Here is a 171,013-nt window from a genome sequence, read left to right on the forward strand (position 1 = left end):
CATCCGCCTGCGAAAAATCGAATTTCCCCGGAAGTGGATTCACAACTTCGGCTTTCATACAGTTTTCAGGCGTGATTGTATTGAAATGTTGAAGGACAATATCCTGTTGTTTTTTATCTTTTCCGCTTACGATGTCGTGGTTCACGGCCGTTCCTATTTTGAAAGCCTGAGAATACGCATCTTTGAATTTGACATTCTGCGAGAAACAAACGGAAGAGATTAAAACACTAAATATGATAAGGCACTGTCTCATAAACTCGAATATTGATTTAACTAAATATAGAAAAATTAAATAAACGTGAAATTGACAATTATTTTAATGTTTTGAATGGCTGATTACTTTGCTAGAGCCAATCTCCAGAATTTTGGAAAAAGCTCAGCGAATATATTTGAAGCTCCAAAAATCATTATTGTCGAATAACGATTTTTCGAGTTCAATGAATGTTAACGTTGAGCTTAAGTTTTTAAAAATTGAAATTTTATGTTAAGCTTGATTGGAAATGTTTTTTTATTTGGGTAGCTTTTCCGCCTTCCGTTCACAAACCTAACGAAGTGGTCGACGAAGTCAATCTTTTTTGCATAACGCTTTCAAATTAAATAGAACTTTTATCTAAAGCGAAAAAGGGTTTATGTTCAATTCGGGCTACAGATTCTGTATAAATCAATAGTCAGCGTTAAGCACAGTTCGTCATTCCGAAGGAATCTAAAACAGAGTAAGAACCGTATATGAGCAGTTGTTTTATCATAGATTAATTATCTTTTAGGAGTTTCTCTTCCAGTATTTGCTCGATGATATTTTAGAATATTATCTTTTAGTTCAATTCTTAATGTATCAAAATTGGTGTATGTACTGTCTTCATTATAGAAAACTTTGGTGGAATCTACTAATGTATAAATTTGATTTTTAGCAGATTTATGAACTAATTTATCACTTGCGGTGTTTAGTAATTTTAATGAAAAATCGTTTTGAAAATATTCAAAATCTAATACTTCATTTTCATTCAAAATTTCAAAATCATCTTTTAAAACTATCCCACTTTTAGAAAGAGTTTCTCTTATTTTTGATTTTTGAAAAAAGGAATCTTTTACCAAAGAAAAGAAAACACTCAGTATCCCTAAGATAAAAATTCCCAATAGAGAAAACAAAATGTATTTTGCTGTTTTTTTATATCCTGTAAAATATAGAATTGCAACAACCAATGCAATAAAACTGATTATTAAGAAAGAGATGATAGCAATCACTATTAATCCAAAGAGAGGACTCATATTACTAATTTATTATTTTGATTATCTTTTGTATTTCAAAAATGTTATCAAATCTACAAAATTTCCAACCACAGCCCAACCTTCCAAGCCTTTCCACTTGCCATTCAACAAAAACTTAGTATTTTTGAGACAATTAAAAATAGAAAACCTTTTATGAGCATCAAATCTCGAAAGGTTGATAAAAATAGTTCTATGAAAAAAACTGCTTTTTCTTTATTCTTCATCGTTTTCTCACTGTTGATTTCGGCGCAGAAAGATGCTTACACTCAGCAATATGCAAAATACAAAATGGATATTGATGTGGATGCGCCCAACTTCACTTACCAGGGAAAACAGACTTTGCAATATCAGAACAATTCGCCGGACGAGTTGAGAGTGGCGTATTTCCATTTGTATTGGAACGCATTCAAAGTGGGGTCTATGATGGATCAGCGTGTGGCAGGTCAAGGTGTGAATGCAGACGGAAGATTGGCAAAACGCGTTGGAAATACAGTGATTTCCAGATTATCCGAAATTCCTAAGAACGAAGAAGGCGCGCAAAACATCCGTTGGATAAAGCAGAATGGAAAAGATTTGAAATTCGAGATTCAGGGAACGATAATGAAAGTTTACCTTGCTGAAGCCATCAAACCAAATTCTTCCGCCACTTTCACAATGGAATGGGACGCCGTAATCCCAATGCAAATAAGAAGAAGCGGACGTAACAACCGCGAGGGAATCGATATGACGATGAGCCAATGGTACCCGAAAATCGCTGAGTATGATTATGACGGTTGGGCAACTTTCGATTACATTGGAAGAGAATTTCACGCCCCGTTTTCTGATTATGAAGTGAATATTAAAATCGATAAGGATTATGTGATCGGCGCTGGTGGTAACCTTGAAAATCCAAATGATGTCAAAGGCTACAACAAAAGTGCTGAGGTAAAACCAGACATTGCCAACAAAGTGACTTGGAAATGGACAGCCAAAAATATTCTGGACTTTGCTTGGGCAGCGGACAGAGATTACACAGTTGAAAGTTTTCCGATTTTGGATGGACCAAAGGTTTTCCTAGTCTATCAAAAATCTGAAAAAACAAAATACTGGGAAGAGGCGAAACCATACATCACCAAATATTTCCAGTTGATGAACGCTACTTTCGGACGTTACAAATGGCCAAGTTATTCTTTTATCCAAGGTGGCGATGGCGGAATGGAATACGGAATGTGCACAATGATTTTGGGAGAAGCCACAACTTTGGAAGGACTTTGCGGACTGATGTTCCACGAAGGCGCGCACTCTTGGTTTCAGCAGATGCTGGCGACCAACGAAAGTGTGAGACCTTGGATGGATGAAGGTTTCACACAGTATGCGGAAGATTTTGTGTCCTACAGATTGTTCCCACCAACGGAATCCAAACCGAATCCTTTTACAGATGCGATCCGAGCTTACATTAATTTTACAAAATCAGGAAAAGAAGAGCCTGCGGTTTGGTTGGCGGACCATCACGATAATGGAACGGCTTACACTTATGCAAGTTACATCAAAGGCGAAATGTTTTTGGTACAGCTGGGTTATATTGTTGGTGAGGAAAATCTCAACCGAATTATGATAAAATATTACGATGATTGGGCAATGAAACACCCGACGGAAAGAGATTTTATCCACATCGCACAGCAGATCTCCGGAATGGATTTGAAATGGTTCCAACATTATTGGATCAATACCACAAAAACCATCGATTATGGAATTAAAAATGTGAAATACGATCCAGAATCTACCACAATCACTTTGGTGAACAAAGGAGGCGTTCCAATGCCAATTGAGTTCAGTATTTTGACGAAAGACAAGAAAGTCATTAATTATAATATTCCATCAAGTCTTACCAGAACTTGGAAATCAAAAGATATTTATGGACCGTTCAAAACGTTGCCTTATTGGGCTTGGACGCAACAGGAGTACAGCTTCACAATTCCTTACACCAAATCTCAGTTGTCAGCAATGGGAATTGACTTCAGCCAGCGTTTGGCAGATGTGAATCCTGAGGATAATTATCTGGAAGTAAAGTAGTATAAGCTGGATGTCAGAAGTTGGAAGATTTCACTTCGATAACATCAAAAAAATTAAAGCAATTTTAAAAACTTCCGTCTTCCAGCGTAGGACTTCGGACAAAAAATAATAAATGAACAGCATCGTAATCAACATAGGAAACACCAATATCCGCTTTGGCTTGTTTGATGATGACAATTGTGACATCTCGTGGGTCATCAATACAAAACCTTACAAAACCACCGACGAACTGTATGTTCAGATTTTGATGTTATATCAAACCTATAAAATTGATGTTGAGAAAATTGAAAAAATCATCATCGGTTCTGTGGTGCCACAGTTAACGAAGGTGATTGCAAGTGCGGTTAGGAAAATCCATCAGAAACCGCCTGTCATTGTGGACAGAAATACGCCTTCCGGTGTGATCCCGAAATCGAAACAAATGGGGACGGATATTTACGCCAACCTCGTGGCCGCGCACAATCTTTATCCTAAACAGAAAAAAATTATTCTCGATTTTGGTACTGCACTCACAGCAAGTTGCCTGGATGGAAATGGGGAAACTCTGGGCGTGATCATCGCTCCAGGAATCATTACTTCATTAAATAGCTTGATTCAAGGAACGGCGCAGTTGCCAGAAATAGAATTGGTGAAGCCGAAAACTGTTTTGGGATTAGATACAATCAGTTGTATGCAAAGCGGAATGGTTTACGGGTTTCTAGGAATGGTGGAAGGTTTTATTGATAGGATCAATGATGAGGTTCAGGATAATTGTTTTGTCATAGCAACTGGCGGAGTGAGCCACGTTTACAAACCTTTGACAGACAAGATCAACATCGGCGACAGACTTCACACTTTGAAGGGACTTTATTTTTTGGGTAAGGATTTGTAACTATCTTTTATTTTTAAAAAACATTTTCACGATTTCCGAACATTCATTTTCCATAATTCCAGTCACAACTTCCGTCTTTGGATGGAGCAATAAACCTTTATTAATGAAACCTCGTTGCTCATCTCTTGCGCCAATCATAACTTTCGTGATTTGAGACCAACTAAGCGCACCAGCACACATCACACAAGGTTCCAAAGTGACATACATTGTACAATTCTGAAGATATTTCCCACCGAGATAATTCGCCCCGGAAGTGATCGCTTGCATTTCTGCGTGCGCGGTGACGTCGTTCAGCGTTTCTGTCAAATTATGGGATTTTGCAATGACTCTGTTGTTGGAAACGATGACACAGCCAATCGGAACTTCATCTTTTTCCAAAGCAAGCTGGGCTTCCTGAAAAGCCATTTTCATAAAATAATCGTCAGTGAACATAACGCAAAAAAGTTTAGCACAAAACTAAACTTTTTTATTCATTAATGATAAAATCTATGTCCTAGAAACGGTATCCAATCCCAAGCATTCCTTTACCAGTTAGATTATCACCGTCATAGAAATCGTAGTTGTCGTAATTGCTTCCAAATCTTCTTGCAAGTCCGCCACTCACTTCAAAAACGATATTGTTTCTTGTCACCCATTTGCCACCAAGTCCAATCCCGATGCCTACAGTAGTTCTTCTTTTGGGCTCGTAGTAGGGAGATGAGATGTACTCGCTGTAATCGTTGTAAACGTAGTTATAATAATAATCTTTTGTACTTGTAATCGGGACGAAGCCTTCCACAAAAAATCCTGCGCCATATTTTTTTCCGAAATACATTCTGTAAAATGGTGAGACTTGCGAAAAAGCAGAGTCATCGTACCTGTCATTATTTCCAAAGTAAAACATCCCATTGACACCGACTCCCATATTTTCTCTAAATATTCTCTCATAGGAAATATTTAGAAGGGGAGAAGCGATCAATTCTATTGGACTGATCATCACATCATTTTTTCTTTCAGATGTCGAAGTTTCAGTTTGGGCATAGATTCCCGTAATGCCAAGAAAAGTCAAGGCAAAAAAGCTGATAGTTTTTTTCATTAGTATAAATTAGTTTTAATAGTTTAGTTTTTTAATATTCGATGTTGAATATTAAATGGGGAAATTCTCTGATTTTGTCATATCAGCAATGCTGGTGTCCAGGATGGGCAACATATTATCACGAACATTGATCAGTAATTTTCTGATGCTACAGGTAGCCTCGTCTGTGCAGTCCGCACATTTTTCATAGAAATTAAGAGAAGCGCAAGGCAACATTGCCACTGGACCATCCACGATTCTGATGACGTCCAAAACCTTGATGTCTGCTGGATCTTTCATAAAAGTGTAACCGCCTTCTGCGCCACGTTCGCTTTTGAGAATTTTGTTTTGCTTCAATTCTCTGAGGATCTGCTCCAAAAATTTGAGCGGAATACGTTCGTTCTCCGATATTTTTTTTGCCGAATATAAAGACGAATTATCCTTCCTATTGATGAATAGCAAAGTTTTGATAGCGTACTTGACTCTTTTTGAAAGCATAGTGTAAAAATAATCAAAATTTTATAACTCAGAAATAATATTAATGATCAAATAAAAAAGCCGTCTTGTTCCAGAAACAAGACGGCTTTTTGAATATTAATTTTCCTTATGGGAACTTAACGCCAGAGTAGGAATTAGGACTTACCATGGGAAGGTTTGATCTATATTTACCATTGATTGCTTTCAAAAATTCGTTTGCAACCACTGCATATCCACGTCCAGTCAAGTGAACGCCATCCAAGGAGAATGTGCCACCAGTTACAAACTTGGCAGTATATCTCACACCGTCAAATTGAATTCCAGACATAGAATTTAGCTCAATCATTTTAGCATTAGCGTTTACAAAAGCTAATCCGTAAGAAGTTGCAAGGTTTGCTATTTGCAAGTTGTAAGCATCAACTGCAGTTTTAACTAAAGCGGCTTCCGTTTTTGTCAACACATATTGATTTTCCAAAGGATAGGAAACACCATTTATATTCGCTGGAGCCGGAGCATTTGCATTGGGAGTAGCAATCACAGAACTTGCAGTCAACAAAACATGATCTTCCGCAGTAGCTTGTCTAGCTTGTCCGAAAATCTGTCCAAAAGCGGCTGCGGTCTGAGCGCCTAAAGCCGGCGTAAGCGCTGCTGTAAGTTGAGCAGATAAATTGGTCAAAGATGTATCTTTAATTAAAACAGGATTTGCTGACGTAGCTGACAAAAGATTAATTCTACTCCCTTGTCCAAATGCTGTCAAAGCCTGTTTCAAAGGGCCATATAAATTTGTGTTGAGCGTTGCAAGGTTTGCACCCAAAGCAGCAGGCGTCAACGGGTTGTATGGAACGGTTGTGAAATAAGGAATAGATGTTACATAAGGAATATTTCCGATCACACCTTTTGTAGCGCCAGCAGCTTTCATCGCATCCAAAACACCTTTGATGGATGCTGCTACAACCGCAGGATCAGATATATCATTAGAACCGTAAGTTGCGGGATTTGTATTTCCTTTTTGATCAATTCCAGAACCACCGCTTGTTGCATAGCTTAAGACATCGTTGTTCCCAATCCAAAGAGAGAAGAAAGTTGGTCTTTGAGCCGCTGCATCACCAGCAATACTAGAAGTTTCACTAGTCGCGAATCTGACGTAATATGGATTAGACCTTTGGGTTGCCAATGCAGCAAGACTTCCGTAACCTGGCGCAACCAAATGAAAAGATTTTGCTCCCGGAACGCCCATGTTGTTGATCGTTCCTGTTAGTTTTTTAGTCACATCGGTTGTAGGCGTCGCAGCTACATTTTTCAGAACCGGACTTCCATTGGCAAATGATTCTATGAAAAGTTTTGTTCCTAAAATAGTCTGGCTTCCAAGAACCATTCCTCCATTGTTGTCTGACATCAATGGTTGGATGAATTCCCCGCCACCTGCAAGCTTCATTTGATTTGCGACGATGTTTGGGTAAGATTCATTCTGACCGTCAATGTACAAAGCATTGTCTCTGTAGCCAGAAGTCAAAGAGTTTCCTAGCGCAATATATTTTGAGAAGTCTGCATCTCCAGCAGTTACCACTACATCTTCTGTACTGTTTTCGAAGTCATTCTGACAGCTAACTGCGAACAAAAGCGAAGCTGCTATACTTGATATAAATATCTTTTTCATAATTAATTCTAATTTAAAATGCGTTATAAGATAATCCTAAACCAAAGTAAAATGCTTTAGCCTTAGCCTGTCCTGCAAAGTTGTAATAAGGATTGTTGAATGTTCTGCTTTGTGGCATTGCATAAGCACCTGAAACATCCACACCTAATTTGTTGAATTTGAATCCAACACCAGCTGTGACTACATAAGAATCGAAAGAAGGCGTTTCTGGGATGAAATCCTTATCATCATACGGCGACTCGTCATAATACCATCCAAGTCTTGCGGCGATCATATCTGTAACCATATATTGTGTTCCCAATCTGAAAGTCTTAGTGTTTTTGAAGTTTTTTGGAGAAACCAAAATCGTTGGATCTGCTTGATTTCCAACTGGAGCATTATCAAAATCCAAAGTCAATTTGCTGTATCTTTCCCATCCGTGATAGTTGAAATCTGCTGAGATCAACCATTTTGGAGTCACTTTGTAAGTCGCTCCCAAAGTGACTTCATCCACCAAAGGCAAAGTTGCTTTGAAACGGTCAACGCCTCCAGTTACTGCCAAACCAATGTTTGGATAAAGCGCTGAAGAAATATTAAAAGTAGCTGTCCCGTTTTCAGCTTTCATATCCACAGGAGAACGGTATGCAACACTTACATCCCATTGGCTGTCTGGCTGGAAGTAGAATCCAAATCCAAATCCGTGACCTGTAGCTTCATCGTCTAATAAATTAAGTGATCCTCCAAGTTGAGTCACGCCTTTTGTCCAATCTACTTTTCCTCGTGCATAGATGTAGCTTGCTCCAAAAGATGCCCAAGGTGCCAATTTCACAGAAACCATTGGTTGGAAGTAGTAGCTTTTCAATTCTAATTTTTGAACCATTTCTGCGCCTTCCCAAGTCGTAGGCCACTCAATTGTGCTTCCGAAAGGTGTGGAGAAACTAAAACCTAATGATAGATTGTCCAAAACCTTGTAGGCAACTGCCGCATAAATTGGAGTTCCTAGTGGATTGTCAGTTTCTGCCTGTTGTAGCGTGCTTGTATTTTGGAATGTCACTTTGTTGGATGCACCAAAACCTCCGGCCACTACACTCAGTTTTGAAGGAATAAAAGAAATACCGGCAGGATTGAAAAATGCAACACTCGCATCCTCAGCGTGAGCACTGGTATGCGCCATTGCCAACTGCTTTACACCCTGTAGCGATACTCGGAATCCTCCTGCGTATGCCATTACTCCGGCTGTTAATGCCGCGGTCATTAAAATTCTTTTCATATGTTGATTTTATTATTTTGTTAACATTACATAATTTCTCCGAGATCCTTTTAGACGTATTTTATCTACGAATCATAGCGATTTCATATAATTATTATTAATGTTCCAAATTTATAATTATTTTAATAACAATGACTAAAAAACACAAGAAAAGTTAAACATTGCTATTCTAAGAATAATTGTTTAATAATGAATTTGTCTTATGGGATTGAATTATAATTAATTAAACTTAAAAATCAATTTTTTTTTGAGTAAGTTTAATTTTAAACGATTTAATGTAAACCATAAGAAAATGACACTTTTGCTTTTTAATTAATGATAATATTAATGCTGTTTGATTGATTATTTATCAATATTAATTCTATATTAACTAAAAATTAACAAAAAAGTATTTTTAAAAAATATATTCGTGAAGCTTAAATAAAATTTATATTAACTTTGCATTCAGACATAAAAAAATTAAAATATGAGTTGTGGATGCAAAACATCCGGCGATTCTTCCCACTCTTGCGGTACGAAGAGTGCCAGTGGGTGCAGTAGTGTAGATACTTGTGGCAATAGTTATAAATTAAGTGTTTTTGACTGGCTTTCCGATGTTAATCCTTCGGGCTCGAAAAGTTCAGAATATGTGGAAGTTCGTTTCAAGAACGAACGTAAATTATATTATAGAAACGTCAACAACCTGCCTTTACATATAGGAAGTATTATTGCTGTAGAATCCAGTCCGGGTCACGATATAGGTGTAGTAAGTCTCTCAGGAGAACTGGTGAAAATCCAGATGAAAAAGAAAAATGTGCACCAAGATAGCTTGCTGAAAGTCTATCGTTTGGCGAATCAAAAAGATGTAGAAACGTGGCAAGAACTTAGAAATAAGGAAAACGCACTCAAAGTAGAAGCGCGTAAAATTGCCTACGGATTGAATCTTGAAATGAAAATCACAGATGTCGAATATCAAGGTGATGGGTCTAAGGTAACTTTCTATTACACCGCAGACAACCGAATTGATTTCCGACAGTTGATCAAAGAATATGCCTCTCTTTTCAGAACAAAGATTGATATGAAGCAAATTGGCTTCCGTCAGGAATCTGCAAAAGTTGGCGGAATTGGATCTTGTGGCCGTGAGCTATGCTGTTCTACTTGGTTGACGGATTTCCGTTCTGTGAATACCAATGCGGCGCGTTACCAGCAGTTGAGCATCAATCCTCAAAAATTAGCTGGGCAATGCGGAAAACTGAAATGTTGTCTTAATTATGAATTGGACACATATCTTGATGTTTTAAGGGATTTCCCATCATCAAGCACAGTTTTGAATACAGAAAAAGGAAGAGCATTCTGCATCAAAATCGATGTCTTCAAAAAGAAAATGTGGTTTGCGTATGTAGAAAACTCAATGGCTTGGTACGATATCGATATCTTCGAAGTTCAAAAGATGATTGCCATCAACAAAAAAGGCGAGAAATCTAAAGCTCTGGAAGATGTGAAGGTGATTGAAAACCGTATGGTAACTTCTGATTTGATTCAGGAAAATAGCGTTGACCGTTTCGAAAAGAAAAACAGAAAACCAAGACCAAACAACAATAACAACCGCGACAGAAATCCAAAACAACAGGAAAACAGACCTGCTAGACCACAATCGGATAATAAAAATCCAAGACAAGCTGATAACAGAAATCGTCCGAACGAGCAAAAACCTGTCGAAAACAAAGGTGGCGCTCCAAAAGTTCAGGCTAATGGAAATCAGTCTGGTGCAAATAAAAAACCTAGGCAATCTGATAACAGAAACCGCCAGAATGAGCAAAAACCAGTAGAAAATAAAGCGACTGTGCCAATAGTTCAGCCGGCAGATAATCCGTCAGCGGAAAATAAAACGCAGAAAAAACCGTTCAAAAAACCGAAAAAGAAATTTCCGCCGAAAAATGAAGGTAATGCTTAGATCAATAGTCGTTTTTATCCTGTTTTTATCTGTGAGTTCTTGCCAAAATGAAAACGAGACAATTTTGGTCAATAACGTCAATAATCAATGGAAAAAGAAAACTGCTCAAACTTTTGATTTTGATGTGAAAGATGCTCATAATCAGAAAAATTTGATGTTGCTGGTTCGGAATAACAATGATTATCCATACAGCAACCTAAGACTGATTGCGAGCATTGAACAGAATAAGAAGAATATCTCAACAGATACGCTTAATTTTGTATTAGCAAAACCCAATGGAGAATGGATTGGAACAGGTTTCGGCGATACCAAAGAGATCACTTTTCAATACAAGCTCAATTATAAATTTCCGAAAAATGGAAAATATTCTGTCAAAGTTGTTCAGGCAATGCGAAAGGATGTTTTACCAGGAATAGAAGATTTAGGAATTAAAATTCAAAACTTAAAGCCATAATTTATTAATGGAAAATAAGAAAACTGAACATAAAACTTTTCCTCTGCCAGACAAGAAAAAAGCAAGATCTGGAATCAGAAAGTGGATCAAATTCATTTGGATCGCATTTTTTGCTGTGGTTTTAGGAATTTCTGGATTGTTTTTTGCCGTTTCACAAGGTTTTGTAGGAGATATGCCAGATGTGAAGGAGTTGGAAAATCCGGATATCTATGTCGCGTCCGAGATTTATTCTTCTGATAATGTGCTTCTTGGAAAATTTGAAAAAGAGAAGACCAAGCCGGTGACCTACAAGCAGTTACCGCCATATTTGGTTTATGCGCTACAAGCAAAGGAAGATGAGCGTTTCAAAGAACATTCCGGTATCGATTTGAAGTCCATTGCAAGAGCAATTCGATTTGGAGGTGAAAGAGGTGGAGGTTCTACCATTACGCAACAACTTGCAAAATTATTGTTCACTGGAAATGCTTCTCAAAACAAAATTGAAAGAGCCTTCCAAAAACTAAAAGAATGGAGCGTTGCAGTAAGTTTGGAAAAACGTTACACAAAGGAAGAGATCATCGCTTTATATTTTAACAAAATGGATTTCCTCTTCAATGCGAAGGGAATCGAAATGGCATCGAGGGTTTATTTTAATAAATCTGTGAATCAGCTGACTTTGCCGGAAGCGGCTACGTTTGTGGCAATGTTGGAAGCGCCAAGAAGAAACAATCCTTACAGAAATCCTGAGAAGGCAAAAGTGAGAAGAGATGTGGTTTTGAAGCAAATGCTTGATACTGGGTACATCGATGATTCAACTTACGAAAAAGCGAAAGCTACACCTATTGTCGTAGATTTCCACGAGATAGAATCTGTTGAAGAAGGTTACTCTGCTTACTACAAATTTTATCTTAGAAAAGAAATTCAACAATACCTTGAAGCATACGAAAAAGAGACAGGAAAAGAACTCAATCTGTACAAAAACGGATTGAAGATCTATGTGACTTTGGATTCCAGAATGCAAAGATATGCTGAGGAAGCTATCAAGGAACATTTGACCAATCTTCAAAAAAGTTTCGACGGTGAGATGAGACGCAATCCAAACCGTCCGTATTATAATCTTAACAAAACTCAAATCAATGGTTTGATGATGTCCGCAGTCAAAAGAACAGGGCGTTACAAACAATTGAAAGCAGAAGGTATGTCTGAAGATTCTATTATGCTTGATTTCCACGAGCCGACAAAAATGACCAGATTTACTTGGCAAGGCGAAGAAGAAGTTGAAATGTCACCTTGGGATTCGATCCGTTATCACAAGCAGATTGCACAAGCGGGATTGATGTCGATGGAACCTGCAACGGGCGATATCAAAGCTTGGGTTGGGGGAATCAACTGGCAACATTTCCAGTACGATCACGTGAAACAAGGGAAACGTCAGGTAGGATCTACTTTCAAACCATTTGTTTATGCAACTGCAATTATGCACCTCGGGATGACGCCTTGTTCAGCAGTCTCCAATGCGTCTTATTCCAAAGGAAGTTGGCACGTGAAAGGTGGTGGCGGAAGCGTTACAATGAAAGAAGGTATTGCAAAATCTTTAAACCCTGTGGCAATTAGATTAGCAGAAATGGCAGGAACGGAAAATGTCATCCAGCTAGCAAGGGATTTAGGTGTGACAAGTCCAATAGATAAACATTTACCAATGGCTTTAGGTACTTCTGATATTACAATTTATGAAATGCTAGGAGCGTTCAGTACTTTCGCTAATTTCGGAAACTATACAAAACCGGAAATGATTTGGAGGATCGAAGATGCCAACGGACGAGTTATCAAAGAAGTGAAACCTGTCGTGAAAGAGGTTATGAATGAGATGTATGCTTACACGATGCTCGATTTGATGAAAGGTGTAACGGAATTCGGGACAGCTTCTGGAGAATTGAGAAGACGAGGAATTCCTGCAAGTGTAGAAATTGCAGGTAAAACTGGAACAACGCAGAAAAACTCAGATGGATGGTTTGTAGGAATCGTTCCAAAACTAGCGACTGACGTTTGGGTTGGTTGGGAAGACAGAGCAACGCACTTTTGGAGCACAGGCGAAGGACAAGGAGCGAAAATGGGACTTCCAATTTGGGCAATCTATATGAAAAAGGTCTTTGCAGATAAAGCTTTAAATATTCTCCCTGAGGACAAATTCATCAAACCAGCCAACTGGACAGGAAGTTGTTCCGACCTCAATAATCTAAGAAATGGATACGGCGACGAAGGCGGATTGCAATCCATCGACGAGCTGAAAAATCCAACACAGATTGTACCAGAAAAACCCGTGAAGAAAGAAGATCATTCCAATGAGACACTTAATTCTGGAGAAGATATAGATTTTAATAAATAAAAATATAACCCGCATTTCTGATGCGGGTTTTTTGTAAATATGAAACTCAATCTCATTACTCAAAAATATACGACGCTTTTTCCAGGTGACTTTTCTGGGAATACGATGCAAAGACAAACGCCCGACGTGATGTTTTGCACCGTCAAACCTGCCGATTTTGAAACGACGGAATTGATTGACTTTAATGAAAATCTTGCCGAAGAAATTGGACTTGGGAAAATTGAAAATCAAACAGATAAAGATTTTCTCTCGGCTCAAAATCTTCCAGAAAATGTTCAGACTTATGCAACAGCGTATGCAGGTCATCAATTCGGAAATTGGGCTGGGCAATTGGGCGATGGAAGAGCAATCTATGCTGGTGAAATCCAAAATGGAAATCATCAAACCGAAATCCAATGGAAAGGCGCCGGAGCAACACCTTATTCCAGAACTGCCGACGGACGGGCTGTTCTCCGTTCCTCGATTAGGGAATATCTGATGAGTGAAGCGATGTTTTATCTCGGCGTTCCAACAACCCGTGCTTTGAGCCTTTCCAAAACGGGCGAAGATGTGATTCGTGATATTCAATATTCTGGAAATCCGCAAAAGGAGCAAGGCGCAGTTGTGGTGAGAACCGCTGAGTCTTTTCTCAGATTCGGACATTTTGAATTGTTGTCGGCCAGAAAGCAAGGGGATTTGTTGAAGCAATTGGCGGATTACGCGATTGAAAATTTCTTCCCCGAAGTTTCCTCAGAAAATAATCCAACAAAATACATCGATTGGTTCCAAGCCATTTGCGACAGAACTTTGAAAATGATCATTGATTGGTATCGCGTCGGATTCGTTCACGGTGTGATGAACACAGATAATATGTCAATTCTCGGTTTGACCATTGATTATGGGCCTTATTCTATGATGGATGGATATGATTTGGAATTTACGCCAAACACCACAGATTTGCCGGGAAGGCGATATGCTTTTGGGAAACAAGGTCAGATTTCACATTGGAACTTGGCAACTCTGGCGAATGCGATTTTTCCTTTGATTGATAATGCTGAGGTTTTAGAAAAGATCTTAGATGATTTCGGCAAGCAATTTTGGGTGAAACACGATAATATGCTGGCGGACAAATTTGGTTTTGATGAGGTTTTGGCTGAAGATGAAAAGTTTTTCACCGAATGGCAACAGATGATGCAGGATTTGAATCTCGATTACACCTTATTTTTCCAACAGCTGGAAAAACCAACTTCTGAAATTAAGACCGAAGATTTCAAAGATTGTTTTTACCGAAATCTAAATGAAATTGAATTAAAAAAATTATCAGATTTCATCGAAAAATATCAAACGAGAAAACTTAAAAATAATATTTCAGAAAAAGAATCTTTAGACTTAATGTCCGAAACAAATCCGAAATTCATTCTTAGAAATTATCTCTTGTATGAGGCGATTCAGGATGCGGAAAATGAGAATTATGAAATGTTCTTCAAACTGAAAAAAGCTTTGGAAAATCCTTACGAAAATTTTTTTCCGGAGTTCAATAAAAAGCGACCTTCGAAGTATGATAATCAGACGGGAAGCAGTCAGTTGTCTTGTAGTTCTTAGTTGGTTTATGACTTTTTGCATCTGGCTTTTAGCTTCAAACGATGTTTTTATTGGTTGTAAATAATTTTCTATCTTTGTTGTAATCAATCTTTAACACAATGAATTTAGCATCCGAAAAAAGTGAAATCATCAAGTGGATTAATTCTTTGGAAAGTCCAACTGTGATTGAAGAAATTAATAAAATCAGAAACAAAAAAACTTTTGATTTTGAGAAAGAATGGCAGGAAGGAATTACGATTTCTGAAGCTAGAAAGAAATCTTCTGACTTTATAAAATCTTTGAGTTGGAAGAAATAACTGTTATACTTCGGAAGAATGTCACAGATTATTTGGAAGAACTTATTTTTATTTTATATGGAAATGAATATTTTGGATTTGAAAGTGATGCAGAAGAGTATGTTCAAAAAATTTATGATTTCATAGAATACAATCTTCCAATTTTTCCCTTCAAGAAAACGCCTGAAAATCTATCCCAACTCGGCTCGAAATATATTTTCTACAAAGCCAATCATACGACGACTTGGTATATTTTCTTTGAAAATGTGGAGAATCGTTACATCGTTACTTTTATTACCAATAGCCATTCTGAGATTGTTCAGCATCTTTAGTAGTCCAAACGTAAATCATTTTTCTATTTTTGCAAAAATATCTCAAGTTTGAAACTGCTGAACAAAATCTCATCCTTTCTGAAAATCATTTTTCCATCCACCAAAACAGAAGCTTTCATTTTTCTGTTTTTCGTGGTAGTTTATGGTGCTAATGCGTGGTTTATCGCGGACAATTTCAGTATAATTTACGACGATAGAATTCCGTGGGATGGTTATTTCAGTTTTGATAACAGGGCAATTGTCCAGACTGGTGGCGGTTTCGAGAGACATCCGCTTTCCAATTATTTCTTTGATGTCGTGCGTGATTTTGCATTGTGGATTTCGGGTAATCGCTACAATTCGGAGTTTCGATTGGTTTTGGCTTTGTTATCGACGATTGTGATTAGTTTGGCCAATGTTCAGATTTTCAAATATTTGAACAACATCATCCAACTTCCGCTGAAAATCAGTTTGTTGGTCTTGGCTTTCTATGGATTGTTTGTGACCAATATCTTGTTGAGCTTCACGCCGGAGACTTACACTTACACCCTGCTTTTCCTTTCGGTTTTCAATTATTATTCAGCGAAGAAAATTAATGAAGATAAAACGATTTCGTTCGGCGCATCCATTCTGGGTTCGGTTTTCATCGGTGGTTTGACGATCACGAACATTGTCAAAGTGTATATTCCATTTTTGTTTGAGAAAAAAATCTTCTGGAACTGGAAAAAAATTGGAATCGCTGTTGCGAAGATTGCGACTTCGGTTGGTGTTTTTGTGCTTTTATTTTTATTGAGATTGGATTTTAATTTCCAGAATTTCCTCAACAAAACCGGCGAGCAATACGACAAATTCTCAAAACCGAAAGTCACGCCACTGTGGGATATGATCTCTTCTTGGTTTCTGGGCGGGAATATTTTGTTCTCGAATTATGAGATCAGGGATTATCACAACAAGGACAAAACCTTTTACTACAAAGCTTTGTTTATGGATGTTTATTCGTCCTTTGTTCCTTATCTTTTCGTTGGAATTATTTTGTTGATGATCATTTGGGCTGTTTTCAAAAATCACAAAAACAAGTTGGTTTGGATCCTCGTTATCACATTTTTGTTTGATGTTTTGATTCATTGTGTTTTGAAATTCGGTCTTCACACATCTTATATTTACGGCGGACATTTCGTTTTTGTTTATCCGTTGTTGATTGGCTGGCTCTTTTTCAGCTTTAAAGAAAAGAAACTTCCAATGACATTTTTATACGGCATCTTATTGATTCTGACCGTTTATCTTGGCTTTACCAATTTTTACAGAATGTCCGAGTTTTACCAATTCCTCGAAACTTATTACCGATAAAAAAAGCGACCCAGAAATTTCTGAATCGCTTTTGAATATAAATTAAAACTATGAGAATTAGTTCTTGATGATTTTCTTGGTAATCGCTTTTCCGTTTTCCGGCTGGATTGTCAAGAAGTAAACACCAGTGTTCAAGTTTGAAATGTTGATGCTGGATTTGTTCTCAGTCGATAGCAACATTTGCCCAGAGGCGTTGTACAAGCTCGCTTTGAACTTCGATACACCTTTTTCCAGTTTGATGTTAATGAAGTCTTTGGTCGGATTTGGATAGATACTGATTCCAGATTTTAGGTTTTCAAGGTCAGCATTTCCTAAAACTTCAAGATTGATTTTGTCTTTCAAAATTCCCAAAGACTGCGACGTAAGATAAACTTCCACATTCGTATTATCAATAAATCTTACCGCTCCAGCAAGCACAATCGTGTTGAAATAGTTTGTAGATGCTTTTTCCGTCCAAGTATTTCCGTTGTTGCTTGTGTAAATCACTTTTGGAAGTGTATCAAGGTAAGAATATCCGATGGCTACGATCTGTCCATTTTGCTTGGTAGAATGTTCTACTTTCTGTACCATTCCGTTGTAGATCTTCGTCCAGTTGTTTCCGCCGTCAAGTGAGGTATAGATTCCGTTTGAAGAGGCAATTGTGTATTGATCCAAATTCAATGGATTCTGAGTCAGTTCCAAAACAATATTTGGTAGAGTCAAATCCTCCAGACCGTTGGTGATCTCTGTCCAGTTTGTTCCGCTGTCGGTCGTTTTGTAGATTTTGTGTCCAACAGTAACCAGGATTTCGTTGGCGTTATTTTTACTGGATTTGATGCCATAAATATAATCATCACTGTAGGGCAAATTAATAAACTCCGTCTGAACATCTTCCGGATTTGAAAAATTGACTTTGATCAATGATGCATTCACCCCGTTGAAAGTCGCCAACCAAGCGATTTTTGGATTTGCAGAATCAGTTTCTGCCGAGGTGAATCCTGTGTCGTAAGTCGTATAGATTGGCGTTTTGTTCACACCATAATCATCACTCACATTGATCGTGTTTCCCATAAAAGATGAATCAAACGTGTAAACTCTCCCAGCGTAATCTTTGTCCACGTGTACCAATCCAATCTGTCCTCCCATTGGTGATTCGTTCAATGGATAAACACTGATCGGGTTTTCTTCGTTGGTTTCCAGATTTTTAAGTGTGTAGCCGTACTGCACGCCATACATCAATTTATCGGCTCCGTTGTCATTGATGACATTCAGATTTCCCATTCCGATGAAGAAAGGATTTTTGATTGTTGATAATGTGATGCCTTTATCCGATGAAAATTTAGGATAACGATTGTTGGCAATCATCAAATTATTCGAATTGAATGGATCAAAAGAAGCGTTGATGCCATAGAAATAAGAATGTCCGTCATTTAGTCCATCGTGTTCTGTCGTGGTCCAGGTGCTTCCGCCATTGGTGGTTACAGCGATTCTGTCATCGGCCAAAACCAAAACGTGGTTGCTGTCATTTGGATTAATGTGAATCTTCGGTACATTTTTCAATCCGAAACTACTGTCAGACCAAGTGATTTGTGTCTGCTCCGTCCAAGTTGCGCCTCCGTCTGTAGATTTGTAAACTGCCTGATGCTGGTCTAGATAAGTCCATAGAACGCCTGTTCCAACATAGATCACATCACTGTTGTTTGGGTCGATGTCCATAGATTGCAAGATGAGACCGTTCAAAGTTTCCGTCCAAGTTGCGCCACCATCTGTCGATTTGAAGAATCCGCCATCTTCATTCCCTGCTCCGCCATTGCGCACGATGTACAGGTTTTGAGGATTTTTGGGATCCATCATTGCATCATTCAGGATGACACTTTCGTGATCGGTTCCGTCATAGACTTTTTCCCAAGAGCTTCCACCGTTGTTTGTTTTGAAGAACTTATCTTGGTCGCCACTCGTTAAGATTGTCGCAGTGTTCATATTTCCATTATCCAAAAGAGAATAATTTTTAATGGCGAAAACAGCTTCGTACATCGGAATGTTGATTTCTTTGATGATTGTTTTTGATTGCAGGTCAAAAACTGCGACCTTGTTCATAGTGCTTCCCCCGCCGTAATATTCGATGAAGCTTAATGCTGTTCCGTTATTCGTAAGACGCATTTCCTGTATTGCTGGTGCCCATTCCGGATCGGGAAGTGTGTAGAGCACATTCCAAGTTAGGCCATTGTCGGTAGAGACCAAAATGTGTGAACCAATGTAGCTGGTTGCGTAGATTTTGTTTGGAGTCGTTTTGTCATAAGCAAAATTCCTCATCATTCCATAGTCCGGATTTCCTGCAAAACCTACTTGCGAAAAGCAAAGCTGTACAAACAAGATGAAAAATAAAGTAAAAGTTGTTTTCTTCATATCAAATTAGATTTAATTGTTGTACAAATATATTTTCGTATTCGTAGCAACTATTGTAGATGACAAGAATAAACAGGACTTATGCAGAAAAAACGTGACATTTTTCTATATGCTTGATAGATACGCATATAAATCGTTGGAATTTTCCAAGTTCAGTTTTTTGGAAATCCTTTCTTTTCGTTTTCTGCACGCTTCGATTGTGATGTTGAAGATGGAGGCGATCTCTTTGGTGGAGAGATTCATATAGATGTAGGAAATGTAGCGGATGTCATTCAAAGTCAAATCATTGTGTCTTTCTTTTAATGAAGTGACAAATTTGCTGTTGATTTCCTGAAAATGGTTGAGGAAATCGTCGCTGTTGTCTTCCTTGGAGAGGACTTCTTTCAATTGGTCGAGTTGTTTTGCCAACAAAGGATTGGTCAACATTTCAGGACGCTCTTTCAATCGGCGGATGTAATCTTCGATCTTGTCGTTTTTCTGAGCAAGGTGGATGGCGTTGGCCACGATTTTCCGGTTTCTATTCTCGAGTTCGTTTTTTAGTTTTTCTTTTTCCAGAAGCGCATCGGTTTCTTTTTCCTTGATTTGTTTCTCCAGAAGCAAAGTGTAGTTTTCCTTATTCTTAAGTTCCAGAGCGATGATTTTCTCATTGCTCTCAGCAAGTCTTCTCTTTTGTCTGTTTTTCGAAAGATAACCTCGAAACAGCCAAAGAATCAAGGCTACGACGGCGATCCAAAATCCGATGATGTAGAATTTTAATTTTTTCTCATTGTTCAATTCCTTTTGAGAATCCTGAAGTTTCATTTTGATCTCGCTGTTTTGATACATCGCTTTGTTTTGTATCGCATTCAAAGAGTCTTTTACCACAAGCACAGAATCTTTGTATTGGAGTGACTTTCTGTAATCGCCTCCAAAAAAGTAATTGTCAGAAAACCGATTGTAGATATCCGTCATATTGTTGTAGTTCAGATTCTCCTTTTGCGCTTGTCTGATCAGTGCAAGTGCTTTTTCCTTGTCTTTTTTATCCTCATAAACTTGGGATAATATCAAAAGCGCAGAAACCTTATGATCATTATATTCGGGTGTGTTGAGTTTATCGATTAAAGGATTGAGAATCGCGAGAGTTTTTGCATAATCTTTTCGCTCCATAGCATTTTTGGCTTCAGCAATATCAAGCGCTCTTTGAATATCGAATTTTGCAAGCGGTCTGGAGACGGAAATGTAATAGGAGGCTTTGTCCAGCTCTTTGGTCGTGTTGTAAAGTTCAGATAGATTGGCGGAATACAAAGAAATTCCAATCGTGTCCTTGTTCGCAACAGCAAGGTCGTAAGCTCTTTTCTGATGTTTTTCGGATTCTTTGTACTTTCCTTGTCGCAGATAGACCAGTGCAATATTGTTAAGAACGGACATTTCCCGATCGCTGTCCAGATGTTTGAGCGCAATTGTATAGGCTTCGAGGTAATAATCCAAGGCCTCGCTGTAATCCAGCATTTGATAATAATTGAGACCGATGCAATTGGTGGAAATGAATTGCTGTTCGTACCAATTATTTTGCTCAGAAATGCTTTTGGCTTCGGTAAATAATTCTAAAGACGCTGTGTGCTTTTTCTGATATAGAGCTTCTATTCCTTTGGATATCAATTCATCACAACGTTTTTTCGAAGTGTCACTTTGCAACACAGAAAGTAGAACGACAATGGAGAGCAGAAACTTCATAAGGGTTTAGACTAAAACTAATTGCAAAGTAAAATTAATTTAAATAATTGATTTGATGAAGTGGTGTATTTTCCAATCAGACATAAAAAAACCGGAACTGAATCCGGTTGATCTATTGTTTTCTATTTTGCCTCCACGCAGAACACAGCGTAAGGAATCACTTTGGCAGACGGATAAACTTTTTTGATGTTTCGAAGGTCGTCCGATGCACTTTGGGAAGAGAAGTAACTTCCGGCTAATATTTTGTAATTAGGTCTTAGCGATGCATCTTTCTCCACTTTCAGGTTTCTGAAATTATTTCTGAACTCTGTGCTTATTTTGGTTGCCTCTTCATTGCTTTTTACAATAACAACTTGAATCTTATAACCCATAATTTTCGGGTTTTTTCTGCAAATCTCAGCATTTGTAAGCTCTCGGTTGGCTACCAAAACTTTTGGTGGAACTTTTACAGGAGCCCCGGCATTCCTGTCACATTTGTCTTCTATCTTTTCCAAAGCATCATTTACACGTTCGTCTAAGGCGAAGGAAAGCTCAGTTCCAGACAGCGTGTCTTTCTTTACAACGTATTGAGCATCAATTTGGTAAAAAGAGAACACCGTTGCGATTATGAAAAGCTTAAGCAAATTATTCATTTAATATTTATTTTTAGCAAATTTAAAATAAATTGGATGAAACGCAAACTATGTTATTTAGAACAATTACAAATTAATTAGAATTGACAAAAACCATCCGATAAGGTCGTCTTAATTTTTGTTAAAGTGCTATTTTTGCGGAATTGAATGTATAGTCAATACAATTTACTAACCCAAGATTATATAAATGATTAGTTGGAGAAAGCATTACAAAAAGGGTCTGATAGCAATTAGTTTATTGCTGTCAACCGGCGCTTCTGTTTATGCACAAGGCGATCCAAAAAAAGGGCAAGAACTGTTCAAAGCAAATTGTACAGCTTGTCACGCACTTGACAAACAAGTTATTGGACCGGCACTTGGTGGCGTTGTTGACAGATTAAAAACGGAGCAAGGTCTGGAGACAGATTGGCTTCACAAATGGATTAAAGACAACAAAGCTTTAAGAGCATCTGGCGATAAGTACGCAAATGAGGTTTTTGAGAAATTCAACAAAACCGAAATGCTTGCTTTCCCGAATCTTTCGGAAACAGATATTGATGATATCTTGGCTTACACTACAGATCCACCTGCTGAAGAAGCAGTGGCTGAAGCAACTGCAGAAGCAGATGTAAATAGCACTGCAGCTATCGAAGCTCAAAAAGCACAAGAACTTAATTCTAAAATCGTAATTGCGGCCCTTATTGCAATTGCAGGTTTGTTGTTCTGGTTGTTGTTGAAAATTCGCCAATTGGTGAAAATCCAGCAGACTCCAGAGTTATCAGAACTTAATACAAATACACTTAGCTCTTTCTCTGTGTTGTACGAAAAGTACAGCTACATTGGAAAAGGATTGGTTGGCTTGTTAGCATTATTCGCTCTTTACGGCGTTTGGAACTGGTTGATGTGGATTGGTGTTTACAAGGGATACGCTCCTGAGCAACCGATCTATTTCTCTCACAAGATCCACGCAGGAGAAAATAAAATTGACTGTCAGCTTTGTCACTCAAGTGCTAAGTATGGTAAAGTTTCAGAGATTCCTTCTATGAATGTTTGTATGAACTGTCACCGTTCTATTTCTGAGTACAAAGGTAAATACCTGGAGCCAGGAAAAGACAGAGATTTCTACACAGGAGAGATCAAAAAGATCTACGCTGCAACAGGATGGGATGAGTCTAAGCAAGCTTACACTGGTAAAACGGAAGCTGTTCAATGGACAAGAATTCACAATATGCCGGATTTTGTTTACTTCAATCACTCTCAACACGTGGTTGCTGGAGAGCAGACGATCATCAATGGATTCAATGCGAAGCAAAAAGACCAGGCAAACAAAATTGATGTTGTTTGTAAAGCTTGTCACGGAAAAATAGATACAATGAACGTGGTTCAGATGGCCAACAACTTCACAATGGGATGGTGTATAGAATGTCACAGAACTACAGAAGTAGATATGAACAACGGTTATAATAAAGAATACTTCAAAAATCTGCATGATAAGTTGAAAAAACAATATGGTGAAGGAAGTAAGATCACTGTAGATGCAATTGGAGGTCTTGAGTGTGGTAAATGTCATTATTAATAACAAAAATTAGAAGTATAAATGGCTTCAAATAAAATACAATTCAGAAGTATTCACGAACTAAAAGATCCAAGCCTTAACGGGAAATTGGCTCTGAAAGAGTTCCAGAATGAAATTCCGGTTGAAGAGTTCTTAGACGATTCTGAGAACAATTCAGGAACTTCTCGTAGAGATTTTCTTAAGATATTAGGTTTCTCAACAGCAGCTGTTACTTTAGCGGCTTGTGAGGCTCCGGTTATCAAAACCATTCCTTATGTGGTAAAACCACACGATATCATTCCTGGAATCCCTAATTTTTATGCATCTTCTTATTTTGATGGATATGATTTCGCTAGCGTTTTAGTAAAAACTAGAGAAGGGCGTCCAATCAGAATCGATGCAAATCCTGTAGCGGGTTCTTTGGGAACTACCAATGCAAGAGCTCAGGCAAGTGTACTTTCTCTTTATGATAATGATAAAGTGAAGTTTCCAAGTGTAAACGGAGACGAGCAAAAAGATTCATTTGATAAAGTTGATGATTTCATCTTAAAAGGATTAACAGAATCTCAGGCTGGTGGTAAAAAGATTGTGGTATTATCTCACTCTTTCCCAAGTCCATCTTTCAAAAAATTGTTTGGAGATTTCAAAGCAAAATATCCTTCTGCAGAGCTGATCACTTATGATGCGATTCCTTATGCTGCGGCTTTGGATGCGGCTCAGGAAGTTTTCGGACAAAGAGCATTGCCGGTTTATGATTTGAGTACTTCTCAGTTGGTGGTTTCTTTCCAGGCAGATTTCTTAGGAGATTACAACGCATCTAGCTTAGAAGTTTCTTATGCTACGGCGAGAAAGCCAGGTCCGGAAATGCTAAGACACATCCAAGTTGAATCCAATTTGAGTTTGACAGGAGCTAACGCCGATTCTAGATATAGACTAAAGCCAAGTGCTGTTTTCAAAACATTGGTTGAGGTTTACAACGGATTAAACGGTGGAACTGCTGACAAAGTAGCTAGCGAAATCGTAAAAGAACTTCAGGCAAAAGGAAGCGATGCTGTTGTTTTGGCTGATGGATCTAAAGCGGCTTACGTTCTAGCTCATTTAATTAATCAAAAATTAGGATCTAAAGCTTTTACTGGTAAAGCTAATTTCCTTAAAGAATATGACAACGCAAGATTTAACGAGTTTCTATCTTGGTTGAACGGCGGACAGGTTGGTGTTTTGATTTCTAACAATATCAACCCAATCTATTCTCACGCGAAAGGACAAGCTTTAAAAGCTGCAATATCAAAAGTTCCTTATTCTGTAGCGATCACAGATAAGAAAAACGAAATGTTTGAAGTTGCAAAAGCGGTCATCCCTTCCACACATTGGTTGGAATCTTGGGGAGATATTACACCGGAAACTGGTGCTTACTCTTTGATGCAGCCAACAATCCAGAAGATTTTCAAATCAAGACAATTAGAGGAATCTCTATTGGTTTGGATCAATGGGAAAAACAGTCCAGCGAACAATTATTATAATTACCTTAAGGCAAATGCTTTAACGCTGAACGGAGGTCTTTCTTTCAACAAGAATCTTTACAACGGATTTTCTGCTGGAGGCCTTTCTACAGGATTAGCTTACTCAGGCGGGAATGCAGCTCAGGCTGTTGCCGAGTTATCAGCTTTCAAATCCAATCAATTAGAATTACAACTTTATACCAAACCGGCAATCGGAGACGGAACACAATCTAACAACCCTTGGTTGATGGAGCTTCCAGATCCAATTTCTAGATTGTCTTGGGATAACTACATTACTATTTCACCAAAAGATGCTGAAGCATTAGGTCTTGAAAATAGCCTAAATGGAAGAATGCAGTTGGATGGTGACACTGTTAAATTAACAGCAAATGGAGCTGTTCTTGAGAACGTTCCTGTATTTATCCAACCTGGTCAAGCAGAAGGATCTTTGGGTCTTGCGCTTGGTTATGGTAAAAAAGGATCTGGTAAAGTTGCTGAGACAGGAATCAACGCTTATCCAATATTCGACGGTTATAATACAGTTCTTACAAATGTAAAAATTGAAAAAACTGGAGATGATTATGAGTTCGCAGGAATGCAGCTTCAAAATACATTGATGGGACGTTATGAGATCGCTAAAGAAGTAACTTTAGATGATTTTATCAACAAACCAGTAGATCATTGGAACAAACCATTGGAAATGCACACGATTGGAGGCGAACTTCCAATTGGAAAGATCGACCTTTGGGATTCTTATGATGATACAGATGGTCCTCACTTCAACCTGTCAGTCGATCTTAACTCTTGTACTGGTTGTGGCGCTTGTGTCGTAGCTTGTCAGGCAGAGAACAACGTTGCTGTAGTTGGTAAAGATGAGATCAGAATGTCCAGAGATATGTATTGGTTGAGAATTGACCGTTACTACTCTGCAATCGAAAAAATCGAAACAAAAGAGCAGATCGACAGAGGTCTTAATGCAGCTCAGCTTTACGGTGGTCCTTTCACAGAAGGTATTTTAAATCACCCTGCTGATAATCCAGATGTGATCTTCCAGCCGGTAATGTGTCAGCACTGTAACCACGCACCTTGTGAAACTGTTTGTCCAGTTGCGGCAACTTCTCACGGGAAGCAAGGTCAAAACCAAATGGCTTACAACAGATGTATCGGTACAAGATATTGTGCGAACAACTGTCCTTATAAAGTAAGAAGATTTAACTGGTTCAACTATGCGTTGAATGACAGATTTGACTTCAATATGAACAACGACCTTGGAAGAATGGTCCTTAACCCAGATGTTGTTACAAGAACAAGAGGGGTGATGGAAAAATGTTCTATGTGTATCCAAATGACTCAATCTACAATTCTTGAAGCTAAGAAAGATGGTAGAAGAGTGCAAGATGGAGAATTCCAAGTTGCTTGTGCTAATGCTTGTTCTACAGGTTCACTTAAATTTGGAGATATGAATGATGTAGCTTCCGAAGTTCGTAGCTTGTTCAACAGCGAAAGAAAATACGTGTTGTTAGAAGAGATTGGTACAAAACCAAATGTTTTCTATCACGCAAAAATCAGAAACAGAAAAGAAAGTTTAAATAATAAATAGGTAAAAAATGTCAGGACATTACGAAGCTCCGATAAGGGAACCTTTAATTATTGGTCACAAGACTTATCACGATATCACAGAGGATATCGCAAGACCTATCGAAGAACGCGCAGGGAAATTATGGTGGGCATCATTGTATGCCGCTTTGATTCTGTTTGTTTACGGATTTGGTTGTATTGCATACACCATCGGAACCGGAATCGGTGCCTGGGGACTAAACAGAACCATTAACTGGGGTTGGGATATTACCAATTTCGTTTGGTGGGTAGGTATTGGTCACGCAGGAACATTGATCTCTGCAGTACTCTTATTATTTAGACAAAGATGGAGAATGTCTGTTAACCGTTCTGCAGAGGCGATGACGATCTTCGCTGTTTGTCAGGCGGCCATCTTCCCAGTAATCCACATGGGTAGAGTTTGGGTTGGATATTGGGTTTTCCCTTTGCCAAACCAGTTCGGATCTCTTTGGGTTAACTTCAACTCACCGTTGCTTTGGGACGTGTTTGCAATCTCGACTTATTTCTCAGTATCAGTTGTATTCTGGTTTATGGGATTGATTCCGGATTTTGCAATGATCAGAGACAGAGCGAAGACGCCATTCAACAAAAAGATTTATACAATCTTGGCATTTGGTTGGGGAGGTAAAGCAAAACACTGGCAAAGATTCGAAGAGCTATCTTTGGTTCTAGCAGGTTTGGCGACACCACTTGTATTCTCGGTACACACCACGGTATCATTTGACTTTGCTACATCGGTAATCAAAGGTTGGCACTCAACCATCTATCCACCTTACTTTGTAGCAGGAGCTATTTTCTCTGGATTTGCAATGGTACAAACACTATTGTTGGTTGCTAGAAAAGTTTGCCACTTGGAAGACTATATCACATTGTATCATATCGAAATTATGAACATCGTAATCGTAGTAACTGGTGGTATGGTAACTGTAGCTTACGCCACTGAATATTTCATCGGTTGGTACTCAGGATCTAGATTTGAAGATTTTACATATCTATCTCCGGGAGCGGCAACAGGACCGTACTGGTGGGCATTCTGGGCATTGATCATCTGTAACTTGGTTGTGCCTGCAGCATTCTGGTTCAAAAAAGTGAGAACCAATATTTTCTGGACATTCATTATTGCGTTGATCATCAATATCGGGATGTGGTTTGAGCGTTTTGACATTATTGTAATCAACTTGTCAAGAGATTATTTACCATCGTCTTGGACAATGTTTATGCCGACTATCATTGATGTTGGTGTGTATCTTGGAACGATTGGATTCTTTGGAGTATTGTTCCTTCTATATGCAAGAACGTTCCCTGTAATTGCACAGGCAGAATTGAAGAGTATTTTGAAAATTTCCGGTGAAACTTATAAAGCAAAAGAAGGAGATGAGCACCACTAAAATTATATATGGACTTTACGGCGACGACGATGATTTGATGCACGGCGTTAAGGCCTTTATGGATAAAGGAATCAGTATAAACGAAGTGTATACACCGTTTCCTGTTCACGGACTAGACAAAGCACTTGGATTGAAGAAGACCAGAATTTCTGACGCAGCATTTATCTATGCTTGTTATGGGGTTACCATTGGGATCACTTTGACCGCTTGGATTATGAACCACGACTGGCCACAAAATATTGGTGGTAAACCGTCTTTTGACTGGTTGCACAATATGCCGGCTTTCGTAGATCCAATGTTCGAATTGATGGTTTTCTGTTCTGCTCACTTGATGTCATTGACTTTCTTGGTAAGAAACAAAATGTATCCAGGCGCAAAACCTCAGAATCCAGATCCGCGAACTACGGATGACAAGTTTATGATGGAGTTTGTTTCTGATGATGTTGAAACGATAAAACAGCTGTTAATTGATACAGGTGTTGAAGAAATAACAGTTAAAGATGCTTAAGATGAAGAATAGTATATTAAAAATTACGGCAATCTTTGGTTTAACTACTGTTTTACTGAATTCTTGCGGTGGTCCAAAAGACAATCCACCTTTGGTGTATTTCCCAGATATGTATTTTCCAGTAGCTTATGATCCTTTGATGAAAGCTAAAGATGCTTATTCTGATCACGAAAACGAAATCCCAGCTTTTGTTGCCAATGGCGGAGCAACAGGACTTTCTCCGGTAGTAGGTTCTGTTCCTCAAAACAGAGACGGAATCGTAAGTGAGGAAACTCTTCCAAAAAATATGGACGAGTACAATGCAGGGTATGATGCAGCAAAAGCAGTTACAGCTTCTCCATTAAAAGCTGAAAATCTTGAAAAGGATTTAGCTAGAGGGAAGTCTCTGTATGATAAAACTTGTTCTGCTTGTCACGGTACTGGTGGCGATGGACAAGGGCCAATCGTATTGAGCGGTGCTTATTCAGGTGTTCCTAAATATGCTGATAGAGAGATTACAATCGGTTCTATTCATTATGTTTTGACAAATGGTAGAAATGCGATGGGATCTTATGCAGGACAACTCAATGTAGGTGACAGATGGAGAGTGGCTTTGTATGTTTACAATACTTTCAAAGCGCCAACAGCTAATGCTACGCCGGCTGCTGCTCCAGCTACGACAGAAACAACTTCCGCTGCACCAGCAACAGAAGCTAAAACCAATGCTAAATAAAAAAAGAAAAAAATGTATAGTTTTTCACCTAAATTAAAATTGTATTCTATCATACTCATTGTTGTAGGAGTTGTTTTATTCGGGATTGGTTATGGTCTTAACCATAGTTTGGATGATACTACAATTTCTCATTGGATGGAGTCTGTTCATTCAAAAGGTCACGAGACGCCTTCTCACTCTAGTGAGTTAGTTGGACCTCAGGATCACAATGCTCATTTGGAACACGCTAAACATCAAATTCATAATCAACCACTTGCGGCACTTCACACTTTTTCAGTATTCTTTTTTGGAATAAGCTGTTGTGCTTTGTTCTTTTATAGTATTCAGCATGCGGCGCACGCAGGTTGGTCTATTATTGTAACAAGAGTGATGGAAGCTGTTGCATCTTTCATTCCTTATGGAGGTGCGCTTTTATTGATCCTTACTATTCTGAATGCAACTGGAGTTGGACATTTGTTCCATTGGATGGATCCTGAATTGACAGATCCTAACTCTCCAGAATTTGATATTATCTTATACGAAAAATCAAAATTCCTTAATGTCCCTTTCTACTTAGTAAGAACTTTGATCTATACGGTTGGAGCTTCGTTCTTCGTATGGAAACTGAAAAGTATCTCCAAAAAAGTGGATGAGAACAAAGGCGACAGAAAAATCTATGCTAGCCTATACAGCTGGAACGTTGGTTACATCGCATTCTTCGGGTTTGCATCTGCAGCTTGGGCTTGGGATTGGTTGATGTCTATAGATCCACACTGGTATTCTACACTTTACATTTGGTATTCTATGGTAAGTTGTTTATCAACTGCTGTTGCTTGTATCATTTTGGTAAGTGTTTACATCAAGAAAAAAGGCGTTTATCCTCAATTCAATAACAACCACCTTCACGATCTTGGTAAGTTCTTGTTTGCGACAAGTATGCTTTGGAGTTACCTATGGTTCTGTCAGTTTATGTTGTATTGGTATGCAAACGTTCCGGAAGAGGTAAACTATTTCTTCGGTAGATTCGAATACTACAGACCGACATTCTTACCGATGTTGATCATCAACTTCTTAGTTCCACTATTGGTATTGGTAAGTAGTAGCATCAAGAGAAACTACAAAGTCGTTACAATTATGGCTTGTATAGTGATCTTGGGACACGCTTTAGATTACTTCAATATGGTAATGCCAGGAACAGTTGGCCCTTACTGGAATAATCTTCCAATGGCATTCTTGGTCTTAGGTGCATTTGCATTCGTAGTTGGACTTTTCGTTTTCACTGTGATGACAGCCTTGTCAAAACTGAAATTGATGCCAACTGGAAACCCTTTCTTCCACGAATCAGAGATTTACGAATATCCATTCTAATTCATTTTAGAATCAGAAAATACAAACCCAGCATAGATGTTGGGTTTTTTTATTATTTTTAAAGAAACAAATACAGATGATTCATAAACTTCCAATTGAAAATATTCTTTTTCTTGATATAGAAACCGTTCCGCAAATCGACTCTTGGAACAATCTTGATTCGACCACTCAATATCTTTGGGATAAGAAAACCAAACTGCAAAGAAAAGAAGAGATAGAAGCTTCCACATTTTACGAAGAAAGAGCGGGCATAATGGCGGAATTCGGGATGATAATCTGTATTTCCATTGGAATGATTGATAGTAATTCGGGAAAGCTTAAAATCAAAACATTCGCAGGTGAGGAAAGAAACTTATTAATAGAATTCTGTGAATTGTTCAATGCGCCAAGAATGAACAATGTAATTCTCTGCGCGCACAACGGCAAGGAATTCGATTTTCCTTACATCGCAAGACGACTTTTGGTTCACGGCATTCAACCGCCGATGCCATTTCAAATGTTCGGAAAAAAACCTTGGGAAATTCCCCATATCGACACAATGGAACTATGGAAATTCGGAGATTGGAAAAGTTATGTTTCCTTGGAATTACTAGCTCACATCTTCGGAATTCCAACACCAAAGGATGACATCGATGGCAGTATGGTAGCCGATATATACTACAAAGACTGCGATATAGACAGAATCATTCATTATTGTGAAAAAGATGTCTTAACTTTGGCAAATATTTTCAGGCGAATGCGCCAGGAGGATTTATTAAAAAGATTAGATTAAAATGAAATATACAGACGACCAGATTGCAGATATTGGGGAAGAGATTATCAAAGAATTAAAAACAATTTTTGACCCAGAGATTCCAGTTGATATCTATGAATTGGGATTGATCTATGACGTCCAGATCTCCGAAGAAGGAGAAGTGTTGGTCATAATGACCTTGACGTCTCCAAACTGTCCCGTAGCAGAATCATTGCCAATGGAAGTGGAGGAGAAGGTAGGAAGCGTAGAAGGTGTGAAATCTGCCAAAATAGACCTTACTTTTGAACCAACCTGGACCAAAGAAATGATGAGCGAAGAAGCCAAGTTCGAACTTGGTATGTTATAAACAAAATCCTGCAATTAGCAGGATTTTTGTTTCAGTCTTGATATTCGAAAATAAATATTTTCTTGATGTCCGGATGTAAACTCAAATACACCGGAGCGTTTTTTGCCGTTTCCTCTATAAAAGTGATTTCCTCTTGTGTGTAAGAATGTGGAAATTTGAAAATACAAAAAAGCTCACCAATTCTTCTCGGTTCGAAATACATTGTTTTTTTCAAATCGCAAGTTGCACCTGTGATATCGATGTTTCTATCTTTTGCGACAACAAATAGATGGGCGAAAATACTTTGTGCCAGTGCGGTTGCAAAAATGTCTGTTGGAGAAAAGTGCTCTCGTACACTGAAATCATTTGTGGGAATGTATGAGGTGAAGACATCACCAGAGCTTTCGTGTACAGAATCAATTCTATTCTCACCTGCATAAGTCGTTTTTGAAGTCATATCTATAGTTTTTTTCTGTACTAAATTTACATCAATTTTTCGGAATTTTAAATTTTGATGATGAATTATTATTAAAAGATGATAAAATTTATATTAAGTTCATCAATCTAGAAATGAAAAATATCCTTCGCCATATTATAAGCACTTTCAAAATGGAGCAGATTTTGGTGAATGTCGATTTTCTCTGATGACATAAAGGTAAAAACTTTCTCCGTCGGCATATTTCCAACCAGGTCATCCTTTGCCATCGGACAACCACCAATACCTTTTATCGCGCTGTCAAACCTTCTGCAACCTTCATCGTAGGCCGCTTTTAGTTTCATATAAGAATCTTCATAACGATTATGAAAATGCGCTCCAAAGTTGATTTCCGGATATTTGTGAGGCACTTTGCTGAAGAGAAGTTTGATTCTTTCCACATCGCCCACGCCAGTTGTGTCAGAAAGTAGAATATCCTTTATTCCAACCTCTTCAAAACGTTTTGCCCAAAAATCCACATCTTCCCATTTCCAGCTTTCGCCGTACGGATTTCCGAGCGCCATAGAAAAATAGAGATTCAGCTGTCGGCTTTCAGACTTGGCCAATTCGAAGATTTTCACCACTTCCGAGAAAGCTTCTTCACGACTTTTGTTCGTATTCCGATGTTGAAACGTTTCCGAAATCGAAAACGGAAATCCCAAAATATCAACTTGCTCGTGACTCAACGCTTTTTCCGCACCTTTCAAGTTGGCGACAATTACGGATAGTTTTGTATTGGAAAGTGATTTGTCGATTTCATCTAGCACAGTTCCAGAATCCTCCATTTGAGGCATCGTTTTCGGGTTCACAAAGCTCCCGCAATCCAGCACATCAAAACCAACTTCCATCAGCCTGTTGATGTAATCTATCTTCGTTTGCGTCGGGATCATCTCTCCCCAGCCTTGCATCGCGTCTCTAGGACATTCGGTTAAGAACATTGGTCTATTTTTAAATTTAATTTAGGGCAGCTATTCCGCCTTCCGTTCCCGCTTTTTTTTGCCGAGCTTTTCCCATTGCAAAAAAAGAGCTCCACTCAAGTCGGGCTGCGGTTACGAGTTGCAACATCTTTCAACAGTCAACAATCAATCATCATCTATCGCTTATCATTTATCGATTAACTCTAGCCACGAATTGTTTGTTGTTCACTCCATAAATATATAACTTTGCGCAGATATAGCAAATTATATGGAAAACATCCAATTGGACGGAGTTTGGAAAGAAAAACTCCTGAGCAGATTCATCACCTACATTAAGATATTTTCAACCAGCGACGCAGAAAGTGAGACCACGCCTTCTACGGAAAGACAGTGGGACATTGCGAATTACCTTCATAAAGAATTGCAGGAACTCGGCTTGGAAGACGTCAGTATCGATGACAAAGGTTATGTTTTTGGATTTATTCCTTCCAATATCGAGGAAGCGGTTCCACAAGTTGGATTCATTGCGCACTATGATTCTTCACCAGATTTTAACGGCGAGAATGTGAATCCGCAGATTTGGGAAAATTATGACGGCGAAGATTTGTTACTGAACAAAGAAACAGGATTTACCTTGTCTTCAACCAAATTTGAAGCTTTAAAAAAATACATCGGGCAAACCATTATCACAACAGATGGAACCACTTTGCTAAGTGCAGATGACAAAGCTGGCGTTGCAGAGATTGTAACGGCTGCAGAATTTTTGTTAGCAAATCCTCAAATCAAACACGGACGAATTTCCATCGGTTTCAATCCAGATGAGGAAATTGGAAGAGGCGCTCATCATTTCGATGTTGAAAAGTTTGGTGCAGAATGGGCTTACACAATGGACGGTGGCGAAATCGGCGAATTAGAATACGAAAACTTCAACGCGGCCGGAGCGGTTGTGAAAATCCACGGATTGTCTGTTCATCCAGGTTATTCTTTCGGTAAAATGCTGAATGCAGGATTGGTGGCTTCAGAGTTCATCAATTCATTACCGGAAAATGAAACGCCAGCAACAACAAAAGGTTTCGAAGGATTCTTTCACTTGACAGATTTTGAAGGTGATGTTTCCGAAGCTAAACTTCAATACATCATCCGCGACCACGACGACCAGAAATTTGAAGATAGAAAAAAACTGATTGCTGAAAAAGTAGAAGCAATCAACCAAAAATACGGAGAGAAAACGGCAGAGATAGAAATCAAACCGCAATATCTCAATATGAAAAAACAATTCGAAGGCAAAATGCACATCGTGGACATCGCTGAACAAGCAATGAAAAACGCTGGTATCACCCCGAAAATCAAAGCCATCCGTGGCGGAACAGACGGCGCACAGTTATCCTATATGGGATTGCCTTGCCCGAACATTTTCGCTGGTGGACACAATTTCCACGGACCGTACGAATTTGTACCTTTGGAAAGTATGATTGCTGCCGTGAGCGTAATCGTTCATATCTCACAATTGGTAAAGTAATTGATTCATTAAATCAAATAAAATCTCTGAATGACAATCAAAGAAAATCAACAAGAATTAGTAGAAGAATTCTCCTTTCTGGAAGATTGGGAACAGAAATACGAATACATCATCGACCTCGGCAAAGAGTTGGAAGGACTTCCCGATGATAAAAAAACGGACGACAATCTCATCCGTGGTTGCCAGTCCAAAGTTTGGATAGATGCCGAACACAAGGATGGAAAATTGTTCTTCAACGCAGATTCTGACGGGATTTTGCCAAAGGGAATCGTTTCGCTTTTGGTGAGAATCTACAGTGGACATTCTACGCAGGAGATTTTGGATTCGGATTTTGATTTCATTTCACAAATCGGTTTGCAGGAATTCCTTTCGCCATCGCGTGCAAATGGATTAATGGCTATGACCAAGCAAATCAAATTTTACGCAGTCGCATTTCAACTAAAGAAGTAGGTGAAGACTATTTTAGCATATCGTTTTTCCGCATTTGGGGACGTTGCAATGACTGTTCCTGTGTGCGTCGAGTTTCTGGAGCAGAATCCTGATGTGCAGATTATTTTCATCAGCAGGGATAATTTCAAGGACCTTTTCGACAGACACCCAAGACTGATTTTCAAAGGAATAAGCTTTGATGATTACAAAGGTGTTTTCGGAATTCGAAAGCTGACAAGACAATTGATTAGAGAATTCAAACCGGATTATGTCGCTGACCTTCACGATGTCATCAGAACAAAAATGGTGAATTCCATCTTCAAAAGACATCGTTACAAAGTTTTTAAAATCAACAAAGGCAAGGAGGAAAAAGAGAAACTGACCAACGTTTGGAATCTCGAAAAAAAACCACTGAAAAGAACTGTGGAACGTTATGCGGATGTGTTCAGAAAAATGGGATTTCCTTTAGAATTATCTCATAAATTAAGACCTCAAACTAACGAAAAAAGTGGAGTAGGCTTTGCACCTTTCGCTCAACACAAGGGAAAGATGATGCCTTTGGACAAGTCTTTCGAATTAGCTAGAGTTCTTGCAAAATCACATAAAGTTTATTTTTTCGGAGGCGGAAAAGAGGAGGATGAAATCCTAAGAAAATGGGAAAGTCAAATCCCGAATACGCTGAGTTTGTCGGGGAAATTATCTTTAAAGGAAGAACTTCAGAAAATCTCCGAACTGGAAACGATGATTTCTATGGATTCCGCAAATATGCATTTGGCAAGTTTGATGGGAACCAGATGTGTTTCTGTTTGGGGCTCCACGCATCATTTTGCTGGCTTTTTGGGTTACGGGCAAAGTGAAGATGACATTGTCCACGTCAAAGATTTATCTTGCAGACCTTGTTCTGTTTTCGGTGATAAAGAATGTTTCCGAGGCGATTATGCTTGTCTTGAGGAATTGAACATCCAGAAAATCATCGACAAAATATGAAGCTGAGCATTTGCATTCCTGTTTTTAATTTTGATGTCAATGAATTGATTGATGACCTTCAAAATCAAATTGATTCTGAGAATCTTGATGTAGAAATCATTTTGATTGATGATGCTTCTAGTCATGAGTTTGTGAACATCAATAAAAATCTGGAGACAAAAGTCAGCCAATTTATATTCCTTGAAAAAAATATCGGACGTTCCAAAATCCGAAATCTATTTTTAAAATATACCAACTCAGAATATTTGCTTTTCCTTGATTGCGATGGGAAGGTAATTAATGAAAATTTTATCAAAACCTATTTTGACTTTATCAGTAAACAAAATCCCGATGTCATTTTTGGTGGAAGGAAAGTAAGTGAAAGTGAGCCAGATTCAGCATTTGGATTGCGATGGAAATTCGCTACGGAAAGAGAAAATTTGCCTGTTAGCCAACGTTTGAAAGCGCCGTATTTGGATTTTCAGACCAATAACTTCGTCGTTAAAAAATCTGTTCTCGAGGACGTTCCTTTTGATGAAAAAATTATGCAATATGGTTACGAAGATCTAGTCTTTTCTAAAGATTTGCAAGATCATCAAGTCAAAATAGATCACATTGACAACCCTATTTTCAATAATGATGTAGAGTCAAATGCTATATTTCTTTCCAAAGCAGATCAATCAGCGAAAAGCTTGGCTCAACTGATTAACAATGATAAGAACTTTGAGAGAGTTTCTCAAATCAGATTGGCAAAAGCTTACCTATTGATGAAGAAAACTGGAATTATTTTTATTTATAAATTAATCTACAAAATTTTGAAATCCCAGATAGAAAAAAAACTTTTAACAGGCAAAGCCTCATTAAAAGTTCTTGATTTTTATAAGTTGGGTCAACTTATCGGTTATATGAATAAGAATTGATTCCGTAGCCCATTTCGAGCTCTAATCTGATGTTGGCGATGTTCAACCAAGTCACCAATTTCAGACTGAAATAACCAATCAACATTCCAAAAGTATTAAGGAAAACATCGTCTACATCGGCAGTTCCACGTGCTGTATAATATTGCGTCAATTCTATCGCACTAATCCAAGTGATGAACAAGAATAAGAGTAAAGGCAGTTTATTGAGACGTTTGTCCAAAATACCCAACCAACCGAATGGGATGAATACCAAGATGTTGCCAACAATATTTACCATAAATCTTTCAGAGAAAAACTGGTGATAATTCAAAAAATATTTGATGCTTTGAAATGGATTGAGCTGTAGAAACCCATATTCTGGATGTCTTCCACAACCGTAGAACATCATGTAAATTAAAAAAATAGTGTAAAATGAAATCAACACTGCATAATATCTTTTCATAGGTTTCCTTTTTGAGGATTAGTAATAAAAAAGAGTTTTCTAAACCATAGATCAGGCTCACAATTTTTATAGAAGAACTCTTATCAAAAATCTTTCCTAAAATGAAAAATTAAACGATTGATTAACTTAATTGTGAAAGTTTAACTATTATGTTAAATCTAATATTTTAATTTTAAGATTTTTTTAACACAAAATTGGGTTTTTAAATATTCTTTTTATATTTAATAAAACTAAAAACCTGATGTCAAAACTAATTTTTTATGATAATTCTTATCATGTTGAAAAGAAGAAGCGCTTTTCCGGAATCTTAATGAGAAAAGAGATCATTGAGAAATCCTGCTTGTTTTCCTACAAGATGGCTTTCCAAGAAGGTTTTCACAGGTCTTCTAGATCTGGAGGCGATATGAGAAGAAATCAATTGGAAATTTTTACCAATACATTTCAGGGTAAGATAGGAGAGTTTGTCGTCAAAGATGAATTGGAAAAAAGAAATCTAAATTGTTCCGAAGTCGATTTGGACGTCTTTGGGAAAGGGATTTGGGACAATGGAGATTTGATCGTGAACGGGAAAAATTTGAACGTAAAATCGATGGCGTTTTTTTCTAATCTTTTGTTGTTGGAGAAAAAAGATTGGAGCAGAGAAGGTATTTATTTGAAGGACACTGATAATGAGACTAAATACGATTATTTTGTCGCCGCAAGAATAAAACCAAATGTCAAAGAGATTTTCACCAAGTTAAGCGAACCATATACTTTAGAAAGTTTAACCGAAATAATTAGTAGAACCGATTTCTATTTCGATATTCCGGGCGCTATTTCGGCAAAAACTCTTACCCACGTTATAGATTGCGATTATATAATTGAAAAAAATACAATCCTAAATGGTAAAACTATCATGGATGCGGATAATTATTATGTACAAAGTGGCGATCTAGCGAGTTTTGAAATTTTAGTAAAGGCTTTGTGTTCTTAAATTTGTGTTCTTAAAGTTGAATCACTTTTAAAACAAAAAAATCTCCCAGTTTCCTGAGAGATTTTGTGGGCCCTGAGGGATTCGAACCCCCGACCCTCTGGGTGTAAACCAGATGCTCTGAACCAACTGAGCTAAGAGCCCTGAATTTTTTTTAAAGGCTTCAGTATCCTTTTTGTGGGCCCTGAGGGATTCGAACCCCCGACCCTCTGGGTGTAAACCAGATGCTCTGAACCAACTGAGCTAAGAGCCCCACTGAACGGCTTACCGTTTTGAGTGGTGCAAATATACAAATTATTACGAAGTCAGCAAATTTTTTTCTAAAAAATCTCCCACTACAAAGTTACTTCCGCCAATAAAAATCATTTCGCCTGCTTTACAATTCTGTGTTGCAGAAAGATAACCATCCTGAACGTTTTGAAAAATTTTGTAATTAATTTCACTTTTTTTCAGCAGGTGTTCGTAAGTTTCGGGATTTCGACCTCGGTTGACATTTGGTTTCACAAAATAATAGTTTTCATTTTTGGGCAAAATTTCCAAAACTTCATCAATTTTTTTATCATTTACAAAGCCAAGAACGATATGTTTATGCTGAGAATAGTCATTCAATTGATTGAAAACTTCCTCCAACCCAGCCTTATTATGACCAGTATCACAAATCGTCAAAGGATTCTGTGAGAATTCAAACCAGCGCCCGATGAAGTTTGTGTTTTTATAGACATTCTGAAGGCCGGATTTTATATTTTCCTTAGTAATTGTCAAATTCTGTCTTCTCAACTCATCAACCAAAGCTAAAACGACTCTGATGTTCTTTTTTTGATATTTACCTTTAAGGTCAGATTCTAACGAAGTTTCAATTGTTGTTGCATCAATGAACTTAGCATTCATTTTCTCTGCTTTATTAATGATAATGTCGTGGACAGAAGTCTTTTCATCTCCAGAAATAATAGGAATGTTTTCTTTGATGATGCCCGCTTTTTCAAAAGCAATTTCTTCAATCGTCTCGCCCAAAAGGTCTTGATGGTCCAATTGAACATTTGTGATTGCAGAAACCGTCGGCTTGATGATGTTCGTGGAATCCAATCGTCCACCCAAGCCGACTTCGATGATAGCATAATCAACTTTTTGCTGATAAAAATATTCGAAAGCCATTATGGTTGTGAATTCAAAAAAAGAAGGCTGGATTTCGCTCGGTAATTCTTTTAATTTCTGGATGAAATCGTAAACAAATTCCTTGTCACAATTCTTACCATTGACTTTGATTCTCTCTGTAAAATCTACCAAATGTGGCGAATTATAGAGCCCGACGTTATAATCCGATTCCTGAAGAACAGAAGCCAACATATTGCTCGTAGAACCTTTCCCATTTGTTCCGCCGATATGAATCGTTTTTATTATATCCTGTGGATTTCCGAAAAAGTCACAAAGTTTTTTGATGTTTTCAAGTCCAGGTTTGTACGCTGAAGAACCATCTCTTTGATAATTAGGAGCCTGAGCAAAAAGCCAATCTACGGCTTTCTGATATTCGTGTGAATTCATATTTCAAAATGAATTACAAATTTAAAAATTAGGATTATTAAAATTGGAAAAAATTAAAAAACAATCGTGTAAGTCCCCTGAGAAACATTCTGAGACTTCTTCGCCTTCACATATTTTTTTGTCCAAATCACAGCTGCAGTTACATTACAAGCATCTTTGATGCCACTGCTTCGTCCGGCAGAAGTTACATTCCCTGCTTTGTCCACAGTGATGAACATTACGAGCTGACCTTTGGCTTTGCAATTATGAGAAGGCAATTTTCCAGCTTTTCCCATTGTTCCGGGAATGAAAGCGGTCAAGATTCTGTCTTTACCAATTTTAGTGATTTTTTCCTCCTTGGAATCCGTTTTAGAATCGTCCTTTTTCTCGTTTGTTTTAGCGAGTTTTTTATCTTCGGTTTCAGATTTTGGAGTTTCCTTTTTTTCCTCTTTTACAGGCGTGATTTCTTTAGCAATGGAAACGGTGTCTGCAGGTAAAATTTCAACATCTGGAACATAGATTTCCGGTTCTGAAAGAGAATCTATTTCTGGTTCAGTCTCAGCTTTTGGAATTTCTGTTACCACAGGTTTTGGTTGTTCAGAAGCTTTGTAATAAAGTGAATTAAATGAAAACAAAAGCACAAAAAAAACCAGCGCAACCACATAAAATGCAATTGGCAAACCTGATAGTTTTTTTGTTCTTCTTCGGAATTCCATTTATCTGAATTATTTAAAATGATAATATTATCGGTCTTGCTTCTAAAACTAACTTCTAATTTCGTACTTAAGCTGGCTTATTAATAATATCCAAAAATTCATTCGTGTGATATTGGATTTTCATCAACAGATAATCTACTTTGCCGACCAATATATTATGGAAAATATAAGATAAGAATCCAACAACCAAACCAACAACAGTCGGAGCTAAAGCTTTGTAAAAGTCTGCCGCTAAAAGATTTTGAGAAATCACTGTATCAGTTTTTGACAATCCTCCAAAAGTAGAAGCCAAAATCAAAACACCACCAAGAAGTCCAAGCATCGGTGCTGCACCAGAAAGTGTTGCCAGGAAACCGATATTTTTCTCAGCTTTGTTGAGCTCTATTTGTGCGTGCGTTTCCATTGCGTTGGCAATTTCACTTACTGGTCTTCCCAATCGCGAAAGTCCTTTTTCTACGCTTCGGGATTCTGGCGAATTATCTCTTCTGCAAAAATCTACGGCTGATTGTACTCGTCCATCATTCAAGAGGTCGGTTACATTTTTTAGCAAATAAGGATCTACTTGATTTTCACGGTTCAGTGCAAATAACTTTTGTGCGAAAAAAACGATGGCTACAATTCCCGAAAATATGAGGATAATGATGAGCGAGACACTCAGCAAGCCTCCACCAAATAAGAATTCCCAAACAGAGATATTTTGATTTGCCATAGTTCGTATGTTGTTTTTTACAGTTTCAAATTTATGAATAACTAAAGGATTAATCAGAAGAGATTAATTAAAATTTCAAGAAAAAAGCTTCGGTTTCTAGAAGACGATTTTATACGTTCCTTTTGATGATACAGATGAGGCTTCTGCTTTCACATATTGTTTTACCCAATTTACAGCCGTACTCGTCACGCAAGGATCTGATACGCCACTCAGACGTTTTGCCGAAGTCACTTTTCCAGATTTGTCAACTGTGTAGGAAATGCTGATGCTTCCGCTGGCTTGACAATCGTGGTTTGGTTGTGCGCCACCTCTTCCCATCGTTCCAGGAATGAATCCAACCAATTTCCGATCGACACCAATCAAGCTGTTTCCGTCACCATCGCCACCGAGTGGGTCGCCGTAATTGCCAGGGCTAGTTCCATTTCCTTGAGAGCCAGATTTGGTTCCTCGTCCTTTCAGTAGATTTCCAATCGCGGCGTTTCCACGTCCGTCTCCAGTTGCATTTTCTTTTTTGATATCACCTTTTGCGTTTGTTTTTCCAGTTGTGTTTTTTGTCGAATTGGCAACGGTCGGAGCGTTCACTTTCTCATTCGATTTTTTGGTTGCAACGGGAGTCGTTTTAGTTCTAGTTGGAGTGGGAATCGTATTTTCGGGAACGTCTTTTTCTACTTTTTCTTTAGACGTTTTTGCAACTTCTGCTACAACTTCTTTTTCCTCTTTCTTTTCTACGATGGGCGCTGGACTTCCTTCTTCCTCTTTTGGTTCCTCGGCACCTTTTCCGTTTCTGTTGTCGCCGTAGTTGATGCGCATTTCTGTCAATTCAACGGGGATGATCAATTCGCTATTGACAGCCGTTTGTTTTGTTGGTTTGATTAATGATGTTGGAAGGAAAAATAAAACTGAGAAAATGAAAAGTCCTACCACCAAAGCTTTTGTCAGCGTGAACTCGTAATGCTTGCGGAATTCGTAAGCACCGTAAGCCTTATGTCGGTCTTCGAAAATAATATCATCCAGATCCTGATACATAGGAAAAAACTTGTTTGCGTTATAAATTTAATTTTATAACGATTCGTAAATATAAATATTATTTCCTGAAAAAATTAGTCGTCAACTTCGATCTCGTCCGGACGGAAGTGGCATTTCAATTTGAAAGGGATTGGATTTTCGGAACCAGTATAGAAATCGGTAATGTTTCCTTTCCAGCAAAGTTGAAGGTCACCAGTCTCGTTTTTATCGAATGTCAACTCGTTTTCAAATAGAAAAGCGTCTTCATCATCAAAAAGGTCAACTTCTGTAAATACTTCATCCTCCGTATCTTCGATTAAGAATTTTTGTCCTTCAAGTTCCGATGTCGCTACCGGAAACTCGATCACATCTAATGACAATTGGGGAAATTTGTATTGCAAAGAATCATCCTCCACGTGATCCAAAGCGTCATCTGTGATGATCTCTACTTCCAAAAAGTTCTGCGAATTGATATAAACAGATTTGCAGTAAGTGCTCTTGATAAAATACTTCAGAGTTTCCTCTGGATGGTAAATCTTTAATATTCCTTTCATTATAAGGATAATAAATTATGAAGTGATAATTTTGAATTGATGAACAAAGATAAAAAATAGAATGAAGTACAGAAATATTTGTGCATTATTTTTATTTATAATCAGAAATTCGGATACAATTGTTGATATTGTGTTAATCTACACCATAATCCCCTTAAATATTGAGGTCGCGAATTTATAATCATTAAAATATTATCTTTACACGGCTTAAAATTTTTACAATGAAATTTTTTTATACAATCATAACTTTTATTGGTCTGCTCTTCACGGTTTCTTGCAAAAAAGGAGATTCTCCAATGATGAAGGTGACAGAATCTTCAGCTTCCAATCTGGATACGATTGCCTCCAAATATTACGAAGAATATCTCAAGCTTTATCCTTTGGAAGCCACTTCACAAGGCGATGAACGTTATAACGATCTCTTGCCGAATAACCTAAGTCCGGAATTTATCAAAAACGAAATTGCTTTTTATGATTCGGTTCAGACTCAGCTGAAATCTGTGGATTACAATAATTTGGATAATGACCAAAAAGTGGTTTATGATGTTTTGGAATATACTTTAGTCGATAAACAAGAGCGATACGCTTATCATCCCGAATATATTCCGTTTACGCAGTTTGGAGGATTGCCATTGGATTTTCCGATGTTGGGAAGCGGAACGGGAATTCAGCCTTTCAAAACTGAAAAAGATTACGACAATTGGCTGAAGAGAATGGAACTTTTTCCAGTTTGGATGGATTCTGCCATTGAAAATTTCCGATTGGGAATCAAAAATAAGGTGGTTCTGCCGAAATCATTGGTCATAAAAATGATTCCCCAAATGAAGGCCGAAGAAATTACGACTTTTGAAATCGAAAAAAATATTTTCTACGGTCCCATCAAAAATATGCCGAAGGATTTCAAACCTGTGACGGCCAATAAATATGCTAAGTTGTATCAAGACGCCATCAAGAGCAAGTTGATTCCAGCTTATCTAAAAATGGCAGATTTCCTCGAGAAAGAATATTTGCCAAAAGCCCGAACCACACACGGTTATGATGCGTTGCCGAATGGTGCAAATATTTATAGTTATTATGTCAAAAGCTGGACGACGACGGACAAATCGCCGGAAGAAATCCACAAAACAGGACTTTCTGAAGTAGTAAGACTTCGTGGTGATATGGAGAAAGTGAAGAATCAAGTTGGCTTCAAAGGTTCTTTGGAAGAATTTCTGAACTTCGTGAAAACCGACCCGAAAGCAATGCCTTATAAAACTTCGAAAGAGGTTCTGGCAGGATTCCAATCCATCCTCGACAAAATCACGCCGAAGCTGAAAACGATGTTCAACGTCACACCGAAAACGCCTTTTGAAATTCGTCAAACCGAAAAATATCGTGAAGCCAGTGCGAGTGCAGAATATATTCAGGGAAGTCCGGATGGCAAACGTCCAGGGATTTTTTACACACCGATTCCTGACCCGACAAAATTCAATGTCACTTCCGGGATGGAATCTCTGTTTCTTCACGAGGCGATTCCAGGTCATCATTATCAAATTTCTCTTCAACAGGAAAATTTGAAGTTGCCTAAGTTTTTGAGATTCGGTTGGATTGGTGCTTACGGCGAAGGCTGGGCTTTGTACTGCGAGTCGCTCGGACCAGAATTCGGACTTTACACCGACCCGTATCAGAAAATGGGTTCTTTGAGTGACGAAATGTTGCGTGCCGTTCGTCTGGTAATCGACACTGGAATTCACACCGGGCAAATGTCTCGCGAGGAAGCTATTAAATATTTCTTGAGCAATGTCGCATACGATGAAGCTTCCGCAACAGCAGAAGTGGAGCGATATATGGCGATGCCTGGACAAGCTTTGAGCTACAAAACGGGTCAAATGAAAATCCAAGAATTGAGGGACAAATATCAAAAACAATTGGGAAAGAAATTCAAGATTGCGGATTTCCACGATGGCGTTCTCAGCCAAGGTTGTTTGCCTTTGCAAGTTCTGGAGCGCAAAATGGATCTTTGGGCAAATAATCTGAAGTAAGAAGATGAAGAAACAAATTAAAAGAAGGATAAAGCGAACACAATACATTTTTTATCAAGAAACATTAGTTGATTTCAAAGATCATTTGTGGTCGTTTCTCGGTGCTTTTTTCGGAATTGGAATCATTGCGTTTCTACAATCTCAACAGATTTCTGAAATTGAAAATGTCTTTCTAATAGGTTCATTCGGCGCATCAAGTGTTTTGATTTATGGTGCGGTAAACAGTCCGTTGGCACAACCTAGAAATCTGATTGGCGGTCACGTTTTGTCTGCTTTGGTCGGCGTAACGGTTTTTAAATTCTTACCAGAAATTCTTTGGTTGAATGCTTCTATTGCAGTTGCTTCTTCTATTGTGGTAATGCAAATCACAAAAACAATGCATCCTCCAGGTGGCGCAACGGCTTTGATTGCGGTGCTTCCAGCTCAGAAAATTCAGGACTTGGGATATTGGTACGCGTTGTCGCCGGTTTTGAGTGGCGCAGTTATCTTGTTGATTGTCGCTTTGATTTTTAATAATATTCCGAAAGGGAGAAAATATCCGCATCACGTTCGGCAATCCAAATATGTGCATATGAGACGGATGCTAAAAAAGAAAAACTAAAAGTTTATGACAATCGAAATTTTAAAATCGCTCTACAATCGGGATTTAAACATACTGAAAGTCGAAATCGAATCTTATCAAAACGAAGCATCACTTTGGAAAATCGGTAAGAATATTTTGAATTCCGGCGGAAATCTTTGCCTCCATTTGCTCGGAAATCTTAATACTTACATCGGTGCAGAACTTGGTAAAACTGGTTATGTGAGACAACGTGATTTGGAATTTTCATCGAAAGACATTCCGAAAACGGAACTTCTGGAAAAGCTTGAATCTCTAATAGAAATCGTCAATTCTACATTAGAAAAATTGTCCGACGAAGATTTGACAAAGAATTATCCAACAGAACCATTAGGTTACAAAATGACTACTGAATATTTCCTAATTCATCTTCTTTCGCATTTGAATTATCATCTTGGGCAAATCAATTATCACCGAAGATTACTGGATATTTAATTATTTTTCAAACAGCATTTTCGTGATAAAATCCTTCTCCTGACTTCCTCTCGCCTGCGAATATTCCCGTCCGTAGAAGATGATTTGAAGGTGCAATTTGTTCCAAACATTTTCCTTCCAAAGGCTTTTCGCGTCGCGTTCGGTTTCGACCACATTTTTTCCTTCGGTCAGTTTCCATTGCTTCATCAACCGATGAATGTGCGTATCAACGGGAAATGCTGGGAATCCAAAAGCCTGACTCATCACCACAGAAGCCGTTTTGTGACCAACGCCAGCCAATTCTTCCAACGCTTCGAAAGTTTGAGGAACGACTGAATTGTGTTTTTCAACCAAAACTTCAGCCATCTTTTTCAAATTTTTCGCTTTAGAATTTGAAAGTCCGATTTCCTTGATGAGTTCCTTAATTTCTTCAACACTAAGTCTTGCCATTTTCTCAGGCGTATCGGCAACCGCAAAAAGCCGAGGTGTGACCTGATTAACCTTTTTGTCGGTCGTCTGAGCGGAAAGAGCGACCGCAACCATCAGCGTGTAAGCGTCTTTGTGGTCCAGTGGAATCGGAACTTCTGGATATAATTTTTCTAATTCTTCCTGAACAATCTTCGCTCTTTGTTTTTTCGTCATTTTGATGGTAACTTTGTGCTACAAAAATAGAAATTATGTTGAAGCTTGGCGATTCTTTACCAGAATTTATCGGAACAAACCAAAACGGAGAACCAATCGATTCTCAGAATTTCAAAGGCAAAAAACTCGTGGTCTTCTTTTATCCAAAAGCCAGCACGCCAGGTTGTACGGCGGAAGCTTGTAATCTGCGAGACAATTATTCGGTTTTGAAACAGAATGGTTTTCAGTTGATTGGTGTAAGTGCGGATTCTGAAAAGCGTCAGAAAAATTTCTCTGACAAATATGAATTACCTTTTGATGTTCTTGCCGATGAAAACCACTATGTCATCAACAAATTTGGAGTTTGGCAACTGAAGAAGTTTATGGGAAGAGAATTTATGGGAATCGTGCGAACCACTTTTGTTTTTGATGAAAACGGGATTTGCATCCAAGTCATTGACAAAGTAAAGACGAAAGACCACGCCGCGCAGATTTTGGAATAAGTTTAATTTTATGGATAATGTTTCATTAATAATTGAGAGCTTTAATGATTGGGGAAAACCTTGGACTTTCTATGAATTTGTAATGAATAATTCGCAAATTTCTGAAAAAGAGAAAGATGAATTTTTGACAAATTATAAAGGTGCTTCGGAATTCGAATTGTGGAATTTTTCTGATTTATCTGAGGGCGTAAAAAAATCAACTCTCTATTTAAAGACAACTACTCAACTTACGGATGAAGCCATAAACCGAATTGTAAATGCAATTGCTTATGAATGGAGGTAAGGGATTTACTTTATCGGAATCCAAATCTCTTCTTCTGCAGAATCGCTGTTTGGATCGTAATCATCTCCAAAAATCTCAAAATGCGGTCTGTCATCAACCTCAAATTGATTTTCTGGAATGAAATTTTGAAAAATATAACTGAAAATTTTCGGTCCGTTTTCCGTTTTTCCCTGGTAATTGAAAACCAAATACTTTCCACTTGCTAGCTGAAAAGATTCAAAATCACTAGGAATATTATCAAAATCAGAAACTTCTGCAAGCGCATACTTTGTGAAAGATTGATTTGGAGTGAAGCTCTCAGGATAGATTTGAAGCGAAAATAGTTGGTCGGAAATCCGATTGGCAATTTCATTTCTTCTCATCATAAATTTTCTCCAGACAATCGGCGTTTTGTCTTCCTGAAAAGAAGTTGTAATACCAAAACCTACTAACTTCTTTGGTTCAATCATTTCGATTCGATGTGGTATATTCATATCAATTTTCATAATACATCAATTCCTCTGTCTCATCGGGAAGCGTTACGAATTTTTGAAATTTCAATCCTAATTTTTCAATTAATTTTTGAGAAGAATAATTCTCTTTTGATGTAATAGCAGAAAGCTTTGAAACGCCGAAATCAGTCTTGGCAATTTCTTTCAAATTGGAAGCCGATTCGTATGCGTAACCTTTGCCTTCAAACTCCGGGAAAAAGGAAAATCCGATGTCGAGCACATCCAAACCTTCACGCTCAAAAATTCCAACGGCACCAATTTTTTCATTCAGTTCTTTGTGAATGACCACGTAATTCCCAAATCCCAATCTTTCCAACTGCGGACGAAATCTATTCTGAATGTACTTTTCAGCATCATCTTTGGTTCGCAAATTTCTGTCGCCAATGAATTTGATAAATGATGGTAAATTATAAAGCTTCAGAAAGAAATCAGCATCTTCCAGATCTGCTGGTTTCAGAATCAATCTTTCGGTTTCGTAGTTTTTCATATCTGGTTTAATTTATATTGAAAAAATCTGAAGATTTTTGAGTTTTGTTTGTTTTTCCTTGGACAAGCTCAGGATAAACTTCGCCTCAGACTGACAATGTAAATGCTAAAGATAAAACACGCGGTTTTTGTCTCAGAACCAGGATTTCATTAATTAAAATAAAAAATTAAGGAACAATCACAGTAAAAATATAAGCTAATAAATTAACCAAGAGCACAACGCCATAAAGAACGTTCGTCTTTCCTCGACTAAGGGAAAGCATCACAGTATAAAGTGACAGAGCAAGTAAAACCATCGATTTGATGTCAAGTCCAAGTACCAAAGGCATATCGTAAAGAATAGCTACAACGGCAACACACGGAATCGTTAATCCAATACTCGCGATGGCTGAACCTAAAGCCAGATTCAAACTGGTTTGGAAGTGGTTTCTTCGTGCAGCTTTGATGGCTGCCAATCCTTCCGGCAAAAGAACGACTGCAGCGATGATAACACCTACTAAAGCCTGTGGTGCTCCAAGGTTGTGAACTACGCTCTCAATACTTGGAGATAGTGCTTTTGCCATTACGACAACAACACCCAAACAGATAATCAGAAATACGAGACTTGTAATACTTACTACATTTGGAGGTGGTTCGGCGTGTGGCAAATCATCGGTTTCGGGAAGGAAATAATTCCTGTGTCTTACGGTTTGAACCATCAAAAAAGTACTGTAGATGACCAACGAGGCTACAGAAAAGAATATAAGTTGCACTTTGCTGAATGTTGCAGAAAGTTCTGTCGTTGTATAATTTGGTAATATCAATGTCATTACAACGATGGCAACCAAGCCTATGAGCGCCATGTTTCCCGCGGATCTTGCGAAGAATTGCTCTTTGAATTTGAGACCTCCAACCAATAGACAGGCTCCTAGAATACCATTAAGTATTAACATTACGGCGGCGAAAACGGTGTCACGCGCCAATGTACTGGTTTCTTTTCCGCCAGCTACCATCAATGAAACAATCAATCCAACTTCCAAAACGGTGATTGCGATGGCTAGAATAATGGTTCCAAAAGGTTCTCCGACTTTGTGAGCCACAACTTCTGCATGGTGGACAGCGGATAGTACGGAAGTGATGAGTAGCAAGCTTCCCAACGTTGCCAGCCAAGGATCGTCATCTACGATACCAAACATATAGTAGATGAGTGAGATTATTGGGAAAATGTAGGACCAGTGAAGTAAAAATCTTAAATTCATAATATTGATTGCTCTAATTTACAAAAAAATAATTTAGCAGGGGTTTTATCGGTTTGATGCAACAAAAAATCCACCAAAATTTATTTTTCTTAAACTGGTTTAAGTTTTTTAGAATCTATAAATCGGAGCTTTGTTTAACAATTAATCAAAACAAATATTTATGAGTACAAGATTAAATATCGCAAAAACAGATGCGACAGCTTACAAAGCAATGTTGGGATTGGTAGGTTATCTGCAAAACATTTCTTTGAGTCCTACTTGGAAGGAATTAATCAAAATCAGGGCTTCTCAAATCAATGGATGTGCTCACTGTCTGGATTTGCATACAAAAGATGCCATAAAAAATGGAGAGACAACACAAAGAATTTATCTCTTAAATGCTTGGAGAGAAGCGTTCGGATTATACTCAAAAGAAGAGCAGGTTATTTTGGAAATCACAGAAGAGATTACTTTGATTAATCAGAAAGGACTATCGGAAGAAACTTATGCCAAGGCAAATCAGATTTTTTCAGAACAACAAATTGCTGAGATTATAATGACCGCAATCATAATAAATTCTTATAACAGGATCGGAATCAGTACACTAATGCCAATTTCTAAATGAGTTAAATAAAGAGAGCCACCAATATTTTGGTGGCTCTCTTTATATCAATGATAAATTATTTTACCAATGTCAATTCGCTGATCAATCTTGTTGCGCCAGCGTATTTGTCGATTACCCAAAGTACGTAACGAACATCTACGTTGATGGTTCTTTGCAAGTTTGGTTCGAAAACGATGTCGCCACTTAAAGCTTCGCTGTTTCCGTCAAAAGCAAGACCTATCAAATGTCCGTTTCCATCGATGATTGGAGAACCGGAGTTTCCACCAGTGATATCATTGTTTGAAAGGAAATTGATTGGCATATATCCGTTTTTGTCCGCATATTGTCCGTAATCTTTTTTCTTAGCAAGGTCTAGAACTTTCTTTGGAAGGTCAAATTCCTCGTCGCCTTTTTTGTATTTGGCAACCATTCCATTGATGTCCGTGTAGAAGTTTTCTTTGATGCCTTTGTAGTTTCTGTCCTCTCTTGTAGGAAGCGTTTCAATCGTTCCATAAGTCAATCTCATTGTAGAGTTGGCATCTGGATAGAATTTCTTCTCTGGTTGCGCTTTTCTAAGTCCATCCAAAAATAGTCTGCTGTTTTTAGCAAAGTTTTCCTCGATTTTAGAATATTTCTCAACACCCAATTTTTGATCTTCCACAACGCCGTTTACGAATTGTCTCAATTTGTCAGCATCAATTTTCAATCGGTCTGGATTTTCTACGAAAGCCAAAGCTGATTTTTTATTAGCAAAAATAGAAGCGTAGGCCAAAGTCGAAAGATTGTTTACATCTGCAGATAGAATCGTTGGAGACGCAAATTCCTTATTAACCTTTGCTTTATAAAGAGAAGTAAGAGCAACCAACATATCGCCTTCCACATTGTCGTGGAATCCGTCGTAAGCTTTTTCAACTGCTTCCAAAACTTTTGGTTTCATCGCTACTTTTCCAGCTTCGTCTTGGTCAGCATAAGTTTTGAACAAGCTTCCTAATTGATAAGCTGTTGCGATGTAATGAGCATTTCTCTGTAAAATTGAAGCGTAATTACGCTCTACATTTCTACCGGAAATCTGATTGTAATATGATTTGATTTCTGGCAAGACACCGTAATACAAACTTTCGTTAGGAGATTGCGCTGCCCACTGATTATAGGTCTGCTCCAATTTTTGTTTTTCAGCAACAGTTCCATTTTTCTTCACAGCATCAATAGTTCCTGCTCTGTTTTTCCAATAGTTGGCAACACTCGCGTATTGAGAAGCGTAATCCAATTGAGTTGCTTTGTCTTTGTCCATATACTTTTTCAAAACGTCCATAGTTACTTTGGAAGCTTCTACCCAAGCCGGATAATCTTTGTCTACCATTTGCTCAATCCCGAAAGAAGTCAAATAACGGTTGGTTCTTCCCGGGTAACCAAGAATCATTGTGAAGTCTCCAGGCTTGTAACCTTTAAGAGAAACTGGCAAATGGTGTTTTGGTTTCAAGGGAACGTTGGTTTCAGAATATTCTGCTGGATTTCCATTAGCATCGCCATAAGCACGGAACACTGCAAAATCTGCCGTATGTCTTGGCCATTCCCAGTTGTCTGTGTCGCCACCAAATTTCCCAAGAGAAGAAGGCGGTGCACCAACCAAACGGATGTCTTTATAGTCTTGATATACAAAATAATAGAACTCATTTCCGTTGAAGAAATCTCTTACCACAACAGTGTATTTTCCATTTTCAGCATTTTCAGTTTGGATTGCTTTGTATTCTGCATCGATTACCGTTTTTCTTTCTGCTGCAGACATATTGTTGTTCAGTTTGGAATTGATTCTTTCGGAAACATCATCCATTCTTACAAGAAATCTTACGTAAAGTCCTTTTGCATTGAATTCCTCATTTGACTTCATTGCCCAGAATCCGTTTTTGAGATAGTCTTTCTCCGGCGTAGAGGCGGCTGCAACTGCATCGTAACCACAGTGGTGATTGGTGAAGATCAATCCTTTATCAGAAACGATCTCGCCAGTACAGAATCCACCAAAACTCACGATCGCATCTTTCAAACTGGAGTTGTTGACAGAATAGATTTCTTCCGGCGTCAAACGCAGACCTTCTTTTTGCATATCCACACCGTTCAGACGTTTTACAAGCATCAGAAGCCACATTCCTTCATCTGCCTTCATCTGAGTGTAACCCAAAATCAAGGTTAATGCTAATAATATTTTTTTCATAAGTAAAAATTATTTTAATGGGGCTAATTTAATCATTATTTTAAATCTAATGGTATGAATTTGGCTAATAGATTGGGCAAACATCACAGAATGAAATTTCTACAATCAATAGGTATTTTATCATTAATATTACTTGTTTCGGTTTCTTGCAAATCATCCAAAAATACGTCTGAGCCAATGCAAAATATCCACAGAAAATGGATGTTGGTTGAATACAAAGATTTTACTAAAGAAGAGCTTGTGAAATTGGAAGCCAATATCGATTTGACAAAAAATCCAGAATCGGCAAATCGTTACACTGCAAAAATGGGTTGCAACGGAATGTTCTTTACGGCGGAATTCAAAAACGGAAAAGCGAAATTCTCTGAGGTTGGCTCTACGATGATGTATTGCGATGGAAGAATGAAACTGGAAGAATTGTTCGGGAAAGAATTTCCTACCTTAAATCAATATAAAGTCGAAGGTCATTTCTTAACTTTATCCAATGAAAATGGTGGCAGAATGAAATTTGTCGCAGCAGATTGGGACTGATAATAGGAGTGATAAATTATAAATGATTTTAATTAATATAAATCAACTAAATATTTACATATGAAAAGAAGTGCAAAAGCAGTCTGGAAAGGCACAGTAAAAGATGGAAGTGGCGTTTTGACTACGCAAAGTACAACCCTTAATGATACGCAATACTCATTCAAAAGCAGATTTGAAGATGGCGTTGGGACGAATCCGGAAGAATTGTTGGCAGCGGCTCACGCAGGTTGTTTCACGATGAAAACTTCAGCTTTGTTGTCAGAAGCTGGTTACAATCCGGAAACTTTAGAAACCGATTGCAAAATCAGTTTGGTCGATGGAAAAGTGACTTTGTCTGAATTGACACTCAATGCAAAAGTACCCGGAATTTCAGAAGAAGATTTCCAAAAAATCGCAACCGAAGCGAAAGAAACTTGCCCAATTAGCGTTGCATTCAGCTTTGAAAAAGCATTGACGGCTACTTTGGTTAGCTAAGAAATTAATACTTGATCAAAAAATTATTGAGGCTTTCCGAATTGGAGAGCCTTAACTTTTTTCTAAGTCTGGATCTTGCTACTACAATACTATGCGGACTTTGATGGGTAATGTCAGAGATTTCTTTGGAAGATAAATTAAGTTTTAGAAAAGCGCAGAGTCTAAGTTCATTTTTGGTAAGATCTGGGAATTCATTCAATAGTTTTTTATAGAAGTGATCTTCTGTTTCCATAAAAATTTTGTAAAACTCATCTTTACCAAAACCTTTAGAACTTTTTTTGAGTTCAGAAAGAATGTGAAAAATCTTATTGTCAGAAAGTTCTGTTCCGGAATTTAGTTCGCTCAATTCTTTTTGTGTGGATTGGATGATTTCGGAAGTCTGTAACATTTGGATGGCGCTATTTGTGAGTTCCTTATTTTTTTCCTCCAATTTCTTTTCCAACAATTCGTTTTCTGCAATTCGTTTTGCTGTTTTGCTTTTTTGTAATTTGAACATCAGAAAGACAATGACGGAGAAAGACAAAAGTAATGCGATTCCGAAAATGAAAAATCTTTCTCTCTTTGTTTGAGATTCTAAACGCTCATTCTGCGTCATTTTTTCATTGAACTCAAGTTCCAATCGATTTACTTTTTTGTCATTTTCCTGATTGATGGAGACCTCTGATAGTGACTTTGCAGTGTGTAAATAAAACAAAGCATTCTTATAGTTTTTTTCTTTCTCAAAAGCTTTACCAGGCTTTCCGAAGAAAGAAGTTTAATGTCGGAAAAACTGCTCTTGTCAGCGATGCTATATGCATTTTTCAAATAGAACATTGCAGAATCTCTTGTGTTATTATTATCGAGATTGATTTTTCCGAGGATGCTATACAGACTTGCGATATCATAAGGAGATTTGATTTTCTTCGCCAAAGTTATTCCTTGTCTTAGGTTTTCCACAGCAACATCCGTCTCTCTCAATTTCAAATTGACGTTGGCAATATTCTCATATGCCATGATGATATTGAGTGTGTCTTTTGATATCGTATTCCTGTTTTTGAATTCCTTTAGCATCTCCAACGCTCTTGCGTAATTCCCTTGTTCTTTTTCCAGTACAGCAAGATTATTATAAATGATAGAACCTTCAACAGATTTCTTGTTGGGTTTGCTGTTTTCAAAATTTTTAAGAGATTTTTCCCAAAAGTGACGGGCTTTTTTATAATTGCCCATAAAATAATAGCAACCACCAATGTTATTGAGAATTGAATAAGATTCGCGCGCATCTATTTTATTATTGATTTCTAATCCTTTATAATAATAATTAAGAGCTTGATAATAAGATTCCTGGTCTTTGTAGGTGTTTCCCGCTGTAATATACAGGCTGATTTTTGTGCTGTCCGCAAGTTTATTTTCTAATTTGAGAGCTTCTTGAAGGTAGCTCATTGCTTTTGTCCTGTTTGTCTTCATATAGTCTACTGTTTGCTTCAGTAGAGTAGATGCATATTTATCCGGGTCTTTGGAAAGACTGGTCTGGCCGTAAACTAAAAGCAAACTAAAAGCAAACTAAAAGTAAAAAAAACACAAAGTAACCGACGCATTTTTATAAATATTACCCGAAGATATTAATAAAAAATTAATAAAAAATCATTAATTGTAATTTGTTGATTTTCAGTGATATATATTGAAAGTATATAAAATGTTACCTATGTTTTTACAATAGTGGTTATATTGTTATCTTAATAGATGTTTAAAATCTTTGATGATATTATAATATTGTCTCAATAATTATAAAATATATACAAAATGAATGTGAAATTACTTTTTAGATGGCTGTTTCTATTGATGTTCGGCATTACTAATGCGCAACAGATTACATTAGATACTTCTTTGGTTTCTAATGAAGCAAATACAATTGATGAATTTTGGTACTGGTCAGGAGGATTTCCAGTTTTAGGAACTGGCTTTACACCTAATTCTACAGTAACGGTTTATGATACCGACCCGAATGGGAAAAGATGGAGAGATTTTACAGGAACAGTAGACTCGCAAGGTAAATTCTCTGTGAAAATCAGCGCTAAAATGAGGTATTCTGTAAAAGGTGCACATACAATAAAAGCTACTGATGGACAAGGTAAAACTGCTAGCGCTATTTTAAATGTCGTGCCAGAGGCAAATGCTGTACTGGAAGCTTCTGTATCCAGCAGTGTTTTGACAATGAGTCAATTGGAAACGCAAGGTTTCAAGCTTAAGATTAAAGGTCTTGAGCCTTATGTTCAAGTCAAAGTGCATCTTTTTTCTCCAAATGAATCAGGGTCTGAGCTTAGACCTAATGACCAAAAAATAGCTGATGCAAATGGAGAATTTGAAATGAATATCAATATGTTTACTCAATCTTATCCTTGGGGAGAGTCTCTGCCGGATACTCCGGGACTATGGAGAATCAATGTTTCAGATTTTAATGCAAATGGGCATAAAGGATATGTAAATTTCAGAGTTCTACCAAACAGCCCATCACCGACAAATTACTGTACGGTACAACAGCAATCCAACTTTTTTGCACCCACACCTATTACATCTTTTGAGGTTGTAGGCGTTAATTCCAATACCTCATCTGCGAGTTCTTCACTTTATTATGAAGATTTCACAAATAAAATATTTGACTTGACAGCAGGACAAACATATACAGTAAAACTAAAAGGTAAAAATGGTTCTAGCTTCGCCGCAGATACTTATACCTTGTTTATTGATTGGAATCAGAATGGAATATTAGATGAGGAAAATGAACTTGTTCAGGAAGGTTATTTATTTAATTCCACTGGAGAAGATGAGAAGTTTACAGAATTCCAGTTTACTGTTCCTGAAAATGTACTGAATGGAAATACACGTCTTAGAATTCTAAAAGTAGTGTCTGCTACAACTTATTCTATGTTTTGGCCAAAAGGAGCCTGTGGGTATTATTATAGCACGGGACAGGTGGAAGATTATACTTTGAATATATCGGGCGGAGTTACTGACCCAGGATGTGATTTTATTTGTCCGGCTGATATCAACGTAAATTCACTTTCGGGAGCAAATACTGCTATAGTAAATTATGATTTGAATTTTAATTGTACGCCACCTACTAATACAAGTTGTGTTATAGATTATCCAGGAAATAATTTTGAAAATTTGATGGTAACTTCTAATTTTTCAACAGTGGCCAATGATTTTGTCATACCAGCAGGGAAAACACTTAAGATTGATAAAATAATTCCACATTTTATCAGATTTTCTTATGGTGCTACACTTGCATTTTATAAGGATAATAATGGTAAACCAGGAGAATTGATTGTTAACTATGCTACTCCAACAATAGAGTCACAAACTGTTATTGGTAATACAAGTAATGGAGCAGTTTACGAGATTGTGATAAAATTACCAGAACTATTAGAACTTACAGAGGGTAAATATTGGGTTGCTATTAATGCACAAGGGCCATTGGTTTCTTGGGAGACTAAGTCGGCATTGTCAAACGGAACCACGGCATTTACAGGGAGTGGACAAACCTGGACGCCTAAAGAAGGTTTCGACGGTGTTTTCAAAGTAAGCTACGTATGTGAACCCGCAATGCCAGAAGTTGTTTTGGTGCAAGGTTTGGAATCTGGTGCGGATTTTCCTGTTGGGAATACAATTGTAATTCACAATTTGGTTTATGAAGGTGTTGTGATTGATACTTGTGTTTTCAATGTGAATGTAACCGCAATTCTTACTACTGCAGAAGTTGTTAAGAACCAAGTTAGATTCTATCCAAATCCAGTAAAAGATTTCTTGAAGGTTTCTTATGATAAGGAAATCCAGAGTCTTGATATTTATGATATGTCAGGAAAACGAGTTTATTCTAAGGAGTTGAATCGTAAAGAAGCAGACATTAATTTATCAAGCTTGCCTTCTGGGAATTATATCGTGAATGCAAAAATTTTAGGAGAAGTGAAAACTTTCAAAATCATCAAGAAATAATAATTGTTTTTAATTTTAATTATGTCAGACCGCTCATTTTTGAGCGGTTTTTTTTGTTTTATTAATGTGAAATTTTTGATTTGACAACGCACGGCTCACTCTTTGTATTTTGTTTTTTTGATTAAAAATAGTATCTTGTCAGAATCAGAAATTTAAATTTATAAATGCTAGAAAAAAAAGAACATCAGTACGAAAAAGCGGTTTTGGTAGGTCTTATTACCCAAAATCAAAGCGAAGATAAACTGATTGAATATATGGACGAACTGGAGTTTTTGGCTTTCACAGCTGGCGCTACAGTTGAAAAACGTTTCACACAAAGATTGACCCAGCCAGATTCCAAAACATTCGTAGGAAAAGGAAAAATGGAAGAAATCCGTGACTACGCAAAGGAAAATGGAATCGGAACAGTCATTTTCGATGATGAGTTGTCGCCTTCGCAATTGAAAAATCTGGAGCGCGAAATGGAAGTCAAAATCCTTGACAGAACCAATCTTATCTTAGATATTTTTGCCCAAAGAGCTCAGACTTCATACGCAAGAACGCAAGTGGAATTGGCTCAATATCAATATCTTTTGCCACGATTGACCAGGATGTGGACCCACCTCGAAAGACAAAAAGGGGGAATCGGGATGCGTGGACCTGGGGAAACGGAAATCGAAACCGATAGAAGGATCATCCGCGACCGAATCACCTTGTTGAAAGACAAACTGAAGGTCATCGACAAACAAATGGGAACACAGCGAAACAACCGCGGAAAAATGGTTCGTACAGCGCTCGTTGGTTACACGAATGTTGGAAAGTCAACCTTGATGAATGCTTTGTCAAAATCCGATGTTTTTGCTGAAAATAAATTGTTTGCAACGCTGGATACAACAGTTCGAAAAGTGGTGATTGGAAATTTGCCTTTCCTTTTGACGGACACGGTTGGATTCATCAGAAAGTTGCCGACGCAGTTGGTAGAAAGTTTCAAATCGACTTTGGATGAGGTTCGTGAAGCGGATTTGCTGATTCACGTTGTGGATATTTCGCACGAAAGTTTCGAAGATCATATCAATTCTGTGAACGAAATTCTTCAGGAAATCGATGCGCATCGCAAACCGATGATTATGGTTTTCAACAAAATCGATGATTTCACTTATGAGAAAAAGGACGAGGACGATTTGACGCCTGGTTCCAACAAAAATATCTCGTTGGAAGAATGGCAAAAAACCTGGATGGCGAAATCAAAATTCCCAACCGTTTTCATTTCAGCTCTGACGAAAGAAAATTTCCCTGAGATGAAGAAAATGATCTACGATGAGGTTCACAGGATTCACATTTCCCGTTTCCCTTACAACGATTTGCTGTTCGAATATTTTGAAGACGAAGAAGAAAATTAATGAATAGAATCCCTTTATTATTCTTTTTAGTAATGTCGGTTTTTGGGTTTTCTCAAATGTCAAAAATCGATTTGGACAAAATCAAGAAGGAAGTGAAGGATAAGGAATCGATTTATTTCTATGAAAAAATGGTCTACAAATTCCAAGGCATTCCAAAATCAATTGACAGTTTGGAAGCCATTCACCTCTATTACGGCAGGAATTTTATTTCAAAAAAAATTTCGACAATTGACGATTCATTCAAAGATCTCTTGAAAGATTTCCAACAGGACAAACTGGATGAAACCATCGTCAAAGGCAAGAACTTACTTTCCATCGATCCGACAAATCTGGACTTGCTGATGATTATGTTGCAATGCTATGACCGCCAAAAAGACCTTAAGAATTTTTCTCATTATTATGGTCAATTTCAGATTCTTACGAGAGCGATGTTAGACTCAGGCGATGGGAAAAGTGAGAAGACGGCCTATCTCGTCAATTCCGTTGGCGAAGAATATATTTTAATCAATGTGATCCAAATCCCAAGGGAAGCCACAAGATCCTCGAAACCTGCAAAAGGTGGAATGTTCGACATTTGGGAAAACAACAACAAAAAAACCTACATCAAAGTCATCTATAATGATTTTTAATTAAATCAGAATTTAAAAATAAAAAATATTAATGGAGTTATATTACTCATTCTCAGTACTTATCGTTTTGGCATCTGTGTTTGCCTATATTAATTATCGCATTCTAAAATTACCAAGTACCATTGGTATTATGGTGATCGCCATCATCGTTTCTTTGTTCTTGGTAATGTTTGGCGAGACTATTTTGCCACGAACTTTTGGACATCTTCACAAACTCATCGACAGTTTTGACTTCACTGAAGTTCTGATGGGTGCAATGCTAAATTTCCTTTTGTTTGCGGGAGGAATCCACATTAACATCAAAGATCTTCGGGAACAGTTTGGTCCCGTTTTGATCTTCTCAACCGTCGGAGTTATCATTTCTACTTTTGCAGTAGCTTTTGGCGCGTTTTATTTATTGCCTTTGGTTGGGATTTCAATGCCGTTTATTTACTGTCTCGTTTTTGGGGCTTTGATTTCTCCGACCGATCCAGTGGCGGTTCTCAGTATTTTGAAACAGGCCAACGTTTCCAAATCTCTGGAGACGAAAGTTGCGGGTGAATCTCTTTTTAATGACGGTATGGCCGTTGTGGTTTTCACAGTGGTTTTACAATTGGCAATTGGAAGAGAAGTTGCTTTGAATGTAGAAAGCATCGGACTTTTGTTGCTCAAGGAAGCTGGAGGCGGTTTGTTTTTGGGTGTTGTTTTAGGATATTCGGCTTCTAGGGCAATGCGTGTAGTGGATGATTATATTATCTCTGTTTTGATTACTTTATCAGTCGTAATGGGCGGTTATCTCATTGCACACGAGCTTCATATTTCGGCACCTTTGGCGATGGTCGCGGCGGGATTGTTTATGGGAAATTTCAGCGAAAGTTTCAAAATGAAATCGGAGACGCAGGATTATTTGATTAAATTCTGGGAATTGATTGATGAGATTATGAATGCCGTTCTGTTCCTATTTATTGGTTTTGAATTGCTGTTAATCAAAGACTTAAATGATTATCTTATAGCTGGTGGAATTTGTATTATGATAGTTTTGGTGGCACGTTGGATTGCGATTTTTGTCCCGACCAAGTTTATGGCTTTCAAATACAGATTTAGTCCACAGACCGTGAAAGTTCTGGTTTGGGGTGGAATTCGAGGTGGGGTTTCTATTGCATTGGCATTGTCTATTCCTCAAAACGAATACAGCAAAATCATCATTAGTATCACTTATTGTGTTGTGGTGTTTTCGATTGTAGTTCAGGGACTTACGATTGCAAAAGTTGCCAATCCGAAGAAGATTGCGACTGAAGAAAAAATATTAGAAGAAATTCATTGATAATGAAAGTCATAGACATCGATACGTGGAAGAGAAAAGAACATTTTCAATTCTTTTCCGGAATGAAAAGTCCCTATTTTGGAATAGTAACCGAAGTTGATTGCACAGAAACTTTTCAGCTGGCAAAAGATAACAAAGAATCCTTTTTCGCACATTATCTTCATAAATCAATGAAAGCCGTAAACTCAGTTGAAGAGTTTGGTTATCGAATTGTAAATGATGAAGTTATAGCCTTTGATGTTGTTCACGTTGGTTCTACAATTGGACGAATTGACGGAACCTTTGGCTTCTCTTACTTCGAATATTCTGATGATTTTCAAATCTTCAATCAGAATTTGCAAAAGGAAATTGATGAGGTTCAAAATTCAACGGGTTTGAGAATTAAAAACGAATCACTTCCGCCCAATCATATCCGACATTCCACGATGCCTTGGACGACTTTTACAGGGTTGTTGCATCCGACAGATTTTGACCCAAAAGAATCGATTCCTAAAATTGTATTTGGAAAATTCTCTGAGAAAAACGGCCGAAAAATGTTGCCAATTTCTTTGGAAGGACATCACGGTTTGATGGATGGTTTTCATTTGGCGAAATATTTGGAAGCGTTTCAGAATCAGCTTGATTTGAAATAAATTATAAATGATGAAAAAAATATTTTACCTTTTCTGTTTGTTGATTTTTGGACTTGCTTTTTCTCAAAATCAATTGCCTCAAAATCAAAAAATTGATTCAATCATCATTGGAAATCAAACTTTTGAAGCCTATAAAGCAAGTCTTGTGGATTATGGAATAAAACCAATGAAAGTTGCATATCCGAATGCTCCAAAGGAATTTTGGGATGATATTGATTCAAAGCTAACTGATACAGAAATCCTAAACCAAATCCGTGAAGTTTATAAAGAAAACTTTACTGAGAAAGAGATTAATGAGCTTTACACTTTTATAATTTCTCCGTCTTATAAAAAATCTATTACTAACTATTCGATGATTCAAGAAGGAATATCAAAAAAATTCTTTTGGATAGGAGAAGAATTAAGTAAAATGGAGCAGAAAGAATCTCAAAAGATTTCCCAGCCTAATCTTGAATCAAAAGATTTTACACCAGTGAAAACAAATCTTCAAGATGGATTTTATGAAGTTTTGAATGATGAAAAGGTAGATGTTTCCAAGATGAAACTATCTAAAAAACCATCAATTTTATTGAAAAATATTTCTGATACAAAAGAAAATTTGGATGACCTTAATAATTTGATAATCAATCTAGAGTTTGATGAAGAAGGTTCGGCTTTATTTCATCTTCTTAGTTATAGGAACATAGGAAAACCAATTGCAATTGTTGTTAATAAAAAAATAATTTCAGCGCCTGTTGTAATGGAGCCTATTAAAGATGGGAAACTTCGAATTTCTGGAAAATTTAGTGCACAAGAAGTTAAAGAAATTACAGATAAACTGAATTTAAAATGAAATCAGTTAATGACATAAAACAAGCTCTTGAAATCCTTGTCATTCCCGGAAAAGCCGAAATTATGCAAAGCTTTTTCAAAACAGGAAAAGGCGAATATGGCGAAGGCGATATTTTTATTGGCGTTACAGTTCCAGACCAAAGAAGCGTTGCGAAAGAATTTTATAATCAAGTTTCTTTGGAAGAAATCAGCGAATTATTATCGTCAAAAATCCACGAACATCGTTTGACCGCTTTGCTAATGTTGGTTTACAAATTCGAAAAAATAAAAGATAAAAATCAGCAAAAAGAAATCGTCGATTTTTATTTGAAGCATACAAAACACATCAACAATTGGGATTTGGTTGATACGTCGTGTTACAAGATTTTAGGTCGATATTGTTTTGAAAATCAGGATTCTAAAATCTTAGGAAAATTGGCGGATTCCAAAAATATGTGGGAAATGCGAATGGCAATTGTCGGAACAATGTATCACATCAAAAAAGGCGAATTTGAATTAACGAAATCTTTTGCGCTCAAAAATCTCCATCATCCACACGATTTGATGCACAAAGCCAACGGCTGGCTTCTCCGCGAAATGGGAAAGAAAAACGGATCCGAATTGTTGGATTTCCTAAATCTTCATTACAAAGAAATGCCAAGAACTTGTCTGCGATATGCGATAGAAAAATTGGACGAAAGTTTGCGTCAGGATTATTTGAAAGGAAGGATTTAAATTAAAGTTTTACTTTCAGCTAAAACATAACTTTTTTAGGGAAAGAAAAATTATCTTTGTTAGAAACCAATTTTTATTTCTGTGAAAATCTTCAAATATTTCTTTCTTTTCTGCATTTTCCTCAGCTTGACAAGTTGCTTCGATATTATTGATAAAATAAGTATGAAAGCCCATGGAAGCGGAGAATATACTGTGATTCTGAATGCCAGCAAAAGCAAAACCCGACTTCAATCCATCTCAAAAATGGAAACCATCAATGGCAAAAAAGTTCCTAAAAAATCTGAGATTGAAAGCAAAGTGAATCAAGCTTCCAACGTTTTCAAAAGTGTTGCGGGAATCAGCAATGTAAAAACGAGCTTGGATTTTGATAATTTCATTATTAAGCTGAGTTGTAATTTTAAGAAAATTGAAAATATCAATTCTGGTCTGGAACAATTGAAAGCCAAAAACATCATCGGAAAAACGGTTCCGACACAATTGTACAAGCAAAATGTTGCTGAGAAAACTTTCATCAGAAACAAAATCGAAAGTTATAAAAACGATTATGATAAGCTAAGCAAAGCCGACAAAGAAGTTTTCAGCGATGCGACTTACACGTCAATTTTACAATTCGAAAACGTGATAAAATCTCAGACCAACAATTCTTACACAGTGTCGCCAAACAAAAAAGCGATAAAACTGAATGGAAATATTCTAGATTTTATCCTTCGGAAAAAACAAATTCAAAACACCATCTCATTAAACTAATCCAAGAAAAATATAAAAACTATGAAATCAATTTTACTCAAAAAACAACTGGTATTTTTCTTGATATTTTGTTGTGCTTTTGCGTTTTCTCAAAGCAAAATTCAGGTTCCTGCAAATGCCGTTTTCTATATGGAAGTGAATGGAAAACAACTAAATTCAAAGACTAATTGGCAAAAACTCAATCCAATTTTACAAAATTTAAATAAAAACGACCTCGAAAAACCAACCTGGAAAGATTTCTCGGACACGGGAATCCAGAAAGATGCGAAGCAATATCATTATGTTAGTTTCAACGACTCTGTGAAGTCGTACACAGCGCATTTGATTTTGGAGGATGCGGTGAAGTTTGTAGAATTCATCAAGGTTTCCGCGAAGAAAGAATTGGAAATCACAAAGAAAAACAAATATTCTTTCACCAATTTGAATGACGATACTTTTGTGGCTTGGGACGGAAAAAGAGCCGTGATTTCCGGAATTAGCTACACGAAGAAATTTCCAAAATTCGATTATGATTATTCTGCCGATAGCACCGCAGTTGTCGTAGATGTAGAAGAACCTCCGATGATAGATAGCGCTTATGCAGAAGCAGATTCCACTTACTATGAACCAGAAAAACCTTTCAATTATAAAGATGAAATCCAATATTTGAAGGACGAAATCAAATATCAAAAAGCGGACATCAAGGAACATCAGGATGAAATTGTTCGCCTCCAAAAAGATATCAAATATCTAGAGAAACACCACAAATATCCTGAAGAGAAAAAATCAACGACGGAATTGGATGAAGTAGCCTCTGCAAAACCGACTGAGGAATACGACGAGGAAGCGGAAGATTTGGCTTATCAAAAAGAAATGGATTCTATCAAATTGGTAGATTTTAAAATCGTGAAAGCCTTTGCAGAAAAGGATTTTGATAGATATTTTGATTCCAATATGGAAGTTGAAGTTCCGAAGGAAATGGTCAAATTCCAAGACCCGAATTCAGACGTTTTCGTATATTCCAATTATGGGGAGATGTTCAGAACGGGCGTTTACAAAGATTTGATGAAACTTTATAGTTTTGGAGATTTGTTGGACAATCTTTACAATTCCAATTCGTCTTACAACTTGTATTTTGACAAGAGCAAAGTGCGTCTCGTGAATCATTATCAACATAAAAATACCGAAACCCAGAAGCATATTTCCGCACTTTACCAAGGGAAAAAGAATAAGAAACTGATGGCTTTGATTCCGGACAAAAGCATCGGATATTATGCGATGAACCTCGATGGGTACAAGTATTTTGATTTGATGTACAACCTGTTCGAAAGTAAATCTGGCAACGGAAAATATCAGAAAGAATTGGAGCTGATGATGCAAACTGTGAAAATCGTTTTGGACGAGGAAGCCATTTCGAAAATCGCTCCAGGAAACGGGATTTTTGTTTTGAATGCGCTGAATACCAAAAAAGTAGAGTACACGGATTACGATTTTGATGAGAATTTCAACAGCAAAGAAATCAAAAAAACAAAAGATGTGGTGGTTCCAGATTTCACGTTTGCATTTGCAACTGGGAATGATGATTATTGGAAAAGGGTATTCAATGTGTTGACGACGAACAAAGAATTGTCTGAGAAATTTGCAAAAAATGGCGATATTTTTTATCTTAAAAAAGACGAGAAAAATGGAACTTATATCGACCAATTATATTTTACCGTAAAGGACGGAATCGTTTATCTCACGACTTCTCTGGAGAATCTGGTTCCGAAAAAACAATCAGGCGTTTCTGAAAAATGGTCCAAAGATGCGAGCAAACATCCGCTTTCTGGCAACATCAATATGCAGAGGTTGATGAGCGGTTTGGAAAAGAAATTCAAGACGATTTCTCAGAAAAAAGCTTTGGATTTGTTCAGGAAAAATGTCGGTGATATTTATTTCAAAACCGATGTGAAAGGTGATAGTTTGGAAACCGAATTCAACTACTCCACGCCAAATTCTTCCGAAAACAGTTTGATGTATTTCTTCGATTTTTGTAACGATTTGATTAAGATTTCTGAAAAAGAAACATCAACGGCCTTGTAAATGAAAAGAGCAATCATCCTTCTTGCAGTCCTGTTTTTCGTCGCGGTTGTCGGCTATTTTTTCTGGTCTCTGAAGGATAAGGATTTGAAGGCTGTTCCTAGAAACACAGATGTTTTGGTTTTGGTTGATTCTAAAAAATTGTCAGAACAATACATTTTGACTTTAGTAAAAAATCCTTCCAAATGGTTTGAAACTTCAAATGGTTCTTTTAAAAATAGTGGCGTAGAAGTTGCGGATTATGTTCAGATTTTTCATTTAAAAGACACGAGTTTCTATGAATGGTACAGCGTTTTTGAAATTTTGGATAAAGATAAACTTGTCAAATTTTTGGACGAGAAAGGTTTTAAGTTAATTAAAAATAACCTATACAAAAACAACCAGTTTTCTATAAAAATAGAGTCTTCGAAATGTATTGTCGGATTTTCAAATTCAAATTTTGATAAGACGACGGCTGAAATTTTCAATTCAAAATTCAAAAATTTGTACGCCGACGAATTGATAAATAACTCAATTGCCAGCGTTTCTTACTTTGCCAAATCCAAGATTCAAAAGTTTGCAGTTTATTTGAATGATGAAAATATCGAAATCAAAACGAAAAGTTTAGACGACCATTTCTCATCGATGATTTCAGATTTGGATAAACAAACTTCATTTTTGAAGTTGGAGTTGGATTCAATCAATGTTAAAATTGCATCCGCATTATTCAATAAAAAACTGAGCGATTCCATTAAAATTAATTCGCTTTCTGCCGTTGCAGAACTGGAAATGGTCAAAGATAAAATCATCAGTTATGGTTACGACGACAATTTCAATGAGGTGGAAATGGTGAGTTATCAGCAGATTCTGCAACCCAATTATTCCATCAATTTGCAAAGTTGGGAATCGGAAAATCTTTGGTTGTATTTCCAGCAAAAGAATTGGATTAATGCCCAAAGTCAGTTAACGCCAATTCCGTTTCAGCCGAATGTCATTAAGAAAAACGGAAGAGATATTTCAATTAAATCGACAAGAAAAGCAATAGATTTTGGACAGCATTTTTCCGGCAATTATGTTTTTATTAAAAATAATCCGTTATTAATCAATTCGGTCAAATCGCTTTCGGTTTCGGAAAAGAAAGCTATTTCGAAAATCGATTACAGTTTTTATGGAAACAAAAGCGATTATTTTTACTTGAAAATTAACTTTAAAAAAGAAAAATTACCACTTATTTTGAGATGGTAAAATGATAGAGATTAAATGGATTATTTAGAGTTTTTCCCTTTACGGACGGCGGTTCATTACTTTTTACACTTCATTTTTCCCGTCGTGATTGCTTACTTTTTTTTCAGGAAAGATTGGCGAAAAGCTTATCTGATAATGTTGGGAACGATGCTTGTGGATGCCGACCATCTTCTCAGTACACCGATTTTTGCACCCGACCGTCTTAGCATCAATTTCCATCTTTTGCATACGTATTGGGCGATGGGAATTTACGTTTTGCTTTTGTTTTTCAAAGGCGTTCCAAGAATCGTTGGCGTTGGATTACTATTTCATATGTTGACGGATTGGATTGATTTTCAGTTGATAATGTGATGATTAATTTCCCCTCGCGTTCGCCATTTTGTGATTCATAATTCTGGCAATGTTCAGAGCTCTCGCAATTGCCGTTTCGGTATTTTCGCCTTCGAAATTTTCGTGAATCGTTTCTTCCCAAATCTGCAACCAACGGTTAAAATGTCTTTCTTCCAACGCAGAAACTTCGTTGATTGGAAAATGAACCCGCATCGGGTTGCCTTCATAGACTGGATTTCCCAAAAGAATGCTTTCCCAGAAATTGTACATTTTCGGCAGATGTTTACTCAGGTCGATTTTCGCGATGTCTGTAAAGAAAAATCCAATCAAATCGTCTTTTATCACTTTGTCGTAGAACTTATTGACCAAAATTTCAATGTCTTCCCGTGTGGCAATATCTTTCATATTTGACTTTTTTAGGTTGATGAAATAGCCGTCTAATCCGTGATTAGCAATTTCATTATCACAAAGTTATGGGTTTTCAAAATGCGAAAAATAGGATTAATATCAGTTTTTGTATATTTGGTAAAAACAAGATCATGTATGTATTCACATTTTTACCGGCTTTGGTCATTCTTGGTTTTTTGGCATTCACGCTTTACAAGCATTTCGTGAAGAAAAATAAGCAAGACCTCAAAGCTTCGTTTCTTGTCGTGTTAGGATTTTCAGTCATTTGGTGCGGATTATATTACTTGGTTTTTTCTTAATAAAACCCTTAGTTTTGCAAAATGGATGTTGATTTCTATAAAAAGCAAGCCCAACTAAAACAAAAAGACCACAGAAAATTTCTGGACGGACTCAAAAAGAAACCGCCAAAAAATCTGGATTATTTGGTGGTGGAAAAGCACGAGGAAACTTTCCGCGAAATCGATTGCCTTGGTTGCGCCAATTGTTGCAAAACCACAGGTCCGCTTTACGTAGAAAAAGACATCGAAAGGATTTCCAAACATCTGCGAATGAAGCCTGCAGATTTCGAAGCCAAATTTCTGAGAGTGGATGAAGACCAAGACAAAGTTTTGCAAAATTTGCCTTGTTTCTTTTTGAATGATGACAACACTTGTTCCATCTACGACGTTCGCCCAAAAGCCTGTCGAGAATATCCGCACACAGACCGAAAAAAGATTTACCAAATCAATAATCTCACGATTCAAAACACTTTGATTTGCCCTGCGACATACGTCTTTGTGGAGAAATTGAAGAAGGTCTTGGAGAAGAATTAAAATTTCTTAAATAAGTTAAAGTTTGATATTTTTTTCATTTTCACAGTTTGTGGTTTGATATTTGGCATTGATTATCAAATCATTAAAAATAAAGTATTATGAAAAAGTTAATCACAGCAACAGCCTTTATAATGTTTGGGACAATGTTTATCTCCGCTCAAACCACTCAGAAAAGCGATAAGAAAGTAAGAATGGCAGAAAAACCGGCCAGCAGTACAGAAATGAAATTGGAAACCCAAGTTCAGCCCAATGGAATGAACAGAACGGTGGACACAGCGACAATGAACAACAGGTCGAAAATGCAGACCAATCCAAACAGACTGCAACAAAATCAAACAACGCCAAACAATGGAACTTTACAAAATCCAAGTACAACGTTGCCAAACAATGGGACTCTACAAAATCCTAATACAACCTTACCAAATAACGGAACTTTGCAAAATCCAGGCACAACGACTCCTAACAATTCTACCAATCCACAACAGCCATTGAGTCCAACAAACCCAATGACTCCAAGTAGATAATCTTAGGTAAGTTCAAAAATAAAACCAGTGCAATTCGCTCTGGTTTTTTTATTTGGTGATTTCAGGTTTTGTCATTTTTAATTGTTCAAATCTTACTTCATATAATTTGGTTTGATATTTGGCTTGACTAATCAAATCATTAAAATAAATCATTATGAAAAAGATAATAACAACCGCAACATTTCTCGTTTTTGGAACGATGTTGACGATGGCGCAAACTACAAAGAAGAAAGAAACAAAATCGACCACAACAAGAACAGAAATGAGAGCGAAATCAACAGCTCAGCAAAACAATACACCCAAAATGGTAGATACCACAAATCTTGAGCAAAGACAAAAGGAAGCGGACGGAAAAATAATCAGACCTGATGGACCACACGGAGATGGCTTGACAGACGAAGCTACAAAACCTTCTCAAATACATCCACGACCAGGACAAACGGAATAAAAAAACCAGAGCAAATCGCTCTGGTTTTTGTTTATGCTTTCCAATCTACAACAGCCTTTATAAAAGCTTCCGCATTTTCAACCGGAATATTGGGCAAAATCCCGTGTCCGAGATTCACAATGTATTTATCTTTTCCAAAACGGTCAATCATCTCGTGAACCATTTTCCGAATCGTCGCCGGCGTAGAGTGCAATCTCGATGGGTCAAAATTCCCCTGCAGCGTTACGGAATTATTCGTGAATTGTCTCGCCAGTTCCGGCGTAATCGTCCAGTCAACACCCAAAGCAGACGCTTTTGATTTGGTCATATCTTCCAATGCAAACCAACAGCCTTTCCCGAAAACCACAACGTGCGTCAACGGTGCCAAAGCTTCCACGATTTGATTGATATATTGCCAAGAAAACTCCTGATAATCAGTCGGCGAAAGCATTCCGCCCCAACTGTCGAAAACCTGAACCGCAGAAACACCTTTCTCCACTTTTCGTTTCAGATAAGCAATCGTAGTGTCCGTGATTTTTTGCAATAATTTGTGCGCCGCTTCCGGTTGCAAGAAGCAAAATGACTTCGCAATATTGAAATCCTTAGAACCTCTTCCCTCGATGCAATAACAGAAAATCGTCCAAGGCGAACCAGCAAATCCAATCAACGGAATCTCACTGTCCAGCTTTTCCAACGTCATTTCTATCGCATCGAAAACATAACCCAAAGTTTCATTTACATTCGGAACTACCACATCGTCAACTTGTTGAGTCGTTCTGATAGGTTCGTCCAACCAAGGTCCAACAGATTCCTTCATTTTGAAATCGATGCCCATCGCTTGCGGAACTACCAAAATGTCTGAGAACAAAATCGCCGCGTCCAAAGGAAATCTTCTAATCGGCTGAACCGTAATTTCTGAGGCCAATTCCGGCGTTTGACATCTTGTGAAAAAGTCATATTTGTCGCGCAACGCAATGAATTCCGGTAAGTATCTTCCGGCTTGTCTCATCATCCACACAGGCGGTCTTTCCACGGTTTCGCCTCGCAAGGCCTTCAAGTATAGGTCGTTCTTTATCATTTTCTTAAATTATTTTTGGGCGCCTTTTTCCGCCTTCCACTCCCGCTTTTTTCTTTTTGTTGCCCGAGCTTGGTCCAATGCAAAAAAAAGAAAAAGAGCTCCGTTCAAGTCGGGGCGCGCTTCGCAAAGTTTCAACTTTAGTCTTCCAAATCAGATTTCCCGGCAGTTGAACTTTCCTTAGAAATCAGTTTTAAATTATTTATTTTTTTTGAACTGTTGTAAAATATGCAACAGTTAAAAACTTCTTCAATTCAAGTTATTGCAAAATATGCAACAGCTTAGAGCCTGTTTAAAAATGATTAAAAAATAGAATTTTCAAAGCATTTTTCTTTTCCCCAACCCTAAAGGGTGGAAAAACGCCTTGAAAATTTCATCAAAATTACTCCCTTTAGGGTCGGGGAAAATAATTTTGATGAAATTTAAACAGGCTCTTATAATGCACTATCAATTATCAATTGCGTCGGGCTTTAGCCCGATGTCGAAAATTGACAGCTATTGGGCTTTAGCCAAAATTTAAAATAGGTTTTGGCTAAAGCCATTTTTATTCTAACCTTTTTAAAAACGGGCTAAAGCCCATTCCTATTGATTTTTTTAAAATAATTATTACAAGCTTAGATTGTTAGATTTAGAGAAATCAAATTCAACAAATCGGCTAACGTATTTTTATGACTTGTAATTATTTTATTTTCAGTCAGTTTCTTCAATTCTGAACTCGTCGTTTTTCCAATCGAAAAAATTTTCAAATCCTCCAAACCGTTGAACTTCGCAAAACTACGAACTCCACTCGGACTGAAGAAAACCACAGCCTGATATTTCTCATTGATTTTCGGAAACAGCAATTCGGTCTTATAAACAGGGATTTTCTTGTAAGAAATATTTTGCAACGGCAATTTCTCATCCAAAACATCCAAAGCCAAATCACCACAAAAATGCAAAAACTTCTCGTTCACAGAATTTTCTGTAATAAACTGTGACAATTCACTCGCATTCTTACAAAGTTTGAAAGTCCCAAAATTATGTTTCCTCAATTCCTTTTTCGTCTGCGAACCAACGGCGTAGATTTTATTATAATTCTTCTCAGCAAAATTTTCATTCGCATCAAAACCATTTTCAAAGAAGGCTTTCACACCATTTACACTCGTGAAAATCAAGGAATTATTCTTCAAACCGAAAGTTTTCGTTTTAATGAATTCCGTTTTGATGACCTCCATAAAATCGACCGACATTTTCGTTCCCAATTTCTCAGCAACTTCTTTTCTGTCCAGTGATTTTGTAAAAAGGATTTTCATATGGTTTTTTAACGCAAAGGCGCAAAAAATTAGTAATTGTTATTTATATAGAAGTCGCAAATTTTCAACTTGGCGACTTTGAACATTTCAAATGAACAATTAGTTGCGCCTTTGCGTTAAATCTGCTACAAACTTTTTCTAATCTCGTCCATCAATTCCTTCCCGCCATTTTCCAAAACCTTCAAAGCCAATTTCGCTCCAAAATTCTCAGAATCATTCCAGTCAAAAATCTCATCCGTTTCGATGCAATCTTTTCCATCAAGCGAACAAAGTCTTCCAACAAAACGGATTTGATTGCCTATCAATTCAGCTTTCGCACCAATCGGAGCTGTACATCCGCCTTCCAAAGTTTTCAGGAATTCTCTTTCTATCGTAATGCAAATCTCAGTTTCCTTATGAGAAATCGATTTCAAAATAGCGCTCAATTCTGGATTGTCAATCTTGCTCGCAATTGCAACCACACCTTGCGATGGCGCTTGTAACAAAAATGGGATTTGTTCATATTCCACATCCAGATTCATTCTTTTGATTCCGGCTAATGAAAAAATCGTCGCATCAGCAACGCCGTCATCCAGTTTTTTCAATCGAGTTTGAACATTTCCACGGATGTCGGTAAATTCAGTTTCCGGAAATTCCTTCAACCAAAAAGCGCGTCTTCTTAAACTACTGGTTGCAATTTTCAAAGTATTCAAATCCAAAGCTTCCGCATCTTTATTTCTCACCAAAACATCTTCCGGAAAATCTCTTTCCAAAACCGCAGAAATCTGAACATTTTCGGGTAAAAGCGTTGGAACATCCTTCAAAGAATGAACGGCAATATCAATCTCGTTATTAAGCAAAGCAATGTCCAAATCTTTCGTGAAAATTCCTGTGATTCCCAGTGCGTAAAGAGGTTGGTTCAGGTTTTTGTCGCCGGAACTGATGATTGGAACGATTTCAGTTTGTAATCCAAGATTCTGAAGTTTAGCTTCAACTTCGTGAGCCTGCCAAAGTGCGAGCGGACTATTTCTGGTTCCTATTCTTATGGTTTTCATTGTCTTACTGTTTGTGGATGTCGAGGATTTCTTCCATCAATTTTGTGATTTCGTCGGCGCGGGAAGGATTTTCCATAATATATTTCGCAAATCGATTCGTGATTTTCTGAACCAGATTGTTGGACAGTTCCATATCCTCGATTTTGGCGTAATGGAATTTCTTATGAATATTATGCATTTCGTTTTCCTCGATTTTCTTCAAAGAATTTTTGAAATGGTTGATTTGAGGTGCGAGCTTTCTTTTCTTTTCCCAATCTGCAAATTCCTTCGCCATTTCTTTGATGATGCCTTCCGCTTTCGGGATTTCCTTCTTGCGTTGTTCCATCGTTTCCTGAATGGTTTGCGAAAGTTGGTCCACGTCTATCAAAGTGACGTTTTCCAATTTCCCGATTTCCTTCTGAACGTTATTTGGCATAGAAAGGTCGATGACAACCATTTCCTTATTTTTAGGGAAATTAGTTTCATCAATAATATATTTCTGAGCGCCGGTTGCAACGATTAGAACATCAGTCTGTTTCAATTCCTCTGGGAACGTGTCAAAATCGATTTGAGGAATGTTGTATTTGTCAGCAATTTTCTCAGCTTTTTCGAAAGAGCGGTTGGCGATTTTTATTTTAGGCTGATAAATGTGTTTTACAAGATTTTCAATCGTGTTCTGACCAATTTCTCCAACGCCGAGAAGCAGAATATTCTTCTCGTGAATATGTTTTGTATTTTTTAAAATATAATGAACCGCCGCGTAAGAAACTGAGGCCGAACCTGTGCTGATTCCCGTTTCGTTCTTGATTCTCTTCGAAATTTGAATCGAGGAATTAATTGCGCGTTCCAAATAGGGATTAGAAAAATCCTTATACTTTTTGAATCGATGATAAGCATTCTTGATTTGAGACACAATCTCGAAATCACCAATGATTTGGCTTTCCAAACCAGCTGCGACGCGGAAAAGATGAAACAGTGCATCTTCTCTTTGAAGGACATTCACATAGTTCAAAAACTCGGAAAGAGAAACGCCGACTGTGTTGCAATAGAGTTCTGCAATGTGAAGATAATTCTTTGTAGTAGAGTAGATTTCGGTCCTGTTGCAAGTCGAAACAACGAACGCGTCACCGTAATCCTGCTCGTGGATTTGATTCACAAAAGCTTTGATATGGTCATCAAAAAACGCAAATCGTCCCCGTGTTTCTGCATCGGCTTTTTCATAACTGATGCTGAGAACGGCGAAATCTGATGTCTGGTGAAATTTATTTTTTGTGCTCATTTTCAGCTTGCAAATTTACAATATTTAATACAAAGACTCTTTCCGAATATCATATTGACGAATTGATAAAATCTATATCATTTGATAAAATTATTTGAATAATAATAATGGATCTATGGATTTGATGAGAGAGTAATAATTTTTGATTTTGCGATTGATATTCAGATTTCTGTGGAAAGAAAAATTATTGAAATTTTAAGGAAATTTTAACCAAATTATTTTCAATTCAAGATAGAGAATGCTTCTAAATTTATATCTTTGTAAACTTAATAATTATTGAAGAAAAATGGGTATAATGGATATGTTTACGCAAGAGATTGCGATTGACTTGGGAACTGCGAACACACTTATCATACACAACAACAAAATAGTTGTGGATCAGCCGTCTATCGTAGCAATAGAGCGCTCTTCTGGCAAGCCGATTGCCGTAGGTGAACAAGCGAAACATATGCAAGGGAAGACCCACGAGGATATTAAAACTATTCGCCCATTGAAAGATGGTGTAATTGCAGATTTCCACGCCTCAGAACATATGATCAAGGAATTCATCAAACAAATTCCGGGCATCAAAGGAAAGTTTTTTCAGCCAGCACTTAGGATCGTGATTTGTATTCCTTCAGGAATTACTGAGGTGGAGAAAAGAGCGGTAAGAGATTCAGCTCAAAAAGTTAATGCCAAAGAAGTTCGTTTGATTTATGAGCCAATGGCCGCTGCAATAGGTGTTGGAATCGATGTTCAGAAACCAGAAGGTAACATGATCATCGACATAGGTGGTGGAACTACGGAAATTGCTGTGGTTGCATTAGGTGGAATCGTTTGTGATAAATCTGTGAAGATCGCAGGTGACGTTTTCACGAATGATATTGCTTATTATTTGAGAACACATCATAATTTATATATCGGAGAAAGAACGGCGGAAAGAATCAAAATTGAAGTTGGTTCTGCGGTTGAGGAATTGGATGTTCCAATCGACGATATTCCTGTACAAGGTCGTGATCTGATCACTGGGAAGCCAAAGGAAATTATGGTCAACTATAAAGAAATTGCCAAAGCACTTGACAAATCGATCATCAGAATCGAAGATGCGGTAATGGAAACTTTGTCATTGACACCTCCAGAATTGGCCGCTGATATCTACAAGACTGGTATCTATCTTGCTGGTGGTGGAGCGCTTCTTAGAGGTTTGGCAGACAGACTTCACAGAAAAACGGGACTTCCTGTTTTCGTTGCAGAAGACCCTTTGAGAGCGGTGGTTAGAGGAACCGGGATCGCTCTTAAGAATATGAACAAATTCAATTTCCTTATCAAGTAATTTAGATTTTCTCAAGTTTTTAGATGGGTGCTTTGCTGAGATTTTTTTCTAAGAATGCTTTGTTCGCGTTCTTTGTATTCTTGCAATTGGTTGCAATTGTACTTATTTTCAGCAAAAATTCTATGCAGCAAAGTTTTATTGCGGCAAGGACTGCAGCTTTCAATTCGTGGGTTTCTGGTTATATAGATGAAGGAACTTCTTATTTGAAACTGAAACAAATCAATGAAGATCTCGTTACTCAAAACAAAGCTTTGATGCTTGAACTTTATGGAAAAGACAAGGTCGAAAAACCGAATTTCCGAAGAGTTTACGACACGATAGGTGGCGGACAGATCTATACTTTTGTAGATGGCGAAGTGGTGTTCAACAGTATCAATAGAAAAGACAATTATTACACGATCAATCGGGGTCGTTTGCAAGGTGTAAGTTCTAATATGGGTGTTATCGCTCCGAAAGGAATTGCCGGAATCGTCATCAATACTACAGATAATTATTCATTAGTTAAATCGATTCTAAGTGTCAATAAGATCAAGATCAGTGCTTCACTCAAGAAGTCTGGCTATTTTGGAACACTTTCCTGGAAAGGCGACGACACGAGAACGATGACTCTTTCTGATATTCCAAAATATGTTCCTTTAAAAGTAGGCGATACCGTTGTAACCGATGGTAAATCCTCAATTTTCCCTGCAGGAATTTTGGTTGGAACGATTGCTGGTTATGAAGTTGACAGCAAAACTGGATTCTGGGACATCTCTGTAGAACTCAGCGAGAAAATCGGAAAATTAAGCAAAGTCTATGTCGTACGAAATCTGAAAAAATCCGAAGTTCAGAAAATCGATGATTCATTAAAAGTTCAAATTAAAAAAGATGGTCAGTAGAAACGTTGTGTCAGATCTGGTTTTGATCGCATTGTTGACGGCTTTTCAGATCTTCATTCTGAACAGGATTGCTTTGTTTGGGCAATACATTCCGGTGCTTTATCCGGTTTTCGTTATGTTTTATCCATTCTTCAGAAACAGATTTCATTTTTTAGCTTTAAGTTTCATTTTAGGATTATGCGTGGATGCATTTTTGGGGACTTGGGGAATCAATGCTTTTGCGACTACGGTTGTGGCTTATTTTAGGACGATCATATTCCGAACTTCCACAGATACAACGACAGATTTTTTCTCTTTTCAAAGTATCCAGTGGACGCAATTTATATTCTTTGTTGTAACCAGTATTTTCATTCATCAGGCATTAGTTCAGTATATTGAGTTTTTTAAATTTGATAGGTTTTTTGAAATTTTATTTAATGTAATAGTTACCAGTATAATTTCGTTTATATTTATATTAGCCTATGCATTAGCATTTAAAATCAAGCAAAAAGTCTGAAAACCAGAATGTATTTAGAAAAACAAAAATTGCTTTCACATTGAGGTTGCATATGTCCTCAGAAAAAATTTAAAAGCACATATGAAATCACAATACCTCAAGATCACACTCGCTCTTTCTATCCTTGCAATCATCTTCATTGCAAGATTATCCTATCTGCAATTGTTTACAGACAGGTATGCTCTGAATGCAGCCAATACTTCTATTAAAACAGAATATATCATTCCCCCAAGAGGCGTTATTTTCGATAGAAACGGAAAGATATTGGTGGGGAATCAACCCTCTTTTGAGATTTCTTACACAGCAACATTATTAAGACCAGACTTCGATACCATCGGATTTTGTAAATTAATCAATATTTCAAAGCGGGAATTCATCAGTACGATGAAAAATATCGAGAAAGAAAAATATTATTCTCGCATGACACCGATGACTTTTATGAAAAATCTAAGTCGGGAAGAGATGGCAAGAATTCAGGAGTTGATCTTCAAATATCCAGCTTTCAGTATTGTTCCACGTCCACAGAGACAATATGAGGTCAATACTTCCGGAAACCTTTTGGGTTATACAAATCAGGTAAATGATGGTGATATTAAAAAAGATTCAACCTACTATTTACCAGGAGATTTTGTAGGTAAAAGTGGTGTGGAGAAATCTTATGAAAAGGAACTTCGAGGCGAAAAAGGAATCAAATATATCCAAAAAGATATTCGCCAGAGAAGCATCGGGTCTTACAAAGACGGAGAATTGGACAAAGAAGTTGTCACTGGAAAAGATTTGACATTGACGATTGATTATGATCTTCAGCGAATGGCTCAGGAAATGCTCGTCAACAAACACGGTGCAGTAGTAGCGCTAGATCCCAACAATGGTGAAATTCTCACGATGGCAACAGGTCCAGATATTGATCCGAATCTTTTCACCGGCCCAAATAAATCCAGAAATCTCTATAGACTTGCGAACGATACGATCTTCGAAAACAAACCAACATTTGACAGATCGATACAGGCCGCTTATCCGCCAGGGTCAACTTTTAAATTGCTGACCGCTTTGGCAGCGATGGAAATGGGCGTGATGACAGATCAAACGATTTTTCCTTGTGGAAGAGGATTTTTCTATCGTGGGAAAAGCATCAAAGGTCACGGTGGCGCAGATCCGTTGATCCCGTCGATTCAAGTTTCTAGTAACTGTTATTTTACTTACGCTTATATTTCGATTATTAAAAAATATCCAGGGAATCCGTCAAAAGGTGTTGATGAATGGAAAAAGATTATGAACAGTTTTGGCGTTGGAGAATTTCTTAACAATGACTTGGCTGTTGGTGCAAAAGGTAGAATCCCGTCCGGAGAATTCTATGAGAAAAGAATGAAATCCATCTACAAGGCAAGTGGATCCAAACGAACCGATTTTAAAAATTGGGATGAGATGCCCACAGGTGCTATATATAATGGGATGGGTCAAGGAGACGTTCTTTTGACACCACTTCAAATGGCAAATTTCCTCGCTGCAATTGCGAATAAAGGGTGGTATTACACACCACACATCGTAAAAAGCATCGATGGAAAACCGAATCCCGATCCACGATTCAAGAAAAAGCATATGACGATGATCCAAAATCCGCAATTCTATAATGTCGTTTTGCAGGGAATGGAAGCCGTAATGTTGCGAGGAACAGGAAGAAGTTTGAAATCACAGGATTTTACACAGTTGGCAAAAACTGGTACTGCGCAGGTTCCTCAAGGAAAAGATAATTCGATTTTTGTTTTGATCGCGCCTGCAGACAAACCAAAGATTGTTGTTGCGGCCGTAATGGAACACGCAGGATTTGGAGCCACTTGGGCAGGACCAGCTTGTACCGTAATCGCAGAAAAATATATCACGGGGGAACTGAAGAGGGAAAATCTCTACAAGAAAATGATTGGAGCCAGCTTTATGCCGGAATATAAAAGGCAATATATCTCCGAAATGAAACGGAAGGGCTGGTACAAAGAACCGCCGAAGGATTCTGTACAATTGAAAAAAATCAAAGATAGTCTCTTGTCCATTCAGCAAAAAAAACTGAAAAAAGATAGCGCTAAAGTAAAACCTGTAAAAACCAATGCAAGATGAAGTGGGCAGAAGGAATAGATAAATTAGGAATTTCACTTTACTTGATGCTTTGCATTTTCGCTATTTTTAATATTTATAGTGTGAAGGAAGAGTTGGGGCAAAAGCAAATGATTTTTTTTGGAATCTCGTTGTTTGTCGGGATGATCATCTTCTTTATGAGGACCAAGTTTTTCGAGAATATGTCGCCGATCATTTATGTTGGAGGTGTTCTTTTATTGATTGGATTATTTCCTTTCGGAACCGAGATTCTTGGTCAGAAAAACTGGTACAAGTTCGGCGGATTTACGATGCAACCTGTTGAGTTTGCTAAGATTGGTACAGCTTTGATGCTCGCCAATTATGCTTCGAATCAGGATTTTGATATCAGGAAAAAAAGGTCGTTATACACTTCTATTGCCATCGTTGCTATTCCAGGAATTGTTGTTCTAATGATTCCCGATGTTGGGTCACTTTTAGTATTTTTCGCTTTTGTGATGGCGCTATACAGAGAAGGACTTTCTGGATGGCTGTTCGGTGTCATTTTCATTTTCGCTGCTACTTTTTTAATTTCAATTGCGATCGATCCAATATATGTGGTGATTTCGATTTTAGTTATCACAGCGATTCTCGTTTTCTTTAATTTTTATAAGATCCAAGGAAATATGATTTTGATTATTGGGATTGTCCTGACTGTAGGTGTTCTCAGCGGATTGTCATATTCTTCTAGTTATGTTCTTACCAAGCTTCCGAAACACCAGCGCGAGAGAATCGAGGTTTTATACAAAGGCGAAAAAGCATTCCGAGACACTTCTGGCTATAATTTATTATACTCTAAAACAGCGATTGGTTCAGGTGGATTCACAGGGAAAGGATATAAACAAGGTTCTGTAACACAAGGTAAATTCGTTCCAGAACAAGAAACCGATTACATTTTTTGTACAGTTGGGGAAGAGTGGGGTTTTCTTGGAAGCACGCTTTTGATTATTTGTTATTCTATATTTATTGGCAGGATCTATTATCTCGCCGAGAATCAGAAATCAACTTTCAATCGGGTTTTTGGATATAGTTTTGCCTCCGTTTTATTGATTCACTTTGCCATCAATCTTGGGATGGTAATGGGACTTTTCCCGACAGTAGGGATTCCGTTGCCGTTTTTCAGTTATGGAGGAAGTTCACTTTTGGCATTCTCGATTATGACTTTTATTTTCTTTAAGCTGAATTATGCGGACAAAAACAGCCTTGTATAGGCAGTTTTCAGAAGGTTAATCTTCATAAATGTATTTTTATTATTTAATTTATGATTAATGTGCTTTTGGTTACCAATTTGATTAGATTTAGAACAATCAAATAATAGCTTATGAAAAAAATTATCTTATGTGCAATTGTGCTTGGAGGGATCGGTACAATTCACGCGCAAAAAATTAGTCTTGGAAAGGCAACCGAGATCGCCGGAAAAGGACTAAAGGCAATGACGTTTACTAATGCAGATGCTGCAAGATTATCCAAAGAGTCTGTAGATTATATGGATAAGAATAATCCTGTAGCAGGCCCGAAAGATCCATACACAGTTAGGCTCAACAAGTTGTTTGCTAAACACAAATCCCAAGACGGCTTAAATCTCAATTACAAAGTTTACAAGGTGAAAGACATTAACGCATTCGCTTGTGCAGATGGCAGTGTTCGTGTCTTTTCTTCGCTGATGGATATTATGACAGATGATGAGCTTTTGGCCGTGATAGGTCACGAAATTGGTCACGTAAAAAATGAAGATACCAAAGATGCCATCAAGTCTGCTTACCTTAAAGCTGCAGCATTGGACGCCGCATCGGCTTCATCTAATACAGTGGCAACACTTAATAATAGTCAGATTGGAGAAATGGCAAACGCAATGCTTGATGCCACACACAGCAAAAAACAAGAATCTCAGGCTGATACATATTCTTATGATTTTATGAAAGCCAATGGTTACAACGTTGTTGGTGCCTACACAGCATTTAAAAAGTTAGGTTTGTTATCAGAAGGAGGGACAGCGCAATCTGGTTTCCAGAAGATGTTCAATTCGCATCCTGATAGCAACAAGAGGGCAGAAGCAATCAAAAAAAGAGCTGAGAAAGATGGTCTTTGGAAAGATCCAGGAACAGTTTCTTTACCAACTGCAAAACTCACAAAATAGAAAAACGAAAGCAGCCAATTGGCTGCTTTTTTTTAGTTCTTTACCAAAACCAAGTATTCCCAGGGTTTCAAATTCATTGTCGTCTTTTCAGAATTGATATTGTAGATTTTGCCCGTAAACAATTCTCGATATTGTCCATTGTAATATTTAGTATCAACGGAAGTTGGCAAACTTTTATCGGAGAAATTATAGATGGATAAAACCGCATCGTTATTTTTTTCTCGGTAGATGGATAGGACCTCGCTCATTTGATTGTTCGTCACTCTTATCATTTCTCCTCCGTATTTTCCGTTCCAGAGTGCTTGATTTTTATGTTTCAAATCAAATAGTTTCTGATACATTCCATAGAATTTATGGTCTTTCCAAACGATTTGGTCTTTCTCGAAGAACTCAAGGCTTCTGTCCAATCCAGCTTCCTGTCCGCTGTAGACCAAAGGCATTCCGTTGGCAGTTCCGCAAAGTACCATTGCCGTTTCCAACCCTTTTCCGAAGTTGGAATATTGATTGCCTTCCCAAGAATTCTTGTCGTGATTGTCTGTGAACAACATTCGATATGAATCCAGCGGAAAACTGCCGACATCGTGCGCCATATATTCGTAAAGTGCGTTGGCGCCTTTTCCGCCTGTTGTAGCGATTTTCAATTTATCCCAAAGCGACCAGGAATAGGTCGCGTCAAAGGATTTTTTGTAAAGGTCACGGGATTCCCATTCTGCCAACATAAAAACGGGTTTTATCGCATCCATTTCTTCTCTCGCATTGTCCCAGAAATCGACTGGGATGAAGCCTGCAACGTCGCATCTATAACCATCGATGTTTGCTTCTTTTACCCAATATTTCAATGCGCCGGTCATATATTCTCGGAAGTCGGGATTGTTGTAATCAAAGTCGATGACGTCGTCCCAATCGTACCAAGGCGTTGGCTGGAAGTTGCCTTCTCTGGATTTGGTGTACCAGTCCGGATGTTCTTTGGTCAAAGGATTGTCCCAAGCGGAATGATTCCCCACCCAATCGATAATGACGTACATTCCCATTGCGTGGATTTTGTCAACCAAGCTCTTGAAATCCTTCAACGTTCCAAAGTCAGGATTCACGCCTTTGAAATCTTTTACGGAATAATAACTTCCCAATTTTCCTTTCCGATGCTCTTCTCCGATGGGATGGATTGGCATTAACCAAAGGATATCAACGCCCATTTTTTTAAGTCTTGGCAAATGCTTTTCGAACGCTTTGAAAGTGCCTTCTTTTGTGTACTGTCGAATGTTGACTTCGTAGATTGTCGCATTTTTGCTCCATTCCGGATGTTTGAGTTCTACGTAAGGTTTTGGCTGATAGCGTGGGTCTTTGGTCTGACTAAATCCCAAAAACGGAATCATCAGAATGAGGAGTAAGTATTTTAATGAATTCATAAGGTTTATATATTTCTCTAAATTAATAAGAGTTTTTGATTTTCATTAATTTTAATTGAAAAATATTGTACTTGAAAAACTTTTTTAAAGATTTGAAATATGTACAAAATGAAAAACCCTTTCAGAGTTCAAAACTCTGAAAGGGTTGTGTATGAAACTTTATTTTGAAGACAAAGTTTAATTTTATGTAGAAACCCGCGCCCCGACTTGAGCGGAAATCCTTTTTTGTAGCTGGTAAAGCTTTGGCAAAAAGATTGGGAGCCCTTCGGCAAGCTCAGGATAAACTACAGACGGATAAAGGCGCCCAAATAATATTAAGAATACATCTGCTCCTGTAATTCTTTGATTTTCTTGTCAGATAGATATTCGTCGTAAGTCATATCTCTGTCGATTATTCCTTTCGGCGTCAACTCGATGATTCTGTTACAAACCGTTCCAAGCAACTCGTGATCGTGGGAAGACAATAGGATGTTTCCTTTGAAGTTGTTCAATGAGTTGTTCAAGGTTGTGATACTTTCCAAATCCAGGTGATTCGTAGGCTCATCCAAAAGAAGAACGTTCGCTTTCTGAAGCATCATTCTGCTGAACATACATCTCATTTTTTCACCTCCGGAAAGGACTTTACAAGATTTTAGAGCCTCGTCGCCAGAGAAAAGCATTCTTCCCAAGAAACCTCTCATAAATTCCTCGTGACGCTCCTCGTCATTCTTCGTGAATTGTCTCAACCAGTCTACCAAGTTGATGTCATCTTGGAAGAAATTGGTGTTGTCCAAAGGCATATGCGATTGGTTCGTCGTAACGCCCCAAGCCACATTTCCTTTGTCTGCAGGAAGATTTCCGGCAAGGATTTCGAAAAATTCTGTGATTGCCAAAGAGTTTCTTGAGATTACGGCTACTTTATCACCTTTCTTAAGATTAAGGTCGATGTTTGTGAAGAGTAATTCGCCATCTTTTGTTTTTTCAAGGCCTTTTACGTCTAGAATCTGGTCTCCAACTTCTCTTTCGGTGTCGAAAATGATGGCTGGATATCTTCTGGATGAAGGTTTGATATCGTCGATGTTCAATTTGTCAATCATCTTTTTACGTGCAGTTGCCTGTTTCGCTTTCGCTACATTGGAACTGAATCGCGCGATGAAATCCTGTAATTCTTTTTTCTTGTCCTCAGCTTTTTTGTTAGCCTGAGCTCTTTGTCTTGTTGCCAATTGTGAAGCTTGATACCAGAAAGAGTAGTTACCGGTGTAAAGATTTAATTTAGCATAATCCAAATCTCCGATGTGCGTACAAACGGTATCCAAGAAGTGACGGTCGTGAGAAACAACGATCACGGTGTTCTCATAATCTGCCAAGAAATCCTCCAACCAAGCGATTGTAGCGATATCCAAGTCATTGGTAGGCTCATCCAGAATCAATACGTCTGGATTCCCAAACAATGCCTGAGCAAGCAAAACTCTTACTTTGTCTTTGTTCTCAAGTTCGCCCATCAATTGGTAATGCATATCTTCTGAAATACCAACGTTTGACAGCAAAGTCTGCGCATCGGCTTCAGAGTTCCATCCGCCCATTTCGTCGTAAACTACGCCCAGTTCTCCAGCTTTGATTCCATCATCGTCAGAGAAGTCTTCTTTTGCGTACAAAGCGTCCATCTCTTCTTTGATGTCGAAAAGCATTTTGTTCCCTCTAAGGATGGTTTCCAATACTGTAAAGTTGTCGTAAGCAAAGTGGTCCTGCTCCAATACGGACATTCTTTTTCCGTTTTCCAAAGAAACGTGACCAGAAGTTGGGTCTTGTTTTCCGCTTAATATTTTAAGGAAAGTCGATTTCCCTGCACCGTTGGCACCAATGATACCGTAGCAATTCCCTTTTGTAAATTTTATATTGACTTCATCAAAAAGAACTCTTTTCCCGAACTGTAATGATAAATTAGATACTGTTAACATATTGTTTTGTAAGTTTGTGCAAAATTACGAAAATTAGTTGGGATGAGGAAAGCCCTATAGTTATAATAATTTAACACTATGAAAATAGAAAAAACTGTTAATATCTTCAACAAAAGAGCACGTTTCGAATACGAAATCCTAGACGAGTATGAGGCAGGTCTGGTTTTGACAGGAACCGAAATAAAATCTCTCCGATCTTCCAAAGCATCAATCACAGAAAGCTTTTGCCAGTTTATTGATGACGAACTTTATGTCATTAATATGATGATTGACGAATATAAATTGGGAACTTTTTACAATCATAAAACAAAAAGGGAACGGAAATTGTTACTGCATAGTTACGAATTGCAAAAACTTAAAAAAAAGTTAAAGGATGTTGGCAATACGATAATCCCACTCAAGCTATATATTAATGATAAAGGAAAAGCGAAATTGCTTATATCATTAGCCAGAGGGAAAAAGTTGTTTGATAAAAGAGAGGCTATCAAGGATAGAGAGAATAAGGTTAACATTCAGCGGTTATTAAAGAAAAGTTAAAAAAACTTTGTTTATAAAGAAAAATTATATTTATTTTGCATTATCAATTATTTAATCATTTAATTCTATGAAAAATCTAAAATTAGGAATTACAGCTTTGGCACTTACTGTCGCCTCAACTGTTTTTGCGCAAACTACTACCAACCCTTGGGTGATAGGTGTAGGTGCTCATGGAGTGAACCACGTTGCTCAGAGAGGAAACTTCAGCAATACATTCGCGTTCAACAATTTTAAAGACAACTTATTCGGTGTATCTAAGTATTCAATTACACCACCACTTTCTAAATTGACAGTTGCAAGAAGCCTTAGTAAAGGTATCGTTCTTGACTGGCAAACGACTGTTGGAAACGTTGACAACAAAAGATTTGCTATGGAGAAGGAATTCTTCTTAATGACAGGTCTTGGTGTTCAATTTAAGGCCGCAGGTCTTTTATGGGACGAGGAGTCATGGTTTGATCCATTCTTGAGAGTAGGTGCTAACTACTTGAGACATGACTATACAGGTTTGTCTTTCCCTGCAACTGATACTAAAGGAGCTTTCTACCCTTCTTACAATAAGGATGGTGACGTTTCTGGAAAAGCTAATCACTTCACAGTAAGTACTGGTGCTGGTATCAATTTCTGGGTAACTAAAAACTTCGGTTTAGGTGTTCAAGGAGATTATGTTACAACTCCTGTTGATAAATCAAATGTTGCTAATTTCTGGCAAGCTTCTGCATCTTTATTGTTTAGATTCGGAAATACAGATAGAGATAAAGACGGAATTCCAGACAAAGACGATTTATGTCCGGACGAACCAGGTTTACCAGAATTCCAAGGATGTCCTGATACAGATGGAGATGGTATTCCAGATAAAGACGATCAATGTCCAGATGTAGCAGGTCCAAAAGAGAACAACGGTTGTCCTTGGCCAGATACTGACGGAGACGGAGTATTAGACAAAGATGATGCTTGTCCAGATGTTGCTGGTCCAGCTGAAAACAAAGGTTGTCCTTGGCCAGATACTGACGGAGACGGAGTATTAGACAAAGATGATGCTTGTCCTACAGTTTTCGGTCTTGCTCAATATCAAGGTTGTCCTAAACCAGCTTCTGCTTATGCTGATGAGGCTACAGGTGCACTTACAAACATCTTGTTTGACTTTAATAAAGCAACTGTAAGAGCAGAATCTGCAGGTAAAATTGAACAAGCTGCTACTATCCTTAACGGAGCGAAAGATGCTACTTTCTTAGTTACTGGTTACACAGATGCTAAAGGTGCTGCTGCATACAACTTGAAACTATCTAGACAAAGAGCTGCTGCTGTAGTTGCTGCGTTGGAGGCTAAAGGTGTTAGCTCAACTCAATTGAAATCAGTTGGTGTAGGTGCTAGAGATGCTAAAGTTCCTGCAACTGCTTCAGATGCTGAAAGACAAGCTGATAGAAAAGTTGTAGTAGAGGCTGTAAACGGCGCTGCTTGGGATGCTCTTCAAAAATCAGATCTTCCAGTAGTAGAGAAGAAAACTGTTAAGAAAGCTCCAGCTAAAAAGAGAGCTACTAAAAGAAAATAATTAATAATTATTTCTAAATATAAATACCTCCAATTTTATTGGAGGTATTTTTTTTGTTTCTATATTTCAGTACTTTTGTATTATAAAATAAAACTTGTAATGGGAAGAGCATTCGAATATAGAAAAGCCTCAAAAATGGCCAGATGGGACAAAATGGCCAAAACGTTTTCCAAGATAGGAAAAGATATAGCCTTGGCAGTTAAAGCCGGCGGAACAGATCCCGAAGCCAATCCAGCGCTTAGAAGATGCATTCAAAATGCCAAAGGTGCTAATATGCCAAAGGACAATGTAGAAAGAGCAATCAAAAAGGCAAGTGGCGCAGATGCGGAGAATTATGAAGAAGTAACTTATGAAGGCTACGGACAAGGCGGTGTTGCGTTTTTTGTAGAATGTACTACGAACAACACAACAAGAACGGTTGCCAACGTAAGAGCGATTTTCAACAAGTTTGACGGCAATCTTGGGAAGAATGGGGAACTAGCTTTCATCTTCGATAGAAAAGGAATTTTCACTATCGAGAAGGCGCAGATCAAAACCGAATGGGATGATTTTGAAATGGAAATGATAGACGGCGGGGCAGAAGAAATTGACCAAGATGAAACAGAAGTTCTAATCACAACTGCCTTTGAAGATTTTGGCGCGATGTCTCACAAACTAGACGACTTAAAAATCGAAGTTAAAAGTGCAGAACTACAAAGAATCCCAAATAGTTCTAAAGAGATGACAGAAGACCAGTTCAAAGCCAATATGAAGATGCTGGAACGCTTCGAAGAAGACGATGACGTTCAGAACGTTTTCCACAATATGGAATTCACGGAAGCGCAATTAGAAACGCTTTAATACAATAATCACAAAATAAAAAATCCTGAAGCATAAGTCTCAGGATTTTTTATTTTTATAAAACGCTTTTTAATTATGCGTTTGGTTCAATAGATACAAATGATCTGTTGTTAGCTTTCTTTCTGAAAACAACTTTACCGTCAACAAGAGCGTGCAAAGTGTGATCTTTACCCATCCCAACATTTTCACCTGGGTGATGCTGAGTACCTCTTTGTCTGATGATGATGTTACCAGCAATAGCGTCTTGTCCTCCAAAAATCTTCACGCCCAATCTTTTGGAATGAGATTCTCTACCGTTTTTGGAACTACCAACTCCTTTCTTATGTGCCATTTTATTTAAACTTTGTGGTTAAAAATTATTCAGCAGATTCGCTGGTTTCTGTTACTTCAGCTTTAGCCGCTTTCTTAGGTGCCGCTTTTTTAGCTTCTTTTTTCTCAGAATCAAAACCAGTGATACCAGTTACGATGATTTGAGTAAGAGATTGTCTGTGACCGTTTTTCTTAGCATAACCTTTTCTTCTCTTCTTTTTGAAGATGATTACTTTGTCAGCCTGAACGTGGTCAAGAATTTCTACATCTACGGTAATACCGCTTACAGCCGGGGCACCAATTGTGATTGCACCGTTTACAGTAAGAAGAACTTTGTCAAAAGAAACTTTCGTTCCTTTGTCTCCTTTCAAACGGTTCACAAACAACTTTTGGTTTTGCTCAACTTTGTATTGAAGCCCTGCTATTTCTACAATTGCAAACATTGTTTATAAATTTTATATTATTCGAGGTGCAAAAGTACACTTTTTCTTTCTAAAACACAAACCCTTATCACAAACTTTTCAATAATAATTATTTGGGCAGCTTTATCCGCCGTAGTTTATCCTGAGCCTGTCGAAGGGTTCGCAATCTTTTTTGCTCACGATTTCCCTTTAAATAGAACTCGAAGATTACTCAAAAAAGGATTTCCGCTCAAACCTAACGAAGTGGTTCATCGATTCAAATAAAAAAAAATAGAAAAGATGAGATAAGTCGGGCTGCAGATTCTACAATAGTTCACCATTCAAAATAAAATTGATGTTTGTCTTTCAGTTAGAATTTCATCTTAATCTGCATAATTTAGCAAATCTGCGAGAATCCTCAAATTACTAATCTCTTTTAAACGAAGCGCCTTTGTGACCTAACAGCAGTTAGTATTTAAAAAAAATCTTAGTGCGTTTTGTGTTCAAACCTACAATCTCAAAAAATCTAACTTCTAACATCTATTATATTAAAGAATACTTATAAATTTGACAACCGAAAATTCTTAATGATGTTGGATTTTATCAAGAAAAATATCGCGCTCATCTGGGCCAAAAAACATATCGCCAAAACAAAAGATTTCAAAACCAATGCGGTTAAGAATCAGGAAGATCTCTTGCTATCACTCGTCAAAACTGCAGAGAAAACCTTGTTCGGAAGAGAACATCAATTCGAAATGATAAAGACTATTGAGGATTTCCGAAGTAACGTTCCGATAGCAGATTACGAAGATTTGAAACCATACATAGAGAAAATCAAAAAAGGACAATCCAAAATCCTTTGGCCAGATTTGCCAGAATATTTTGCGAAAACCTCAGGGACAACTTCCGGCGCCAAATACATTCCGATTTCCAAAGAAGCAATGCCTTACCAAATTGGCGGTGCTCAAAGTGCACTTTTCCATTACATTGCCAAAAAAAACAATGCAGATTTCGTTGGTGGAAAAATGATTTTCCTGCAAGGTTCACCCGAATTGCAAGAAATCAACGGCATCAAAAACGGGAGATTATCTGGAATCGTGGCACATCACATTCCAAATTATCTTCAGAAAAACAGATTGCCAAGCTGGGAAACCAATTGCATCGAAGATTGGGAAACCAAAATCGATAAAATCGTAGAGGAAACCGAGAAGGAAAATATGACCTTGATTTCCGGAATTCCGCCTTGGTTGATAATGTATTTTGAGAAACTGATTGACCGCCACGGAAAGAAAATCACAGAGATTTTTCCAAATCTTCAATTAATCATAACTGGTGGCGTGAATTACGAACCTTACCGCGACAAGATGAATGAATTGCTGGGAAAACCCGTCGATATTGTCCAGACTTTTCCAGCTTCGGAAGGTTTCTTCGCTTTTCAGGATGATTATACGAAAGAAGGCTTGTTGCTGTTGACCAACCACGGGATTTTCTATGAGTTTGTTCCTTTGGAGCACTGCGACTCCGCTCAGTGTGACAGTCATAGATTGACACTTGGTCAAATTGAACTCAATAAAGATTACGCCTTGATTTTGACGACCAATTCTGGGCTTTGGGCATATTCCATTGGTGATGTGGTGAGATTTATTGATAAAAATCCTTACCGAATTATGGTTTCTGGTAGAACCAAACATTTCACTTCCGCTTTTGGCGAACACGTGATTGCATTTGAAGTGGAGGAAGCGTTGAAAGCAACTGTTGAGAAATTTCCAGCACAAATTACAGAATTCCATCTTGCACCACAAGTGAATCCAGCGGAAGGTTTGCCTTACCACGAATGGTTTGTCGAGTTTGAAAAAAAGCCGGAAAATTTTGAAGCGTTCAAATCTGAATTGGATTTGCAACTCAGAAAACGAAATACGTATTATGATGATTTGATTTCGGGAAATATTCTGCAACCATTGGTCATCACAAAATTAAAGAAAAATGCCTTCCAGGATTATGCAAAATCCGAAGGGAAATTGGGCGGACAAAACAAGATTCCTAGATTGGCGAATGATAGGAAAATTGGCGATTTTTTGTCTGGGTTTAGATTGTAAAATTGATTAAATAACACTAAATTAAGCTTTAATGGTATTTGTGTAAAGCTCCGTAGGAGCTAAATGTTTGTTGCGATTCAAGATTTTTTAAAGCGGAGCTTCGTAGGAGCGAAACCTTGCGGAATTTATAAAAAATGAATGGCACTTCGACTCCGCTCAGTGTGACAACTCTAATGCGAGCATAATTGCAATTTCGGTCTCGGCGGAGTCGAAAGTTTTTTCAAGGATTCGACAATTTTAGAATATTTCTAGTATTATGGAAACGTCGATTGGCAGGCAAATCCCATAGCCCCGATGGGAACGGCATCCTTTTTTTGCTTTTGAGAAAATTTTCTTTTGATGACAAATCGTCTAAGCAAAAAAAGATATAGTGGACAGCGGGAAACAGCTCCAAAAATAATTGACCGAAATTAAACGCCAGTTAACGGCTATCTCTTACATTTGCAGGATGATTTCGATAACACCACTCCGAGTTTTAAAAAATATTGAATTTCGCCATCTTCTCACAGGTCGATTTTTCCTGATTATTGCATTCCGGATGCTGGCAACTCTGCTTGGCTGGTGGGTTTATCAATTGACGAAAGACCCGTTTTCCATTGGTTTGATTGGACTTTCTGAGGTGATTCCTGCTGTTTCTTGCGCACTTTATGCTGGTCACGTCATCGATATGAATGAGAAGAAGCGACTGCTTTTGATTTGCAATTATGCGTATGTGGTTTTGATTAGTTTGCTTTTGATTCCGGCGTTTTTTGGACATCAGATGCATTTTGACGGTCACGAAATTACCTATTTTATTTACGCCGTGATTTTCTTTACGGGGATTTGTCGTTCGTTTTTGGGACCGCTGGTTCCAAGTATGATTCCGAGAATTGTGAAGCAGGAAAATCTGCCTTACGCGGTGACGCTAAATCAAGCGACGTTTTTGATTGCATCGGTCTCTGGTCACGCTCTGGGAGGATTTTTGATCGCGTTGATTACTATAAAATGGACTTTGGTGGTGATTGTGAGTTGTATGGTTTTGTCGTCTTTGTTTTTCTGGACGATTAACAAACAATTTTCTGAGAACACGAAAAAAGACGTGAAGGTTTTCGAAAGTATGAAGGAAGGTTTGGCTTACATTTATAAAACGAAGGAAATCTTGGGCGCCCAAATGTTGGATATGTTTGCCGTGCTTTTTGGTGGCGCGGTGGCGATGATTCCGGTTTTTGCGAGTGATATTCTGAAGGTTGGTTCGGAAGGTTTTGGACTTCTGAACGCGGCGTCGGATATTGGCTCGATGATTATTATCATTACGCTTTCTTTGGTTCCGCTTCGTAAAAATCAAGGTAAAATATTGCTTTTTGTGGCGACTGGTTTTGGACTTTGTATCATTGGATTTGGATTGTCGAAAATGTATTGGTTGTCGTTTTCATTCTTGGTTCTGAGCGGAATGTTGGACGGCATCAGCGTTGTGATTCGTGGAACGATTGTCCAGTTGAAAACGCCTGAGGAAATCCGTGGACGTGTTTTGAGCGTGAATTCGATTTTCATAATGTCGAGTAATGAGCTTGGGCAATTTGAAAGTGGCTTGACGGCGAAACTGATGGGCGTTGTGCGTTCTGTGGTTTTTGGCGGAACGATGACGGTTTTGACGGCTTTGTTTATTGGTGCGACTTCTAAGAAGTTGAGGAAGATGCAGTATTAGATTGCTTTTGGCAAATGGCTGATTGCTTTTGGCTTAAATGCTTTAAATTGGATTTGTAATGAAGAGAGTTTTCATTTTTATTAAATCGATTTTTGTCATTCTGATGGTTTGGTTTTTGGCACATTCAATTTATATCACCATTGATGGATTGAATGATAAAAAGACAAACGCAGATGTTGCAATTGTTCTTGGAAATAAAGTGAATGAAGATGGAACTTTGTCCGAAAGATTGAAAGCTCGACTTGATAAAAGTTTGGAACTTTACAATCAAAATAGAATTAAAATAATTATTGTCAGCGGAGGACTGGGAAAAGAAGGCTTTTGGGAAGGAAAGAAAATGAAGGAAAATTTAGTTGAAAATAAAATTCCAGCGGACAAAATATTAGTTGATAATTTCGGAAATGACACGGAGAAAACGGTTGAGAATTCGATGAGAATGATGGATAGTTTGAATTTCAAAAGTGCGATTTCGGTTTCGCAATATTTTCATCAGACCAGAACCAAGAAATTATTCAGAAAAAAAGGTTTTGAGAATATAGAAAGTGCAAGTCCGGATTATTTTGAGTTGAGGGATTTCTACTCCATTTTTCGCGAGTTTGTGGCTCATTATAAAGAAGCTATTTAATTGAAATAAAAAAGGAAGCAGATTTTGCTTCCTTGATTTTTGTTTTAATAATGACCTTTTAGAGATTCGATATAAATAATTTCGTCAATTACCTCGTAAACAATTCTATGTTCCAAATTGATTCTTCTGCTCCAAGAACCGGTCAAACTGTATTTCAAGGCTTCTGGCTTGCCAATTCCCTCGAATGGATTTTCTTGAATGCTTATTAAAATGTCGGAAATTTTCTTTTGAATTAATTTATTTCCAGACTTCCTCCAAAATTCCAAATCCTTCTCAGCTTGTTTGGTAAACTCTATTTCCATAGGTCATCGAGAGCAATTTTTTTTGTTTCCCCTTTTGAGATTTCTTTTCTTGATTTTTCAATCTTGGAAACAAAATCTTTATCATAAGAATCTTCACTCTCAATGAAATCTACCTCAATCGCTTTGAGAATGGTCTTTATTTTAGCCAGTTCTTTTTTATTTTTTGGATTTATAGTAATTGTCATTGTCTAATTTTTATTAAAATTAATAAAAATATTTTATATCAAACTTCTAATCTTCGCAATCATATCATCGCCTAATTTGTCCGCTTCTTCTTGAGAAAACGCCTCAGTATAAATTCTGATAATCGGTTCCGTGTTAGATTTTCTTAGGTGAACCCAGTTTTCAGGGAAGTCGATTTTTACACCGTCAACGGTTGAGATTTCTTCGTTTTTATATTCTTCTTGAACTTTGATTAATAAAGCATCAACGTCGATATCCGGCGTCAATTCGATTTTCTTTTTACCCATAAAATATGATGGATAAGTAGCTCTCAATTCGGATACCGTTTTGTTTTCTTTAGCCAGATGAGTCAAAAATAAAGCAACGCCAACCAAGGAATCTCTTCCGTAATGAAGTTCCGGATAGATGATTCCTCCGTTTCCTTCACCACCGATGACGGCATTTTTTTCTTTCATCAATGTCACCACATTCACTTCTCCAACAGCACTTGCAAAATATTCTGAATCTAAGTTTTTCGCCACATCTCTCAACGCACGACTGGAAGAAAGATTAGAAATGGCCACGCCTTTTTTATCTTTCAGAAGGTAATCTGCAACAGCAACCAACGTGTATTCTTCGCCAAACATTTCTCCTTTTTCGTCCACCAAAGCCAATCTGTCAACATCCGGGTCAACCACGATTCCCATATCTGCATTTTCCTTGATGACCAATTCGCAGATGTCGCCAAGATGCTCTTTCAAAGGTTCTGGATTGTGAGGAAATTGTCCGTTTGGTTCGCAATAAAGTTTAATCACTTCAACGCCTAATTTCTCCAAAAGTGGTGGAATAGAAATCCCGCCGGTTGAATTTACAGCGTCAAGTACAACTTTGAATTTTTTAGCTTTTATCGCCTCGACATCTACAGTTGGCAAGTCTAAAATTTGTTTGATGTGAATGTCAAAAGCGTCGTCTCTGGTTTCATATTTCCCCAAATCATCCACTTCCGCATAATTGAAATCTTCGTTTTCTGCCAAAGCCAAAACTTCTGCACCATTTTCGCCACTTATGAATTCGCCTTTTTCATTAAGCAATTTCAAAGCGTTCCATTGTTTTGGATTGTGAGAAGCGGTCAGGATGATTCCGCCGTCAGCTTTCAATTCGGGAACCATAATTTCTACGGTTGGCGTTGTGGAAAGTCCCAAATCAACCACATTGATTCCCAAACCTTGCAAAGTTGAAGCAACAAGAGAAGAAACCATTTGGCCGGAAATTCTAGCGTCACGACCGATGACAAGCGTTAAATCTTTTTTATTTTTATTGTTCTGAAGCCACGTTCCGAAAGCGGAAGCAAATTTCACCACGTCAAGAGGCGTCAGGTTATCATTTACTTTTCCGCCAATAGTTCCTCGGATTCCGGAGATTGATTTTATTAATGACATATAGAATTTTAAGGTTTTTTTCTGAATGCAAATGTATTAAAAAGAACTGATTTGAGTTTTAACTAAAGATTACAACGCAGGTATTTTGTCTTGAATTTTATCATAGATCTTCTTCACTTTCGCCGGCGCATTTAGTCGATAACCAATGAAAAAGAGAACGTAAAAATCATTTTCGGTCACATTTGAGTCGTTGTCTTTGTAATGATTTCCAGAGTAATTAACCTTAGAACCAAAAAAAAACTTCTCAGAATTGTAACCCAAATGTAATCCTGCGCCAAAGTTTTGCGTGAAATAATTGTCTTTGTCTCTTTCATTTAGACTCACATCATTTTTATAATTGCTCCATCTTTTCCCCAATCCGCCATAGATAAAAGGCGCAATGTTGATATTTTTGGTGAGAAGATAATTGTAATGATAACCAAGGTCGAGACTCAAATCTAAACGTCTCTCACGGGATTTCGTCCCATCCTGAATGTCAGAAAATATCACGTATTCATAATTGAAAGCCGGAACAAAACTGCCACTACTCGTCGTTTGCCATTCTTTCTGGTAATAGATTCCCTGTAGCGAAAAATTATTATTAATGATATAAGACGTGGAACCACCGAAACTTTGAAACCTCAAATTCGGAAAAGTCAAATACGGGTCTTTGTTTTTCCTCCAATCGGCAACGTAATCTTGGGTGTTTTTCAAATAGTACCCTTTGCTATTTTTATAGGAAAGCGTCTGAATGAAATTTTTCGGGAAAAATCTAAAGTTGTAACTCGTAAAACTGCTTTTCCCCTTCAAATCATTGTTGTTACCGGGAAAAAATTTTGGGGCAAAAGAAATACTCGCACTGATGAATTTGTAATCAATCCCAAAAGTTGTATTAATCTGATTGTTGAGTGCCAATCTTGGTTCTACGAGAAGGTCTCGGGACGAAATGACGAGTTCGTTCGTATTCGTATCGATATTCAATCGAAGCATAATCTTGTCGTCGTAGGAAATCACTTGACTATTGATGCTGTCTTTTTGTGCAGATGTGAAAATGCAGAAAGTGAGAAGTAGAAATGTAAAGTTAAGTTTCAATCAGTATTGATTTTCTAAGGCTAAAATTAATACTTTTTCCTTATTTAATAATTATTTATAACTTTGTTAAAAAGCATTTATGGATACAATCGTCGTTCATCCTACAACTCCAGAAGAATCAAAATTTTTAGAAAGTCTTTTGAAGAGAATGAAATTTTCTTTTGAGAAAGTGTCCGAAGAAATTGTAAATGTCTCTGTGGCAGAATTGAATTCTATTAATAAAGGAATTGATGAGGCAAATGAGAGTAAATTGATTAGCAGTTCCGATGTTCACACAAAAGCAAGAGCATTATGTTCGAAATAAAATGGACTACCGAAGCGGAAACATTATATTTCGAAACTTTAGAATATTGGATTAATCACAACAAATCCAACGCTTACGCTTTAAAAATAATAGAGGAAGTAGAGCGAAAAGAAAAACTATTGGCACATAATCCTTTTATTGGAGCAAAAATTATCGGAGCAAAAGAAGAAGTAAGACGAGTTTTGGTCTTGGAAAATTTTTCTATTCACTACAGAATTCAGAAAAAGACAATCGAAATTGTTTCTTTTTGGGCTAACAAAAAAGATTTGTCAATTTAATCCTTAAGAACACCCACAATCAGGACCACAGTTTTTGCTGTCTTTCTTGGAAAATGTCTTGGCAAATTTCTTAAAAATGAAATACAACGCTCCCAAAACCAATAATCCGATGATTGCGTACTGTATGATGATTGAGTTTTCCATTTTTTTAAATTTTCCTTAAGGATTTTTCTTGAAAATTATTTCAGAATCTGATAAGCAACAAGTGCCGAAAAGTATGCCAAAATTGTCATTGCAAAAGTCTGCAACATTGTCCACTTCAAACTTCTGGTTTCCTTGTAAACTACCGCTATCGTAGAAATACATTGCATCGCAAAAGCATAGAAAAGCAAAATCGAAACGCCTGTTGCAAAGCTGAAAACCTTTTCGCCATTTGGATGAACGTCCAATCTCATTTTCTCAATCAATCGGCCTTCCGGCGCTTCCTCGTCCAAACTGTAAAGTGTTGACAAAGTTCCCACGAAAACTTCTCGCGCCGCGAAGCTTGTCAAAATTGAGATGCCCATTTTCCAATCGTAGCCCAAAGGTGCAATCGCTGGTTCCATAGAACGACCGATTTTTCCAAGATAAGATTGCTCCAACTTCACATCAGAAGCAATCGTTTGATTTGTCTTTTCTGATGGTCCAAAATAACTCAAAGTCCACAAAATAATGCTGACTGCAAAAATCACTTTCCCCGCACCTGTGATGAATTCCCACACTTTACCTAAAACCAATTTGAAATCATAGCCGAACAAAGGCATTTTGTAGGTCGGCAAATCCATTACCAGGAAACTTTTGACTTTGGTTTTGATTAAATTTTTAAGAATCAATGAAGAAAATAGTGACATTCCGAATCCTAGAAGATACATTGCCAAAAGTGCCAAAGCTCTGTATTTGATGCCATAAAAATTCTCGTCTGGAATAATCAATCCGATGATGATGCTGTAAACTGGTAACCTCGCAGAACACGTCATAAAAGGCGTTACGAGAATGGTAATCAATCTTTCCTTGATGTTTTCGATGTTTCTCGTGGACATAATCGCTGGAATCGCGCAAGCTGTTCCGGAAACCAATGGGACAATACTTTTTCCATTAAGTCCAAAAGGTCTTAAAAATCTGTCCATCAAAAAGATAACTCTCGCCATATAACCGGAATCTTCCAATAGATAAAGGAAATAAAGCAGAATCCCAATCTGCGGTGCGAAAATGACAATGCCTCCAATTCCTGGCACAATTCCATTTGAAATCAATGAATTGATTGGACCTTCAGGAAGATTCTCTCCGGAAAAATCGGAAAGCCAACTGAACGCGCCTTCTATCCAATTCATCGGATATTCTGCCAAAAAGAAAACACTTTGAAAGATGATTAACAAAATCAAAAGAAAAACCAAATAACCCCAAATTGGATGAACCAAAATACGGTCAAGTTTTTCCGTCAGCAATTGTTTTTTCTGAGGTGTTTTTTCTGTAGTTTCAGAGATTATTTTGTCGATATTCTGATAACGGCGAACCGTTTCCTGAATTTGAAGTCGCTTTGGAACATTACATTTTGCATCTTCTTGGCTGATGATTTCGTTGATTCTTTCAATCTTTCCGAGATAAGTGTCGGTCGCGAGAAGTGTCCAGATTTTGTAAAGATTGTGGTCTTTTGTATTTTCAGCAATTTTGTGCACCAAACCTCTTTGTTCAATCGGAATTTCAAAAGTACTTTGTGCGGTTTTTTTGAATTGATTATTAAAAATAGCTTCACGCACTTCCTCAATTCCCAAATGTTCCTTCGCATTTGTTCTTAGAATATCAACATTCAGTTTCTTGGAAAGCGCATCAGTATTGATTTTTATGCCACGTTTTTCCGCTTCATCTATTTGATTCACGACCATCAGAATCGGAATTCCCAAATCCTGAATCTGCTGAAACAAAAGCAAACTTCGCTTCATATTGATGGCGTCAGCGATGTACAAAACGCCAGCATAGTTCTCCTGCTCCTGAATCAAATATCTGGAAAATATCGCTTCATCCTCGGAAGTTGGATAAATGCTGTATGAACCAGGTAAATCTGTAATTTCTACCTCTTCATTTTTATAAGTATAATTTCCGGAAAGGCTCGCAACGGTAACGCCAGCGTAGTTTCCGGTTTTTTGTTTTCTGTTGCAAAGACTATTGAAAAGCGTGGATTTCCCGACATTCGGATTTCCAACCAATAGAATTTGCTTTTTGTTTTTCTGATTCTGCATTATGCCCAAACTTCTACATTTATAAATTCTGCTTCTTCCTCCCGCAATGCGACTCTGGTTTTTTCGGAGCCGTATTCTATGTAAAGTGGACCGCCAAATGGTGCCTGATAAAGAACTTGAAAGATGGTTTCCGGAAGTAGTCCCATTTCCAATATCTTGGTAGGCATTTGCAGATTTTCATTGTCATAACCTGTGATTTTACCCATTTTGTTTTTGGGGAAACAGCACAATTTATAGGGATGTTTGCTTTGCAAAATTCATTTTTTTAGAACTGCAAATATAGCTTGTTTTAAATAAATCTAAATAAGGATATTAGTCATAAAAAAACCGGGAAGCAATTTTTCCCGGTTTGTGATTTATTTTTTCTTTTTGTCTTTCACGACAGCAAGTTCTATTGGATTGTCGTTGGCATCATAAAAATCCTTCAACATTTTTTCCTGTTTTTTCACCATTTCTCCAATGCTAATGTCGCTTCCAGGAATTTTTTGAGACATCATCTCCGGTTTCAACATTGGTCGGATTGTAGCAAAAGGATCTTTTTTGAAATCTGCAATTGTACTTTCAAATTTGTCTCTCGATACTTCCACACGTTTCGATGTTCCTCCAGGAGAGATTTTCTCGATGTAAGAAAGTTCTTCAAAATTGTCAACTTTTTTATTTCCTTTCAATTCCCAAGAGTAGTTTCCGCCGTCGTCTTCAATTTTTACAATCAAACCTGGCAAACCATTGAATTTATATGGTCCATCTTGAAAAGGCAAGTCTGATGTAAACCAAGCGTTCCATCTTCTGCCTCCGAATTCTGTCGTCGCTTTCTGAGTATTGTAAGTTCCGATTTTTACTTTTTCGGACGTGATATTCCAATTGAATTTTGTGTTGTCAACATAACCCAATTTCATCGGCGTCATCCCGTTTTGAAGTCCTTCTTCCAAAATCACTTTCATATCTGGATAGACTTTTTCAACTTTATAAGCGAATTTTGGCATTGTCATAGATTTTGACATATCCTTGAAAACACCGGATTTTTGCATCGCCTCTACTTGAACTTTCATAATAGAATCCTGAGCCACCCAAGTGAAATCTCTGTAAAGTGATTTTTCTTTTGTGATGTCAAGCGTCGTCATTACCTTTTCAACTTTTGCAGAATCTTTTTTCGGTTTGAAAGTCAATTCGTAGAAAAATCGGTTGGAGGATGTTTGAGCAAATACCATTGTTCCAAACATCAAAATTGGAAGAATGAGTAATTTTTTGAGAGATTTCATATTTTATATTTTTTGTTTCTGAATAATTAGTGCAGGATTTTTTAAAATGTTACAGAATTATTGATACATTTTTTTAATCGATTCATTCAGCGTTTTATAAATATTGAGTTCCTCTTCATTTTTAATCAATTCTTCGTGGAGTTTCAAAACTCTTTCGTCGCCTCTCACAGCTGGTCCGGTTTGAGCCAATTTTGGGTCGAGATGATGGATTTTCTCTACGGTTTCATTAATTAAAGGAATGAAATAATTAAAATCTAAATCTTGCGAATCCGAAATTTCCTTAGCTCTTGCAAACAAATGATTCACAAAGTTGCAAGCAAAAACGGCGGTCAAATGAATGTATTTGCGTTTTTCGTAAGTTGAAATTTCAACATTATTAGAAATGATGGAAGCTAATTCAAATAGAGATTTTTCATCAATTTGATTATCAGCTTCAATGAAAAATGGAATTTTGGAATAATCCAGATTTTTGGTTTTTGAGAAAGTCTGCAAAGGATAGAAACTTGCCTTTCGGTAATTGCCTTTCAAGATTTCTTTTGGGAGAGAACCAGAAGTGTGAGCAACAAGCGCATTTTCATTTTTAATTAATTCAGAAACCTTTTCCACAGAAGAATCAGAAACGGCGATGATGTAAAGTTCCGCTTCTTCCAAATTTTCATTAGAATAGGGAATATTAAACTCATTTGAAATTTTCGAAAGTTCAATTTCGTTTCGTCCATAGATTTGATGAACCTTAATATTATTCTGAGTGAAAGCTTTTGCCAAATGATAAGCCACATTTCCCGAGCCGATGATTACTGTCTTCATAACAACAAAGATAAGGATTTGATGATTTGGATTTGATTAATAATATTTGAGGCTCGATTTTAGATTTAGCTTTATCCAAAGAAATTGAAAAAATAATTTAACTTTGGTCTTATTTTTTAATCAAAACTACGAAACATCTGAATGAAGCTCAAAGATGAGGAAATTGTAAACCTGCTAACTGCACCTCAAACGGTAGAGAAAGGTTTGCGTGCAATGATGGATGCTTATCAGAGTCGTCTCTATTGGCATATCCGTAGGTTGATAGTCGACCACGACGGCGCTCAGGATGTTTTGCAGGATACATTTATCAAGGCGTATCAGAATATTCATCAGTTCAAAAGTGATAGCAAATTGTACACTTGGTTGTACAGAATTGCTACCAATGAGGCTTTGCAAGCACTCAACAAAATGAACAGGATGAAAAAGACAGATGAAGATGCGGAATATCATATGCAGAATCTGGTCGCAGATAATGCGGGACAAGATGCTGAGGAGATTCAGGTTTTTTTGCAGAAGGCGATTCAGACTTTGCCAGAGAAACAGAAATTGGTGTTCAATATGAGGTATTATGATGATTTGCCTTATGAGGAAATCTCGAATATTCTGGATATGTCTGTCGGAACTTGTAAAACGAATTATCACTACGCCAAGGACAAAGTAGAAAGTTATATTAAGGACAATTACTCGCAAGAGTTTTAAAAAATAAAAGGAAATGAAAATCGATATAGAAAAACTAAACAGAAAAACGCCGTATCCGGAACCTTCCGAGGATTTTTTCAAACAGATGCAGGCGAATGTCATTTCACAAACAGTTGGGAAAAATCCAGTGGTCGTGAAAAAAGAAACAAAAGTTTTCGCTCTTGATTTCAAATGGATGGCCGCGGCAGCCGTGATTTTGATTGGCGGAATCACAGCTTTCTTAGGATTTAATAATGACCCAGAGGTTTCTATGGCAAAACAATCTGTGATTGTTGACAGCGTGTACAAAGTAGATCAACCAATCCAAGAAAATGCACCAAATCTAATGGCTGAAAACAACACGGTCGCGGAAACGCAAACTGAAGTTTTGAAACCAAAAGTGTCAACATTAGCGGTTGCATCGCATTCTAAAAATAAGGTTTCTGCTGATAGAAATATGGCAGACACACAAAGTTATGCTTCTGAAACAAAGAAAAAATCTGCGATGGATGTTGAAAAGGTTCTTGCAGCGTTCACACCAGATCAATTGAAAGACATCGACAGAAACAGCGAGCAAGACGTGTATCTCGACCTTTATAATTAATTAAAATCAAAAAGATGAATAAGTTATTATTAATTGTTTTGATTGCCGGATTATCCTCTACTATCACAGCCAAAGCTCAGCAAAGAGGTTCTGGTAATACAGCTGGTAGATCAAGTGGCTCTACGCCTACGCTAAGAAATAGTGGATCAGCCAGTTCCTTTTCGCCATCTGGCACTATGCAACAGAGGCAACAGTCCATTCCAAGAACTTCCGAATGGCAGTCGATGAATATGAAAGAAAGGAAAGCCGCTGTCAATAATATGTCCGTAAAAGACAGAACCGTTTTTCTCCAAAATATGAAAGAAAACATCGTAATTGATGATCTAGATATTCCTAAAGAAAAACAGGAAGAGTTCAAAAATCTCTATGCTGAGTATCAAAACAATCAGAAACAGATCAAAGAAAAATTTTTCGTAGATAAAAATCTAGACAATCTTTCTGACGAAGAAGCGACAAAACGCCTGAATCAAAGTTTTGATGTTGGACAACAACTTCTCAATAATAGAAAGGCCTATGCTGATAAATTCCTGAAAATACTCTCTCCTCAGCAAGTTCTGACGCTTTTCCAAACGGAAGGGAAGATGCGGGAGAAAATGCTGGATAAAAAAAATGACAAATAACTCAGAAACCTCTAATTTTTAGAGGTTTTTTTTATTTTATCTGCCACATTTGCAATTGTCTGCAAATAATTTTTCCTATTCTGTTAAAATTATGTATTTTCGCACACTGATTATAAATATATACTATAAATGGCAATTTTAGGTGAAATTAGAAAAAGATCGTGGCTTCTGTTAGGCGTTATTGCTTTGGGATTGTTTGCATTTCTTTTCAACGCAGATACCTTTGATAAGATGTTTTCGAAGAATCCAAACGTTTTTGGACAGGTGAATGGCGAGGATATTACAAGAGACGAATTCAATGACCAATTGATGATCATGCAACAGCAAGCTCAGCAACAGGGGCAACCTGCGAAAGGTCTAGAAGAGCAGGCTTGGCAAGTTCTTGTGCAATCAAAATTGATCAAGCAGCAGTTTGACAAAACTGGACTTGAGCTTACAGACGAGGTTTTCTGGAGCCAATTGCAGTATGATCCTATCTTTGCACAGAGTCAGCAATATTTTGACGAGAAGGGAAACTTCAAGCTTAATGATATTAAATCTGAAATCGAAAAATCTCAAGCTACAAGTCCTGAGAACTATGCCTTCTGGTTGAAAAACAAAAAAGCGATCGAGTACAGAATGATGGCTAGAATGCTTTTCGGAAACATCACTTCTGGAATCACAACCAGCAAAAAAGAAGCTGAGTTGATGGTGAAATTCCGTGATGAGATGGCAAACATCGATTTTGTAAAAGTAGATTACCTGGAGTTTTCTAAAAAGAACAATGTAAAAGTTACGACTAAAGATCTTGCAGATTACATCAAAGCACATCCAACAAGATTCAAGGCTACAGCTAGTAGAAATCTTGCTTACGCTTACTTCCCAGCAGCACCAAGTGCTCAAGATGATGCAGCGACTTTGAACGAGATCAATAAACTTTTCCTTAAAGGAACAGATGCATCCAATGGCGCGGAAAACTTCCAGAATACGACGAATGATTCTATGTTTGTAGAACTTAATTCTGATGTTCCTTTTATTCCTCAATATGTAACTACTTCTCAGTTACCACTGGAGATTAAAGACAAAGTTGCCACTGCATCTATAGGGCAGACTTTTGGGCCATACAAAGAACAAACGCTTTATGTGGTTTCAAAATTACTTGACAGACAGATGAAGCCTTCAGATTCGGTAAGCTCAAGTCATATTTTAATTGCTTATAAAGGAGCAGAAAGATCAACGGCTACAAGATCAAAAGAAGAAGCAAAAGCTTTAGCAGATAAAATTTTAGCTGAAGTTAAATCAAATCCAGCAAAATTCAATGAAAATCTTAAACAGTCAGACGAGCCAAATGCTGTAGAAAGAAATGGAAGTGTTGGTTGGACGACGCCTTCATCTCCATTTGCGCCAGGATATTTAAGTTTTTTAGCATCTCATAGAAAAGGTGACATTGGATTGGCTGAAACAAATTTTGGTTTCCATATTATCAAAGTCGATGAGAGACCAGAAAGTTTAAAGTATAAAGTAGCTCACATTGCTAAAAATATTAAAGCATCTGACAAAACTGAAAATCAAGTTTTAACTCAGGCAACTAGATTTATTCAGCAAACTCAAGGTAAAAGCTTTAATCAGTTTAAAAACTTGGCTGAGAAAAACAAATACAGATTCGAAAATCCTAAAACTGTTGGTCGTTTCCAAGGAACACTTCCAGGAATTGGAACGGACAAAGATGCAGAGGTGATTGCTTGGGCATTTGACAAAAAAAGAAATATTGGTGATACAGATATCTTCACTGTAGAAGGTACTGGTGATAGAATTGTTGCTTACGTGGTCGGAAAACAAGATGAAGGTCTTGCAGATCCAGAAACCGTAAGAGATCAAATCGAGCCAATCGTGAAAAATAAAGTGCTTGCTAAGAAAATTCTTGAGAAAATCAATGCAGGTAAATATGCCTCTTTAGATCAAGCAGCGAAAGCTTTTGGAACAACTAAGGGAAGTGCACAAGTGAATGTTTTCAATCCTTCTGTAAACGGAGCGATGGAACCTAAAGTTGCTGGAGCAGCGTTTGGTGTTGCAAACAACAAATTGTCTCAGCCAATCGAAGGGATGACAGGTGTTTATCTTGTTGTTAAAAAATCTGTGGCTACAAACAAATTGCCAGGAGATATCAAGCAGATTACAGAATCTATCACACAACAGAACTCTCAGCAGTTTACCGGTGCATTCTTGAAGAGTCTGCAGGATAATGCAAAAATCAAAGATTACAGAATTGAAGTTTGGGACAAATCGCCTCAACAATAATTCAGAAATTATATCAGAAATAACAAAAAGCGGCATAATTGTCGCTTTTGTTGTTTTTAATTTATATCCATTATAAAACCAATATTCATATATTTGCTAATTAGTTAAAACCAACACAACGTGAAGTTAAGTAAAGAATTAAAAACAGGATTAATAGCCATTTTCGCCATCATAGGATTCGTAGTACTTTATCAATTTATGAAAGGTAAAAACCTTTTTACCACAGATAATGTTTTCTACGCAAAGTATGACAATGTAGAAGGACTGTCTGCTTCCAATCCTGTATCTATAAACGGTTTGAAAGTGGGCCAAGTAGATGAGATCAAACCAATCACAACCAAAGATGGCAAATTGCACTTTGTTGTAAAATTGACCATTGATGATAATTTTGAATTTGCCAAACAATCAACGGTCGAGATCTTCGAACCAGGTTTGATGTCCGGAAAAGAGTTAAGAATCAATCTGGCTTATGGCGGAGGAACAGCGAAAGATGGTGATACTTTAAAAGGAGATTATCAACTTTCAATGTTGAACTCATTGTCGTCTCAAGTAAAACCAGTGAAAGATCAGTTGTCTAATGTTCTATTAAAGTTAGATTCTACATTGGCAAGCACCAACAAAATCGTAGATGAGCAAAACAGGAGGGAGATCAAATTGTTGCTTTCAAATCTTAATAAAACCATTGAATCTTTCAAAGGTGCATCAGACAGAACCAACTCTATCTTGGCAAGCAACGAAAAAGGCTTGCACGAAGTGGTTGCGAATGCCAATGCAGCGATGTTGACAGCCAATAAAACACTTGACAAATTTGGAGGTGTTGCAGAACGTGTAGATATCGAAAAATTAAATGGAACGATCGACCAGTTCAACCAAACGGCTGGAAAATTAAATAACGTTATTTCCGGCATACAAAACGGCGAAGGTTCGCTTGGTAAATTGGCGAAAGATGAAGAGCTTTACAACAATCTAGAAAAGACTTCCAAAAACTTGAATGCTTTGGTAGAAGACTTCAAAGCAAATCCTAAGAGATATGTAAACTTCTCTGTTTTTGGTAAAAACGCAGACAAAAAGTAATTTATGCAATATATTGATAATGTTATTTTCCTGATTCTTCTGGTTGTAGGTTTCGGACTGTTTTTCAAAAGTCTAAAGGAAATCTATCGCAATATCAAATTAGGAAGAGAAATCAACAGAACCGATAGAAAATTTGAGCGTTGGGCAATAATGACCAGAGTTGCGCTTGGACAAAGCAAAATGGTGAAACGCCCGATTGCAGGGATTTTGCACATTTTCGTTTATGTTGGATTTGTCATTATCAATATAGAGTTGTTAGAAATCATCATTGATGGAATCTTCGGAACACATCGATTTTTGCAAAGCATTTTAGGTGAATCTTTCTACGCATTTTTCACATCATTTTTAGAAATCTTAGCCTTGTTGGTTGTTATCGCAGTTGTGGTATTTTTCATTAGAAGAAATTTCTACGGTGTAAAAAGGTTAACGATGAAAGAACTTTTCGGATGGCCAAAGAATGACGCCAACTGGATTTTGATCATCGAATTTGCTTTGATGGTTGCTTTCTTCACAATGAATGGCGCGGATTATTATGCAGATGCAAATCGCTTCGGAAGCAATTTTCCGATTTCAAAGTACATTTTTCCATTCTTCCAGAATTTCAGTGTAGACACACTTCATATTATCGAAAAATCGGCTTGGTGGTTTCACTTTGTTGGGATCTTGTTCTTTATGAATTATCTTTATTATTCAAAACATCTTCATATCATTTTAGCATTTCCAAATACTTGGTTTGCGAATCTTGAGAAAAAAGGAAAATTCAACAATCTGGATTCTGTGACTGCGGAAATCAAATTGATGATGGATCCAAACGCAGATCCTTACGCTGCACCGGCTGAAGGCGCAACAGAAGTTCCATCGAAATTTGGAGCAGAAGATATTTTTGATTTGGATCAGCATCAGTTGATGAGCGCTTATTCCTGTACAGAATGTGGTCGTTGTACTTCGGTTTGTCCAGCGAATATCACAGGTAAGAAACTTTCACCAAGGTTGATTATGATGAAAACCAGAGATCGATTGGAGGAAGTCGGGAAAAACATCAATGCCAACAGTGGGAAGTTTGTAGATGACGGCAAAAAATTATTGAACGATTATATCACCAAAGAAGAACTTTGGGCTTGTACGACTTGCAACGCTTGCGTAGAAGCTTGTCCGGTTCTGATTGATCCTCTATCGATTATTTTCGAAATGAGAAGATTTTTGGTAATGGAACAATCTGCAGCGCCACAAGAATTAAACTTGATGATGACGAACGTGGAGAACAATGCCGCACCTTGGCAGTACAATCAGGCAGATCGTCTGAATTGGGCAAAAGATTAATCTAAAAGTAAAAATACATTTTACATTAATACAAAATACATTTTACAACAAATGGATTTCACTATAAAAACAATGGCCGATTACGCTGCAGAAGGCAAATCACCAGAAGTCCTCTTCTGGGTTGGTTGCGCTGGAAGTTTCGATGACAGAGCTAAAAAAATAACCAAAGCTTTTTGCAAACTGCTCAATAAAATCGGAGTTGAGTTTGCTGTTCTTGGTCAAGAAGAATCTTGCACAGGCGACCCCGCAAAACGTGCCGGAAACGAGTTTGTTTTCCAAATGATGGCTTTGACCAATATCGAAGTTCTGAACGCTTACGAAATCAAAAAGATCGTGACGGCCTGCCCGCATTGCTTCAATACTTTGAAAAATGAATATCCAAGTTTAGGCGGTAACTATCAAGTTTTGCATCATACTCAATTTTTGAAAGATTTGATGAATGAAGGCCGATTGAAAATCGAAGGTGGAAGTTTCAAAGGAAAGAAAATCACATTCCACGATCCTTGTTATTTGGGGAGAGCCAATGACGAATATGAAGCACCAAGAATGCTACTGGAAAAATTGGATGCAGAATTGGTGGAAATGAAACGTTGCAAAACCAACGGACTCTGTTGCGGTGCTGGAGGTGCACAGATGTTCAAAGAACCTGAGAAAGGAAACAAAGACATCAATGTTGAGAGAACGGAAGAAGCACTTTCATTTGAACCAAAAATCATCGCTACGGGTTGCCCGTTTTGTAATACGATGATGACAGACGGCGTGAAACATTTCAACAAAAATACAGAAGTAGAAGTTAAAGACATCGTGGAGCTTTTGGCGGAAGCGGAAGATTTGTAGTTCAACTACATTTATAAATACAAAAACCCAGATCAATTCTGGGTTTTTCCTGTTTACAGAATTGGATAAAAATCCGTAATTTTATATTTTTAAAATCAGATTATGCAAATCGAGGAATCCAAAATCGTTGAAACAAACGATTACCGAGTGATTATATATCCCGCTTCAAGACCTTTTACAGCCAAAGAAAGCAAAACCATTGCAGAGAGATTGTACGATTTTTTAGGCGATTGGGCAGCACACGGAAGGGAACTTTCTTCTTCTTTCAAGATTGAGAAAAACCAATTCATCATCATCTGTGTCGATGAGGAAAAAGAAGTGGCTTCCGGCTGTAGCATTGATGCTTTGGGCAAAGTAATGAGAGAATTGGATGCAGAGTTTGAGCTTGGTCTATTTGATAGAATGAAGGCCAGCTTCGTAGAAAATGGTGAAGTCAAAACTTTGAAACTAATTGATTTTAAAAACAAGATCAGAAGTGGCGAATTGTCAAAAGAGATCGAGGTTTTTGATTTTTCCAAGAACACGTATCTAGATTTTTTGAGTCATTTTTTACAGCCTTTCAGCAGAAGTTGGGCTTCTACGATTTCTTAGTTTTTCATTAATTCAAGATTCAATCATTTCAAAATCAAACTTTGAAAATACTTTTCCTTTCTTCTTGGTTTCCAAACAAATTAGAACCTACGAACGGCAACTTTGTGCAACGCCACGCAGAAGCGGTTGCGATGAAACACGATGTGGAAATTCTTCATACCATCGGAGATTTTGACCAGAAAGAAACTTATGTTTTTGATGACAAAGTTATAAATGGAATCAGAACTTTGGTGATTTATTACAAAAATTCCAGCAATCCAGTTCAGAATTTCATTAGAAGAATAAAAGCGTACAAAATGGGATTTGCCAAAATGCAAAAGCCAGATTTAGTGCACGCCAACGTGCTTCACAACAATATGCTTTTCGCGGTTTACCTCAAGAAGAAATTCAAAATTCCGTTTGTGGTGACAGAACATTGGACGGCGCTTCAACATCAGAATCTTTCCAAAACATCGGAAAAAATAAAAAGAATTGCAAAGTACATTGCAAACAATGCAAGTTACATTCTTCCCGTTAGTGAAAACCTTTTAAGCAGTCTAAGGTCTATTGGTATCGAAACGCAGATGAAGGTAATTTCAAACGTGGTAAATACCGAGGTTTTTGATATTAAACAAGGTCAAGAATCTGAAACCGTCAAATTTCTGCACGTCTCCAGTTTGATTCCGAGAAAACGTCCTAATCAAATCATCGAGACAGTTCATAAATTAAAACAAAATGGATCCAATGTCTCATTAGAAATTGGTGGTGATGGCGACACAGGGACGTTGATAGATCTCGTAAAAAAATTAAATGCCGAATCTTATATTTCAGTATTCGGTGAGATAAGTTATGCTGAAGTCGCAAATAAAATGCAAGCCTCAGATTGTTTTATTCTTTTCAGCGATAACGAAACTCAAGGCTGCGTAATTTTAGAATCTTATGCTTGTGGCAAACCTGTCATTGCAACTGCAGTTGGCGGTGTGCCAGAATTTGTAAAACCAGGTTTGGGTGTTCTTATTGAAAAGGCAAATGAATCAGAATTATACCAATCGATCGAAAGTTTTGTGAATCATAAAATGAACCTTCAAAAGCCAGAAGTACTCCGAAAATTCGTCTTGGACAACTTTTCCAAAGAAAGTATCTGCACACAGTTTACTGCTATTTATAATCAAGTTGTGAAATGATGAAGGGTTTCCAAATTAACATTTCTAACACCATTGACTCAAAGGTTTTTTTTGCTGATGGGTATGACTCTTTTGTCGTGAAAGACGAGACTGTCGAAATTACTGTTGAAGGTATTATTCTAAATAAAACTCAACTTTTACAACAGAATAATTATTCTGATTTTTCGGTCCTTTTTGAGAAATTTTATAAAGAAAAGAAAATTGCTTCCATAAATGAACTCGACGGCGAATTTCGTGGTTACGTTTGGGATAAATTGGACAATAAACTTTTTGTTTTTACCAACCCGACTTCTACTCAACGTGTTTTCTATACGCAACAAAATAGACAAATTTTCATCGATTCTCACTTAGTAAGATTAAGCAAATCTTTGAAAGAAAACAAAATTTCTGTTACTCCCGATATCGATAATCTTTACAAATTATTGACTTTTGGAAATATGCTTGAAAATGAAACGCCGATTGACAATGTCTTCAAAATTCTAGATGGACACTACTTGGAAATCGATTTGAAAACGCAAATTATTCTTGAGAAAAAATACTTTGATCTGGAAAATGTCACATATTTCAAACATTCTAAAAACAAAGCAATTCAGGATTTGGATGCCATATTCTCCCAAAATATTATTATGGAATATGGGAAAGATAATGAGCTTGATTCCAAACACTTTACCCTACTCAGTGGCGGGTTAGATAGTAGAATGGGATTGTTGTACGCTGAGAAATTGGGTTATAAACCAGACGAAGCATTTTGTTTCTCCCAATCGGGCTATTTGGACGAAACTATTTCTAGAACCATTGCAAAAGACTATCAAATCCCTTATAAATTTCAATCTCTTGATGGGGGTGATTATCTAAAATACATAGATAGATTAACAGAACTTTCAGAAGGTTGCGGTTTGTTTACAGGAGGAATTCACGTTCAATATGCTTTTGAAAATCTACAAAATAAAGACTTCAAAATTGTGCATAGCGGTTCTATTGGTGACGGAATCTTAGGTGGTTTTAATACGGTTCCCTTTCGTCAAAAACCGGGAGAATTTAAAATCGTTGTCAACCAAAAATTTCTTACAAAAGTAAAATCAGATTTTGAAAAAGTTCTGAACCATTACGAATCAGAAGAGTTATTTTACCTCAGAAATGTTGCTTATAATAGAACGGTTTTAGGTGCTCAAGTGATTGAGCAATATGCTTATCAAACTTCGCCATTCATGTCGAAAACGATGTTGGAATTTGCAATCAGTCTTCCGGAAAAGTGGAAAATCAATCAGAAACTCTACTTGGAATGGCTGAATCAATTGACACCAAATGCCAGTGACTATATCTGGGAAAAAACAGGAATGAAGCCGAACGCACAATGGAAAAGTACGTTTGGTCCAAAGGTGAAAAAGAGAATTTCGAAGATTTGGAACTCCAAGATCAGAAAGCAAATCAATAAAATAAGTATGTACCCGTACGAATTTTATTATTACAATTCACAGGATATTCAGGATTATTATCAAACTTATTTCAAAGAAAATATTTGGCGTTTGGAAGATTATCCGGAGCTGAGACAAGATGTGGAATTTCTTTTCGAACAAAAAGATTTCTATCAGAAAAGTCAGGGTGTCAATATTTTAGCTATTTTTAAATTATTTTTCAAATAGTGGGAAACCTGTCCGACTTTCTACGAAATTTTCTAAAAAACAAAGGTCATTTTGTCTTTGGATCTTTGCTTGTGGCGAAGATTTGTGGCTTTGTAGGTGCTTTGATCGTCATCAGATTATTGTCCGAAAATGATTTTGGATTGGTAAGTATAGTAACCTCCCTATTGGCTGTCTTTCTTGCATTTAGCGGATTTGGAAGTCAGCAGATCTTGTTGAGATATGGCTCAATTGCTAAAACCACAGAAGATAAAAATGTACTATCAGCATATCTATTGAAACAGGGTTTTTACTACCAGATCGTGTTGAGTTTGATTTTTTTGCTATGCTCATTTTTTTATTTTGATAAATTCGAAAAAATCATTCTAATTTTCATTGCCTTTGCAGTAAGATTGATAGGCGTTTTTTTTTACAATCACATTCAGTCGCAATTAAGGATCAATGGGAAAAACCATGAATTTGCCCGACTGAACAATGTGGTCAATATCTCAGGTCTGATCTTGATTTTGATTCTTACTTATTTTTTTGGAATCATCGGTTATTTGATTGCAATGATGCTGATGCCATTCTTTTCATTATTTTGGTTTAAAAATATTCGTTTTTCAGAAAAAATTGAACTGAAAATTTCCAAAAATGAAATCTGGAAATATGGACTTTTCACCGCTGGCACCGCAGTCCTGAGTGATGCTTTATTTTCGATGGATATTATACTAATAAGTTTTTTGATGGATGAATCTGCAGTTGCCAATTACAAAACCGCTATTTTGATTCCAGCTAATTTGACCTTCATTGCAATGACTTTTATGCAAAGCGATTTTCCGGAATTGGCTAAAAATCATAGCAACAAACTATTCTTAAAATATTATATTTCAAATTATTACAAGATTTTTATCCCGCTTTGTTTAGGGATTTTCTTCGCAATGTTTGTGCTTGATGATTTTATCGTGAAATTATTTTTTGGAGAAAAGTATGAAGGAATTGAAATCTCTTTTCTGATTTTAACAGGCGCTTTTCTTCTTAATATGTTGATGAGAAATCTCTACGGAAACTTATTATCAGCGGTTGGAAAAATGGAGTACAACACGATTATTTCTGCATTTGCTTTGATTATCTTGGTCGGCTTTTCTATGTTTCTGGTTCCGAAATTTGGAGTGGAAGGAATGGCGATTTCGCAGTCTGTAACCTTATTAATAACCGGATTGTTGTTAATGGGTGGATTCTTGTCCTACTACCGAAAATTGTCGTGAAAGAATTTTTATCTTTGCAAGGATGAAACTCAAACTATTTACAATTTTATCCGCTATTTTGCTTCTTTTCTCTTGCCAGAGAGACGAGGCAGAAACGCAAACCATAGATCAGGTATTGACACTTTATCTCAAGAGTTCGACCAATCCGGATTTGTTAAATTCGAGAATTCCAGGGTCTTTTACCAATGTTGCCTTGCTTGATATTTTGGGCATCAGAGATTTGATTCCTGTTTCGGGATTTGGTTTGTTAAAGGATTCTGATACTTTGACTTATCTTGATTATCCAGCCGGCGCCATTAGATTAAAAATCGATTCTTTGAGTAATGAGAATGAAGAAACTTATTATTCTCAATTTGTTATCCGATTATCCAGACCGAGCAATTCTACAACGCCTTTTGTAGATGATGATACGATTAAGATAGAATACAAATCCACACCATCATTGTTTCAAATTTCCAAACTTTGGTACAATGGCGATCTGAAATTCACAAAAATCCAAGGAGAGCCAAACATTGTCACAATCGTGAAATAAAATCCCTAAATTTGCACTCTAATCATTCAAAGTTTCGAATTCAATATTCAAAGTTTTACACTTTCAACATCGAATTTTAAATTTTAAATTTTAAACATATCTATGTTACAGGTTAATTTTTTGCGCGAGAACAAAGAGCGCGTTTTGGAAGGCTTGAAGAAAAGAAGCTTCAAGGAATTAGATTTGGTCGATGAAGCTATCAAAGCGGACGACGAAAGAAAAAGATTACAGTTTGAGCTTGACTCACAACTTTCCGAGATGAACAAAATTTCGAAAGAGATAGGAATCTTGATGAAAGAAGGAAAAAAAGAGGAAGCTGAAGTGGCAAAATCCAAAACTTCGCAATACAAAGAATCGAGCAAAGAATTACAATCTCAACTTGCTGAAGCCGAGAAAGCATTGATCACCATTCTTTATCAGATCCCAAATGTACCTTACGAGAAAGTCGTAGCCGGCGTTTCTGCCGATGACAACGAGATTGTTTACGAATCTACAACGGTAGAAGGGCTTGGAGAAGGCGCCATCCCACACTGGGAATTGGCAAAAAAATATAATTTGATCGACTTCGAATTGGGCGTTAAAATCGCTGGTGCTGGTTTCCCTGTTTATTTTGGGAAAGGTGCAAGATTGCAACGCGCTTTGGTTCAATATTTCTTAGACAAAAATACAGAAGCAGGTTATGAGGAAGTGAATGTACCACACGTGGTGAATGAAGCTTCTGGGTACGGAACAGGACAATTGCCTGATAAAGAAGGACAAATGTACCACGTTGGCGTAGATGATTTATACTTGATTCCAACGGCTGAAGTTCCTGTGACCAATATCTACAGAGATGTCATCATCGACGAGAGAGATTTACCGATTATGAACACGGCTTTTTCTCAATGTTACAGAAGAGAAGCTGGAAGTTACGGCGCGCACGTTAGAGGTCTGAACAGACTTCACCAATTCGAGAAAGTAGAGATTGTAAGAATCGAGAAACCGGAAAATTCTTATGCTGTTTTGGAAGAAATGGTAGAGCACGTTAAATCTATTTTGGAAGATTTGGAATTGCCATACAGAATCTTGAGACTTTGCGGAGGCGATACAGGTTTTGCATCGGCAATGACTTATGATTTCGAGGTTTGGAGCGCAGCGCAGGAAAAATGGTTGGAAGTAAGTTCTGTTTCCAATTTCGAAACGTTCCAGGCAACTCGTTTGAAATGCCGTTACAAAGCAGACGGAAAATCGCAATTGGTTCACACGCTAAACGGTTCTGCAATGGCTTTGCCAAGAATTATGGCCGCTTTGTTAGAAAATAATCAAACCGCAGACGGCATCAAATTGCCAAAGAAAATCGCAGAATATGCAAGATTTGAATTGATCAATTAATTCTTGTTCTTTAAAAATAGAAAAGCCACAAAGTTTATTTGTGGCTATTTTATTTCAATTATATACTCAGTTTTAACTTGTAGAATTATAAATTTAATTTTGATTTACGCTGTCTATCAATAATTTATTAGTAGTTTTTCGTCAGTCATTATTTTAATTGCTTTTTCAGTTTCAACACTTCCATCTGTTAATGAACCTGGAAGCATAATTAATCTTTTTTTAATTCTACCTTCATTGTCTTCAAAAAATATTTCAAACCTGGAACGAGTCAATCCTGCGATTGCTTTTTTCAATTTAACGTTTTTAATTTTTTGACGTTCAATAATTGATGTTGCTGAGTTGTTTAAACTATTTAATGTTCCGTAAGCCAAATAAATGCCTAGAAGACCAAACAGTATAGAAGTGATCATTTGTCCATTCTTATAATTGTCAAATGCTAAATAGAAAAGTCCAATAGAAAGAAAACTGTAGATTATTAGAATTCTTAAAATGTTGCTACCGACTGTCAAATCTGAAAGATTTCCGATTATTCCATCACGTGTCAAAACAATCTTGTCTGGTAAAATATGACAAAATCCTGTTTTCGTTTTAAATGTTTTTTCGTTGTTCATTAGTTTTTATTTCTTTTAAGATCACCTTTCTGAGCGGAGTCGAAGGACTATTTCAAATTCAAATAATAGTTCCAGATCAACCGGATCTCACCATAATCAAAATCCGAAGGCAAGGCCGTTTTCCAATCATTGATGTTCTCTTTTGGACTTTGCTTGAAAACCTTTTCGAAAGCATTCACTTTTTCCTTTGGATAGATTCTTAGCAAGTCGCTTTTATCTAGCAAATTCTGCTCAGCATATTTAGATAAATGCCCAAAAATAGTAGAGTTTACCAAACCTCGTTCTCTCGCAATTTCAGAAATGGTTTTTCCGTCCTGGAACAATTGATAGGTCAAAACGTGCGTCGGAACTTTATTGATAGACATAGAGATCACAGCATCTTTTTCTTTGTCGAACAAAGGTGTTTCCAAAAGATGAACGTCTTTCAGATCTTTCAAATATTCCTCCAAATCATCCAGCCAAACGCGAAAATCCTCGTTAAAAGCTTTCAAACCTTTCACGCCCTTCGTCTCGGAATAAAAATCTTTAAGCGGAGAGAAAACCTTCTCGTTCACATTCGCGAAAAAGAAATTGACCGCACCTTTTGCTTTGACCTCAACTTCTTGCCATTCCTCTTCACCTTTCAGGAATTTCTGGGTTTTCTGAAGCAAGATCCTTTCAAATTTCTGAAAGATAAGTTTCAGATTTTCTATTTCGGATTTTAAAGTGATGTAAAGCTTTTGCGATTGGTCCTTATCAACGGATTTGCTACTTCGGGTCATCACCATCCAGCTTTCCAAGGCGGAAACAAACCAAACACAATCGATTCTTCTAATGACTTTCTGAATGCTGTAATCGTACTTTTCAGAATTAAGGATTTCCTCGATTTTCGAATTGGCGTGTGTCTCGTCCTGAAACTTCGAAACCCGTTTGTCACTAAAGATCACTTCGGGCGTAATTTTAGATTTAAGGACAATGCCTTCCAAAGTTCGGCAACGCGAAAGTGCCACATAAACCTGTCCGGAAGCAAAACTTTTCCCCGCATCAATGATCAATCGGTCAAAGGTCAAACCTTGACTTTTATGAATCGTTACCGCCCAGGCCAATCGAATCGGAAACTGTTTGAAACTTCCCAAAACTTCTTCTTTGATGTTCTTTTCATCATCCAGAGAATATTTTTTCTGTTCCCAGGTTTCTGCTTTCAAAGTGATCTCTTCTTCGCTTCCGTCGAGAATCACAGAGATCTCGTCTTCATCAAGATAAGAGATTTGAGCGAGTTTTCCGTTGTAATATTTTTTGTCAGGCGAGGTGTCATTGCGGATGAACATAATTTGTGCTCCGATCTTCAATTCCAAAACCTCATCGTTCGGATATTGTGTTTCCTTGAAATCACCTTTCACATCGGCTGTGTAGGAATGTGCTTTTCCGCCGAGTTCTTTTATTTTTTTTTGATTGATGTCATCCGCCATTTTGTTGTGCGAACAGAGATAGACATACGCTTCATCTTTTGGGTCGAAGTCTGGTTGATATCTCTCGTTCAACGTTTCGAAGTCGATATCTCCGGTAATTCCGTCTCGGATGGCGTTGAGGATTTCGAGAAAATGTTCATCGGTTTGTCGGTAAACTTTGGTCAGTTCCAGCGTGATGAAATTACTGCCTTCCAAAGCTTTGGCGTGAAAGAAAAATGGCGATGGATAATACATTCCCAAAATATGTTCATCTCTCACAACTGGAGGTAACTGGTAAAGGTCGCCGATAAACAACATCTGAACGCCACCAAACTTCTGCTGATTCCTGCGAACGTGTCTCAAAGAAAAATCCATCATATCCAAAACATCCGCACGCAACATCGAGGCTTCATCGATGATGATAATTTCGATTTCGCGGAGAAGTTTCAGCTTGTCTTTTCGGTATTTGAAATGGACCATCAGATCCGGAATGTTGTTTCCGAGATTTTGGTCGATTCTTTCTGTGGTTGGAAGAAAAGTTCTGAGTGGCAAGCCAAACATCGAGTGGATGGTAACGCCACCAGCATTGATGGCCGCGATTCCTGTTGGCGCAACTACAATGTGTTTTTTCTTGGTTTTTTTTACAAAGTCGTTTAGAAATGTAGTCTTCCCGGTTCCTGCTTTTCCTGTGAGAAAAATGCTTCGGTTGGTGTGTTCTACGATTTCAAAAAGAGAATTATTCATCGATTCAAAGATAGAAAATCAAGAGACAAGAATCAAGTGATAAGAGACAAGAAAAAGGCAAATGATTAGATAGAAAGACTTCGAGAACCTCAGCCCGACAAAAAATAAAATTCTACAACTATTTGATCCTATCAGGATTTTGTTTCAAAAAGCTGTCCCAGCCAGAATAAGATTTGTCTGTTGTGATAGTTCCGGAATTGAAATGATGACAAACTGCAACTGCCAAACCATCGGACGCATCGAGATATTTGGTTGGAAATTCCTTTAATTTCAAAAGATTTTGGAGCATTCCGGCAACTTGTTCTTTGCTGGCGTTTCCGTTTCCGGTGATGGCCATTTTTACTTTTTTAGGAGAATATTCGGTGATGGGAATGTTTCTGTGGAGACTTGCTGCGATGGCAACACCTTGCGCTCTCCCGAGTTTCAACATACTTTGAACATTTTTCCCAAAGAATGGCGCTTCCAAAGCTGTTTCGTCCGGATGATATGCGTCAATGATAGCCAATGTTCTATCGAAGATCACTTTGAGTTTTGTCTCGTGATTTTCGTATTTCTTTAGGATAAGCTCGTGCATTGCAAGCAATTCCATTTTTCCGCCTTTGATAGAAATGATTCCAAAACCCATAATGGAAGTTCCTGGATCGATTCCTAAAATTATTTTTTCAACCTGCATAATTGCAAAATTACGTTAACATTTTCATAAAAATTATTACTACAATATATATTTAAATAAAAAGTTATTAAATTTATAAAATCTAAAAAAAAATTTAACAATCAAACATGAAGAATCTTCTACTGACTGCAGCGGTCGTATTTTATGCAGGTCTTTACACGCCTGTATATTCTCAAAAAGCTGAAACACCAAAATTCATTAGTAACACAGAAGGAATCAAAGAATATTCCTTAAGCAATGGAATGAAAGTCCTTTTACTTTCGGATCCGTCTCAAAGCAACGCCGTTGTAAATATCGTTTACAATGTGGGTTCCAAACACGAAGGCTACGGGGAAAAAGGAATGGCGCATTTGCTAGAGCACATGTTGTTCAAAAGCACGAAAAAATTAGGTGATATCAAAAAAATGTTGTCTGACAAAGGTGGAAATGCCAACGGTACAACTTGGTACGACAGAACCAACTATTACGAAGTTTTCCCATCTAACGATGAAAACCTAAAATGGTTCTTGGAAATGGAAGCAGACAGAATGATCAATGCAACGATTCTTCAATCTGATCTTGATAAAGAATTCTCTGTTGTAAGAAATGAGTTCGAAATTGGAGAAAACAGTCCAAGTGGTGTTTTGATGGAGAGAATTGTTTCCACTGCTTATCTTTGGCACAACTACGGTAACAGCACGATTGGAAGTAAAGAAGATGTAGAAAGAGTTAAAGCTGTGACACTTAGAAAATTCTATGAAAAATATTATCAGCCAGACAATGCAACTTTGATTGTTGCAGGAAAATTTGACGAGAAAAAAACGTTGGAATATATTTCTCAGTTCTTCTCAACTATTCCAAAACCTAGCAGAGTTCTTGAAGCGCCTTACACCGTTGAGCCACCTCAGGACGGCGAGCGTTTTGTAGAATTGAAACGTGCTGGAGACAGCAAAGTTGTTGGGGCACTTTACCACACGGCGCCTTATGCCGACAAAGATTATGCAGCGTTGGATGCTTTGCAGGAGATCTTGACTGCAGATCCTTCTGGATATCTTTACAAAGCGATGATCGATTCTCAAAAAGCAGCTTCTGTTTATGCATATCAACCATTGGTGAGAGATGCGAGTTTTATGTATTTCGGATTGGAAGTTCCTGCTGATAAGGACATCAAAGCAACTGAAACCGAGTTCCGTAAAGAATTGGACAAAGTTGCTAGCATCAAATATACAGAGCAAGATGTTGCCAGAGCAAAAGCGAAGATTCTTAAGCAAATCGAAAACATTAAGAACAACACAATTGGATCTGCAATCAACCTAACGGAAATTGTTGGTGCTGGAAATTATAAATTGGGAATGCTTTACAGAGATAACGTTGAGAAATTGACTGTTGCAGATGTTCAAAAAGTGGCGGAAAAATATTTCAAAGTCAACAACAGAACAGTTGGTGTTTTCATCCCGACAAAAGATGAAGTGAGAGTGAAGAATGTTGAATATTCCAACGAGCAAATTGCTTCTCTTACAGACAGCTACAAAGGAAAAGCACTTGAAAAAGATACAGCACCGTTCGAAGCAAGCATCAAAAATCTAAAAGCAAATCTTGTTGAAGGTAAACTGAGCAACGGGATGAAATACGGTTTGATCAAAAAAGAGATCAAAGGTGGAAAAGTCCTTGGAAGTTTCCGTTTCCCAGTGAGTAACAACAAAGACCTTAATGGTAAATCTGACGTAGGTTCTCTAATGGCGCAGGTTCTTAAAACAGGAACCAAGACCAAAACAAAAGAGCAGATCCAAGATATGCTAGATGGTTTGAAATCAAATGTTAACTTCGGATTCGGAGGACAGACTTTGTATGTTAACTTCAGTACGTACAAGGAAAACTTGCCAAAAATAATGGGATTGATCAAAGAAATCTTGACAGAATCTACTTTCCCAGAAGCAGAATTGGCGAAAACAGTAAACGAGTATAACACTTACTTGGAAGGTTCTTTGAATGATCCACAGTCTATCGCATTCAATGAGATCGAAAAAATCACTCAAAACTATCCTAAAGAAAGTATTTATTACACTAATTCTACCAAGGAGCAAATCGAAAATAACAAAAAAGTTAAGAGAGATCAGCTTGTAGATTTCTACAACAAAATTTTGGGAAGTAACAATGGTGTTGGTAGCATCGTGGGCGATGTAGATGGAAAAGAAGCTTCTGCATTATTGGAAAGTACTTTCGGAAAATGGGATTCTAAATCTAAATACGAATACATCAAACCAGAATTGTTCGCAACCAAGAAACAAGACAAAGAATATCTGACTCCAGACAAAGAAAACGGCGCAGCGGTAGGGAAAATCTCTTTCTCCATGGACAGAAAATCTCCAGACTATCCAGCGCTTGTGATTGCCAACGAAATGTTGGGAAGTGGCGGTTTCTTGACTGCAAGAATCCCGACAAGACTTCGTGAGAAAGAAGGAATCAGCTATGGTGCAGGTTCTTACGTTAGTATTCCAATTGAAAACAATGTTGCATCTTGGGGCTGGTACGCATTCTACAACCCGACCAAGAAAGACGCTGTAAACAAAGCCCTTAAAGAAGAAGTGAACAAAGCCGTGAAAGACGGTTTCACAGAAGAAGAGTACAAATCTAACTTGACATCTTGGTTGAACTCAAGAAAAACAGGTTTAGGAAACGACAACACCTTGATGAATTTGGTCAATGGACAACTTCAGTATGGCGTTCCATTGGAAGAGTATGACGCTTTGGAGGCAAAAGTATCAGCACTTAAAGTTTCTCAAGTGAATGATGTTCTTAGAAAATACATTAGCGAAGACAAATTGACTTCTGTATTTGCAGGAGATTTCAACAAGAAATAATAGTAATTTCTATAAAAATGAAAAACCGTCTCAGTGATCTGAGGCGGTTTTTTCATTCAAAATAGCTAAGGATTATTTTCCTTGATTAATGATTTTAATGGTGTCAGTTAAATCATCTCTGACCAATGTGACAGAATTTATCTTTCCATTAGCAAATTCAAATTTCAAAAGATTTGGATAATCGATCACTTTAAAGAATCCATTTGTCAAATACACCAACTCATTGTCCTTTTTGCTTCTAAAATGGTCCAAAAGCATAGATTCCAAGTAAAGACGGTTGTCTCTTTCCACAATTTTTGTTTCGACCTCTTGTCCGTAAAGGAAATCGTTGTACGTTCCGATCAGTTTTTCTTTTAGATTTAAAGGAATTTCTTGTGAATCCTCACTTTGGAAATCTCCTTTCCAGTTCATCAATCTTAGAATTGTTCTCTGCGTGTTTCCCATTACCGGAAAACGATTCGGTTTTTCACCATTGGCAAGATAGGCATACCCATTCCCATCTTTCATCGTTCCCATTACATTTCCACCAACTCCGGTGTTGGAACCGTTGCAGGCAAACCAATCATAATTGTTGTAAGCAAAAGATTTTTGCCAACCATTGCTCCATCCGCCCACAGCTTGTTTCAAAATGGTAACTTCTGTCATTTTTTTTGCAACATCGTGAGAGATCACTTTATTATTTTTATCACGCAACGCATTTTGAATTTCTATGGCGATGATTGCCAATTCAGTCGGAGTAGACCACAGTCCAGAAGGACCAACTTGTGGCGTGATTGGCAAACCGGTTTTAATGATCTTTCCGTCTTTATCGTGTACCAAAGCGACGTTTGTAAGAAATCCCTTTTCATTCGGCTGTATCATCGTCGTGTTTTTTAATCCAAGAGGAGCGAAAATATGTTCTTTTGCCAATTGAGCAATCGAGGTTTTGAATCGATCTTCCAAAGCCATTTGAATAATGGTGTAACCGCCGCCGCTGTATTGCCATCTTGTTCCCGGTTCAAAGAAAAATTCGATTTCTTTATCATATCTCGGGATTTTACCTTGCAAGCTTTCCACTAATGTTGGGATTTTTTCACCTTCATAATGATCTTCAAAACCTTCCTGAGTGGTTCCTGCAGTGTGATTCAGAAATTGTTTCCAGGTCGGGCTTTTGTTTTCTGTGAATTTGCTTTTTGGCAAATGCCATCTTTTCAAAGATTGGTCAATTGGGTCATCCAGATTCAGCAAACCTTTTTCTTCCAGAATATAACAAAGAAGCGCCGTGATTGGTTTTGCAATTGAGGCTGTCGAAAAAGCCGTGTTTTCGTCAATTTTTTCCGGCGAAGTCATCGACTTGACTCCAAATTGTTTCGAATAGACAATCTTGTAATTTTCAAAAACTACCACACTGAATCCTGGAAGTTTATACTTTTCTAATTGTTCTTCAATTTTCAGACTGTCGGTTAGAAAGCGGTAATCTTTTGTCTGTCCAAAGATCGTGGAGCTTGTCATTAATAATAAAAAAAAGCTGGTGTAAAAAATAGTTTTCATTGTATCGTTATTTAAAGGTTGATCAATATTTCGATACAAAGATGTGGAAGTGCAGAATCTTGTGCGACCGAGTAAATGTATTCGGTCAAATTCCATCCGAAAAATGAGTAGGAGTTATTAAAATAAAAGTACGAGTAATTACAAGGTGTTAAATTACAGTGATTTGCGATATTCAGTCGGCGTATTTCCCGTGTGTTTTTTAAAAGCAGTATTGAAGGAAGATTTCGAATTAAAACCAACTTCATACAAGATTTCGAGAATCGTCACCTTGGATTTGGTTGAATCTTTCAGCATTTCCATCGCATTTTCGATGCGATAAGTATTGACGAAATCATAAAAATGATGTCCCAACTGATGATTGATCAAAACTGATAATTCCCGCACAGGAACATTCATTTCCTTCGAAATATCCTGAATGGTCAAGGCGGGATTCAAAAATGGTTTTTCATCAAACATATATTTTTTCAGCTTCAGCAGATCTTCATTCAAAGTTTCAGGATCGATTTTGTTCTCCTCTAAAATCAAATCCGAGACAAGCTTCAATTTCGAATCAATATTTCTGAAAAGTCCGGGATTGTTCAGCGCTTTATACAGATACCAGCAAATGATAAAAAGTTGCGACACCAGAATCACGATTTTAATCCAATCTGAAATGTAAGGATAATCAGAAAATTTGAAGATATTTTTAAGAATGACAACCAGATAAAAAACGCCCAGAACACTCGTAAACTGGAACAGCCAATGGTAAGAATTAAGACTTTCTCCAGAATTATTTTCCAGATAAAGTTTCTTCGCCTTTCTCAAAAGCAGAAAAACCGCGGTAAAATAAGATACAATTTGAAAATGAAACAGCCAATGCGTAAACTGCAGTTCCATCATATTTTGGCGATTGACAATAAAATCAAGCTTCGAAGCGAGATCCACCGAATAAAACCGAGGTGCCAAAACAAGATTCACAATCAAAAACGGAATCAGATGAGAAAGATATTTCGATTTCCATTTAAAATCCGAATAACAAACGGACAGCACATAAAGATAAAAAGCCGGAATCTGCAAAAAAGCCACCGTGTTCCGAAACATCCCAATATTCGAAGGTCTATCTGTAATTAGACTGATCAAAGGCTCGCTGATGTCAATCGCGCTGATGATCAGGAAGAAAGAAAAAATCCGGTTGCTGTTTTTATGAGCTGTTTTCACCGTCAGCAGAAAAAACGCCAGAAAAAAAGAAACAAACAGCGAGATCACCGTCACAACTCCCAATAGATCCATCTTATCCATTTATTACTTTGTTTCGCATTCTCGTTCGCACTTATTTTTCGTAAAGATAATTATTTTGGAAAATCAAAGAATAAAATCACAATAACAGATTTATAAATTTTTAGGAGCCGGGAACCTGCTTTCCGTTGCAATTCCTCGCGCCATCGCTTACATCCTGAGCGGAGTCGAAGGGCCATTGCTTGCTGTGGGATTTCCACTGCACTCAGGGCTATGGGTTTTGTCATCCAATCATCATTTTTCTGAATATTAACTATTTATCAAATAAATTATGAAACTTTCAAATTCGAAATAAATAGCTTAATTTTGCACAGAAAGTAAAGATGTCTATTCATAACAAAATTGTAGAGGCAGCCATCACTTTCGATGACGTTCTATTAGTCCCTTCTTATTCAGAAGTATTACCTAACCAGGTTTCCCTAAAATCAAGACTCACAGACAAAATTTCGCTCAATGTTCCCATAGTTTCCGCAGCAATGGATACCGTGACAGAAGCAGATTTGGCAATTGCACTTGCAAGAGTTGGCGGTCTTGGATTCATTCATAAAAACATGACGATTGCGGAACAAGCCGCTCAGGTCAACAGCGTAAAACGTTCCGAAAACGGAATGATTTCTGACCCAGTCACACTTTCCAAAGACCATACACTTGCCGAAGCGAAAGCATTGATGGCCGAATACAAAATCTCGGGACTTCCTGTGGTTGATAAAAACAATTATCTCATCGGAATTATCACCAACAGAGATGTGAAATATCAAGAAAACCTTGAAGTGAAAGTGGAGGAAATAATGACAAAAAACAACCTCATCACTTCCGACAAAACCACGAATCTGGAAACTGCGAAAGAAATTTTGCTAAAAAACAGAATCGAGAAACTTCCTATCGTTGACAAGAAAAACAAACTGGTTGGACTGATTACGATTAAAGATATCGACAATCAATTAGAATATCCAAATGCAAACAAAGACCAAAACGGAAGATTAATCGTGGGAGCAGGCGTTGGTGTTGGCGAAGATACGATTGAAAGAATCACGGCCTTAGTAAAAGCTGGCGTTGATATCGTCGCAATCGATTCAGCTCACGGACATTCGAAAGGTGTTTTGGATAAGATTTCAGAAATCAGAAAAACATTCCCAGACTTGGATATCGTTGGTGGAAACATTGTAACGGCTGAAGCAGCAAAAGATTTAATAAAAGCTGGCGCAAATGTCCTTAAAGTGGGTGTTGGTCCAGGTTCCATCTGTACAACCAGAGTTGTTGCAGGTGTTGGCGTTCCTCAACTTTCTGCGATCTACAACGTTTACGAATTTGCAAAAAAGAAAAACGTTGCCGTTATCGCTGATGGTGGTATCAAACTTTCCGGAGACATTGTAAAAGCTATTGCAAGTGGTGCCGGAGCAGTGATGCTAGGTTCTCTTCTTGCAGGAACGGATGAAGCTCCGGGAGAAGAAATTATTTTCCAAGGCAGAAAATTCAAATCTTACCAAGGAATGGGAAGTTTGTCTGCTATGAAACGTGGTGGGAAAGAAAGATATTTCCAAAGTGAAGCTAAGAAATTTGTTCCAGAAGGTATTGAAGGTAGAGTGCCTCACAAAGGAAAACTGGAAGATGTGATTTTCCAATTGACTGGCGGTTTACGTGCCGGAATGGGCTATTGCGGTGCCAAAGATATTGAAGCGTTGCAGAAAGATTCAAAATTGGTAATGATTACCGGAAGTGGTTTGAAAGAATCGCATCCACACGATGTCATCATCACGCAAGAAGCGCCGAATTATTCTTTTTAAATAAGTTATAAAATCAAATAAAAAAGACTCCAACTTGAATTTTCATTTTGGAGTCTTTTTTATTTAACCTTAGTTTTAAAAGGATATTTTCTTCTAGAATTTAAAAATTTTGCTCAAATGTATTAAAAATCAAAACTTTGGTGCTGTGTTTGCTAAGAATTTAATAGTTTTGCAAAAGCAAATATCGCAATGAAAAAGTCCACAATCTTCTCTTTATTATTTCTATCATTTATAGTACTTGGTACGCTTTCTTTTACTTCAAGCAAGAAAGTGATAGCCGTTGTTTTCAATAAGGAAATGACGAAAAAAGATTTGCTGAGCCTGCAGAAAAACCTAAAAGAAAAGAACATCATTTTGGTTTTCAATCAAATGAAATTTACAAAGAACAGATTGAGTTATATTGATTTCAGCATTGATTTTGGGGATGGATTTTCAGGAACTTCTAAATCCGAAATCACGAAGTCCAAAGAAATTGGATTTGTACGAGATTACAACGAAGATGCCGAACAACCTTTTGTAGTTGGCAATTTAAAATAAATAAAGCTTCCAGATTTGGAAGCTTTTGTTTTATAATTCATTGTCATTTTTCTTTCTTTTCCGGATGTCCAAGTCATCTTTGAAATCATCAATCCGATAATCTGTGTGGTAATTGCCTTTCGTGATTTTTTCTTTCGAATATAATCGGAAATCATTCTCAGTTTTTTCCAAAAGATAATCATACGGCCCAACGTGGGAAATCAATTTGATTAAAACCGGTGAGATTTCCAAACAGATGAACAACCCCATAATGAAACTCGCTGCCAATGCAATGATTGCAGAATTTTTTCCCAACTCATCCAAGGCTTGCAAACGCGCCGCAAATCCATTGAACTTGTCTTCCACAGTTTCCGTAGATTTCCTTTCGGTTTCCAGATTGGTGTAGACTTTCGAAACTTCTTTGTCCAAATATTCCAATCGCGATTGCTGTTGTTTTTGATAATTTTCGAGGTCTAGGCGTTTTTGTTCTTTAAGTTCCGCTTTTCGTTTGGCGTTGGTTCCGTAGCCGACTTTTCCACTTGTCAAGCCAGATTCTTTTCCGAGAATTTCTTTTTCTAATTCTACCGAAGCTGAATCATAAGCCATTTGGTAATTTTTGATTTGAGTTTGAATTTGCTTCTTTTCCGTATCAAAAGGCCCAGATTGTTGCAAAATTCTTCCAGTCATTTCAGCCTGAAGTTGTTTTTTATTTCTCTGAATAATCGTGTTCAGTTGTTTGTTGACTTCCTTTTCAAAAATTTTCAATTCCAACGGTTTTGAAATAATGATTCCTAGAAATGTCGCCAAAATCAACCTCGGAATCGTCATCAAAACCTGATTCCACCACGTTCCAGTTTTCTTGATGGAAGAAACGATGTATCTATCCAAATTGAAAATCATCAATCCCCAAAGAAGTCCAAATCCAACGGCTGTCCAAACATTATCAAAAACTGTGAACATCGCATAACCTGCAGAAAGTGTTGCAAAAACTGCCGTGAACAGTACAATTCCGCCAATTCCCGCAAACTTGTTCCATTCGCTTGGCGATTTTTTCAAAAGGTGAATGTTGGCGCCAGAACACAGCATCAGGAAGTGCTGGAACCAATTCATTTTATTAGTGTTAGCTTTATTTCTCATATTAATGATTATCACAATATGTAACTCAAAACGTTAAATTGTTACAAATAGTATTAGGTAAAACCAAATAGCTAATTATGTACCAATATCTAATTTAAATGTTAAAGTTCTGAGCATAACCCTAATTTAAATTATTGATACTAAATATTAATAGCGTCGGGCTTTAGCCCGATGTTTCGAATGATAGTCTTAATAAGGGCTTTAGCCAAAATCTATATTAAGTTTCGGCTAAAGCCTAGTTAGTTTTAATTGTATAAATGGGCTAAAGCCCATTCCTATTGATATTACACGATTGAAATTAAATAACAAAGTCTGCCTTTCAGAAAAGCAGACTCTATTAATTATAAAAATTTGAAGCGAAATTAATCTCCAGTATTCACAGTCACTTTCACGCCTGCGCCACCAGATTTTTCATCCGCATCGAGATTGACTTTGTCAGGTTTCGATTTGAAATCGTGAACATTATTTTTCATATTTCGGTCAATCAATTTAGCGTACGGGTCAATTCCGGCTTGCAACGGTTCTTCATTTACTAAGAATGTAAAAGTTTTCTCAGGTTTATCCATCTTCACTTTTTTGAAAATCAATTCTTTACCTTCGGGAAATTTCTTGGATTTTTGTCCGAAAACGCCAATATCAACATAATCATTGACCGAAATTTTCTTCGATTTTCCTTTGCCATCAACGCGGTATTTTGCGCTTCCAACTGTGAGTTTCACTTGATATTGCTTTCCGACTTTTTTGTATGATAAATCCTTCACATAGTTTTCGTTCAGCGTAATCGTCTCAAACAAATCTTTGATGAGATACTGCAAACTGTCAGGCGTTTCCTTTTTCAAAAGATTCACAAATTCCACTGAATTGGTGTAAGGTGGTTCCTGAAACTTGGTCTGTCCCAGATATTTCTTCAAAACAGAGTTCAGTTTTGCCTCTCCCAAATAATCTTTCAGCGCGTACATCACGACGCTTCCTTTGTTGTAATGGATGTAACTTTGATTTTCGATTAGCATCAGAGGCATTTCGTTTTTCGCTTCTCTGGTTCGGCCTTTCAAATATTTATCAAGCTCATAACTCAAGAATTTTTTCATCGCAGGCGCGCCATATTCGTGCTCCATCACCATCAAAGCGGAATATTGGGAGAATGTTTCCGACATCATCGCACTGCCCTGAACATTGCCACCAACAACCTGATGTCCCCACCATTGATGCGCAACTTCGTGAGCCGTCACATAGAACGGAAGGTCGATTTTTTCTGGTTTGTCGGGTTCAATCTTCGTCAGGAAACCAATTTCTTCGGAATATGGAATTGTGTTCGGGAACGATTGTGCAAACGAAGCATATCTTGGAAACTCGATGATTCGGACTTGTTTGTGCTGATAAGGTCCAAAGTTTTTGGTGTAATAATTCAAACTGTTTTGAATGGAAGAAATCATTCGGTTCAAATTATATTCGTGTCCTTTTTGGTAATAAACCTCGATGTTTACATTGTTCCATTTTGCTTTTTTCACTTGATAATCGGCAGAAAGGAATGCGTAGAAATTGAGAATCGGTGAATCCATTTTGTAGGTAAAATATCTTCTGCCATTGGCTTTCCATTCTTTTTGTAAATAACCTGGCGCGATGGCAATCTGGTCATTATCAGTTGAAATCTGAGTTTGGAAACGAATCCAGTCAGAATCATTTGAAATGAAATTGTTCATTCTAGCCTTCTTGTCATTCACTTTTGCCACTCTTGGTTTTGGTTTCAGACCATATTTTTTTCTGGCAGAATTTTCCGAAAGTTCCGCATCTGCGGTGTAACCTAAGCCTGGCAGATTATTGGAATTGAAAAATGAGCCATTTCCAACCACATCCGTTTCCGTCTCAGAGTTGGCAAAACCTTTCGGCTCAAAATCATATTGAAAATTGAGGGCAACAGAATCGCCAGGTTGAAGTGGCTGATTGAGTTTTACAAGTTTCAAACCTGCTTTTTCATCATTGAAAATCTCTTTTCCGGAACGTGCCAATTGCATTTTTTTGAAGGCATAATGCCCGTCCAGATTATTCGGATATTTTAGAATGATGCTGTCAATCGGTTTTTGATGTTTGTTTTTGATGTAATAAACGCCGTCCACACTCCAGCCCGATTTCGCAGGGAAAATATCAATTTTCAAATTTGAAGAAACGATTCTCGGCTGGTCTATCTTTTCCAGATATTTATATTTTTTCTCGTAATCGACACGCATTTTTTCCATTTCAACTTCCGTGTAGGATTTGTTGAGAATGTGTGTATTGTAATAGATGTAACCACCAAGTCCGACAGTCGAGAACAGGAACAAAAACAATAAAGCTTTATGTTTTAATTTGAATGAAGTTTTCGATAAAAGATATTTTTTGGACAATCCTTTTTCCTTGCCTCTCGGGAAAACCAAAAGTGCGATGAACAATAAGAATAACATCATCACAATCCAATACGATTTCACAATGAAATAGCTGTAAAGCACTTGTCCAAAACCGTTCAAAGCTGAATAAGGAAGCGTTGGTCCGTTGGAATTGAAACTGTATAAAATCCCATTCATCTCCAAATAATTATATAAAATCGGAAGGAAAACGACAGGGAAAATCGCTAAGAAAAATCCAAAATATTTGTTATTGACAATCAATTGAACAAATAAACTGAAACCTATCAAAACCAGATAATAAGGCAGATTGTAAAGGTTGAATTTCAAATAGGTCAAAGGTTCTATGTCATAAAATCCTTTGTAAAACTGAATCCCGATGCAAATCAAATTAGAGAAAATCTGCATTAGGATGACCATCCAAACCATTCCCAAAAATTTGGAAAACATCAGGTTGAAATTGGAAACTGTGCTCACGCCAATCAGTTCATCGATTTTATTTTCGCGCTCTCTCCAAACGATGTTTCCTGAGAAAAACACAATCAGCAAAAGGAGGAAAAATGACAAACCTTCTTCTGCCAATTCCGCCATCAAAAAGGTGACAGGAATGGATTCTGCGTCGTACATCGATTTCATATAATTTGAAATCACAATCAGCAAAACGCCAAAAATGAAAGCAATTATCCCAAAAAATGGCGTGTAAACGATTCTTTTGACCTCGAAAAACGAAAGGTAGAAAAGCTCTTTCAGTTTCGCCATCCATCCAAAATCTTTTTGAACATTCAGGATTTCCTGCAATGATTTTTCGGAATTGGTGTAAGTTTCCACCAAAGCTGTTTTTTTCTTTTTAAATAAAGAAAAAGGCTGTAAAAATTGGTTGAAATCAAATTTAAAATAAGTAACTCCAACACACAAAAGCGAAATTACCAGCCAAACCAAACGGTTCCAAAGCAAAACGCCAGAAAGTGGAACTATGTTTTCATTTTGTTCATAAGGCGTCCAATATTCGGTGATTTGTTTCAAAGCAAAATTCCCGAATGGGTCGAGAAGTGAGGCCAAATCTTTGTTCTCGATGTCGGAAAGAATGCTGTCGCTCAAAATCGATAACAAAAGCAAAATCACACAGAAAAGATAGGAAGCCAAAGTGCTTCTCGTAATCGTGGTCAATGCGAAGAATATCGAACCGATAATCAAAGTATTTGCAACTGTGAAAATCAAAAAAGGCCACAAAAAATTAATGATATTGATAGGGCCAAGTTGCGAAGTTCCAAGCCCGTAAAGCGTTCCGAAAAAATAGCCAATTAAAATCCCTGAAAAAACATAGATTGCGATGAGAAAATTAGCCAAAAATCTTCCGAAAAAATACCCGGATTTTGTAATTGGCGTGGTGTACAACAAGCCGTGAAAATTATAGGCATAATCTTTCTGAATTGCGGTTGCCATTATGCTAATCATCATAATCCCGTTGATAAGCACCATAATATTGCCACTCATCCCGACAATCAATCTGGCGATTGCCAACGAGGAATTTTTGGTAAGAATCGAATCTGAGGTCGAAGTGTCAAATGCGCCTGTAGTTCCCAATCCAACGAGTACGCCAAGCGTGAGGAAAACCAAAAAGTAAATCTGCGTACTCCATTTTTTGAAACCATTCCTGAGTTCAAAAGAGAATAATTCTTTAAACATTGGTTGCCATTTTTTTGGTGATACTTGAGAAATACACGTCTTCCAAATTGGATTCTACAGGAATAAAATTAGCGTCTGGCTGAGTTTCCGCAAAAACGCGAATCTCCACTTTGCCTTCAGAAATATGCGTGGAAATCACTTGGTATTGTTCTTTCGCCACCTCAACTCCGGATTTTTCAATTAGTTTTTTCCAGATTTTACCTTGGAAATCTTCAATCACGCCTTTTGGAGTTCCGTCTAGAATGATATGTCCGGAAGTCAAAACCACTACACGATTGCACAGATTTTTGACATCATCTACAATGTGCGTGGAAAGAATAACTATTGTGTTTTCTCCGATTTCACTCAGGAGATTGTGGAAGCGATTTCTTTCCATCGGGTCGAGGCCAGCGGTTGGTTCATCAACAATGATGAGTTTAGGATTTCCCAAAAGCGCCTGAGCAATCCCGAAACGCTGTCTCATTCCGCCAGAATATTCGCTGACGTTTCTTTTTCTCGCCTCGAAAAGATTGGTCTGATGAAGCAGACCTTCAACGATTTCCTTGCGTTCAGATTTATTTGAAATGCCTTTCAGAATGGCGATATGATTGAGAAGTTCTACGGCATTCACTTTCGGATAAAAACCAAAATCTTGTGGAAGATAACCTAAAACTTTTCTAAGTTCTTCTTTTTGGGTCAAGGCGTTGAGGTCGCCGAGAAAAATCTCGCCACTGTCCGGCGCTTGCAAACCAGCGATGGTTCTCATTAGTGAAGACTTCCCTGCACCATTCGGCCCGAGCAATCCGAACATTCCTTTTCCAATCGTAAGATTGACGTTATCCAAAGCCTTCAAACCATTGGCGTAGGTTTTACTAATATTATTAATCCTCAATTCCATAGTTAAATTTTTTAAAGTATTATAATTTTATTAGACGATTATTAATGTTATTTGTTACAATTTCTCGGAAAAATTATCGAATGTTAATGATTTCGTTAAAAAAGGTCATCAATTTAAATATTAATTCACTCAAAATCCTTAAATCACCTTATCAATCTGACCGGAAAATTAAATTGTCAAAAACAATTACAGGTATTATATTTGATGGCTCAATTCAAAATTCAGTTATGAAAAATTTAGTTTTGCTAAGTCTGGTTTCAGCATTTGCATTGTCTTGTAAACCAGCTTACACAGCGGACAATCTTCCAAAACCATTGCCAGAAAGACCAAAAGACGACGCTCCAAGCAGTGGAATCACGGCAGAAGAATCCAAAGAAATGGAAACCCTGAGAAGCGAAATCACAACATTGGCGAGCAGTGAAAAATGCACGAATTCCGCCGATTGGAAAACAGTTGGATTAGGCGTGAAAGCTTGTGGTGGACCAGTTGAATATATCGCTTATTCCATCAAAATTGATGAAAAAACTTTTCTTGAAAAAGTAGATTTTTACAATCAAAAATCATCTGAGTACAACAAAAAATACAACCTGATGTCAGATTGTATGTTGGTAATGCAACCGGAAAGTATCATTTGTGAAAATGATAGACCCGTTTTCAAATAATATTTAAATCTCCTGAGGAGCAATTTTCTTTTTTTGTTCCTCAGCATCCCGGTATAATTTTGCCTTGCTCCAAGTCGCGTGCTTCGATGGAACAATGCTGTGTCCTTTTCTCAAAGCATATACTTTAGTAAATTCTGCCCCGAAGAATATCAATTGACAAGAATAGTTGATCCACATCATTAACAAAATAACAGTTCCAGCAGCACCGAAAACTGAAGTTGGATTCGACATATCAAAGTAAAAACTCATCGCCATTTTTCCAAGGTTGAAGAGTAAAGCCGTTACGACTGCGCCAATCCAAACAGATTTCCATTTGATCTCGACATCTGGCAAGACTTTGAACATTATCGCAAACAGAACCGTCACAACAGCCAATCCTAAAACGAAATTGCTCACTTGAATAATGAAGTAAGTATCAACTCCAAAATATTTGGTTATCAATCCATTAGCCAAGCCAATGAGTGATGACAAAACCATACTTATCAGAAGTAAAAACGCAATCATCAAAATCATTCCCAAGGAATTAGCTCTATCAAGAATGAATTTCTGCCAAGCCTTTTTTGGCGCCGCTTCCACATCCCAAAGATTGTTGAGCGTGCTTTGCATCTGGAAAAACAAACTGGTAGCACCAAAGATCAAAGTCGCAACCCCTAAAGCTTTCATCCAGAAGTTCTCTTTGTCAACCATCGCGCTGGCAATAATATCTTGGATGCTTTTTGCGCCGTCATAGCCCATTATGCCTTGCAATTGTCGACGAACTTCACCATTTACCGCTTCTTCACCAAAGAAATGACTCGTTGTCCAGATGATGATGATCAGCAAACCTGGCAACGCAAATATCGCATTGTATGCCATACTTGCACTGTCTTTGGATGCAGAGGATGATGTCCATTCGTTAAAAGTGGCTTTTAGAACTTCCCAAAAAGATTTAAGCTTTGTCATAGTTTACATTTCTTTGGAAAATTCAATCTTTGTACCAATCTACTCCTGTTTGTACCAGCTGGAGTATTTAACATAATTATTTGCAATCCTGTCGATCTCGCCTTCAATAAGACTTTGCGAAATATCTTTTACTTTTTTTGCCGGAACGCCAGCCCATATTTCGCCTTCTTTGATATTCGTATTTGCCGTTACCACTGCTCCCGCCGCAACGATCGAGTTGCTTTCTACCACACAATCATCCATCACAATCGCACCCATTCCAATCAGTACATTGTCTTTGATCGTGCAACCGTGAACAATCGCGTTGTGACCAATCGAAACATTATTTCCAATTGTAGTCGGACTTTTCTGATATGTACAATGTACCATTGCGTTGTCCTGAATATTCACTTTATTGCCAATTTTGATAGAATTCACATCACCTCTCAAAACCGCATTGTACCAAATACTACAAACGTCTCCCATCGTCACATCACCGATGATTACAGCCGTTTCTGCCACAAAAACATTCTCTCCAAGTTGAGGCGTTTTGCCTAAAAGTTCTTTTATAATTGCCATCTTATTTATTTTTATTTTCTTTTTGTTTAAATGAATCTTTGAATTGTCTAGAAAGAAATTCGTAGAAAGAAGCGTGAGAATCTTGCTCCCAATAATTTGTTTTGAAACTACTGACATTTCGGTTGAATTTCAAACCTTTTTCTAACTCATTTTTATTCTTAAAATATATTTCCGTTGGATAAAAGTTTCTGATTAACATCAATTTTGAGAACTGTTCCTCGGATTTATGTTTTAATGATATTCCGCTAGAAGTTCCGAAAGAAATCAACCGGCTAGTTTTTGGATTATTGCTATCAAAACTTATGACGTCGTCTCTTCTAGAGTCTTTGAAAACGTAGCCCAAAAATTTAAATTCTTCTTCCGTATATTTACTTTTGTGGTATTCAAATATGGTTTTGTCAGCTTGTTGATCATATTTTTTTGTAAAATCACTTTTGGATCCCAATGCAGAACTTACCAAATTCAGTTCCGGAAGTTTTAATAAACTATCAAAAACAAAACTGGAAATTTCTTTTCTATTGACATCTTTACTTTCTAAGATAAAAGATCTGTACTCATTGATGATTTGACTTTTATATTCTCCGGTTTTCCTATCAAAAACGTATTCTATAGTTCCATCTACAAAAATATTGAACTCAGAATTATTGGTAACATAACTGTTAAAATAACCTTTGACAATAATAAAATCTTTGGTGGAAGTTACAATGTTAACTTCCGGAATTTTGGTTTCTTTAATGGCTTTTACTTTAAATTCTCCTTTTACTATTTTATTAATGAAAAGAGTATCCGTATCGATTAGAGGATGATTGATTAATAGAAAATCTTTGTTTTTCACCAGACTTTCGTCCATTTCCCCATTCACATTTGATTTGCCAAGATATTCTCCCGATGCGCTCATCAAGATAACACCTTCAATAGGTGAATTATCCTCGAGAGACAATATTTTTATAGTTTGAGAAAAATAGCAGTTTGCAATCAGGAAAAAAAGAAAGATTAGTTTGATTTTCATTGGTTTTGTTTTGGTAGATGTTATTTTTAGTAAAAATTAAATTAATATTAAGACAATAGAAAAAATCGAATATCCGCAAACCTACTCATAATCAAAACTTAACACAACATTGGGATTCATCGGCTTTTTTGTTCCACCAAATTACGATATTTTTGTAGTTCAATATACTTAAAATGAGAGAAATCATTATAGAACCTACGGAAAACAAGAAAGTGATGAAGTTCGTTACGGACTACACTTTGATTCCCGGTTCACTGGAATTAGACAGAGATTCTGACATTTCCGAAATTCCGTTAGCTCAAGAATTGTTCAACTATCCATTTGTGAACAGGATTTTCATTACAGCCAATTTCATTGCCGTGGCGAAAGAAGATACGGTTGAATGGGAACACGTTGCAGAAAGCTTGAAGAACATCATCGAGGACGAATTGTTGGCGAACCCAAGAATCTATCTTCAGAAGAAAAAAGAAATGTATCAGATCTATTCTGAGATGACCCCAAATCCTGCGGTAATGAAATTCATCTCCAGCAAAATGTTGATGGATGGTTTCATCGAGGTAAAATCTAGAGAAGAAGCGGACGAAGTTCCTTTAGCCAAAGAATTGTACGAAGCTTTTGATTTTGTGAAAGAGGTTTATGTGAGTGATAATTTCGTTGCTGTGACCAGAGACGGTCAGTTTGAGTGGCACGAGATCATGAATCAAGTCCGTTCTTTCATCGCAGAATTTTTGCAAGCTGGAAAAGCCATTTCCAACGCAGAACCTCACAAGCACGAAAATCCAATGTTGAAGATCATCAACAGAGAATATACCAATGACGAGCAAAAGATCAGCGACATCCTGAATGAATATGTGGCACCAGCTGTAGAAAACGATGGTGGAAAAATCTCATTGATCGAATATGATCAGGAAAACAAAACGGCAAAAATGTTGCTTCAAGGCGCTTGCAGTGGCTGTCCATCTTCAACAGCAACGTTGAAAAACGGGATACAGAACATTCTGAAACAATTCGTTCCGGAATTGGTGGAGAACGTGGAAGCTGTGAATGGATAATATTTAGTTGATAGTTTCTCGTTGTCAGTTGACCGACTTCCAGAAACGCCTATAAAATAATTTCAAAATTGGAAACCAACAACCAACAACCAACAACTAACAATCGCAAGGGAATTCTTCTCGTCAACCTCGGATCTCCGAGATCGACGGACGTAAACGATGTAAAGGAATATCTGGACGAGTTCCTGATGGACGAAAAGGTCATCGATTACCGTTGGATCTTCCGCGCCCTTTTGGTTCAAGGAATCATCCTGAAAACCAGACCGAAGAAATCTGCTGAAGCTTACAAAACTGTTTGGACCGACGAAGGTTCGCCTTTGATCGTGATCTCCAAACATCTTCAGAAAAGACTTCAGGAGATCGTGGATGTTCCAGTTGGGTTGGGAATGCGCTATGCAGAACCATCAATAAAAACTGGAATCCAAGAGTTGGTAGATCAAGGCGTGACCGAAATCTCTCTATTCCCGCTTTATCCGCAATATGCGATGAGTACCACGGAAACCGTGATCGACAAAGCTGAGGAAGTGAGACTAAAATTCTTCCCAGATATCAAGATCAATTACGTGGAGCCATTCTACGACCGCGAGATTTACATCAATGCTTTAGCTGAAAGTATCAGGGAAAAACTTCCTGCGGATTTTGATCTGTTGCAGTTTTCGTATCACGGTGTGCCGGAACGTCATATTTACAAAACCGACCCCACGAACACTTGCAATATGAATACTTGTTGCCAAAAGGAAGACAATCCTTCGCACAAATTCTGCTACAGACACCAATGTTACAAAGTGACCGAACTGGTGTGCAAAAAACTGGGATTGCCAAAAGAAAAAGTGATGGTCACCTTCCAGTCCAGACTGGGCAAAGACAAGTGGATGGAACCTTACACAGACGCTACTTTGGCAGGTCTTGGCAAAAAAGGCATCAAGAAATTGGCCATCGTTTGTCCTGCTTTTGTCTCCGATTGTCTGGAAACTTTGGAAGAGATCTCTGTGGAAGGTAAGGAGATTTTCCTTCATGGTGGTGGTGAAAGATTCGATTATATTCCCTGTCTGAACGAGGAACAAAGCTGGGTGAATGTCGTGAAAACGCTTTGTGAAGAAAAGCTGAATGATTTTTACTTTCATTAATCTTAATATTCAAATCTAATGATTTTTAGATACGCACGACATACGCAGAATCTTAAGAAACTGATCTACTTCTACACTTCCGTTTTGGAGTTTGAAGTAATCGGGAAGTTTGAAGACCACAACGGTTATGATGGTGTTTTTTTAGGTAAAGCTGGTGAGAATTGGCATTTGGAGTTCACGCAGGACGGGAATTTGCCAGAGTCTAAGTTTGATGATGATGACATCTTAGTTTTCTATCCGGAAACCTTGGAAAAGTTTCAGAAGATCTTGACCAATCTCGAACACTTTAAAGTTCCCACTTTGACGCCCAAAAATCCTTATTGGAAAGAAAACGGCATCTGCTTCGAGGATTGCGATCATCACAAGATCATTATTTCTGACCTTAGGATTACTAAATAAATTATAAGACTTCAATTTTCATTGGAGTCTTTTTTTGTCATTTTACAAAATTCTATTAATGTAAACCCTTATTCGAAAGAGCTTCGAAAATCTCAGCCTGATAATCTTGAGGTAAAAAAAGATAACAACGGAAAGCAGGTTCCTGGCTCCAAATATTTATCAAAACCTGCTTAGGATTCCCCAATGGATTTTTATTTCATTGAATTTAAATGGGTTACCAAATTGATTTCCGTTCGAAATCTGGAAACTCATCAACCCGACGGGAAGAAAAAAGTTGAAACCGAGACCTAAACTATACAATTTCGGTGAAATCCCCAAGGCTTTGTTGGACATTTGTCCGTACTGCGCAAAGAGGTCGAAAAAGGCTTGGTCATTGACGAGATAGCGATATTCTGCGCCGGCAAATGCGTAGAAATCGCTGATGAGACTCTGCTCGTTGAAACCGCGCATCGAGTTCCAACCGCCAAACCTAAAAAGTTCGTTTGTGGAAAGTTCGTTCTTGGCGCTGAGCAATGCGGACTCGGCCTTGACGTTCAGATAGTGGTTTCCGGAGAGATTGAAGTTGTGCTCGGCGAAAAGAAAATATCGAATTTGGTCAAATTTTTCCTGCGTGTCGTCATAAGTGGTCTTCAGGAAATCGGCTTCCACACGGATATTGCTTTTGTTGATGAACAGCGGAATGTCGCTTCCTTCCTGATATTGGTACCAAAGTCCAATCCCTTTTTTGCTGTAATCGCGACCGCCTGTGTAGAGCGAGTCCAAAATCGCGGACGACTCGAAAGTCCCTTTGAGACCGAGTTTTTGACGTGGCGAAAGGTGATAGTAAACCGCGGGCAAAAATTTCACATTCGCAAAAGTGGAGTCTTGGCGGAAAATATTGACGTTGACGTTCAGACCGACATTGCTTCCAAATGTGTACGGAATGTCGGTTTGCATATCGAAAGTCTGGCCTTTGTCGGGATTTCTTTGCCAGTAAACACCGATGCTTTCGAAGCTGTTGAACATATTTTTGAGCTGGACATTCAAGGTTCCGTTGACGGTGAATTTTTCGGTTTTGTCGTTTCCGAAGCCAATCATTCCGTCGAACGTGTTGGTTTTTTTCTTTTGTGTAAAGAGAAAAACCTGCGTGGAATCCTTTGTAAATAAAGTCTGAGGCGGTTTTTCCAAAGTCACGAATTGGTGATTTTGCAAAGCCTGATTCATCGAAACCAAGTTTTTGTCTTCGTAATTTTTACCGACATATTCTTTGTTCAAAGCTTTAACGAATTGTTTCGGTAAACGCGTGTAGCCTTTGTAAACGATGGCGTCGATTTTCCTTTGAGATGATGTGACAACGGAGATTTTCACAGTAGGAATTCCATTTTCCATTTTCTGGAATTTGGTTTTCACGCGGTTGAAAGCGAAACCTTTGTTCCGGTATTTTTGATTGATGTTCTTCTTGAGTGAATCGAGGTTTTTGGTGTATAGTTCGTTCTTTTGAAGCTTTAAATCTGAAACCAATGAGTCTGAAAATTTGACATTGGCTTTATTGAAATTCGGGCCTTTGTCATAATAGATTTCGGTGCGGTTATCTATTTTTTTGACGTCTTTCAGTTCTGTGAAGAAGTAGGAATTTTCCGTTAAAGAATCAAGAAACTTGACTGCTTTCGCTGAATCGGAAACGATTTTTTTTACGTTGGTTTCTTTATCGATGAGCCAATATTCTTTTTTCTGCGCGTTGGAGAAAAAAGAAATAAAGAAAGCTAATATTAATAGAAAGCGGTACAATTTGGATTTACGTCTAATTTGATAGTGAATTGTTTGAGTTGTCAGGCTGAGCGGAGTCGAAGCCTTTGTCTATGTTATCCGAATGACTACTATTTTTGCAAATAGACAATTCTTTCAGTTTCTCCCAGTTATCATTAATGATAGCTTCTTTTTTCTTTCTACTCCAGCCTTTCACTTGTTTTTCAAAAGCAATTGCTTGCTCTATTTCATTAAATTCATTGTAAAAAACCAATTGAACGGGTCTTCTGTTGTGAGTATAACTTTCAGGGAAATATCCTGATTGATGTTTGATAAATCGAGATTCCAAATTGCTTGTAACTCCTGTGTAATAAGAGTTATCCGAACATTTTAATATGTAAACATAATATTGATTCATCTTTTGGAAAGCACTTCGACTCCGCTCAGTGTGACATCTCTAATACTAACTGTTTTCATTTCAAAGATGTCAGTAATATGAAAGTTTCATTTTAAACGATGTCAGTCTGAGCGGAGTCGAAGACCTTACGTATTATAACTAAAACCGAAGTTAGTCCATTTTATTGTATTTCTTCATCAGATTCTCGTACGTGCCTTGCGGGAGAATCCATTTGAGCGGAACGCCAATCTTTTGTCCGAATTTCCCGAAATAATAGTGCGCTTTCCATTTCGATTTTCCTAAAAGTCCATCAATGTAAACCGCAACATCCAAAGGTTCGGTGCCGTCGCCAACGTGGGAATTCATCAAAGCATAAACTTTATCGAAGACATTTTTATAGGGTTCGGAAACTTTTGTTTTGACACGATTCTCCGCAATAGTGGTTTTGATGTCGCCCAAATGAAGCGAACAAACGTGGATGTTCCACGGATAAACTTCGTAACGCATTGCTTCCGTCACTTTGTCCAAAGCCGATTTGGAAGCGGAATAGAAACCTCGGAAAGGCAATCCCATTTCGGAACCGATGCTTGAAACATTGATGATTTTCCCTGATTTCTGCTCTCTCATTTTTGGCAAAACGGTGGTCATCATTTGGACAGAACCAATCAAATTGAGATTGAATAATCTCGTAATATCTTCTTTGGTAGAATCTTCAATCGAGCCAACCATTCCCATTCCGGCGTTGTTGATGAGCACATCGATTCTGGTTCCTGTTTTCAATATTTCAGAAATGGCGTTATCGATTTGGTCTTTGTCGGTAATGTCGGTCGGAATCGAAACGAAATAATCCGAGCTCACAGTTTTCCTGCTGAGTCCGTAAACTTTGTTCCCTTTCTTCCCGAAATATTCTGCCAGCGCAAATCCAATTCCGGATGAAGTGCCTGTGATGATGATGGTTTTTGACATTTAGAAATTAAAAGATTTTTTTGAATTAGGAATTTTGATTTCGTTCTTTCCCATTTTGTAATCACTCATTTTTATCAATTTGGGAAGTTTGTAAGTGAATTCTTTATGATAATTTTCTGGAATTTTTCTGTTCGAGCCATCATCACAATCCGAATATTCTTCGCTTACAATGACTTTCCCAGTTGAAAAATTGATTTCATTTTTGAAATTATATTCGCAGGTGTCATCGTAATTAATTGATACGCCAATCAAATAAAAATCTCCGTTTTGAAACCTAAAAGTGTGTTTTGAAGTGTCTGTGTGGCGAGAATTGGTAAAATACATTTGATTAATTATTAAACAATTGTTCTTAATAATCAATTCCAACTTATTATCATTTGGGTAAAATCCCGTTTTGCTATCAAAAATTAAGGTCGAATTTTCTTTCCAGATTTTTAATTTGCCATTGATGTTTTTTAGAATATAAAACTTTCTTACCAGTCCAGGAGATTCCAAGTCAGGTGTTTTATCTGTATTGAAAACGATAACGGTTTCATCTTTTCCATCTTTGTCCAGGTCGCCTTTTGTTTCCAAGATTTTCTCGTAACCTTTTGGGATTGTGAAATCTTTCAATTCTTGAGAGTGGAGAAATGAAAAGAATATGAGTGTAAAGAAAAATAGAAACTTTTTCATCAAAATTCATACAAATCCTGAGTGGAGAATCTCAAATCTGGAAATTTGATGGATTGCAAAATTTCGCCATCTGCAACCGGTTTTCTGCTGATATATTCTCCGTTTTCCAAACTGTATATTAAAATAAATTTTTCGCTGGAATCCACAACCCAATATTCGGAAACACCAGATTCTTCGTACAAACTGAATTTGAGATTCATTTCTTTTTTCGAATTTCCCGGTGAAAGAATTTCAATCACCAAATCCGGCGCACCAAGACAGCCTTTGTCGTCAATTTTGTTTCGGTCGCAAATGACACACAAATCAGGTTGCACTACTGTAAGGATTTCCCCATTTTTATTAGGTAAACGCACATCAAATGGAGCATAGAATAATTCACAAGCTGTGCTTTCAAAAAAAGGAATCAAGATATTGCTTAATTTTCGTGAAATCCTTTGGTGATTTGTTGCCGGAGCAGGACTCATTTTCAGAACTTTACCTTTGATAAGTTCCACTCTTTCTTTGAATCTCCATAAAAGATAATCAGCAAAAGTGTAAGTTTTGTTAAGGTCTAATTGATTGATATTTGTGATTTCCATAACGCTGTTTCTGAATTAACGACTTGCTAATAACAAAGATAGGTATTTTTTAAATCGTAAAATTTTATCAGATTAATTGCTCGTAACCTTTGCAAAATCCTCCCAAAACTCAGGATAAGATTTCTCGACAACATCTTCATTTTCGATATTCAATTCTTTGATTAATGCAAACGGCGCAAAGGCCATCGCCATTCTGTGGTCGTTGTAAGTCGCGATTGAAATATTTTCCTCAGGTTCTACGAATTCCGAAGATTCTATTTTCTCAACCGTAATGTGCGTTTTCGCTCCGATTTTCAACAATTCATTTTGAAGTGCTACCAATCGGTCTGTTTCTTTTACCTTCAAAGTGTGAAGTCCCGTAATTTCAAATGGGATTTTCAAAGCAGTTGCCGTCACACAAAGCGTTTGAGCAATGTCTGGGCAATCATTCATATCCAACGTAATTAATTCAGGGTACTCAAAAGCGGGTTCTGGCAAAAGTGAAATCGAGTTTTCTGCATAATCCGAAACCGTGTTGATTCCGAAATATTTCCAATAGATTTCTTTGATTACGCTGTCGCCCTGCAGAGAAAGCGTGTGAAAGCTTTTCAGCGTGATGGTTTTTTTGCCAATTGCGGACAAAGAATAGAAATAAGAAGCTGAAGACCAGTCACTTTCTACTTCGTAACGTTCTGTTCTGTATTGGTTGTTATGCGTAACGATTTCGATTTTATTTTCAGCAAAATGAGATTTGATTCCGATTTCGTTCAGGATTTTCAAAGTCATTTCGAGGTAAGGACGTGATGTGATTTCGCCTTCCAATTCCAAGGTCAATCCGTTTTCCAGTTTTCCTCCTATTAATATTAATGAAGTCAAAAATTGGCTGGAAACGTTCGCGGAAATCTTAACGATATTCTTTTCTAATTTTTTTCCGATGATTTGCAACGGCGGAAAACCTTCTTTTTCAAGATAAGTAATGTCTGCGCCAAGTGATTGGAGAGCATCCACCAAAGGTTTGATAGGTCGGTTTTTCATTCGGTCGGAGCCGGTCAGAATGGTTTTTCTTCCTTCAAAAATCGAATAATAGGACGTGAGAAAACGCATCGCAGTTCCAGCGTGGTGGATGTCCACAATTTCGGAATCCGATTCCAACGCTTTTTTCAGCAAAGTTGTGTCCTGAGAGTTGGAAAGATTGAGCATATCAATGTTCCCGAAGAGTTTCCCTAAAATCAAAAGACGGTTCGAAATACTTTTCGAACCGGTAATTTGGATTTTTTGATTATCGATTAATTCAGATTTTTTTAATATCATAGTTTGTTTGGAAGTTGGAAGCGGGATGATGGAAGTTTAATCGATGCGTTTTAAAACATCCATCTTCCATCATCCAACTTCATCTATTTTAATTTCTCATTATTTTGATGTCTATCCTTGTCTCTGTCGGTTTTTACCTTCATTTTTTTGTCGAAGGCCGATTGCAAATCTGTTCCGGTTTGATTGGCGAGACAAAGCGTTACGAACAGAACGTCCGCCAATTCTTCGCCAAGGTCTTTGGATTTGTCGGATTCTTTTTCAGATTGTTCGCCGTATCTTCTTGCGATGATTCTGGCCACTTCGCCAACTTCTTCCGTCAGCATTGCCATATTGGTCAGTTCATTGAAATAACGGACGCCAATGGTTTTTATCCATTCATCAACCTGATTTTGGAGTGTCGTGATTTCCATTATTGATATGCGCCGATTGTTGGTTGAGCGCCTCTTGGATTTCCTACAATATCGGAAGCGGTGATTCCAGTGGAATTAGTTCCTTTTCCTTTTGCAGGAGAATCCGCTTTCACTCTCAGATTCATTTTCTGAGTAAAGTAGTTTTGGAATTTTGGGTCTTCATTGGCAATGTTTGAACTTCCCACTGCTAAACCAGAATTTGTTGTGAATTTCAGTAAAGAACTGTTAAAACTATAACTAATCGGCGTTCCATTTGGATTATTAGTAAAAGAAATCATATCTGGCATATCGCCATAAATGATAGAATTATTAACATTTAAAACCACCGCTCCAGCTTCTAACTCACCAGCTTCGTTTTCCCAAGTATTGCTTGCAAAGATTCCCATCGCAGACATACTCGAGTTCAAATCCCAATAGTTGGCTATCGTACAATAATTCAAGTTATAGTTTCCGCTTCCGGCAATCGCAATGTCAGTTTCCCCGCAGTTGTTCATCACCACGTTGTTCATTGTCAGATTGGAATGGATGCCATAGATTCCTACATTTTGAAAAGTATGAATAATGGAATTGTTGATTTCAGCCGTATTTTTTTTAAGTTGAAGACCAACGTTTCCACCAAAAAGTCTGGCGTAATTCATTTTCAACTCGGTATCTTCCTCCATTTTGATTCCGTTCCAGTTGGCAGGAAGCGTATCGTATTTCGTGTCGCTTCTGTCGCCTCGGAAAATCACTTCATCGCCAAGAGCTCCTTTCACATCAAGAATCGAATTCTTTGCGAAGTTCATTCCGCTGTTTTTTCGGAAATAGACTTTCGTGCCTTTTTCCATCGTCAAAGTTTTTCCTTCAGCAACGGTCAAATCTCCGAAAATCACTTTCACTTTGTCTTTGGTCCAAGTCGTGTTTTCAGAAATGATATTCGGATTTGTATCGGTTTTGATAAAATATTCAGCATCCTGAACGACTGAGAATAATGTTACTTTCTGCTCACCGGCAGGTGTATTGAAAACAACCTTGTCTTCAGCAATTGCTTCCGGTGCGTTGGCAATCGGCGCAATTTCAACGAAAACATAAAGGCTGTCTTTTCTTCTCAGCGCCACATTTTCGAAACTTGTCCCGACTTTTCCATCCACGTTGATTCTGTAAAGCGAACCACTTCCGCCTTCCAACGCAATTCTCGGAATCAAAACATCCTTATCTTCTCTATTGTAAACTTTTACGGCGTAAGTTTCCGAACGCATCTGGTTGTAAACCGTGTCGCAAAAAACGGTATCGGTGGAGAATCTCAACAGTTGCGTTGGCGATTCAAACGAAATATCATCGCGATTACATCCTGCTAATAATAAAAGTGACCAAAATGCAATGCCAAGGAATATTTTAATTTTCATTTATCTTGTTTAATCTTCAAAACTACAAAATTTAAATTTTTATTTTGTGATGAGGAAGATATTTAATTATTTATATGACATTATTTTAAAGTAATCAATATTCTCCTATAAGTAAGGAAGCTGAGAGATTTAATTTTGTGGTCAAACTTCGAATCATTCCAACAGTCAATTTTCGCTTTCTGCTCAGTACTTCGGAGACCCTGCTTTTTCCCCCAATCGCTTCAATCAAATCCGTCTGTTTCAATTGCATTTCCTCCATTCTTATTTTGATGGCTTCGATAGGGTCGGGCGAAGTTATCGGATAGTGCTTTTTCTCGTATTCATCAATCAATAATCCTAGGATATCCGCTTCATCACTTTCTGGCGTACCAGATTTTGCATCAAAAATTACCTCCAATCTGGATAGTGCATTTTGATAATCTGTCTCGGTTTTTATAAGTTTTACGTTCATATTCTCAATTTTTTAAATCGTGTTTGCATCAATTTTATCATATTCCGTATGCGTTCCAATAAAGCGAATGAAAATCCATTGCTTTTCAAAATTAAATTTTGCAATCAGTCTATAGCTGTTTCCCTTAATATTAAAAACGATTCGGTTATCTTTCAGGATGCTTGCATTGGCATAGGTTTGTTTTACTTCATTAGGCGTTGTCCAATTAGAATTTTTTGCAGTATCGTACCACGTTTTCAGATATTGTTCTGAGTCTGGGTGTATTTCCCAAAATTCCCTAAGTGTACTTTTTACAAAAATTCTTTCCATTCAAATTCATTAACAATGCGAATATACAAAAAGTTCGCAAATGTAGAACTTTTAAGTTTTTTTATTTGGGCGCCTTCATCCGCCCTCCGTTCCCGGTATTTTTTGCCAGAAATTTCCCAACAGATTGAAACATGCGCATAAGCAAAAAATGAGCTCCACTCAGGTCGGGGCGCGCTTCGCAATGTATGACCATTTGTAATTTTCAAGAAACGTTGTGGAAAGTTGGACCATTATCAATTTTGTCATCTCGCAATTAAAAACTAACTAACATTTGTTAGTTAAAATAAAATTCGTAAGTTTGTTTAAATCACATTCATAATTCAAATTTTGAATTAATTAACTGAATGTCAAATGTTTAAATATAGAGATGACCAAAAGACATTTTTTAAACAAAGAAATTTCTCTGACTGATTTACTCAAGTCAGCCTATCGTCTGATGTTTACGGCAAAAATGATGACCGATTTGTTTGAACAGGAAAAAAAAATAACTTCGAAGTACGTTCACGCCACTTCTCGCGGACACGAGGCGATTCAGTTGGCTTTGGGAATGCAGTTGTTGCCACAGGATTTCGTCAGTCCTTATTATAGAGACGATTCAATTTTACTAGGAATCGGAATTACGCCTTACGAATTGATGCTTCAACTTTTAGCAAAACGCGACGACCCCTTTTCTGGCGGAAGAACTTATTACGCACATCCAAGTCTTAGACGTGACGATTTCCCGAAAATCATCCACCAAAGTTCTGGAACAGGAATGCAAGCCATCCCAACCACCGGAATTGCAATGGGAATGAAGTACAAAGAAGAAACGGGAATCGACGAAAATCTCGATGATAAACCAATCGCAGTCTGCTCATTGGGTGACGCAAGTTGCACAGAAGGCGAAGTTTCCGAAGCGTTCCAAATGGCAGCTTTGAAACAATTGCCAATTCTTTATCTGGTTCAGGACAACGAATGGGATATTTCCGCCAGCGCAGACGAAATTCGGGCGCAGGATATCACAAAATATATGGAAGGTTTCAACGGCATCGAAACCAGAACCATCGACGGAACAGATTTTATCAAATCCTACGAAACTGTCAAAGAATGCATCAAAATCATTCGTGAAGAACGCCGACCAATGCTGATTCACGCCAAAGTTCCTTTATTAAATCACCATACTTCCGGCGTACGAAAAGAATGGTACCGCGATGATTTGGAAGAATGCGCGAAAAATGACCCATTAATCAAATTAAGAAATCAACTTTCAGAATTCAGCGTAGAAGATTCTGAAGTCGAAACCATAGAAAAAGAAATTGCAGAACTCGTAAGAACCGATTTTGAAAATGCTGTTTTAGCAGAAGACCCAAAACCGGAAGACGCTTACAAACACGATTTCGCACCAACACCAATCACTGAAGAGAAAGGAGAACGTTCCCCAAACGGAAAAATCCCAACGGTAATGGTAGATTGCGCACTATTCGCCATCAGAGAATTGATGACCAAACATCCGGAAGCCTTATTATATGGACAAGATGTTGGCTTGAGATTAGGCGGCGTTTTTCGTGAAGCGATTACGTTGGCAGCACAATTTGGAGAGAAACGGGTTTTCAACACCCCAATTCAGGAGGCGTTTATCGTCGGTTCAACAGTAGGAATGAGCGCAGTTGGACTGAAACCAATTGTCGAAGTTCAGTTCGCCGATTACATTTGGCCAGGCTTGAATCAATTATTCACCGAAGTTTCCAGAAGTTATTATTTGTCTAATGGAAAATGGCCGGTGTCAATGATTCTTAGAGTTCCGATTGGCGCTTATGGAAGTGGTGGACCATATCATTCAAGTTCGGTTGAAAGTGTTTTGACTAATATCAAAGGCATCAAAATCGCGTATCCCTCAACTGGTGCAGATTTGAAAGGTTTGATGAAAGCCGCTTTCTACGACCCAAATCCGGTTGTAATGTTAGAACATAAAGGTTTGTATTGGTCAAAAATCGAAGGCACAGAAAATGCAAAATCCATAGAGCCAGACGAAGATTACATCATTCCATTTGGTAAAGCGAGAGAAGTTTTGCTTTGCGAAAATCGACAGGACAAACCAACTTTGACCATCATCACTTACGGAATGGGCGTTTATTGGGCTTCAAACGCAACAAAAGAATTTGAAAATCAAATCGAAATCATTGATTTAAGAACGCTCTCACCTTTAGATGAAAACCGTGTCTTCGAAAGTGTGAAAAAACATAACCGTTGCATCGTTTTGACGGAAGAACCTGTGAATAATAGTTTTGCTCAAAGTCTCGCAGCAAGAATCAGTGACAATTGTTTCAGACATCTGGACGCTCCGGTAAAAGTAGTTGGTGCCAAAGATTTGCCGGCAATTCCTATCAATTCCGAATTGGAAAAGGAAATGTTGCCGAACACCCAGAAATTAATTAAAGAAATAGAACAATTACTAAAGTATTAGAATTCCTCAAAGTTACTCCCTTTAGGGCTGGGGAAATAACTTTGATGAAATTGCACTTTGCGTTAAAAATATGGAAACAGAAACAATTCCAAACAAAATAAAAATCAATAAAAAAGAATTGATTTTGTCCGAGGCCGCAATGCTTTTCAAAGAAAAAGGTTTCGGCGGAACCAGTATGCGCGACCTCGCCGAAAAAGTGGGAATGGAAGCGGCAAGTATGTACAACCACATCAAATCCAAAGACGAAATTCTGGAATTGATTTGCTTCAAAATTGCCAACCAATACATTTCCCAACTTCAAGAAATCGAAAATACCAACCAGACTTTTCAAGAGAAACTAAATGCTATCATTGGACTTCACGTTCAGTTGATTATCGAAGATTCTGCCTCAGTTTCTGTAGCAAATAACGATTGGAAATATTTGTCTAATGACAAGAAAGAACAATATAAAGAAACCAGAAAATCTTACGAAAAAAGCTTTGCTAACATCATAGAACAAGGAATGCAAAACGGTGAATTCAAAAAAATGAATGTTTCCGTCGCACTTTTCACGATGTTATCTTCATTAAGGTGGATAGAACTTTGGTACAAACCAAGTCGCGAAATCACACCACAGGAACTGGAAGATGATTTGAAAACATTATTAATGAAAGGAATGCTCAAAGAAGATAGATAATAGACTAATAGATAATAGATTATAAAAATGATTTTTGAGCTTTGCTAAGCGTAAGCGGCTTTGCGAACTTAAAAACATAAAGTAAATCAAAAAAACTTTGCGCACTTTGCGTTTAAAAAAAATGTCAGTAAATTTTCATCATTTAAAGGTCAAAAAAGTCAAGAAAGAAACGCAGGATTGTGTTTCCGTGAGTTTTGATGTGCCTGCAGAATTGGCAGAACAGTTCAAATTCACGCAAGGCCAATACCTGACTTTCCGACAAATCAATGGCAACGAGGAACTTCGTCGTTCGTATTCAATCTGCGCAAGTCCGCACGAAAACGAGTTGAAAGTCGCTGTGAAAAAAGTTCCCGAAGGTCTGTTCTCTTCTTTTATGAATGAAAATCTGAAAGAAGGCGATGTCTTGGAAGTAATGCCTCCAATGGGGAAATTCTACACAGAACTGAATCCCGCAAACAAAAAAACTTATGTTGCTTTTGCTGCGGGAAGTGGCATCACACCAATTATTTCCATCATCAAATCAGTTTTGAAAAACGAGCCTCAAAGCCAGTTCATTCTGATTTATGGGAATAAAAACAAAGCGACCATCATTTTCAAAGAAGAAATCGAAGCGTTGAAAAACCGTTTTATGGAACGCCTCAGCATTTATCACATTCTCAGCCGAGAGGTTGCCGACGCAGATTTGTTGAGTGGCAGAATCAATTCCGAAAAAGCAAAATCATTTCTCAACAATATCATTCCGGCAGAGAAAATCGATGAGGTTTTCCTTTGCGGACCAGAAGAAATGATTCTCGGCGTGAGAGATACTTTGGTCAGTTCCGGCGTGGATGCCAAGAAGATTCACTTCGAATTATTCTTCAGCGCAGCTTCTGCCGAAAAGAAAAAAGAGCACGAATCCGCAATCAATCAATCGGATGATGTTTTTAGCAAAGTCACCGTCAAGTTGGATGCGACCGCTCTGAAATTAGATTTGGCTTACCACGGCCCAACCATTTTGGACGCTGCTTTGCAAAACGGAGCCGACTTGCCTTACGCCTGCAAAGGCGGTGTTTGCGCCACTTGCAAATGCAAACTGGAAAAAGGCGAAGTCGTGATGGACATCAATTATTCCCTGGAACCAGACGAGATTGCCGCAGGATTTATCCTTTCTTGCCAAGCACATCCGAGGTCAGAGGAAGTGGTTGTAAATTTTGATATTAAATAAAATTGTATTCAAAGTATTACTAATCAAGTGACTTAAAGAATAAACTGGATGTTCAAAAGATTTTTTCAAAAACAAAATTCAAACAAAATTTCCAAAGTAGATTATTGGAAAAAGTGGGAATTGTATGAATTATTTGATGACTTACATAAATCTGAAGCAATCATTAATAATATTAAAAACAACGATGAAGCTTTTATAAATTTCAAAAATGATTTTATTGAAGAATTGTATGAAATTGAAGGAGATAATGTTGCAGATTTTACGAGGATTTGGGAATGGTTTAAATCGGCAAAAGAATGGGAATGGTTTTGTGGAGAAGAAGGAAGTGAATTAAGGACTAATATTTTTCGCATTACTGATAAATGGAAGAGAAACCAAGATTTTATAAACGGTACAAAAGTTTCACTAAATGCCGAAGTTGGTGTAGTTATAGAAAAAAAATCAGATGATGATAACTATGGACAAATCCGTTGGGACACAGATAAAGAATACGATACTGAAGATTGGCGTGGGCTATTTGGAAGTTTTTTAAGTTCGGGAGGGGAAATTATTAGTCAAGATTATCAGTTCAGATTTATAAATGATGATGGAACAATGAAAAAATCTAGCAATTAAAGTTATAAGATTAATCTGTTAAAACAAAACAATATGGAAACAACAGAAATCAATTTAGAAGAACATTTTCAGAATAAAATAGACAGCGAAATCCGCATCGAACCAAAAGACTGGATGCCCGACGCGTACAGGAAAACCCTGATTCGTCAGATTTCTCAGCACGCCCATTCCGAGATTGTTGGAATGTTGCCGGAAGCCAACTGGATTACGCGCGCCCCAACTTTGAACCGAAAGAAAATCCTTTTGGCAAAAGTTCAGGACGAGGCTGGTCACGGATTATATCTCTATTGTGCCGCCGAAACTCTGGGCGTTACGAGGGACGAAACCATCAATGATTTGCATTCCGGAAAGGCCAAATATTCCAGCATTTTCAATTATCCAACGCTCACTTGGGCAGATATGGGCGCAATCGGTTGGCTAGTAGATGGCGCTGCGATTTTGAACCAAGTACCACTTTGTCGCGCTTCTTACGGACCTTACGCCAGAGCGATGGTTCGGATTTGCAAGGAAGAAAGTTTTCACCAAAGGCAAGGTTACGAGCTGATGATGAAACTCGCACAAGGTTCGCCAGAGCAGAAAGTAATGGCTCAGGATGCGTTCAACCGTTGGTGGTGGCCAACGTTGATGATGTTCGGACCCAAAGATGCCGAATCTGGAAACACAGAACTCTCAATGAAATGGCGAATCAAACGCTTCACCAATGACGAGCTGAGACAGCGTTTCGTAGATGTTTCCATTCCTCAGGCAGAATATCTGGGCTTGACGATTCCCGACCCGGACTTGAAATTCAATGAAGAAACAGGACATTACGAATTCGGAGAAATCGATTGGAATGAGTTCTGGAAAGTGGTCAAAGGCAACGGCGCTTGCAACAAAGAACGTGTCGAAACACGCAAAAAAGCCTTCGACGACGGCGCTTGGGTACGAGAAGCCGCAACCGCTTACCACGAAAAAAGAAAATTAAGAGAAGAACAAAACAGAAAAACAGTTTAATGTTTTCTAACGCAAAGGCGCAAGTGCTGTGACAAAGCAATGTTATAAGTCGCAAAAATTAATTTGAGGTTTATAGTTTGCGACTTACAACAGAATCAAAGTAGAAAAATATTGCGCCTTTGCGATAAAATCAACAATCATAAACCGATAGATTAAAGTCTATAATCTCTAATCTATCCGTCTCTAATCTGAAATATTATGCAAAATACAGAATGGCCACTTTGGGAGGTTTTCATCAGAAGCAGACAAGGCTTGGACCACAAGCACGTCGGCAGTCTCCACGCTGCGGATGCTGATATGGCAATCCAAAATGCACGCGATGTTTACACCAGAAGGATGGAGGGCGTCAGCATTTGGGTCGTAGAATCCAAGCATATCCATGCCACAAACCCCGACGATTCCGAAGCGTTTTACGAACCTTCGGAAGACAAAGTTTACCGCCACCCGACGTTTTACCATGTTCCGGAGGAGGTAAAAAATATGTAATTTAATTATTATGGCAGCTATTTCCGCCTTCCGTTCCCAATCTTTTTGCCTAGCTTTTCCAGCCACAAAAAAGGATTTCCACTCAAGTCGGGCTGCAGATTCAATATAGAATAACATTTATCCTAAAAACACAATATTGTCATTCCGTAGGAATCTAGACTGTTGAGATTGACTTCGTCGAATTACTTCGTTAGGTTTCCTACATAATGACAAAAAGAAATTAATAAAAGTTAAAAACCTTTGTACTCAAACAAATGGAAAACAATAAAAACAACTGGCTCAATTATCTCCTGCACCTCGCAGACACAAGCCTAATTCTCGGACAGCGTCTTTGTGAATGGTGCGGAAAAGGTCCAGTCTTGGAACAAGATATTGCCTTGTCAAACATCGCTTTGGATTTGCTGGGAGAATCTTCTAACTATTATCAATATGCCACAGAGATTCAGAACGAAGGAAAAACCGAAGATGATTTGGCCTTTCTAAGAAACGAGCGAGATTTCAAAAACCTGTTGTTGGTAGAAAAAGAGAACGGACATTTCGGAGACACGATTGCGAGGCAGTTTTTCTTCGATGCCTATCATCATTTATTATTGAGCGAACTGAAACATCATTCAGATTTGAAACTCGCTTCCATTGCCGAGAAGTCTTTGAAAGAAGTCACTTATCACTTAAAATGGAGCAGTGAATGGATGATTCGCTTGGGCGACGGTACAGAAGAAAGTCACAGCAAAATCCAGAAGTCAGTCAATGATTTAGTTGATTTTACTGACGAAATGTTCATTCCGACAAATTGGGAATTAGAACTAATCGAACAAAACATCATCCCAGACATCAGAGCCTTCCGAACCAAATGGGAAACCAAAGTTCTGGAAATCCTGAACGAAGCTACATTGTCCATCGATTTCGAAAAATCAAGAAAACTAACAGGCGGAAAAGATGGAAAACACACTGAGAAAATGGGCTACATCTTAGCAGAAATGCAAATTATGCAACGTACTTATCCAAATATGGAATGGTAAATTACAACGCAAAGGCGCAAGAACTGTGAATACAAAACTGCTTTAAGTCGCAAACATTGCGCTAATCTTGGCGACTTAAAACATTAAATTAATAAAAATAATTGCGCCTTTGCGTTAAAAATAAAATGACAATCACGGAAAACGACATCTGGCAAATCTTGAAGGAAGTTCCCGACCCGGAAGTTCCCGTTCTCAATCTTTTAGATTTGGGAATCATCCGTGAAGTCAAGCTCCGAAGGAGCGAAATGTTTGTAGAAAATAATGTGGTCATTGAAAAAAAAGCTCCAGAGGAGCGATACATTGGTTCTTCTAAACCCGAAGATTTTCAACAAGATGAAATCGAAATTGTCGTGACACCAACATACTCCGGTTGTCCCGCCACATCGATGATTAATATGTCGATTAAACTGAAACTGATTGAAAAAGGTTTCAACAACTTCAAAATAACAAACCAATTGAGTCCCGCGTGGACAACCGATTGGATGACGGAAGAAGGAAAACAAAAATTGAAAGCTTATGGCATTGCACCACCTGTCTATTCAAAAAATGGTGACGAACTATTTTCAAAAACAGATGAGGTCGAGTGTCCGCTTTGCAATTCAAAACACACCCATTTGGTAAGTCAGTTTGGTTCCACAGCGTGCAAAGCATTGTACCAATGTGATGATTGCAAAGAACCTTTTGATTATTTTAAATGCCATTGACGTGGTTGTTAGTTGATGGAGTTAAATTAAAACGAAATAAAAAAGTCATTGTACTTTTTACATCATACATTTTACAATAAAAAATGAAAATAGGAATAGTCGGTAGTGGCGCAATGGGAAGCGGAATAGCACAGGTTTTGGCAACCGCCGGAAACGAGGTCTTGTTGTACGACAGCAATCCACTTGCCGTAGAAAAAGCCGGACACAATCTCGAAGCGCAATTCCAAAAATTGGCTGAGAAAGGCAAAATGACCTTCGAAGAAGCGGAAACTTATTTTGATAAGATTCGATTGAGTGATAAATTATCTGAACTGAAAGATTCAGAATTAATCATCGAAGCTATTGTTGAAGATTTGGAAATCAAGAAAGACTTGTTCCAAAAACTGGAAAGTCTGGTTTCCGAAGATTGCATTTTGGCGACCAATACTTCATCATTATCCATTGCATCGATTGCATCGGCTTGTCAGAAACCGGAACGAGTGATTGGGATTCACTTTTTCAATCCGGCGCCTTTGATGGCTTTGGTAGAAATTATTCCTGCCGTTCAGACGGATAAAGATTTGATTTCAAAAACGAAGAGCTTAGTCGAAAGCTGGAAAAAACTTCCAGTGATTGCAAAAGATACACCCGGATTTATTGTGAACCGCGTTGCAAGACCATTTTACGGAGAAGCAATTCGGATTTTAGAGGAAGGCATTACCGACTGTGCGACGATTGATTTTGCAATGACAAGTTTGGGCGGATTCAAAATGGGTCCATTTCAACTGATGGATTTCATTGGTCACGACGTGAATTACCGAGTGACGGAAAGTGTGTTCAAAGAATTTTTCTACGACCCGAAATTCAAACCATCATTCACGCAAAAAAGATTATTCGAGGCAGGCTATTTTGGAAGAAAGTCGGGAAAAGGATTTTATGATTACTCTGAAAATGTAGAACAACCAAAACCAAATGAAAATCCAGAATTATTAGAATTAATATTCAAGAGAATTTTAGTAATGCTTATGAATGAAGCTTCAGACGCTTATTTTTTAAACATAGCTTCAGAAGAAGACATTGATTTGGCAATGACAAAAGGCGTGAATTATCCAGAAGGTTTATTGAAATGGGCAGATGAATTTGGACTGGAAAACCTTCAGAACGAACTCGACGAACTTTATAATTTTTATCACGAAGACCGCTACCGATGCAGTCCGATTATCAGAAACTTAGTAAAACAAAATAGAAAATTCTACGAAATTTAACGCAAAGGCGGAAAAGATGATTGAAAATTGTGTTGCTTTAAGTCGCAAATTTTCAAATTAATATAAAAAAAACACTACACAAATGAATGAAAATGAATTGGCAAAAATCATCGTTGATTTAGGATTTAAAATATACAAAAAGCTTGGAGCGGGTTTATTTGAAAATGTTTATGAGGAATGCTTGTTTCACGAAATAAAAAGAGCAGGCTTACAAGTTGAGAGACAAAAATATCTACCAATCATTTATGACGATTTAAGAATAGAAAATGCATACAAAATAGATTTATTAATAGAAAACAAATTAATAATTGAAATAAAAACTGTTGATACATTGAATGACATTCATAAAGCTCAAATTCTTACATATTTGAAAATGACAGGATGTAAACTTGGATTATTAATAAATTTCAGAACAGATTTTTATAAAGATAGTGTGAAACGAATTGTAAATAATTTATAATAACAGTTTTTAATTTCCGACACTTCAAATTAGAATAAATTTAAAGCCTTTGCTAAAAAAATAGACGACAGTCTTTTTTGCGACTTTAAACATATCATATATAAAAACAAAAACCGCCTTTGCGATAAAAATTATGAATCAAGTATATATAATAGATGGCATCCGAACGCCGATTGGAAAACTGAAAGGAAGCTTATCTTCGGTTCGTCCCGATGATATGGCGGCTTTTGTCATCAAAAAATTATTGGAAAGAAATCCGAACATCGACCAAAGTAAAATCTACGACGTTGTTTTAGGTTGCGCCAATCAAGCTGGCGAGGACAACCGAAATATCGCAAGAATGTCGGCGTTGCTTTCCGGTTTGGATTATCACGTTCCCGGAGAAACGGTGAACAGACTTTGTGCTTCTGGTTTGTCGGCAGCGATTAATTCGGCAAGAGCAATTCAGGTTGGCGATGCTGAATTGATGATTTCGGGTGGTGTTGAGAATATGACGCGCGGACCATTGGTGATTTCAAAATCTGAAAATCCTTTCGGTGGCGATGCGAAAATCTACGACACAACTTTCGGCTGGCGATTCATCAATCCAAAGATGAAAGAAATGTACGGCGTAGATGCAATGGGTGAAACAGCAGAAAATCTGGCTGAACGTGACCAAATTTCCCGTGAAGACCAGGATTTGTTTGCCTTTAATTCTCAGCAGAAAGCTAAAGCTGCACAGGAAAACGGAAGATTATCTCAGGAAATTGTTCCGGTAAATATTCCTCAAAGAAAAGGCGATGATTTGATTTTCGATAAAGATGAATTTCCTAAAAATGATACAACTTTGGAAGGTTTATCAAAATTAAGAACAGCTTTCAAAAAAGACGGAACTGTCACCGCAGGAAATGCTTCTGGTTTGAATGATGGTGCAGCAGTTAATTTACTGGCTTCGGAAAATGCGATTAAAGAATTTGGATTAACACCAAAAGCAAGAATAGTTTCCAGAGCGGTTGTCGGTGTTGAACCAAGATTAATGGGAATCGGTCCTGTAAAAGCCGCGGAATTGGCATTGCAAAAAGCAGGGTTGACATTTAATGATATTGATATAATTGAATTGAATGAAGCGTTCGCTGCACAAAGTTTGGCCTGCATCAGAGCTTGGGGATTGGATGATAACGATTCCAGAATCAATCCGAACGGCGGCGCCATTGCACTTGGACATCCACTCGGAATGAGTGGTGCAAGAATCCTGAATTCCGCGATGTACGAACTTCAAAACCAAAATAAAAAATATGCCCTGGCAACAATGTGTGTTGGCTTAGGACAAGGTTTTGCGGTGATTATTGAGAAAGTTTAAATCAGACGAATAGATGATAGACGAATAGAATATAGACATTTTAAAATCTATCATCTATCCGTCTATTATCTAAAAGTCTAAAATCTAAAAATTATGCAACTAGAAAATTACGCGCTCGGCAGATGGACAAAAGGAGAGGGAGAAGGGCAGGCTTTATATAACTCCATCAACGGCGATTTGGTGGGAACAGCGACTTCCAAAGGTTTGGATTTTGCGGAAATGATGGATTATGCCAGAAAAGTTGGCGGTCCGACACTCAGAAAACTGACTTTTCAGGAAAGAGGATTAATGTTGAAGAAACTCGCTTTTCATCTTTTGGAAAAGAAAGAAACGTTCTACAAAGTGAGTTGGGCAACCGGCGCAACAAAAGCTGACAGCTGGGTTGACATCGAAGGTGGTATCGGAAATCTTTTTGCGAATGCATCACTTCGAAGACAATTTCCAGACTTACCTTATTATATAGATGGCGAATCGGTGAAGCTTTCCAAGGAAGGAACTTTTATCGGCCATCATATTTGCACGCCGAAACGTGGGGTTGCGATTCATATCAATGCGTTTAATTTTCCGGTTTGGGGAATGTTGGAGAAAATTGCGGTCAATCTTTTGGCTGGTGTTCCTGCAATCGTAAAACCTGCAACCGCAACAAGTTTTTTGACGGAAGTTGTCGTTAAAGAAATCATCGCTTCCCAAATTTTGCCTAAAGGGAGTCTGCAGTTAATTTGTGGTTCGGCCAACGGAATTTTGGAAAGTGTGACTAGCGAAGATGTTGTAACGTTTACAGGTTCGGCTTCCACAGGGAAAATGCTGAAGTCTCATCCAAGAATTCTTGAAGAATCTGTGCCTTTCAATTTGGAAGCGGATTCGTTAAATGCAATGGTTTTGGGCGAAGATGCAAAACAAGGAACCGCAGAGTTTGATTTATTCATCAAAGAAGCTGTTCGTGAAATGACGACCAAAGCCGGACAAAAATGTACGGCGGTTAGAAGGATTTTAGTACCTGTCAATTTGGTGGAAGATGTTCAGATTGCGCTTGGACAAAGACTTTCAACCGTCATCATCGGCGACCCGAATGTCGAAGGTGTGAGAATGGGAGCTTTGGCAAATAAAGACCAGGTGAAGGAAGTTTCTGAGAAAGTTCAGGAATTGTCCAAAACTCAGGAAATCGTTTTCGGGAATCTGGATGATTTCGATGTGAAAGGTGCGGACAAAAATAAAGGCGCGTTCATTTCCCCTATTTTATTCCTTAATTCAGATCCTTTTAAATATACGGATTGCCATAATATTGAAGCTTTCGGGCCAGTCAGCACGATTATTCCTTATCATAATATTGATGAAGCGATTGAGTTGGCGAGAATGGGAAAAGGTTCGCTTTGCTGTTCTGTTGTGACGGCTGATGACGATTTTGCAAGAGAATTTGTCATCGGCGCCGCATCGATGCACGGCCGGATTTTGATTCTCAATTCCGATTGTGCGAAAGAAAGTACAGGTCACGGTTCGCCTTTGCCAATGCTGGTTCACGGCGGTCCGGGAAGAGCTGGCGGTGGCGAGGAAATGGGTGGAAAACGTGGTGTTCTTCATTATATGCAACGCACGGCGATTCAAGGTTCGCCAACGACTTTGACCAATATCACGCAACAATATCAATATGGCGGAAAACAGTTCGAGGACAATATTCATCCATTCAGAAAACATTTTGAAGAACTGAAAGTCAGCGAAACTTACATCACGGCAAAACATACCGTGACGGAAGCTGATATTACTAATTTTGCCAATGTTTCCGGTGATAATTTTTATGCGCATATGGACGCCACATCTTTGGAAGGAACGATTTTCGAAGGCAGAGTGGCGCACGGTTATTTCATTTTGAGCAAAGCGGCAGGGTTATTTGTCGACCCGAGAAAAGGTCCGGTTCTACTGAATTACGGTTTGGACGAATGCCGTTTCGTGAAACCCGTTTATCCCGGAATGACCATTGGCGTGAAGTTTACCTGCAAAGAAAAAATCAGTCAGGAAAAACGCGACGAAGATGATATTGCCAAAGGCATCGTCCGCTGGCTCGTGGATGTTTACGACGAAACCGGAGAAACTGTGGCGATTGCTACGATTCTGACGATGGTCAAAAAACTGAATCAAGAATAAATTTTTGTAAATTTGATTTTACTTTAAAAAAATATTGAGCCCGAATTGACTTGATTCTAATTTTTATCGACTATCATTTATCAATTATAACTTATGACATCTCTTTCATTATACACCAAAATAGAAACGCTTCCTCCAGCTTTGAAGGAAGAGGCGAAAGATTTCATAGAATATCTTCTTGAGAAGACTAAGAAAAAAAAGAAGGAATCGGAATCCAACAAAAAATCTGAAAAAACATTTGGTAGCTTGAAAGGAAAGATTTCACTTTCAGAAGATTTTGATGAACCATTAGATGATTTCAAAGATTATATGTAATGAATTATTTGCTGGACACGCATACATTTTTGTGGTTTTTGGAAGGGAACGAAAATCTTTCTGATGATGCACTTTTTGCAATAGAAAATCCAAATTAGATTAGTTTTATTAGTACTGCTTCGATTTGGGAAATTGCGATAAAACTAAATTTAGGAAAATTAAGACTTGATATAAAATTGGAAGAATTGAAGTCGGAAATACTTAAGAATGGCTTCGAGATTTTACCTTTGGATTTTGAACACATCATAGGACTTTCTAATTTGGAAGCAATTCACAAAGACCCATTTGATAGAATTATTATCTCCCAAGCTATTTGTGAAAAATGCACCATAATTTCTAGAGATTCAAACTTTAACCTTTACAAAAACGTGAATTTACTTTGGTAAAATCAAAACTAATAAATGGAAACATACGTAAAATCAACCATAGAAAACGGAATAGGAACCATCGAGTTTTTCCATCCACAAAGCAACTCGATGCCGAGTTCGCAACTTAAAAATCTGGTAGAAGAAATCAATAACCTTGGAAAAAATGACGATGCAAAAGTCATCATCCTGAAAAGTGGCGGCGAAAAAGCATTTTGTGCAGGCGCATCTTTCGACGAACTGATTTCCATTCAAGACTTCGAAACGGGGAAAACATTTTTCTCAGGATTTGCCAATGTCATCAATGCGATGCGAAAATCGCCAAAACTGATTATCGCCAGAATCCACGGTAAAGCAGTTGGTGGCGGCGTTGGAATTGCGTGTGCTGCTGATTATACTTTTGCAACGGAGAACGCTTCGGTCAAGTTGAGCGAGTTGGCGGTCGGAATTGGACCTTTCGTGATTGGACCCGTTGTAGAAAAGAAAATCGGAACTTCGGCTTTTGCGCAATTGGCGATTAATGCTACCGAATTTTACTCTGCAGAGTGGGCAAGAGAGAAAAATATGTTTCAAGATATGTACGAAACAACCGAAGAAATGGACGCAGAAATCCAAACTTTGGCTGAAAAATTAGCAACCTCAAATCCCGAAGCAATGCTGAAACTGAAAGAAATCTTCTGGAAAGAAACTGAAGATTGGGACAAACTTTTAAGCGAGCGAGCGGAAATCAGTGGAAAATTGGTTCTGTCAGATTTTACTGTGAATGCCATTAATCAATTTAAAAATAAATAATTTTCAACAAAAAAGCCTTTCTAAATTTGAAAGGCTTTCGTTTTATTCTTTGATGATTTTTTGAGTAATATTATCTTTATCTGTTTTGATTTTCACAATGTAATTTCCATTTGTCAAATTAGAAATATTGACTTCTTTTGCTTTTGCAGTTTTCAGAAGTTGTCCTGTTTGGGAATAGATTTCTACGCTTTCTACTTTGTCATTGGTATTAATCATGAATTTCTCTTTTACCGGATTTGGGTAAATTTGAATTGATGATTTCTTGATGTCATTTACTCCTAAACTACAGTTGGTACTGTAAGTTGACCAACTATCTTTGAACCATGACTGCGCTGGTGGCTGTTCATTATCTGTTTGAATACAAAAAAGGTTAAGATTGTTATAGGAATAGAATAGTACAATTTTGTCATTCTGACTGTTCTTTAAATTTAGAGAGGTGAGTTTATTATTGTTGCATAGTAAAACGATTAATTCTGAATTTTTAGAAACATCAATATTTTCTAATAAATTGAATTGACAACTTAATTGTTTTAACAAGAGGTGTTTTGATATATCAATGCTACTTATTTGATTTTTATCTAAGTATAGATTTTCGAGCATTAGGTTATTAGAAATATCCAAATCTGTAAGCTGATTATCAGAACAATCAAGTGTTCTTAGATTAATGTTCTTTGACAAATCCAAATTTGTTAGCTGATTACCTGCACAACGTATAGATTTTAGCTGAATGTACTGTGAATGATCAAGATTTCTGATTTTATTAAAATCATAGTTAAGATAAAGTAGCAATTTATTTTGTTCAATATCTAAATCTGTAAGCTGATTTTTGTTACAAATGAGATTTTCTAATAAAATATTTTTAGAAATGTCCAGACTTGTAAGCTGATTAGATTCGCACCAAAGAGTTTTTAGCCTTGTATTTTTAGAAATATCTAATGTTTTTAACGGGTTATCATTACAATATAACTCAGTAATATTGATGAAAGCTTCGATGCCCGTTAAGTCTTGAATGCCACGCGAGTGACATCTAAGTAATCCTGTAAAGTTTTCAGCTTCAGAAACTTGTATTTGACCATCATTATTTGTGTCAATTTTAATATAATGATTCAATAGTAAATTTTTAAAATTAGCATCAGGGATATTGACGATCTGAGCTGAAAATGTAAAAGATATTGAAATTAAAAAAGTGGTAAAAATGGATTTCATAAATGAATATTAGTTTAGTTGTCAAAATTAGTCTTTTTATTTAAAATAAAAACCGCCTTCCCAATCTGGAAGGCGGTTCAGTTTTCACTCGGAAATTAAATTAACTAACTCTAACTAAATTTCAAAATGAGTTCTCATCGTTGTTTGTTTTTAGAACCTTTATTTGTGTTTGCTTTTGTTCTTTATTGATAGGTCAAAAGTAGAAAGATATGAGACTCTGCGGTAGCGTGGAAATTACCAAATTGAAGATTGCGTATTTCTACGGACTCTGATTTTTAAAATAAAAAAAAGCCCCATCAAAAATGTGATGAGACTTAGAAAAAATATGAATCGGTTTTATCTTTGGTCAATAAAAGAATGGTTGTGATTTTTGATAACTGAAGTTTTCTCGACTTCAGTATTCCTCATTTTTGTTACCTTAAAAATATTTTCGCGTAATTCTACCACTTCGAATCTACTGTGAGTGGTTCCAATAGTAATATATGGTTTGGCTGTAAAAATGCCTCTTGGTGTTTTGATCTCAGCGGAAACTTCTACGATTGGGCAGATCCCTCGTTTTTCTGATTTCCATTTGGAATTTGGTTTCACAAAAAAATAATGACTGGTGCAAAAGATAGTCATATACGTGACTTCGCCTTTGATAATATGATCTGTGGAATTGACTATTTCTAATGGTTGGGACATTCGCTAATTGGTTTCAATTTTTCTTCATTCAAAGAAATGACAATTAGCCAAACTGCTATAGCGTAGAAATACGGAATTTTCGAGAATTATAATTTAATAGGAACAGTATGGATATTGTTAATAACTGCATAGATTACAATTCCAACTGTGTTTTTTGCACCAATTTTATCAAGGATTCTTTGGCGATGGCTTTCTACAGTTCTTGGACTTAGAAATAAAATATCTGCAATTTCCTGATTGGTTTTTTCCTGACAAATTAACTTTACAACGTCAATTTCTCTGTTTGATAGAGTTTCCTCGTTATCGAAAAGGGATTTTTTTCGGGAAGGTGTATTCATATAAGACAACAACATCTCGTGGTCTTCTTTTGTGAAGTACATTCCGTTTTGAGCTACCATTTCTATGGCTTCGATAAAAGTTTTTTTGTCCGAGTTTTTAGGAAGGAAGGCGGAAACTCCCAATTTTATCATATAACCAAGAACGCTACTTTTGTAATGCGAGGAAAGAATAATGATTTTCAAATCAGGATAATTCTTTTTTAGAATTTCCACCAATTCGAAACCGTCCATTGGTTGCATTTGAACATCAATCATCGCAATGTCAGGAAAGTCATCCTTTGAAATTGTTTCCAAATGCGCTAAGATTTCTGCTCCGTCTGTCGCCATAAAATCAACTGAAATATTCTTTTGCGCAGAAAGCAACATTTTGATGCCTTCCAGAATCAGTTGTTCATCGTCAACCAAAACAAGTTTTATATTTCTGCTCATAATTATAAAGGAATATTAATGATAATTCGGCTTCCTTTTCCGATTTTGTTTTTCCATTTGTAAATTCCTTTTACGGAGGAAATTCTGGATTCTATATTTTTAAGCCCCATTCCTTTGCTTGCCGTTTTGTAATCGAAACTTTGTCCGTTGTCGGTGAGGATCATCGTCAGACATTTTTGATGTTTTCTGATGTAAACCGAAACTTCATCCGCATGGGAATGTTTAATTACATTGCTCGTGAATTCCTGAATGACCCGATAGATCTGCACTTCTGTGAAAATATCCTTTCTCTCATATCTGTTGTCTATGTATAAGGACAGATTGAGTTTATAAGAAAGATTGGTAACCAATTCCTGTAGGTACAAAACCAAACCAAGTTTCTCAAGATTTACGGGATAAAGTGAATGCGAAATGTTCCTCGTCGAATCTATTAGTTCCGTAATTTGGGAATTAATGACTTTCTTGGAAACTTCCTGATTTTCCGGTTCCAGATTATTGAGCCAAAGCGAAAGTATATTAAGTCTGTTTCCAATATCATCGTGAACGGTGATCGCAATTCTTTTCCGTTCGTCCTCTTGTCCTTTTATATTTTCTAAAGTCAATTGTTTCTGGTATTCCAACTCAGCTTGAAACTGGGCATCTTTTTCCTGAACAATTCTTTGGATGAAGGTTCTGTATGCTAATAATATAAAGGATATGATGATTATCAAAACAACAATCAACACAACCAAAAAGATGATATTAAGTTTTATTTCTCTAATGACAAAAATGTTTTAATAAATATAATTTTCAACAAAAAAAGAACAGTATAAATTATACTATTCTTTTTTTATATATTTAAAATTGATGTTAATCAAAACCACCACCGCCAGGCCTATATGGAGGCTCAGGTTTTGTCCAATCAAAAATATCAATATCAATAAAGTTATCAACTTGTTTATGATTGATGAATACAAGAGTAGGCAAGTACTTTTGTTGACCACTTTTAGTTTCTTTCAAAGCAAAAGTACAGATAGATTTTGTGAGATTCTCAGATTGGACGTCATGTATAGGCACATAGAATTTTCTAAAAACTCTTTGACCTCTGTATTTAGTGCTCTCTGTATGAAACCATTCCACCGCATTGTTTCTCCAGTTTTCAATAATCTCTACCGCATTGTCAATAGAAATAGCTGGTTTTTTGATTGATGTTTTTTCTATAGTTTCTCCTTTAAGATTTTTTCCCTCTTTTGAAAATACAAAATTTTTGGTAGTCGTTACAGTTTGCTTTTCAGTTAAAACAAGATCAGTTTCCAATTCTTTAAGCAATGCACATTCATAGTTTTCCTGTTCGATAGAACTTCCATTACTATCCAAAGGAATTAAAATTAGCATCACTTGATTATTGAAAACTCCCATATCTATTCGGAACTCTTCTGTATTTTGATTGTTTGCTTTAAGCCAATTGATTTGATTAATGTCAAATGAAAATACATATTCCATTTTTAGTATTTCTTTCATTGTACTAAAATTAGAAATAGCTTCTTCCCATTTGTCAGTTGCTACCAGATATTCATCAAAAGTGATGTTGGTAATGTCTAAGGAGTTTATCCTTTGATTAAAAAGAATGTTTGTGTGATTTGATGTTTCTGTTTTCATTGTAAAATATTTATTTCTAACGAATTTATTAAAAAATAAGTTATTATGCAATAGTAATCGATTATTGTTGTTTAATTGTTATTTTTTTAAAAAATGTATAAATAAATAAACTATAAAGCATGCAACTCATTAAATTATTGATAACCCAAATACTAGTAAAATAATCTTTAGGAAATGCAATTAGCTGATTCTGGAATATAAATATGAAAATACTAACTGTAAAATACAAAAAAAATATTTTGTCAATCAGCTGAAACGAACTTTTGTTTCTTATATTTCTAATATCTTGAATGAGAGAATATCCAATAAGTACAGTCATAATAATATTTGAAACGGCTTTAGAATAATCATTATATTGATATTGACCAAAAATTCTATCTACTGTTAAAAAAAATATGCTCAATAATCCAGTTGCTAAAAAATAATATTTATTTAAATTTAGTTTTTTAATATATAAGCCAGTAACTGTAAAGAATTCGCCAGCGATATATATAGGATATAAAAAAGCATAGTTTTGAAATTTAAGAATTAACATAGTGTATGATGTAAATTCAATTAAAAAAATGAAAATGATATAATAAACATACCATTTTTCATTTTTTGTAATCAGTTTATATTTTGTTATAGAAACTATACTTGCTGTTGTTAATAAAACACAAATTATTACGCTGATAAGATTAAAAAAAAGTTCCATTCTATGGGGTAAGACAAGTTGGTGGACAAGGTCTAGACCAATCATAAATATTGGAAGGATCTGGTTTCACTTCATAAACTGCCCCTGGAGCTCCTAATTTAACGCCGTTTTCATTGCTGATGAAGATCAATGTTGCCAACAATCTTTGATACACCGCAGAATATTTGAAGCCAAAAACAGCAACTATATCGTGCGTATTTTCTTTATTATGCAAAAGATCTGCTTTTGGGATATAGAAACTCTGGAAAATCCTCTGTCCTTTAAATTCTAAGGATTCACGGTGCAAATAATCCATTGCATTTTCTTTCCAGGATTCTATTTCTTCTACAGCTTTCATTTGTCCAGTCACAGGCTCATTCATAACTGGAAAATTGAAGTCAGAATCTTGTTCGCTTTTGCTTAGATCTTTGGACAAAACGTAAGTGCTTGCTACCGTGTAAGTTTTTGTTTGTTTTAAGGTAAGATCATTTTCCAAGAATTGTAATGGACAGAATTCGTAATTATCCATTGTTTTTACATCGCCTGCGCTGGTTCTCGGCGTGAGGATCATTACCAGATTGTTTTCCCAAACGCCTATGTCTGCTCGGAAATAGGTTTCCGCTTCGTTTTCTCTATCAAACCATTCGATCTGCTCGCGTGATAGGATGAAAACTTTTTCTGGAGATATAACATTTTGTATATCAGAATAGTTAGATTTCACTTCTGCCCAACTTCTTACGGCTGAGGTGTAATTCTCATAAGTTAAGATTGCCATGTATTTTCAGTATGTTTAGTTTGGGATAAAAATAAAGAAAGTATTCTATAAAATTTACATTAATAAAGAATTATTGGTGAATTAGTGTTAAAAATGCTAATTTAATAATCATAGTTAATTTTGTGTTGTAAAATAATGGGCTATCTTTGTTTCATATTTTTCTATTATTAAAGAATAAAAATTTGCAGAATAAAAAATAATTCCTATTTTTGCATCCTCAAAACCAGAGTTGTCGGATCCATTAGTCCACTGCTCATATTAGATTAAATTTTAAAACTTCTGAAAAAATGAAACAAGGCATACACCCAGAAAATTATAGATTAGTAGTTTTCAAAGATATGAGCAACGACGAGATGTTCCTTTGCAAATCTACTGCTGACACAAAAGATACTATCGAATTCGAAGGATCTGAATATCCGTTGATCAAAATGGAGATTTCTTCTACTTCTCACCCTTTCTACACAGGTAAAACTAAATTGGTTGACACTGCAGGTAGAGTTGATAAGTTTATGAACAAATACAAAAAATTCGCTAAATAATTTTAGTTCATTTTTACAAATACAAGCCTTTCGTTTTCGGAAGGCTTTTTTATTTGTAAATTTGCTCAACGTTGAAATTTGAATTTTAAACTCAGAATAAATAATGCAATTAGTATTCTCAGACGCACAATATTGGGAAGATTTCCTTCCACTCACTTTTACAAGACCAGTTGCAGAAATGCGAATGGGAATCCTGACTTTCGCAGAAAGATGGAAAAAACTTCTCGAGATAGATGAGGTTTTCTACATCACCGAAAATTATCTTCAGGAAAAATTCAAAAAACCAGAACCGAAACAAAGTCTTTTCATTGTCCCGAACTTTTTCCCATCCGATGAAGTTTTAAAACAAATTAAAGAATTGGAAGCTGGCGAAGCTTTGGTTTATGATAATGAAGTTCTTGTCGCCAACATCAATATGGATAATTTTTCTCTCAATCAAATCAGTAAAATGACGGACATTACAGAGAAATTATTGTTCATTGAAAAACCAACCGACATCTTTTCTCACAACGATTTCGCAATTAATTACGATTTTGAATTGGTGACGAAAGGAAAAATGTCTCAAGAATTATCTTCGACCAACGGATTCATCGGTGAAAAAGAAAATCTATTCATTGAGGAAGGAGCAACGATAGAATTTTCAACCCTTAATTGCAAAACTGGAAAGATCTACATCGGAAAAAATGCCGAAATAATGGAAGGTTCAAACATTCGCGGTTCATTGGCACTTTGCGAAGATTCAAAAATAAATCTCGGAACCAAGCTTTACGGCGGAACTACGATTGGCCCACATTCCAAAGTTGGTGGCGAAGTCAATAATATTGTGATTTTTGGATATTCAAATAAAGGGCATGACGGATTCTTAGGAAATTCGGTGGTAGGAGAGTGGTGCAATTTGGGCGCAGATACAAATTCATCAAACCTGAAAAATAATTACGCGTCCGTCAAACTTTGGAATTTTAGAAAGAAAAGATTCCTCGACACAGGTTTGCAATTTTGTGGATTGATAATGGGCGATCATTCCAAAACGGCGATTAATACGCAACTCAACACAGGAACCATCGTAGGAGTAGCTTCCAATATTTTCAAATCCGGTTTCCCACCAAATCTCGTAGACAGTTTTTCTTGGGGCGGAATGAAAGGCGACGAAAAATTCCGGCTGGACAAATCCTACGAAGTGGCGGAAAAAGCGATGGAACGCAGAAAAATCCCATTGACCGAAGCCGACAAAGACATTCTGAAACATATCTACAATGAGTTTTAATTTTAAAACTCATTTTTTTTATTTAAAATTAGCTCCCTTTAGGGCTGGGGTCGTTTTTATGATAAAATTGGCTCCGTTTAGGACTAGGGAAATCTATTTTATATCAAAGTTTGCTTATTTTTGCTTATTAAGATTTTGGTCTAAGTTCTAAAATCTAATTTCAAACATCTATATATAATAATGAAGCAGTTTCTTCTTTGGCTTTTTGCATCGTTGGTTTTGGTAAGTTGTGCCAGGGTTGGATCTCCCGTTGGTGGAGACAAAGATTCTATTCCACCGTCAATGGTCGGGTCAAATATCGATACCACCAGAATCAATGTGCCGAGAGACATCAAAAAACTCAGAATTGATTTTGACGAATACATCACTTTGAAAGATGTGAGCAAAAATCTCATCATTTCTCCACCGATTCAATATTCCAAGATTATTCCGTCTGCCACAGGAAACAAATATCTGGAGATCCAATGGAAAGACACGCTTCAGGCAAACACGACTTACAATTTTAATTTCGGTAATTCCATCGTTGATCTTAATGAGAGCAATGTTTTACCTTATTTCAATTTCGCTTTTTCAACGGGAGAAAAGCTCGACGACCTTTACATCAGCGGAACACTTTCCGATGCTTTGGGAAATGAGAAAAACTCAGAAGGAAAAGAAAAGAATCTTGTGGTTGGACTTTATCAGGTCAAAGACACAATGAATTATCGCCAAAAACCGTACTACATCAGTAAAGCCGATCTCGATGGTTATTTTGAATTGAATTATCTGACGCCAGGTAAATACAGAATTATAGGTTTCGATGATGAGAATAATAATTCCATCTACGACATCGGAAAAGAAAACGTTGCGTTTCAAAAAGAGGAGATCGATCTTCAAACCAGCATTTCCGGATTGAAACTGAAAACGTTCCCATCAAAGAAAATTGCGAAGTACAAAGAAATGACTGCCTCAGTTGGCGGAATTACAATGATCTTCGAAGGGAATCCCGAACAAGTGATTGTAAAAACGGTAGGCGAGAAACCGGCAGATTACAAAGTTACGCACAAATCCAGATCAGATTCTGTGAGGATTTGGTTTGATGCCACCAAAGAAAATATCGGCGCAACAGTAAGTGAGAACCTGAGATTCTCTTATGACACGGGCGTAGTTCAAGACACGATGTCTGTATTTTACAAAAAACCTACGAAAGATGAGATGACAGTTTCTAATTCTTTTGGAAACAAATTGGTGCCTGAGACAGATTTCAGATTTTCATCCAATTATATCATTAATAAAATCCAACCGGAAAACTGGAAATTAGAAGCCGACAGCATTGCGCAAAACTTCACTGCAAGAATTTCTGAATTGGATTCCACACAGGTTTTCATCAAGTCAGATTTCGTCGTAGGAAAAAAATATCAGTTGACTGTTCCGAAAAACACATTGAGTTCTTTTTATGCCAGATCCAGCGAAAGTGTCCGTTTCGATTTCGAAGTTTCAAAAGCAGAAGATTTCGGAAGTTTTTCTGCCCATCTCAAAAATATCCCATCTCAGAAATTCTGGATTCAATTGCTCAATGAGAAAAATGAGCCGGCTTATCAACAATACACCAATCAGACTGATATCAAATTCATCAATCTCAAACCCGGAAGTTACAGGTTGAGGATTTTGGTGGACAATAATGAGAACGGCGTTTGGGACAGTGCGGATTTTGCAAACGAAGTTTCTGCGGAGGATGTTTACATCTTCAAAAAAGTGGGAGACAAAGAAGTGATGACTAAGATCAACGTTCGCCAAATGTGGGAAATCAATGAAAACTGGGATTTAACTTTAGAAGAACAACCAGTCAATTGAAAAAAATAATCTTTTGGACAGCAGTCGTTTTTCTCGGGATTCAATTCATTCCTATAGATCGGGAAAACAAAGCAGTCAACAAGCAAGACAATTTTGTTGATATCCACAAAACGCCAGATCAAATAAAAACGATTCTGAAAAACGCCTGCTATGATTGCCATTCCAACGAAACCAAATACCCCAATTATGCTTACATCGCCCCAATTTCGTGGGCAGTGAAAGATCATATCAACGAAGGACGCAAATATCTCAACTTTTCCGAATGGGGATCTTATAACAATGATCTCAAAAAAAATGCAGTTGAGAAAACCATTTCTACCGTTCGAGATTTGCAAATGCCTTTACCTTCATATATAAGTTATCACCCAGAAGCTAATTTGACAACGAAGCAAAGAAAAACCTTAGAAAATTACTTCGAAACTCTGAAGATTGATTAATTTAAAATATAAATTCTTATTCATAATTCAAATATTTTATATATTTGGTGTAAACTAAAACTTATGAATAAGATATTAATCGGATTATCACTCTTTTGTTCACTTTTCGCTAATTCACAAGAAATAGAAACCACTCAGGAAAAGAAAAATCTTGTCAAGATGAATCTGACTTCCGTGGTATTCCGAAATTATCAGTTCGCTTACGAGAGATTATTCACCAAGAGATTTTCCGTTCAGGTATCTTATGGTTTCATTCCCGCTGGCCAAATTCCGTTTGTGGACGAGGTTATCAAGGACGAAAACGTAGAAAACATAAAACTCGGCGGAAATAATCTGACCATCGAGCCCCGATTTTATCTTGGCAAAGGCTACGGTCACGGATTTTACATTGCCCCATATTACAGATACTCGCATTTCAATGTAGACAATCTCACTTATAGATACACCTCAGAAGATCCCGCGTTCGATGGCGAAAAGATTCCGGTTTCATTTACCGGAAAGACCAATTCCAACAATATAGGATTAATGATCGGTGCACAATGGTTGTTGGGCAGAAAGGACAATTGGGTTCTGGACGTTTGGTTCATTGGCGGACATTACGGTGGAGCTAGTGGTACTATCACGGGAAGGTCGGCGCGTCCGCTCACGGCTTACGAGCAACAACAACTGAGAGACGACATTGCAGATTTAGACATTTCTCTTTTCAAGTACGACGTTACTACCAATTCCTCAGGCGCAGTCATCAAGTTGGATTCCGATTGGTTGGGCGTGAGGTCCGGGATTTCTTTCGGCTACAGATTCTAAGATATAGTATTGGGGCAATTCCGGAAAATTGCCCTTTCTGATTCCGGCGCTATTTTCCGGACCGGGCTATCCGCTGCAATCTTTTTACAAAGCCCTGCCCTTTCTTTCCCTTCGCAAGACCTTTTTAAAAAGGATTTCCACTGCTATCCCTATCGCGGGATCGCATATCGAATCCACTAGGTCTTCCCATATCCACGATCCGTAGTAAAATTAATGTCTTTGAAAACCAGCGCGATACTTGAATGTCCGTTTAAAATTTGCGAATATATTTGCGGTTTCGGAAAAAGTTCCTACTTTTGCAACCGCTTTAAGAGAGCAGCGCAGAAGCCCGGTGAGACGTAGACGGGAAGATTTGGAGGCCAGCGATGGTCGATAAAAATTTCAAAAAAAGTCTTGCAGGTTAAAAAGGGAATATTTATCTTTGCAGACCCAAATCGAGAGATTGGGGAGCGCAGGAGAAGACAAAGAAAAACAGACTGAGAGACCTTTTAAAGGTTG

General features: G+C 37.4%; 169 protein-coding genes, 2 tRNA genes and 1 pseudogene (1 of these 172 running past the window's edge). 99 read left to right on the forward strand and 73 right to left on the reverse strand.

The window, feature by feature from the left end; translation table 11 throughout:
• Together IO90_RS03400 and IO90_RS03405 are read right to left on the reverse strand one after the other, a co-directional pair.
• Positions 1 to 253: pseudogene (locus IO90_RS03400) on the reverse strand (endo-1,4-beta-xylanase); it reaches 875 nt to the left of the window's first position.
• A 500-nt stretch (positions 254 to 753) separates the two neighbouring features.
• Complete coding sequence (locus IO90_RS03405; RefSeq protein WP_034963927.1) at positions 754 to 1,266, reverse strand: hypothetical protein; 513 nt, start codon at positions 1,264 to 1,266, stop codon at positions 754 to 756.
• Between the two features lie 192 nt (positions 1,267 to 1,458).
• Between IO90_RS03405 and IO90_RS03410 the strand changes: the two genes are divergently transcribed.
• Positions 1,459 to 3,318, forward strand: a complete 1,860-nt coding sequence (locus IO90_RS03410) for a M1 family metallopeptidase (protein ID WP_034964280.1) — start codon at positions 1,459 to 1,461, stop codon at positions 3,316 to 3,318.
• Between the two features lie 112 nt (positions 3,319 to 3,430).
• Complete coding sequence (locus IO90_RS03415; RefSeq protein WP_034963929.1) at positions 3,431 to 4,189, forward strand: type III pantothenate kinase; 759 nt, start codon at positions 3,431 to 3,433, stop codon at positions 4,187 to 4,189.
• Here the strand turns inward: IO90_RS03415 and IO90_RS03420 are convergent, their stop codons facing one another.
• From IO90_RS03420 to IO90_RS03440, 5 genes are all read right to left on the reverse strand, one after another.
• On the reverse strand, positions 4,190 to 4,621 hold the full coding sequence (locus IO90_RS03420) for a nucleoside deaminase (protein WP_034963931.1): 432 nt from the start codon (positions 4,619 to 4,621) through the stop codon (positions 4,190 to 4,192). It abuts the gene before it with no gap.
• A gap of 61 nt (positions 4,622 to 4,682) precedes the next feature.
• Positions 4,683 to 5,264 (reverse strand): hypothetical protein, encoded by a 582-nt coding sequence (locus IO90_RS03425; RefSeq protein WP_051878223.1) that lies wholly within the window; start codon positions 5,262 to 5,264, stop codon positions 4,683 to 4,685.
• A gap of 51 nt (positions 5,265 to 5,315) precedes the next feature.
• A complete protein-coding gene (locus tag IO90_RS03430; RefSeq protein ID WP_034963933.1) occupies positions 5,316 to 5,741 on the reverse strand; it encodes an RrF2 family transcriptional regulator in 426 nt (141 codons plus the stop codon).
• Positions 5,742 to 5,847: 106 nt separating this feature from the next.
• Complete coding sequence (locus IO90_RS03435) at positions 5,848 to 7,377, reverse strand: lipase (RefSeq protein WP_034963935.1); 1,530 nt, start codon at positions 7,375 to 7,377, stop codon at positions 5,848 to 5,850.
• Positions 7,378 to 7,390: 13 nt separating this feature from the next.
• The gene (locus IO90_RS03440; protein ID WP_034963936.1) at positions 7,391 to 8,626 is read right to left on the reverse strand and encodes an OmpP1/FadL family transporter; all 1,236 of its coding nucleotides are present in this window, start codon (positions 8,624 to 8,626) and stop codon (positions 7,391 to 7,393) included.
• A gap of 466 nt (positions 8,627 to 9,092) precedes the next feature.
• Between IO90_RS03440 and IO90_RS03445 the strand changes: the two genes are divergently transcribed.
• The 7 genes from IO90_RS03445 to IO90_RS03475 all read left to right on the forward strand — a co-directional run bounded on the left by IO90_RS03445 (position 9,093) and on the right by IO90_RS03475 (position 16,892).
• The gene (locus tag IO90_RS03445) at positions 9,093 to 10,559 is read left to right on the forward strand and encodes a stage 0 sporulation family protein (protein WP_034963937.1); all 1,467 of its coding nucleotides are present in this window, start codon (positions 9,093 to 9,095) and stop codon (positions 10,557 to 10,559) included.
• Positions 10,552 to 11,013 carry a gliding motility lipoprotein GldH gene (locus IO90_RS03450; protein ID WP_034963939.1) on the forward strand — a complete coding sequence of 154 codons (462 nt, stop codon included), beginning with the start codon at positions 10,552 to 10,554 and terminating at the stop codon, positions 11,011 to 11,013. The genes IO90_RS03445 and IO90_RS03450 overlap by 8 nt, the downstream gene beginning before the upstream one ends.
• A gap of 7 nt (positions 11,014 to 11,020) precedes the next feature.
• Complete coding sequence (locus IO90_RS03455) at positions 11,021 to 13,378, forward strand: penicillin-binding protein 1A (RefSeq protein ID WP_034963941.1); 2,358 nt, start codon at positions 11,021 to 11,023, stop codon at positions 13,376 to 13,378.
• A gap of 39 nt (positions 13,379 to 13,417) precedes the next feature.
• Positions 13,418 to 14,959 carry a protein adenylyltransferase SelO gene (locus IO90_RS03460; protein ID WP_034963942.1) on the forward strand — a complete coding sequence of 514 codons (1,542 nt, stop codon included), beginning with the start codon at positions 13,418 to 13,420 and terminating at the stop codon, positions 14,957 to 14,959.
• Positions 14,960 to 15,057: 98 nt separating this feature from the next.
• Positions 15,058 to 15,255, forward strand: a complete 198-nt coding sequence (locus IO90_RS03465) for a hypothetical protein (RefSeq protein ID WP_034963944.1) — start codon at positions 15,058 to 15,060, stop codon at positions 15,253 to 15,255.
• Positions 15,243 to 15,566 (forward strand): hypothetical protein, encoded by a 324-nt coding sequence (locus IO90_RS03470; protein ID WP_051878224.1) that lies wholly within the window; start codon positions 15,243 to 15,245, stop codon positions 15,564 to 15,566. Before IO90_RS03465 ends, IO90_RS03470 begins: the two co-directional genes overlap by 13 nt.
• 48 nt (positions 15,567 to 15,614) lie before the next feature.
• Positions 15,615 to 16,892 carry a DUF6080 domain-containing protein gene (locus tag IO90_RS03475; protein WP_316931165.1) on the forward strand — a complete coding sequence of 426 codons (1,278 nt, stop codon included), beginning with the start codon at positions 15,615 to 15,617 and terminating at the stop codon, positions 16,890 to 16,892.
• 57 nt (positions 16,893 to 16,949) lie between these two features.
• On the opposite strand, the gene IO90_RS03480 is transcribed toward IO90_RS03475, so the two are convergent.
• The 3 genes from IO90_RS03480 to IO90_RS03490 form a co-directional block, all read right to left on the reverse strand.
• Complete coding sequence (locus tag IO90_RS03480; protein WP_034963945.1) at positions 16,950 to 19,277, reverse strand: T9SS type A sorting domain-containing protein; 2,328 nt, start codon at positions 19,275 to 19,277, stop codon at positions 16,950 to 16,952.
• A gap of 105 nt (positions 19,278 to 19,382) precedes the next feature.
• Positions 19,383 to 20,990, reverse strand: coding sequence for a tetratricopeptide repeat protein (locus IO90_RS03485; protein ID WP_034963946.1), 1,608 nt, complete (start codon positions 20,988 to 20,990; stop codon positions 19,383 to 19,385).
• A gap of 122 nt (positions 20,991 to 21,112) precedes the next feature.
• Positions 21,113 to 21,622, reverse strand: a complete 510-nt coding sequence (locus tag IO90_RS03490; RefSeq protein ID WP_034963948.1) for a hypothetical protein — start codon at positions 21,620 to 21,622, stop codon at positions 21,113 to 21,115.
• Positions 21,623 to 21,809: 187 nt separating this feature from the next.
• Between IO90_RS03490 and IO90_RS03495 the strand changes: the two genes are divergently transcribed.
• The 8 genes from IO90_RS03495 (at position 21,810) to IO90_RS03530 (ending at position 31,327) form a co-directional block, all read left to right on the forward strand.
• Complete coding sequence (locus IO90_RS03495) at positions 21,810 to 23,177, forward strand: c-type cytochrome (RefSeq protein ID WP_034963950.1); 1,368 nt, start codon at positions 21,810 to 21,812, stop codon at positions 23,175 to 23,177.
• A 21-nt stretch (positions 23,178 to 23,198) separates the two neighbouring features.
• A complete protein-coding gene (locus tag IO90_RS03500; protein WP_034963952.1) occupies positions 23,199 to 26,255 on the forward strand; it encodes a TAT-variant-translocated molybdopterin oxidoreductase in 3,057 nt (1,018 codons plus the stop codon).
• 7 nt (positions 26,256 to 26,262) lie between these two features.
• Positions 26,263 to 27,660, forward strand: coding sequence for an NrfD/PsrC family molybdoenzyme membrane anchor subunit (nrfD, locus tag IO90_RS03505; RefSeq protein ID WP_034963953.1), 1,398 nt, complete (start codon positions 26,263 to 26,265; stop codon positions 27,658 to 27,660).
• Positions 27,647 to 28,168, forward strand: a complete 522-nt coding sequence (locus IO90_RS03510; RefSeq protein ID WP_034963954.1) for a DUF3341 domain-containing protein — start codon at positions 27,647 to 27,649, stop codon at positions 28,166 to 28,168. Before nrfD ends, IO90_RS03510 begins: the two co-directional genes overlap by 14 nt.
• Complete coding sequence (locus IO90_RS03515; RefSeq protein ID WP_034963956.1) at positions 28,161 to 28,880, forward strand: c-type cytochrome; 720 nt, start codon at positions 28,161 to 28,163, stop codon at positions 28,878 to 28,880. Before IO90_RS03510 ends, IO90_RS03515 begins: the two co-directional genes overlap by 8 nt.
• A 12-nt stretch (positions 28,881 to 28,892) precedes the next feature.
• Positions 28,893 to 30,227, forward strand: coding sequence for a hypothetical protein (locus tag IO90_RS03520; protein ID WP_034963957.1), 1,335 nt, complete (start codon positions 28,893 to 28,895; stop codon positions 30,225 to 30,227).
• A gap of 76 nt (positions 30,228 to 30,303) precedes the next feature.
• Positions 30,304 to 30,999, forward strand: a complete 696-nt coding sequence (locus tag IO90_RS03525) for a 3'-5' exonuclease (protein ID WP_034963959.1) — start codon at positions 30,304 to 30,306, stop codon at positions 30,997 to 30,999.
• Position 31,000: 1 nt separating this feature from the next.
• Positions 31,001 to 31,327 (forward strand): SUF system Fe-S cluster assembly protein, encoded by a 327-nt coding sequence (locus IO90_RS03530; RefSeq protein WP_034963960.1) that lies wholly within the window; start codon positions 31,001 to 31,003, stop codon positions 31,325 to 31,327.
• Between the two features lie 31 nt (positions 31,328 to 31,358).
• On the opposite strand, the gene IO90_RS03535 is transcribed toward IO90_RS03530, so the two are convergent.
• Both IO90_RS03535 and IO90_RS03540 read right to left on the reverse strand, forming a co-directional pair.
• Positions 31,359 to 31,763, reverse strand: a complete 405-nt coding sequence (locus tag IO90_RS03535) for an OsmC family protein (protein ID WP_034963962.1) — start codon at positions 31,761 to 31,763, stop codon at positions 31,359 to 31,361.
• 107 nt (positions 31,764 to 31,870) lie between these two features.
• Positions 31,871 to 32,719, reverse strand: a complete 849-nt coding sequence (locus IO90_RS03540; protein ID WP_034963963.1) for a hydroxymethylglutaryl-CoA lyase — start codon at positions 32,717 to 32,719, stop codon at positions 31,871 to 31,873.
• A gap of 247 nt (positions 32,720 to 32,966) precedes the next feature.
• Here IO90_RS03540 and pepT point away from each other — a divergent pair, with 247 nt between their 5' ends.
• From pepT to IO90_RS03560, 4 genes are read left to right on the forward strand one after another with little or no spacing between them, the layout of a single operon-like run.
• Positions 32,967 to 34,217, forward strand: a complete 1,251-nt coding sequence (gene pepT / locus IO90_RS03545) for a peptidase T (RefSeq protein ID WP_034963965.1) — start codon at positions 32,967 to 32,969, stop codon at positions 34,215 to 34,217.
• Positions 34,218 to 34,247: 30 nt separating this feature from the next.
• A complete protein-coding gene (locus IO90_RS03550; protein ID WP_034963970.1) occupies positions 34,248 to 34,667 on the forward strand; it encodes a SufE family protein in 420 nt (139 codons plus the stop codon).
• A complete protein-coding gene (locus IO90_RS03555) occupies positions 34,668 to 35,633 on the forward strand; it encodes a glycosyltransferase family 9 protein (protein WP_034963971.1) in 966 nt (321 codons plus the stop codon).
• On the forward strand, positions 35,630 to 36,532 hold the full coding sequence (locus IO90_RS03560; RefSeq protein WP_034963972.1) for a glycosyltransferase family 2 protein: 903 nt from the start codon (positions 35,630 to 35,632) through the stop codon (positions 36,530 to 36,532). Before IO90_RS03555 ends, IO90_RS03560 begins: the two co-directional genes overlap by 4 nt.
• Here IO90_RS03560 and IO90_RS03565 read toward each other — a convergent pair.
• Positions 36,507 to 36,974, reverse strand: coding sequence for a VanZ family protein (locus IO90_RS03565; protein ID WP_051878228.1), 468 nt, complete (start codon positions 36,972 to 36,974; stop codon positions 36,507 to 36,509). The two genes, IO90_RS03560 and IO90_RS03565, sit on opposite strands and share 26 nt — an antisense overlap.
• 241 nt (positions 36,975 to 37,215) lie before the next feature.
• Here IO90_RS03565 and IO90_RS03570 point away from each other — a divergent pair, with 241 nt between their 5' ends.
• Positions 37,216 to 37,947, forward strand: coding sequence for a hypothetical protein (locus IO90_RS03570; RefSeq protein ID WP_034963973.1), 732 nt, complete (start codon positions 37,216 to 37,218; stop codon positions 37,945 to 37,947).
• Between the two features lie 66 nt (positions 37,948 to 38,013).
• Here IO90_RS03570 and IO90_RS03575 read toward each other — a convergent pair.
• The 7 genes from IO90_RS03575 to IO90_RS03605 all read right to left on the reverse strand — a co-directional run bounded on the left by IO90_RS03575 (position 38,014) and on the right by IO90_RS03605 (position 42,446).
• A tRNA-Val gene (locus tag IO90_RS03575) sits at positions 38,014 to 38,088 on the reverse strand.
• Between the two features lie 34 nt (positions 38,089 to 38,122).
• A tRNA-Val gene (locus IO90_RS03580) sits at positions 38,123 to 38,197 on the reverse strand.
• Positions 38,198 to 38,241: 44 nt separating this feature from the next.
• The gene (locus tag IO90_RS03585) at positions 38,242 to 39,483 is read right to left on the reverse strand and encodes a bifunctional folylpolyglutamate synthase/dihydrofolate synthase (protein ID WP_034963974.1); all 1,242 of its coding nucleotides are present in this window, start codon (positions 39,481 to 39,483) and stop codon (positions 38,242 to 38,244) included.
• A 53-nt stretch (positions 39,484 to 39,536) separates the two neighbouring features.
• Positions 39,537 to 40,178, reverse strand: a complete 642-nt coding sequence (locus IO90_RS18270; RefSeq protein WP_051878230.1) for a hypothetical protein — start codon at positions 40,176 to 40,178, stop codon at positions 39,537 to 39,539.
• A 67-nt stretch (positions 40,179 to 40,245) separates the two neighbouring features.
• Positions 40,246 to 40,887, reverse strand: coding sequence for a MotA/TolQ/ExbB proton channel family protein (locus IO90_RS03595; protein ID WP_051878231.1), 642 nt, complete (start codon positions 40,885 to 40,887; stop codon positions 40,246 to 40,248).
• A gap of 96 nt (positions 40,888 to 40,983) precedes the next feature.
• Complete coding sequence (locus IO90_RS03600; RefSeq protein WP_228374639.1) at positions 40,984 to 41,913, reverse strand: ferric siderophore ABC transporter substrate-binding protein; 930 nt, start codon at positions 41,911 to 41,913, stop codon at positions 40,984 to 40,986.
• A 74-nt stretch (positions 41,914 to 41,987) separates the two neighbouring features.
• Positions 41,988 to 42,446 (reverse strand): hypothetical protein, encoded by a 459-nt coding sequence (locus tag IO90_RS03605; RefSeq protein WP_034963976.1) that lies wholly within the window; start codon positions 42,444 to 42,446, stop codon positions 41,988 to 41,990.
• Positions 42,447 to 42,667: 221 nt separating this feature from the next.
• Here IO90_RS03605 and IO90_RS03610 point away from each other — a divergent pair, with 221 nt between their 5' ends.
• The 3 genes from IO90_RS03610 to IO90_RS03620 are packed head-to-tail and all read left to right on the forward strand — an operon-like array spanning position 42,668 to position 45,521.
• Entirely contained in the window at positions 42,668 to 44,467 is a 1,800-nt protein-coding gene (locus IO90_RS03610; RefSeq protein ID WP_034963977.1) for a DUF885 domain-containing protein, read from the forward strand.
• 4 nt (positions 44,468 to 44,471) lie between these two features.
• Entirely contained in the window at positions 44,472 to 45,068 is a 597-nt protein-coding gene (locus IO90_RS03615; RefSeq protein WP_034963978.1) for an HPP family protein, read from the forward strand.
• Positions 45,069 to 45,074: 6 nt separating this feature from the next.
• Positions 45,075 to 45,521 carry a DinB family protein gene (locus tag IO90_RS03620; RefSeq protein WP_034963979.1) on the forward strand — a complete coding sequence of 149 codons (447 nt, stop codon included), beginning with the start codon at positions 45,075 to 45,077 and terminating at the stop codon, positions 45,519 to 45,521.
• Here the strand turns inward: IO90_RS03620 and nth are convergent, their stop codons facing one another.
• Positions 45,522 to 46,142 carry an endonuclease III gene (gene nth / locus IO90_RS03625; RefSeq protein ID WP_034963980.1) on the reverse strand — a complete coding sequence of 207 codons (621 nt, stop codon included), beginning with the start codon at positions 46,140 to 46,142 and terminating at the stop codon, positions 45,522 to 45,524. It lies immediately after the preceding gene.
• Positions 46,143 to 46,177: 35 nt separating this feature from the next.
• On the opposite strand from nth, the gene bcp reads away from it, so the two are divergent.
• Positions 46,178 to 46,624 carry a thioredoxin-dependent thiol peroxidase gene (gene bcp, locus IO90_RS03630; RefSeq protein ID WP_034963981.1) on the forward strand — a complete coding sequence of 149 codons (447 nt, stop codon included), beginning with the start codon at positions 46,178 to 46,180 and terminating at the stop codon, positions 46,622 to 46,624.
• 10 nt (positions 46,625 to 46,634) lie between these two features.
• Positions 46,635 to 46,907 (forward strand): hypothetical protein, encoded by a 273-nt coding sequence (locus tag IO90_RS03635; protein WP_034963982.1) that lies wholly within the window; start codon positions 46,635 to 46,637, stop codon positions 46,905 to 46,907.
• Between the two features lie 5 nt (positions 46,908 to 46,912).
• On the opposite strand, the gene IO90_RS03640 is transcribed toward IO90_RS03635, so the two are convergent.
• The 3 genes from IO90_RS03640 to IO90_RS03650 form a co-directional block, all read right to left on the reverse strand.
• Positions 46,913 to 47,380, reverse strand: coding sequence for a GyrI-like domain-containing protein (locus IO90_RS03640; protein WP_051878270.1), 468 nt, complete (start codon positions 47,378 to 47,380; stop codon positions 46,913 to 46,915).
• A 1-nt stretch (position 47,381) separates the two neighbouring features.
• Complete coding sequence (locus IO90_RS03645) at positions 47,382 to 47,885, reverse strand: GNAT family N-acetyltransferase (protein ID WP_034963983.1); 504 nt, start codon at positions 47,883 to 47,885, stop codon at positions 47,382 to 47,384.
• 166 nt (positions 47,886 to 48,051) lie between these two features.
• Positions 48,052 to 49,122, reverse strand: coding sequence for a calcium:proton antiporter (locus IO90_RS03650; protein WP_034963984.1), 1,071 nt, complete (start codon positions 49,120 to 49,122; stop codon positions 48,052 to 48,054).
• Positions 49,123 to 49,282: 160 nt separating this feature from the next.
• Between IO90_RS03650 and IO90_RS03655 the strand changes: the two genes are divergently transcribed.
• Entirely contained in the window at positions 49,283 to 49,726 is a 444-nt protein-coding gene (locus tag IO90_RS03655; RefSeq protein WP_034963985.1) for a carboxymuconolactone decarboxylase family protein, read from the forward strand.
• A gap of 55 nt (positions 49,727 to 49,781) precedes the next feature.
• On the opposite strand, the gene IO90_RS03660 is transcribed toward IO90_RS03655, so the two are convergent.
• Positions 49,782 to 51,914, reverse strand: coding sequence for a S46 family peptidase (locus IO90_RS03660; RefSeq protein ID WP_034963986.1), 2,133 nt, complete (start codon positions 51,912 to 51,914; stop codon positions 49,782 to 49,784).
• 90 nt (positions 51,915 to 52,004) lie between these two features.
• On the opposite strand from IO90_RS03660, the gene IO90_RS03665 reads away from it, so the two are divergent.
• Both IO90_RS03665 and IO90_RS03670 read left to right on the forward strand, forming a co-directional pair.
• Positions 52,005 to 52,445, forward strand: coding sequence for an META domain-containing protein (locus IO90_RS03665; RefSeq protein WP_034964288.1), 441 nt, complete (start codon positions 52,005 to 52,007; stop codon positions 52,443 to 52,445).
• Positions 52,446 to 52,505: 60 nt separating this feature from the next.
• Positions 52,506 to 52,919: an OsmC family protein gene (locus IO90_RS03670; protein WP_034963987.1), complete on the forward strand. Its 414-nt coding sequence runs from the start codon at positions 52,506 to 52,508 to the stop codon at positions 52,917 to 52,919.
• Positions 52,920 to 52,923: 4 nt separating this feature from the next.
• On the opposite strand, the gene IO90_RS03675 is transcribed toward IO90_RS03670, so the two are convergent.
• Positions 52,924 to 53,613: a helix-turn-helix transcriptional regulator gene (locus IO90_RS03675; RefSeq protein ID WP_034963988.1), complete on the reverse strand. Its 690-nt coding sequence runs from the start codon at positions 53,611 to 53,613 to the stop codon at positions 52,924 to 52,926.
• Positions 53,544 to 54,362, reverse strand: a complete 819-nt coding sequence (locus IO90_RS03680) for a tetratricopeptide repeat protein (RefSeq protein WP_131450812.1) — start codon at positions 54,360 to 54,362, stop codon at positions 53,544 to 53,546. Before IO90_RS03680 ends, IO90_RS03675 begins: the two co-directional genes overlap by 70 nt.
• A 336-nt stretch (positions 54,363 to 54,698) precedes the next feature.
• On the opposite strand from IO90_RS03680, the gene IO90_RS03685 reads away from it, so the two are divergent.
• From IO90_RS03685 to IO90_RS03735, 11 genes are all read left to right on the forward strand, one after another.
• Positions 54,699 to 56,891: a T9SS type A sorting domain-containing protein gene (locus IO90_RS03685; RefSeq protein ID WP_081871767.1), complete on the forward strand. Its 2,193-nt coding sequence runs from the start codon at positions 54,699 to 54,701 to the stop codon at positions 56,889 to 56,891.
• 164 nt (positions 56,892 to 57,055) lie between these two features.
• Positions 57,056 to 58,270 (forward strand): GTPase HflX, encoded by a 1,215-nt coding sequence (gene hflX / locus IO90_RS03690; RefSeq protein WP_034963991.1) that lies wholly within the window; start codon positions 57,056 to 57,058, stop codon positions 58,268 to 58,270.
• Complete coding sequence (locus IO90_RS03695; protein ID WP_034963992.1) at positions 58,270 to 58,899, forward strand: DUF4919 domain-containing protein; 630 nt, start codon at positions 58,270 to 58,272, stop codon at positions 58,897 to 58,899. Before hflX ends, IO90_RS03695 begins: the two co-directional genes overlap by 1 nt.
• Before the next feature lie 31 nt (positions 58,900 to 58,930).
• Entirely contained in the window at positions 58,931 to 60,202 is a 1,272-nt protein-coding gene (locus IO90_RS03700; RefSeq protein ID WP_034963993.1) for a cation:proton antiporter, read from the forward strand.
• A gap of 2 nt (positions 60,203 to 60,204) precedes the next feature.
• Complete coding sequence (locus IO90_RS03705; RefSeq protein ID WP_034963994.1) at positions 60,205 to 60,834, forward strand: chloramphenicol acetyltransferase; 630 nt, start codon at positions 60,205 to 60,207, stop codon at positions 60,832 to 60,834.
• 7 nt (positions 60,835 to 60,841) lie between these two features.
• A complete protein-coding gene (locus tag IO90_RS03710) occupies positions 60,842 to 61,666 on the forward strand; it encodes a SecDF P1 head subdomain-containing protein (RefSeq protein WP_131450813.1) in 825 nt (274 codons plus the stop codon).
• Positions 61,663 to 62,379, forward strand: a complete 717-nt coding sequence (locus IO90_RS03715) for a DNA alkylation repair protein (RefSeq protein ID WP_034963996.1) — start codon at positions 61,663 to 61,665, stop codon at positions 62,377 to 62,379. The genes IO90_RS03710 and IO90_RS03715 overlap by 4 nt, the downstream gene beginning before the upstream one ends.
• Positions 62,380 to 62,460: 81 nt before the next feature.
• On the forward strand, positions 62,461 to 63,126 hold the full coding sequence (locus IO90_RS03720; RefSeq protein WP_034963997.1) for a hypothetical protein: 666 nt from the start codon (positions 62,461 to 62,463) through the stop codon (positions 63,124 to 63,126).
• A 21-nt stretch (positions 63,127 to 63,147) separates the two neighbouring features.
• Positions 63,148 to 65,187: a hypothetical protein gene (locus tag IO90_RS03725; RefSeq protein ID WP_034963998.1), complete on the forward strand. Its 2,040-nt coding sequence runs from the start codon at positions 63,148 to 63,150 to the stop codon at positions 65,185 to 65,187.
• Complete coding sequence (locus IO90_RS03730) at positions 65,188 to 66,408, forward strand: hypothetical protein (protein ID WP_034963999.1); 1,221 nt, start codon at positions 65,188 to 65,190, stop codon at positions 66,406 to 66,408.
• Positions 66,409 to 66,423: 15 nt separating this feature from the next.
• Positions 66,424 to 66,759, forward strand: a complete 336-nt coding sequence (locus IO90_RS03735) for a DUF6122 family protein (RefSeq protein WP_034964000.1) — start codon at positions 66,424 to 66,426, stop codon at positions 66,757 to 66,759.
• Between the two features lie 3 nt (positions 66,760 to 66,762).
• Here the strand turns inward: IO90_RS03735 and IO90_RS03740 are convergent, their stop codons facing one another.
• Positions 66,763 to 67,143, reverse strand: a complete 381-nt coding sequence (locus IO90_RS03740) for a group III truncated hemoglobin (RefSeq protein WP_034964001.1) — start codon at positions 67,141 to 67,143, stop codon at positions 66,763 to 66,765.
• Positions 67,144 to 67,277: 134 nt separating this feature from the next.
• On the opposite strand from IO90_RS03740, the gene IO90_RS18940 reads away from it, so the two are divergent.
• From IO90_RS18940 to IO90_RS03760, 4 genes are all read left to right on the forward strand, one after another.
• The gene (locus IO90_RS18940) at positions 67,278 to 67,445 is read left to right on the forward strand and encodes a hypothetical protein (protein WP_165570236.1); all 168 of its coding nucleotides are present in this window, start codon (positions 67,278 to 67,280) and stop codon (positions 67,443 to 67,445) included.
• Positions 67,446 to 67,466: 21 nt separating this feature from the next.
• Positions 67,467 to 67,958, forward strand: coding sequence for a YkgJ family cysteine cluster protein (locus IO90_RS03750; RefSeq protein ID WP_034964003.1), 492 nt, complete (start codon positions 67,467 to 67,469; stop codon positions 67,956 to 67,958).
• Between the two features lie 98 nt (positions 67,959 to 68,056).
• Positions 68,057 to 68,482 (forward strand): hypothetical protein, encoded by a 426-nt coding sequence (locus IO90_RS03755; RefSeq protein ID WP_131450814.1) that lies wholly within the window; start codon positions 68,057 to 68,059, stop codon positions 68,480 to 68,482.
• A 154-nt stretch (positions 68,483 to 68,636) separates the two neighbouring features.
• Positions 68,637 to 68,930: a hypothetical protein gene (locus IO90_RS03760; protein ID WP_034964005.1), complete on the forward strand. Its 294-nt coding sequence runs from the start codon at positions 68,637 to 68,639 to the stop codon at positions 68,928 to 68,930.
• A 31-nt stretch (positions 68,931 to 68,961) separates the two neighbouring features.
• Here IO90_RS03760 and hemE read toward each other — a convergent pair whose 3' ends face one another.
• The 4 genes from hemE to hemA form a co-directional block, all read right to left on the reverse strand.
• Complete coding sequence (gene hemE / locus IO90_RS03765; RefSeq protein ID WP_034964006.1) at positions 68,962 to 69,987, reverse strand: uroporphyrinogen decarboxylase; 1,026 nt, start codon at positions 69,985 to 69,987, stop codon at positions 68,962 to 68,964.
• Positions 69,988 to 70,598: 611 nt separating this feature from the next.
• The gene (locus IO90_RS03770; protein WP_034964007.1) at positions 70,599 to 71,276 is read right to left on the reverse strand and encodes a uroporphyrinogen-III synthase; all 678 of its coding nucleotides are present in this window, start codon (positions 71,274 to 71,276) and stop codon (positions 70,599 to 70,601) included.
• Positions 71,277 to 71,401: 125 nt separating this feature from the next.
• Positions 71,402 to 72,310: a hydroxymethylbilane synthase gene (gene hemC / locus IO90_RS03775; RefSeq protein ID WP_034964008.1), complete on the reverse strand. Its 909-nt coding sequence runs from the start codon at positions 72,308 to 72,310 to the stop codon at positions 71,402 to 71,404.
• 4 nt (positions 72,311 to 72,314) lie between these two features.
• Positions 72,315 to 73,568: a glutamyl-tRNA reductase gene (gene hemA, locus IO90_RS03780; RefSeq protein ID WP_034964009.1), complete on the reverse strand. Its 1,254-nt coding sequence runs from the start codon at positions 73,566 to 73,568 to the stop codon at positions 72,315 to 72,317.
• Between the two features lie 286 nt (positions 73,569 to 73,854).
• Between hemA and IO90_RS03785 the strand changes: the two genes are divergently transcribed.
• From IO90_RS03785 to IO90_RS03810, 6 genes are all read left to right on the forward strand, one after another.
• On the forward strand, positions 73,855 to 74,880 hold the full coding sequence (locus IO90_RS03785) for a rod shape-determining protein (RefSeq protein WP_034964011.1): 1,026 nt from the start codon (positions 73,855 to 73,857) through the stop codon (positions 74,878 to 74,880).
• 23 nt (positions 74,881 to 74,903) lie between these two features.
• On the forward strand, positions 74,904 to 75,758 hold the full coding sequence (gene mreC, locus IO90_RS03790; RefSeq protein WP_034964012.1) for a rod shape-determining protein MreC: 855 nt from the start codon (positions 74,904 to 74,906) through the stop codon (positions 75,756 to 75,758).
• Complete coding sequence (locus tag IO90_RS03795; RefSeq protein ID WP_034964013.1) at positions 75,748 to 76,254, forward strand: hypothetical protein; 507 nt, start codon at positions 75,748 to 75,750, stop codon at positions 76,252 to 76,254. Before mreC ends, IO90_RS03795 begins: the two co-directional genes overlap by 11 nt.
• An 81-nt stretch (positions 76,255 to 76,335) precedes the next feature.
• Entirely contained in the window at positions 76,336 to 78,363 is a 2,028-nt protein-coding gene (locus tag IO90_RS03800) for a peptidoglycan D,D-transpeptidase FtsI family protein (RefSeq protein WP_034964015.1), read from the forward strand.
• Positions 78,360 to 79,589: a rod shape-determining protein RodA gene (gene rodA / locus IO90_RS03805; RefSeq protein ID WP_034964016.1), complete on the forward strand. Its 1,230-nt coding sequence runs from the start codon at positions 78,360 to 78,362 to the stop codon at positions 79,587 to 79,589. Before IO90_RS03800 ends, rodA begins: the two co-directional genes overlap by 4 nt.
• A 110-nt stretch (positions 79,590 to 79,699) precedes the next feature.
• Positions 79,700 to 80,515 (forward strand): M48 family metallopeptidase, encoded by an 816-nt coding sequence (locus tag IO90_RS03810; RefSeq protein ID WP_034964018.1) that lies wholly within the window; start codon positions 79,700 to 79,702, stop codon positions 80,513 to 80,515.
• A 32-nt stretch (positions 80,516 to 80,547) separates the two neighbouring features.
• Here IO90_RS03810 and IO90_RS03815 read toward each other — a convergent pair whose 3' ends face one another.
• Both IO90_RS03815 and IO90_RS03820 read right to left on the reverse strand, forming a co-directional pair.
• Positions 80,548 to 81,921 carry an alpha-amylase family glycosyl hydrolase gene (locus IO90_RS03815; RefSeq protein ID WP_081871768.1) on the reverse strand — a complete coding sequence of 458 codons (1,374 nt, stop codon included), beginning with the start codon at positions 81,919 to 81,921 and terminating at the stop codon, positions 80,548 to 80,550.
• Between the two features lie 314 nt (positions 81,922 to 82,235).
• Entirely contained in the window at positions 82,236 to 83,858 is a 1,623-nt protein-coding gene (locus tag IO90_RS03820; protein WP_034964020.1) for an ABC-F family ATP-binding cassette domain-containing protein, read from the reverse strand.
• Positions 83,859 to 83,936: 78 nt separating this feature from the next.
• On the opposite strand from IO90_RS03820, the gene smpB reads away from it, so the two are divergent.
• From smpB to IO90_RS03835, 3 genes are all read left to right on the forward strand, one after another.
• The gene (gene smpB / locus IO90_RS03825; RefSeq protein ID WP_034964024.1) at positions 83,937 to 84,395 is read left to right on the forward strand and encodes an SsrA-binding protein SmpB; all 459 of its coding nucleotides are present in this window, start codon (positions 83,937 to 83,939) and stop codon (positions 84,393 to 84,395) included.
• A 67-nt stretch (positions 84,396 to 84,462) separates the two neighbouring features.
• Positions 84,463 to 85,944, forward strand: coding sequence for an OmpA family protein (locus tag IO90_RS03830; protein WP_034964026.1), 1,482 nt, complete (start codon positions 84,463 to 84,465; stop codon positions 85,942 to 85,944).
• 99 nt (positions 85,945 to 86,043) lie between these two features.
• Entirely contained in the window at positions 86,044 to 86,784 is a 741-nt protein-coding gene (locus IO90_RS03835) for a YebC/PmpR family DNA-binding transcriptional regulator (protein ID WP_034964028.1), read from the forward strand.
• A 73-nt stretch (positions 86,785 to 86,857) separates the two neighbouring features.
• Here IO90_RS03835 and rpmA read toward each other — a convergent pair whose 3' ends face one another.
• Both rpmA and rplU read right to left on the reverse strand, forming a co-directional pair.
• Positions 86,858 to 87,115: a 50S ribosomal protein L27 gene (rpmA, locus tag IO90_RS03840; RefSeq protein ID WP_028121647.1), complete on the reverse strand. Its 258-nt coding sequence runs from the start codon at positions 87,113 to 87,115 to the stop codon at positions 86,858 to 86,860.
• A 25-nt stretch (positions 87,116 to 87,140) separates the two neighbouring features.
• Positions 87,141 to 87,536 carry a 50S ribosomal protein L21 gene (gene rplU, locus IO90_RS03845; protein WP_034964031.1) on the reverse strand — a complete coding sequence of 132 codons (396 nt, stop codon included), beginning with the start codon at positions 87,534 to 87,536 and terminating at the stop codon, positions 87,141 to 87,143.
• Between the two features lie 548 nt (positions 87,537 to 88,084).
• Here rplU and IO90_RS03850 point away from each other — a divergent pair.
• The 3 genes from IO90_RS03850 to IO90_RS03860 all read left to right on the forward strand — a co-directional run bounded on the left by IO90_RS03850 (position 88,085) and on the right by IO90_RS03860 (position 91,899).
• Positions 88,085 to 89,590, forward strand: a complete 1,506-nt coding sequence (locus IO90_RS03850; protein ID WP_034964034.1) for a GH3 auxin-responsive promoter family protein — start codon at positions 88,085 to 88,087, stop codon at positions 89,588 to 89,590.
• A gap of 448 nt (positions 89,591 to 90,038) precedes the next feature.
• A complete protein-coding gene (locus IO90_RS03855) occupies positions 90,039 to 91,274 on the forward strand; it encodes an MFS transporter (protein WP_034964035.1) in 1,236 nt (411 codons plus the stop codon).
• Between the two features lie 58 nt (positions 91,275 to 91,332).
• Positions 91,333 to 91,899 carry a YdcF family protein gene (locus IO90_RS03860; protein WP_034964037.1) on the forward strand — a complete coding sequence of 189 codons (567 nt, stop codon included), beginning with the start codon at positions 91,333 to 91,335 and terminating at the stop codon, positions 91,897 to 91,899.
• A gap of 44 nt (positions 91,900 to 91,943) precedes the next feature.
• Here IO90_RS03860 and IO90_RS03865 read toward each other — a convergent pair whose 3' ends face one another.
• The 4 genes from IO90_RS03865 to IO90_RS03880 form a co-directional block, all read right to left on the reverse strand.
• Positions 91,944 to 92,201: a Txe/YoeB family addiction module toxin gene (locus tag IO90_RS03865; RefSeq protein ID WP_034964040.1), complete on the reverse strand. Its 258-nt coding sequence runs from the start codon at positions 92,199 to 92,201 to the stop codon at positions 91,944 to 91,946.
• Positions 92,192 to 92,386 carry a DUF2683 family protein gene (locus IO90_RS03870; RefSeq protein WP_034964041.1) on the reverse strand — a complete coding sequence of 65 codons (195 nt, stop codon included), beginning with the start codon at positions 92,384 to 92,386 and terminating at the stop codon, positions 92,192 to 92,194. The genes IO90_RS03865 and IO90_RS03870 overlap by 10 nt, the downstream gene beginning before the upstream one ends.
• 33 nt (positions 92,387 to 92,419) lie before the next feature.
• A complete protein-coding gene (gene glmM, locus IO90_RS03875) occupies positions 92,420 to 93,802 on the reverse strand; it encodes a phosphoglucosamine mutase (RefSeq protein WP_034964044.1) in 1,383 nt (460 codons plus the stop codon).
• A 69-nt stretch (positions 93,803 to 93,871) separates the two neighbouring features.
• The gene (locus tag IO90_RS03880) at positions 93,872 to 94,873 is read right to left on the reverse strand and encodes a DUF4421 family protein (protein ID WP_131450815.1); all 1,002 of its coding nucleotides are present in this window, start codon (positions 94,871 to 94,873) and stop codon (positions 93,872 to 93,874) included.
• 79 nt (positions 94,874 to 94,952) lie between these two features.
• Between IO90_RS03880 and IO90_RS03885 the strand changes: the two genes are divergently transcribed.
• Both IO90_RS03885 and IO90_RS03890 read left to right on the forward strand, forming a co-directional pair.
• Entirely contained in the window at positions 94,953 to 95,177 is a 225-nt protein-coding gene (locus IO90_RS03885; RefSeq protein WP_034964047.1) for a hypothetical protein, read from the forward strand.
• Positions 95,165 to 95,455, forward strand: coding sequence for a type II toxin-antitoxin system RelE/ParE family toxin (locus IO90_RS03890; RefSeq protein WP_034964054.1), 291 nt, complete (start codon positions 95,165 to 95,167; stop codon positions 95,453 to 95,455). The genes IO90_RS03885 and IO90_RS03890 overlap by 13 nt, the downstream gene beginning before the upstream one ends.
• Positions 95,456 to 95,458: 3 nt before the next feature.
• Here the strand turns inward: IO90_RS03890 and IO90_RS18815 are convergent, their stop codons facing one another.
• The 5 genes from IO90_RS18815 to IO90_RS03910 all read right to left on the reverse strand — a co-directional run bounded on the left by IO90_RS18815 (position 95,459) and on the right by IO90_RS03910 (position 99,737).
• Positions 95,459 to 95,599: a FeoB-associated Cys-rich membrane protein gene (locus IO90_RS18815; protein WP_117596574.1), complete on the reverse strand. Its 141-nt coding sequence runs from the start codon at positions 95,597 to 95,599 to the stop codon at positions 95,459 to 95,461.
• Positions 95,600 to 95,634: 35 nt separating this feature from the next.
• On the reverse strand, positions 95,635 to 97,671 hold the full coding sequence (feoB, locus tag IO90_RS03895) for a ferrous iron transport protein B (protein ID WP_034964057.1): 2,037 nt from the start codon (positions 97,669 to 97,671) through the stop codon (positions 95,635 to 95,637).
• The gene (locus tag IO90_RS03900) at positions 97,671 to 97,877 is read right to left on the reverse strand and encodes a ferrous iron transport protein A (RefSeq protein WP_076768758.1); all 207 of its coding nucleotides are present in this window, start codon (positions 97,875 to 97,877) and stop codon (positions 97,671 to 97,673) included. Before IO90_RS03900 ends, feoB begins: the two co-directional genes overlap by 1 nt.
• Before the next feature lie 150 nt (positions 97,878 to 98,027).
• A complete protein-coding gene (locus tag IO90_RS03905; RefSeq protein WP_051878237.1) occupies positions 98,028 to 98,930 on the reverse strand; it encodes a GLPGLI family protein in 903 nt (300 codons plus the stop codon).
• Positions 98,931 to 98,987: 57 nt separating this feature from the next.
• Positions 98,988 to 99,737, reverse strand: a complete 750-nt coding sequence (locus IO90_RS03910; RefSeq protein ID WP_034964060.1) for a Rossmann-like and DUF2520 domain-containing protein — start codon at positions 99,735 to 99,737, stop codon at positions 98,988 to 98,990.
• A gap of 141 nt (positions 99,738 to 99,878) precedes the next feature.
• Here IO90_RS03910 and IO90_RS03915 point away from each other — a divergent pair, with 141 nt between their 5' ends.
• The 13 genes from IO90_RS03915 (at position 99,879) to serS (ending at position 113,691) form a co-directional block, all read left to right on the forward strand.
• Positions 99,879 to 100,436 (forward strand): RNA polymerase sigma factor, encoded by a 558-nt coding sequence (locus IO90_RS03915; protein ID WP_034964061.1) that lies wholly within the window; start codon positions 99,879 to 99,881, stop codon positions 100,434 to 100,436.
• A gap of 13 nt (positions 100,437 to 100,449) precedes the next feature.
• Positions 100,450 to 101,019 carry a hypothetical protein gene (locus IO90_RS03920; protein ID WP_034964064.1) on the forward strand — a complete coding sequence of 190 codons (570 nt, stop codon included), beginning with the start codon at positions 100,450 to 100,452 and terminating at the stop codon, positions 101,017 to 101,019.
• 14 nt (positions 101,020 to 101,033) lie between these two features.
• The gene (locus IO90_RS03925) at positions 101,034 to 101,639 is read left to right on the forward strand and encodes a hypothetical protein (RefSeq protein WP_051878238.1); all 606 of its coding nucleotides are present in this window, start codon (positions 101,034 to 101,036) and stop codon (positions 101,637 to 101,639) included.
• 129 nt (positions 101,640 to 101,768) lie between these two features.
• On the forward strand, positions 101,769 to 103,916 hold the full coding sequence (locus IO90_RS03930) for a SurA N-terminal domain-containing protein (RefSeq protein WP_034964065.1): 2,148 nt from the start codon (positions 101,769 to 101,771) through the stop codon (positions 103,914 to 103,916).
• Between the two features lie 120 nt (positions 103,917 to 104,036).
• Positions 104,037 to 104,990 carry an MlaD family protein gene (locus IO90_RS03935; protein WP_034964066.1) on the forward strand — a complete coding sequence of 318 codons (954 nt, stop codon included), beginning with the start codon at positions 104,037 to 104,039 and terminating at the stop codon, positions 104,988 to 104,990.
• Positions 104,991 to 104,993: 3 nt separating this feature from the next.
• Positions 104,994 to 106,310 carry a (Fe-S)-binding protein gene (locus IO90_RS03940; RefSeq protein WP_034964067.1) on the forward strand — a complete coding sequence of 439 codons (1,317 nt, stop codon included), beginning with the start codon at positions 104,994 to 104,996 and terminating at the stop codon, positions 106,308 to 106,310.
• Positions 106,311 to 106,361: 51 nt separating this feature from the next.
• A complete protein-coding gene (locus IO90_RS03945) occupies positions 106,362 to 107,147 on the forward strand; it encodes a (Fe-S)-binding protein (RefSeq protein WP_034964069.1) in 786 nt (261 codons plus the stop codon).
• A 102-nt stretch (positions 107,148 to 107,249) separates the two neighbouring features.
• A complete protein-coding gene (locus IO90_RS03950; RefSeq protein WP_034964070.1) occupies positions 107,250 to 107,738 on the forward strand; it encodes a hypothetical protein in 489 nt (162 codons plus the stop codon).
• 41 nt (positions 107,739 to 107,779) lie between these two features.
• Positions 107,780 to 108,901 (forward strand): glycosyltransferase family 4 protein, encoded by a 1,122-nt coding sequence (locus tag IO90_RS03955; protein ID WP_034964072.1) that lies wholly within the window; start codon positions 107,780 to 107,782, stop codon positions 108,899 to 108,901.
• Positions 108,898 to 110,544 (forward strand): hypothetical protein, encoded by a 1,647-nt coding sequence (locus IO90_RS03960; RefSeq protein WP_034964073.1) that lies wholly within the window; start codon positions 108,898 to 108,900, stop codon positions 110,542 to 110,544. Before IO90_RS03955 ends, IO90_RS03960 begins: the two co-directional genes overlap by 4 nt.
• Positions 110,544 to 111,788, forward strand: coding sequence for an oligosaccharide flippase family protein (locus tag IO90_RS03965; protein ID WP_051878239.1), 1,245 nt, complete (start codon positions 110,544 to 110,546; stop codon positions 111,786 to 111,788). Before IO90_RS03960 ends, IO90_RS03965 begins: the two co-directional genes overlap by 1 nt.
• Before the next feature lie 22 nt (positions 111,789 to 111,810).
• Positions 111,811 to 112,320, forward strand: a complete 510-nt coding sequence (locus IO90_RS03970) for a hypothetical protein (protein ID WP_051878240.1) — start codon at positions 111,811 to 111,813, stop codon at positions 112,318 to 112,320.
• A 102-nt stretch (positions 112,321 to 112,422) separates the two neighbouring features.
• Positions 112,423 to 113,691: a serine--tRNA ligase gene (serS, locus tag IO90_RS03975; RefSeq protein ID WP_034964074.1), complete on the forward strand. Its 1,269-nt coding sequence runs from the start codon at positions 112,423 to 112,425 to the stop codon at positions 113,689 to 113,691.
• A 116-nt stretch (positions 113,692 to 113,807) separates the two neighbouring features.
• Here serS and IO90_RS03980 read toward each other — a convergent pair whose 3' ends face one another.
• The 3 genes from IO90_RS03980 to ruvC all read right to left on the reverse strand — a co-directional run bounded on the left by IO90_RS03980 (position 113,808) and on the right by ruvC (position 117,146).
• A complete protein-coding gene (locus tag IO90_RS03980) occupies positions 113,808 to 114,302 on the reverse strand; it encodes a hypothetical protein (protein ID WP_034964077.1) in 495 nt (164 codons plus the stop codon).
• 47 nt (positions 114,303 to 114,349) lie between these two features.
• Positions 114,350 to 116,473, reverse strand: coding sequence for a helix-turn-helix domain-containing protein (locus tag IO90_RS03985; RefSeq protein ID WP_034964078.1), 2,124 nt, complete (start codon positions 116,471 to 116,473; stop codon positions 114,350 to 114,352).
• Between the two features lie 118 nt (positions 116,474 to 116,591).
• Complete coding sequence (ruvC, locus tag IO90_RS03990) at positions 116,592 to 117,146, reverse strand: crossover junction endodeoxyribonuclease RuvC (RefSeq protein ID WP_034964080.1); 555 nt, start codon at positions 117,144 to 117,146, stop codon at positions 116,592 to 116,594.
• Between the two features lie 107 nt (positions 117,147 to 117,253).
• On the opposite strand from ruvC, the gene IO90_RS03995 reads away from it, so the two are divergent.
• Entirely contained in the window at positions 117,254 to 119,986 is a 2,733-nt protein-coding gene (locus IO90_RS03995; RefSeq protein ID WP_034964082.1) for a M16 family metallopeptidase, read from the forward strand.
• Positions 119,987 to 120,058: 72 nt separating this feature from the next.
• Here the strand turns inward: IO90_RS03995 and IO90_RS04000 are convergent, their stop codons facing one another.
• Together IO90_RS04000 and IO90_RS04005 are read right to left on the reverse strand one after the other, a co-directional pair.
• Positions 120,059 to 121,516 carry a serine hydrolase domain-containing protein gene (locus tag IO90_RS04000; protein ID WP_051878242.1) on the reverse strand — a complete coding sequence of 486 codons (1,458 nt, stop codon included), beginning with the start codon at positions 121,514 to 121,516 and terminating at the stop codon, positions 120,059 to 120,061.
• Positions 121,517 to 121,669: 153 nt separating this feature from the next.
• Positions 121,670 to 122,794, reverse strand: a complete 1,125-nt coding sequence (locus IO90_RS04005; RefSeq protein WP_034964084.1) for a helix-turn-helix domain-containing protein — start codon at positions 122,792 to 122,794, stop codon at positions 121,670 to 121,672.
• A gap of 320 nt (positions 122,795 to 123,114) precedes the next feature.
• Between IO90_RS04005 and guaB the strand changes: the two genes are divergently transcribed.
• Both guaB and IO90_RS04015 read left to right on the forward strand, forming a co-directional pair.
• The gene (gene guaB, locus IO90_RS04010; protein ID WP_034964087.1) at positions 123,115 to 124,575 is read left to right on the forward strand and encodes an IMP dehydrogenase; all 1,461 of its coding nucleotides are present in this window, start codon (positions 123,115 to 123,117) and stop codon (positions 124,573 to 124,575) included.
• Positions 124,576 to 124,764: 189 nt separating this feature from the next.
• Positions 124,765 to 125,112 carry a hypothetical protein gene (locus IO90_RS04015; RefSeq protein ID WP_034964089.1) on the forward strand — a complete coding sequence of 116 codons (348 nt, stop codon included), beginning with the start codon at positions 124,765 to 124,767 and terminating at the stop codon, positions 125,110 to 125,112.
• Between the two features lie 30 nt (positions 125,113 to 125,142).
• Here IO90_RS04015 and IO90_RS04020 read toward each other — a convergent pair whose 3' ends face one another.
• The 3 genes from IO90_RS04020 to IO90_RS04030 all read right to left on the reverse strand — a co-directional run bounded on the left by IO90_RS04020 (position 125,143) and on the right by IO90_RS04030 (position 131,169).
• Entirely contained in the window at positions 125,143 to 126,201 is a 1,059-nt protein-coding gene (locus IO90_RS04020) for a DUF4407 domain-containing protein (protein WP_228374640.1), read from the reverse strand.
• Positions 126,202 to 126,590: 389 nt separating this feature from the next.
• A complete protein-coding gene (locus IO90_RS04025) occupies positions 126,591 to 130,292 on the reverse strand; it encodes an ABC transporter permease/M1 family aminopeptidase (protein ID WP_051878246.1) in 3,702 nt (1,233 codons plus the stop codon).
• Positions 130,285 to 131,169 carry an ABC transporter ATP-binding protein gene (locus IO90_RS04030; RefSeq protein WP_034964092.1) on the reverse strand — a complete coding sequence of 295 codons (885 nt, stop codon included), beginning with the start codon at positions 131,167 to 131,169 and terminating at the stop codon, positions 130,285 to 130,287. The genes IO90_RS04025 and IO90_RS04030 overlap by 8 nt, the downstream gene beginning before the upstream one ends.
• A 227-nt stretch (positions 131,170 to 131,396) precedes the next feature.
• Between IO90_RS04030 and IO90_RS04035 the strand changes: the two genes are divergently transcribed.
• The gene (locus IO90_RS04035) at positions 131,397 to 131,831 is read left to right on the forward strand and encodes a hypothetical protein (protein ID WP_034964298.1); all 435 of its coding nucleotides are present in this window, start codon (positions 131,397 to 131,399) and stop codon (positions 131,829 to 131,831) included.
• Positions 131,832 to 131,834: 3 nt separating this feature from the next.
• Here the strand turns inward: IO90_RS04035 and IO90_RS04040 are convergent, their stop codons facing one another.
• Genes IO90_RS04040 through IO90_RS04050 form a run of 3 tightly spaced genes read right to left on the reverse strand, consistent with a single transcriptional unit; the run spans position 131,835 to position 134,340 of the window.
• Positions 131,835 to 132,773 (reverse strand): YihY/virulence factor BrkB family protein, encoded by a 939-nt coding sequence (locus IO90_RS04040; RefSeq protein WP_034964095.1) that lies wholly within the window; start codon positions 132,771 to 132,773, stop codon positions 131,835 to 131,837.
• A gap of 39 nt (positions 132,774 to 132,812) precedes the next feature.
• The gene (locus IO90_RS04045; protein WP_034964099.1) at positions 132,813 to 133,331 is read right to left on the reverse strand and encodes a gamma carbonic anhydrase family protein; all 519 of its coding nucleotides are present in this window, start codon (positions 133,329 to 133,331) and stop codon (positions 132,813 to 132,815) included.
• Position 133,332: 1 nt separating this feature from the next.
• A complete protein-coding gene (locus tag IO90_RS04050; protein ID WP_034964103.1) occupies positions 133,333 to 134,340 on the reverse strand; it encodes a hypothetical protein in 1,008 nt (335 codons plus the stop codon).
• A gap of 173 nt (positions 134,341 to 134,513) precedes the next feature.
• Here IO90_RS04050 and IO90_RS04055 point away from each other — a divergent pair, with 173 nt between their 5' ends.
• The 3 genes from IO90_RS04055 (at position 134,514) to IO90_RS04065 (ending at position 136,918) form a co-directional block, all read left to right on the forward strand.
• Positions 134,514 to 135,392: a NifU family protein gene (locus IO90_RS04055; protein WP_034964106.1), complete on the forward strand. Its 879-nt coding sequence runs from the start codon at positions 134,514 to 134,516 to the stop codon at positions 135,390 to 135,392.
• 68 nt (positions 135,393 to 135,460) lie between these two features.
• Positions 135,461 to 136,519 (forward strand): ferrochelatase, encoded by a 1,059-nt coding sequence (gene hemH, locus IO90_RS04060; RefSeq protein ID WP_034964108.1) that lies wholly within the window; start codon positions 135,461 to 135,463, stop codon positions 136,517 to 136,519.
• 18 nt (positions 136,520 to 136,537) lie between these two features.
• On the forward strand, positions 136,538 to 136,918 hold the full coding sequence (locus tag IO90_RS04065) for a VOC family protein (RefSeq protein WP_034964111.1): 381 nt from the start codon (positions 136,538 to 136,540) through the stop codon (positions 136,916 to 136,918).
• Between the two features lie 159 nt (positions 136,919 to 137,077).
• On the opposite strand, the gene IO90_RS04070 is transcribed toward IO90_RS04065, so the two are convergent.
• The 10 genes from IO90_RS04070 to IO90_RS04115 form a co-directional block, all read right to left on the reverse strand.
• Positions 137,078 to 138,685, reverse strand: a complete 1,608-nt coding sequence (locus IO90_RS04070; RefSeq protein WP_185094378.1) for a hypothetical protein — start codon at positions 138,683 to 138,685, stop codon at positions 137,078 to 137,080.
• Positions 138,686 to 138,698: 13 nt separating this feature from the next.
• Positions 138,699 to 139,061 (reverse strand): GIY-YIG nuclease family protein, encoded by a 363-nt coding sequence (locus IO90_RS04075; RefSeq protein ID WP_051878251.1) that lies wholly within the window; start codon positions 139,059 to 139,061, stop codon positions 138,699 to 138,701.
• 150 nt (positions 139,062 to 139,211) lie between these two features.
• A complete protein-coding gene (locus IO90_RS04080) occupies positions 139,212 to 140,006 on the reverse strand; it encodes an SDR family NAD(P)-dependent oxidoreductase (protein WP_034964116.1) in 795 nt (264 codons plus the stop codon).
• On the reverse strand, positions 140,007 to 140,618 hold the full coding sequence (locus IO90_RS04085) for a hypothetical protein (RefSeq protein WP_228374641.1): 612 nt from the start codon (positions 140,616 to 140,618) through the stop codon (positions 140,007 to 140,009). It abuts the gene before it with no gap.
• A 59-nt stretch (positions 140,619 to 140,677) separates the two neighbouring features.
• On the reverse strand, positions 140,678 to 141,256 hold the full coding sequence (locus IO90_RS04090; protein WP_034964118.1) for a Uma2 family endonuclease: 579 nt from the start codon (positions 141,254 to 141,256) through the stop codon (positions 140,678 to 140,680).
• A gap of 72 nt (positions 141,257 to 141,328) precedes the next feature.
• Positions 141,329 to 142,546 carry a 3-phosphoshikimate 1-carboxyvinyltransferase gene (locus tag IO90_RS04095; protein ID WP_034964120.1) on the reverse strand — a complete coding sequence of 406 codons (1,218 nt, stop codon included), beginning with the start codon at positions 142,544 to 142,546 and terminating at the stop codon, positions 141,329 to 141,331.
• Between the two features lie 83 nt (positions 142,547 to 142,629).
• Positions 142,630 to 142,956: a nucleotide pyrophosphohydrolase gene (locus IO90_RS04100; protein WP_034964122.1), complete on the reverse strand. Its 327-nt coding sequence runs from the start codon at positions 142,954 to 142,956 to the stop codon at positions 142,630 to 142,632.
• Positions 142,956 to 144,341, reverse strand: coding sequence for a hypothetical protein (locus IO90_RS04105; protein ID WP_034964124.1), 1,386 nt, complete (start codon positions 144,339 to 144,341; stop codon positions 142,956 to 142,958). The genes IO90_RS04100 and IO90_RS04105 overlap by 1 nt, the downstream gene beginning before the upstream one ends.
• A gap of 94 nt (positions 144,342 to 144,435) precedes the next feature.
• Complete coding sequence (locus tag IO90_RS04110; protein WP_034964125.1) at positions 144,436 to 144,792, reverse strand: type II toxin-antitoxin system HigA family antitoxin; 357 nt, start codon at positions 144,790 to 144,792, stop codon at positions 144,436 to 144,438.
• A gap of 12 nt (positions 144,793 to 144,804) precedes the next feature.
• Positions 144,805 to 145,101, reverse strand: coding sequence for a type II toxin-antitoxin system HigB family toxin (locus tag IO90_RS04115; protein WP_034964127.1), 297 nt, complete (start codon positions 145,099 to 145,101; stop codon positions 144,805 to 144,807).
• Positions 145,102 to 145,468: 367 nt separating this feature from the next.
• Between IO90_RS04115 and IO90_RS04120 the strand changes: the two genes are divergently transcribed.
• The 15 genes from IO90_RS04120 to IO90_RS04190 all read left to right on the forward strand — a co-directional run bounded on the left by IO90_RS04120 (position 145,469) and on the right by IO90_RS04190 (position 159,895).
• Complete coding sequence (locus tag IO90_RS04120) at positions 145,469 to 147,544, forward strand: thiamine pyrophosphate-dependent enzyme (protein WP_051878253.1); 2,076 nt, start codon at positions 145,469 to 145,471, stop codon at positions 147,542 to 147,544.
• A gap of 70 nt (positions 147,545 to 147,614) precedes the next feature.
• Positions 147,615 to 148,220 (forward strand): TetR/AcrR family transcriptional regulator, encoded by a 606-nt coding sequence (locus tag IO90_RS04125; protein WP_034964129.1) that lies wholly within the window; start codon positions 147,615 to 147,617, stop codon positions 148,218 to 148,220.
• Between the two features lie 121 nt (positions 148,221 to 148,341).
• Complete coding sequence (gene paaE / locus IO90_RS04130; protein ID WP_034964130.1) at positions 148,342 to 149,424, forward strand: 1,2-phenylacetyl-CoA epoxidase subunit PaaE; 1,083 nt, start codon at positions 148,342 to 148,344, stop codon at positions 149,422 to 149,424.
• A gap of 48 nt (positions 149,425 to 149,472) precedes the next feature.
• Entirely contained in the window at positions 149,473 to 150,039 is a 567-nt protein-coding gene (locus IO90_RS04135; protein ID WP_034964131.1) for a hypothetical protein, read from the forward strand.
• A gap of 33 nt (positions 150,040 to 150,072) precedes the next feature.
• The gene (gene paaA, locus IO90_RS04140) at positions 150,073 to 151,032 is read left to right on the forward strand and encodes a 1,2-phenylacetyl-CoA epoxidase subunit PaaA (protein WP_034964132.1); all 960 of its coding nucleotides are present in this window, start codon (positions 150,073 to 150,075) and stop codon (positions 151,030 to 151,032) included.
• Positions 151,033 to 151,230: 198 nt separating this feature from the next.
• Complete coding sequence (gene paaB, locus IO90_RS04145) at positions 151,231 to 151,518, forward strand: 1,2-phenylacetyl-CoA epoxidase subunit PaaB (RefSeq protein ID WP_028123345.1); 288 nt, start codon at positions 151,231 to 151,233, stop codon at positions 151,516 to 151,518.
• Between the two features lie 254 nt (positions 151,519 to 151,772).
• Positions 151,773 to 152,537, forward strand: coding sequence for a 1,2-phenylacetyl-CoA epoxidase subunit PaaC (gene paaC / locus IO90_RS04150; protein WP_034964134.1), 765 nt, complete (start codon positions 151,773 to 151,775; stop codon positions 152,535 to 152,537).
• Between the two features lie 125 nt (positions 152,538 to 152,662).
• Positions 152,663 to 153,241, forward strand: a complete 579-nt coding sequence (paaD, locus tag IO90_RS04155) for a 1,2-phenylacetyl-CoA epoxidase subunit PaaD (RefSeq protein WP_034964136.1) — start codon at positions 152,663 to 152,665, stop codon at positions 153,239 to 153,241.
• 83 nt (positions 153,242 to 153,324) lie between these two features.
• Positions 153,325 to 154,485, forward strand: a complete 1,161-nt coding sequence (locus tag IO90_RS04160; RefSeq protein ID WP_034964137.1) for a 3-hydroxyacyl-CoA dehydrogenase NAD-binding domain-containing protein — start codon at positions 153,325 to 153,327, stop codon at positions 154,483 to 154,485.
• 82 nt (positions 154,486 to 154,567) lie between these two features.
• Positions 154,568 to 154,945, forward strand: a complete 378-nt coding sequence (locus IO90_RS04165) for a GxxExxY protein (protein WP_034964138.1) — start codon at positions 154,568 to 154,570, stop codon at positions 154,943 to 154,945.
• A gap of 133 nt (positions 154,946 to 155,078) precedes the next feature.
• The gene (gene pcaF, locus IO90_RS04170; RefSeq protein ID WP_034964140.1) at positions 155,079 to 156,284 is read left to right on the forward strand and encodes a 3-oxoadipyl-CoA thiolase; all 1,206 of its coding nucleotides are present in this window, start codon (positions 155,079 to 155,081) and stop codon (positions 156,282 to 156,284) included.
• Positions 156,285 to 156,377: 93 nt separating this feature from the next.
• On the forward strand, positions 156,378 to 158,423 hold the full coding sequence (paaZ, locus tag IO90_RS04175) for a phenylacetic acid degradation bifunctional protein PaaZ (RefSeq protein WP_034964142.1): 2,046 nt from the start codon (positions 156,378 to 156,380) through the stop codon (positions 158,421 to 158,423).
• Between the two features lie 93 nt (positions 158,424 to 158,516).
• Positions 158,517 to 158,738 (forward strand): DUF2281 domain-containing protein, encoded by a 222-nt coding sequence (locus IO90_RS04180; RefSeq protein ID WP_034964144.1) that lies wholly within the window; start codon positions 158,517 to 158,519, stop codon positions 158,736 to 158,738.
• Positions 158,739 to 158,845: 107 nt separating this feature from the next.
• Positions 158,846 to 159,124 carry a type II toxin-antitoxin system VapC family toxin gene (locus IO90_RS18575; RefSeq protein ID WP_228374644.1) on the forward strand — a complete coding sequence of 93 codons (279 nt, stop codon included), beginning with the start codon at positions 158,846 to 158,848 and terminating at the stop codon, positions 159,122 to 159,124.
• Positions 159,125 to 159,139: 15 nt separating this feature from the next.
• Positions 159,140 to 159,895, forward strand: a complete 756-nt coding sequence (locus IO90_RS04190; RefSeq protein WP_034964147.1) for an enoyl-CoA hydratase/isomerase family protein — start codon at positions 159,140 to 159,142, stop codon at positions 159,893 to 159,895.
• Positions 159,896 to 159,937: 42 nt separating this feature from the next.
• Here IO90_RS04190 and IO90_RS18275 read toward each other — a convergent pair whose 3' ends face one another.
• From IO90_RS18275 to IO90_RS04225, 7 genes are all read right to left on the reverse strand, one after another.
• The gene (locus IO90_RS18275; RefSeq protein ID WP_051878256.1) at positions 159,938 to 161,101 is read right to left on the reverse strand and encodes a leucine-rich repeat domain-containing protein; all 1,164 of its coding nucleotides are present in this window, start codon (positions 161,099 to 161,101) and stop codon (positions 159,938 to 159,940) included.
• A 336-nt stretch (positions 161,102 to 161,437) separates the two neighbouring features.
• Positions 161,438 to 161,785 (reverse strand): hypothetical protein, encoded by a 348-nt coding sequence (locus IO90_RS04200; protein WP_034964149.1) that lies wholly within the window; start codon positions 161,783 to 161,785, stop codon positions 161,438 to 161,440.
• An 86-nt stretch (positions 161,786 to 161,871) separates the two neighbouring features.
• Positions 161,872 to 162,552 carry a response regulator transcription factor gene (locus tag IO90_RS04205; protein ID WP_034964151.1) on the reverse strand — a complete coding sequence of 227 codons (681 nt, stop codon included), beginning with the start codon at positions 162,550 to 162,552 and terminating at the stop codon, positions 161,872 to 161,874.
• 2 nt (positions 162,553 to 162,554) lie between these two features.
• On the reverse strand, positions 162,555 to 163,262 hold the full coding sequence (locus IO90_RS04210; protein WP_228374642.1) for a sensor histidine kinase: 708 nt from the start codon (positions 163,260 to 163,262) through the stop codon (positions 162,555 to 162,557).
• 139 nt (positions 163,263 to 163,401) lie between these two features.
• Positions 163,402 to 164,190: a hypothetical protein gene (locus IO90_RS04215; RefSeq protein ID WP_034964153.1), complete on the reverse strand. Its 789-nt coding sequence runs from the start codon at positions 164,188 to 164,190 to the stop codon at positions 163,402 to 163,404.
• 61 nt (positions 164,191 to 164,251) lie between these two features.
• A complete protein-coding gene (locus tag IO90_RS04220) occupies positions 164,252 to 164,929 on the reverse strand; it encodes a hypothetical protein (RefSeq protein WP_131450816.1) in 678 nt (225 codons plus the stop codon).
• Positions 164,886 to 165,638, reverse strand: coding sequence for a hypothetical protein (locus IO90_RS04225; protein WP_034964156.1), 753 nt, complete (start codon positions 165,636 to 165,638; stop codon positions 164,886 to 164,888). Before IO90_RS04225 ends, IO90_RS04220 begins: the two co-directional genes overlap by 44 nt.
• A gap of 287 nt (positions 165,639 to 165,925) precedes the next feature.
• Between IO90_RS04225 and IO90_RS04230 the strand changes: the two genes are divergently transcribed.
• The 5 genes from IO90_RS04230 (at position 165,926) to IO90_RS04250 (ending at position 170,515) form a co-directional block, all read left to right on the forward strand.
• On the forward strand, positions 165,926 to 166,177 hold the full coding sequence (locus IO90_RS04230; protein WP_034964157.1) for a type B 50S ribosomal protein L31: 252 nt from the start codon (positions 165,926 to 165,928) through the stop codon (positions 166,175 to 166,177).
• 103 nt (positions 166,178 to 166,280) lie between these two features.
• Complete coding sequence (locus tag IO90_RS04235; RefSeq protein ID WP_034964158.1) at positions 166,281 to 167,441, forward strand: GlmU family protein; 1,161 nt, start codon at positions 166,281 to 166,283, stop codon at positions 167,439 to 167,441.
• Between the two features lie 180 nt (positions 167,442 to 167,621).
• Positions 167,622 to 169,274 (forward strand): Ig-like domain-containing protein, encoded by a 1,653-nt coding sequence (locus IO90_RS04240; RefSeq protein WP_034964159.1) that lies wholly within the window; start codon positions 167,622 to 167,624, stop codon positions 169,272 to 169,274.
• Positions 169,271 to 169,711 (forward strand): heme-binding domain-containing protein, encoded by a 441-nt coding sequence (locus tag IO90_RS04245; protein ID WP_034964160.1) that lies wholly within the window; start codon positions 169,271 to 169,273, stop codon positions 169,709 to 169,711. The genes IO90_RS04240 and IO90_RS04245 overlap by 4 nt, the downstream gene beginning before the upstream one ends.
• A 63-nt stretch (positions 169,712 to 169,774) precedes the next feature.
• Positions 169,775 to 170,515 carry a DUF3575 domain-containing protein gene (locus IO90_RS04250; protein WP_034964161.1) on the forward strand — a complete coding sequence of 247 codons (741 nt, stop codon included), beginning with the start codon at positions 169,775 to 169,777 and terminating at the stop codon, positions 170,513 to 170,515.
• Positions 170,516 to 171,013: the final 498 nt, after the last annotated feature.

Source organism: Chryseobacterium sp. FH1, from assembly GCF_000735135.1.
Classification (GTDB): Bacteria; Bacteroidota; Bacteroidia; order Flavobacteriales; family Weeksellaceae; genus Epilithonimonas.

What these genes read in the sequence shown, in the direction of transcription:
- IO90_RS03405 (WP_034963927.1), bottom strand. Translation starts at nt 1,266, where the DNA reads ATGAGTCCTCTCTTTGGATTAATAGTGATTGCTATCATCTCTTTCTTA.
- IO90_RS03410 (WP_034964280.1), top strand. Translation starts at nt 1,459, where the DNA reads ATGAAAAAAACTGCTTTTTCTTTATTCTTCATCGTTTTCTCACTGTTG.
- IO90_RS03415 (WP_034963929.1), top strand. Translation starts at nt 3,431, where the DNA reads ATGAACAGCATCGTAATCAACATAGGAAACACCAATATCCGCTTTGGC.
- IO90_RS03420 (WP_034963931.1), bottom strand. Translation starts at nt 4,621, where the DNA reads ATGTTCACTGACGATTATTTTATGAAAATGGCTTTTCAGGAAGCCCAG.
- IO90_RS03425 (WP_051878223.1), bottom strand. Translation starts at nt 5,264, where the DNA reads ATGAAAAAAACTATCAGCTTTTTTGCCTTGACTTTTCTTGGCATTACG.
- IO90_RS03430 (WP_034963933.1), bottom strand. Translation starts at nt 5,741, where the DNA reads ATGCTTTCAAAAAGAGTCAAGTACGCTATCAAAACTTTGCTATTCATC.
- IO90_RS03435 (WP_034963935.1), bottom strand. Translation starts at nt 7,377, where the DNA reads ATGAAAAAGATATTTATATCAAGTATAGCAGCTTCGCTTTTGTTCGCA.
- IO90_RS03440 (WP_034963936.1), bottom strand. Translation starts at nt 8,626, where the DNA reads ATGAAAAGAATTTTAATGACCGCGGCATTAACAGCCGGAGTAATGGCA.
- IO90_RS03445 (WP_034963937.1), top strand. Translation starts at nt 9,093, where the DNA reads ATGAGTTGTGGATGCAAAACATCCGGCGATTCTTCCCACTCTTGCGGT.
- IO90_RS03450 (WP_034963939.1), top strand. Translation starts at nt 10,552, where the DNA reads ATGCTTAGATCAATAGTCGTTTTTATCCTGTTTTTATCTGTGAGTTCT.
- IO90_RS03455 (WP_034963941.1), top strand. Translation starts at nt 11,021, where the DNA reads ATGGAAAATAAGAAAACTGAACATAAAACTTTTCCTCTGCCAGACAAG.
- IO90_RS03460 (WP_034963942.1), top strand. Translation starts at nt 13,418, where the DNA reads ATGAAACTCAATCTCATTACTCAAAAATATACGACGCTTTTTCCAGGT.
- IO90_RS03465 (WP_034963944.1), top strand. Translation starts at nt 15,058, where the DNA reads ATGAATTTAGCATCCGAAAAAAGTGAAATCATCAAGTGGATTAATTCT.
- IO90_RS03480 (WP_034963945.1), bottom strand. Translation starts at nt 19,277, where the DNA reads ATGAAGAAAACAACTTTTACTTTATTTTTCATCTTGTTTGTACAGCTT.
- IO90_RS03485 (WP_034963946.1), bottom strand. Translation starts at nt 20,990, where the DNA reads ATGAAGTTTCTGCTCTCCATTGTCGTTCTACTTTCTGTGTTGCAAAGT.
- IO90_RS03490 (WP_034963948.1), bottom strand. Translation starts at nt 21,622, where the DNA reads ATGAATAATTTGCTTAAGCTTTTCATAATCGCAACGGTGTTCTCTTTT.
- IO90_RS03495 (WP_034963950.1), top strand. Translation starts at nt 21,810, where the DNA reads ATGATTAGTTGGAGAAAGCATTACAAAAAGGGTCTGATAGCAATTAGT.
- IO90_RS03500 (WP_034963952.1), top strand. Translation starts at nt 23,199, where the DNA reads ATGGCTTCAAATAAAATACAATTCAGAAGTATTCACGAACTAAAAGAT.
- nrfD (WP_034963953.1), top strand. Translation starts at nt 26,263, where the DNA reads ATGTCAGGACATTACGAAGCTCCGATAAGGGAACCTTTAATTATTGGT.
- IO90_RS03510 (WP_034963954.1), top strand. Translation starts at nt 27,647, where the DNA reads ATGAGCACCACTAAAATTATATATGGACTTTACGGCGACGACGATGAT.
- IO90_RS03515 (WP_034963956.1), top strand. Translation starts at nt 28,161, where the DNA reads ATGCTTAAGATGAAGAATAGTATATTAAAAATTACGGCAATCTTTGGT.
- IO90_RS03520 (WP_034963957.1), top strand. Translation starts at nt 28,893, where the DNA reads ATGTATAGTTTTTCACCTAAATTAAAATTGTATTCTATCATACTCATT.
- IO90_RS03525 (WP_034963959.1), top strand. Translation starts at nt 30,304, where the DNA reads ATGATTCATAAACTTCCAATTGAAAATATTCTTTTTCTTGATATAGAA.
- IO90_RS03530 (WP_034963960.1), top strand. Translation starts at nt 31,001, where the DNA reads ATGAAATATACAGACGACCAGATTGCAGATATTGGGGAAGAGATTATC.
- IO90_RS03535 (WP_034963962.1), bottom strand. Translation starts at nt 31,763, where the DNA reads ATGACTTCAAAAACGACTTATGCAGGTGAGAATAGAATTGATTCTGTA.
- IO90_RS03540 (WP_034963963.1), bottom strand. Translation starts at nt 32,719, where the DNA reads ATGTTCTTAACCGAATGTCCTAGAGACGCGATGCAAGGCTGGGGAGAG.
- pepT (WP_034963965.1), top strand. Translation starts at nt 32,967, where the DNA reads ATGGAAAACATCCAATTGGACGGAGTTTGGAAAGAAAAACTCCTGAGC.
- IO90_RS03550 (WP_034963970.1), top strand. Translation starts at nt 34,248, where the DNA reads ATGACAATCAAAGAAAATCAACAAGAATTAGTAGAAGAATTCTCCTTT.
- IO90_RS03560 (WP_034963972.1), top strand. Translation starts at nt 35,630, where the DNA reads ATGAAGCTGAGCATTTGCATTCCTGTTTTTAATTTTGATGTCAATGAA.
- IO90_RS03565 (WP_051878228.1), bottom strand. Translation starts at nt 36,974, where the DNA reads ATGAAAAGATATTATGCAGTGTTGATTTCATTTTACACTATTTTTTTA.
- IO90_RS03570 (WP_034963973.1), top strand. Translation starts at nt 37,216, where the DNA reads ATGTCAAAACTAATTTTTTATGATAATTCTTATCATGTTGAAAAGAAG.
- IO90_RS03585 (WP_034963974.1), bottom strand. Translation starts at nt 39,483, where the DNA reads ATGAATTCACACGAATATCAGAAAGCCGTAGATTGGCTTTTTGCTCAG.
- IO90_RS18270 (WP_051878230.1), bottom strand. Translation starts at nt 40,178, where the DNA reads ATGGAATTCCGAAGAAGAACAAAAAAACTATCAGGTTTGCCAATTGCA.
- IO90_RS03595 (WP_051878231.1), bottom strand. Translation starts at nt 40,887, where the DNA reads ATGGCAAATCAAAATATCTCTGTTTGGGAATTCTTATTTGGTGGAGGC.
- IO90_RS03600 (WP_228374639.1), bottom strand. Translation starts at nt 41,913, where the DNA reads ATGTATCAGGATCTGGATGATATTATTTTCGAAGACCGACATAAGGCT.
- IO90_RS03605 (WP_034963976.1), bottom strand. Translation starts at nt 42,446, where the DNA reads ATGAAAGGAATATTAAAGATTTACCATCCAGAGGAAACTCTGAAGTAT.
- IO90_RS03610 (WP_034963977.1), top strand. Translation starts at nt 42,668, where the DNA reads ATGAAATTTTTTTATACAATCATAACTTTTATTGGTCTGCTCTTCACG.
- IO90_RS03615 (WP_034963978.1), top strand. Translation starts at nt 44,472, where the DNA reads ATGAAGAAACAAATTAAAAGAAGGATAAAGCGAACACAATACATTTTT.
- IO90_RS03620 (WP_034963979.1), top strand. Translation starts at nt 45,075, where the DNA reads ATGACAATCGAAATTTTAAAATCGCTCTACAATCGGGATTTAAACATA.
- nth (WP_034963980.1), bottom strand. Translation starts at nt 46,142, where the DNA reads ATGACGAAAAAACAAAGAGCGAAGATTGTTCAGGAAGAATTAGAAAAA.
- bcp (WP_034963981.1), top strand. Translation starts at nt 46,178, where the DNA reads ATGTTGAAGCTTGGCGATTCTTTACCAGAATTTATCGGAACAAACCAA.
- IO90_RS03635 (WP_034963982.1), top strand. Translation starts at nt 46,635, where the DNA reads ATGGATAATGTTTCATTAATAATTGAGAGCTTTAATGATTGGGGAAAA.
- IO90_RS03640 (WP_051878270.1), bottom strand. Translation starts at nt 47,380, where the DNA reads ATGAATATACCACATCGAATCGAAATGATTGAACCAAAGAAGTTAGTA.
- IO90_RS03645 (WP_034963983.1), bottom strand. Translation starts at nt 47,885, where the DNA reads ATGAAAAACTACGAAACCGAAAGATTGATTCTGAAACCAGCAGATCTG.
- IO90_RS03650 (WP_034963984.1), bottom strand. Translation starts at nt 49,122, where the DNA reads ATGAATTTAAGATTTTTACTTCACTGGTCCTACATTTTCCCAATAATC.
- IO90_RS03655 (WP_034963985.1), top strand. Translation starts at nt 49,283, where the DNA reads ATGAGTACAAGATTAAATATCGCAAAAACAGATGCGACAGCTTACAAA.
- IO90_RS03660 (WP_034963986.1), bottom strand. Translation starts at nt 51,914, where the DNA reads ATGAAAAAAATATTATTAGCATTAACCTTGATTTTGGGTTACACTCAG.
- IO90_RS03665 (WP_034964288.1), top strand. Translation starts at nt 52,005, where the DNA reads ATGAAATTTCTACAATCAATAGGTATTTTATCATTAATATTACTTGTT.
- IO90_RS03670 (WP_034963987.1), top strand. Translation starts at nt 52,506, where the DNA reads ATGAAAAGAAGTGCAAAAGCAGTCTGGAAAGGCACAGTAAAAGATGGA.
- IO90_RS03680 (WP_131450812.1), bottom strand. Translation starts at nt 54,362, where the DNA reads ATGAAGACAAACAGGACAAAAGCAATGAGCTACCTTCAAGAAGCTCTC.
- IO90_RS03685 (WP_081871767.1), top strand. Translation starts at nt 54,699, where the DNA reads ATGAATGTGAAATTACTTTTTAGATGGCTGTTTCTATTGATGTTCGGC.
- hflX (WP_034963991.1), top strand. Translation starts at nt 57,056, where the DNA reads ATGCTAGAAAAAAAAGAACATCAGTACGAAAAAGCGGTTTTGGTAGGT.
- IO90_RS03695 (WP_034963992.1), top strand. Translation starts at nt 58,270, where the DNA reads ATGAATAGAATCCCTTTATTATTCTTTTTAGTAATGTCGGTTTTTGGG.
- IO90_RS03700 (WP_034963993.1), top strand. Translation starts at nt 58,931, where the DNA reads ATGGAGTTATATTACTCATTCTCAGTACTTATCGTTTTGGCATCTGTG.
- IO90_RS03705 (WP_034963994.1), top strand. Translation starts at nt 60,205, where the DNA reads ATGAAAGTCATAGACATCGATACGTGGAAGAGAAAAGAACATTTTCAA.
- IO90_RS03710 (WP_131450813.1), top strand. Translation starts at nt 60,842, where the DNA reads ATGATGAAAAAAATATTTTACCTTTTCTGTTTGTTGATTTTTGGACTT.
- IO90_RS03715 (WP_034963996.1), top strand. Translation starts at nt 61,663, where the DNA reads ATGAAATCAGTTAATGACATAAAACAAGCTCTTGAAATCCTTGTCATT.
- IO90_RS03725 (WP_034963998.1), top strand. Translation starts at nt 63,148, where the DNA reads ATGAAATCAATTTTACTCAAAAAACAACTGGTATTTTTCTTGATATTT.
- IO90_RS03730 (WP_034963999.1), top strand. Translation starts at nt 65,188, where the DNA reads ATGAAAAGAGCAATCATCCTTCTTGCAGTCCTGTTTTTCGTCGCGGTT.
- IO90_RS03735 (WP_034964000.1), top strand. Translation starts at nt 66,424, where the DNA reads ATGGATTATTTAGAGTTTTTCCCTTTACGGACGGCGGTTCATTACTTT.
- IO90_RS03740 (WP_034964001.1), bottom strand. Translation starts at nt 67,143, where the DNA reads ATGAAAGATATTGCCACACGGGAAGACATTGAAATTTTGGTCAATAAG.
- IO90_RS18940 (WP_165570236.1), top strand. Translation starts at nt 67,278, where the DNA reads ATGTATGTATTCACATTTTTACCGGCTTTGGTCATTCTTGGTTTTTTG.
- IO90_RS03750 (WP_034964003.1), top strand. Translation starts at nt 67,467, where the DNA reads ATGGATGTTGATTTCTATAAAAAGCAAGCCCAACTAAAACAAAAAGAC.
- IO90_RS03755 (WP_131450814.1), top strand. Translation starts at nt 68,057, where the DNA reads ATGAAAAAGTTAATCACAGCAACAGCCTTTATAATGTTTGGGACAATG.
- IO90_RS03760 (WP_034964005.1), top strand. Translation starts at nt 68,637, where the DNA reads ATGAAAAAGATAATAACAACCGCAACATTTCTCGTTTTTGGAACGATG.
- hemE (WP_034964006.1), bottom strand. Translation starts at nt 69,987, where the DNA reads ATGATAAAGAACGACCTATACTTGAAGGCCTTGCGAGGCGAAACCGTG.
- IO90_RS03770 (WP_034964007.1), bottom strand. Translation starts at nt 71,276, where the DNA reads ATGAAAATCCTTTTTACAAAATCACTGGACAGAAAAGAAGTTGCTGAG.
- hemC (WP_034964008.1), bottom strand. Translation starts at nt 72,310, where the DNA reads ATGAAAACCATAAGAATAGGAACCAGAAATAGTCCGCTCGCACTTTGG.
- hemA (WP_034964009.1), bottom strand. Translation starts at nt 73,568, where the DNA reads ATGAGCACAAAAAATAAATTTCACCAGACATCAGATTTCGCCGTTCTC.
- IO90_RS03785 (WP_034964011.1), top strand. Translation starts at nt 73,855, where the DNA reads ATGGGTATAATGGATATGTTTACGCAAGAGATTGCGATTGACTTGGGA.
- mreC (WP_034964012.1), top strand. Translation starts at nt 74,904, where the DNA reads ATGGGTGCTTTGCTGAGATTTTTTTCTAAGAATGCTTTGTTCGCGTTC.
- IO90_RS03795 (WP_034964013.1), top strand. Translation starts at nt 75,748, where the DNA reads ATGGTCAGTAGAAACGTTGTGTCAGATCTGGTTTTGATCGCATTGTTG.
- IO90_RS03800 (WP_034964015.1), top strand. Translation starts at nt 76,336, where the DNA reads ATGAAATCACAATACCTCAAGATCACACTCGCTCTTTCTATCCTTGCA.
- rodA (WP_034964016.1), top strand. Translation starts at nt 78,360, where the DNA reads ATGAAGTGGGCAGAAGGAATAGATAAATTAGGAATTTCACTTTACTTG.
- IO90_RS03810 (WP_034964018.1), top strand. Translation starts at nt 79,700, where the DNA reads ATGAAAAAAATTATCTTATGTGCAATTGTGCTTGGAGGGATCGGTACA.
- IO90_RS03815 (WP_081871768.1), bottom strand. Translation starts at nt 81,921, where the DNA reads ATGAATTCATTAAAATACTTACTCCTCATTCTGATGATTCCGTTTTTG.
- IO90_RS03820 (WP_034964020.1), bottom strand. Translation starts at nt 83,858, where the DNA reads ATGTTAACAGTATCTAATTTATCATTACAGTTCGGGAAAAGAGTTCTT.
- smpB (WP_034964024.1), top strand. Translation starts at nt 83,937, where the DNA reads ATGAAAATAGAAAAAACTGTTAATATCTTCAACAAAAGAGCACGTTTC.
- IO90_RS03830 (WP_034964026.1), top strand. Translation starts at nt 84,463, where the DNA reads ATGAAAAATCTAAAATTAGGAATTACAGCTTTGGCACTTACTGTCGCC.
- IO90_RS03835 (WP_034964028.1), top strand. Translation starts at nt 86,044, where the DNA reads ATGGGAAGAGCATTCGAATATAGAAAAGCCTCAAAAATGGCCAGATGG.
- rpmA (WP_028121647.1), bottom strand. Translation starts at nt 87,115, where the DNA reads ATGGCACATAAGAAAGGAGTTGGTAGTTCCAAAAACGGTAGAGAATCT.
- rplU (WP_034964031.1), bottom strand. Translation starts at nt 87,536, where the DNA reads ATGTTTGCAATTGTAGAAATAGCAGGGCTTCAATACAAAGTTGAGCAA.
- IO90_RS03850 (WP_034964034.1), top strand. Translation starts at nt 88,085, where the DNA reads ATGTTGGATTTTATCAAGAAAAATATCGCGCTCATCTGGGCCAAAAAA.
- IO90_RS03855 (WP_034964035.1), top strand. Translation starts at nt 90,039, where the DNA reads ATGATTTCGATAACACCACTCCGAGTTTTAAAAAATATTGAATTTCGC.
- IO90_RS03860 (WP_034964037.1), top strand. Translation starts at nt 91,333, where the DNA reads ATGAAGAGAGTTTTCATTTTTATTAAATCGATTTTTGTCATTCTGATG.
- IO90_RS03865 (WP_034964040.1), bottom strand. Translation starts at nt 92,201, where the DNA reads ATGGAAATAGAGTTTACCAAACAAGCTGAGAAGGATTTGGAATTTTGG.
- IO90_RS03870 (WP_034964041.1), bottom strand. Translation starts at nt 92,386, where the DNA reads ATGACAATTACTATAAATCCAAAAAATAAAAAAGAACTGGCTAAAATA.
- glmM (WP_034964044.1), bottom strand. Translation starts at nt 93,802, where the DNA reads ATGTCATTAATAAAATCAATCTCCGGAATCCGAGGAACTATTGGCGGA.
- IO90_RS03885 (WP_034964047.1), top strand. Translation starts at nt 94,953, where the DNA reads ATGGATACAATCGTCGTTCATCCTACAACTCCAGAAGAATCAAAATTT.
- IO90_RS03890 (WP_034964054.1), top strand. Translation starts at nt 95,165, where the DNA reads ATGTTCGAAATAAAATGGACTACCGAAGCGGAAACATTATATTTCGAA.
- IO90_RS18815 (WP_117596574.1), bottom strand. Translation starts at nt 95,599, where the DNA reads ATGGAAAACTCAATCATCATACAGTACGCAATCATCGGATTATTGGTT.
- feoB (WP_034964057.1), bottom strand. Translation starts at nt 97,671, where the DNA reads ATGCAGAATCAGAAAAACAAAAAGCAAATTCTATTGGTTGGAAATCCG.
- IO90_RS03900 (WP_076768758.1), bottom strand. Translation starts at nt 97,877, where the DNA reads ATGGGTAAAATCACAGGTTATGACAATGAAAATCTGCAAATGCCTACC.
- IO90_RS03905 (WP_051878237.1), bottom strand. Translation starts at nt 98,930, where the DNA reads ATGAAATCTCTCAAAAAATTACTCATTCTTCCAATTTTGATGTTTGGA.
- IO90_RS03910 (WP_034964060.1), bottom strand. Translation starts at nt 99,737, where the DNA reads ATGAAGACAGTAATCATCGGCTCGGGAAATGTGGCTTATCATTTGGCA.
- IO90_RS03915 (WP_034964061.1), top strand. Translation starts at nt 99,879, where the DNA reads ATGAAGCTCAAAGATGAGGAAATTGTAAACCTGCTAACTGCACCTCAA.
- IO90_RS03920 (WP_034964064.1), top strand. Translation starts at nt 100,450, where the DNA reads ATGAAAATCGATATAGAAAAACTAAACAGAAAAACGCCGTATCCGGAA.
- IO90_RS03925 (WP_051878238.1), top strand. Translation starts at nt 101,034, where the DNA reads ATGAATAAGTTATTATTAATTGTTTTGATTGCCGGATTATCCTCTACT.
- IO90_RS03930 (WP_034964065.1), top strand. Translation starts at nt 101,769, where the DNA reads ATGGCAATTTTAGGTGAAATTAGAAAAAGATCGTGGCTTCTGTTAGGC.
- IO90_RS03940 (WP_034964067.1), top strand. Translation starts at nt 104,994, where the DNA reads ATGCAATATATTGATAATGTTATTTTCCTGATTCTTCTGGTTGTAGGT.
- IO90_RS03945 (WP_034964069.1), top strand. Translation starts at nt 106,362, where the DNA reads ATGGATTTCACTATAAAAACAATGGCCGATTACGCTGCAGAAGGCAAA.
- IO90_RS03950 (WP_034964070.1), top strand. Translation starts at nt 107,250, where the DNA reads ATGCAAATCGAGGAATCCAAAATCGTTGAAACAAACGATTACCGAGTG.
- IO90_RS03960 (WP_034964073.1), top strand. Translation starts at nt 108,898, where the DNA reads ATGATGAAGGGTTTCCAAATTAACATTTCTAACACCATTGACTCAAAG.
- IO90_RS03970 (WP_051878240.1), top strand. Translation starts at nt 111,811, where the DNA reads ATGAAACTCAAACTATTTACAATTTTATCCGCTATTTTGCTTCTTTTC.
- serS (WP_034964074.1), top strand. Translation starts at nt 112,423, where the DNA reads ATGTTACAGGTTAATTTTTTGCGCGAGAACAAAGAGCGCGTTTTGGAA.
- IO90_RS03980 (WP_034964077.1), bottom strand. Translation starts at nt 114,302, where the DNA reads ATGAACAACGAAAAAACATTTAAAACGAAAACAGGATTTTGTCATATT.
- IO90_RS03985 (WP_034964078.1), bottom strand. Translation starts at nt 116,473, where the DNA reads ATGAATAATTCTCTTTTTGAAATCGTAGAACACACCAACCGAAGCATT.
- ruvC (WP_034964080.1), bottom strand. Translation starts at nt 117,146, where the DNA reads ATGCAGGTTGAAAAAATAATTTTAGGAATCGATCCAGGAACTTCCATT.
- IO90_RS03995 (WP_034964082.1), top strand. Translation starts at nt 117,254, where the DNA reads ATGAAGAATCTTCTACTGACTGCAGCGGTCGTATTTTATGCAGGTCTT.
- IO90_RS04000 (WP_051878242.1), bottom strand. Translation starts at nt 121,516, where the DNA reads ATGAAAACTATTTTTTACACCAGCTTTTTTTTATTATTAATGACAAGC.
- IO90_RS04005 (WP_034964084.1), bottom strand. Translation starts at nt 122,794, where the DNA reads ATGGATAAGATGGATCTATTGGGAGTTGTGACGGTGATCTCGCTGTTT.
- guaB (WP_034964087.1), top strand. Translation starts at nt 123,115, where the DNA reads ATGTCTATTCATAACAAAATTGTAGAGGCAGCCATCACTTTCGATGAC.
- IO90_RS04015 (WP_034964089.1), top strand. Translation starts at nt 124,765, where the DNA reads ATGAAAAAGTCCACAATCTTCTCTTTATTATTTCTATCATTTATAGTA.
- IO90_RS04020 (WP_228374640.1), bottom strand. Translation starts at nt 126,201, where the DNA reads ATGAATTGGTTCCAGCACTTCCTGATGCTGTGTTCTGGCGCCAACATT.
- IO90_RS04025 (WP_051878246.1), bottom strand. Translation starts at nt 130,292, where the DNA reads ATGTTTAAAGAATTATTCTCTTTTGAACTCAGGAATGGTTTCAAAAAA.
- IO90_RS04030 (WP_034964092.1), bottom strand. Translation starts at nt 131,169, where the DNA reads ATGGAATTGAGGATTAATAATATTAGTAAAACCTACGCCAATGGTTTG.
- IO90_RS04035 (WP_034964298.1), top strand. Translation starts at nt 131,397, where the DNA reads ATGAAAAATTTAGTTTTGCTAAGTCTGGTTTCAGCATTTGCATTGTCT.
- IO90_RS04040 (WP_034964095.1), bottom strand. Translation starts at nt 132,773, where the DNA reads ATGACAAAGCTTAAATCTTTTTGGGAAGTTCTAAAAGCCACTTTTAAC.
- IO90_RS04045 (WP_034964099.1), bottom strand. Translation starts at nt 133,331, where the DNA reads ATGGCAATTATAAAAGAACTTTTAGGCAAAACGCCTCAACTTGGAGAG.
- IO90_RS04050 (WP_034964103.1), bottom strand. Translation starts at nt 134,340, where the DNA reads ATGAAAATCAAACTAATCTTTCTTTTTTTCCTGATTGCAAACTGCTAT.
- IO90_RS04055 (WP_034964106.1), top strand. Translation starts at nt 134,514, where the DNA reads ATGAGAGAAATCATTATAGAACCTACGGAAAACAAGAAAGTGATGAAG.
- IO90_RS04065 (WP_034964111.1), top strand. Translation starts at nt 136,538, where the DNA reads ATGATTTTTAGATACGCACGACATACGCAGAATCTTAAGAAACTGATC.
- IO90_RS04075 (WP_051878251.1), bottom strand. Translation starts at nt 139,061, where the DNA reads ATGAATCAATATTATGTTTACATATTAAAATGTTCGGATAACTCTTAT.
- IO90_RS04080 (WP_034964116.1), bottom strand. Translation starts at nt 140,006, where the DNA reads ATGTCAAAAACCATCATCATCACAGGCACTTCATCCGGAATTGGATTT.
- IO90_RS04090 (WP_034964118.1), bottom strand. Translation starts at nt 141,256, where the DNA reads ATGGAAATCACAAATATCAATCAATTAGACCTTAACAAAACTTACACT.
- IO90_RS04095 (WP_034964120.1), bottom strand. Translation starts at nt 142,546, where the DNA reads ATGATATTAAAAAAATCTGAATTAATCGATAATCAAAAAATCCAAATT.
- IO90_RS04100 (WP_034964122.1), bottom strand. Translation starts at nt 142,956, where the DNA reads ATGGAAATCACGACACTCCAAAATCAGGTTGATGAATGGATAAAAACC.
- IO90_RS04105 (WP_034964124.1), bottom strand. Translation starts at nt 144,341, where the DNA reads ATGAAAATTAAAATATTCCTTGGCATTGCATTTTGGTCACTTTTATTA.
- IO90_RS04110 (WP_034964125.1), bottom strand. Translation starts at nt 144,792, where the DNA reads ATGAACGTAAAACTTATAAAAACCGAGACAGATTATCAAAATGCACTA.
- IO90_RS04115 (WP_034964127.1), bottom strand. Translation starts at nt 145,101, where the DNA reads ATGGAAAGAATTTTTGTAAAAAGTACACTTAGGGAATTTTGGGAAATA.
- IO90_RS04120 (WP_051878253.1), top strand. Translation starts at nt 145,469, where the DNA reads ATGACCAAAAGACATTTTTTAAACAAAGAAATTTCTCTGACTGATTTA.
- IO90_RS04125 (WP_034964129.1), top strand. Translation starts at nt 147,615, where the DNA reads ATGGAAACAGAAACAATTCCAAACAAAATAAAAATCAATAAAAAAGAA.
- paaE (WP_034964130.1), top strand. Translation starts at nt 148,342, where the DNA reads ATGTCAGTAAATTTTCATCATTTAAAGGTCAAAAAAGTCAAGAAAGAA.
- IO90_RS04135 (WP_034964131.1), top strand. Translation starts at nt 149,473, where the DNA reads ATGTTCAAAAGATTTTTTCAAAAACAAAATTCAAACAAAATTTCCAAA.
- paaA (WP_034964132.1), top strand. Translation starts at nt 150,073, where the DNA reads ATGGAAACAACAGAAATCAATTTAGAAGAACATTTTCAGAATAAAATA.
- paaB (WP_028123345.1), top strand. Translation starts at nt 151,231, where the DNA reads ATGCAAAATACAGAATGGCCACTTTGGGAGGTTTTCATCAGAAGCAGA.
- paaC (WP_034964134.1), top strand. Translation starts at nt 151,773, where the DNA reads ATGGAAAACAATAAAAACAACTGGCTCAATTATCTCCTGCACCTCGCA.
- paaD (WP_034964136.1), top strand. Translation starts at nt 152,663, where the DNA reads ATGACAATCACGGAAAACGACATCTGGCAAATCTTGAAGGAAGTTCCC.
- IO90_RS04160 (WP_034964137.1), top strand. Translation starts at nt 153,325, where the DNA reads ATGAAAATAGGAATAGTCGGTAGTGGCGCAATGGGAAGCGGAATAGCA.
- IO90_RS04165 (WP_034964138.1), top strand. Translation starts at nt 154,568, where the DNA reads ATGAATGAAAATGAATTGGCAAAAATCATCGTTGATTTAGGATTTAAA.
- pcaF (WP_034964140.1), top strand. Translation starts at nt 155,079, where the DNA reads ATGAATCAAGTATATATAATAGATGGCATCCGAACGCCGATTGGAAAA.
- paaZ (WP_034964142.1), top strand. Translation starts at nt 156,378, where the DNA reads ATGCAACTAGAAAATTACGCGCTCGGCAGATGGACAAAAGGAGAGGGA.
- IO90_RS04180 (WP_034964144.1), top strand. Translation starts at nt 158,517, where the DNA reads ATGACATCTCTTTCATTATACACCAAAATAGAAACGCTTCCTCCAGCT.
- IO90_RS04190 (WP_034964147.1), top strand. Translation starts at nt 159,140, where the DNA reads ATGGAAACATACGTAAAATCAACCATAGAAAACGGAATAGGAACCATC.
- IO90_RS18275 (WP_051878256.1), bottom strand. Translation starts at nt 161,101, where the DNA reads ATGAAATCCATTTTTACCACTTTTTTAATTTCAATATCTTTTACATTT.
- IO90_RS04200 (WP_034964149.1), bottom strand. Translation starts at nt 161,785, where the DNA reads ATGTCCCAACCATTAGAAATAGTCAATTCCACAGATCATATTATCAAA.
- IO90_RS04205 (WP_034964151.1), bottom strand. Translation starts at nt 162,552, where the DNA reads ATGAGCAGAAATATAAAACTTGTTTTGGTTGACGATGAACAACTGATT.
- IO90_RS04215 (WP_034964153.1), bottom strand. Translation starts at nt 164,190, where the DNA reads ATGAAAACAGAAACATCAAATCACACAAACATTCTTTTTAATCAAAGG.
- IO90_RS04220 (WP_131450816.1), bottom strand. Translation starts at nt 164,929, where the DNA reads ATGATTGGTCTAGACCTTGTCCACCAACTTGTCTTACCCCATAGAATG.
- IO90_RS04225 (WP_034964156.1), bottom strand. Translation starts at nt 165,638, where the DNA reads ATGGCAATCTTAACTTATGAGAATTACACCTCAGCCGTAAGAAGTTGG.
- IO90_RS04230 (WP_034964157.1), top strand. Translation starts at nt 165,926, where the DNA reads ATGAAACAAGGCATACACCCAGAAAATTATAGATTAGTAGTTTTCAAA.
- IO90_RS04235 (WP_034964158.1), top strand. Translation starts at nt 166,281, where the DNA reads ATGCAATTAGTATTCTCAGACGCACAATATTGGGAAGATTTCCTTCCA.
- IO90_RS04240 (WP_034964159.1), top strand. Translation starts at nt 167,622, where the DNA reads ATGAAGCAGTTTCTTCTTTGGCTTTTTGCATCGTTGGTTTTGGTAAGT.
- IO90_RS04250 (WP_034964161.1), top strand. Translation starts at nt 169,775, where the DNA reads ATGAATAAGATATTAATCGGATTATCACTCTTTTGTTCACTTTTCGCT.